212 protein-coding genes and 12 tRNA genes (2 of these 224 cut by a window edge) are annotated in these 226,775 nt (G+C 65.7%); 83 read left to right on the top strand and 141 right to left on the bottom strand.

Going from position 1 to position 226,775, the window contains the following annotated elements:
• Both ABIE04_RS13835 and ABIE04_RS13830 read left to right on the top strand, forming a co-directional pair.
• Positions 1–1,360, top strand: the 3' portion of a protein-coding gene (locus ABIE04_RS13835; protein ID WP_354551285.1) for a phospholipase. 80 nt of this gene lie to the left of the window's left edge; only the last 1,360 of its 1,440 coding nucleotides appear in the window; the start codon falls outside the window, past its left edge; it ends in the stop codon at positions 1,358–1,360.
• Between the two features lie 161 nt (positions 1,361–1,521).
• Positions 1,522–4,947 (top strand): glycosyltransferase, encoded by a 3,426-nt coding sequence (locus ABIE04_RS13830; protein WP_354551283.1) that lies wholly within the window; start codon positions 1,522–1,524, stop codon positions 4,945–4,947.
• 16 nt (positions 4,948–4,963) lie between these two features.
• On the opposite strand, the gene ABIE04_RS13825 is transcribed toward ABIE04_RS13830, so the two are convergent.
• Positions 4,964–5,818 carry an EamA family transporter gene (locus ABIE04_RS13825; protein ID WP_354551477.1) on the bottom strand — a complete coding sequence of 285 codons (855 nt, stop codon included), beginning with the start codon at positions 5,816–5,818 and terminating at the stop codon, positions 4,964–4,966.
• A gap of 179 nt (positions 5,819–5,997) precedes the next feature.
• Positions 5,998–6,471: a DUF1456 family protein gene (locus ABIE04_RS13820; protein ID WP_354551281.1), complete on the bottom strand. Its 474-nt coding sequence runs from the start codon at positions 6,469–6,471 to the stop codon at positions 5,998–6,000.
• A 122-nt stretch (positions 6,472–6,593) separates the two neighbouring features.
• On the opposite strand from ABIE04_RS13820, the gene ABIE04_RS13815 reads away from it, so the two are divergent.
• The 9 genes from ABIE04_RS13815 to ABIE04_RS13775 all read left to right on the top strand — a co-directional run bounded on the left by ABIE04_RS13815 (position 6,594) and on the right by ABIE04_RS13775 (position 15,515).
• Entirely contained in the window at positions 6,594–8,369 is a 1,776-nt protein-coding gene (locus ABIE04_RS13815; protein ID WP_354551279.1) for a vWA domain-containing protein, read from the top strand.
• Between the two features lie 214 nt (positions 8,370–8,583).
• Positions 8,584–9,138 carry an RNA polymerase sigma factor gene (locus ABIE04_RS13810; RefSeq protein WP_354551277.1) on the top strand — a complete coding sequence of 185 codons (555 nt, stop codon included), beginning with the start codon at positions 8,584–8,586 and terminating at the stop codon, positions 9,136–9,138.
• Positions 9,135–10,040: a hypothetical protein gene (locus ABIE04_RS13805; protein WP_354551275.1), complete on the top strand. Its 906-nt coding sequence runs from the start codon at positions 9,135–9,137 to the stop codon at positions 10,038–10,040. Before ABIE04_RS13810 ends, ABIE04_RS13805 begins: the two co-directional genes overlap by 4 nt.
• Entirely contained in the window at positions 10,037–10,633 is a 597-nt protein-coding gene (locus ABIE04_RS13800) for an IMPACT family protein (protein WP_354551273.1), read from the top strand. The genes ABIE04_RS13805 and ABIE04_RS13800 overlap by 4 nt, the downstream gene beginning before the upstream one ends.
• Positions 10,634–10,679: 46 nt before the next feature.
• Positions 10,680–11,030 carry a ribonuclease E inhibitor RraB gene (locus ABIE04_RS13795; protein ID WP_354551270.1) on the top strand — a complete coding sequence of 117 codons (351 nt, stop codon included), beginning with the start codon at positions 10,680–10,682 and terminating at the stop codon, positions 11,028–11,030.
• Between the two features lie 96 nt (positions 11,031–11,126).
• Entirely contained in the window at positions 11,127–12,893 is a 1,767-nt protein-coding gene (locus tag ABIE04_RS13790) for an ABC transporter transmembrane domain-containing protein (RefSeq protein ID WP_354551268.1), read from the top strand.
• 104 nt (positions 12,894–12,997) lie between these two features.
• Positions 12,998–13,555, top strand: a complete 558-nt coding sequence (locus ABIE04_RS13785; protein WP_354551266.1) for a DUF3228 family protein — start codon at positions 12,998–13,000, stop codon at positions 13,553–13,555.
• Positions 13,556–13,614: 59 nt separating this feature from the next.
• Positions 13,615–14,292 (top strand): class I SAM-dependent methyltransferase, encoded by a 678-nt coding sequence (locus ABIE04_RS13780; protein ID WP_354551263.1) that lies wholly within the window; start codon positions 13,615–13,617, stop codon positions 14,290–14,292.
• A gap of 86 nt (positions 14,293–14,378) precedes the next feature.
• Positions 14,379–15,515, top strand: a complete 1,137-nt coding sequence (locus ABIE04_RS13775) for an MBL fold metallo-hydrolase (RefSeq protein ID WP_354551261.1) — start codon at positions 14,379–14,381, stop codon at positions 15,513–15,515.
• A 47-nt stretch (positions 15,516–15,562) separates the two neighbouring features.
• On the opposite strand, the gene ABIE04_RS13770 is transcribed toward ABIE04_RS13775, so the two are convergent.
• Entirely contained in the window at positions 15,563–16,765 is a 1,203-nt protein-coding gene (locus ABIE04_RS13770) for a serine hydrolase domain-containing protein (protein WP_354551258.1), read from the bottom strand.
• A gap of 304 nt (positions 16,766–17,069) precedes the next feature.
• Between ABIE04_RS13770 and ABIE04_RS13765 the strand changes: the two genes are divergently transcribed.
• Positions 17,070–17,561, top strand: coding sequence for a PepSY domain-containing protein (locus tag ABIE04_RS13765; protein WP_354551256.1), 492 nt, complete (start codon positions 17,070–17,072; stop codon positions 17,559–17,561).
• A 114-nt stretch (positions 17,562–17,675) separates the two neighbouring features.
• Here ABIE04_RS13765 and ABIE04_RS13760 read toward each other — a convergent pair whose 3' ends face one another.
• Complete coding sequence (locus ABIE04_RS13760; protein WP_354551254.1) at positions 17,676–18,623, bottom strand: alpha/beta hydrolase; 948 nt, start codon at positions 18,621–18,623, stop codon at positions 17,676–17,678.
• Between the two features lie 198 nt (positions 18,624–18,821).
• Between ABIE04_RS13760 and bhcC the strand changes: the two genes are divergently transcribed.
• The gene (bhcC, locus tag ABIE04_RS13755; RefSeq protein WP_354551252.1) at positions 18,822–19,985 is read left to right on the top strand and encodes a 3-hydroxy-D-aspartate aldolase BhcC; all 1,164 of its coding nucleotides are present in this window, start codon (positions 18,822–18,824) and stop codon (positions 19,983–19,985) included.
• Positions 19,986–19,991: 6 nt separating this feature from the next.
• Entirely contained in the window at positions 19,992–21,116 is a 1,125-nt protein-coding gene (locus ABIE04_RS13750; RefSeq protein WP_354551251.1) for an alpha/beta hydrolase family protein, read from the top strand.
• 98 nt (positions 21,117–21,214) lie between these two features.
• Here ABIE04_RS13750 and ABIE04_RS13745 read toward each other — a convergent pair whose 3' ends face one another.
• Positions 21,215–21,841: a dihydrofolate reductase family protein gene (locus ABIE04_RS13745; RefSeq protein WP_354551249.1), complete on the bottom strand. Its 627-nt coding sequence runs from the start codon at positions 21,839–21,841 to the stop codon at positions 21,215–21,217.
• Positions 21,842–22,112: 271 nt separating this feature from the next.
• Here ABIE04_RS13745 and ABIE04_RS13740 point away from each other — a divergent pair, with 271 nt between their 5' ends.
• Positions 22,113–22,604, top strand: coding sequence for a GNAT family N-acetyltransferase (locus ABIE04_RS13740; protein WP_354551246.1), 492 nt, complete (start codon positions 22,113–22,115; stop codon positions 22,602–22,604).
• Between the two features lie 300 nt (positions 22,605–22,904).
• On the opposite strand, the gene ABIE04_RS13735 is transcribed toward ABIE04_RS13740, so the two are convergent.
• From ABIE04_RS13735 to ABIE04_RS13725, 3 genes are all read right to left on the bottom strand, one after another.
• Complete coding sequence (locus ABIE04_RS13735; RefSeq protein WP_354551244.1) at positions 22,905–26,636, bottom strand: hypothetical protein; 3,732 nt, start codon at positions 26,634–26,636, stop codon at positions 22,905–22,907.
• A gap of 210 nt (positions 26,637–26,846) precedes the next feature.
• Complete coding sequence (locus ABIE04_RS13730) at positions 26,847–27,383, bottom strand: DUF4199 domain-containing protein (protein ID WP_354551242.1); 537 nt, start codon at positions 27,381–27,383, stop codon at positions 26,847–26,849.
• A gap of 109 nt (positions 27,384–27,492) precedes the next feature.
• A complete protein-coding gene (locus tag ABIE04_RS13725; protein ID WP_354551240.1) occupies positions 27,493–27,906 on the bottom strand; it encodes a response regulator transcription factor in 414 nt (137 codons plus the stop codon).
• Between the two features lie 137 nt (positions 27,907–28,043).
• Between ABIE04_RS13725 and ABIE04_RS13720 the strand changes: the two genes are divergently transcribed.
• On the top strand, positions 28,044–29,570 hold the full coding sequence (locus ABIE04_RS13720; RefSeq protein ID WP_354551238.1) for a hypothetical protein: 1,527 nt from the start codon (positions 28,044–28,046) through the stop codon (positions 29,568–29,570).
• A 98-nt stretch (positions 29,571–29,668) separates the two neighbouring features.
• Here ABIE04_RS13720 and ABIE04_RS13715 read toward each other — a convergent pair whose 3' ends face one another.
• The 5 genes from ABIE04_RS13715 to ABIE04_RS13695 form a co-directional block, all read right to left on the bottom strand.
• Positions 29,669–30,064 (bottom strand): GFA family protein, encoded by a 396-nt coding sequence (locus ABIE04_RS13715; RefSeq protein WP_354551236.1) that lies wholly within the window; start codon positions 30,062–30,064, stop codon positions 29,669–29,671.
• A gap of 155 nt (positions 30,065–30,219) precedes the next feature.
• Entirely contained in the window at positions 30,220–31,503 is a 1,284-nt protein-coding gene (locus tag ABIE04_RS13710) for a hypothetical protein (protein WP_354551234.1), read from the bottom strand.
• A 234-nt stretch (positions 31,504–31,737) separates the two neighbouring features.
• Positions 31,738–32,226 (bottom strand): hypothetical protein, encoded by a 489-nt coding sequence (locus tag ABIE04_RS13705; protein ID WP_354551231.1) that lies wholly within the window; start codon positions 32,224–32,226, stop codon positions 31,738–31,740.
• Between the two features lie 657 nt (positions 32,227–32,883).
• Positions 32,884–33,630 carry a DUF6602 domain-containing protein gene (locus ABIE04_RS13700; RefSeq protein ID WP_354551229.1) on the bottom strand — a complete coding sequence of 249 codons (747 nt, stop codon included), beginning with the start codon at positions 33,628–33,630 and terminating at the stop codon, positions 32,884–32,886.
• A 101-nt stretch (positions 33,631–33,731) separates the two neighbouring features.
• Positions 33,732–35,018 carry a hypothetical protein gene (locus ABIE04_RS13695; RefSeq protein ID WP_354551227.1) on the bottom strand — a complete coding sequence of 429 codons (1,287 nt, stop codon included), beginning with the start codon at positions 35,016–35,018 and terminating at the stop codon, positions 33,732–33,734.
• Between the two features lie 161 nt (positions 35,019–35,179).
• Between ABIE04_RS13695 and ABIE04_RS13690 the strand changes: the two genes are divergently transcribed.
• The gene (locus ABIE04_RS13690) at positions 35,180–35,464 is read left to right on the top strand and encodes a hypothetical protein (RefSeq protein ID WP_354551224.1); all 285 of its coding nucleotides are present in this window, start codon (positions 35,180–35,182) and stop codon (positions 35,462–35,464) included.
• Positions 35,465–35,847: 383 nt separating this feature from the next.
• Here the strand turns inward: ABIE04_RS13690 and fabV are convergent, their stop codons facing one another.
• The 12 genes from fabV to ABIE04_RS13630 form a co-directional block, all read right to left on the bottom strand.
• A complete protein-coding gene (fabV, locus tag ABIE04_RS13685; protein WP_354551222.1) occupies positions 35,848–37,050 on the bottom strand; it encodes an enoyl-ACP reductase FabV in 1,203 nt (400 codons plus the stop codon).
• 787 nt (positions 37,051–37,837) lie between these two features.
• Positions 37,838–38,242: a VOC family protein gene (locus ABIE04_RS13680; RefSeq protein WP_354551220.1), complete on the bottom strand. Its 405-nt coding sequence runs from the start codon at positions 38,240–38,242 to the stop codon at positions 37,838–37,840.
• Between the two features lie 655 nt (positions 38,243–38,897).
• Positions 38,898–39,632, bottom strand: coding sequence for a copper homeostasis protein CutC (locus ABIE04_RS13675; RefSeq protein WP_354551217.1), 735 nt, complete (start codon positions 39,630–39,632; stop codon positions 38,898–38,900).
• Between the two features lie 12 nt (positions 39,633–39,644).
• Positions 39,645–40,727 carry a N(4)-(beta-N-acetylglucosaminyl)-L-asparaginase gene (locus ABIE04_RS13670; protein WP_354551216.1) on the bottom strand — a complete coding sequence of 361 codons (1,083 nt, stop codon included), beginning with the start codon at positions 40,725–40,727 and terminating at the stop codon, positions 39,645–39,647.
• A gap of 81 nt (positions 40,728–40,808) precedes the next feature.
• The gene (locus ABIE04_RS13665; RefSeq protein ID WP_056385464.1) at positions 40,809–41,015 is read right to left on the bottom strand and encodes a cold-shock protein; all 207 of its coding nucleotides are present in this window, start codon (positions 41,013–41,015) and stop codon (positions 40,809–40,811) included.
• Positions 41,016–41,175: 160 nt separating this feature from the next.
• Positions 41,176–41,937 carry an S-methyl-5'-thioinosine phosphorylase gene (locus ABIE04_RS13660; protein ID WP_354551213.1) on the bottom strand — a complete coding sequence of 254 codons (762 nt, stop codon included), beginning with the start codon at positions 41,935–41,937 and terminating at the stop codon, positions 41,176–41,178.
• Positions 41,938–42,111: 174 nt separating this feature from the next.
• The gene (locus ABIE04_RS13655; protein ID WP_354551211.1) at positions 42,112–42,675 is read right to left on the bottom strand and encodes a hypoxanthine-guanine phosphoribosyltransferase; all 564 of its coding nucleotides are present in this window, start codon (positions 42,673–42,675) and stop codon (positions 42,112–42,114) included.
• The gene (gene nagZ, locus ABIE04_RS13650; protein WP_354551209.1) at positions 42,672–43,688 is read right to left on the bottom strand and encodes a beta-N-acetylhexosaminidase; all 1,017 of its coding nucleotides are present in this window, start codon (positions 43,686–43,688) and stop codon (positions 42,672–42,674) included. The genes ABIE04_RS13655 and nagZ overlap by 4 nt, the downstream gene beginning before the upstream one ends.
• Positions 43,682–44,203, bottom strand: coding sequence for a CYTH domain-containing protein (locus tag ABIE04_RS13645; RefSeq protein WP_354551207.1), 522 nt, complete (start codon positions 44,201–44,203; stop codon positions 43,682–43,684). Before ABIE04_RS13645 ends, nagZ begins: the two co-directional genes overlap by 7 nt.
• A gap of 92 nt (positions 44,204–44,295) precedes the next feature.
• A complete protein-coding gene (rlmD, locus tag ABIE04_RS13640; protein ID WP_354551205.1) occupies positions 44,296–45,639 on the bottom strand; it encodes a 23S rRNA (uracil(1939)-C(5))-methyltransferase RlmD in 1,344 nt (447 codons plus the stop codon).
• A 72-nt stretch (positions 45,640–45,711) separates the two neighbouring features.
• Positions 45,712–46,317, bottom strand: coding sequence for a YdbL family protein (locus ABIE04_RS13635; RefSeq protein WP_354551203.1), 606 nt, complete (start codon positions 46,315–46,317; stop codon positions 45,712–45,714).
• Positions 46,318–46,368: 51 nt separating this feature from the next.
• Positions 46,369–48,390 (bottom strand): hypothetical protein, encoded by a 2,022-nt coding sequence (locus ABIE04_RS13630; RefSeq protein ID WP_354551200.1) that lies wholly within the window; start codon positions 48,388–48,390, stop codon positions 46,369–46,371.
• Positions 48,391–48,435: 45 nt separating this feature from the next.
• Between ABIE04_RS13630 and ABIE04_RS13625 the strand changes: the two genes are divergently transcribed.
• The gene (locus tag ABIE04_RS13625) at positions 48,436–49,173 is read left to right on the top strand and encodes a response regulator (protein WP_354551198.1); all 738 of its coding nucleotides are present in this window, start codon (positions 48,436–48,438) and stop codon (positions 49,171–49,173) included.
• Here the strand turns inward: ABIE04_RS13625 and recO are convergent.
• From recO to ABIE04_RS13570, 11 genes are all read right to left on the bottom strand, one after another.
• Positions 49,170–49,895 (bottom strand): DNA repair protein RecO, encoded by a 726-nt coding sequence (gene recO, locus ABIE04_RS13620; RefSeq protein WP_354551196.1) that lies wholly within the window; start codon positions 49,893–49,895, stop codon positions 49,170–49,172. The two genes, ABIE04_RS13625 and recO, sit on opposite strands and share 4 nt — an antisense overlap.
• Before the next feature lie 95 nt (positions 49,896–49,990).
• Positions 49,991–50,923, bottom strand: coding sequence for a GTPase Era (gene era / locus ABIE04_RS13615; RefSeq protein ID WP_354551194.1), 933 nt, complete (start codon positions 50,921–50,923; stop codon positions 49,991–49,993).
• Positions 50,924–51,010: 87 nt separating this feature from the next.
• Positions 51,011–51,670, bottom strand: a complete 660-nt coding sequence (gene rnc / locus ABIE04_RS13610; RefSeq protein ID WP_354551192.1) for a ribonuclease III — start codon at positions 51,668–51,670, stop codon at positions 51,011–51,013.
• 3 nt (positions 51,671–51,673) lie between these two features.
• On the bottom strand, positions 51,674–52,057 hold the full coding sequence (locus tag ABIE04_RS13605) for a DUF4845 domain-containing protein (protein ID WP_354551190.1): 384 nt from the start codon (positions 52,055–52,057) through the stop codon (positions 51,674–51,676).
• A gap of 185 nt (positions 52,058–52,242) precedes the next feature.
• Entirely contained in the window at positions 52,243–53,139 is an 897-nt protein-coding gene (gene lepB / locus ABIE04_RS13600) for a signal peptidase I (protein ID WP_354551188.1), read from the bottom strand.
• A 104-nt stretch (positions 53,140–53,243) separates the two neighbouring features.
• The gene (gene lepA, locus ABIE04_RS13595) at positions 53,244–55,037 is read right to left on the bottom strand and encodes a translation elongation factor 4 (protein WP_354551185.1); all 1,794 of its coding nucleotides are present in this window, start codon (positions 55,035–55,037) and stop codon (positions 53,244–53,246) included.
• Between the two features lie 196 nt (positions 55,038–55,233).
• Positions 55,234–56,706, bottom strand: a complete 1,473-nt coding sequence (locus ABIE04_RS13590; protein ID WP_354551183.1) for a DegQ family serine endoprotease — start codon at positions 56,704–56,706, stop codon at positions 55,234–55,236.
• Between the two features lie 164 nt (positions 56,707–56,870).
• Positions 56,871–57,542 carry a sigma-E factor negative regulatory protein gene (locus ABIE04_RS13585; protein WP_354551181.1) on the bottom strand — a complete coding sequence of 224 codons (672 nt, stop codon included), beginning with the start codon at positions 57,540–57,542 and terminating at the stop codon, positions 56,871–56,873.
• Positions 57,539–58,132, bottom strand: a complete 594-nt coding sequence (gene rpoE / locus ABIE04_RS13580) for an RNA polymerase sigma factor RpoE (protein WP_214557257.1) — start codon at positions 58,130–58,132, stop codon at positions 57,539–57,541. The genes ABIE04_RS13585 and rpoE overlap by 4 nt, the downstream gene beginning before the upstream one ends.
• A gap of 220 nt (positions 58,133–58,352) precedes the next feature.
• Positions 58,353–60,914 carry a putative bifunctional diguanylate cyclase/phosphodiesterase gene (locus tag ABIE04_RS13575; protein WP_354551178.1) on the bottom strand — a complete coding sequence of 854 codons (2,562 nt, stop codon included), beginning with the start codon at positions 60,912–60,914 and terminating at the stop codon, positions 58,353–58,355.
• A gap of 13 nt (positions 60,915–60,927) precedes the next feature.
• Positions 60,928–61,422, bottom strand: a complete 495-nt coding sequence (locus ABIE04_RS13570; RefSeq protein ID WP_214557255.1) for a hypothetical protein — start codon at positions 61,420–61,422, stop codon at positions 60,928–60,930.
• A 319-nt stretch (positions 61,423–61,741) separates the two neighbouring features.
• Here ABIE04_RS13570 and ABIE04_RS13565 point away from each other — a divergent pair, with 319 nt between their 5' ends.
• On the top strand, positions 61,742–63,823 hold the full coding sequence (locus ABIE04_RS13565) for a 3-hydroxyacyl-CoA dehydrogenase NAD-binding domain-containing protein (RefSeq protein WP_354551175.1): 2,082 nt from the start codon (positions 61,742–61,744) through the stop codon (positions 63,821–63,823).
• A gap of 67 nt (positions 63,824–63,890) precedes the next feature.
• Here ABIE04_RS13565 and ABIE04_RS13560 read toward each other — a convergent pair whose 3' ends face one another.
• The 5 genes from ABIE04_RS13560 to ABIE04_RS13540 form a co-directional block, all read right to left on the bottom strand.
• On the bottom strand, positions 63,891–64,472 hold the full coding sequence (locus ABIE04_RS13560) for a DUF2058 domain-containing protein (protein WP_354551173.1): 582 nt from the start codon (positions 64,470–64,472) through the stop codon (positions 63,891–63,893).
• 36 nt (positions 64,473–64,508) lie between these two features.
• On the bottom strand, positions 64,509–64,733 hold the full coding sequence (locus ABIE04_RS13555; RefSeq protein ID WP_354551171.1) for a SlyX family protein: 225 nt from the start codon (positions 64,731–64,733) through the stop codon (positions 64,509–64,511).
• The gene (locus ABIE04_RS13550) at positions 64,733–66,073 is read right to left on the bottom strand and encodes a UDP-glucose dehydrogenase family protein (RefSeq protein WP_354551474.1); all 1,341 of its coding nucleotides are present in this window, start codon (positions 66,071–66,073) and stop codon (positions 64,733–64,735) included. Before ABIE04_RS13550 ends, ABIE04_RS13555 begins: the two co-directional genes overlap by 1 nt.
• 157 nt (positions 66,074–66,230) lie before the next feature.
• Positions 66,231–66,980: an FKBP-type peptidyl-prolyl cis-trans isomerase gene (locus tag ABIE04_RS13545; RefSeq protein WP_214557251.1), complete on the bottom strand. Its 750-nt coding sequence runs from the start codon at positions 66,978–66,980 to the stop codon at positions 66,231–66,233.
• Positions 66,981–67,146: 166 nt separating this feature from the next.
• Positions 67,147–68,913, bottom strand: coding sequence for a cation:proton antiporter (locus tag ABIE04_RS13540; RefSeq protein WP_354551168.1), 1,767 nt, complete (start codon positions 68,911–68,913; stop codon positions 67,147–67,149).
• A gap of 169 nt (positions 68,914–69,082) precedes the next feature.
• Between ABIE04_RS13540 and ABIE04_RS13535 the strand changes: the two genes are divergently transcribed.
• The 3 genes from ABIE04_RS13535 (at position 69,083) to ABIE04_RS13525 (ending at position 69,356) form a co-directional block, all read left to right on the top strand.
• Positions 69,083–69,158: transfer RNA gene (locus ABIE04_RS13535), tRNA-Ala, on the top strand.
• Between the two features lie 9 nt (positions 69,159–69,167).
• Positions 69,168–69,243, top strand: a tRNA-Glu gene (locus ABIE04_RS13530).
• A 36-nt stretch (positions 69,244–69,279) separates the two neighbouring features.
• Positions 69,280–69,356, top strand: a tRNA-Asp gene (locus ABIE04_RS13525).
• A 170-nt stretch (positions 69,357–69,526) separates the two neighbouring features.
• Here ABIE04_RS13525 and ABIE04_RS13520 read toward each other — a convergent pair.
• Positions 69,527–70,015, bottom strand: a complete 489-nt coding sequence (locus ABIE04_RS13520; RefSeq protein WP_354551166.1) for a DUF1249 domain-containing protein — start codon at positions 70,013–70,015, stop codon at positions 69,527–69,529.
• Positions 70,016–70,042: 27 nt separating this feature from the next.
• A complete protein-coding gene (gene ppsR, locus ABIE04_RS13515) occupies positions 70,043–70,858 on the bottom strand; it encodes a posphoenolpyruvate synthetase regulatory kinase/phosphorylase PpsR (RefSeq protein ID WP_354551163.1) in 816 nt (271 codons plus the stop codon).
• Positions 70,859–71,078: 220 nt separating this feature from the next.
• On the opposite strand from ppsR, the gene ppsA reads away from it, so the two are divergent.
• Positions 71,079–73,460, top strand: coding sequence for a phosphoenolpyruvate synthase (gene ppsA, locus ABIE04_RS13510; protein WP_354551161.1), 2,382 nt, complete (start codon positions 71,079–71,081; stop codon positions 73,458–73,460).
• An 87-nt stretch (positions 73,461–73,547) separates the two neighbouring features.
• On the opposite strand, the gene ABIE04_RS13505 is transcribed toward ppsA, so the two are convergent.
• Positions 73,548–74,249, bottom strand: coding sequence for a PP2C family protein-serine/threonine phosphatase (locus tag ABIE04_RS13505; RefSeq protein ID WP_354551159.1), 702 nt, complete (start codon positions 74,247–74,249; stop codon positions 73,548–73,550).
• Between the two features lie 111 nt (positions 74,250–74,360).
• On the opposite strand from ABIE04_RS13505, the gene ABIE04_RS13500 reads away from it, so the two are divergent.
• Positions 74,361–74,450: transfer RNA gene (locus ABIE04_RS13500), tRNA-Ser, on the top strand.
• A 210-nt stretch (positions 74,451–74,660) separates the two neighbouring features.
• Here ABIE04_RS13500 and dnaQ read toward each other — a convergent pair.
• The 3 genes from dnaQ to ABIE04_RS13485 are packed head-to-tail and all read right to left on the bottom strand — an operon-like array spanning position 74,661 to position 76,523.
• Positions 74,661–75,371, bottom strand: coding sequence for a DNA polymerase III subunit epsilon (gene dnaQ, locus ABIE04_RS13495; RefSeq protein ID WP_354551156.1), 711 nt, complete (start codon positions 75,369–75,371; stop codon positions 74,661–74,663).
• Positions 75,368–75,811 (bottom strand): ribonuclease HI, encoded by a 444-nt coding sequence (gene rnhA, locus ABIE04_RS13490; RefSeq protein ID WP_354551154.1) that lies wholly within the window; start codon positions 75,809–75,811, stop codon positions 75,368–75,370. The genes dnaQ and rnhA overlap by 4 nt, the downstream gene beginning before the upstream one ends.
• Positions 75,812–75,836: 25 nt before the next feature.
• Positions 75,837–76,523 carry a methyltransferase domain-containing protein gene (locus ABIE04_RS13485; RefSeq protein ID WP_354551152.1) on the bottom strand — a complete coding sequence of 229 codons (687 nt, stop codon included), beginning with the start codon at positions 76,521–76,523 and terminating at the stop codon, positions 75,837–75,839.
• Between the two features lie 249 nt (positions 76,524–76,772).
• Here ABIE04_RS13485 and gloB point away from each other — a divergent pair, with 249 nt between their 5' ends.
• Both gloB and ABIE04_RS13475 read left to right on the top strand, forming a co-directional pair.
• A complete protein-coding gene (gloB, locus tag ABIE04_RS13480) occupies positions 76,773–77,537 on the top strand; it encodes a hydroxyacylglutathione hydrolase (protein WP_354551149.1) in 765 nt (254 codons plus the stop codon).
• A gap of 206 nt (positions 77,538–77,743) precedes the next feature.
• Positions 77,744–78,736, top strand: coding sequence for a transglycosylase SLT domain-containing protein (locus tag ABIE04_RS13475; RefSeq protein WP_436410389.1), 993 nt, complete (start codon positions 77,744–77,746; stop codon positions 78,734–78,736).
• Positions 78,737–78,915: 179 nt separating this feature from the next.
• Here ABIE04_RS13475 and ABIE04_RS13470 read toward each other — a convergent pair whose 3' ends face one another.
• The 16 genes from ABIE04_RS13470 to rlmE all read right to left on the bottom strand — a co-directional run bounded on the left by ABIE04_RS13470 (position 78,916) and on the right by rlmE (position 91,698).
• A complete protein-coding gene (locus tag ABIE04_RS13470; protein ID WP_354551145.1) occupies positions 78,916–80,817 on the bottom strand; it encodes a SurA N-terminal domain-containing protein in 1,902 nt (633 codons plus the stop codon).
• Positions 80,818–80,950: 133 nt separating this feature from the next.
• Positions 80,951–81,027 (bottom strand) — tRNA-Asp (locus tag ABIE04_RS13465).
• Positions 81,028–81,036: 9 nt separating this feature from the next.
• Positions 81,037–81,111 (bottom strand) — tRNA-Val (locus tag ABIE04_RS13460).
• 19 nt (positions 81,112–81,130) lie between these two features.
• On the bottom strand, positions 81,131–81,403 hold the full coding sequence (locus ABIE04_RS13455; RefSeq protein WP_007511239.1) for an HU family DNA-binding protein: 273 nt from the start codon (positions 81,401–81,403) through the stop codon (positions 81,131–81,133).
• Positions 81,404–81,747: 344 nt separating this feature from the next.
• Positions 81,748–84,222, bottom strand: coding sequence for an endopeptidase La (lon, locus tag ABIE04_RS13450; protein WP_354551141.1), 2,475 nt, complete (start codon positions 84,220–84,222; stop codon positions 81,748–81,750).
• 172 nt (positions 84,223–84,394) lie between these two features.
• On the bottom strand, positions 84,395–85,687 hold the full coding sequence (gene clpX / locus ABIE04_RS13445) for an ATP-dependent Clp protease ATP-binding subunit ClpX (RefSeq protein ID WP_214557223.1): 1,293 nt from the start codon (positions 85,685–85,687) through the stop codon (positions 84,395–84,397).
• 109 nt (positions 85,688–85,796) lie between these two features.
• Positions 85,797–86,426 (bottom strand): ATP-dependent Clp endopeptidase proteolytic subunit ClpP, encoded by a 630-nt coding sequence (gene clpP, locus ABIE04_RS13440; RefSeq protein ID WP_354551138.1) that lies wholly within the window; start codon positions 86,424–86,426, stop codon positions 85,797–85,799.
• Positions 86,427–86,463: 37 nt separating this feature from the next.
• Positions 86,464–87,756 carry a trigger factor gene (gene tig, locus ABIE04_RS13435; RefSeq protein ID WP_354551135.1) on the bottom strand — a complete coding sequence of 431 codons (1,293 nt, stop codon included), beginning with the start codon at positions 87,754–87,756 and terminating at the stop codon, positions 86,464–86,466.
• 89 nt (positions 87,757–87,845) lie between these two features.
• Positions 87,846–87,930 (bottom strand) — tRNA-Leu (locus ABIE04_RS13430).
• A 265-nt stretch (positions 87,931–88,195) separates the two neighbouring features.
• Positions 88,196–88,271, bottom strand: a tRNA-Lys gene (locus ABIE04_RS13425).
• 20 nt (positions 88,272–88,291) lie between these two features.
• Positions 88,292–88,368, bottom strand: a tRNA-His gene (locus ABIE04_RS13420).
• Between the two features lie 14 nt (positions 88,369–88,382).
• Positions 88,383–88,459: transfer RNA gene (locus ABIE04_RS13415), tRNA-Arg, on the bottom strand.
• 25 nt (positions 88,460–88,484) lie between these two features.
• Positions 88,485–88,561, bottom strand: a tRNA-Pro gene (locus ABIE04_RS13410).
• Positions 88,562–88,741: 180 nt separating this feature from the next.
• Positions 88,742–88,818 (bottom strand) — tRNA-Arg (locus ABIE04_RS13405).
• Between the two features lie 274 nt (positions 88,819–89,092).
• Entirely contained in the window at positions 89,093–91,051 is a 1,959-nt protein-coding gene (gene ftsH, locus ABIE04_RS13400; RefSeq protein ID WP_354551133.1) for an ATP-dependent zinc metalloprotease FtsH, read from the bottom strand.
• A complete protein-coding gene (gene rlmE / locus ABIE04_RS13395) occupies positions 91,048–91,698 on the bottom strand; it encodes a 23S rRNA (uridine(2552)-2'-O)-methyltransferase RlmE (RefSeq protein WP_354551130.1) in 651 nt (216 codons plus the stop codon). The genes ftsH and rlmE overlap by 4 nt, the downstream gene beginning before the upstream one ends.
• 81 nt (positions 91,699–91,779) lie before the next feature.
• Between rlmE and yhbY the strand changes: the two genes are divergently transcribed.
• A complete protein-coding gene (gene yhbY / locus ABIE04_RS13390; RefSeq protein ID WP_354551128.1) occupies positions 91,780–92,076 on the top strand; it encodes a ribosome assembly RNA-binding protein YhbY in 297 nt (98 codons plus the stop codon).
• Complete coding sequence (locus ABIE04_RS13385) at positions 92,076–92,453, top strand: Mth938-like domain-containing protein (protein WP_354551126.1); 378 nt, start codon at positions 92,076–92,078, stop codon at positions 92,451–92,453. Before yhbY ends, ABIE04_RS13385 begins: the two co-directional genes overlap by 1 nt.
• A 16-nt stretch (positions 92,454–92,469) precedes the next feature.
• Here the strand turns inward: ABIE04_RS13385 and ABIE04_RS13380 are convergent, their stop codons facing one another.
• The 4 genes from ABIE04_RS13380 to surE are packed head-to-tail and all read right to left on the bottom strand — an operon-like array spanning position 92,470 to position 95,607.
• Positions 92,470–93,465 (bottom strand): peptidoglycan DD-metalloendopeptidase family protein, encoded by a 996-nt coding sequence (locus ABIE04_RS13380; RefSeq protein ID WP_354551472.1) that lies wholly within the window; start codon positions 93,463–93,465, stop codon positions 92,470–92,472.
• A 52-nt stretch (positions 93,466–93,517) separates the two neighbouring features.
• Positions 93,518–94,126, bottom strand: a complete 609-nt coding sequence (locus tag ABIE04_RS13375) for a YqaA family protein (RefSeq protein WP_354551123.1) — start codon at positions 94,124–94,126, stop codon at positions 93,518–93,520.
• Positions 94,126–94,806 carry a protein-L-isoaspartate(D-aspartate) O-methyltransferase gene (locus tag ABIE04_RS13370; protein ID WP_354551121.1) on the bottom strand — a complete coding sequence of 227 codons (681 nt, stop codon included), beginning with the start codon at positions 94,804–94,806 and terminating at the stop codon, positions 94,126–94,128. Before ABIE04_RS13370 ends, ABIE04_RS13375 begins: the two co-directional genes overlap by 1 nt.
• A gap of 3 nt (positions 94,807–94,809) precedes the next feature.
• Positions 94,810–95,607, bottom strand: a complete 798-nt coding sequence (gene surE / locus ABIE04_RS13365) for a 5'/3'-nucleotidase SurE (RefSeq protein ID WP_354551118.1) — start codon at positions 95,605–95,607, stop codon at positions 94,810–94,812.
• Positions 95,608–95,765: 158 nt separating this feature from the next.
• Here surE and ABIE04_RS13360 point away from each other — a divergent pair, with 158 nt between their 5' ends.
• Positions 95,766–96,311, top strand: a complete 546-nt coding sequence (locus tag ABIE04_RS13360) for a Smr/MutS family protein (protein WP_354551116.1) — start codon at positions 95,766–95,768, stop codon at positions 96,309–96,311.
• 67 nt (positions 96,312–96,378) lie between these two features.
• Here the strand turns inward: ABIE04_RS13360 and truD are convergent, their stop codons facing one another.
• The 8 genes from truD to ABIE04_RS13320 form a co-directional block, all read right to left on the bottom strand.
• Positions 96,379–97,410, bottom strand: a complete 1,032-nt coding sequence (truD, locus tag ABIE04_RS13355) for a tRNA pseudouridine(13) synthase TruD (RefSeq protein ID WP_354551114.1) — start codon at positions 97,408–97,410, stop codon at positions 96,379–96,381.
• Between the two features lie 41 nt (positions 97,411–97,451).
• Entirely contained in the window at positions 97,452–98,846 is a 1,395-nt protein-coding gene (mgtE, locus tag ABIE04_RS13350) for a magnesium transporter (RefSeq protein ID WP_354551112.1), read from the bottom strand.
• Positions 98,843–99,316 carry a 2-C-methyl-D-erythritol 2,4-cyclodiphosphate synthase gene (gene ispF / locus ABIE04_RS13345; RefSeq protein ID WP_354551469.1) on the bottom strand — a complete coding sequence of 158 codons (474 nt, stop codon included), beginning with the start codon at positions 99,314–99,316 and terminating at the stop codon, positions 98,843–98,845. Before ispF ends, mgtE begins: the two co-directional genes overlap by 4 nt.
• Positions 99,316–100,011, bottom strand: coding sequence for a 2-C-methyl-D-erythritol 4-phosphate cytidylyltransferase (gene ispD / locus ABIE04_RS13340; protein WP_354551110.1), 696 nt, complete (start codon positions 100,009–100,011; stop codon positions 99,316–99,318). The genes ispF and ispD overlap by 1 nt, the downstream gene beginning before the upstream one ends.
• Positions 100,008–100,343 (bottom strand): cell division protein FtsB, encoded by a 336-nt coding sequence (gene ftsB / locus ABIE04_RS13335; RefSeq protein WP_354551108.1) that lies wholly within the window; start codon positions 100,341–100,343, stop codon positions 100,008–100,010. The genes ispD and ftsB overlap by 4 nt, the downstream gene beginning before the upstream one ends.
• 10 nt (positions 100,344–100,353) lie before the next feature.
• Positions 100,354–101,652, bottom strand: coding sequence for a phosphopyruvate hydratase (gene eno / locus ABIE04_RS13330; RefSeq protein ID WP_354551105.1), 1,299 nt, complete (start codon positions 101,650–101,652; stop codon positions 100,354–100,356).
• Between the two features lie 63 nt (positions 101,653–101,715).
• On the bottom strand, positions 101,716–102,552 hold the full coding sequence (gene kdsA / locus ABIE04_RS13325) for a 3-deoxy-8-phosphooctulonate synthase (protein WP_354551103.1): 837 nt from the start codon (positions 102,550–102,552) through the stop codon (positions 101,716–101,718).
• Between the two features lie 91 nt (positions 102,553–102,643).
• Positions 102,644–104,314: a CTP synthase gene (locus ABIE04_RS13320; RefSeq protein ID WP_354551101.1), complete on the bottom strand. Its 1,671-nt coding sequence runs from the start codon at positions 104,312–104,314 to the stop codon at positions 102,644–102,646.
• A gap of 145 nt (positions 104,315–104,459) precedes the next feature.
• Here ABIE04_RS13320 and ABIE04_RS13315 point away from each other — a divergent pair, with 145 nt between their 5' ends.
• Entirely contained in the window at positions 104,460–106,259 is a 1,800-nt protein-coding gene (locus ABIE04_RS13315; RefSeq protein WP_354551099.1) for an aminopeptidase P family protein, read from the top strand.
• Between the two features lie 9 nt (positions 106,260–106,268).
• On the opposite strand, the gene ABIE04_RS13310 is transcribed toward ABIE04_RS13315, so the two are convergent.
• The 5 genes from ABIE04_RS13310 to ABIE04_RS13285 all read right to left on the bottom strand — a co-directional run bounded on the left by ABIE04_RS13310 (position 106,269) and on the right by ABIE04_RS13285 (position 112,290).
• Complete coding sequence (locus tag ABIE04_RS13310) at positions 106,269–107,219, bottom strand: PLP-dependent cysteine synthase family protein (RefSeq protein ID WP_354551097.1); 951 nt, start codon at positions 107,217–107,219, stop codon at positions 106,269–106,271.
• A 1-nt stretch (position 107,220) separates the two neighbouring features.
• Complete coding sequence (locus ABIE04_RS13305) at positions 107,221–107,562, bottom strand: carboxymuconolactone decarboxylase family protein (RefSeq protein WP_354551095.1); 342 nt, start codon at positions 107,560–107,562, stop codon at positions 107,221–107,223.
• A 36-nt stretch (positions 107,563–107,598) separates the two neighbouring features.
• Positions 107,599–108,588 (bottom strand): lipoyl synthase, encoded by a 990-nt coding sequence (gene lipA / locus ABIE04_RS13300; RefSeq protein WP_354551093.1) that lies wholly within the window; start codon positions 108,586–108,588, stop codon positions 107,599–107,601.
• 105 nt (positions 108,589–108,693) lie between these two features.
• Positions 108,694–111,402, bottom strand: a complete 2,709-nt coding sequence (locus ABIE04_RS13295) for a putative bifunctional diguanylate cyclase/phosphodiesterase (RefSeq protein ID WP_436410385.1) — start codon at positions 111,400–111,402, stop codon at positions 108,694–108,696.
• Positions 111,403–111,513: 111 nt separating this feature from the next.
• A complete protein-coding gene (locus ABIE04_RS13285; RefSeq protein WP_354551084.1) occupies positions 111,514–112,290 on the bottom strand; it encodes a TenA family transcriptional regulator in 777 nt (258 codons plus the stop codon).
• A gap of 412 nt (positions 112,291–112,702) precedes the next feature.
• Here ABIE04_RS13285 and ABIE04_RS13280 point away from each other — a divergent pair, with 412 nt between their 5' ends.
• Genes ABIE04_RS13280 through ABIE04_RS13265 form a run of 4 tightly spaced genes read left to right on the top strand, consistent with a single transcriptional unit; the run spans position 112,703 to position 116,553 of the window.
• Positions 112,703–115,054, top strand: coding sequence for a nitric-oxide reductase large subunit (locus tag ABIE04_RS13280; protein ID WP_354551080.1), 2,352 nt, complete (start codon positions 112,703–112,705; stop codon positions 115,052–115,054).
• Between the two features lie 34 nt (positions 115,055–115,088).
• Positions 115,089–115,487, top strand: a complete 399-nt coding sequence (locus ABIE04_RS13275) for an ArsR/SmtB family transcription factor (RefSeq protein WP_354551078.1) — start codon at positions 115,089–115,091, stop codon at positions 115,485–115,487.
• Positions 115,488–115,494: 7 nt separating this feature from the next.
• Positions 115,495–116,049, top strand: a complete 555-nt coding sequence (locus ABIE04_RS13270) for an SRPBCC family protein (RefSeq protein WP_354551076.1) — start codon at positions 115,495–115,497, stop codon at positions 116,047–116,049.
• Positions 116,050–116,088: 39 nt separating this feature from the next.
• On the top strand, positions 116,089–116,553 hold the full coding sequence (locus ABIE04_RS13265; RefSeq protein WP_354551072.1) for an SRPBCC family protein: 465 nt from the start codon (positions 116,089–116,091) through the stop codon (positions 116,551–116,553).
• Between the two features lie 30 nt (positions 116,554–116,583).
• Here the strand turns inward: ABIE04_RS13265 and ABIE04_RS13260 are convergent, their stop codons facing one another.
• From ABIE04_RS13260 to ABIE04_RS13250, 3 genes are all read right to left on the bottom strand, one after another.
• Positions 116,584–117,105, bottom strand: a complete 522-nt coding sequence (locus tag ABIE04_RS13260) for a DUF1697 domain-containing protein (protein ID WP_354551068.1) — start codon at positions 117,103–117,105, stop codon at positions 116,584–116,586.
• Positions 117,106–117,246: 141 nt separating this feature from the next.
• On the bottom strand, positions 117,247–117,765 hold the full coding sequence (locus tag ABIE04_RS13255; protein WP_354551063.1) for an OmpA family protein: 519 nt from the start codon (positions 117,763–117,765) through the stop codon (positions 117,247–117,249).
• Between the two features lie 296 nt (positions 117,766–118,061).
• Positions 118,062–118,487: a VOC family protein gene (locus ABIE04_RS13250; RefSeq protein WP_354551059.1), complete on the bottom strand. Its 426-nt coding sequence runs from the start codon at positions 118,485–118,487 to the stop codon at positions 118,062–118,064.
• Positions 118,488–118,673: 186 nt separating this feature from the next.
• Here ABIE04_RS13250 and ABIE04_RS13245 point away from each other — a divergent pair, with 186 nt between their 5' ends.
• The gene (locus ABIE04_RS13245; protein ID WP_354551054.1) at positions 118,674–120,902 is read left to right on the top strand and encodes a penicillin acylase family protein; all 2,229 of its coding nucleotides are present in this window, start codon (positions 118,674–118,676) and stop codon (positions 120,900–120,902) included.
• A 107-nt stretch (positions 120,903–121,009) separates the two neighbouring features.
• Here the strand turns inward: ABIE04_RS13245 and ABIE04_RS13240 are convergent, their stop codons facing one another.
• A complete protein-coding gene (locus ABIE04_RS13240) occupies positions 121,010–121,159 on the bottom strand; it encodes a hypothetical protein (protein WP_214557193.1) in 150 nt (49 codons plus the stop codon).
• Positions 121,160–121,328: 169 nt separating this feature from the next.
• Between ABIE04_RS13240 and ABIE04_RS13235 the strand changes: the two genes are divergently transcribed.
• Positions 121,329–121,772 carry a barstar family protein gene (locus tag ABIE04_RS13235; RefSeq protein WP_354551047.1) on the top strand — a complete coding sequence of 148 codons (444 nt, stop codon included), beginning with the start codon at positions 121,329–121,331 and terminating at the stop codon, positions 121,770–121,772.
• A gap of 61 nt (positions 121,773–121,833) precedes the next feature.
• Here ABIE04_RS13235 and ABIE04_RS13230 read toward each other — a convergent pair whose 3' ends face one another.
• The 8 genes from ABIE04_RS13230 to ABIE04_RS13195 all read right to left on the bottom strand — a co-directional run bounded on the left by ABIE04_RS13230 (position 121,834) and on the right by ABIE04_RS13195 (position 129,330).
• Positions 121,834–122,538 (bottom strand): glutathione S-transferase N-terminal domain-containing protein, encoded by a 705-nt coding sequence (locus ABIE04_RS13230; protein ID WP_354551043.1) that lies wholly within the window; start codon positions 122,536–122,538, stop codon positions 121,834–121,836.
• 102 nt (positions 122,539–122,640) lie between these two features.
• Positions 122,641–123,045: a host attachment family protein gene (locus ABIE04_RS13225; RefSeq protein WP_354551039.1), complete on the bottom strand. Its 405-nt coding sequence runs from the start codon at positions 123,043–123,045 to the stop codon at positions 122,641–122,643.
• Positions 123,046–123,137: 92 nt separating this feature from the next.
• Positions 123,138–124,238 (bottom strand): DUF1615 domain-containing protein, encoded by a 1,101-nt coding sequence (locus ABIE04_RS13220; protein ID WP_436410384.1) that lies wholly within the window; start codon positions 124,236–124,238, stop codon positions 123,138–123,140.
• 32 nt (positions 124,239–124,270) lie between these two features.
• A complete protein-coding gene (locus ABIE04_RS13215; RefSeq protein WP_354551030.1) occupies positions 124,271–124,948 on the bottom strand; it encodes a GNAT family N-acetyltransferase in 678 nt (225 codons plus the stop codon).
• Positions 124,949–125,071: 123 nt separating this feature from the next.
• Positions 125,072–125,449, bottom strand: a complete 378-nt coding sequence (locus ABIE04_RS13210) for a VOC family protein (protein WP_354551025.1) — start codon at positions 125,447–125,449, stop codon at positions 125,072–125,074.
• A 110-nt stretch (positions 125,450–125,559) separates the two neighbouring features.
• Positions 125,560–127,056 (bottom strand): amidohydrolase family protein, encoded by a 1,497-nt coding sequence (locus tag ABIE04_RS13205; RefSeq protein WP_354551021.1) that lies wholly within the window; start codon positions 127,054–127,056, stop codon positions 125,560–125,562.
• Between the two features lie 81 nt (positions 127,057–127,137).
• Complete coding sequence (locus ABIE04_RS13200) at positions 127,138–128,244, bottom strand: hypothetical protein (protein ID WP_354551017.1); 1,107 nt, start codon at positions 128,242–128,244, stop codon at positions 127,138–127,140.
• Between the two features lie 204 nt (positions 128,245–128,448).
• On the bottom strand, positions 128,449–129,330 hold the full coding sequence (locus tag ABIE04_RS13195) for a hypothetical protein (RefSeq protein WP_354551013.1): 882 nt from the start codon (positions 129,328–129,330) through the stop codon (positions 128,449–128,451).
• Between the two features lie 103 nt (positions 129,331–129,433).
• On the opposite strand from ABIE04_RS13195, the gene ABIE04_RS13190 reads away from it, so the two are divergent.
• Positions 129,434–130,258 (top strand): NAD-dependent protein deacetylase, encoded by an 825-nt coding sequence (locus ABIE04_RS13190; RefSeq protein ID WP_354551467.1) that lies wholly within the window; start codon positions 129,434–129,436, stop codon positions 130,256–130,258.
• 10 nt (positions 130,259–130,268) lie between these two features.
• Here the strand turns inward: ABIE04_RS13190 and ABIE04_RS13185 are convergent, their stop codons facing one another.
• Positions 130,269–130,748, bottom strand: a complete 480-nt coding sequence (locus ABIE04_RS13185) for a YybH family protein (RefSeq protein WP_354551009.1) — start codon at positions 130,746–130,748, stop codon at positions 130,269–130,271.
• Positions 130,749–130,927: 179 nt separating this feature from the next.
• On the opposite strand from ABIE04_RS13185, the gene ABIE04_RS13180 reads away from it, so the two are divergent.
• The 3 genes from ABIE04_RS13180 (at position 130,928) to ABIE04_RS13170 (ending at position 134,076) form a co-directional block, all read left to right on the top strand.
• On the top strand, positions 130,928–132,742 hold the full coding sequence (locus ABIE04_RS13180; RefSeq protein WP_354551004.1) for a DUF885 domain-containing protein: 1,815 nt from the start codon (positions 130,928–130,930) through the stop codon (positions 132,740–132,742).
• A 306-nt stretch (positions 132,743–133,048) separates the two neighbouring features.
• Positions 133,049–133,504, top strand: a complete 456-nt coding sequence (locus ABIE04_RS13175; RefSeq protein WP_354551000.1) for a GFA family protein — start codon at positions 133,049–133,051, stop codon at positions 133,502–133,504.
• A 125-nt stretch (positions 133,505–133,629) separates the two neighbouring features.
• Positions 133,630–134,076, top strand: coding sequence for an SRPBCC family protein (locus ABIE04_RS13170; protein WP_354550995.1), 447 nt, complete (start codon positions 133,630–133,632; stop codon positions 134,074–134,076).
• Positions 134,077–134,254: 178 nt separating this feature from the next.
• Here ABIE04_RS13170 and ABIE04_RS13165 read toward each other — a convergent pair whose 3' ends face one another.
• The 4 genes from ABIE04_RS13165 to ABIE04_RS13150 form a co-directional block, all read right to left on the bottom strand.
• The gene (locus ABIE04_RS13165; protein WP_354550991.1) at positions 134,255–137,284 is read right to left on the bottom strand and encodes a TonB-dependent receptor; all 3,030 of its coding nucleotides are present in this window, start codon (positions 137,282–137,284) and stop codon (positions 134,255–134,257) included.
• A gap of 229 nt (positions 137,285–137,513) precedes the next feature.
• Positions 137,514–138,848 carry a dicarboxylate/amino acid:cation symporter gene (locus tag ABIE04_RS13160; RefSeq protein WP_354550986.1) on the bottom strand — a complete coding sequence of 445 codons (1,335 nt, stop codon included), beginning with the start codon at positions 138,846–138,848 and terminating at the stop codon, positions 137,514–137,516.
• A 131-nt stretch (positions 138,849–138,979) separates the two neighbouring features.
• Positions 138,980–139,969 carry an N-acetyl-D-Glu racemase DgcA gene (gene dgcA, locus ABIE04_RS13155; RefSeq protein ID WP_354550982.1) on the bottom strand — a complete coding sequence of 330 codons (990 nt, stop codon included), beginning with the start codon at positions 139,967–139,969 and terminating at the stop codon, positions 138,980–138,982.
• Between the two features lie 9 nt (positions 139,970–139,978).
• Entirely contained in the window at positions 139,979–141,001 is a 1,023-nt protein-coding gene (locus ABIE04_RS13150; protein ID WP_354550978.1) for a DUF1611 domain-containing protein, read from the bottom strand.
• 273 nt (positions 141,002–141,274) lie between these two features.
• Between ABIE04_RS13150 and ABIE04_RS13145 the strand changes: the two genes are divergently transcribed.
• The gene (locus ABIE04_RS13145) at positions 141,275–142,387 is read left to right on the top strand and encodes a helix-turn-helix transcriptional regulator (protein ID WP_354550974.1); all 1,113 of its coding nucleotides are present in this window, start codon (positions 141,275–141,277) and stop codon (positions 142,385–142,387) included.
• 584 nt (positions 142,388–142,971) lie between these two features.
• On the opposite strand, the gene bla is transcribed toward ABIE04_RS13145, so the two are convergent.
• From bla to ABIE04_RS13130, 3 genes are all read right to left on the bottom strand, one after another.
• Positions 142,972–144,069 (bottom strand): class A beta-lactamase, encoded by a 1,098-nt coding sequence (gene bla, locus ABIE04_RS13140; protein ID WP_354550970.1) that lies wholly within the window; start codon positions 144,067–144,069, stop codon positions 142,972–142,974.
• 36 nt (positions 144,070–144,105) lie between these two features.
• Positions 144,106–145,275, bottom strand: coding sequence for a P1 family peptidase (locus ABIE04_RS13135; protein ID WP_354550966.1), 1,170 nt, complete (start codon positions 145,273–145,275; stop codon positions 144,106–144,108).
• Between the two features lie 237 nt (positions 145,276–145,512).
• On the bottom strand, positions 145,513–146,094 hold the full coding sequence (locus ABIE04_RS13130) for a hypothetical protein (protein ID WP_354550962.1): 582 nt from the start codon (positions 146,092–146,094) through the stop codon (positions 145,513–145,515).
• A 387-nt stretch (positions 146,095–146,481) separates the two neighbouring features.
• On the opposite strand from ABIE04_RS13130, the gene ABIE04_RS13125 reads away from it, so the two are divergent.
• A complete protein-coding gene (locus ABIE04_RS13125; RefSeq protein WP_354550957.1) occupies positions 146,482–149,601 on the top strand; it encodes a TonB-dependent receptor in 3,120 nt (1,039 codons plus the stop codon).
• A 171-nt stretch (positions 149,602–149,772) separates the two neighbouring features.
• Positions 149,773–151,335 (top strand): tetratricopeptide repeat-containing sulfotransferase family protein, encoded by a 1,563-nt coding sequence (locus tag ABIE04_RS13120; protein WP_354550953.1) that lies wholly within the window; start codon positions 149,773–149,775, stop codon positions 151,333–151,335.
• A 95-nt stretch (positions 151,336–151,430) separates the two neighbouring features.
• On the opposite strand, the gene ABIE04_RS13115 is transcribed toward ABIE04_RS13120, so the two are convergent.
• The gene (locus ABIE04_RS13115) at positions 151,431–151,886 is read right to left on the bottom strand and encodes a nuclear transport factor 2 family protein (RefSeq protein WP_354550948.1); all 456 of its coding nucleotides are present in this window, start codon (positions 151,884–151,886) and stop codon (positions 151,431–151,433) included.
• A 111-nt stretch (positions 151,887–151,997) separates the two neighbouring features.
• Positions 151,998–152,291 carry a hypothetical protein gene (locus tag ABIE04_RS13110; RefSeq protein ID WP_354551465.1) on the bottom strand — a complete coding sequence of 98 codons (294 nt, stop codon included), beginning with the start codon at positions 152,289–152,291 and terminating at the stop codon, positions 151,998–152,000.
• Positions 152,292–152,691: 400 nt separating this feature from the next.
• Here ABIE04_RS13110 and ABIE04_RS13105 point away from each other — a divergent pair, with 400 nt between their 5' ends.
• Complete coding sequence (locus ABIE04_RS13105) at positions 152,692–153,537, top strand: diguanylate cyclase domain-containing protein (protein ID WP_354550943.1); 846 nt, start codon at positions 152,692–152,694, stop codon at positions 153,535–153,537.
• Between the two features lie 121 nt (positions 153,538–153,658).
• Here ABIE04_RS13105 and ABIE04_RS13100 read toward each other — a convergent pair whose 3' ends face one another.
• On the bottom strand, positions 153,659–156,592 hold the full coding sequence (locus ABIE04_RS13100; RefSeq protein WP_354550938.1) for a ligand-binding sensor domain-containing diguanylate cyclase: 2,934 nt from the start codon (positions 156,590–156,592) through the stop codon (positions 153,659–153,661).
• A 224-nt stretch (positions 156,593–156,816) separates the two neighbouring features.
• Complete coding sequence (locus ABIE04_RS13095; protein WP_354550934.1) at positions 156,817–156,984, bottom strand: hypothetical protein; 168 nt, start codon at positions 156,982–156,984, stop codon at positions 156,817–156,819.
• Positions 156,985–157,154: 170 nt separating this feature from the next.
• Between ABIE04_RS13095 and ABIE04_RS13090 the strand changes: the two genes are divergently transcribed.
• A complete protein-coding gene (locus ABIE04_RS13090) occupies positions 157,155–157,511 on the top strand; it encodes a DUF1428 domain-containing protein (RefSeq protein ID WP_354550930.1) in 357 nt (118 codons plus the stop codon).
• A 230-nt stretch (positions 157,512–157,741) separates the two neighbouring features.
• Here the strand turns inward: ABIE04_RS13090 and ABIE04_RS13085 are convergent, their stop codons facing one another.
• Positions 157,742–158,164, bottom strand: coding sequence for a winged helix-turn-helix transcriptional regulator (locus ABIE04_RS13085; protein WP_354550925.1), 423 nt, complete (start codon positions 158,162–158,164; stop codon positions 157,742–157,744).
• A gap of 45 nt (positions 158,165–158,209) precedes the next feature.
• Between ABIE04_RS13085 and ABIE04_RS13080 the strand changes: the two genes are divergently transcribed.
• A complete protein-coding gene (locus ABIE04_RS13080) occupies positions 158,210–158,797 on the top strand; it encodes a hypothetical protein (RefSeq protein ID WP_354550921.1) in 588 nt (195 codons plus the stop codon).
• An 80-nt stretch (positions 158,798–158,877) separates the two neighbouring features.
• On the opposite strand, the gene ABIE04_RS13075 is transcribed toward ABIE04_RS13080, so the two are convergent.
• The gene (locus ABIE04_RS13075; RefSeq protein ID WP_354550917.1) at positions 158,878–159,705 is read right to left on the bottom strand and encodes a helix-turn-helix transcriptional regulator; all 828 of its coding nucleotides are present in this window, start codon (positions 159,703–159,705) and stop codon (positions 158,878–158,880) included.
• 371 nt (positions 159,706–160,076) lie between these two features.
• On the opposite strand from ABIE04_RS13075, the gene ABIE04_RS13070 reads away from it, so the two are divergent.
• The 5 genes from ABIE04_RS13070 (at position 160,077) to ABIE04_RS13050 (ending at position 162,654) form a co-directional block, all read left to right on the top strand.
• Positions 160,077–160,259 carry a hypothetical protein gene (locus ABIE04_RS13070; RefSeq protein WP_354550913.1) on the top strand — a complete coding sequence of 61 codons (183 nt, stop codon included), beginning with the start codon at positions 160,077–160,079 and terminating at the stop codon, positions 160,257–160,259.
• Entirely contained in the window at positions 160,259–160,708 is a 450-nt protein-coding gene (locus tag ABIE04_RS13065; RefSeq protein ID WP_354550909.1) for a hypothetical protein, read from the top strand. The genes ABIE04_RS13070 and ABIE04_RS13065 overlap by 1 nt, the downstream gene beginning before the upstream one ends.
• 143 nt (positions 160,709–160,851) lie before the next feature.
• A complete protein-coding gene (locus tag ABIE04_RS13060) occupies positions 160,852–161,331 on the top strand; it encodes a VOC family protein (protein ID WP_354550904.1) in 480 nt (159 codons plus the stop codon).
• Positions 161,332–161,430: 99 nt separating this feature from the next.
• A complete protein-coding gene (locus ABIE04_RS13055; RefSeq protein ID WP_354550900.1) occupies positions 161,431–162,084 on the top strand; it encodes a glutathione S-transferase family protein in 654 nt (217 codons plus the stop codon).
• Positions 162,085–162,237: 153 nt separating this feature from the next.
• Positions 162,238–162,654 carry a VOC family protein gene (locus ABIE04_RS13050; RefSeq protein WP_354551463.1) on the top strand — a complete coding sequence of 139 codons (417 nt, stop codon included), beginning with the start codon at positions 162,238–162,240 and terminating at the stop codon, positions 162,652–162,654.
• A 263-nt stretch (positions 162,655–162,917) separates the two neighbouring features.
• Here ABIE04_RS13050 and ABIE04_RS13045 read toward each other — a convergent pair whose 3' ends face one another.
• Entirely contained in the window at positions 162,918–163,721 is an 804-nt protein-coding gene (locus tag ABIE04_RS13045; protein WP_354550895.1) for a hypothetical protein, read from the bottom strand.
• A 198-nt stretch (positions 163,722–163,919) separates the two neighbouring features.
• Here ABIE04_RS13045 and ABIE04_RS13040 point away from each other — a divergent pair, with 198 nt between their 5' ends.
• Positions 163,920–164,609: a response regulator transcription factor gene (locus ABIE04_RS13040; protein ID WP_354550891.1), complete on the top strand. Its 690-nt coding sequence runs from the start codon at positions 163,920–163,922 to the stop codon at positions 164,607–164,609.
• A gap of 321 nt (positions 164,610–164,930) precedes the next feature.
• Here ABIE04_RS13040 and ABIE04_RS13035 read toward each other — a convergent pair whose 3' ends face one another.
• The 3 genes from ABIE04_RS13035 to ABIE04_RS13025 all read right to left on the bottom strand — a co-directional run bounded on the left by ABIE04_RS13035 (position 164,931) and on the right by ABIE04_RS13025 (position 167,747).
• Complete coding sequence (locus tag ABIE04_RS13035; RefSeq protein ID WP_354550887.1) at positions 164,931–165,692, bottom strand: hypothetical protein; 762 nt, start codon at positions 165,690–165,692, stop codon at positions 164,931–164,933.
• 129 nt (positions 165,693–165,821) lie between these two features.
• Positions 165,822–166,988, bottom strand: coding sequence for a hypothetical protein (locus tag ABIE04_RS13030; RefSeq protein WP_354550883.1), 1,167 nt, complete (start codon positions 166,986–166,988; stop codon positions 165,822–165,824).
• A 204-nt stretch (positions 166,989–167,192) separates the two neighbouring features.
• A complete protein-coding gene (locus ABIE04_RS13025; RefSeq protein WP_354550879.1) occupies positions 167,193–167,747 on the bottom strand; it encodes a DUF922 domain-containing protein in 555 nt (184 codons plus the stop codon).
• Positions 167,748–168,285: 538 nt separating this feature from the next.
• Here ABIE04_RS13025 and ABIE04_RS13020 point away from each other — a divergent pair.
• From ABIE04_RS13020 to ABIE04_RS13010, 3 genes are all read left to right on the top strand, one after another.
• Positions 168,286–168,729, top strand: coding sequence for a hypothetical protein (locus ABIE04_RS13020; protein WP_354550875.1), 444 nt, complete (start codon positions 168,286–168,288; stop codon positions 168,727–168,729).
• A 28-nt stretch (positions 168,730–168,757) separates the two neighbouring features.
• Positions 168,758–168,994 (top strand): hypothetical protein, encoded by a 237-nt coding sequence (locus ABIE04_RS13015; protein ID WP_354550870.1) that lies wholly within the window; start codon positions 168,758–168,760, stop codon positions 168,992–168,994.
• Between the two features lie 314 nt (positions 168,995–169,308).
• Complete coding sequence (locus tag ABIE04_RS13010; RefSeq protein WP_354550865.1) at positions 169,309–169,677, top strand: hypothetical protein; 369 nt, start codon at positions 169,309–169,311, stop codon at positions 169,675–169,677.
• Positions 169,678–169,860: 183 nt separating this feature from the next.
• Here ABIE04_RS13010 and ABIE04_RS13005 read toward each other — a convergent pair whose 3' ends face one another.
• Complete coding sequence (locus ABIE04_RS13005) at positions 169,861–171,033, bottom strand: serine hydrolase domain-containing protein (protein WP_354550861.1); 1,173 nt, start codon at positions 171,031–171,033, stop codon at positions 169,861–169,863.
• 1,021 nt (positions 171,034–172,054) lie between these two features.
• On the opposite strand from ABIE04_RS13005, the gene ABIE04_RS12995 reads away from it, so the two are divergent.
• Entirely contained in the window at positions 172,055–172,798 is a 744-nt protein-coding gene (locus ABIE04_RS12995) for an alpha/beta hydrolase (RefSeq protein WP_354550857.1), read from the top strand.
• Positions 172,799–172,942: 144 nt separating this feature from the next.
• On the opposite strand, the gene ABIE04_RS12990 is transcribed toward ABIE04_RS12995, so the two are convergent.
• The 7 genes from ABIE04_RS12990 to ABIE04_RS12960 all read right to left on the bottom strand — a co-directional run bounded on the left by ABIE04_RS12990 (position 172,943) and on the right by ABIE04_RS12960 (position 179,649).
• On the bottom strand, positions 172,943–173,635 hold the full coding sequence (locus ABIE04_RS12990) for an aspartate/glutamate racemase family protein (RefSeq protein WP_354550852.1): 693 nt from the start codon (positions 173,633–173,635) through the stop codon (positions 172,943–172,945).
• A 131-nt stretch (positions 173,636–173,766) separates the two neighbouring features.
• The gene (locus ABIE04_RS12985) at positions 173,767–174,786 is read right to left on the bottom strand and encodes a hypothetical protein (RefSeq protein ID WP_354550848.1); all 1,020 of its coding nucleotides are present in this window, start codon (positions 174,784–174,786) and stop codon (positions 173,767–173,769) included.
• A gap of 684 nt (positions 174,787–175,470) precedes the next feature.
• Positions 175,471–175,968 (bottom strand): hypothetical protein, encoded by a 498-nt coding sequence (locus ABIE04_RS12980; RefSeq protein WP_354550844.1) that lies wholly within the window; start codon positions 175,966–175,968, stop codon positions 175,471–175,473.
• A gap of 141 nt (positions 175,969–176,109) precedes the next feature.
• Positions 176,110–176,466, bottom strand: a complete 357-nt coding sequence (locus ABIE04_RS12975) for a hypothetical protein (RefSeq protein ID WP_354550839.1) — start codon at positions 176,464–176,466, stop codon at positions 176,110–176,112.
• A 318-nt stretch (positions 176,467–176,784) separates the two neighbouring features.
• On the bottom strand, positions 176,785–177,579 hold the full coding sequence (locus tag ABIE04_RS12970; protein ID WP_354550835.1) for a hypothetical protein: 795 nt from the start codon (positions 177,577–177,579) through the stop codon (positions 176,785–176,787).
• Positions 177,580–177,725: 146 nt separating this feature from the next.
• Positions 177,726–179,396 (bottom strand): urocanate hydratase, encoded by a 1,671-nt coding sequence (hutU, locus tag ABIE04_RS12965; RefSeq protein ID WP_354550830.1) that lies wholly within the window; start codon positions 179,394–179,396, stop codon positions 177,726–177,728.
• A gap of 67 nt (positions 179,397–179,463) precedes the next feature.
• Positions 179,464–179,649: a hypothetical protein gene (locus ABIE04_RS12960; protein ID WP_354550826.1), complete on the bottom strand. Its 186-nt coding sequence runs from the start codon at positions 179,647–179,649 to the stop codon at positions 179,464–179,466.
• 296 nt (positions 179,650–179,945) lie between these two features.
• Here ABIE04_RS12960 and ABIE04_RS12955 point away from each other — a divergent pair, with 296 nt between their 5' ends.
• The 6 genes from ABIE04_RS12955 (at position 179,946) to ABIE04_RS12930 (ending at position 185,056) form a co-directional block, all read left to right on the top strand.
• Positions 179,946–181,025 (top strand): catalase family peroxidase, encoded by a 1,080-nt coding sequence (locus ABIE04_RS12955; RefSeq protein ID WP_354550822.1) that lies wholly within the window; start codon positions 179,946–179,948, stop codon positions 181,023–181,025.
• Positions 181,022–181,558, top strand: a complete 537-nt coding sequence (locus ABIE04_RS12950) for a cytochrome b (RefSeq protein WP_354550817.1) — start codon at positions 181,022–181,024, stop codon at positions 181,556–181,558. Before ABIE04_RS12955 ends, ABIE04_RS12950 begins: the two co-directional genes overlap by 4 nt.
• A 69-nt stretch (positions 181,559–181,627) precedes the next feature.
• Positions 181,628–182,176, top strand: a complete 549-nt coding sequence (locus ABIE04_RS12945; protein ID WP_354550813.1) for a YybH family protein — start codon at positions 181,628–181,630, stop codon at positions 182,174–182,176.
• Positions 182,173–182,889, top strand: a complete 717-nt coding sequence (locus tag ABIE04_RS12940; protein WP_354550808.1) for a hypothetical protein — start codon at positions 182,173–182,175, stop codon at positions 182,887–182,889. The genes ABIE04_RS12945 and ABIE04_RS12940 overlap by 4 nt, the downstream gene beginning before the upstream one ends.
• Before the next feature lie 152 nt (positions 182,890–183,041).
• Complete coding sequence (locus ABIE04_RS12935) at positions 183,042–184,547, top strand: DNA-3-methyladenine glycosylase 2 family protein (protein WP_354550804.1); 1,506 nt, start codon at positions 183,042–183,044, stop codon at positions 184,545–184,547.
• On the top strand, positions 184,544–185,056 hold the full coding sequence (locus ABIE04_RS12930) for a methylated-DNA--[protein]-cysteine S-methyltransferase (RefSeq protein WP_354550800.1): 513 nt from the start codon (positions 184,544–184,546) through the stop codon (positions 185,054–185,056). The genes ABIE04_RS12935 and ABIE04_RS12930 overlap by 4 nt, the downstream gene beginning before the upstream one ends.
• Positions 185,057–185,126: 70 nt before the next feature.
• Here ABIE04_RS12930 and ABIE04_RS12925 read toward each other — a convergent pair whose 3' ends face one another.
• Positions 185,127–185,543 carry a hypothetical protein gene (locus ABIE04_RS12925; RefSeq protein WP_354550797.1) on the bottom strand — a complete coding sequence of 139 codons (417 nt, stop codon included), beginning with the start codon at positions 185,541–185,543 and terminating at the stop codon, positions 185,127–185,129.
• Positions 185,544–185,595: 52 nt separating this feature from the next.
• On the opposite strand from ABIE04_RS12925, the gene ABIE04_RS12920 reads away from it, so the two are divergent.
• Positions 185,596–186,888, top strand: coding sequence for an ectonucleotide pyrophosphatase/phosphodiesterase (locus ABIE04_RS12920; RefSeq protein ID WP_354550794.1), 1,293 nt, complete (start codon positions 185,596–185,598; stop codon positions 186,886–186,888).
• Between the two features lie 62 nt (positions 186,889–186,950).
• Here the strand turns inward: ABIE04_RS12920 and ABIE04_RS12915 are convergent, their stop codons facing one another.
• From ABIE04_RS12915 to ABIE04_RS12895, 5 genes are all read right to left on the bottom strand, one after another.
• A complete protein-coding gene (locus ABIE04_RS12915) occupies positions 186,951–188,198 on the bottom strand; it encodes an MFS transporter (RefSeq protein WP_354550792.1) in 1,248 nt (415 codons plus the stop codon).
• A gap of 80 nt (positions 188,199–188,278) precedes the next feature.
• Entirely contained in the window at positions 188,279–188,800 is a 522-nt protein-coding gene (locus ABIE04_RS12910) for a hypothetical protein (protein ID WP_354550790.1), read from the bottom strand.
• Between the two features lie 20 nt (positions 188,801–188,820).
• Positions 188,821–189,822, bottom strand: a complete 1,002-nt coding sequence (locus ABIE04_RS12905) for a multidrug resistance efflux transporter family protein (RefSeq protein ID WP_354550788.1) — start codon at positions 189,820–189,822, stop codon at positions 188,821–188,823.
• 149 nt (positions 189,823–189,971) lie between these two features.
• A complete protein-coding gene (locus ABIE04_RS12900) occupies positions 189,972–190,376 on the bottom strand; it encodes a DoxX family protein (RefSeq protein ID WP_354550786.1) in 405 nt (134 codons plus the stop codon).
• Positions 190,377–190,489: 113 nt separating this feature from the next.
• A complete protein-coding gene (locus ABIE04_RS12895; protein WP_354550783.1) occupies positions 190,490–191,860 on the bottom strand; it encodes a formimidoylglutamate deiminase in 1,371 nt (456 codons plus the stop codon).
• A gap of 92 nt (positions 191,861–191,952) precedes the next feature.
• Here ABIE04_RS12895 and ABIE04_RS12890 point away from each other — a divergent pair, with 92 nt between their 5' ends.
• Positions 191,953–193,512, top strand: coding sequence for a bifunctional GNAT family N-acetyltransferase/carbon-nitrogen hydrolase family protein (locus tag ABIE04_RS12890; protein WP_354550781.1), 1,560 nt, complete (start codon positions 191,953–191,955; stop codon positions 193,510–193,512).
• A gap of 23 nt (positions 193,513–193,535) precedes the next feature.
• On the opposite strand, the gene ABIE04_RS12885 is transcribed toward ABIE04_RS12890, so the two are convergent.
• Complete coding sequence (locus tag ABIE04_RS12885; protein WP_354550779.1) at positions 193,536–194,069, bottom strand: GNAT family N-acetyltransferase; 534 nt, start codon at positions 194,067–194,069, stop codon at positions 193,536–193,538.
• Positions 194,070–194,249: 180 nt separating this feature from the next.
• Here ABIE04_RS12885 and ABIE04_RS12880 point away from each other — a divergent pair, with 180 nt between their 5' ends.
• Both ABIE04_RS12880 and hutI read left to right on the top strand, forming a co-directional pair.
• Entirely contained in the window at positions 194,250–195,701 is a 1,452-nt protein-coding gene (locus ABIE04_RS12880; protein ID WP_354550777.1) for a chloride channel protein, read from the top strand.
• Positions 195,702–195,714: 13 nt separating this feature from the next.
• Positions 195,715–196,977, top strand: coding sequence for an imidazolonepropionase (gene hutI, locus ABIE04_RS12875; RefSeq protein WP_354550774.1), 1,263 nt, complete (start codon positions 195,715–195,717; stop codon positions 196,975–196,977).
• On the opposite strand, the gene lpxK is transcribed toward hutI, so the two are convergent.
• The 14 genes from lpxK to ABIE04_RS12805 all read right to left on the bottom strand — a co-directional run bounded on the left by lpxK (position 196,914) and on the right by ABIE04_RS12805 (position 209,948).
• Positions 196,914–197,915, bottom strand: a complete 1,002-nt coding sequence (gene lpxK, locus ABIE04_RS12870; protein WP_354550772.1) for a tetraacyldisaccharide 4'-kinase — start codon at positions 197,913–197,915, stop codon at positions 196,914–196,916. The two genes, hutI and lpxK, sit on opposite strands and share 64 nt — an antisense overlap.
• A 9-nt stretch (positions 197,916–197,924) precedes the next feature.
• Positions 197,925–199,709: a lipid A export permease/ATP-binding protein MsbA gene (gene msbA, locus ABIE04_RS12865; protein ID WP_354550769.1), complete on the bottom strand. Its 1,785-nt coding sequence runs from the start codon at positions 199,707–199,709 to the stop codon at positions 197,925–197,927.
• Positions 199,706–200,137, bottom strand: coding sequence for an ExbD/TolR family protein (locus ABIE04_RS12860; RefSeq protein WP_354550767.1), 432 nt, complete (start codon positions 200,135–200,137; stop codon positions 199,706–199,708). The genes msbA and ABIE04_RS12860 overlap by 4 nt, the downstream gene beginning before the upstream one ends.
• Positions 200,138–200,146: 9 nt before the next feature.
• The gene (locus ABIE04_RS12855) at positions 200,147–200,854 is read right to left on the bottom strand and encodes a MotA/TolQ/ExbB proton channel family protein (protein ID WP_354550765.1); all 708 of its coding nucleotides are present in this window, start codon (positions 200,852–200,854) and stop codon (positions 200,147–200,149) included.
• A 56-nt stretch (positions 200,855–200,910) separates the two neighbouring features.
• On the bottom strand, positions 200,911–203,211 hold the full coding sequence (locus ABIE04_RS12850) for a DNA internalization-related competence protein ComEC/Rec2 (RefSeq protein WP_354550763.1): 2,301 nt from the start codon (positions 203,209–203,211) through the stop codon (positions 200,911–200,913).
• Positions 203,212–203,412: 201 nt separating this feature from the next.
• Positions 203,413–204,111, bottom strand: coding sequence for a lipoprotein-releasing ABC transporter ATP-binding protein LolD (gene lolD / locus ABIE04_RS12845; protein WP_354550761.1), 699 nt, complete (start codon positions 204,109–204,111; stop codon positions 203,413–203,415).
• A gap of 7 nt (positions 204,112–204,118) precedes the next feature.
• Entirely contained in the window at positions 204,119–205,360 is a 1,242-nt protein-coding gene (locus tag ABIE04_RS12840) for a lipoprotein-releasing ABC transporter permease subunit (protein ID WP_354550759.1), read from the bottom strand.
• A gap of 98 nt (positions 205,361–205,458) precedes the next feature.
• A complete protein-coding gene (locus tag ABIE04_RS12835) occupies positions 205,459–205,896 on the bottom strand; it encodes a protein YgfX (protein ID WP_354550757.1) in 438 nt (145 codons plus the stop codon).
• Entirely contained in the window at positions 205,868–206,116 is a 249-nt protein-coding gene (locus ABIE04_RS12830) for a succinate dehydrogenase assembly factor 2 (protein ID WP_354550754.1), read from the bottom strand. Before ABIE04_RS12830 ends, ABIE04_RS12835 begins: the two co-directional genes overlap by 29 nt.
• Positions 206,117–206,220: 104 nt before the next feature.
• Positions 206,221–207,003, bottom strand: coding sequence for a succinate dehydrogenase iron-sulfur subunit (locus ABIE04_RS12825; protein WP_214557130.1), 783 nt, complete (start codon positions 207,001–207,003; stop codon positions 206,221–206,223).
• Positions 207,004–207,087: 84 nt separating this feature from the next.
• Complete coding sequence (gene sdhA, locus ABIE04_RS12820) at positions 207,088–208,875, bottom strand: succinate dehydrogenase flavoprotein subunit (RefSeq protein WP_354550751.1); 1,788 nt, start codon at positions 208,873–208,875, stop codon at positions 207,088–207,090.
• Positions 208,876–208,899: 24 nt separating this feature from the next.
• Positions 208,900–209,301: a succinate dehydrogenase, hydrophobic membrane anchor protein gene (sdhD, locus tag ABIE04_RS12815; RefSeq protein WP_354550749.1), complete on the bottom strand. Its 402-nt coding sequence runs from the start codon at positions 209,299–209,301 to the stop codon at positions 208,900–208,902.
• Positions 209,298–209,693, bottom strand: a complete 396-nt coding sequence (gene sdhC, locus ABIE04_RS12810; RefSeq protein WP_354550746.1) for a succinate dehydrogenase, cytochrome b556 subunit — start codon at positions 209,691–209,693, stop codon at positions 209,298–209,300. The genes sdhD and sdhC overlap by 4 nt, the downstream gene beginning before the upstream one ends.
• A gap of 87 nt (positions 209,694–209,780) precedes the next feature.
• The gene (locus tag ABIE04_RS12805; protein WP_354551461.1) at positions 209,781–209,948 is read right to left on the bottom strand and encodes a DUF1674 domain-containing protein; all 168 of its coding nucleotides are present in this window, start codon (positions 209,946–209,948) and stop codon (positions 209,781–209,783) included.
• A gap of 130 nt (positions 209,949–210,078) precedes the next feature.
• On the opposite strand from ABIE04_RS12805, the gene ygfZ reads away from it, so the two are divergent.
• Positions 210,079–210,882: a CAF17-like 4Fe-4S cluster assembly/insertion protein YgfZ gene (ygfZ, locus tag ABIE04_RS12800; RefSeq protein WP_354550744.1), complete on the top strand. Its 804-nt coding sequence runs from the start codon at positions 210,079–210,081 to the stop codon at positions 210,880–210,882.
• Between the two features lie 478 nt (positions 210,883–211,360).
• Positions 211,361–211,795, top strand: a complete 435-nt coding sequence (locus ABIE04_RS12795; protein ID WP_354550741.1) for a cell wall hydrolase — start codon at positions 211,361–211,363, stop codon at positions 211,793–211,795.
• 84 nt (positions 211,796–211,879) lie between these two features.
• Here ABIE04_RS12795 and ABIE04_RS12790 read toward each other — a convergent pair whose 3' ends face one another.
• On the bottom strand, positions 211,880–212,380 hold the full coding sequence (locus ABIE04_RS12790) for a glycine zipper 2TM domain-containing protein (protein WP_354550739.1): 501 nt from the start codon (positions 212,378–212,380) through the stop codon (positions 211,880–211,882).
• 28 nt (positions 212,381–212,408) lie between these two features.
• Entirely contained in the window at positions 212,409–212,990 is a 582-nt protein-coding gene (locus ABIE04_RS12785) for a glycine zipper 2TM domain-containing protein (protein ID WP_354550736.1), read from the bottom strand.
• A 173-nt stretch (positions 212,991–213,163) separates the two neighbouring features.
• Here ABIE04_RS12785 and ABIE04_RS12780 point away from each other — a divergent pair, with 173 nt between their 5' ends.
• The 15 genes from ABIE04_RS12780 to ccmE all read left to right on the top strand — a co-directional run.
• Complete coding sequence (locus tag ABIE04_RS12780) at positions 213,164–213,931, top strand: TatD family hydrolase (RefSeq protein ID WP_354550734.1); 768 nt, start codon at positions 213,164–213,166, stop codon at positions 213,929–213,931.
• A gap of 80 nt (positions 213,932–214,011) precedes the next feature.
• The gene (locus ABIE04_RS12775) at positions 214,012–214,536 is read left to right on the top strand and encodes a MarR family winged helix-turn-helix transcriptional regulator (protein ID WP_354550731.1); all 525 of its coding nucleotides are present in this window, start codon (positions 214,012–214,014) and stop codon (positions 214,534–214,536) included.
• An 11-nt stretch (positions 214,537–214,547) separates the two neighbouring features.
• Positions 214,548–216,029 carry an efflux transporter outer membrane subunit gene (locus ABIE04_RS12770; RefSeq protein ID WP_354550729.1) on the top strand — a complete coding sequence of 494 codons (1,482 nt, stop codon included), beginning with the start codon at positions 214,548–214,550 and terminating at the stop codon, positions 216,027–216,029.
• Positions 216,016–217,224, top strand: coding sequence for an HlyD family secretion protein (locus tag ABIE04_RS12765; RefSeq protein WP_354550727.1), 1,209 nt, complete (start codon positions 216,016–216,018; stop codon positions 217,222–217,224). The genes ABIE04_RS12770 and ABIE04_RS12765 overlap by 14 nt, the downstream gene beginning before the upstream one ends.
• A gap of 11 nt (positions 217,225–217,235) precedes the next feature.
• Positions 217,236–218,798, top strand: coding sequence for a DHA2 family efflux MFS transporter permease subunit (locus ABIE04_RS12760; RefSeq protein WP_354550725.1), 1,563 nt, complete (start codon positions 217,236–217,238; stop codon positions 218,796–218,798).
• Positions 218,799–218,878: 80 nt separating this feature from the next.
• Positions 218,879–219,376 (top strand): polyhydroxyalkanoate synthesis repressor PhaR, encoded by a 498-nt coding sequence (phaR, locus tag ABIE04_RS12755; protein ID WP_354550723.1) that lies wholly within the window; start codon positions 218,879–218,881, stop codon positions 219,374–219,376.
• A gap of 114 nt (positions 219,377–219,490) precedes the next feature.
• Positions 219,491–220,252, top strand: a complete 762-nt coding sequence (gene phbB / locus ABIE04_RS12750) for an acetoacetyl-CoA reductase (protein ID WP_354550721.1) — start codon at positions 219,491–219,493, stop codon at positions 220,250–220,252.
• A 227-nt stretch (positions 220,253–220,479) separates the two neighbouring features.
• Positions 220,480–222,030 (top strand): M4 family metallopeptidase, encoded by a 1,551-nt coding sequence (locus tag ABIE04_RS12745; protein WP_354550718.1) that lies wholly within the window; start codon positions 220,480–220,482, stop codon positions 222,028–222,030.
• Positions 222,031–222,244: 214 nt separating this feature from the next.
• Complete coding sequence (locus ABIE04_RS12740; protein ID WP_354550714.1) at positions 222,245–223,648, top strand: FAD-dependent oxidoreductase; 1,404 nt, start codon at positions 222,245–222,247, stop codon at positions 223,646–223,648.
• Entirely contained in the window at positions 223,641–224,048 is a 408-nt protein-coding gene (locus ABIE04_RS12735; RefSeq protein ID WP_354550710.1) for a DUF3293 domain-containing protein, read from the top strand. The genes ABIE04_RS12740 and ABIE04_RS12735 overlap by 8 nt, the downstream gene beginning before the upstream one ends.
• 61 nt (positions 224,049–224,109) lie before the next feature.
• Positions 224,110–224,745, top strand: a complete 636-nt coding sequence (gene ccmA, locus ABIE04_RS12730) for a cytochrome c biogenesis heme-transporting ATPase CcmA (RefSeq protein WP_354550706.1) — start codon at positions 224,110–224,112, stop codon at positions 224,743–224,745.
• Between the two features lie 57 nt (positions 224,746–224,802).
• A complete protein-coding gene (gene ccmB / locus ABIE04_RS12725; RefSeq protein WP_354550702.1) occupies positions 224,803–225,489 on the top strand; it encodes a heme exporter protein CcmB in 687 nt (228 codons plus the stop codon).
• Between the two features lie 6 nt (positions 225,490–225,495).
• A complete protein-coding gene (locus ABIE04_RS12720) occupies positions 225,496–226,254 on the top strand; it encodes a heme ABC transporter permease (RefSeq protein ID WP_354550698.1) in 759 nt (252 codons plus the stop codon).
• Positions 226,251–226,457, top strand: a complete 207-nt coding sequence (gene ccmD / locus ABIE04_RS12715) for a heme exporter protein CcmD (protein ID WP_354550696.1) — start codon at positions 226,251–226,253, stop codon at positions 226,455–226,457. The genes ABIE04_RS12720 and ccmD overlap by 4 nt, the downstream gene beginning before the upstream one ends.
• 24 nt (positions 226,458–226,481) lie before the next feature.
• Positions 226,482–226,775, top strand: partial view of a cytochrome c maturation protein CcmE gene (ccmE, locus tag ABIE04_RS12710; RefSeq protein ID WP_343852109.1) — the 5' portion only. Its footprint extends 177 nt past the window's final position; only the first 294 of its 471 coding nucleotides appear in the window; the start codon lies at positions 226,482–226,484; its stop codon lies off the right edge, out of view.

Genomic DNA, 226,775 nt, shown 5'->3' with positions numbered 1-226,775 from the left:
GCAGGCGGCCGCCGCCGGCCTCGCGCTGACCCTGGCCGACATCTGGCTGTCCGAATACGTGAGCTTCGACGACGCGGTGACCATGCCCGACCTGGTGCGCGCGTTCGACCACGCGCTGCGCGACCTGCACCTGCTCGACGCCAGCTTCGCCTGCATCACCCACTCCACCGGCGGCCCGGTAGTACGCGAATGGTTGCGCGCCCAACGCGACAAGCCAGCCACGCACAGCACGATCAGGCTCAGCCACCTGGTGATGCTGGCGCCGGCGAACTTCGGCTCGGCGCTGGCGCAACTCGGCAAGGGCCTGCTCGGCCGGCTCAAGGCATGGTTCGGCGGCGTGGAGCCCGGGCAGCGCATCCTCGACTGGCTGGAGCTGGGCAGCGCCGAATCGCTGTCGCTCAACCTCGACTACATCCACAGCGACGACCCGGTGAAGCGCGGGCAATTCCTGTTCGTGCTGACCGGCGATCGCCCCGACCGCAAGCTGTACGACCACCTCAACAGCTACACCGGAGAGGACGGTTCCGACGGCGTGGTGCGCATCGCCGCCGCCAACCTCAACGCCCATCATGCCGTGCTGTCGCCGCAGGCCAATGCCCGCGGCGACACCGATACGCTGACGCTCAACTTGAACCGGAGCCCGCGCTGCGCGTTCAAGCTGATCGCCGACGCGGCCCATTCCGGCGAGGAGCGCGGCATCATGGCCAGTGCCGCGCCGGCTACCGTGCAGGCGATCCTGCGCTGCCTGCAGGTGCGCAGCATCGACGACTACGAGAGCCTGTGCGACGCCTTCGAGCACGAGAACGCCGCGCGCGACGCCGACAAGGTGGAACTGGAGCCGGCCGGCCCGTTCTCCCCGCGCGTGCACATCCACGACCCGCGCAGCCTGCTGATCGTGCGGCTCACCGACGAGGCGGGCGAACCGCTGACCGGCGCCGGTTTCCTGTTCACCGCCGGCGCGCAGGCCAGTCCCGACCTGCTGCCGGCCGGCTTCCTGCTCGACCGCCAGGCCAATTCGAAGCAGCGCACCACCATCTCGCTGTTCCTCGACCACAGCCTGCTCGCCGGCGACGACCGCGTGGCCGACCCGCGCAACAGCCGCAAGACGCTGCGCGCCGCCGTCGCCAGCCATCGCCCCTACGGCGCCAGCGTGCAGCCGGTGGACCTCGGCGGCCTGGTGCACCACGCGCTGGCCAGAAGCGCCGCCGGCGACGACCTGTTCGCCATGCTCGGTCCGCACCAGACCACCGTGCTCGACGTGGTGCTGCCGCGCAAGATCCACGAAGGCGTGTTCCGCCTGACCCAGACGCTGACGCCGCAGGATTTCAGCAGGCCGGTGGCGGGTCCCGTGATCGGCTGACCCGGTAAATGGGCAACGCAAGCTGACCGGCCCAGCCGGCCCGCTGCGTGGCGAGACCCGGATCGGCGATACTGCGCATCCCCGGGTGCCGCGCCAGCCCACGGCAGCTCCGGGATCCACGCAGAACCACCCACGGTGGCGTTCGCCAACCCGACCCTCGCATGCAAAAGAAACCGATCTTCTTCGACCCCACCGGCCGGCGGGCCAGCCGTGTCTCGCGACTGGCGCTGGCCGCCGCGGTGATCAGCACGCTGTTCGTGGTGGCATGTGCGGCCAGCCTGTTCGTGTGGCCCAGCATGGCCGGCCTGCACATCGGCGAACACGGCCGGACACGGCACGCGCTGGCCAACGTGAAGGCCGCCGCGCCGGAACTGCTGAAGCCGGCAGCAAGGTTGGCCGCGGAAGTGCGCGCGCGACAGAAGCTGCTGCACTCGCCGCGCACGCACGCCAGCAAGGCAGCGGCGTTGCACACGCCGCCGCCGTCGCTGGACAAGCCGGCCGGCCGGCCGCTGGCGATCGGCTTCTACGTCAACTGGGACGACAGCAGCTACCCGTCGCTGAAGCGCGCGCTGCCCACGCTGGACTGGGTGATCCCGACCTGGATGAGCGTGAGCGGTCCCGACATGGCGCTGCACACCAGCGTCGATGCCAAGGCGCTGAACCTGATCCGCACGCAGAAACCCTCCACGCCGATCCTGCCGCTGCTGCAGAACGCGGCGAACGGCGCCTGGGACGGAGCGGGCCTGGCACGCATGCTGGCCGCCCCCGCGATGCGGCAGGCACGCATCGCGCAGATCGTCGCCTTCCTTTCCGCCAATCACTTCCAGGGCGTGACGATCGACTTCGAGGAAATCCCCGCGAGCGCGCAACCGGACCTCAAGGCCTTTCTGTCCGAACTCAACGATGCATTCGATCCGCACGGCTGGGGCATCGTGCTGTCGGTGCCGTTCGACGATGCCGACTGGGACTACGCCGGTTATGCCGACATCGTCGACTTCGAGTTGCTGATGGCCTACGACCAGCACTGGGCCGGCAAGGACGCCGGCAGCATCGCCAGCCAGGACTGGTTCGAAAGCACGCTCGACAAGCGCATGAAGGTGCTCGACCCGGACCAGGTCATCGTGGCGATCGGCAGCTACGGTTACGACTGGTCGCACGGACAGAATGCCGAGACGCTGACCTTCCAGGACGCGATGGACCGCGCGAACGACGCGCAGGCCGACATCGCGTTCGACCCGGACACGCAGAACCCGCACTTCTCCTACAGCGAGGACGACGGCAGCACGCACCAGGTCTGGTTCCTCGACGGCGCCACGGCGTACAACCAGATCCACGCCGCCGACGACTACAAGCCCTACGGCTACGCGTTGTGGCGGCTGGGCTCGGAAGACCCATCGATCTGGTCGGTGCTCGGCCGCAACTACGGTGCGGCAGCACCGGACCAGTTGCGCACGATCGGCCAGGGCCAGGACATCGATATCGAAGGCCAGGGCGAGGTGCTCGAAATCACCGCCGAGCCATCGCCCGGTGCGCGCACCGTCGAGTTGGACAAGGACGACGGCAGCATCGATGACGAAAGCTATACCGCCCTGCCCAGCTCCTACGTGATCCAGCGCGCTGGCACCCTGCCACACAAGATCGCGCTGACCTTCGACGACGGCCCCGATCCGGAGTGGACGCCGCAGATCCTCGACATCCTCAAGGCCAAGCACGTGCCGGCCACGTTCTTCATCGTCGGCGCGAACGCCGAGATGTCGCCCAAGCTGGTGCAGCGGGAAGTCGCCGAAGGCCACGACGTCGGCAACCACACCTTCACCCACCCCAACCTCGGCGACAGTCCGCCCGGCATCGTGTCGCTGGAGCTCAACGCCACCCAGCGCCTGTTCGAGGCGCTTACCGGCCGCTCGATGCGGCTGTTCCGCGCACCCTACTTCGGCGATGCCGAGCCGACCACCGCCGACGAGCTGGTGCCGATCGGGATCGCGCAGAGGATGGGCTACATCTCGGTCGGCCTGCACATCGATGCAGAAGACTGGCAACGGCCCGGCGTGGACAGAATCGTCGACAACGTGCTGACCCAGGTCGCCGCCAGCAACCCGGAGCGTACGGGCCAGGTGGTGCTGCTGCACGATGCCGGCGGCGAACGCTCGCAGACGATCGCGGCGCTGCCGCGCATCATCGACGGCCTGCGCGCGCGGGGCTACGACTTCGTCACCGTCTCGACGCTGGCCGGCCTCAGCCGCGAACAGGCGATGCCGCCACTGGCGCCCGGTTCGCTGTCGCAATGGGCCGACCGCTCGGTCTTCCTCGCGCTGGGCTGGTTCGGCCACTTCATCCGCTGGCTGCTGACCGCGGCCATCACGCTGGGCGTGGCCCGGCTGCTGCTGCTCGGCGGCCTCGCCCTGTTCAACCGGGTGCAGGAACGCCGGCGCACGATGCCGACGTTGCCGGACGATCCGCCGCTGGTTTCGGTGCTGATCCCCGCCTACAACGAGGAGAAGGTGATCGCCAGTTCGATCCGCCACATCCTCAGAAGCCGCTACGCGAACCTCGAAATCATCGTCGTCGACGACGGCTCGGTCGACGCCACCTCGGCGGTGGTGCGCCAGCACTACGCGCACGAGCCGCGCGTGCGGCTGCTCACCATCCCCAACGGCGGCAAGGCGCATGCGGTCAATACCGCGCTGCGCGAGTCGAACGGCGCGGTGGTGGTGGCGCTGGACGCCGACACCCAGTTCGAACGGGACACCATCCCGCGGCTGGTGCGCTGGTTCGCCGACCCGAAGGTCGGCGCCGTGGCCGGCAACGCCAAGGTCGGCAACCGCATCAACCTGATCACCTTGTGGCAGGCGCTGGAATACATCACCGCGCAAAACCTCGAGCGCCGCGCGCTGGCCGCGCTGGGCGCGATCACCGTGGTGCCCGGTGCCGTCGGCGCCTGGCGGCGCGAAGCGCTGGAACAGCTCGGCGGCTTCCCGTCCGACACGCTGGCGGAAGACCAGGACCTCACCATCGCCGTGCAGAAAGCCGGCTACCACACCCTGTTCGACGCGGAGGCGATCGCCTGGACCGAAGCACCCGACACCGCCCGCGGCCTCGCCCGCCAGCGCTTCCGCTGGGCCTACGGCACCTTGCAATGCCTGTGGAAGCACCGCGACGCCACCTTCAACCCGCGCCACGGCGCGCTCGGCATGGTGGCGCTGCCGCAGGTGTGGCTGTTCCAGATCCTGTTCTCGGTGGTGTCGCCGCTGGTCGACCTGGTGCTGGTCTGGCAGATCGTCGCCACCGGCCTCGACTACCTGCAGCACCGCGGCCAGTTCGACGACACCAACCTGCTGCGGATGCTGGCGTTCTACGCCGCCTTCATGGCGGTCGACCTCGGCGCCTCGGCACTCGCCTTCGCGATGGAGAAGAAGGAAAAGTGGAGCCTGCTGTGGTGGCTGGTGCTGCAACGCTTCGGCTACCGCCAGCTGATGTACTACGTGGTGGTGCGTTCGGTATGGACGGCCATCCGCGGGCCGTCGGTAGGCTGGGGCAAGCAGGAGCGCAAGGCGACGGTGAACACCAGCGAGGAATTGAAATCGTGAGCGACGTCGCTGGCTCTCAGTTCGCCAGCGGCTCCGCCAGCATGGGCCCGCGCACGCTCAACGCGGTACCCGCCGCCGCCACGATGATCGTCACGATGGCCAGCCATTGCAGCAGGCTGAGCCGTTCGCCCAGCAACGCCACGCCGGCCAGCGCCGCGATGGCCGGCTCCAGGCTCAGCAAGGTGCTGAACGTGCGCGCCGGCAACCGGGTCAGCGCGACCATCTCCAGCGAATAAGGCAGCGCCGAGCTGAGCACCGCCACGCCCAGCGCATACGGCAGCAGCGCCGGCGACAGCAGCGCGCTGCCGGCATGCGCGATACCGAACGGGATCGCCAGCAACGCGCCGACCGACGTGCCCAGCGTCACCGCGTCCGCGCCGTGAGCCGCTCCCGCCTTCTTTCCCAGCACGATGTACAGCGCCCAGCCCACGCCGGCAGCCAGCGCGTACATCACGCCCACCGGATCGAGCGCGTGCATCTGCCCGCGCAGCGGCAGCAACAGGGCCAGCCCGGCCACCACCAGCGCGATCCAGACGAAGTCGAGCAACCGGCGCGAACCGAACAGCGCCAGCGCCAGCGGCCCGGTGAATTCCAGCGCCACCGCGATGCCCAGCGGGATCGTGCGCAACGACATGTAGAACACCAGGTTCATCGCACCCATGGAGAGGCCATATCCCCATAGCGCGCGCCAGTCGCGCTGGCCAGTGTCCTGACCCGTGCCGGACCGGCGCCATGGCCGCCGCCACAGCAGCAGGATCAGCGCGCTGAGCCCCAGTCGATAGGCCGTGGCGCCCTGTGCGCCGACCTGCGGGAACAGATGCTTGGCCAGCGACGCGCCGCACTGGTACGAGACCATGCTGATCAACAGCATGCCGATGGCGAGCACGAGCGGAGCGACGGCGGAGCGTGACGACACGAGCGCAGCCTTGGCGGAAGACCGTGCCCATGATGCTCGCAGGCCCCGGCGAAACCCACCATGCCGGCCATCCTGCCGTCGTCATTGCTGACAGCGCCTGACAGCAATGTGCCGCACGATGTGCACCCTCTCGTTCAGCCGGTGCCGCGCACCCGCATCGTCAGCCCCTTCAGGAAATTGCGCAGCAACTGGTCGCCGCACAGCTTGAAATTCTTGTGGTCGGGCTGACGGAACAACGCGCTGAGTTCCGGTTTGGAAACCGGGAAGCCGGCACTTTCGAGGATCTGGTGCATGTCCACGTCCTTCAGCTCGAACGCCACGCGCAGCTTCTTCAGCACCACGTTGTTGGTGACGCGCTTCTCCGGCGGGCGCGGCGGGCGGCTTTCGTCCTTGCCACGGCGGTGGAACACCAGGCCATCGAGGAAGACGGCCAGCACCTTGTTGCTGCACTCGGCGTAGCCGGGCTCGTCGTCCTTCTTCAGGAACGCCTGCACATCTTCCTTTCCGACCGGAGCCGACGGGTCCGCCAGATGGATGATGTCGACCACCCTGCCGTCGCTGAGATCGAGCATGTAGCGGATGGCGCGCAGTACGTCGTTGTTGATCATGTCGTTCCGATGGATCTCGCCGAGGGCGCCATGTTACCGCGCGATGATCAACCCCGTTCGCCTCATGCCCGCGTTTCATCTTTCACGAACCGGAGGAGACCGCCGCCGGAGGAGAGCCGCCCATGAACGTGAGAGCCCTGTTGCGCACGCTGCTGCTTGCCTTGCTGGTGATGCTGGCCGGTTGCAGCGCATCGAAACCCATCGCGGACGTGCCGGCGACAGCCGGCAAGACACCAACCGTTCCGCCACCACCCGCCAAACCTGCGCCACCCGGGCCGACGACGGAAGCCAACAAGACCTTGAACGAAGTGGCCGCACCGATGCCGGTGAGCATGCCGGAGCCGCCCAGGCAGCCGCCGCCTGCGATGCAGCGCGGGGCGATGAGCAAGGGCATGGTGGCAAGCGCCTACATGGCAGCGCCGATGGTGATGCCGTCCATGCAGCCGATGCCCGGCGACACCAACACCGAGAACTACACCCATCGCGACACCAATCCGGTGCAGCTGGTCACCGAACAGCCGGTGTCCACCCTCAGCATCGACGTCGACACCGGCTCGTACACGAACGTGCGGCGCATGTTGAGCGCGGGCCAGCTGCCGCCGGCCGACGCGGTGCGTGCCGAGGAATTCATCAACTACTTCGACTACGGCTACACGCCGCCGACCGATCGCGAACAACCGTTCAGCGTCACCACCGAGCTGGCGCCGGCACCGTGGAACGCGCAGCGCCAACTGCTGCTGATCGGCATCCAGGGCTACCGCGTGCCGGCTGCGGAGATCCCCGCGTCGAACCTGGTGTTCCTGATCGACACCTCCGGCTCGATGGACGAACCGGACAAGCTGCCGCTGCTCAAGGCCTCGCTGAAACAGCTGGTGCGCGAACTGCGCAAGCAGGACCGGGTGGCCATCGTCACCTATGCCGGCTCCGCCGGTGTCGCCCTGCCCTCCACCGCCGGCGACCAGCACGCCACCATCACCGCGGCGATCGACAGCCTCGGTGCGGGCGGCTCCACCAACGGCGGCGCCGGCATCGAGCTGGCGTATGCGCAGGCGGAACAGGGCTTCATCAAGGGCGGCGTGAACCGGGTGATCCTGGCCACCGACGGCGACTTCAACGTGGGTACGGTCAGCCAGGAAGCGCTGAAGACCACGATCGAGGATCACCGCAAGAGCGGCGTGGCGCTGACCACGCTGGGCTTCGGCGAAGGCAACTACAACGATGCGATGGCGGTGATGCTGGCCGACGCGGGCAACGGCAGCCACCACTACATCGACAGCCTGCAGGAAGGCCGTCGCGTGCTGGTCGACGAGATGTCCGCCACCTTGCTGACGATCGCGAAGGACGTGAAGATCCAGGTCGAGTTCAACCCCGCGCAGGTGCAGGAATACCGCCTGCTCGGCTACGAGAAGCGGCTGCTGAAGCGCGAGGATTTCAACAACGACAAGGTCGACGCCGGCGAGATCGGCGCGGGCGCCAACGTCACCGCGATCTACGAGATCACCCCGAAAGATTCGGCGGCCGCGCGCATCGACCCGCTGCGCTACGGCAACCCGTCCGCATCGGCCAGGGGCGGCAACGAACTGGCCTTTCTGCGCCTGCGCTACAAGCTGCCGGGACAGTCGGGCAGCAAGCTGATCGAACGGCCGATCGCCGCCCAGGCCGAAGCACGGGCCAGCGAGCGCCTGCGTTATGCCGCCGCCGTGGCCGCGTTCGCCGATGCCCTGCGCGGCGGCAAATACCTGGACGGCTACGGCTACGCACAGATCGCGCAGCTCGCCAGCGGCGCACGCGGCGGCGATGCCGACGGCTATCGCGCCGGCTTCGTGCAACTGGTGAAGCTGGCCGATGGGCTGGCCACGCACGGCCATGGCGACGCCAGCGACACCGCCGCGCGTTGAGGTTTCCGGCCTTGCGGCGCCGGCGGTGGTTATGGGTGGCTGCGCCTCGCCTCCCTTCCCCAGCCACGGCCGGGCCGCGGGGCCGGAACAGGCAACCGCGCTCCTCCCCAACCTTCCCTTGCAAGCAGGGGAGGAAGGAAGGCGCAGGCAGGCGGCCGCGGCCGGGTTCCACGACCTACCCGTTGCCCGGCGATTTGCCTTACCCTCGCACCCCATGGATGCCGCGGTCGATCCCGATGCGATGCTGATGCTTGCCTACGCGCACGGCGACCTTGCCGCGTTCGAGGCGCTGTATGCGCGCCATCGCGGCATGCTGTACCGGTTCCTGCTGCGCAGCGTGCGCGACCCGCATCGCACCGACGAGCTGTTCCAGGAAACCTGGAGCCGGGTGATCAGCGCGCGGACGCGTTACCAGCCGCAGGCGAAGTTCAGCACCTGGCTGCTGCAGATCGCGCACAACCTGATGATCGACAGCGTGCGCCGCCAGCGGCCGATGGCCGACGGCGACGAAGCCGAAACCGCGCTGGCCAACGTCGCCATGCCGGAGCAGGATCAACCGGATCACACCCTGTCCGAGTTCGAGCGCCGACGCAGCCTGCAGCGCGCGATCGAGCAGTTGCCCGACGAGCAACGCACGGCGGTGCTGCTGCGGCTGGAGCAGGACCTGAGCCTGGAGGAGATCGCCGCGGTGACCGGCGCCGGCCGCGAAACGGTGAAGTCGCGCCTGCGCTATGCCATGAACCGTCTACGCGAAGTGCTGTCCGAATGACCACCCCACTGCCACCACAGGATCCACGCGAGCCGGACGACGCACTGCCCGGCGAAGCCGAGCTGGCCGCGCTGTATCGCCAGCTGCCGCAGAACGAGCCCGGCCCGGCGCTGGACGCAACCGTGCTGCGCGCCGCGGCGCAGGCGCTGGAAACGCAGCCCGCCGTTCCGGTCGAACGCCGCAAGGCGCCACGCGAACCCGGCGACTGGGTGCATCCGAAGCCCGTTGCCATCACCCCCGCAGCGCGGGCTGGATCCGCCAGGAAACTCCGGCCACACTGGCTGGTCGGCTTGAGCAGTGCAGCCGCCCTCGTGCTCGCCGTCGGGCTTGCCTGGCGCATGCACGAATCGCCCCGGAGCGAATCCGCGCCGGTGGTGAGCGGCAGCGTCGCGCCGGTGCAGGCCGAGGCGGCGACGAACGCACCGATGCCGCCCGCCCCGCTACCTGCACCGCCGAAGCAACCACCGCCCCGGATCCTTGCCGCAGCACCTCACGCACCCATGGCAGCCAAGTCGCGCCAGGCCGTGGCCGACAAGCAGGCCGCACCCGTCTCTCGCGATGAGCAGCAGTTGGCGGGCGTGGCACCCCGCGCTCCGGCCGACGTGACCCGGCAAGCCAGCAACGAGATCGCCACCAGCGCGGCCAAGCCCGCGGTGGCTGAAGCTGCAGCCAGTGCGCCGTCCCTGCAGGCCACGATGGCTGCCGCGCCGGCACCCGTCGCGGCAGCGGCCGACACCGCAACGAGCGCCAGCGATACGCCGACGCAGGAGCTGGACAAGATCCGGTTGTTGTTCGCGCAAGGCCACGACGACGAGGCACGGCAGCGACTGGCCGCGTTCCGGCATGCGCATCCGCGATGGGAGCTGCCGCCGGAGCTTCAGGCGAAACTGCGCAAGCCATGAGCGAAACGCTGTCCACCCTGGCCCAGCCGTGTCGCCATCAGGAAGAGATCAGGAAAAGCCGCTTCCTCGCGCTGGCCGCCCCCGCGGAGTCCGCCGAAGAGGCGCTGGCCTTCATGCGCGAGGCGGGCGACCCCACCGCCACGCACAACTGCTGGGCCTGGCGCATCGGCCAGGACTACCGCTTCAACGACGACGGCGAACCTGGCGGCACCGCCGGCCGCCCGATCCTGCAGGCGATCGAGGGCCAGGCGATGGATCGCGTCGTGGTCGTGGTGACGCGCTGGTTCGGCGGCATCAAGCTGGGCGCCGGCGGCCTGGTGCGCGCTTACGGCGGCACCGCGGCGGAATGCCTGCGCCGTGCCGAGCGCGTACCGATCATTCCGATGGCCACACTTGCGCTGTCATGCGGTTTTTCCGACCTGGCCCTGCTCAAGGCGCGCCTGCATGAACTCGGCGCCAGCGTCGCCCGCGAAACCTTCACCACACGCGGCGCCGACCTTCGGCTCACGCTGCCCGTCACGCGCGTGGATGAAGCGGTCAGCCGCATCGCCGACCTCACCCGTGGCGAGGGCATCGCGGCGCGCATCGACTGAAACACCCCGAACCCGTTCCATCTCCGCACCTTCCAGGAACCATCCCATGCATCGCGATCCCCTGCTTTTCCCCGACGACGAAAACGGCGACGTGCTCTGGCAAATGGCCCAGGCCGGCGACGATCTGTCGATTCCCCGCGAAGTCGATTTCGCGGTGATCTTTCCCTCGGAAGACGACGCCCTGAAGTTTGCCGTGCACCTGCTGCGCAGCGACCAGAAGGTGTCGTTCTCGTCCTATGAAGAACACGACGAACTTCCCTGGCAGGTCCTGGCCCATCCCTTCATGGAGGCCAGCCACGAGAACGTTTCCGGCTTCGAGCGCCTGCTGGGCGAAGCCGCCGAAGACTTCGGCGGACGCAACGACGGCTGGGGTTGCGAGGCGCAGCCGGCAGCCTGAGGCGATGGCCGTACCCGCCGTTTCCCGCCCGCGCATTGAATCGACCCGCCGACCGCCCCACGTCATGGGATCGACGCCGCCCCTTTGCGAGATCCCATGACCGCCACCGCCACGCCCCGTCCTTCCCGTCGCATCGGCGCGCTGCGCGGACTGTGGCCGTTTCTCAAGCCGCATAGGGCGCTGGCGATCGGCTGGCTGCTGTTTCTCGGCCTCTCCTCGGGCGCCTCGCTGGTGCTGCCGCTGGCCTTTCGCCACATCATCGACAAGGGCTTCGGGCATTCCAGCCAGGCGGTGATCAACGAGACCTTCATCGCCCTGTTCGGCGTGGCCGTGGTGCTGGCCGTGGCCACGGCGGCGCGCTACTTCTGCATCACCCTGCTCAGCGAGCGGGCATTGGCCTCGCTGCGGCAGACGCTGTATGCGCAGGTGATCCGGCTCGACGTGGGCTTCTTCGAACGCAGCCGCGTCGGCGAGCTGCTGTCGCGCCTCAGCGCCGACACTGAAGTGGTGCAGGCGCTGATCGGTTCCGGCGTGTCGGTGGCGCTGCGCAGCGTGGTGATGCTGATCGGCGCCAGCGCCATGATGGTGTGGACCGCACCGTCGCTGGCCGGGCTCACCGCGCTGGTGATCCCCGCCGTGATGCTGCCGATCCTGGTGTTCGGCCGCCGCGTGCAGAAGCTCTCGCGCGCCAGCCAGGACCGCCTCGCCGACGCCGCCGCGATCGCCAACGAAACGCTCAATGCCTCGACCGCGGTGAAGGCCTACGCGCGCGAGAACATCGAGAGCACCCGCTACAGCAACGCGATCCTGCGTGCACTGGCCACCGCGCGCCGGCGCATCGGCATGCGTGCGCTGCTGACCATGGCGGTGATCGTGCTGGTGTTCGGCGCGATCACCCTGGTGCTGTGGGCCGGCGCGCGCCACGTGCTGAACGGCACGCTGGACGCCGGCGTGCTGGGCCAGTTCGTGTTGTACGCGGTGTTCGCCGCCGGCTCGGTGGCCGGCCTGTCGGAAGTATGGGGCGACGTGCTGCGCGCGGCCGGCGCGATGGAGCGTCTGGGCGAACTGCTCGACGAGCGCCCGGAAATCGTCGCACCGGCACAGCCGCTGGCGCTGCCGCGACCGGTCAGCGGTGCGCTGCATTTCGACAAGGTGAGCTTCCACTACCCGACCCGCCCCGACACCGCCGCGCTGCACGACTTCACCCTGAACGTGCACCCTGGCGAAACCGTCGCCCTGGTCGGCCCGTCCGGCGCCGGCAAGAGCACGGTGTTCTCGCTGCTGCTGCGCTTCTACGATCCGCAGAGCGGCGCGATCAGCATCGACGGCGTCGACCTGCGCGCGGTGACCCTGGACGACCTGCGCGGCGCGATCGCGCTGGTGCCGCAGGAAACCGTGATCTTCAGCGGCAGCGCCGCCGACAACATCCGCTTCGGCCGCGAAGGCGCCAGCGACGAGGAAGTCCGCGAAGCGGCCCGCGCCGCCGAGGCACACGACTTCATCAACGCGCTCAACGACGGCTACCAGGCCGAAATGGGCGAACGCGGCGTGCGCCTGTCCGGCGGCCAGCGCCAGCGCATCGCGATCGCCCGCGCGATCCTGCGCGACGCGCCGCTGCTGTTGCTGGACGAGGCCACCTCGGCACTCGACGCGCAGTCGGAGGCTGCCATCCAGCAGGCGCTGGCGCGGCTGGAACAAGGCCGCACCACCCTGGTGATCGCCCACCGCCTCGCCACCGTGCAACGCGCCGACCGCATCGTGGTGCTCGACGGCGGCCGCATCGTGGCGCAAGGCACGCACGAAAGCCTGCTGGCCGAGGGCGGACTGTATGCCGAGCTGGCCCGCCTGCAATTCGTGGCGTGAACGCTCTTGCGATCGAGTTTCCGCCTGCAGAATTTCGGTTTGGCGAATCAACAACACCCTCGACACGCTAACCTCAGGCACTGATCCCCAGCCTATCGACCGGTATGTCCATCGTCCTCACTGCCTTCGCCCGTACCCGCCTGTTCCCGCGCGACCGTCGCTCCAGCGCCATCCGGGATTGCAGCGCAGAGGAGTTCGAGCGGCGCCTCAACAGCGAGGCACCGTTGAAAGTCCTTGAGGGTTACGCCCCGTTCTGCTGCCTGCACGTGCACCGCAACTGGACCAGCACACGCTGCACCGCCACGCCCATCACCGATGCGAACCGCCACCTGCTGCGCTCGGCCTACGAGGCCCGCAGCACCGAAGAACTGCCGGTGCTGGTGCGCTGGTTCGAGGGCATCGACCCGCCCGTGGCCAACTATCTGCTGCCGATCCTCTACAGCCGCGAGCAACTGGCGAAGGAAGACTCGCCGATCGACGCCGACTGGGGCGTGGTCGGCTGCCTCTACACCGCCGAGCCGGAGGAGATCCCGATGGTGCCGATCACCATGCTACGCAATGCGCTGGGCGTGGCCGAAGGCGGTTCGGGCGTGCCGCTGGATCGCGAGGCATATCGGCGTGCCGTAGCGTTCTGGGAGCGGCACGCGAACTGGCGCGGGTGAATACATGCCCTTCGTGAAGCCATGCCATCAATGATTCCGTTTCCGACCGGGAGCCGCGCGTGTCCACCTTCTCCGATCCACCATCCGCCGCCCGCTACGCCGAAGGTCCAGTCAGGCTGGTGCCGGGTTTTCATGCCCTCCAACAGATGGCCGCACTGCTTCTTGCCGAGCGCGTCCCCGCAGACGGGCATGTCCTGGTGCTCGGCGCGGGTGGTGGCCTGGAGTTGAAGGCATTCGCCGAAGCGCAGCCCGGGTGGCGCTTCGTCGGCGTCGATCCATCCGCCGAGATGCTGAAGGCGGCGGAAGTCACGCTGGACCCGCTCGCGTCGCGCGTCGAGCTCATCGAAGGCTATATCGACACGGCGTCGGAAGGACCGTTTGATGGCGCTACCTGTCTGTTGACCCTGCATTTTCTGTCGGCCGAGGAACGCCTGCACACCCTCAAGCAGTTGCGACGCCGCCTGAAACCGGGCGCCCCGCTGGTTGTCGCCCACCACAGCTTTCCGCAGACCGAGCGCGAGAAGGTGCGCTGGCTGGAGCGCTACGCGGCCTTCGCCGTTTCATCCGGCGTTCCCGCATCGAACGCGAACAAGGCGATCGAGGCCATCGGCGCCCGACTTCCCCTGCTTGCGCCGGAACAAGACGTTGCGCTGCTGGAAAAGGCGGGATTCGAGGACGTGGAATTGTTCTACGCGGGCTTCACGTTCAGGGGCTGGGTCGCCTATGGCGCCCGCTGACATGGGTCGGCGTGATCGATCCCTTGATTTGTGCCAGCGCCGCGCGCATTCCTCGGGAGTACCGCACAAACCACAGGAACCACGTCATGCGATCTTTCGGCAAAGCCGCCCGGGGCGAACGTCTCGAACGTCTGCACTCCCTGCCGTTGTGGGATGGCGAGCGGTTGCGCAACATCCATCCGGTGTTGCCCGGTTTGCGCGATGCGTCCACACCGCAGCCCACGCTGCGCGACTTTGTCTGCGGCGATGCGGATCGCACCCCGCCTGCGCCACTGCCCGCCGAGGATCCGCGCGGCGCGTGGCTGAAATCGCCGGCCAGCGGATTGCGCGCCACCTGGCTGGGCCATTCCACCGTGTTGCTGGAGATCGACGGCTGGCGCGTGCTGACCGATCCGGTCTGGGGCCAACGTGCCTCGCCCTTCACCCTGCTCGGCCCGAAGCGTTTCCAGCCGGTGCCGGTGAGCCTGCGCGACCTGCCCGCCATCGATGCGGTGGTGATTTCGCACGACCACTACGATCACCTGGACTACCCGACCATCCGCGCGCTGGCGAAATCGGATGTCCCCTTCGTCACCTCGCTCGGCGTCGGTGCCCATCTGGAAGCCTGGGGCATCGCGCCATCGCGCATCACCGAGCTGGCCTGGTGGCAGACCCATCGCGTGCCGGGCACCGGCCTGGACATCACGGCCGCGCCGTCGCAGCATTTTTCCGGGCGCGGCCTGAAGGATCGCAACCTCACCCTGTGGTCGTCACTGGTGATGCAGGGCGAACGGCACAGCGTGTTCTTCAGCGGCGACACCGGCCTCACCAGCGAATACGAGACCATTCGCGACCGGCTTGGTCCGTTCGACCTGGTGATGCTGGAAGTCGGTGCGTTCCATCCCTCGTGGGGCGACATCCACCTGGGGCCGGCCAATGCACTGGCGGCGCATGACATGCTCGGCGGCGGCGTGCTGATGCCGGTGCACTGGGGCACGTTCGCGCTTTCCACACACGCCTGGGACGAGCCGGTGGAAACCCTGCTCTCGCTGGCCGATCCGCATCGGGCGCACCTGCTGCTGCCGCAGCTCGGCCAGGCGGTCGAGCCGGTGGAACGACGGCCGGTGACGCCGTGGTGGCGCCGCGACGAAAGAGCTGCCCGGAAACCCGGCGTCGAACCCGATCCCGTCGAAGCCTCCGGCGCCGATCGCCTGGCGGGTTCGGTCCCGTGGCCGCTCGACTGAGCGGATCGCACGACAAAAGACAGGAGGCAAAATGGACGTCCGGCGATTCAGTGCGCCGACGACTTCCGCTCCGCATCCAGCGCACGCTTGACGGTGGCCACGAACTCGCGCCGCGCGGCGACCAGTTCGTCGGACGTCGCATGCGGCCATGCGCCGACTTGGGCGATCACCAGCTGGCGCGCGGGGTCGACGTAGACCATCTGGCCGAAGATGCCGATCGCCGCATAGCTGCCGTCGGTATCCGTCCACCACAAATAGCCGTAGCCGCGGTCGGGATCATCGACGCTTTCCTGGCGGCGCAGCGCGCCATCAAGCCACGCCTTGGCGATTACCGGCTTGCCCGCGATGCGCCCGCCGTCGAGCATGAACTGCCCCAGTCGCGCATAGTCGCCTAGCGTGGCTGACAGCCCGCTACCGCCGGTGTCGCTGCCATCGCACTCGTCCTTGATCCAGTACGCATCGGCGGCCATGCCGTAGGGCTTCCAGATGGTCTGCGACAGGTAGACGGCCAGCGAACGGTGCGTGGCACGCTGCACCAGGATGCCGAGCAGGTCGGTTTCCGCAGTGTTGTAGTTGAAGTGCGTGCCGGCCGGCCACTGCCGCGGCTGTTTCTTCAGGTACGACAGGATATGCGCCTGGCCGTCGACGCAGGCGCCGAGGTACATCTGCGCCACGTCCGACTTGGCATCGGCGTAGTCCTCGTTCCAATGCACACCGGAAGTCATCGTCAGCAACTGCTGCACCGTAACCTTGGCGTAGGCACTGTCGCGCAACTCCGGGATGTACGTGCCCAGCGTGTCGTCCAGGCTGTGGATGTCGCCACGTTGCAACGCGATGCCCAGCAACGTGGACGTCACCGACTTCGCCACCGAGAACGACTCCCAGCGCTGCTCCGGCCCGAAGCCCAGCGCATAGCGCTGCAGGCGGACGCGCCCGTGCTGCAGCACCATCACGCCGGCGAGGTGGTGCTTGTCCATATAGTTGGCCAACACCCCCGACGCACCCTGCACGCCCAACTCCAGCGGCTTGCCCTGCGGCAGCGCGTGCACATGCGTACCGTGTGCGGCACGATCGCTGGGAAACCGCTCGTACATCTGCCGGAACTGCGCCTCGCGCTGCGCCTGCGGCCAGAACAGCACGGCTTCGCGTTGCTGGCCGATGGTCTGCGTGCTTTGCGCGCGGGCGGCCGATGGCAGCGCTACGAGGAGGCATAGCGCGGTGAGCAGGCGGACCCAGAGGGTTGGACACATGGGGGGTGTTTGCCGAATCGGTAGCGAAACCACCATTTTACCGACTTGTGCCGACGTCGACCGCTGCAGGAAGTGCGCAGTTCGCCCGCGGCTGGAACTTGAGCCGCCGACGTACGCCGGTGCGCTCCAGTTCGGGCTTCGGGCTCGTGCCTTCACGCCGTCGTTCCGGACAAGGTGGTCCCATCAGTCTTCCATGAGCCGGCGCTGAGTGTCGGCCGCCGGTTCCCACTGGTTCGAGCGGCGCCGGCACAAGCCGGCGACGCCATGTTGCGCAACCGCAAAGGAGCTATCAATGATCAAGCGCATGCTTCCCCTACTAATCGGACTGTCGGTTTGCAGTGTCGCCCTCGCGCAGGATCCAGCTGCCACCACCCAGTCGGCGACAACGACCATCCAGACCACCACCACGGCTTCCACCTGGACCACGCAACCGCCGACCGGCGCATTGAGCGAGGAGGCCATCAAAACCGCGATCGCCAATGCCGGCTACAAAGAGGTCAAGGACCTGAAGTTCAAGGACGGCGTATGGCGCAGCAAGGCCCGCGGCGGCAACAAGCAATGGGTCGAGCTCGCCGTGGGACCGGTGAACGGCAAGGTCTACGTCAACGACGCACCGTCCAAACTCAACAAGGACGAGATCACGGCCAAACTGACTGCGGCCGGCTACGAGGGCGTCCATGACGTGGAGTACGAGCACGGCCTGTGGAGCGCTGACGCCAAGACCAGGCGCGGCACCGACGTCGACCTGCTGGTCGATCCGGGCGATGGCAGCGTGGTAGCCAAGTCGCGCGACTGACGCGTTGCGCTTGCCATGATTACGGAAGCCCGGTGCGGAACGCATCGGGCTTTTCTTTCGATGATGTCCGCCGTCGCAAGCGGACATGCTCGGTCATCGGTTTCCCTGGCCCCTCTATCGACCCGCAGCGGGAATCATCCCGATGGTGACCATCCACATCTCGGCCAGGGCGGGCCAGCGCGTGATCGGATTCGACGTCGGCCTCAGCCCGAACGCATGCCCGCCGTGCGCGTACAGGTGCATCTCGGTCGGCACCTTGGCGTTCTTCAGCGCGATGTAATAGGCCAGCGACTGGTTGACGCCATCCACGTAGTCGTCTTCCGCCTGCACCAGGAACGTTGGCGGCGTCTCGCGGGAGACAGGGACATTGGCATTGAACTTGTCGTCATCGGTCGCGAGATGCCCCGGATAGATGGGCATGGCGAAATCGGGCCGGGCGCTTTCCCTGTCGGCGGCGTCCACGGGGGAATACAGGCGCCGCGCAAAGTTCGTGCTGATCTCCGCCACCAGGAACCCGCCCGCCGAAAACCCGAGCACGCCAATCCTGTGCGGATCGATGTGCCATTCCGCTGCGTGATGGCGCACCAGCCGCATCGTTCGCTGCGCGTCCTCCAATGACGGCACCGACAAGGCGAAATTGTGCGGGCGGCAATCGCACTGCCATTCATAGGGCGCACTCGGGATGCGGTACTTCAGCAGGACACAGGTGATGCCCCTGGACGTGAGCCAGTCGCAGGCTTCGGTGCCTTCGAGATCCATGGCCAGGATCTGGAAGCCGCCACCCGGAAACACCACGACCGCAGCTCTCGTATTCTTCCCCTTAGGCGCATAGACCGTCATCGTGGGGCGGGTCACATTGGTCACCGCAGTCACCGGCTTGCCAGCCAACAACTTGTCGCTCACCTTCGCCGTTTCCGGACCGGGAACCTGCTGTGCATCAGGCGCTGCTCCCGGCCAGATCGGTATCTGAGTGTTTCCAGCGGCGGGTTGCCAAACCGTCGTCGCTGCATGCGCGCTTGCGCATGCGACCAGCAGGCATAGGGCAATCGTGCAAAGCTTCATGACGCTCCTTCGTGTTGGCGCTCGCCAAAGTCGTGCGATCAAGGCAGGAAACCAGCTCCGACCCTTTCCCGATGCTGCACGCCGTATCGGGCCTGCCGCAGCCGCTTCCGTGGATTTCTTCGGGCAAACGCGCCAATGTCACCATCGCCCGAAGCCATGCCAATCCCGACACGCCACTTGAAAACCGCGGAGATTCCCGTGAACGCAACGATGGATTCCGCCGACTGCGAGGTCGGCTATGACATCCCCGCCCTGCCGGGCATGGACGAGGCGGATATCCAGACGCCCTGCCTGGTGCTCGACCTCGACGCGCTGGAGCGCAACATCGTGAAGATGGGCGACTACGCGAAAGCGCACGGTGTGCGTCACCGCAGCCACGGCAAGATGCACAAGTCGGTCGACGTGCAGAAGCTGCAGGAAAGCCTGGGCGACGCGGTCGGCGTCTGCTGCCAGAAGGTTTCCGAAGCCGAGGCCTTTGCGCGTGGCGGCATCCGGGACATCCTCGTGTCGAATGAGGTGCGCGACCCGGGCAAGATCGACCGGCTCGCGCGCCTGCCGCGCTACGGCGCGCGGGTCATCGTCTGCGTCGACGACGTGGCGAACGTGGCCGAGCTTTCGGCTGCGGCGCAAAGGCATGGCACGACGCTGGAGTGCCTCGTCGAGATCGACTGCGGCGCGGGCCGTTGCGGCGTTGCCACGACCGGCGAAGCGGTTGCGATTGCCCAGGCGATCGACGCCACGCCGGCCCTGGGATTCACCGGCATCCAGGCGTATCAGGGCGCCATGCAGCATCTGGAAAGCTATGCGGAGCGCAAGGCGAAGCTCGACGACGCCATTGTCCTGGCGAAGGCGGTGGTCGAAAGCCTGCAGACGGCCGGGCTGACACCCGAACTCGTCTCGGGCGGCGGCACGGGCTCCTACTACTTCGAGTCCAATTCAGGCATCTACAACGAGCTGCAATGCGGCAGCTACGCTTTCATGGATGCGGACTACGGGCGCATCAGGGACAAGGACGGCCATCGCATCGACCAGGGCGAATGGGAGAACGCGCTGTTCATCCTGACCTCGGTGATGAGCCGCGCGAAACCCGGCCAGGCAGTCTGCGACGCGGGCCTCAAGGTGCAATCGCTCGACAGCGGCCTACCCGTCATCCACGGCCGCGACGACGTGACGTACCTAAGCGCCTCGGACGAGCACGGCGTGATCGAGGACAAGCGTGGCGTCCTGCGCATCAACGAAAAGCTGAAGCTCGTGCCCGGCCATTGCGACCCGACCTGCAACCTCCACGACTGGTACGTCGGCGTGCGCAACGGCAAGGTCGAGGTGGTGTGGCCGGTGTCGGCGCGCGGAAAGAGCTACTGACGTGCCATGCGTCACGTCGCCATGACAGCGTGCCGCTCATTACAATTCCGCCTTCTTTCGTGGAAGGTCGACCGCATGACTATTCGTTCACGCCGTGCTCTGGTGAGCCGCATGCTCATCCTGGTGCTGTTCTTCGCACCAGTCGTCGCCATCGCCCAGGCCGTGACCGGCGTGGGATTTCAAGCGATCGCGATTCACGACCCGGTCAACGGCGGTACGACGCCCGGCTACGTGTTCTATCCGTCCGCGCAACCTTCGAAGACCACCTGGCGCGGGCCTTATGAATTGCATGCCACGCCCGACGCACCACCCCTCGCCGGCGCCAAGCCGCTGGTGGTGATCTCGCACGGCCACGGCGGGTCGGACCTGGGCCATCACGATCTCGCGGCGTACCTGGCGAGCCACGGCTTTGTGGTGGCGACGCTGGAACATCCCAAGGACAATTTCCACGACATGAGCGGCGTCGGAACCGCAGCCGTGCTGGCCGGCCGGCCGATCCAGGTAAAGGCTGCGATCAGCGAACTGCTGCACGATCCGCACTGGAAGACGCTGATCGATCCGAAGCGGATCGGCGTCACCGGTTTTTCCGCCGGCGGCTACGCCGCGCTGATGGTCGTGGGCGCGGTGCCACGTTTCGATCTCTACGTGGGCTACTGCGAACGCCATCCCCAGGACCCGGACTGCGGGCTGCTGCAGAAACTCCAGTCCCAAGGCACCGCGACGGCGGCCCTCGCCGCACTGCAGGCAGGCGTCGACCGCTGGGGCAAGCCCGACGATCCGCGCGTGAAAGCCGCCTTCGCCATGGCGCCACTGAGCCTGGTGTTCGACAAGGCCGGTCTTGCCCACGTCGATCGCCCGGTTTTCCTCTATTACGGCCAGGACGATCGGGTGCTGCTGCCGCAGGAAAACGTCCTGCACATCGCACCGCTGATCAAGACGCTCGCCGGCATCACGATGATTCCCAAGGCGGGGCATTACGTGTTTCTCTCGCCGTGCTCGCCGCAACTCGCCAAGGGCGCACCGGACATTTGCAAGGACCCGCCGGGCGTCGATCGCGTCGCGGCGCACCAGCGCATCAACGCCAGCGCACTGGCGTTCTTCCGCAAGACGCTTGGCGCCGCAACGCACTGAGCCTCCGTGCTCGTCGTCCGTCAGCGAAATCGCCTGGGCAGCGCGGCCAGAACTCGACCGTCAACCTGGGGCAATGAAAGTGGCAACGGGGCGACGGTTCATGCCGGCTGGTAGACGGCTGCCACGGCGCCAGAGGCGAAGGGGGTCATGCTGACCAGGTGTAGATCAACCGGGCTGCGCAGTGCGGAGAACAGCGACAGGCCGTGGCCCAACACCACCGGGTGAATGCCCAGCCGGTATTCGTCGACGAGGCCGGCGGCAATGAGGCTTTGGGCGAACCGGGCGCCGCCATGCGCAAGGATGTAGTTGCCCGGCTGTTCCTTCAGCCGCAGGACTTCCTCCACAAGATCGCCGCTTGCCACCGTGGGCTCGGCCCAGGACTGCAGGACCGCCGCTGTCGGCGTGGCGCCATGCCGCCCCGCATTGCGCGCTTTCGCCTCGGCGAGCATCGGCGACGGATCCACCGGTGTGTTCTTGATCCCCGTCCTCGAAAAAATGACCTTGGGGATGTCGTTCATCGGCGGGGCGATCGGCATGTCCGAATAGGGCCAGAACGCCGCCATGTCGTGATAGCTGCGGCTCCCCATGATGTGCACGCCGGCTCCGCGCAGCGTATCGAGCACCCACGCCGTGGAATCGGCGCCGCCCGATGACCGGAAGACCCAGTCGGCCTCGCCGTTCGGCCCGGCGACAAAGCCGTCCAGGGAAACGGACATCTTCAACACGAGCTTTCTTCTTGTTGCCGTTGAGCCAGCCATGGTTCCTCCGTAATCTTGCGATGGTTCGTGGACCGAGGATGCCAGTGTCGGTTCTGGCCTCTTCAAAGCAACGACGAACGGCGGAAGCATGTTTCGACATGGTCCGAGGTACCTGCCCGGCATGCTCATGATCGTGGCCCGCATGACTGCACTGGCCTTTCGTTCCGAGCCTTGCTCGCCGATCACTTCGCCCTGGCAACAGTTAGGATATCTCCCACCCTACAAAGCTGTGTGCGCCATGAGTGACGTCCTTACCCTCCATGAGTTCAGCGATGAACTCGCGGTTCACTTCCGTGACATCAATGCGGAATGGATCCATGCCATGTTCCGCCTCGAGGAAACCGATCGGGATGTGCTGGAGAACCCCCGCGCGAAGATCATCGACGCGGGTGGCGTCATTCTCTTTGTCGAGGCAAGCGGACTCGGGATAGTGGGCGCGTGCGCCCTGCAGAAGACGGGGGCTACCAGCTACGAGCTCACCAAGATGGGTGTGCGCGAGTCGGCACGCGGCATGAAAGCCGGGGAGTTTCTGCTCTCCGCGATTATCGACCGGGCAAGGTCGCTGGGAGCCGAGCCCCTGTACCTGCTCACCAACGCCAAATGCGCCGCTGCCATTCACCTGTACGAGAAGCTTGGCTTCCAGCACGATGCTGAAATCATGGCCCGGTATGGAGCACGCTATGAAAGGTGCGACGTGGCCATGCGCTACCACGCGGAAGCCTTGCGGTAAGCAACCTTGTGGCTTCCAGCCATGGCCTGCATTCCGCCTTGGGTCGCGAAAGCGGCACTCCTAACTTGCCGTTCGGACGTCTGCACCGCAAGGACTGCTTGCGGCCAGAAGCGGCCAGTCAATAGAAGAAGCTGCTCTCCAACTTCACCAATTCAAACGGCCGTAAGTGGACCTGACCCCATTCGCGTTGAGCTGGACGCGTTGCACGATGCACTGGCCCGTTCCGACGAATTGGCGGCGCTGATCGGCGCCGCGTGAGAGTCCTCCCCCGCCTTATCCGACGCACGGCCCGCGCCGACCCTACTCACCTGGAACCGCTCCGCCCCCAAGGCGACTGCGCACCAGCGCATCAAGCTTTCCCAATCGGACGAACTGCGTCGGCACCGGACGCGGCATGCGGCGCATGAACGGAAAGATGCGAGGGCACACGTACAAGTCCTCGATCCGCTGCTCGACGGTGGCACTTGCGGGCCACTTCAATAGCTCAAGCAGTCGCGTCGCGTGAGTTTCCAAGAACGCGTGTCGCCGCGCGATCTTCGCCAACTGGCCCGTCGTCCGGGTCTTGCCGAAGACGTCTTCGCGAAGACGCCGCATATCCTTGATGCAAAACGCCGGCTTGTTGTACTTGCACTCGACCATGAACCACCAGTTGTCCTCCGGACGGTAGGCCAGCACGTCGAAATCGCCGACATCCTCGAAGCCTTCTTGCCGGAACCGCCGGTGGAAATCGACGCCGTGCTCGACGTACGTCAGATGCCGGCCAAACACTTCGACGGCGCGTAGTTCCAGATCTCGTTCAATGTGCGCCTTGATCGAGCCAGCGACGTCCTCGATCTGGGGATACCCAAAGTCGGCAGGCGGGTAGCCGTCCGAGAACGTGCCATTCCAGATGCCGAAGGCGCGATGCGCCGCGGCCGCGCCCCACAACAGCCGGTCCTGTCCGACCCGCAGTACGGGGCGAATGCCGTAGCGGTGCACGCGCTTGCGGTGCTCCCAGATTGGCACATCGTCCGTTTCCTTGTCTTGACCGGCGAGCAAGCACACGCGGCCCGGGTCCAGCGTCACAAAGTCCAACGCCGCTTCCACCTCGGCGGGCGGCACCTGAAGCGGCACGTGCGCGACGAGGGTGGCCAGCACGTCCGCTCTGGACCCCTCGTACGACCATGCCAGAGGAACCGCCCCTTGCTTGGCGCTCACCCACCGACCCAGCACCGCCAACACGGGCAGCAGAGTGGCCATGGAAAAGCCAACACAGTTCACAAAGGCGGCATCGAGCCATTGCCGCTGCGCCTCGTCCATTGCCGCGAGGTGATCTTGGTCATCGCCGCGTGCCAGCAGCTCGTTCGCAGCTTCTTGCTGGTATGCCTGGTCATCGTCGCCTTCGTAGAAGACTTCGGGGATGAATTCGCTATCCACGTCGATGCCGCCGACTTCCAGTTCGTTATGCAGGGTGTCGCTTGCCCCATACAGCACCAGCAACCAATCCGCCTGCGCTACCAAGGCTTGCCACTCATCAACGGTGGGCATCCTGCCCTCCGATACGCCCCGGCTATACGCAAGCTCCAGCAGGTAGCGAACATTTCGGGTCGTCCGGATGAACTCTTCGTGCGCCTTGGCCTGTTGCTCGGTGCGATCGAAGTCGACTTCGTGCGTCAGGCTCATGCGAAGCCGCGTGCTCTCGCGGTCGTATTCGGCGACCAGGTGATCGAACTGTTCGACCGCAAGGCGAACAAGGGCCTGCCGATCAAACTTGCGGACGTGTTCGTGCACCAACGCCCGATAGCGATCGCGAATCTTGTCGATAACCGCCTTGGCCGGCTTGAGTTCGTAGCGACCCGGTGCGATGCCTTCGGATTGGAACTCCATCGCCAGATCACGCCGCGCCAGCTTGAAATGCTCCAGATCGGCCAAAATTGGATCGGGGTGATCGGGTACATCGACCGTTCGCTCTCTGTGCGAGAGGGTGAAGCGCGGCGTTCGGTCCGCCGTGGCCGCCAACCCTCGCAGCACCTGCTCGTCCAGCGGCATTGCCATCACCGCACATGCGCCGCGCAGCCACTCGCCGGCGCAGAAGACCTCGAATCGGGCATCCGAGGCATCCTCCAGGTCCGTGGCGACCTGAAACAAGTCGACCTCGACTTCAAGCACCAGCGAGTCGGCGCTGCGTTCGCGGATCTTCCATGCCGTAAGTAGCGGCTCGGCCGAGGGCTCGCCGCCGCTCTCATCTGGCAAGCGGTCTAGGTTGGCGCGGCAATGGGTCACAACTCGCTGGTGCGCGAACAGGTTCGCGGGTAACAACTCCGCCCGCTCATTCCACGCGTCCGCCACGCAGTGGATGAACAACTCCAACAAACTGCCGTGCCGCACCTCCAAGTCTTGCGCGTCGACATCGAGCATGAAGTGCAAGGTGGGCTCGACCCCGTCGGCGCACCACGACAGCCGCGGGCGGCCGCGATGGGTCAGCTGGCGCAAGGTCTTTTCGGTGGGCTTCACCGACCACGTGGTGGGGTCGTCATCAGGAAACCGGCGCGGCGCCGAGGCCCAGAACTTTCGTAGTTCTTCAAACCGATAATTCGATCCGCCATGCGGGTCGAGCATGATCATGGTCGGGCGGATCGCGCCGCCGATAAGCACGCCGTGTGAGTGTCGATACGCGGCGAAGTGATCCATGGGACCGGTGAACGGAGAGGCCGACTCCTCATTGGCATCGACGAAGGCGAAGTAGTCGTCAAATTCTTGCGATCGCTCGACCGACTCCACGATCGACACCAAGTCCACGAGGAAAAAAGTCTTGATGTTGGACGCATACGGGAGCGCGACGGAGGCGCCGCCAGCGATGGGCGCGACGATTACCGCGAGCACGCGTACCGCATCTGGCGAGCGCCCCTGAAGCGGCATGTGCAGGATCTGGCCGGTGGCCAGGTCCTGCGCCACCAAGCCGTCATCTTCCTCGATCAAGGCGCGAAGCCGCTGCTCGGCCGCAAGCAAGTCTTTCGTGCGCCGGACATCCACCAGGACCATCACCCACAGCGCCTTTCGCGTACTGAGCAACGCGCCGACCTGCAGATCGGCCAGCTTCGGGTGGCGAAGCGACACGCGCAATGGACCAGGGATTATGTCCGCCGGTTGAAAGCGCTGTTCGAGGAAGCGGGCGGTTTGCGTCGCTGTGTCTCGCTCCAACTGTCCGCTGGGCCGGGCGTCGCGCTCTTCCCAGTGCTGGATCACCACGGCGCACAGACATCGCGGGCTGAGCGGGAAGCGCTTACCGTCCAACTCGAGCCAGGCAAAGGGCAGCAGCTTGCCCGTCATGAACTTCGCCGTGAACGTAGCAGCGTCCAGCGGCGGGATGGCACCGAGGCGAGTGATCAGCGCAGGACTCACGGCCAACCCGGCCGTGATGTCTGGTATCGCCAGCAAGACCTGCCGAGCCTGCGCCCAGAACTCTTCTGGCGGCACTTCGAGGTGGCCCGAATCGAGGCCACTGACCTCGCCCGGTTGCGCAATGTTTTCCAGCAAATGATCGTGCAGCGCAAGTACTGCACGCATGTCGTCGCGCCCCGCTGCGCCTCCGGTTCTTGCCAGGCGAAAGGCGTCGATGAAATCCGGCATGCGCTCGAAGGCGCCGCCGTACATCAGGCGATAGCTCTTGCCTTCAAAGGCGACGCGCACCTGCCCCCAGTCCAACTCGGGTAGGTAGTCGTCCGTCATGGGAAACGTGGGCAAAAGCTCGTACAAGCGCCTGATGAAGTCGCTGAACTGCGCATACGTAGCCAGGCGGCGATCCCCGAAGACGGGTGCCTTTACGGAGACAAAGACAGACAGAGCCAAGGCCTGACGGGTCTGCGCCGACAGGTTGGGCAGCCACAATTCGGCGATAAGCAGCGCAAGGTATGCGTCGATCGCGCTCACCGTGGTCAGGTGAGCGCGAACGGCCTCAATGCTGCGATTCAGTGCCTTCTCCATGTCGCTGAGCGGGCGCTTCGGCGCCTGAAACGTGCGTCGATGAGGCTTCTTGGGCTTGCGCTTGGACATGGCCCCCGTTGTCCGAATTCGGTCAGTCGAAACTGTCGTCGATTCTACTCGCCGCAGCAACGACGCCCCCCGCTTTTGAGGAGTAGATGCCTGTGGAATCTAGCATTCCAAGTGTCCGCTTCGGGTCGGGAGCGGTCCCTCGCAGATAAAGCCTGCATGCTTTGAACCCGGGCAGCGCGCTACCCGACCCACCGGCACTCGCAAGACGCCTCAACCCCGCCGCGCGGGCAGGAAGCGGCTGTTGCGCAGCAGTCCCGCCGAGACCAGCGATACCAGCATGCCGACCGGGAAGATCTCCGCGAAGGTCATCGGCAGGCGGAACATCGGGTTCGCGTACTGCACCTTGAACACTTCCATGTCGGCAGTCAGCTTCGCCAGCGCCTCGGCGCTCGCGCCCTTCGCCTTCTCGCTCGCGATGATCGCGTTCGAATACGAGGTGGCGAAGTCCATGTGCGTCATCGCCTGCAGCGCTTCCCATGCGACCACGTAGAGGATCCCGGCGATGAAGCTCACGCCCAGCCCGACCCCGAACGCCGGCCAGAACCCGATCACCCCGCCCCGGTCCACGTCGCGGTGCCGCTTGATCCCCACGAATACCGCGCTCAGCGCGATCAGCATGGTCGTGTAGCCGATCAGCATGCCGTACTTCAGCGGCGGCATCCCGGAGAACGCGGTGAAGGTGACCAGCTCGAAGCCGCCGACGACCAGGCCGGCGATCACGCCGTATTTCAGGATGGTGCGCAACATGGTGTGCTTCCTCGAGTGGTGGGTAGAGCCGCCATTGACCGCGATCCGGCCCCGCCGGGCAATCGCCCGAACGGGTGATTTCGGCGTATTCATTCCAAATAATTCGCCCTCAGGGCACGATCCCCAACTCGCGCGCCCGGCGGATCGCCTCGGTGCGCCGCTTCGCGCCCAGCTTCTCGAACAGCCGGGCCACGTGCGTCTTGACCGTGTTCGGCGACACGTGGAGGTGCGCGGCGATCTCCTTGTTCGAGTGGCCGGCGGCCAGTTCGTGCAGCACCTCCAGCTCCCGTCCGCTCAGGCCCAGCGCCGCCTGCGCCTTCGGATTGCCGTCGAAGGCGGCCGGCGCCGGCGCGGCGAACACCCGCACGCCCAGCACGATGCCGAGCACCAGGAACGCGGCCGCGACCAGGAACAGGTAGACGTCGCCCGCATGCATCCGCACCAGGCGCTGGTAGTCGAGCCACTGCAGGGCGAGCGTTCCCGCCGCCAGCAGCGCCCCGTAACCGACCACCCGCTTCCACATCGCCGCCTCCGCTCGCCCCGCGCGCGGTCATCTTAGCGCCGGCCCGCCGGAGCGCACGCGCACGGCCGTGCGCCGGCGGTGATAAAGACCGCCGGTGAGCCTATGATCGTCCCCACCCGCCTGCCGGAGCCTCAGCGATGAAAACCATCACTGCCCTGCTTTTGGCCAGCACGCTCGCCTGCGCGTCGGCCGCTTCCTCCCAGGAAATGCATTCGCATCCGGCGCCGGAAAAACTGGGCCGGGTCAGTTTCCCCACCTCCTGCGCACCCGCGGTATCGCACGACTTCGAACGCGCCGTCGCCCTGCTCCACTCCTTTGCCTATACCGCCGCGGAGAAAGCCTTCCGGGAGGTCGCCGACGCGGACCCTTCCTGTGCCATGGCGCACTGGGGCATCGCGATGTCCCATTTCCACCCGTTGTGGAGTCCGCCCGCCCCGGACGAGTTGGCCAAGGGCGAAGCGGAAGCCATCCAGGCAACCCGCTTGGGCGCGAAGACCGCGCGCGAACGCGCGTTGATCGCCGCGATCGCAGCCTATTACCACGATGCCGGGCACGTACCGCCGCCCGCCCGCGCCAAGGCCTATGAGGCAGCCATGGCTGTCGCGGCCAGCCGCTACCCGGCCGACACCGAAGTCCAGGTGCTCTACGCCTTGTCGCTCCTGGCCACGGCCTCCCCGCAGGACACATCGCACGCCAACCAGAAACAGGCCGGCGCCATCCTGGAGCCGATCTACAGGAAACATCCCGATCACCCCGGCGTAGCCCACTACCTCATCCACGCTTACGACAGTGCCGAACTGGCTCCCCGCGGCCTGGCTCCGGCACGCGCCTACTCGAAGATCGCGCCTTCGGCACCGCATGCGCTGCACATGCCATCGCACATCTTCACGCGGCTGGGCTTGTGGGACGACTCCATCGCATCGAACCTGGCGGCGCGCGCCGCGGCGCACAGCCAGGGCGACGTTGGCGAGGAACTCCATGCGATGGACTACCTCACCTACGCGTATCTCCAGCGCGGCCGGCGCGCCGACGCGGAACAGGTGGTGCGTTCGCTTGACAGCATGGGCGTCCACGCCGGTGCCGAGTTCAAGGTCGGCTACGCCGCCACGGCCATGCCGACCCGCCTCGCCATGGAGGGCCGCCAGTGGACCGTCGCCTCGCGCCTGCAGGCAGGCGACGGCGCGGCGCCCGAGGTGGCGGCCATCGTCTATTGGGCCCGCGCGGTGGCCAACGCGCGCTCCGGGCAAGCCAAAGCCGCCGATGCCGACATCGCGCGATTGGACGCCTGTCGGCAGCAGTTGCTGGCCAGCAAGAAAGATTACTGGGCGACCCAGGTCGACATCCTCGGGAAGGAAGCCAGGGCCTGGCAATCAGCGGCCGGCGCGCACCCCGACGATGGCGTGGCGACGCTCCGGCGGGCGGCCGACCAGGAAGACGCCATCGAGAAATTGCCGGTGACGCCAGGCCCGATCATTCCCGCACGCGAGCAGCTTGGCGACCTCTACCTGCAACTGCACAAGCCGCAGGACGCCCTCGACGCCTACAAAGCCGCCTTGGCAGCGGCGCCGGGCCGACGGGCAGCACTCCACGGCGCGGCCCTGGCCGCCGACGCGGTCGGCGATAGCCACACGGCGAGCCAGATGCGGCAGCTTTTGTCGCGCTAGGGTCGAGGTGCCGGTGACGGACCCGGGCATCTACGCTGTTGCGCTTTGAAAGAAGGTGCCAGACCGGGCAACGGAGCCAGGCCACCGGTGGTCACGCCTCAATCGAAATGCTCCATATCGTCCGGCAAGCCCAGCCAGGAATGCCGACGTTGCTCATAGACCGACACCCGCGGCGGTGGAAAGCCCGGGTCCGCAAAAGCGCCGACCGCCACGGTGACGAACCCCGGCAACGCATCGCTCTGCCAGCACACGGTGGCGCCGCACTCGCCGCAAAACCGGAACCGGGCAATGCTGCCGCTGTCGCCGGCCTGGGCGTATTCCCTGCTCTGCCCCTCGATCGTCACCGCATCCGACGGGAACCGCGCCTGCGCGCCGAACACACTGCCCGTGCGCTTCTGGCACGCCAGGCAATGGCAGATCGAGACCCGTACCGGCTCGCCGCGCGTGCAGACGACGAGCTTTCCACAGCTGCATGTTGCTTGACGGTCGGTCATGGAAACTCCAATGGAATAGAGCAGCACCAGGGTTTACGGGCCTATCGCTGGGCCTGGCGCAGGAAGTCTAGTTCGGCGATTTACAACAATTCAAACGGTTGTAAGTGAACCTGACCCCGTTCTTCGCTGTAAGAATTGTCCCTGACACCTTTTCCCTATTTGGGCTTGATCAGCTGCGCGGTATGCGGTCCCGATGCCATCACGATGTCCTGGTGCAGCTCGCGCAGCACGCGCAGATCCGAGAAGGTCGCTGCGTACTTGTGGGAGAGATTGAACGCCAGCGCAAACAGCCATGGATATTCGATCTGCGTCCAGGTTACGTCCAATCCCTGGTACTTGATCATCAGACTGCTGTTCATCGGCCCGCGCAGCACGGCATATTTCAGCGCCCCGACCTGGCGTGGCGCGTCTATCGGCGACGTTTCCCGCGCACTCTCTGGTGACGATGAACTCGGCGAACTCGACGAAGCCTCTTTCGATGACAAGCTGGGCTTGGCGACCAGACTGGGTGCGCCGATCTTCGGCGTCGACGTCGACATCGACGTCGACATCGGTGACGATGAACTCGACGAAGCTTCTTTCGACGACAAGCTGGGGCTGCTGACCAGGCTCGGCGCACCGATCTTCGGCGACGATGTCGACACCCCGCCACGACCGTAGGTGCTGGTCGGGCGCGTCATCGGCATCGGACTTCTACTCGAAAGGCTTGAAAATCCGGTCGTGGGCGCGCTCGACAGGCGTGGCGTCGAGCCACCGCTGATCGGCGGCTCGCTCCTGCCAAGCTTCGGGATCACGTCGATGGCGACGATCTTGCCCACCTCGCCCAACAGATTGCCCATGTGGGGTAGCGGCGCCGTGATCATCAATGTCGGTTGGCACCCGCCGAGGAACGTCACCAGTGCGCGTGCCGCGAAGCAATGCAGCACCAGCGAGATGCCCTTGGCCGGCTTGCCGCGATAGAAGTCCGGCGTCCCTTCGAGCTGGGCCTTGATCAGGGGCGGCAGCCCCGACAGATTGGCGACGGACAACAGGGGCGATCGGAAGATGCCCATGTGCGTCACGGCGGGAAAGTTGCGGTCCGTGGCGCTGGTAGTGACCGTCATGCACATCTGGATGTTTATCATCTTGCGCACGTCGTTCGTCTCCACCGTCGACAGGTCGAAGGTCGAATACACCACGTAGACGCAAGCGCTGGGAGCGTCGATCAATTCGAGTCCGTTCGTGAAGCCCTTGATGGCCGTCTCGACCTCGGATGTGTGAGGGACGAGTCGGGCGCAGGCCTTCATCGCCCCCGCATAATCGTTCCAGAACTTCCAGTTCAAATGCGTGAGCGGCTCCATGACGAACAGCACTCGATGCATCAAGCCGGCGCGAAACTCACCTTTGCCGAGGCTCGCCGGTTCCACGAGCACCATGTCCTTGTATCCGAAGACTTTCATCGTTCGCTCCTATACGCCGCCCCGGTCCGGGTGCATGAGTGACGCAGTGTGTCGCGCCGCAGCTCAACCAACCACCCGTCTCCACATCCCCGCCCGCCTCCGCTCGCCCCCGCACGAGGTCATCTTAGCGCCGGTCTGCGGGTGGCAAGAGAAGGCCGCATGGTTGCCGCCCCCAAAAGAAAAGCCCCGCGATGCGGGGCCTTTCTTTCAGCACATTGCCGGAAGCAACGAGCGTCAGGCGATCGCCGGCTCGGTCGGGGTGGCAGGCGCCGAAGGCGAGCGTGGGCCGCGGGCGAAGCGGGTGGCGAGCATCTTGCGCAGGTCGTCCACGCCCTGCCCCTTGCCGGTGACCTTGAGCACCGCGTAACCCTCCAGCGCATTCGTCATCAGGTCGCTGCCCACCGCCATCTGCGTGTCGTCGCCGCGCTGGCTCAACTTGGACAGCCGCGCCAGGCGCGGGCGCAGCGCATCCATCGTGGCCAGATCGCGACGGTAGGCCGCCAGGTCGAAATTGGCGGGCAGGATGGCAAGGTTCTCGCCGAACACGGCATCCGCCTTGCGGCAGAACGCCTCGGACTTGTCGCCCATCTTGGTGAGCCCCTGACGCTGATCCGGCGTCAGCGCCAACAGGCCGGCGAAGCCAGCCTCCAGCGCGGCAAGGGCGGCGTCGATGGCAGCGAGCGCATCGGCGGTGAAATCGAGATCGACCAGGTTCTGGGCCATGTGGTGACTTCCTTGATAAGCCGGCCGTTTGCCGGCCCGCGCAGGCTACTGGCCCGCATCGCCCGGCCGTGTCGCCGCCAGCCTCACTTGCCTGTCGGACTATCCCGAAATACCCCGCGGCATGCGCGGACACGACGGCAAACGCCCCACTCGCCACCCCGCCACGTCCGCCCGCGAAGTTCTCCACCCCCGCCTGCAACGGTTTGGAAACCGCCCGCAACGGTTCCCCCTTCGCGCGCGACCCTGCGACGTTCGCGCGCAACCGATCCACCCCTGCCCGCAAGCGAAAAACTCCGAAGCGCAAGGCTGAAAGCCTCGGAGTGCGAAGGTCTCCAACGTCGAGTGCGAGGGTCAAACGGTCGCCCGCGACTGAAAAACCCTCGCGGCCAACGCTGAAAGCGTCGCGCGCGACGTTCCGAACCTTGTCGCTGCAAGGTCGTGACGGTTGGACGCGAAGGTTTGGGGGTTGGGCGCAAAGCACGAAGCCTTGCGTGCAACGGTTTGGGTGTTGCGCGCAAGGCTTGGGAGGTTCGGGCCTGGGGGTTTTAGAGTTGCGGGTGGATCAATAGATCCTGGTTGCCACTTCGAGTCAGAGCCCAGAAGCTCGACACACCAAAAACTGACTCTGCTATCTTTTCCACGACTAGGGTTTCAGCGTCAGCCAGCAGGTGCTCGGAGAGCGAGTTGGTTAGTGCATCTGAACTCCTTTCCCTCCCACGGAAAGAAAACATTTCCATCCTCGACGGACAACTTTGGCGCCATCGAAGTCACCAGATTGTGTATGAAGTAGCCAGGACCAAGACGTTCCATTTCATATTGGTGCCATGTCTCGTAACCCTTATGCCGCGTATTCGGATTGGCTTCCCAATATTTGACAAAGGTATTCGGCCCCAACGCAGCATGGTTGATAACCCGCAACGGACTGCCCCCTGAAGCACCCTGAAGGGTATCCAATACTCTCTCCCGGTGTGCGGCCGTGAAACCATAAGAAAACAACCCGACAAACAATGGCTTTCTCGAATGCGAACGAATCGAATCAGCCATGTCCGCGAGCTTTAACGCCGCTTCCCGCAGCGTACTCAGCTTCAAGGTCGTCTTGACCTCAACGATGCCACGGCAAGCAATGGGCGAAATGAAAACTAAGTCGCCGTCTCTGTACAAAACGGGGTAGCTACTGTCGTAAATGAGTATATCTACCTGAGTGCTCTGGGCCCCATGGGTAAGAACGAACCCACGCCCAACCTTCACCGTTTCTGGCGCAGTCCGGCGAATGATGGTTCGAAGTATCGTTTCCTTGAATTCTCCGTCGGTAAGCCAATGCTGATCGTCAATGAGATGCCGCACCCGATCCTGAAGAGCCTCGCATTCATGTGAAATTGATTCAAAAAGTTGTGTAAGGTCCATCAGAACACCTGTAGCAAGTTAGGTTGGACGCATCTATGACGCCTCTTCGCCTCACCCATCAACTTTTCCTCTCAGTGAAGATACGTCATCTACCTTTTAAGCTATCTCATAAGTTCGGAAATTTTCTTGAGGAGCTTGAACGTATCATCCTTATCCACCTGCTTCAGGAGCTCACTGACAGGTGAAACAGGATCATGGTGTTCATTTCCGTAGAGTCTTACAGGGTTTTCGCCGAACGTTGCGATGGCGCGCTGAAGTAGTTCGGTCGTCAATGCATCGTCCCCGACTGAAGCCACTTCTGATTTGTAGCTCTGGAACGCAAGCGCAGTCGCTGCCTTGTATTCGTAATCCTCTTGGATACGACCTAGGCGGCCAATTTGCTTGGCTGCATACCATCCAACCCAAATCATCGGACCTGCAACCGCAAGTCGCCTAAAAAGATTTACGGTAAGAGCTTCGTAGGTAAATTTGGTTAGATCACTGACAAATGCAAGGGCAAGAACCAACAGAATAACGACAGCTCCACTAAAAACGATTCCCCAAGTACGACGTTCATTTTTTACTTTGGCCCCTCGGTCAGTGAATGCGCCCGCAAGACCTTGCTTACGCGCATCAATGAGTGCAGCTTGCAACGAAGCGACAGCAGTGCTCGCTTCGATCTTTGCTTTCTCTACTTCGGAATTCAGGTCTGTTATACGTCGCTCAAGCTCGCCGGACTTCAGCTCAGCCTGCGAGCGATAGCCAACTATATCCTTGTACAGTTGCTCGATTTCCCCGTTACGCCCCAAGACAGTATTTTTCGCATCTTCAATCTCTTGCTGCATATCGCTAAAGGTCGCAACGGTATCGCCCCACTTCGCGAGCTCTTTTTGCATTTTTGTCTGCTGGACGTCTATCTCATCCAGCGCCATCGTTATGTCAGAGCTCCTTTCCAGAAACGCAGCTGCTTTCGGTTGCGCTTCCAACAGAGTGCTCGCGCCTTCAATGCTTTCACTAGCAAGTTGTTTGGCAAGCTGCTTGGTAATCTCTGCACGTCGTCCTGCTATTAGAGAGACCACCCCAGAAATAGAGATCAGCCGATCCAAAAAAAGTGGCTGTTGGATCAGCCATTGACCGCCATTGCTTCTTGCAGCGACAACGTTGCCTGCTAGTTCGTTTACCCACTTCGTCAATTGGGTATTGGCCAAAGCGGCCTCTGTCGGATATAGCCTGTTCGCTTTGCCCGAAAGAAGTGTGAGTGTATCTAGCCATTCTTGGAATAGAACCCTCAGCGATTCGGCTGAAGCACCGAGACCGATCGCGCTCAAATCAAGTTCGTTTGGGCGCACTTCAACTAGTCCCGACCACTGATCGCGCAGATTGGTTACCGCTGTTACAGCCTGCTGCATGTTCTCTCCCCCTGAGAAAAAAGCACCGTATTGCTAACCATATTCCGAAACGCTGATCAGAGTGCACTTTCGGTCCAAAAGAATGACCAGCTCAGTCTCAATCCTTGAGAACGGCGCGAGCGATGCTATAGGCAGTTTTAGGCAACCGTGAGAGGTCCTTCATGTCGAATCGAAATCGCAAATCCATTGGTGAGCAGCTACTTGAGGCTTTGATCTGGTCCTTCGCGGGCTCTTACCTCAGATCACTATGGAGCGGAGTCATCCTCGTCTTGCTGCTCAGCGTCGTGGTCCCGTGGTGGGCAATAAGCGCTGGGCAGGGCTCACCTTTCGCGGTTGTGTTCTGGAGCGTGGCCAACTACAGCAGCATCGCTGGCATGGTCGCCGGTGTCACGTTCGGAATGGCAACCATCTGGAAGTTATGGCGCTGGGAACGCTACGGGATCTAACCCCAGGTCGATCCGGCTGAGGGAACGGCGGAAATTCAACCCTTCACACGGTAGGTCACATCAATGCCGAACTACAAGCACGGTCAATTTTTTAGCGAGAATAAGTCTGAATTGTTCGACAAAGTTCTCTCTCCTGCGACCCAAACTCCGGCATCGGGAATTTATCGGTGTGAGGGTTGCGGAGAAGAGGCTAGTTCAACATCGCCTCACCCGCTTCCGCCACAGAATCACCATCAACATAAGGTTCCAGGTCAGGGCTTGGTGCGCTGGCGACTCGTGGCGGCCTGTCGCCATAACGGCTAAACAGAAGAGCTAACGATGCGAGAAAGGGACCAGAGGCAACGATGCAAGTTACCTCCGGCCACTTCGATTCTCAGCCGTCCTCAAAGCTCCAAACAATCAAACCGCCGATCCGCCTCGACGTCCTGCTCGTAATCCACATCCCCCCGATCAAACCCGAACAACTGCAAAAACTCATGCTTGTACCCCGCGTAGTCGGTGATCTGCTTGAGGTTTTCGGTAGTGACAGTGGGCCAGATCGTCTTGCAGGGGATCTGTACGTCGTCGCGCAGTTCCCAGTCGTCCAGGCGCAGGCGGCCTTCGTCGTCGGTGGGTGCAGCTTTGCCATCAGCACGGTAGAGGCGGTCGTGGAACAGGCGGTTGGCCTGTTCGATGGGGTTTTCGTGGATGCCCTTCTCCTTCATGATCTTGAAGGCGATGGAGACGTACAGCGGGATCACCGGGATGGCGGCGCTGGCCTGGGTGACGACGGACTTCATCACGCCGACGTAGGCGTCGAGGCCGGGGTGGCGGCTGCGCAACTGCTTGGCGGTGTTGTCCAGGTGCTGCTTGGCCTGGCCCAAGGTGCCGTGCCAGTACATCGGCCAGGTGATCTCGGTGCCGATGTAGCTGTAGGCGACGGTCTTGGCGTGTTCGGCCAGTACGCCGGCGGCGCTCAGCGCGTCGATCCACAGCGCCCAGTCCTCGCCGCCCATCACGGTGACGGTGTCCTTGATTTCCTGCTCGGTGGCCGGCTCGACGGTGGCCTCGATCACGGTGTCCTTGTTGGTGTCGACCGAGGTGTTGTGGAAGGGCTCGCCGATGGTCTTGAGCGCCGAGCGCACCACTTCGCCGGTGTCCGGCAGCTTGCGCACGGGCGAGGCCAGCGAATAGACCACCAGGTCGATCGGGCCGCCCATCTCGTTCTTGATGATCTCGATAGCCTTGGCGCGGGTCTCGTTGGCGAACGCGTCGCCGTTGATCGACTTGCTGTACAGGCCCGCGGCTTTGGCCGCCTTGTCGAACGCGGCGGAGTTGTACCAGCCGGCGGTGCCGGTCTTCTCATGGCTGCTGGGCTTCTCGAAGAACACGCCCAGCGTGGCGGCGCCGTAGCCGAACGCGGCGGTGATGCGCGAGGCCAGGCCGTAGCCGGTGGAGGCGCCGATCACCAGCACGCGCTTGGGCCCTTTGCTGGCATCGTGGCCCGCGGCTTGGGTGACCCTGATCTGGTCGAGCACGTTGTGCTCGCAACCGACCGGGTGGGCGGTGATGCAGATGAAACCTCGGACTTTGGGCTTGATGATCACTCGGGTGGCTCCTGCTGGTATTCGGCTGCCGATATCGGGCATTCCGCCATATTAACCAAGCGGGAGGCCCATGCGCTGCTGTAGGGAGTATCGGGTGACCCGGTTTTATTCGTCATCCCGACCTTCGCCGGGATGACGATGTTGGGGTTTTTGCTCGTCATCCCTGCGAAGGCAGGGATCGCAGTTGCTGTTGCGAAGGGCTGGAGGGATGGCTGGCTTCGTTGTTGAAGAGCCGAAGTGCGATGACCAGCTTCGCTGTTGAAGTGCGATTCCGGCCTTCGCCGAAATGACGGTGTTGGAGTTTTTCTCGTCATCCCTGCGAAGGCAGGGATCGCAGTTGCTGTTGCGAAGGGCGGGAGGGATGGCTGGCTTCGTTGTTGAAGAGCTGAAGTGCGATTCCGGCCTTCGCCGGAATGACGGTGTGGTGGGTTTGCTCGTCATCCCTGCGAAGGCAGGGATCGCAGTTGCTGTTGCGAAAGGCTGGAGGGATGGCTGGCTTCGTTGTTGAAGAGCTGAAGTGCGATGACCAGCTTCGCTGTTGAAGTGCGATTCCGGCCTTCGCCGGAATGACGGTGTGGGGGTTTTGCTCGTCATCCCTGCGAAGGCAGGGATCGCAGTTGCTGTTGCGAAAGGCTGGAGGGATGGCTGGCTTCGTTGTTGAGGAGCTGAAGTGCGATGACCAGCTTCGCTGTTGAAGTGCGATTCCGGCCTTCGCCGGAATGACGGTGTGGGGCCCCGCCTTGAACGAATGACTAGCCCGCATGATCTCGTGCACGAATCACGCGGATCACTCCTGTGCCGGCATGGCGGTCATGTGGAAGAGTCCCCACCCGTGGCCGTCCGGGTCGACGAAGCTATGCGAGTACATGAAGCCCAGATCTTCCGGCTCGTCGTAGGTCGAACCGCCCGCGGCGAGCGCCTTGGCCACGAGACCATCGACCTCCTCGCGACTCTCGCAATGGAGGTTGAGCAAGACTTCGACGGCCTTGCTCGTGTCGCATATGGCTTTGGGCGTGAAGTCCTTGAACCTGGCATGCGTAGCTAGCATCACGAAAATCGTGTCGCTGACGACGATGCACGCGCCAGAGTCATCGCCCATCTGCGGGTTCCGTGAAAAGCCGAGTGCTTCGAAGAAGGCCAGCGACTTCGGCAGGTCGGCGACCGGGAGGTTGACGAATATCTGTTTGCTCACGGTGCTCTCCTAGGTGTCGATGGGTGTATGGATATTCGCTGCGGCCTGACGCTGGAGTCAAAGCGGCGGCTTGGACGTTCGCATTGAACGAGATGTCAGGGTCGATACTAGTCAACGCAGAGACCTCCGACCACGACGCCTCGCTCAATCCTGTTGTAGCAGCCGTACATGTCATGCGTGTCCCTTTGGCAAGTCCCGGTTGAGTGAGAGCCAACCATGCTGCGCTCCGACGCCTTGCACAGTCCTCGGCACTCAGATTTATCCGAGCAGACCTTACCCGCATCTTGGAACGGTTTGACGCATGCAGGTGTGCCGTACATGCCAACCTCACGGATAGCACCACCCTCAGATTTGCATTGCTCCTGATCGATCTCGGCTAGGGCGGCAGCGCGTGAGCGCTCCACGCTCTTCTGCATCCGCCAATTTTGCCAAGAGCTACAGCCGCACATGAGAGATACGGCAATCAGAACTATGAGTGCGCGATTGCTCAACATGAGGCCTACGCCAAGTGGATTTCGAAATGAAGTCTAATCCTGCAACCTGTCCCGGAAAATCACATTCCCTTGTGGACTTCGTTGTCCAGGAACCCATGGCCTGGCTTCCTTGTTGCAGCTTGAACCTGCCACCCAGTCTCGCAGCCCAGTCTCGCAGCACGTCAGCGCGAGGCAGCCGCGGCATTCAGGGCCGCGACAATGCCTCGTATCTGCTCGACATCACTGCGCAACTCCCCACCCTGCATGTCCTTCAGCAACGCCGGCTGCCAGTGCATGGCGGACGGATGCTGCCGCTTCGCGGACGCATGGAATTCCCTTGCCCCGGTGAGCTCGCGCAACTTGCCGATATTTCCCGCGTCCACGCCTGCCCCCGGCATCACGGCGATGCGCCCGGCCGAGAGTTCGACCAGCTGACGAATCAACCCCGCTCCCTCGATGGCGCTGGCTTGCGCACCTGACGTCAGCACGCGTTCGCAACCCAGCGCGATCAGGGTATCCAGTGAGGCCAACGGATCGTGCGCGAGGTCGAAGGCGCGGTGGAAGGTGACGCCGAGTTTGCCGGCGGCGGCGATCAGGGCGCGGCAGCGTGGCATGTCCACCTTGCCATCGGCATCGAGCACGCCGAGCACCACGCCGTCGCAGCCCAGCGCCACGCAGGTTTCGATGTCGCGCTGCATCGTTTCGCATTCGAGGTCGCTGTAGAGGAAGTCGCCGGCGCGCGGGCGGATCAGCACGACCAGCGGGATGCGCAGGCGTTCGCGGGCCAGCGCGATCTGCGCGTGCGACGGCGTGAGGCCGCCCAGTTCCAGCGCCGTGCAGAGTTCGACCCGCCCCGCTCCACCCTCTTGCGCGGCCAGCGCGGAGGCGACCGAGTTGGCGGCGATTTCAAGCATCATGGGCAAGCGGGATCATGAGTAGCTCGTCGTGTAGACGCTTTGCGAGGGGATCAGGGCGTCCTGCTTTTTCGCATCGCACACGGCATAGGAGAAGCCGTGCTGGATGGCGTAGGCGCCAACCTCGCCGTCGCGGTTCATGGCGAGGAAACCGACCTGCAGGGTCTTGGAGGCTTCGCGGCGCTTCTTGACGATGCGCATCACCGCTTCCTTGCAGGCCTCGTGCGGCGAGCGGCCCTGGCGCATCAGTTCGACGACGAGAAAGCTGCCGGCGTTGCGGATCACTTCCTCGCCCACGCCGGTGGAGGTGGCGCCGCCGACCTCGCCATCCACGTACAGGCCGGCGCCGATGATCGGGCTGTCGCCGACGCGACCGCGCATCTTCCACGCCATGCCGCTGGTGGTGCAGGCGCCAGCCAGCTTTCCGTGCGCATCCAGTGCCAGCATGCCGATGGTGTCGTGGTTGTTCACACCGCCGGGCATGCCGGTGCTACCGCCCTTGCCGTAGTCGTGCACTTCGCTGTTGATCGACGGGTTGTACTTCGCCGTCTTCAGCCACTCGTGCCAGGCCTGCTCGGCTTCGGGCGTGAGCAGGTCCTGCTTCTTGAAGCCTTGTTCCAGCGCGAACTGCAGCGCGCCTTCGCCGACCAGCAGCACGTGCGGCGTGCGCTCCATCACCCGCCGGGCCACCGAGATCGGATGTTCGATGTGCTCGAGCGCCGCGACGGCGCCGCAGCTGCCGTCGGCGTCCATGATGCTGGCGTCGAGGGTGACGTGGCCGTCGCGATCGGGATAGCCGCCCTTGCCCACGCTGTGGTTCTTCAGGTCCGACTCGGGCACCTGCACGCCGAGCTCGACCGCGTCCAGCGCATGGCCGCCCTTGCCGAGGATCGTCCACGCCGCCCGGTTCGCCGCCACGCCGAAGTCCCAGGTCGAAACCACCCGCACGGCCGCCGTCGCCGGCGTCCGCGGCGCGGGCCCTGCAACCAGCTTGCCGCTTCGGTTTAACGGTCCGGCGGCCAGCTTGCCGCCCCAGGCCAGCATCGAGGCCGAAGCTCCCAGCACGAATGCCTTGAGGAACTGCCTGCGGTCAGTCATCACGTTCTCCCGGTCACGAAAACAAAAACCCCGCACAGGATGCGGGGTTTCGTTCTTGCTATGCAACGTATGCCTGGCGGATCAGGCGGCCACTTCGACTGCCGATGCCTGGGCGCCCTTCGGGCCCTGGGTTACTTCGAACTGTACGCGCTGACCTTCCTGCAGGCTGCGGAAGCCCTTGGAATTGATCGCCGAAAAATGGACGAACACGTCCGCACTGCCATCCTCGGGCGCGATGAACCCGAACCCCTTGGCATCGTTGAACCATTTGACCGTACCGAAACTCATTGCGTGAACCTCTGGATCCATGGAATGGGTGCGCCAGGATCTGCGCTGAACCACTGTTCTCCCCCTCGGTTCGCCGCCCTGGCCCGGGGGAAAGTATCAATATGTGAAGGCCGAGTGCAATACGAAAATATCCGGGCGGCCCGCTGGCTCGTTGCGACGCTCAGCTTTTCAGCATCGCGGCGAGGATGCGCGGCACCTCGGCGGTAGCCGCCGCCAGATGCGCGAAGATTTCCTCGATGCTGATCTCCGCCTCGTCGCCGCAGCCGGCGGCGAAGTTCGCCACCAGCGCCAGGCAGGCGTATTGCAGTTCCAGCTCGCGCGCCAGCGCCGCCTCGGGCATGCCGGTCATGCCGACCAGGTCGCAACCGTCGCGCTTCATCCGCGCGATCTCGGCGCGGGTTTCCAGCCGCGGTCCCTGCGTGGCGCCGTAGCAGCCGCCGCCGATCACCTCGACGTTCACCGCGCGCGCCGCCGCCAGCAGTTGCAGGCGCAGCGATTCGGTGTACGGCTCGCTGAAGTCGATGTGCTTCACCTCGGCGCCCTCGACATCGCAGTAGCTGGTGTAGCGGCCGTGGGTGTAGTCGATCAGCTGGTCGGGCACCACGATCACCCGCGGCCCCATGTCGCCACGGATGCCGCCCACCGCGTTGACCCCGATCACCCGGCGCGCGCCCAGGCTGTGCAGCGCCCACAGGTTGGCGCGGTAGTTGACGCGGTGCGGCGGCAGCGTGTGGCTCTCGCCGTGGCGGGCGAGAAAGGCAATGCGCTTGCCGGCGAAGTCGCCGATCACCACGTCGCCGGATGCCGGGCCATATGGCGTATCCACCGCCTGCCGCGTGGCGTTTTCCAGGCCTGGGAAGTTGTACAGGCCGCTGCCGCCGATGACGGCGAGGTCGATGGGAGCTTGGTCAGGATGAGGCATCGTTGTGATCCATTGGCGGGCTGAAGCTAACGGAATGGGCCGGGCTTTGCTCCCTCCCCTGCATCGCAGGGGAGGGCTGGGGAGGGGTGGCTTTTGTGAGGAGGTCAAAAGCCAGTCAAGAGCTTCACCCCCTCCCCGCCTCCCCCTGCAAGCAGGGGGAGGAGCAAATACGCCCTACTCTCCGGCATCGCCCTTCAACGCATAGATCGCCGGCAAATTGCGGCCCTGCTCGTAATAGTCCAGGCCGTAGCCGAACACGTAGCGGTCCGGCAATTCGACGCCGTTGAAATCGGAGGCGATGCCGTCGACCAGGCGATCATGCCGCTTGGTGCACAGGCTGGCGATCAGCACGCGCTTGGCGCCGCGCCGGTAGCAGTCCTCGCGCACCGCCTTCAGCGTGTGGCCCTCGTCGAGGATGTCGTCGACCAGCAGCACCACGCGATCGACCAGCGACACCGCCGGTTCGCGCAGCCAGTGCAGGTCGCTGCCGGAGGTGGCACCGCGGTAGCGGGTGGCGTGCACGTAGTCGAATTCCAGGTCGGTGCGGATCGCCAGCGCCAGTTGCCCGGCAAAGATCAGCGCGCCGTTCATCACGGGGAGGAACACCGCACGCTCGCCGTCCAGCGCGGCGTCGATCTTCCGGCCCATGTCGGCGATCACGCTTTCCAGCGTGCTGCGTTCGTACAACAGCTCGGCCTGCGCCAGCGCGTCGGCCAGGGGTGGGGTCGGAGTATTCATGCGGTTCCTTGGTCGGCGTTCAGTGCCGTGATGCGCGCGACGAAACGCTCGCGCTGCGGATTGTTGGTGAGGCCGTCCCAGCTGGAGCCCAGCGACCCGCGCATGGCGGCCAGCTGCGGCGGCATCGGCGAGGCGCCACCCGGCATCGCGGCGATCGCCTCGTCCACCACCTCGGGGAAGCAGGCCAGCACCAGGTCGCAGCCGGCGTCCAGGTGCGCGCGCACGCGCTCGCCCACGCTGCCGGCCGCGCCGGCGGCGGCCATGCTGATGTCGTCGCTGATCACGGCGCCGGCGAAACCCAGATCGCCGCGCAGGATCTGTTCGATCCACACTTTCGAGTAACCCGCCGGTCGGCTGTCCACCGCCGGATAGGTGACGTGCGCCATCATCACCGCCTCGACCCGCGCCTCGATGCACTCGGCGAACGGCAGCAGGTCGTCGCGGCGGATCTCGTCGAGACCGCGCGGGTCGATCGCCTGCGCCTTGTGCGTGTCGGTGGCGACCGAGCCGTGCCCCGGAAAGTGCTTGAGCACCGCCGCCATGCCGCCCAGGTGCATGCCGCGCACGTAGGCCTGGCCCAGTTCGGCGGCCACCGCCGGATCGGCGTGGAACGCGCGCAGGCCGATCGCCGCGTTGCCGCGGGCCAGGTCCACCACCGGCGCGAAACTGAAATCGACGCCGCTGGCGCGCAACTCGCTGGCCATCACCCAGGCGTGCTCCTCGGCCAGGCGGATCGCCTTGTCGGGGTCGCGCTGATACACCGCGCCGATCGACGCCAGCGGCGGCAGGCGGGTGAAGCCGTCGCGGAAGCGCTGCACCGGGCCGCCTTCCTGGTCGACCGCGATCAGCATGTCGTCGCCGCCGACGTCGCGGATCGCCTCGCACAGCCCGATCAGCTGCTCGCGCGAGGCGTAGTTGCGTGCGAACAGCAGCACCCCGGCCACGCCCGGCGCGGTGAGCCAGCGCTTCTCATGCTCGGCCAGTTCCAGCGCGGCCACGCCGATCATCAACATGCGGCATCCTCGGCAGCGCGCTCCGCCGGCGACCATTGCCGGTACGGATGCGCGATCAGGTTCACGTTGTAGTAGCGCGTCAGCGTGCTCACCTCGCGGCCCAGCCACGGCGGCCGCGGGAACGGCGCATCGACCGCCGGCAGCTCGACCTCGGCGACGATCAGCCCGCGGTTGTCGCCTGCGAATTCGTCGACCTCGAACAGCACGCCGTCGACCCGCACATGGTGGCGCGTCTTCTCCAGCACGCCGTCGCACAGCGTGGCCAGCAGGTTCCTGGCGTCGTCGACCGGGATCGGGTACTCGAACTCGGCCCGCTCGATGCCGAGGCGAGCCGCCTTGATGTTGAGCCACGCCTGCGTGCCGGCAAGCCGGGCACGAACGGAGGCGCGTGCCGTACCGTCGCGCAGCGCCTGCGCGCCGACCAGGTAACCCTGCGCGATCGGCTCGCTGCGCTCGATGCCAGCGCGCCAGCCATCGTTGGCCAACAGGAATTTCCTTTCGATCTCGATGGCCACGGATAACTGCTCTCAGCCTGCGACAAAGCCCGAATGAAACGGGGTTTTATGGAAGAGTGCGGCCATGGATGGCCGCTTCCTGATTCTCGCGCTCATGGATGGCGCTCAAACAAGGCTATCGACTCGACGTGCGAGGTGTGCGGGAACATGTCCATCACGCCGGCCGAGGCCAGCCTGAAGCCATGCTGGTTGACCAGGATGCCGGCGTCGCGCGCCAGCGAGGCGGGATGGCAGGAGACGTAGACGATGCGGCTCGTCTGCTTGTGCGGCAGGTAGGCGAGCACCTGGTCCGCGCCGGCGCGCGGCGGGTCGAGCAGCAGCTTGTCCCACGGCGCCCGCGCCCAGTCGGCGGCGCGCTGGTCCTCGAACAGGTTCGCCACGTGGAAGCGTGCGTTCGCGATGCCGTTGCGCGCGGCGTTCTGCGCGGCGCGCTCGACCAGGCCGTGCTCGCCTTCCACGCCCGCCACCTCGGCCACGCGGCGCGCGATCGGCAAGGTGAAGTTGCCGAGGCCGCAGAACAGGTCCAGCACGCGGTCGGTCGGCTGCGGGTCGAGCAGTTCCAGCGCACGCGCCATCATCAGCTGGTTCATGCCGGCGTTGACCTGCACGAAGTCGAGCGGCTGGAATTCCAGTTCGACGTCCTCGAAGCGCGCGTCGCCACTGCCGATGCGGAACGCCAGCCGCGGGTTCTCCGGCCACAGCGGGTGCACGCTGCTGGTGCCGCCCGGCTGCAGGTAGATCGCGAGAGCGTGCTGCTGGCCGAATGCGGCCAGCGCGGCCAGGTCGCGTTCGCTCAGCGGCTGCATGTGGCGGAACACCAGCGCCATCAGGTCGTCGCCGGCGGCGAACTCGATTTGCGGGATGTCGTTGACCGCATCCATCCCGTTGAGCAGGTCGGCGAGCAGGCCGACCTTGGGGCCGAGCGCCGGATGCATCACTTCGCACTGCTGGATCTCGGTGACGAAGCGCGGGTTTTGTTCCTCGCGGAAACCCACCAGCACGCGCCCCTTCTTTGTCACGTTGCGCACCGACAGCCGGCCCTTGCGCCGGTAGCCCCACGGCTCGGCGGTGAGCGGTTCCAGCCATGCCTGCGGGGTGACCTTGCCGATGCGCTCGAAGTTCTCCGCCAGCACGCGCTGCTTGGCGGCGATCTGCGAGGCGGCGTCCAGGTGCTGCAGCGAGCAGCCGCTGCACTGCGAGAAATGCCGGCAGCGTGGTTCCACGCGGTGCGGCGAGCGGGTGATCAGCTCGACGACTTCGGCTTCGTCGAAGTGGCGATGGCGCTTGCGCAGGCGGGCCAGCACGTGTTCGCCCAGCAGCGCGCCGCTGACGAACACGGCCTTGCCGTCGACCCGGGCCACGCCGCGGCCATCATGGCCGAGGTCGGTGATGTGGGCTTCGAAAGGTGTCGACGGAACGGAGTTGGATCGGGACATGGGGCGCAAACAATGGGGGCCATGCTGGCTGGCCCCCGATTATCCCAGATCGGCCCGGACGACGCCTGCGCCCTACTTCTTCTGCCAGGCGCCGGATGCATCCTGGTAATACCAGCCCGCGCGCGCCTTCTCGATCCAGGTCTTGGCGAAGGTGGTGCGGATCTGCGCTTCCCACTCCGGGTGGTTGTTGGCGTTGGCGATTTCGCGATACAGCGCGGTGCGGTCGCGGTTCTCGTCGGCCACCGTGGCATTCGCCTGCGCGCGCTGGCTCAGCGGCACCTTGGCGGCGTCGCGCATGGCCACCATGCCGTCGCGGGTAAAGCCCACCGCGCCGCTGTCGAGCAGGTCGCCCAGCGCGCCCTGGAAGCGGCCCTGCATGCGGCCGCGGATCGCCTCGGTGGCGCTGGTCTGGATGCGGATGTTCGGCGTGTCGGCGGCGTAAGCGGCCGGAACCAGCAGGTCGAGCAGCATCGCCGACGGCTGGCCGTCGTCCTTGGCCGCCGGCTTCTGCACCTTCGGTGCCGGGGCGGCGGGCGGAGCCGTCTCGTCCAGCACGTTGCCGATGAACTGGTCGGCGGCCTTCTGTGCGGCCGCCTCGGGGAAATACACGTTGATGGTGACGCAGCCGACCAGCGCCACGGCCAGCGAAGTCAGGATGACGTAGACGAGCTTGCGCATGACGAACTCCTGTAGTTGAAAGGGTGGAAGAGCCGGCAACCCGCGCTCCGCTCAGCGGATTTGCGGCGTCTCTCCGTGGATGGCGTCCTGCAGGCGGCGTACCAGGGTCGGCCAGTCCACCTGGGTCTGGTGGCCGATCACCTGCAACCGCGGCAAGCCACTGCCTTCGACGATAGTGTAGCCGCCGTCGTTGCTCTCCAGACCGCTCATCTGGCAAAGCGTGCCCTGCAGCGTGCAATTGAGGCCGATGCGCTTGTAGCCGAAGGTCTTGAACAATTTCAGCATGGCGCCCTGCAGGCCCGCGGCAATGCCGCCGCCACCGACCGTGGTGAGGTTGTTCACCGCGCGCTGGCTGATCCGGCCGCCGCCGCCCGCGAGCAGGCTGGCCTTGAACGCGACCGGACTCCAGTTGACCAGGCGCAGGTCCTCGATCGAACCGTCCAGCGGGCCGGTGATGCCGCCGAAGTCGTACACGCTGGTGATCGCGGCCAGGTCCAGTTGCTTCAGGTTGATGTCGCCGGTCAGCACCGGGGTGGCGCCGAACGGCTGCTGTAGCGAGAGCCGGGTGATGTCGACGAAGCCGCCGAACACGCTCGCCGACAAGCCGCCGGCCAGCTCGAAGCGGTCGTCGACCCAGCGCAGCGACGGGACCGCCCCACCGAGCGTGCCCGGGAAAGCCGGCCAGCCCATCGCCTGGCTGAACGCGGCCATGTTGACGCCGGTCAGCGCCAGCGAGGCCGCCAGCCGTTGTCCCTTGGCCGCCGCCGGACGCCAGTCCAGCTGGCCAATGCGCAACTGGCCCTGCAGAACCGGCACCTGCAGCGGTTGCTGCAGGCTGAGCATGCCGGCGCGGCTGCGCCATTGCGACTGTGCGGCGCCGTTGGCTATCCGGTAGAACTGCAGCTTGCGCCAGCCCAGCGTCGTGGCCGGCCGTTCGCCGTCGATCGCCCAGTCCAGCCCGCCCTGCAGGCCGTCGATCGCCAGCCGGCCGTCCGCATCGGCCAGGTCCAGGCCGTCGGTATCGAAGGCGAAACTGCGCGGACCGTCCGCGCGCAGGTCCAGGCTGCCGCTCAGTTCGCCGGCGATGCGCATGTCGTGCAGGCCCAGCGTGCTCAGCCAGGCTTCGCCGTAGCGCTGGTAGGCCGCCGGGAAGTTCGCGTGCAGGTGGTCCAGCCGCAAGGTCTTCAGCGTGCCCTTCGCGTCGAAGGCCATGGCGCCGTCGAGCTGCAGCGCATCGGCATCGTTGAGCCGCAGGTGGCTCAGTTCGAACGCGCCGTTCTGCGCGTTCGCATGCAGACCCAGTTGGACCGGGTGGTCCGGCAGCTTCGCGTAGATCGGCCCCAGCAGCAGTTCGCCGCCACGCAGACTGGCGTCCAGGTCGATCCGCGCCGGGCCGGTGGTGGTATCGAGACTGAAGCGCCCGTTGCCGCCCAACCCCTGCCCCGCCAAGGTGCCGCCCGGGGTGTCGAAGCCAAGACTGGTGAGGGTGAACTGCCCGGACGATTGCAGGCCGGGATCGCGCAGGTCCAGCGCCAGTTCGGCATCCAGCCGGCCGCTGGTGGGGCGCCCCGACCATACCGTGCCGAGCAGGCCCTGCAGCCAGCCGGTGGGGAGATTGTCCAGGACGATCTGCGCGTGGGTGGGCTGGTCCAGCGGCAACGCGGTCCTGGCGTGCGCCTTGCCTTGCAGGATATCGACCTGCAGGGTGTTGGCGGCCTCGCTGAGCAGGATGTTCACATGGGCGTCGCTGAGCGCGCCGCCCGGCGCGCCGGCCAGGCGCACGTCGCCGTCGAGGATCCAGCGCAGGCGGGCGTCCCGCTGCAGGTTGCCGTCGAGGGTGAGGCCCAGCCGCCGCCAACCCATCGCCGGAACGTCGGCCTGCTCCGCGCTCAGTTGCAGCCGGAGTCCGCCGGCGGCATCCTCGCCGAGGCGCAGGGTCACCGCCTGCAGGTGGACGCCGGGAACGCTGATCGACTTCGCCGTGAGCAGCACTTCCGCCCGCGCAGGCAGCGCCCAGCCGATCCCCAGCAGCAGGCAGCAACACAGCAAGAAGTGGCTTGAAGTCGGGCGCATGTCGGGCCATTCTGCCAAATCAAGATGAACGATATGGATTTCGTCATGAACAGCCTTCTCGCCAACGCATGTTCCGACCTGGCCCAGGCCGCGCCCACCCGGGTCCTGGTGGCCGACGACGACCCCGGCAGTTGCCGGTTCCTGTGCGACGGACTGGCCTCGATGGGCGCCCGGGCGGAAGCCTGCATGGACGGCATGACGGCCCTGCAACGGGCGCGCACCGAGCCCTTCGACCTGCTGCTGCTGGACTGCCGAATGCCCGGCGCCGGCGCGCTGCAGATCCTGGCCGCGCTGCGCGAGGACACGCAGGCGTACTCGGCGGAAAGCATCGCGGTGGCCACCACGGCCGAGCTGGAACCGGACGATCGCCAGTCGCTGCTCGATGCCGGTTTCAGCGAGATCCTGTTGAAGCCTTGCGGTCTGGCCGAGTTGCAGCGCGTGCTGGCGCTGGTGCAGCCGGATCGCCACGACGCCTGCATGCTGGATGACCATGCCGCGCTGACCACCAGCGGGGACGCCACCACCATGCGCGCATTGCGGCTGTTGCTGCGCGAGGAATTGGCCCTGTTGCACCAGGAACTGGATGCGTTGAGCCGCGACCGCGCCGGCTTCAGCGAGCGCCTGCACCGGCTGCGTTCATCCTGCGGTTTCTGCGGCGCCGCCGCGCTGTCGGCGCAGACCGTGCTGTTGCAGCGGCAACTGCTGCTGCGCGGCGCCACGCCGGTGGCGTTGGCGCGCTTCCGCAAGGCCCTGCTGGCGACGTTGCAGGCGCTGGACAGCTAGTCCGGTGTCTTCTGGCGGCCCGAAACCGCCATCGCCAGTACCCGCCAGGCACGCAGCTCGCCGCCGCCCAGATGGAAGCGGATCACCTCGCGCATCATGTCGCGCAGCGATTTCAGGCCGCTGTTGTCGGGCATCCGGTCTTGCCCCAGCGCCAGCAGGTCGCTGCCGCGCAGCGCATGCGGATGGTTGGCGCTGCAACGCACGGCGCCCTGCTCGACCATGTAGCGGTACGACGCCTGCGCTTCCAGCGGCTCGCCGGAATCCGCATCGTGTTGCAGTTGCAGGCCGTAACCGATCGCGTCCAGCAGGTCGCGTTCGAAGCGGCGCAGGCTCCAGGCCAGCGATTCGCCGGCAGCCAGCCGCGCCAGGGTCCGCGCGTAGGCATCGAACAGTCGCGGATAGGGATCCTGCCGGCCAGTCAGGCGCACCACCAGTTCGTTGAGATACAGCCCGGCCAGGCCGGCGTCGCCGGGCAGGCGCGTCGATGCGCCCACCGCTTCGACCGCGGTCAGCGTGGCCAGCTCGCCGCGCAGCAGCAGGTCCATCGTCAACGGCTGGAACGGCTCCAGCTGGGACCGGCGCAAACGCGCCCGCTCGCCGCGCACGCCGCGCGCCACCACGCCGAGCCGGCCGTGTTCGCGGGTCAGGCATTCGAGCAGCAGCGACGTCTCGCGATACGCACGCGCGTGCAGGACGTAGGCGGGTTGCTGTTCGATGCGCATGGCTTGATAGCCGGGATTCGGGATGGGGGGATTCGCAAGAGCACGCCAGGCTTCAGACTTTTATAAACCCCGAATCCCCATCTCGAATCCCAACCTTAATCGGTATAGCCGAACTTCTTCAGCATGTTCTCGTCGTCGACCCAGCCTTCGCGCACCTTCACCCACAGCTTCAGGAACACCTTGCGCTCGAACATGCGCTCCATGTGACGCCGCGCGCTCGTGCCGATCGCCTTGAGCTGGGCGCCGCCGTTGCCGATCACGATCGCCTTCTGGCCGGCGCGCTCGACCCAGATGATCGCGTGGATCTCGGCGATGCCGTCGGGACGGTCGCTGAACTGCTCGATCTCCACCGTGGTCGCGTACGGCAACTCCTGGTCGAGCCGCAGCATCAGCTGCTCGCGCACCATCTCGGCAGCGAGGAAACGTTCGCTGCGGTCGGTGATCTCGTCTTCGCCGAACACCGGCGGCTGCACCGGAAGGCGCTTGAGGATCGCCTGCTCCAGTTCCTTCAGGCCCTGTCCCTTGAGCGCGCTGACGTAGTGGATCTCGTCGTAGCTGTGCTTCGCCACCAGCTCGGCCACGAACGGCAGCATCACCGTCTTGTCCTTGTTGAGGTCGACCTTGTTGATCACCAGCAGGCGCGGCGACGACTGCTCGACCAGGGCGGCGTACAGCACCTCGTCCTCGTCGGTGAAACGGCCGGCCTCGATCACCTGCACTACGAGGTCGACGTCGCTGATCGCCGAGCGCGCGGCACGGTTGAGGCTGCGGTTCATCGCCCGCTTGGCGCCGCGATGCAGGCCCGGCGTGTCGACGTACATGATCTGCCCGGCCTCGCTGGTGTTGATGCCGAGGATGCGGTGTCGGGTGGTCTGCGGCCGCGGGCTGATGATCGACAGGCGAAAACCGATCAGCGCATTGAGCAGGGTTGACTTGCCCACGTTGGGGCGTCCGGCCAGCGCGACCGTGCCGCAGCGGAAATTCTCATGCGGCAGGGTGCCGCCGGCGGGGTCCAGTTCTTGGTTCATGACGCGGGTTGCTCAGCGGGTCGGAGGGCAAGTGTAGTGCTTCGCCGGAAACGGCACGCGGACGGCGCGGACGGCGAAGCGGAGGGGTCAGGCGTCGTGCTGCTGTTCCAGCAGCCGGTTGAGCACGGCCTCGGCCGCGTCCTGTTCGGCGGCGCGCCGGTTGCCGGCATGGGCTTCGACGGTGAACGCCATGGGCTCGCTGATCGTGCAGCTGATGTCGAAGGTCTTGGCATGGTCCTCGCCGTGGCTGGCGACCAGCTCGTACTGCGGCAACGGCAGGCCCTTGGCCTGCAGCCATTCCTGCAACCGCGTCTTGGCGTCCTTGGAGGAACGGCGCAACGCGGCGATGCGCTCGGCGAACAGCCCGCGAACGGCTTCGCGACAGGCGTCGAAACCGCCATCCAGGTACACCGCGGCGACCATTGCCTCGAACGCGTCGGCCAGGATCGAATCACGCCGGAAGCCGCCGCTCTTCAACTCGCCGGGGCCGAGCTTCAGCCCGTCGCCCAGGTCCAGCTCGCGCGCCACTACGGCCAGCGCCTGGCCGTTCACCAGCTGCGCCCGCAACCGCGACAGTTCGCCTTCGCTGGCCTTGGGATGAACCTCGTACAGCATCTCGGCGACGATCGCGCCGAGCAGCGCATCGCCGAGAAACTCCAGTCGCTCGTTGTTCGGCTTGCCGATGCTGCGGTGGGTCAGCGCCAGTTGCGCCAGCGCGGGATCGCGAAAACGGTAGTTCAGTTCCAAAAGTTACTCGCCCACGTTGCCCTGCAACGGCACGCTCTTGTCGAAGTGCAGCAGGAAGTCGATGTTGTACATGAACGGAATCTGCTTGTCGTAGGCGACGCGCAGCTGGTTGGCGCCGCCGCTGTTGCGCACGATGGTGATGTTCGCCGGCTTGATGGTGGCGTCGTCGACGTACTGGAAGCCCATCTTGAACATCAGGCCGCGGCGGATCTCGTCCAGCGACTTGCCGTTGGTGCCTTCGGTGGCGACCTGGTTCATCGCCTTCACCACGCCCATGTACTCCGAGTACGAGGGCAGCAACTTCATGCCCATGTAGGCCAGGAAGGCCACGATGGCCATGATGATCAGGAACCCGATCAGGGTGACGCCCGACTGCTTCGATTTCATAGTCCCCTCGCTATGCCGCCTGCGCGGCGTACCTTTCTTGTGGATGATCCGGATGCAACGGGTATGGCCCGCCCCCGCCGGCGTGCCGATTATGCCTGCGCATTCTCGCACTGTCGGCGGCCGGGTGTGCGCGACGGTTCGACCCCGTCACGCTTTCGCCAACCGGATTTTGCCGGCTGACGAGTTCAGTGGATCACCGTGCCTATCCGCGAGAAATCCACGCCGCCGGTGCCCCACCCCTTCCAGCTCATCCAGATCAGGAAGGCCTTGCCGGCCAGGTTGTGTTCCGGCATGCAGCCCCACCAGCGGCTGTCCAGGCTGTCGTAACGGTTGTCGCCCATCACCAGGTAGCAGCCCGGCGGTACCTTCGAAGGCACCCGGTCGTTCGGAATCGAATTCGGCGTGGTGTAGGCCGGCATCCGCGCGATCATGTGGTTGACCCTGCCCAGGTGCTCGGTCCAGACCGTGGCGCCCATGTTCAGCATGATCTGGTCCACGCTGCGCTGCGGATTGCCCACGTACGGGCCGATCTCGTCGGCCGCCACGCGCTGGCCGTTGACCCACAGTTCGGCGCCGTGCACCTCGATGCTGTCGCCCGGCAGGCCGATCACCCGCTTGATCCAGTTCTGCGCCGGCACCGGTGCCTGCGGATCGTTGCAGCTCATGTCGCCGCTGCGCACCAGCTTGCCGCCGTCCTCGCACAGGTAGCCGGGGAAGCGGAACACCACCACGTCGCCGCGCTGCGGCTCGCCGAGGTCGACCAGCTTGTTGTTGAACGCCGGCATGCGCAGGCCGTAGGCGAACTTGTTGACCAAGATGAAATCGCCCACGTCCAGGGTCGGCATCATCGAGCCGGACGGGATGCGAAAGGGCTCGGCCACGAACGAGCGCAGCAGCAGCACCACCAGCACCACCGGAAACAGCGAGCGCGACCAGTCCACCGGCATCGGGTCGCGGTATTCCTCGCCCGCGGCATCCAGGCGCGCCTTGCGCTTCTTGTACAGGAACAGCCGATCCAGGCCCCACACCACGCCGAACAGCACGGTGAGGCTTAGCAGAATCGCCGAGAAATCAAATTCCATGTGGGGCTCCTGATGGAGCCGGGAATCGCGAATCGGGAATCGGGAATCGCAGGGGCACGCAGCCCCGACTCCCGGTTCCCGATTTTCGATTCCCGACCAAAATACTATTTATCCACTTTCAGCACGGCCAGGAAGGCTTCCTGGGGGATCTCCACGCGACCCACCTGCTTCATGCGCTTCTTGCCTTCCTTCTGCTTCTCCAGCAACTTCTTCTTGCGGCTGACGTCGCCGCCATAGCACTTGGCCAGCACGTTCTTGCGCAGCGCCTTCACGGTGGAGCGCGCGATGACCTGTGCGCCGATCGCCGCCTGGATCGCCACGTCGAACTGCTGGCGCGGGATCAGGTCCTTCATGCGCTCGACCAGGTCGCGGCCGCGGCGGTCGGCATGGCTGCGGTGCACGATCAGGCTCAGCGCGTCGACCCGTTCGCCATTGATCAGCACGTCGGTACGCACGAACGGGCCGGCCTCGAAGCGGTCGAAGTGATAGTCCATCGAGGCGTACCCACGCGAGACCGATTTCAGCCGGTCGAAGAAATCCATCACCACTTCGGCCAGGGGCATTTCATAGCTGATCTGCACCTGGGTCGCCAGGTACTGGATCGAGCGCTGCACGCCGCGCTTTTCCTCGCACAGGGTGATCACGTTGCCGATGTAGTCCGGCGGCGTGAGGATGTTGGCGACGATGATCGGCTCGCGGATTTCCTGCACCAGGCTGGAGTTCGTCGGCAGCTTGGCCGGGTTGTCCAGCATCAGGATCGAGCCGTCGGTCTTGAGCACCTCGTACACCACAGTAGGTGCCGTGGTGATCAGGTTCAGGTCGTATTCGCGCTCCAGTCGTTCCTGCACGATTTCCATGTGCAGCATGCCGAGGAAGCCGCAACGGAAACCGAAACCCATCGCCTCGGATGACTCCGGTTCGAAGAACAACGCGGCATCGTTCAGACGCAGCTTGTCCAGCGCCTCGCGCATCGCCGGGAAGTCGTCGGACGACACCGGGAACAGGCCGGCGAACACGCGCGGCTGCATGGTCTGGAAACCGGGCAGCGCCTTGTCGGCGGGCTTGCCGGCGTGGGTCAGCGTGTCGCCGACCGGCGCGCCGTGCACGTCCTTGATCGAAGCGTTGATCCAGCCCACTTCGCCGGCGCCCAGCTTGGCGGTCTTCTTGCGCTTGGGCGTAAACACGCCGACGTCGTCCACTTCGTGGGTGCGCCCGGTGGACATCACCAGCAGCTTGTCGCCGGGCTTGATCTCGCCCTGCATCACGCGCACCAGCGACACCACGCCGAGGTAGTTGTCGAACCAGGAGTCGATGATCAGCGCCTGCAGCCGGTCGGTGTCGCGCGGCTTCGGCGGCGGGATGCGCGCGACGATCGCCTCCAGCACCTCGACCACGTTGAGGCCGGTCTTGGCGCTGATCGCCACCGCGTCGGTGGCGTCGATGCCGATCACCGCCTCGATCTCGCCCTTCACCTTCTCGACGTCGGCAGTGGGCAGGTCGATCTTGTTCAGCACCGGCACCACTTCCAGGCCCATCTCCACGGCGGTGTAGCAGTTCGCCACCGACTGCGCCTCGACGCCCTGTGCGGCATCCACCACCAGCAGTGCGCCTTCGCAGGCCGCCAGCGAGCGGCTGACTTCATAGGAGAAATCGACGTGGCCGGGCGTGTCGATGAAATTGAGTTGATAGGTCTTGCCGTTGCGCGCCGTGTACGGCAGCGACACTGACTGCGCCTTGATGGTGATGCCGCGCTCGCGCTCGATCGGATTGTTGTCCAGCACCTGCGCCTCCATCTCGCGGTCGGCCAGGCCGCCACAGAGGTGGATGATGCGATCGGCCAGGGTCGACTTGCCGTGATCGATATGGGCGATGATGGAGAAGTTGCGGATCAATTCCATGGAGCGCAGGCGGCCTGTCGGGCTTGGGTCTTGCCGCCACACACCATGCGTGGCAGCGCATCGCCGTGGGCGACGCTAACCCGACATTATCGCATGGAACCCGCCGCCACCATGCATGGACTCGCGCGACGAAGGCGCCACCCGGCAAGGGTGGACGCCTGCGCCGTTTTCCCGCCAACCGTGCACCGCGGCCGGCTTACTTGTCATCCGGAACCGTCAGGCCGACGAAGCTGCTCTGATCGCCGCGGCGCACCAGCAACAGCACCGTGCTGCCGGCCTTCACGCCCTTCGTCGCCGCCTCGAACTCGGCCACGCTGCCGATCTTCTGCTGGTTGACCATGGTGATCACGTCGCCGGCGCGCAGGCCCGCCTGCGCCGCCACCGGGCCGGTGATGTCGCCGATCACCACGCCCTGCCCCGGCTTCAGCCCCAGTTGCTTGCGGGTGTCACTGTCGATCGACTGCACGGTCAGGCCCAGCGCGGCCGAACCGCTGCGGCTCGACGAGGGCATGGCGCCCTGGTTGTCCACCGCACTCTTGTCGCGCGAGGCTTCGCCGATGGTGACATCCAGCGTCTGCTTCTTGCCGTTGCGCAGGATCTCCACCGGCACCTTGCTGCCCGGCTTGGTCATGCCCACCAGCGGCGGCAGGTCCGCCGCCTGCTGCAGGGGCTGCCCGTTGTAGGCCAGAATGATGTCGCCGGGCTGGATGCCGGCCTTCGCCGCACCGCTGTCGGGACTGACGTCGACCACGGCGGCACCCGCGCCATTCTCGAGATGGAAGGCCTTGACGATGTCGTCGTCGACCGGCTGCATGGTCACGCCAAGCATGCCGCGCGAGACGTAGCCCTTGCTCTTGAGCTGCTGCACGGCGTTCATCGCCACGTCGATCGGGATCGAGAACGACACGCCGAGGTAGTCGCCGGTGTTGGAATAGATCTGCGAATTGATGCCGACCACGCGGCCCTGCAGGTCGAACAACGGGCCGCCGGAATTGCCGCGGTTGATCGGCACGTCGGTCTGGATGAACGAGGTATACGGCTGGTCGCGCTGGCCCAGGTTGCGGCCCACCGCACTGACGATGCCCTGGGTCACGGTGTAGTCGAAACCGAACGGCGAACCGATCGCCAGCACCCACTGGCCCGGCTTCAGGCTGCGCGAATCGCCGATGCTCACCGCCGGCAGGTTGCCGCCGGCATCGACCTTGAGCAGGGCGATGTCATAGGTCGGATCGGTGCCGATCACCTTGGCGGTCAGCGTGCGCCGATCCTGCAGGCGCACGGTCACCTTGTCGGCGTGGTCGACCACGTGGTTGTTGGTGAGGATGTAGCCGTCGCTGGAAATGATGAAGCCCGAGCCGAGCGAGGTCCGCTTCTGTTCCTGCGGCGACGGCATCATCGGCATGCCGAAGAAGCGTCGCAGGATCTCCGCCTGCGGATCGTCCGGCATGCCCTGTCCGGGCATCATCTGCCCGCCCGCGCTGCGACTGTCGCCCTGCCTTTCGCCGTTGTAGCGGGCTTCGACGTGCACCACGGCCGGCGCGTTCTTCTGCACGATCCCGGTGAAATCCGGCAGCGCCGCTGCGCCCGGCGTTTGCGCCTGCACCGCACCGGCACCGGCGATGCCCAGCAGCGCACAGCACGCCAGGCTGCGCAAGATGGAATGATTCATGACTCCTCCTTGGTTGGTTCCGGTCGGTAGGCTTCGAGCGGGTTGATGACCCGAGTTGCTGCACGGCCGATGCGGGCACGCGTTGTCCGCCAGCCCATGCGGCGAGTCGGTAAAGCTGAAAACAACAATGAAGACGAGCCGCGGGCAATCACACGCGGACTCGCCTATTGCGCGACGGCGGAAGCCCGGCGCGAGGTGTCCGGTGCAATCCGCTGCTCCGGGTCGAGCAGCAGCAGGTAGCTGCCGTCGTTGTTGTCGAGCGTCCGGTAACGGGGCATCGACGGGTAGTCCGACAGGCGCCGCGCATAGGTCGACTGGCTCTGGCCAAACGGCGCACCGAAGGTGGCCGAGGCCTGCTGGCTGAGCAATCCGGCGGAGTTGCCGCTCAGCCATGGCGGCACGGCGGCAGGGGCGACCGACTTGTTCGCCGGCGCAGCGGTGGTGACCGCACTCGCCTGCTGGGCGGTCGAGGCGGTCAGGCGCTCGGCATCGCCGGTCGGCTGCCCGATCATCAGGGCAGCGGCGGCGACGCTAGCGGCAATGGCACCGCCGGTGGACCAGCGCAGCCAGTGGCTGCGACGGGTCGACCCCACCGCGGGCTTCGACTCCTGCTCGATCGCCAGCATCACCCGCGCGGCAAAACCGGGCTGCGCCATCGACGGCAACTGCCGGCGCAGGCCGTCGCGGGCGATGTGATAACGGGTCCAGGCCTGCTGCAGCGAGGCATCGTGGTCGAGCCGGCGCAGCAGGAAACGCAGCTGCTCCTTCGACAACTCGCCGTCGATGCCCGCGGAAAGGCTTTCCCGGGTGTCCTGATTCATGCCTGCCTGATTCATGTCTGATCCTCGCGGTCCGACAACAGGGGCCGCAGCTTCTCGTCGATCGCCTCGCGCGCCCGGAAGATGCGCGAACGCACCGTACCGATCGGGCAGCCCATCGCTTCGGCGATTTCATCGTAGCTGAGGCCATCCACCTCGCGCAGCGTGATGGCGGTCCGCAGCTCCTCGGGCAACGCTTGGACAGTGGAAAACACCGATTGTTCAATTTCCTGGCGCATCAGCTCGCGCTCGGGCGTGGCGCTGTCGTGCATGCGCTCGGCGCCGGCCATGAACTCGGCGTCGTCGGCATCGATGTCACCGGACGGCGGACGCCGGCCCATCGCCACCAGATGGTTCTTGGCGGTGTTCACCGCGATCTTGTACAGCCAGGTATAGAACGCGCTGTCGCCGCGGAACGAGCCGATCGCCCGCCACGCGCGGATGAACGATTCCTGCGCGATGTCCTCGCACTCGGCATGGCTCCGCACATAGCGCGAGACCAGCCCGATCACCTTGTGCTGGTACTTGCGCACCAACAGGTCGAAGGCCCGCTTGTCTCCTCGCTGGACACGCTCGACCAGGGCACGGTCCAGTTCATTTTCGCCCATCCGGGCCGTATCCGTCGTCAATGCCGTCTTCCGCTGCGGGAGCTTCGTTTTTGAACTGAACGCGGCGCTCAGACCGCGGTCCGACGCCCGAGTTCAGTTCAGTATGCACAGGGTATCGCCTCCACCATAACGCACGGCCTGTTGGCTGGTTGTCATGTCTGGCCGGGCGCCCCGAGCCCGTGACGGGCCAGGAGCAGTTATGGGGACGTCCGCCACCGGCTCAAGCCGGCTCGGCCACCCGTCCCTCCAGCAGGCGCTGCCGTTCGGCCAGCAGCTTGTCGAAGCTGATCGGTTGCAGCGGGCGGCAGAACAGGTAGCCCTGCAACTCGTCGCAGCCGTGCTGGCGCAGGAACTGCAGGTGCTGCTCGATCTCCACGCCTTCCGCCACCACCGCGCGTTTCAGCCGATGCGCCATCTCGATGGTGGCGCGCACGATCGCCTCGTCGTCGGGGTCCACCCCGATGTTGCGCACGAAGCTCTGGTCGATCTTGATGCGGTCGGCCGGCAGCCGGCGCAGGTAGTCCAGCGAGGCCGCGCCGGTGCCGAAATCGTCGATCGCGATATGGCAGCCCAGCCTGTGCAGCGCGTGCAGGTTCTCGACCAGGTTCGGCGCCTCCTTGATGCTGATGCTTTCGGTGACCTCCATCTCCAGCAAGGTGGGATCCAGTCCGGTTTCGCGCAGCACGGTCGCCACGGTATCCAGCAGTCGCGGCTCCATCAGCTGCACCGCAGACAGGTTCACGCCCAGGCGCAGGCGCAGGCTGTAGCGCTGCTCCCATTCCTTCGCCTGGCGGCAGGCGGTGCGCATCACCCATTCGCCGATCGAGACGATCAGGCCGGTCTCCTCGGCCAGCGGGATGAACACCGCCGGGCTGATCATGCCGAGTTCGGGATGCTCCCAGCGCACCAGCGCCTCCATGCCCACGATGTCCTCGGTCTCGGTGTTGACCTGCGGCTGGTAGACCACGCGCAGTTCGCCATTGCCCTCGGCATGGCGCAGGCGTGTTTTCAGCGCCATGCCGTGTTCCTGCGCGTACTCCGGACTCACCTCGTAGATCTGGAAGGTATTGCGGCCCTGGTGCTTGGCCGCGTACATCGCCTCGTCGGCATGCTTGAGCAGGGTCTGCGCGTCGCCGGCGTCGTCGGGGAAGAAACTCAGGCCCATCGACGCGGTCACCTGCAACTCGGTGCCGTCCTCGAGGTACAGCGGCGTCTCCATCACCTGGACGATCTTCTCGGCCACGCGAAGCACGTCGTCGTTCTTCACGATGTGGCGCAGCACGATGGTGAACTCGTCGCCGGCGTAGCGCGCCACCGTGTCGGAGGCGCGGATGCTGCCGCACAGACGCTGGGTGACCGTGCGCAGCACCTGGTCACCGGCGGCATGGCCGTAGGTGTCGTTGATTGCCTTGAAGCGGTCCAAGTCGACGAACAGCACGGCGAAGCACTCGCCGTTGCGGGTCGCCTCGCGGATGATCGTGTCCAGCCGGTCGTTGAACAGCAGCCGGTTCGGCAGGCCGGTCAGGGCGTCGACCAGGCCCTCGGCACGGCCCTGTTCACGGGTGCGTCCCAGTTCCAGCATCTGCGCGAAGCGGGCCGCGGCGCAACGCAGTACCGGCTCGATGATGCCCATCTCGCCGAAACCGCGGCGGCTGCCGGCCAGCATGGCGCCGAGCACGGTGTGGCGTTCGTCGTACAGCGGCAGGCCGGCGAAACCGGCCAGGTCGAGCTGCTGCAGCAGCGGGTCGATCGGCGCCAGCCGCTTCGCGTCGTTGCGGTACAGGATCGGCTTGCCGCCCAGCACCAGCTGCAGCGAACTCTGCAGTTGCGCCGGCGGCCACTGCGGGTCGTCGCCGCTCCACAACTGCAGCATCTGGGTCGGCGCGTCGGCGCCGTCCTGGCGCGCTGACCAGACCGCGAGGTAATCCAGGCCCAGCTCGTCGAACAGCAGGCGGCCGGACGCGGTCTGCGCATCGACCCCGCTGGTCGAGGCGAAGATGCGCGACAGCAGCGACAGCGCAGCCTCGGCCCGCAGGTCGGCGCGGTCGCTGCGGAACATCAACGCCAGCGCCTCGTGCCCGGCATGCCGGATACGCCGCACGCTGGCCTGTCCGGTGTCGGCGCCTTGCGCCGATTTGCGCTGGCAGGGATACCAACTGCGATTGGCTTCGGTCAATACCTGGCTGATCGCGATGCCTTCGAAACGCAGCACGTCGGACAGCGGCAATCCTTCCCATTGGCCGGCATGCATGCGGCTGTGCCTGGCCACCGTGGGACTGACCTCGAGCAGGCGCCCGGTCTGCGCGTCGGCGATCAGCCATTCGCTGTCGCCTTCCTCGAACACGTAGCGGTAATCCTCGTGCGCACCGCTGTCCGCCGCGGCAACCACCTTGCGCGGGCGCTGGCCGGCTTGCGAGCGCCGCCAGCGCGGCACCAGTTCACTGCTGATCTGGGCGGCGGAAAGCCAGTCGGTGATCCCCGGCGGCAGGTCGGTGGGGGCGAGCTTGGCCTCCTCGGCCAGCACCACGATCAGCGGCGTGCCGGCGCCACCTGGCAAACGACGCAACTGCTCGCAACAGACGCGTGCCTGTTGTTCGTCGCCGGCCAGCACCGCCACGATCAGCTGCAGCGGGGGCAGCGACGCGCGGCCCTCCAGCAGGATCGCCGCGTGGGATACGTCGCGCGCGCTGTGGATCTGCGGATAACCCGCCTGGTCGAGCGCATCGAACAGGCTGCGGCGCAGTTCGCGCTGGGCTGCGACCACCAGGATGCCGGAATTCATGTGAATGCCTTTCTCAAACCAGCCACCGGCCATCGCGCAGACGCAAGCGCCGCGGCTGGCTGTCCTCGCTGCCCAGGTGCACCGCCAGCTCGCCCAGATGCTCGGCCAGCGCCACCGGCGCGTCGATCAGCACCACGCGGCGCAGATGCCCCTTGGGCGCGCGGGCGAGCTGGCGCAGCAAGGTGGCATCCATCGCCGACAGCGGCAGCTCCAGCCCGAGCAGGAAATACACGCCGAAATGCATGCTCTGCTGCATGTAGCGCAGCGCGTTGCCCAGGCGCTGGCAGTCCGGCACGCGCACCTGCGCGTCGCGCAGGCTGCCCAGGCCGGTATCGGGCTGCCACAGGTAGACCGCTTGGCCGGTATGCCGGGCAATCGCGCGGAACTGATCGATCAGGGCATGGACGTCCTTGCTGTCCAGCACCACGAGGCCGCTCGGGGCCGCCAGGATCCGCTCGAAAATCTCGGTGCCGGCTTGCGGCGGAACGGAGGCCATTGCTGAAGTCATTGCGTCCCCGTCCTGCTGTATTGGCGATAGTGCCATGGTGAAGTCGGCCCGCCAGCGACTGCCCGGGTGGTTGACCGGGCGATTTCCGGCCGCCGCGAGACCCATTGAACCACGGTGGATCGTTCCATTGTCCTGTTTGGAGGCCATGCCGCAGCATGGCCGCTCCGGATGCCCGCCCAGCCAGCCACGGCAGGCGATTTTCCGAAGACGGCCCGATTTCACACCGGCGCCCCTGCACGGTCAAGCAAGCACGTCACATCTCGCAATCAAGGCGGCAGAACGGTATGGTTCAGGCCTCCACCACCACGCCTGTACTCCCATGTTCGAAGGATTGCGTTTCAACCACTGGAAGACCAGCGAAGGCGACGACGGCGTTGTCACGTTGACCCTCGACCGGGCCAACAGCAGCGTCAACGCCATCTCCCGTGCGGTGCTGGACGAACTCGAGCAGATCGTCGAGCGGATGGCGATCGACAGACCGGCTGGCGTCATCGTCCACTCGGCCAAGTCCTCAGGATTTGCCGTCGGTGCCGATGTGAAGGAATTCATCGAGTACGCGAAGCAGGACACCGTGCTGGAGAACATCGAGCACGGCCAGCGCGTCTACGAGGCGCTGGCGCGGCTGCCCTGCCCCACCGTGGCCGCCGTGCACGGCGCCTGCATGGGCGGCGGCACCGAGCTGATCCTGGCCTGCCGCCAGCGCATCGCCGCCGACGATGACAAGACCCGGATCGCGCTGCCCGAAGTGATGCTGGGCATCCACCCCGGCTGGGGCGGCACCGCGCGCCTGCCGCGCCTGATCGGCGCCACCGAGGCGCTGCCGCTGATGCTGACCGGCAAGTCGCTGTCGGCGAAACGCGCGCTGGGCTTGGGCGTGGTCGATCGGCTGGCCCGTCCCGACGAGCTGCTGGCCGAGGCGCGGCTGCTCTTGCGCCATGCCGCGCCGCGCCCGTTCGCGCGCCGCGCCAAGGCCTGGGCCAGCAACATCTGGCCGGCGCGGCAGATCCTGGCGCCGATGATGTTCAAGCAGACTGCCGCGAAGGTGCGCAAGGAACATTACCCCGCTCCGTTCGCGATGATCGACGTGTGGAAGCGCGGCGGCTCCAGCATCCAGCAGCGGCTGAAGATCGAGGCACGCTCGGTGGCGAAGCTGGCGAAGACGCCGACCGCGCAGAACCTGATCCGCATCTTCTTCCTGCAGGAACGGCTGAAGGGCCAGGGCGGCGGCACCGACCCGGCGATCAAGCACGTGCACGTGGTCGGCGCCGGCGTGATGGGCGGCGACATCGCCGCGTGGGCCGCGCTCAAGGGTTTTGACGTGACCCTGCAGGACCGCGAGATGAAATTCATCCAGCCCGCGCTGGACCGCGCCCGCCAACTGTACGAGAAGAAGCTGAAGACACCGGAGAAGGTCGAGGCTGCCATGCGTCGCCTGCGCGCGGACGTCGAGGGCAGCGGCGTGGCCTCGGCCGACCTGGCGATCGAGGCGATCTACGAGAACGCCGAAGCGAAGGAAGCGCTGTACGCCGGCATCGAACCGCAGTTCCAGGCCGACGAAATCCTCGCCAGCAACACCTCCAGCATCCCGCTCGACGAGTTGCGCAAGAACCTCGTCGCGCCGCAGCGCTTCCTCGGCCTGCACTTCTTCAACCCGGTGGCGCAGATGCCGCTGGTCGAAGTGGTGCGCCATGACCGACTCGATCCGGCGATCGAGAAGCGTGCGCTGGCGTTCTGCAAGGCGATCGGCAAGCTGCCGGTGGCGGTCAAGGGCACCCCGGGCTTCCTGGTCAACCGCATCCTGATGCCGTACCTGCTGGAAGCCATGCGGCTATACAGCGAAGGCGTGCCCGGCCCGGTGCTGGATCGCGAGGCGAAGAAGTTCGGCATGCCGATGGGCCCGATAGAACTGGCCGACACCGTGGGCTTGGACGTCTGCGCGTCGGTCGGCAAGGAGCTGGCGCCGTTCCTGGGACTGGAAGTGCCGCCGGGGCTGGACGAAAGACTCGCCGCCGGCAAGCGCGGCAAGAAGGACGGCCAGGGCCTGTACGTGTGGCAGGACGGCAAGCCGCAGAAACCCGAGATCGACAAGGACTACATGACGCCGCCGGACCTGCAGGAACGCATGATCCTGCCGATGGTCAACGAGGCGATCGCCTGCCTCGCCGATGGCGTGGTCGACGACGCCGACCTGCTCGACGCCGGCGTGATCTTCGGCACCGGCTTCGCGCCGTTCCGCGGCGGCCCGATCCAGTACGCGCGCAGCGAAGGCGCCGACAAGCTCAAGGCCAGGCTCGAACAGCTGGCGCAGCGCTACGGCGATCGGTTCAAGCCGAAGAACGGCTGGGATCTTCCGGCGCTGGCTCAACGTGGTTTCGAGCTGCCGGCCGCGCCCGCCAACTGACCGGTTCGCGATTACCGGCATGAAAACGCCCGGCATGGCCGGGCGTTTTCGTTGATGCGGATCGACATCACCACATCAGGTCGTCGGGCACGCCGTCATCCCCCACGCCGGCGGCATTCGGATCAACCAGCAGCGCCAGCTGATGCGGATCGATGTCACGCACCTGCTCGGCGATGTCGCGGCTGACCAGGAGATAACGGCCGCCCTGCTGCACCACGCCGAGTTCGCCGGCGTTGAGTGCCGCCAGTTGCGCGGCATCCACGTGCACGCGGCGGATCTTGCCGCTGTACTCGAAATTGCGCGGCTGGTCGGCGTCGGCCTTGTTCAACGCCTTGCCGTCGAGCAGTTGCTGGATCTTCTGCTTGCGCTCGCGCCGCAGCCTGGCCTGTTCGGCGGCCTCCTGTTCGACGCGCTGGCGTTCGCGGGCTTCGGTCTGCGCGCGCAACGCATATGCCTTGGCCAGGTCGATGTCCTGCTGGCTCTGCGCCGCTGGCCGTGCGGCGTGCGGCGCGGCGTGCGGCTTGCCGCCCTTGCGCGCCGGCTTGCCGGACGGTGGCGCAGCCGCGCGCTTCGGCTCGCGCGCCCGGTCCTGTTGGACTTGTTTGACGATGCCGCTCTTGAGCAGCTGATCGCGCAGGGAATCGGCCATGCGGGTGTTCCGTCATCGGTAGGCTGGATGGGTCGGTCAGTAATGCGGCGGCGGCGGTTCGTCGTGCGGATCGTCGCCCTGCGCGATGCGCATCGACGCCATCTCGCCGCGCAGGTCGCACAAGGCACGCTCCAGCGCGGCAATCCGCTGCGACTGGTCGGCATCCGCCGTGGTCAGCGCCTGCACCGCTTCATCGATGAAGGTCAGCTTGACCTCCATCTCGTCGAGCCGCCGGGCAAGCGTGTCGTTCGAGTCGTTCATCACGCTACTTGCAGGCTGCGGCCGCGGCCGATGCCGTAATAAGCCAGGCCCGCCTCCTCCACCACGAGCGGGTCGTACAGGTTGCGCCCGTCGAAGATCGCCGGCACAACCAGCGTGGCGCGGATGGCCCTGAAATCCGGGCTGCGGAAGGCCTTCCACTCGGTGACCACCGCCAGCACGTCGGCGCCCTGCAGGGCATCCATGGCGTGCTCGCACAGCACCAGGTCATCGCGGTCGCCGTACAGCCGCTGCGCTTCCTCGCGCGCCTCCGGATCGAACGCGCGGACCTTCGCGCCGGCATCCCACAGCAACTCCATCAGGCGCCGGCTGGAAGCCTCGCGCATGTCGTCGGTGTTCGGCTTGAACGCCAGACCCCACAGCGCGACCGTCCTGCCCGCCAGCTTGCCGTCGAGGTGGCGCGAGATGAGCTCGAACAGCTTGCTCTTCTGCTGCTGGTTGACCGCCTCGACCGCGCCGAGCAGGCGCGCCTCGTAGCCATGGGCGTGTGCGGTGCGCTCCAGCGCCTGCACGTCCTTGGGGAAGCACGAGCCGCCGTACCCGGCACCCGGATAGATGAAACTGTAGCCGATGCGCGGGTCCGAGCCGATGCCCTGGCGCACCAGCTCCACGTCGGCGCCCACCCGCTCGGCGATGTTCGCGATCTCGTTCATGAAACTGATCTTGGTCGCCAGCATCGCGTTGGCGGCGTACTTGGTCAGCTCGGCCGAGCGCTCGTCCATCACCACCATGCGGTCGTGGTTGCGGTTGAACGGCGCGTACAGCTTGCGCAGCAACGCCACCGCGCGCTCGCTGGAAGCTCCCACGATGATGCGATCGGGACGCAGGCAGTCTTCCACCGCCGCGCCTTCCTTCAGGAACTCCGGATTCGACACCACGTCGAATTCCACCGTGGCCTGGCGCGCCGCCAGCTCGGCCGCGACGGCCTCGCGCACGCGATCGGCGGTACCCACCGGCACGGTCGACTTGTTCACCACCACGGCGTAGCGGTCCAGGTGCCGGCCGATCGTGCTGGCCACTTTCTGCACGTATTGCAGGTCGGCGCTGCCGTCCTCGTCCGGCGGGGTGCCGACGGCGATGAAGATCAGCTCGCCATGCGCGATCGCCGGTGCCGCCTCGGTGGTGAAGTCGAGCCGGCCGCCGGCATGGTTGCGCTGCACGATCGACTCCAGCCCCGGCTCGTAGATCGGAATCTCGCCACACTTCAGGCGCTCGACCTTGGCCGCATCGATGTCGACGCAGAGCACGTGGTTGCCCATCTCGGCCAGGCAGGCACCGGTGACCAGACCCACATAGCCGGTACCGAAAATGGTGACTTTCATCATCGTTGCAGCGATCCCTTAAAAGCTGAGCCGTCTATTCTAGCCGCTCGAACGCACGACACGGCACCGCGCCGCCATCGACGGAAAAGCAGAAGGGCGCGAATCGCTTCGCGCCCTTCCGGTTTGTCATCGCCGCGGAACGGCGATGGACCTCTGATTATTTGCCGGCCGGAGCCGCACCTGCCGGCGTCGGGCCGGTCTTGACCAGGGTCACGTCGAAGATCAGCGTGGCATTCGGCGGCATCGGCGGCTGCGGCTCGGCGCCATAGGCCAGCGCTGCCGGGATGAACAGCTTGTAATGACCGCCCACCTGCATCAGCTGCAGGCCTTCGCGGAAGCCCGGGATCACGCCTGCCAGCGGAATCTTGGCCGCACCCGGCGGATTGTGCTTGGCGGAGGCATCGAACACCTGGCCATCGACAAAGGTACCGGTGTAGTTGATCTCGACGGTATCGTTCGGACCCGGACGGGCGCCCGTACCCTGGCTGATCACCTGGTACTGCAGGCCCGACGCAGTCGTCTTCACGCCCGGCGCGGTCTTGTTCTTGGCCAGGAAAGCGTCGCCCTCGGCCTTGTTCTTTGCCGCCAGCTTGGTCATCTCGGCCTGGTACTTGGCCTGGATCTTGGCCATGAAGGCCTCGTGCACCTGCTTGGCTTCGGCTTCGCTCATGGTCGGCTTCTGGCCGGACAACGCCGCCTTCACCGCATTCGCCACGGCGTTCGGATCCAGCTCATCGCGCATGATCGGCGGAACCTGGGAAGCAATCTCCCAACCCACAACATAACTGGCCTTCGCCTTGTCGACAGTACCGGCAGCGCCGGCGGTCTGAGCGGCGACGCCGGCCGTCATGCCCAGCGCAACGGCCATCGCGACCGCCGTCAGCGTGGGACGCAGAAAGTGCTTCATTCGTAACTCCCTCATGTATGGATATGCCGACGTTGCCGGCCGGGCCCCCCCGATGGAGGCAGGCCTCGCATTGTGCGGTGCTTGTCCGATCTTGGCAACGATTCAGGGCTCAGACCGTCGGTCGGGACAAAGGTTCAACCTTTCCGGGTCCGGCCCCGCCCGGCCGTCAGCCCATGCCGCCTCCCGAGGGGCCGGGCTTTTCAAGGGTCTCCTTCAGCGCCGCCTGCAGGCGCGCATGCATCTTCACCAGGCCGCGCCACAGCACCACCGCCACCACCACGCCCAGTACGACCAGGGACAGCGCGACGCCGCGGGGCGGCAGGATGGCCGAACTGAGCACGCTCACCAGCAGCGCCAGCGCAAGCAGCGTCGCCAGCGGGATGACCCTGGACAGCACGTTGCGGATGGCCTGGGTATACGAACCGGCAAACCGCTCGCGTATGCCGATCTCCGCCAATAGCATGCCAAGCGCCTCGGCCTTGCGGTAGACCGCGATCAGCATGGGCAGGGACAGGAACAGCGCACCGGCCCAGATCAGCGTATGGCGCAGATCCCGGTCGATGCCGAGCATCGAGAACCAGCTCCAGTTGTGCGCATTGATGTAGGCGCCAATGACGAATAGCGCCACCACCAGCAGGACGTTGATCCCGATATGCCACAGCAGGCGACGGAACATGGCGGCTATCGCAGCGTTTTCGTTGACCGGCTTGAGGTTTTCCAGCCAACCGCTGTAGCTGGTCGCCAGCAGCCTCAATGAGCGCGGCGTCACCCGGCGCAGGCCGTTCGCCAGCCCGTCGGCCGAACGATTCATGTACGGCGATGCGGCCATGCACAGTACCGAGACCGCCACCGCAATCGGATAGATGAAATCGCTGATCACGCCAAGAGAAAGCCCGAGCGTGGCGATGACGAACGAGAACTCTCCGATCTGCGCCATGCCCAGCCCCGAACGCAGCGCCGTGCGCGCGTCGTGCCCGACAACGAAGATACCCAGGCTGCACGCCAGCGTCTTGCCGACGATGACGACCGCCGCGATGAGCAGTGCCGGCAGTGCGTACTGCGGCAACATCGCCGGATCGATCTTCAGGCCGATCGCCACGAAGAACAGCGCCGCGAACATGTCGCGCAGCGGTTCCACCAGGTGCAGCACGCGCCCCACGCTGCGCGACTCAGCCACCACCGCGCCCGCCAGGAAGGCGCCCAGCGCCACGCTGAAACCCATCCAGGCCGCGAACAGGCTGGCACCGAAACAGATGCCGAGTACGCTGACCAACAGCGTTTCGTCGCGATCGAAACCAGCCACGTAATCCACCAGCCGCGGCAGCAGCAGCAGGCCCAGGATCATCCCGACGATCACGAACAGGCCCAGGTGGCCGACCAGGGTGAACGCGGTCTCCGCCTGTACCGAGCCACCCAGCGCCACGGCCGTGAGCAGGGTCAGCATGACGATGGCCAGCATGTCCTCGGCCACCAGCAGCCCTACCACCAGTTGGGCAAACGGTTGATGCCGCTGCCCGCCCTCCGCCAGCGTGCGGGTGGCCACCATCGTGGACGAGAGCGAAATGATCGCGCCGAGGAAGAGCGCGTCCATGCCGGTCCAGCCGAACAGGCCGCCGATGCCGTAGCCGATCCACAGCATCAGCCCGACTTCGGCCACGGCCGCGGCCAGCACGCCGATGCCGACCTCGCGCAGCTTGCGCACGCTGAATTCGAGGCCCAGCGTGAACATCAGCAGCACCACGCCGAGATTGGAGATGTCGTCGATCGCGCGCGGATCGCCGACCAGCACACCCGGCGTGTGCGGACCGATCAGCACGCCGGCCAGGATGTAGCCCAGCAGCACCGGCTGCCGCATCCGCTGGAACAGGATCGTGGTGGCGCCCGCCACGATCATCACCACGGCAAGGTCACGAATGAAGCCGATTTCGTGCATTCGTCAACTCTTCAAAACGGTGCAGGTCGTTGCAGCTTAAACGAAGCACGGTGGCACTCGGCCGGCCGTCGAACGGGGCGGCGGGCGACGGACGATTCGTTCATCGGGATGCTGAAAAAAAGCTTGACGGATATGTGGCCCGCACCTATTCTTCTCGGCTTCCAGCGGCGGGGCCATAGCTCAGCTGGGAGAGCGCCTGCATGGCATGCAGGAGGTCGGCGGTTCGATCCCGCCTGGCTCCACCAACTTAATCCGTCCCCATCGTCTAGAGGCCTAGGACATCACCCTTTCACGGTGGCGACCGGGGTTCGAATCCCCGTGGGGACGCCAAGTTGGCTCGCAGAAGCTGGAAGCTGTTGCAAATGCGGAGTGGTAGTTCAGTTGGTTAGAATGCTGGCCTGTCACGCCGGAGGTCGCGGGTTCGAGTCCCGTCCACTCCGCCACTATTCAAGCAGAAAGCCCGCCTTGCGCGGGCTTTTTGTTGCGGTGTATTTGTGCGCTCATCCATGTGCGCAAAGATCAAGAAGCTGCCATCCATGGCTGCACTTGCTGTACTTGTGCGCTCATCCCTGAGCGCGGGAAAGTCAAAAGGCGGCCATCCCTGGCCGCACTTTCAAACGAGGCCGCCGCTTTCTGGCTGTCCTGTTTGCGGCTCCAGCGTGCCGATGGAATGCCCCTGCTCCGCCAGGTACTCCAGCCAGCGCGACAGGAATCCGTTCATGCGCAGGCGATGCTGGAACACGGTGTGCGCCGGCGAGAACGGTCCCAGCACCTGCCACAGGTGCCGGCCGGGATGGCAGTGCAAGGCCTCCGCCACATGCGCGTCGGTATACATGCGCAACTGCGCCGACGGCGCGCGCTGGCCGGTATGCGCGTCGACGAAATCGTAGGTGAGTTCCAGTTCCAGCGTGTATGGATGGCATTCCTGCACGTGCAGGTGCACGTCGAGCCCGTCGCTCACGTCGGAGACATACCGGCCCGGCGCCAGCTGCTGCGGCGCGAACAGCCGCGTCAGCCGGTGGTAGTTTTCCGCATACAGCCCCATCAGGAACTCGAAGCGTCCGGGCAGCAGGCTGTTGCGGTTGTCCAGTACGACGCTCATGGCGGGCGCGCAAACTCCAGGTGGCAATCAGAACATGGTCCGCTCGATACCGAAGCGGTCGAAGATCTTGCTGGCGATCTCCTCGATCGACACATGTGTGGTGTTCAGGCTGGGAATGCCGGCCTGGCGCATCAGGCGGTCGGCCTGCTCCAGCTCCCAGCGACACTGCTGCAAAGTCGCGTAGCGGCTGCCGGCGCGGCGTTGCTCGCGGATCTGCGCCAGCCGCAGCGGATCGATGGTCAGTCCGTACAGCCGGTCCCGGTACGGGCGCAGTCGCGCCGGCAGTTCGAGTTTTTCGAGGTCTTCGTCGGTCAGCGGATAATTGGCGGCACTGACGCCGTAATGCAAGGCCATGTAAAGACAGGTCGGCGTCTTGCCGGAACGCGACACGCCGACCAGGATCAGGTCGGCCTCGGCATAATTCACGTCGATGCCGTCGTCATGCGAGAGCGCGTAATTGGTCGCATTGATGCGCGCCTCGTACTTGTCGAAATCGACCAGGCCGTGCGAGCGGTTCACCAGGCCGGTGCGCTTTGTCCCCAGTTCGTCCTCCAGCGGGCCGATGAACGGCGCGAACACGTCCAGCATCAGGGCGCCGCTGGTGGCCACGATCTCGCACAGCGCACGCTCGGCCATGGTGTTGACCACGATCGGCCGCTGCCCGCTTTGCGCGTACTTGGTCTTGATCCGCAGCGCAGCGATTTCCGCCTTGTGCGCGTTGTCGGTGAACGGCAACCGGTGCTTGTCGAACTGCACGCCCTCGAACTGCGCCAGGATGCTGTTGCCGATCGTCTCCGCGGTGATACCAGTGGAATCGGAGATGAAAAAAACCGTTCGCTGCATACAGGATCCTGATGGCGGGGAAGCATTTGTCTGCACCTTAGCGCAAGCATGAAATCCACCGCCAGCTGACTGGTATGCCGTTGGAATGACATCTTCCGGCATTGGTCTTCTTGTGCTGCGCACCATCCGCAGCGGACAATACCAGTTCTTTGCAACCCGCTTCGGGCCTTCGTGCCGCGCCCATTCCACTTATCCGCAGAGCTTCCCTAAGGAGACACCCTTGAACGACCTGGTGCTTTGGCTTGACCAACTGCGCATGACCGACCTGGGCAAGGTCGGCGGCAAGAATGCCTCCCTCGGCGAAATGATCGGCAACCTCGCCAAGCTCGGCGTCTCCGTGCCCGGCGGCTTCGCGACCACGGCCAGCGCATTCCAGCAGTACCTGGAAAAGAGCGGCCTGGCAAAACGCATCCAGGATCGGCTGGCCACGCTCGACGTCGACGACGTCGACACCCTGGTAGCGGCCGGCAGGGAAATCCGTGGCTGGATCGTCGATACCGCCCTGCCCGCCGAACTCGAGCAGGCGATCCGCGGGGCCTACATCAAACTGTGCAAGGACGCCGGCGCCGACGACATCGCGGTCGCGGTTCGTTCCTCTGCGACCGCCGAGGATCTGCCCGACGCTTCGTTCGCCGGCCAGCAGGAAACCTTCCTCAACGTGGTCGGCATCGACGACGTGCTGCACAAGGTGAAGGAAGTCTTCGCCTCGCTGTACAACGATCGTGCCATCGCCTACCGCGTGCACCAGGGTTTCAAGCACGAAGACGTGTTCCTCTCCGCCGGCGTGCAGCTGATGGTGCGCTCGGACGTGGGCGCCGCCGGCGTGCTGTTCACGCTGGACACCGAGTCGGGCTTCCGCGACGTGGTGTTCGTCACCGGCTCGTACGGCCTCGGCGAGATGGTCGTGCAGGGCGCGGTCAATCCGGACGAGTTCTACGTGTTCAAGCCGACCCTGCGCGACGGCAAGCCGGCCGTCCTGCGCCGCAACCTCGGCGCCAAGCAGCTGCGCATGGTGTATTCCAGCGCACCGGGCGAACGGGTCAGGACCGAGGACACCCCGGTCGAACTGCGCAACACATTCTGCATCAGCGACGACGACGTGCAGGAACTCGCCCGCCAGTCGCTGATCATCGAAAAGCATTACGGCCGCCCGATGGACATCGAGTGGGCGAAGGACGGCCACACCGGCAAGCTGTACATCGTGCAGGCGCGCCCGGAAACGGTGAAATCGCGCTCGCATGCGACCCAGCTGGAACGCTTCAGCCTCAGCGAGAAAGGCAAGGTGCTGGCCGAAGGCCGCTCGATCGGCCAGAAGATCGGCGCCGGCAAGGCCCGCGTGATCCGTTCCCTGAGCGACATGAACAAGGTGCAGGTCGGCGACGTGCTGATCGCCGACATGACCGACCCCGACTGGGAGCCAGTGATGAAGCGCGCCTCGGCGATCGTCACCAACCGCGGCGGCCGCACCTGCCACGCGGCGATCATCGCGCGCGAGCTGGGCGTGCCGGCAGTGGTCGGTACCGGCAACGCGCTGGAGCTGATCCCCGATGGCGCCGACGTCACCGTATCCTGCGCCGAAGGCGACACCGGCACGATCTACGAAGGCATCCTGAAGTTCGAGCGGATCACCGCCGACCTCGGCGCCATGCCCGAAGCGCCGCTGAAGATCATGATGAACGTGGCCAACCCCGAGCGCGCGTTCGACTTCGGCATGCTGCCGAACGCCGGCATCGGCCTGGCCCGGCTGGAGATGATCATCGCGAGCCACATCGGCGTGCATCCGAAGGCGCTGCTGGAATACGCCAAGCAGGACGCCGAAACAAAGGCGAAGATCGACGAGCGCATCGCCGGCTACGCCGGGCCGGTCGAGTTCTACGTCGACCGCCTCGCCGAAGGCATCGCCACCATCGCCGCCTCGGTCTACCCGAAGCCGGTGATCGTGCGCCTGTCCGACTTCAAGTCGAACGAATACGCCGGCCTGCTCGGCGGTTCGCGCTACGAGCCGCACGAAGAGAACCCGATGATCGGTTTCCGCGGCGCCAGCCGCTACGTCGATCCCAGCTTCGCCGAGGCGTTCGCGCTGGAGTGCAAGGCGGTCAAGCGCGTGCGCGAGGTGATGGGCCTCGTCAACGTATGGGTGATGATCCCGTTCGTGCGCACGCTCGGCGAAGGCCGCAAGGTGATCGAGGTGCTGGCGAAGAACGGCCTCAGGCAGGGCGAGCATGACCTCAAGGTCATCATGATGTGCGAGGTGCCGTCGAACGCGCTGCTCGCCGACGAGTTCCTCGACATCTTCGACGGCTTCTCGATCGGCTCGAACGATCTCACCCAGCTCACCCTGGGCCTCGACCGCGACTCCAGCATCGTCGCCAGCCTGTTCGACGAACGCGATCCGGCGGTGAAGAAGCTGCTGGCCATGGCGATCAAGACCGCCCGCGCCAAGGGCAAGTACATCGGCATCTGCGGCCAGGGTCCCAGCGACCACCCCGATCTGGCCGAGTGGCTGATGGAACAGGGCATCGAGTCGGTATCGCTGAATCCGGATACGGTCGTCGACACCTGGCTGCGACTGGCGAAAAAGAAGGCCGACCGGGTAATCTGATCGCCGCTTGATGCGCACACGCATGAAGCACAAGGGCCGCGAAAGCGGCCCTTGGTTTTTGGAGAAGCGGAAATCCAGCGGCCGGATTCAGCTGGAGCGCACGAGCAGGACCGTGATGTTGTCGTCGCCGCCACTGTCCAGAGCGCCCAACAGCAGCTGATCCACGCATTCCTGGGCGGCCAGGTCGGTCCGCGCCACCGTGCGTGCTATCGAGGCGTCGCTGACGCCCTCCGTCAAACCGTCGCTGCACAGCAGGAAGCCCATGCCCGATTCCAGCTGGCCACGCGCCATGCCGATATGCAGCTGCTCGATGGCGGTCACGCCCAGCGCCTGGGTCAGCACGTTGCGCTGGGGATGCTGGGCGGCCTGCGCCGGGTCGAGCTGGCCGGCCTCGACCAGCGCCTGTACCAGCGAGTGGTCGTGGCTGATCTGCCGCAATTCCTTCTTCCACAGGTAGACCCGGCTGTCGCCGACCCAGGCGACTTCGTAACCGTCGCCGATGATCCGCAGCACGGCGATGGTGGTGCCCATCGGCAACACGTCGAAGCTGTGCCGGGTGTGCGCAAGCAACCGCTCCGCAGCGCCGTGCACCGCCTCGATCAGGCTGTGCCCCTGGCCGACCAGGTCGACCACCGCATCCCGCACCAGCGCCGACGCCACCTCGCCATGCTGGTGCCCGCCCATGCCGTCGGCCACCAGGAACAGGCCGAGCGAAGCACCGGCGTAATAAGTGTCCTCATTGCGCGTGCGGCGCAGGCCGACATGCGTTCCGTGTCCGAATTCGATCATGGGTTTTCAGTAGGTACGAGCCGTTGCAGCATGCCGGAAGACCCGGTTGTTGTCACGGCAAGTTCGCTCGCGTATGATTCCCGGCTCGCATGCGCCACCATGCACCGCACCGGAGAGGTGGCAGAGTGGTCGAATGTACCTGACTCGAAATCAGGCGTACGTGTAAGCGTACCGTGGGTTCGAATCCCACCCTCTCCGCCATAAAAACAGAACGCCCCCTAGTGGGGCGTTTTGTTTTTATGGCGGAGACGGCGGGGATGAGAGCCCACCCGGGTTCGACGAATTCGCCGGGAGCGAATTCGGACAGCCGCAGGCTGGCCCCGCAGCGCGCAGCGCGAAGGGGTTCGGCCCAAGGATGGGCCGAACAATCCCGCCCGACCCCGTGGACACCGCGCACCGCACCACCACGATTCACCCCAGCCGCCGCCACACGCTCTGCCCATCCACACTGCTCTTGTCCAACGTATCGAGACGTTGCTCATGCTGCGACAACTCGTCCGCCGAGGCGCGCAGCACACGCGGCCGGGCATGCAGCACCACCGGCGCCGTCACCACCACATCGCGTTGCTCGGTGGCGCCCTCGAAGCCGAGGTCGAAGGCCACTTGCCCCGAAGTCATCGCCAGATACACGTCGGCCAGCAGCTGCGCGTCGATCAGGCCGCCGTGCAGGTCGCGCCGCGAGTTGTCCACGCCCAACCGCTTGCACAGCGCATCGAGGTTGTTGCGCTGGCCGGGGTAGCGCTCGCGCGCCATTGCCAGGGTATCCAGCACGCTGCAACGGTCGCCGATCCTGCCTGCGCCGTCGCCCAGCCGGGCCAGTTCGGCATCGAGGAAGCCGATGTCGAAACTGGCGTTGTGGATGATCAGTTCCGCGCCGTCGATGAAGGCCAGGAACTCGTCGACCACCTCGGCAAAACGCGGCTTGTCGAGCAGGAACTCGTCCTCGATGCCGGTAACCTGCCGGGCACCTTCGTCGATCGCCCGATCCGGGTTGAGGTAGGTCTGGTAATGCCGGCCGGTAAGCCGGCGCTCGACCATTTCGACGCAGGCGATTTCCACCAGTCGATGCCCCTGGCGTACTTCGAGGCCGGTGGTTTCGGTATCGAGAACGATCTGCCTCATGCCCTGCCCTTCATCAGCTCGGCCTGTTCACGCGCGGCCTGATCGACCCGCTCGTTTTCGATGTGGCCGTTGTGGCCCTTCACCCACTTCCAGCGCACCTGGTGGGCGCCGACCGCATCGGACAGGCGCTGCCACAGATCCTGGTTCTTGACCGGCTTCTTGTCGGCGGTACGCCAGCCATTCGCGCGCCACTTCGGCATCCACTGCTCGATGCCCTGCATTACATAGCGCGAATCGGTGGTGAGGGTGACTTCGCACGGCCGCTTCAATGCTTCCAGCGCGCCGATCGCCGCCATCAGCTCCATACGGTTGTTGGTGGTGGCCGGCTCACCGCCAGCCACCATGCGTTCGCTGCCCTTTGCGCGCAACAGCGCGGCCCAACCGCCGGGACCCGGGTTGCCCAGGCAGGCCCCGTCGGTAAATGCTTCCACTTCGCTCATCGTTGCTCACGTATTCCATTGAAAATCACAGAGCCGAACTGCGCCGGGTACCCGGCGAAAGCCGTCCATTCGCCGGCACGCGCACCGGCACCGGCTTGAGCCGCAGCGGCGTGACCAGGCGCCGGCGCTTGCGCGCGACCAGCACGTAGCCGCCGCCGAAGGCGCCTGCAAGGGTTCGCCGTGTCGTGGCCAGGCTGGGCCACATGCTGCCCACCCGCTGCACCTGCTCGATCACCAGCCCGGCCAGCTCAAGCCGTTGCCGGAGCCGCCACGGCATCTGCAGCGCCGGCGACTTTCCGCGCATGCGCCAGTAGAACCATGGCGACCAACCGCCGAGCGGATGCACGCCGGTCAACGCAAGCACACCGCCGGGCGCCAGCACGCGAACGGCTTCATCCAGCAGGGCCGCAGGCAGCGGCGCCACTTCCAGCGCATGCCGCAACAGCACCAGCTCGAACGCATCGTCGATGAATGGCAATGGCTCGTCCGCCGCCGCCTGCAGGTCGCCCCGGTAGCGGCCGTTCGCCAAGTGCAAGGTGGCCCAACAGCCAAGCATCGGCAGCGCCGGCGGCGCATCGCCGAAGGATGCTCCCAGCAACAGCGCATGGGCGCCGAAGCAGCGTTGCAGCTCCGGCTTCAGCACGCGCGTCTGCTCATCCAGCAAGCGGCGCAACGGCGCACTGGCGTAGATGTCGTCATCGCGTTGTGGCATGCAACCGGTCCGGTCTTTCATCTGAACCCAGAGTGTAACGGCTGACGATAGCCGGCAGCAGGTCGCAGGCGCGACGGAACTGCCGCACGCTGCTGAACAGTCGCCCGATTGGTTAACGTTCTTCTAACGAGTCGGCAGCCATGCCAATTTATAGTCGACCGCCTCATGCGCGCCCGGGACGGCTGCGTCTGTCGTTCCACAGGGAAACACCGGCCCGCCGGATATTCCTCAAACGCAGCGGAGCCCATCTTGCATCTCCTACCGTTACCGGCGCTGGCCGACAACTACATCTGGCTGCTGCATGACGACGATGGCAACGCCGTCGTCGTCGATCCGGGTGACGCCGAGGTCGTCGAGCAGGCGCTGGCGGCGCATCGATTGCGGCTGCGCGCGATTCTGCTGACCCATCATCATCCCGACCACATCGGCGGCGTGCCGGCCTTGCGCGCACGCCACGACATGCCGGTTTATGCACCCGTTGATGAACGCATCGGCGAGGCCACTCGGCGGGTACGCGACGGCGATGTAGTCGAACTGGCCGCACCGTCCGTGCGCTTCGAGGTGATCGCGATCCCGGGCCATACCCTCAGCCATGTGGCCTACGTCGGGGCCGGTCTGCTGCTGTGCGGCGATACCTTGTTCAGCCTGGGCTGCGGCCGTCTGTTCGAAGGCACACCGGCGCAGATGCTCGCCTCGCTGGATAGCCTGTCGCAACTGCCAGGGGAAACCCTGGTTTGCGGTGGGCACGAGTACACCGAGGCGAATGGACGTTTCGCGCGCACCATCGAACCGGCCAACCCCGAACTGCAGCAACGGCTGCAGGAAGTCGCCGCGCTACGCAGACACCTGCAGCCCACGCTGCCGGTGCCGCTCGCCCGCGAGCTGGCGACCAATCCGTTCCTGCGGACCGACACCGACGCCGTCATCGCGTGGTGCCGGCAGCAAGGCAGCGGCAACGATCGGGTCGCCCGTTTCGCTGCCCTGCGCAGCGCCAAGGATGGGTTCCACGCATGAGACGACACCTTCGACTTCTGCCGCTGCTTCTGTCGCTGATGCTGGCCGCCTGCGCCGGGGCGCCTTCCGTGCAGGCACCGCGGCAACCGGCTGATGAAGCCTCGACGGCCACGATCGTCGTGCCCGAAACCACGCCGCCGGGCAGCGGGCCCGTTGCGCCATCGCCGGCAACCGACGTCTGGGACCGGCTGCGCAGCAGCTTTGCCATGCCCGGTTGTGACGCCGACCCGGCGGTTCTGGCCTGGGCCAAACGGTACACGCGCCATCCGCAGCAGTTCGAAAGCCAGTTGCAGGCCGTGTTGCCGCGTCTGGTCTATGTGCAGCAAGTGGCCGACCGCTACGATGTCGCGGGTGAATTCGTGCTGTTGCCCTGGGTGGAAAGCCATTTCCAGCCAGGGCCCGCCCACAAGCGTCGGCCGGCCGGCATGTGGCAGATCATGCCGGTGACTGCCGGCGCCATGGGGTTGCGCGTCGACGGCCACTACGACGGACGTCTCGACGTCCCTGCCGCCGCCAATGCCGTGATGAAACTGCTGGAGCAGTACCACGACCAGTTCAATGACTGGCGCGTGGCCGATTACGCCTACAACGCCGGCGAGTTCGCGATACGCAGGGTCATCCGGACGCACGGCAAGCCTGCGGAGCAACCGGCCATTCCCCACTGGCCGGTGCGCAAGGTAACCCGCGAGCATCTGACCAAGCTGTTGGGAATAGCCTGCGTGGTACGCGAACCGGAGCGCTTCAATGTCAGTCTGCCCACGCTGCCGGGTGAGCAGCACCTGGTGCAGACCGAAATACCCCGTTCAATGCCGATCGCGCGGGCGGCCGACCATGCCGGCATGTCGGTGGAGGCACTGAAGCACTTCAATCCGGCGTTTCGCAGCAACATGATCGACGCCAACGTCACCTCGTACCTGCTCCTGCCCGCCAACCACGCCCGCCAGTTCCGCGATGCCTTGCTCGAACACGCCAGCAGCAACCGCGACGATCTCCTGGCCAGCGCAGGCTCCGGCGCAGCAACAGGTCCCGTCCCCGACAAGAAGACGGCACCGAAGATCCATACCGTGAAACGCGGCGACAACCTTTGGCAGATCGCCCGCGACTACTCGGTGAACGTCGGCCAGTTGCAGCGCTGGAACCACCTGAGCAGCCACACGTTGAAGCCCGGCCAGACACTGACGGTGAGCGCGCCGAACTAGGGATGCCCTGATCCGCCCGATGTCGGGCGTTCGCCATCAGGGGTTCGGCCCGATCCGGAAAGAACCCGCACCAACGCGATCCAGGCCGGCTCCATTGGGGGACTCATCTGCCACAGACGAAGAAGGGCGGCCAGTGGCCGCCCTTCTTCGTTTGACGCCGGCTGCGCCAGCCAGCGCGCTTACAGTCGCTGCTGGTTGATCTTGATCTTGGTCTTCGCCTTGAGCTGGTCGATCAGCTCGCGCGTCGCTTCGTAGCCGTAGGCCTGTGCCATCTGCTGGCGCAGCGAGTCACGCTGCTCCGGCGGCACCTTGGACAGGTCGCCATCCTGCACCTTGTCCACGGCCAGCAGTACATAGGAACCGTCCAGCATGTCCACGGCGGCGAACTGCGGCTTGCCCGCCGCCGGGTGCGGCAGAAGGAACGCCTGCGTCAGCAGCGGCGCCGGCATCTGCGCGTGCCGGACCACCTCGTTCACGGTGGTGATGCTGGCACCCAGCGACTTCGCCACATCGTCCATCGCCTCGCCCTTGCGCAAACGCGCCAGTGCCTCGTCGGCCTGCTTCTTCTCGACGGCGGCGGCGCGCTCGTCGAGGATTTTCTGCTGCACGTCGGCGCGCACTTCCGCGAGCGGCTTGGCGGCCGCCGGCACGTGCTGGTCGACATGAATCACCACCGAGTGGTTGTTGCCCAGATCGATCAGACCCGAATTGTTACCCTGCACCAGCACGTCGTCGCTGAACGCCGCGGCGGCTACCTTCGGGTTGGCGGCCACGCCCTCGCCACCCTTGCGCGTAAACAGCGCCGTGGTCTTGATCGGCAGTTTCAATGCGACCGAGGCCGGCTCCAGCGAAGTCGGATTCTGGTAGGTGTTGTCGGACATCTTGCCGGCAACTTCGTTGTATGTGCGGTCGCGGTCGGCCGTCGTCGCTTCCTTGACCAGTTGGTCGCGCACTTCCTCGAACGGCTTGGATTCGCCGCTGCGGACGTCACGCAGCCAGATGATGTGATAACCGTCGGACGACAGCACCGGCTTGGAGATCTGGCCCTTCTGCATGGCGAACAGGGCCGAATCGAAGGCCTCGTTGGTCACGCCTTTTTCCAGCCAGCCCAGATCGCCGCCCAGGCGACGGGAACCCAGATCCTGCGAGTCCTGTTCGGCCAGCTTGGCGAAGTCACCCGGGTTGGCTTCCGCTGCGATCTTCTCGGCCTTGGCCAGGGCTACCTTCTGCTGTTCCGGCGTGGCGTTGGCCGGCACGTTGATCAGGATGTGCGAAACGAGCCGCTGTTCCGGCTGCACGAAGCGCTGCTTCTCGCTCGCGTAGCGCTTCCTCAGTTCCTCGTCGCTCGGCTCGGCAGCCAGCGGCAGGTCGGCACCGACGACCTCGACGTACTTCACCGAAACCTGCTCGGGATTCATGTAGTCGGCCTGGTGCGCCTTGTACCAGGTTTCGATCTCGGCATCGCTGACCGTCTTGTTGTCCAGCGCAGGGCGCGGCAGCTGGAAGTAGCGCAGGTCGCGGCGCTGGCTCAGCAGTTTCAGGAAACGATCGAGCTGGGCGTCGGTGGCGATGGTGCTGTCGTTGATCGCCGATGGCAACAACTGGATGGCCAAGGACGAGCGGATCTCGTTCTCGAACATCTCCGGCGTCTTGTACTGGCTGGTGAGCCATGCACGGTAGCTGGTGCCGTCGAACTGGCCGTTGACCTGGAACGCCGGGATCGAGGCGATGTACTCGCGCATGGCCTGGTCCGAGACCCGCAGGCCCCAGTCCGCATTGGCCTGCAGCAGCAATTGCTCGTCGACCATCCCGTCCAGGATGCGCAGCTTCGTCTCGTTCTTCTCGAAGGTGCTGGAATCGAACTGCTCGCCCTGCTGTTCGGCTGCCTGCTGCCGCAGCTGGTTCACGCGGTCCTGGAATGCACGCTGGTCGATTTCGTGCTTGCCGACCTTCGCCACGAAGGCATCGTCGTTCGACATGAAGTAGCTCTCCATGCCGAACAGCGACATCGCCAGGACGGCGAGGCCAAGCACAATGATGGACGGCCATCCGTGCATCTTGTTACGCATTGCCTGCAGCATTGAAATCTTCCCGCAAGATGGTGAAAGCGCGTGGCGCGCGGTTGGCACAAGCCGCCGTGCCGGCGCGCGCCCTGTTGCACGGACACGCGCCGCTCAAATGACAAGGGCGCCACACGGGCGCCCTTGCGAACTGTGGCGGAGTGGACGGGACTCGAACCCGCGACCTCCGGCGTGACAGGCCAGCATTCTAACCGACTGAACTACCACTCCGCATTTTTCTGGTGGGTGCTGTAGGGATCGAACCTACGACCACCGCCTTGTAAGGGCGACGCTCTACCGCTGAGCTAAGCACCCGAAACCAAGCGTTAGCCGCTTAGTTTAGGGCATCCTTGAGGGTCTTGCCAGCCTTGAAGGCAGGCACCTTCGAGGCCTTGATCTTGATCGCTTCGTTGGTACGCGGGTTACGGCCGGTACGGGCAGCGCGCTTGCGCACAGTGAACGTACCGAAGCCCACCACCGAGACATCCTCGCCTTTCTTCAGCGACTTCTGCACGGTCTCGAAGAAGGCTTCGAGGGCACGACCAGCGTCGGCCTTGGTCAGCTCGGCCTTTTCGGCGATGGCATTGATCAGATCGGTTTTATTCATTGAAAAACTCCCTTATTCGGATTTCGTCAGTGCGGCCAGTCCGGAGACGAGACAGCACCGGCATGGATGGTTGGCTCTTGCCAGGGCCGTAACGCAACCCCGCATCGCTGCGCTGACATACAGCGCCGGGACTGCGGTATCGCCTTTATACCAGTGCGTTGCCGGAATCCGCAACACAAGCCACAGCAACGTTTCCGGAAGATCGGCGACTCGCGAAACCGCTTGCAAAACCAGCGCCAGGAGACTATGCGAGAACTTCGTCGACCGGCGGCGAAAAAGCAGAAAGCGCCCTGCCATGGCAGGGCGCCCTGGATGGAGACCGGCGGGATGACGCGCCAATCGGCTCAGTGCGTCAACGAGTGCCCTTCCGTCGGCTCGCTGGCCACGGCGGCAGGAGGTGCATCCTTGGCCGGGTTCGGCCGCAGTGGACGCTCCAGTGCGATATCCAGCACTTCGTCGATCCAGCGAACCGGATGGATCTCCAGCGACGAGGTGATGTTGGCCGGCATGTCGGCAAGATCTTTCTTGTTGTCCTCAGGAATGATCACCGTGGTGATCCCGCCGCGATGCGCCGCCAGCAGTTTTTCCTTGAGGCCGCCGATCGGCAGCACGCGACCGCGCAAGGTGATCTCGCCGGTCATCGCCACTTCGGAGCGCACCGGCACCTTGGTCAGCACGGAGACCAGCGCCGTGCACATGGCGATGCCTGCACTGGGACCGTCCTTCGGCGTGGCGCCTTCCGGCACGTGGATATGCACGTCGAGCTTCTGGTGGAACTCCGGATCGATGCCCAACTGGTCGGCACGCGCGCGCACCACCGACAGCGCCGCCTGGATGGATTCCTTCATCACGTCGCCGAGCTGGCCGGTATGCACCAGCCTGCCCTTGCCCGCCACCACCGAACCCTCGATGCTCAGCAACTCGCCGCCGACCTGGGTCCAGGCCAGCCCGGTAACCAGGCCGACTTCGTTCTGCAGTTCCTTGCGGCCGAAATCGAACCGGCGCACACCCAGGTACTGGTCGAGGTTGGCCGAATCCACCTTGACCTTGCCGGTGCCGTTCTTCGCCTTGCCCTTGGCCGTCTTCGCAGGCGAGACCTTCGCCTTGGCCTTCTTCACCTGGCCCAGGGTCAGTTCCTTGACCACCTTGCGGCAGATCTTGGAGATTTCGCGCTCCAGGTTGCGCACGCCCGACTCGCGCGTGTAGTAGCGCACGATGTCACGCAATGCGTCTTCAGTGACGCTGAGCTCCTCCGGCTTCAGACCGTTCGCCTTAAGCTGTTTCGACAGCAGGTATTTCTGTGCGATGCCGAGCTTCTCGTCCTCGGTGTAGCCGGGGATGCGGATGACTTCCATGCGGTCGAGCAGCGGACCGGGAATGTTCAGCGAATTCGCCGTGGCGATCCACATCACCTCGGACAGGTCCAGGTCGACCTCGAGGTAATGGTCGTTGAACGCGTGGTTTTGCTCCGGATCGAGCACTTCCAGCAGCGCCGACGACGGGTCGCCGCGGAAGTCCATCGACATCTTGTCGATCTCGTCCAGCACGAACAGCGGGTTCTTGGTCCCGACCTTGTTGATGTTCTGCACGATGCGACCGGGCATCGAGCCGATATACGTGCGCCGATGGCCGCGGATCTCGGCTTCGTCGCGCACTCCGCCGAGACTCATGCGGACGAATTTCCGGTTGGTCGCCTTGGCGATCGACTGCCCCAGCGAAGTCTTGCCCACACCGGGCGGGCCTACCAGGCACAGGATCGGTCCCTTCATCACCGATACGCGCTGCTGCACGGCGAGGTACTCGAGGATGCGGTCCTTGACCTTTTCCAGGCCGAAATGGTCGGCGTCGAGCACTTCCTGCGCCAGCTGCAGGTCCTTGCGCACCTTGCTGCGCTTCTTCCACGGCACGCCGACCAGCCAGTCGAGGTAGTTGCGCACCACGGTGGCCTCGGCCGACATCGGCGACATCTGCTTGAGCTTGCCGAACTCCTGCCGCGCCTTGGTCAGCACGGCCTTGGGCATGCCGGAGCCCTCGATCTTCTTCTGCAGTTCCTCGACCTCGTTCGGGCCATCCTCGCTGTCGCCGAGTTCCTTCTGGATCGCCTTCATCTGCTCGTTGAGGTAGTACTCGCGCTGGCTCTTCTCCATCTGCGACTTGACCCGGCCGCGGATGCGCTTCTCGACCTGCTGCAAGTCCATCTCGCCATCGACCAAGCCGATCAGCAGCTCCAGCCGCTGGCCGACGTCGGCGGTCTCCAGCACCTTCTGCTTGTCGGCCATGCGCACGGACAGGTGCGCGGCGATGGAATCGGCCACGCGCGACGGATCGTCGATGCCGGACAGGCTGGCCAGCACTTCCGGCGGCAGCTTGCGGCTCTGCTTGACCAACTGCTCGAACAGCGAGATCAGCGTACGCGAGACCACGTCGAGTTCACGCTCCTTCGCGTTGTAGACCGGCTCGATCACGCGCGAACGGGCGGTCAGCATGCCGTCCGCTTCCTTGAAATCCTCGACCGCCACGCGCGACTGGCCCTCGACCAGCACCTTGACCGTACCATCGGGCAATTTCAGCAGCTGCAGCACGCCGGCCAGCGTACCGACCTGGTGCAGGTCGGCGATCTCCGGGTCGTCGATATCCGGACTTTTCTGCGCGACCAGCAGGATCTGCCGCTCGCCTTCCATCGCGCGCTCCAGCGCACGCATGGACTTGTCGCGACCGACAAACAACGGAATGACCATGTGCGGATAAACCACCACGTCGCGCAACGGCAACACCGGCAGAGCGTCCAGCGCAACGGGAAGGGGGGCGTTCTTGGCCATGAAAGAGGGGTCCCTCGGGTTCGGATCTGGTTTCGTCCCGACACTGCGCCGGGCCTGTCAACTCGTCAAGTGGAGGCGACCGGGGGCCTACTCAAGGCAGGCGGGCCGCCAAAAACAGAACGGCCCCGGCGAAATCACCGGAGCCGTCGTCGCCGCAGATGGGGCTACAGGGTCAGGCAGCGTCGCCGCCGTCGCTCGCGACCCGTTGCTGCAGGTTGCCGCGATAGATCAGATAGGGCTCGGCCTGACCTTCGATCACGGCGTCGTCCACCACCACCTTGCTGACATGCTCCAGCGAGGGCAGCTCGTACATCGTATCCAGCAGCACCTGTTCCAGGATGGTGCGCAGGCCGCGGGCGCCGGTCTTGCGCTTGAGCGCCTTGCGGGCGATCGCCTGCAATGCCTCGGGGCGGAATTCCAGTTCCACCTCCTCCATCTCGAACAGCTTCTTGAACTGCTTGGTGACCGCGTTCTTTGGCTCGGTGAGGATTTTCACCAGCGCCGCCTCGTCCAGCTCGTCCAGCGTGGCCACCACCGGCAGGCGCCCGACGAATTCCGGGATCAGGCCGAAGCGCACCAGATCGGCGGGTTCCACGTCGGCCAGCACCTTGCCCAGGTTCTCGGTGCGCTCCTTGCTGCGCACTTCGGCGGAAAAGCCGATGCTGGTGTTCTCGGAACGCTGTTGGATGACCTTTTCCAGGCCGGCGAACGCGCCGCCGCAGATGAACAGGATGTTCTTGGTGTCGACCTGCAGGAATTCCTGCTGCGGATGCTTGCGCCCACCCTGCGGCGGCACCGAGGCCAGCGTGCCCTCGATCAGCTTCAGCAGCGCCTGCTGCACGCCCTCACCCGAGACGTCGCGGGTGATCGACGGGTTCTCGCTCTTGCGTGAGATCTTGTCGATCTCGTCGATGTAGACGATGCCCGACTGTGCCTTCTCGACGTCGTAGTCGCACTTCTGCAAGAGCTTCTGGATGATGTTCTCGACGTCCTCGCCCACGTAGCCGGCCTCGGTCAGCGTGGTGGCGTCGGCGATCGTGAACGGCACGTTGAGCAGGCGCGCCAGCGTTTCGGCCAGCAGCGTCTTGCCCGAGCCGGTCGGACCGATCAGCAGGATGTTGGATTTGCCCAGCTCGATGTCGTCGCTCTTCTGGCGCGACTCGATCCGCTTGTAATGGTTGTACACCGCCACCGCCAATGCTTTCTTGGCGCGGGTCTGCCCGACCACGTACTGATCCAGCGATTCGCGGATCTCGCGCGGCTTCGGCAACTGGGTGCGCCCGGAGGCGGCCTTTTCTTCCAGTTCCTCGCGGATGATGTCGTTGCACAGCTCCACGCACTCGTCGCAGATGAACACGGACGGGCCCGCGATCAGCTTGCGCACTTCATGCTGGCTCTTGCCACAGAAAGAGCAATAGAGAATCTTGCCGCTGTCGCTGGAACGCCCCTGCCGGTCGTCGCTCATACTCTCGATCCCGCTGGTAAATCTGAATGCGTCGCGAGAATAACACAGGGCTCCGCGTCTGCCTGCAGACGCAGAGCCCATCTCGTGACTCTGGGGTAGAACCTGTGAATCAGGCCGATTTCACCGTCTCGCCGGCACGCTTGTCGAGCACTTCGTCGATCAGGCCATAGGCCTTGGCGTCGACAGCGCTCATGAAGCGGTCGCGCTCCATGTCCAGCTCGATCTTCTCGATCGTCTGGCCGGTATGCTCGACATACAGCCTGTTCAGGCGCTCGCGCACATACAGGATCTCTCGCGCCTGGATCTCGATGTCGGTCGCCTGGCCCTGAGCGCCGCCGGAAGGCTGGTGGATCATGATCCGCGAGTTCGGCAGGGCAAAACGCTTGCCCTTGGCACCGGCCATCAACAGGAACGAACCCATGCTGCAAGCCTGGCCGATGCACATCGTGCTGACGTTCGGCTTGATGAACTGCATGGTGTCGTAGATCGCCAGGCCGGCAGTAACCGCACCGCCGGGGCTGTTGATGTAGAAGTTGATGTCCTTGTCCGGATTCTCCGACTCCAGGAACAGCATCTGCGCGACGATGACGTTGGCGACCTGATCGTTGACTTCGCCGACCAGGAAGATCACCCGCTCCTTCAACAGGCGCGAGTAGATGTCATAGGAGCGCTCGCCGCGAGCCGTCTGCTCGACGACCATCGGTATCAAATTGAGGTTCTGGATCGGATCCATGGCCATGCTTGCAGCTCTCCGGTTGATGGGCCTGGCGGACAGCTCAGGCGTTGGCTGGGCGCATCACGTCATCGAAGCTCAGATCCAGCTGAGTGGTCCTGGCATGCTCCGCCACCCACTCGGCCACCTGATCTTCCATCACGCGATTCTGCAGCCCAGACATCAGTTGGGGGTCACCGTTGTAGAGTTCAATGACCTTCTCCGGCTCTTCATAGGTCGAAGCAATCGCGGCGAGCTGTTCGGCAATACGCTTGCGATCGATCTTGATCTCCTGCTTGCGGGCAATCTCGCCCATCAGCAGGCCGGCGATCACCCGCTGGCGCGCGATCGGCATGGCGGCCTCGATCAGCTGCGGCGGTGGCTGCTGGCCCTGCGGCACGCTGCCGGCGGCCATGTTGCGCGCCTCGGACTGCACCATCAGCTTCGGCACGTCCAGCTCGGCGTGGGCCGTGGACAGCTTTTCGGCAACTTCGGATTTCAGGCGCGCCATCAGCGCTGCCTTCAGCTCACGCTCGAGGTTCGCACGAACTTCCTTGCGGAACGTCTCCAGATCGCCGTCCGCAATGCCGAACAACTTCGCAAACTCGGCGTCGATCTCGGGCAGCTTCGGTTCCTGCACCTTCAGGATGCTGAAGCCGACCTTGGCGGTCTTGCCCGCCAGCTGCGCGTTGCGGAAATCCTCCGGGAAGGCAATCTCGGTCTCGAAAGTGTCGCCCGTCTTGCGGCCAATCAGCGCCTCGTCCAGCGCCTTGAACAGGGTGCCCGAGCCCAGCACGCTGCCGGCACGCTCCAGGCCCTCGGCCGGGAAGCGGTAGTCGCCGGCTTCGGCCGAGTACTCGAACATCACGAAGTCGCCCTCGGCCGAGGCACGATCCACCTCGTCGAAGCTGCGGCGCTGCTGGCGCAGGGTCTCCAGCATCTTGTCGATATCGGCATCGGTCACCACCGCCACCGGACGGCTGATCTCGAGCGCGGCCACGTCGACCACCGGGAACTCCGGCATGATCTCGAACGTCGCGGTATACGCGATTTCGCCGTTCTCCGGCCGGCCAGTGGTGTCGATCGCCGGATTCGCGATCGGCTGCAGCTTTTCCTGCGCCACCGCCTCGCGCAGCGTGCTGCCGATCAGGTCGGACAACACTTCGCCACGGACCTGGTCGCCGAAACGCTGCTTGATCACCGTCGTCGGCACCTTGCCCGGGCGGAAACCCTTCAGGCGAACCGTGCGGCCCATCTCCGCAATGCGCGCACTCACCTGCGTCTCGAACCGCTCCGCGGGGAATTTCACCGTGAGCTTGCGCTCGAGCGTGCCGATGTTCTCAACCGAAACCTGCATGACGTCTCCTGGTACTACCTGATGTTGTGGGCCTGCCACAGGCGCCATGGCGGCCGTGCCGCCAGAAAAACAAAGAAATCAACGGGGTATGGTGCGAAAGGGGGGACTCGAACCCCCACGGGGTTAACCGCCAGAACCTAAATCTGGTGCGTCTACCAATTCCGCCACTCTCGCCTTGCCACCCTCGTCAAACGCGCGTAACCACCGGATTCTGAAACCGATTGTCACCTGCCGGAGCCATTCCGCAAGCGCCTCATCCCCATGGGCACGCCCGCCTAAGTCGATGATTCCCTTATACGAAAGCAGACCATTTTACGGTTGCACGACCTCGCAGCACAAGCGTTGGCGGCGGCGAATCGTGGCACCGCTGACGTGTCGCACCAGCGTTCCCGCTGCGCAAAGCAAAACGCCGATCGCAAGCGATCGGCGTTTTGTCGATTGGTGGGCCGTGAAGGATTCGAACCTTCGACCAATTGATTAAGAGTCAACTGCTCTACCAACTGAGCTAACGGCCCAGGAAACCTGGGTTTGAAACTGGGGTGGATGATGGGATTCGAACCCACGACAACCGGAATCACAATCCGGGACTCTAACCAGCTGAGCTACATCCACCATCGACCTGATACTGGTGCGCCAGACAGGACTCGAACCTGCAACCGTCGGCTTAGAAGGCCGATGCTCTATCCGGTTGAGCTACAGGCGCAGTCACTGCAGGTAGAACGTCTCGCTGGTCGGGGCAGAGGGATTCGAACCCCCGACTTTTGCGTCCCAAACGCAACGCTCTACCAGACTGAGCTATACCCCGCTTTCGAATCACCGGCCATGTCACCACCGGAGCCTTGAAATGTTACGGGTGCCGCCTCGCTCAGTCAATCCGTATCGAAGCACACCTTGTGTTTCTTGATCATCGTTTTCGCGGAAAGCCATACAGGTTTCCCGTTGAAAACAAAACGGGGTGCAAGCACCCCGCCTCGCAGAATAAAAATGGTGCGCCCGGAGAGATTCGAACTCCCGACCACCTAGTTCGTAGCCAGGTACTCTATCCAACTGAGCTACGGGCGCACTGAAAACCGTTTTTCTTCATCGCCACGATGTCTGGGCATCGAGGCGGTGAAGCAAGAAGCGGAATTATTCAGACTCCACCCGCTTGCGTCAACCCTTTTCGTGAAAATTTCTTCACCGAATTGTTCACACCCGGCAAATTACAGCCGGCGATGCGGCACTTCCGAAGGCACCCATGCACGCAAGACGACGCGATCGCTGCGCGTAACGCAAGAGGGCGGCCAGTGGCCGCCCTCTTGCCAATGCAACGGTATGGCCGTCCAAACGGCGGCGATCAGCCTTCCATGCCGGTCCGGTTCTGCGGCGCAGGATCGCCGACCTTGCCGACGGTCGAACCGGCGTCGCCTTTCGGCGGTGGTGGCGGCGGCGTGGCGCCGGTCGATGCATTCTTCGTCCAGTCGGCCGGCGGCCCGGGGACGCGCCCGGCCATGATGTCGTCGATCTGGTGTGCGTCGATCGTCTCGTATTGCAGCAAGGCTTCGGCCATGGCATGCAGCTTGTCGAGGTTCGCGGTCAGCAACTCCTTGCTGCGCGCATAGGCACGGTCGAGGATGCCGCGTACCACCTCGTCGATCTTGCTGGCGGTCTCGTTGGAGATGCTCTTGTGCTGGGTCACCGAACGGCCCAGGAACACCTCGTCCTCGTCCTCGCCGTAGGTGATCGGACCGAGCTCGTCGGACAGCCCCCACTTGGTCGCCATGTTGCGTGCCATCTTGGTGGCCCGCTCGATGTCGTTGGAGGCGCCGGTGGTGACCTTGTCGGCGCCGAAGATCAGTTCCTCGGCCACCCGGCCGCCGTACAGCGAGCACAACTGCGACTGGATCGCCACGCGGTTGATACTGTACTTGTCGCCTTCGGGCAGATACATGGTGACGCCCAGCGCACGCCCGCGCGGGATGATCGTGACCTTGTAGACCGGGTCGTGCTCGGGCACCAACCGGCCGACGATGGCGTGGCCGGCTTCGTGATAGGCGGTGAGCTTCTTCTCGTCCTCGCTCATCGCCATCGAGCGGCGCTCGGCCCCCATCAGGATCTTGTCGCGCGCCTTGTCCAGATGGCTCATGCGCACCTCGCGCGCGTTCTCGCGCGCGGCGAACAGCGCCGCCTCGTTGACCAGGTTGGCCAGGTCGGCACCGGAGAAGCCGGGCGTGCCGCGCGCGATGGTCATGGCGTTGACGTCGCTGGCGATCGGCACCTTGCGCATGTGCACCTTGAGGATCTGCTCGCGGCCGCGCACGTCCGGCAGGCCCACCACGACCTGGCGGTCGAAGCGGCCCGGACGCAGCAGCGCCGGATCCAGCACGTCGGGGCGGTTCGTCGCGGCGATCACGATGATGCCTTCGGTGCCCTCGAAGCCGTCCATCTCGACCAGCAACTGGTTCAGCGTCTGCTCGCGTTCGTCATGACCGCCGCCCAGGCCGGCGCCGCGATGGCGGCCGACCGCGTCGATCTCGTCGATGAAGATGATGCACGGCGCGTGTTTCTTGGCCTGTTCGAACATGTCGCGCACGCGGCTGGCGCCGACGCCGACGAACATCTCGACGAAGTCGGAACCGGAAATCGCGAAGAACGGCACCTTGGCCTCACCCGCGATCGCTTTCGCCAGCAGGGTCTTGCCGGTGCCGGGCGGGCCGACCATCAGCACGCCGCGCGGAATCTTGCCGCCGAGCTTCTGGAAGCGGCCCGGATCACGCAGGAATTCGACCAACTCGCCGACCTCCTCCTTCGCCTCGTCGCAACCGGCGACGTCGCTGAAGTTGACCTTGATCTGGTCCTCGCCCTGCAGCTTGGCGCGCGAACGGCCGAAGCTCATCGCGCCACGGCCACCGCCGCCGGACTGCATCTGGCGCATGAACCAGATGAATACGCCCACGATCAGCAGTACCGGCAGCCAGCTGATCAGCAGGCCGATCAGCGAGAAGCCCTCGGACGGATCCTGGCGAACCTCGACGCCCTTGTCCTGCATCTGCTTGACCACCTCGTTGGTGGAGAAGCCGAGCATCGGCGCAACCGTGCGGAACGGGCTGCCATCCTTCAGCTTGCCGCTGATGGTGGCCGGCTGGTCGGCGCTGATCGTGGCGTTGGCGACGTTGCCGTTGTCGACACTCTGCACGAACGAACTGTAAGGCAGGTCGGACGAGGCCGCGCCACGCGGATTGAAGCTCTGGAACACGGTGAACAGGACCACCGCGATGATCACCCAGAGCAACACATTTTTCGCTGTTTCATTCATGCACGGTTCTCGCCCGGTGACACTGGAGCAGGCTTGCGGCCCACCGCCAGTGCGTACACCTCACGCGAACGTGCGCGGGAGGCCTTAGGTTTACGCATGGTTACGCGGGTGAAGTCCGCGCGCAAGCTGCGCAAGTAATCGTCAAAGCCGACTCCCTGAAACAATTTGATCAGGAACGAGCCGCCCGGCTTGAGCCACTGCCGACTGAAATCCAGCGCCAGTTCGGCCAGATCCATCGCCCGGATCTGGTCGGCCAGCGCCACACCACTCATATTGGGGGCCATGTCGGACAGTACAAGATCCACCTTGAGCCCTTCCAGGCGGGATTCGAGCTCGTGCAGCACCGATTCCTCGCGGAAGTCGCCCTGCAGGAAATCCACCCCGGCGATGCTCTGCATCGGCAGGATGTCCAGCGCGAACACCTTGCCGCTGTCGCCCAGCCGGTTGCGCACCAGCTGCGACCAGCTGCCCGGTGCCGCGCCGAGGTCGACCACGTTGATGCCCGGCTTCAGCAGGTGGTCGCGCTCGATCAGTTCCTCCAGCTTGTACACCGCACGCGAACGCAAGCCCTCGGCCTGGGCTTTCTTCACATATTCGTCATTGAAATGTTCGCGCAGCCAGACTGCGCTGCTCTTGCTGCGGGCCATGTCGTCACAGTCGCCGATTGGGGAACGGGATGGCGCATGATACCCTTTGCCGTTCATTTACCGCGAATCGAGCACCAGCGCATGGCCCTTTCCTCCTCGCAGATCCGCTACCTGCGCAGCCTCGCCCATGACCTGAGCCCGGTCGTCCTGCTGGGCAACAAGGGCGCCACCGAGGCCGTGGTCAAGGAGCTGGACCAGGCGCTGGGTATCCACGAACTGGTCAAGGTGAAGCTGTCCGGCGGCGACAAGGATGAACGGCAGGCACAGATCGACGTGCTGACCGAAGGCACCGGGGCCGAAAAGATCCACCAGATCGGCCATGTCGTCGTGCTGTTCCGCCGCAACGCCGACGAGCCGAAGATCGCCCTGCCACGCTGATGGACCTGTCGCTCGAACGTCCCGAAGGCTATCTCTACGTGCGCCGCGTCGGCGCGCGTGGGGTCACGCTGATCGATCGCGAGCTCACCAGCAGTTTCCTGCTCGCACCCGATCGGGCGATCGAGAACTGGCCAGTCACCGCCGCCGGCACGCTGGACGCCGGCCACGTCGAAGCCCTGCTGGCGCTGCAACCCGAACTGGTGATCCTGGGCACCGGCGAGCGCCAGGTATTCCCGGCTGCCGCATTCATGGCCGGTTTCCTGCGCAAGGGCATCGGTATCGAAGTGATGGACAACGCCGCCGCCGCGCGCACCTACAACCTGCTGGCCGGCGAAGGCCGCCGGGTCATCGCCGGATTCATTCTGCCGCCGGCCTGATCGATCCACACCGCGATCAGCGCAGCGGCAGATACCCCAGCGGATCGACCGGGTTGCCGTCCTTGCGGATCTGGAACTCCAGCTCGTTGCGGGTGGTGCCGGTCGATCCCATCTCGGCGATCTGCTGGCCGGCACTCACCCGCTGGCCCTCCTTGACCAGACGCTTGCGATTGTGGCCATAGGCGGACAGGAAACTGTCGTTGTGCTTGATGATCACCAGCTCGCCATAGCCGACCAGACCGTTGCCGCTGTACACCACCACTCCGTCGGCGGCGGCACGCACCGGATCGCCGGACTTGCCCGCGATCTGGATGCCGGGAATCGCGTCGCCACTCTGGAAGCGGCCAACCAGACTGCCATCGGCCGGCCAGCGCCATTGCACGCTGCTGACCACGCGCGAAACGCCGGCGGCCGCCGGGGCGGGTGGCGGCATGGTCGCCGGTGGGGCAGCCGGTACACCTGCCACCGGAACCATGGTGGTCGCCGTGGCGGCGACGGCTGGCGCAGCAGGCCTTGACGGCGACGGCGTGATCGCCGATGAGGTGGCCGGAATGCTCGCGGATGTCGCTGCGGGTGGTCCGGCTGGCGACGTCGACGGTGCGGGCGCCGGCTCGAACACCGGCGCTGCCGCCACGGGCGCGCCACCCGCGTGACCAGGTGCGGCGGCCACCGGCGCGGCATGGCTCTTCGCCGGCGGCGAAAGGGTCAGTCGCTGTCCCGGCCAGATCGTGTATGGCGCGGCGATTCCGTTCCACTGCGCCAGATCACGGAAGTCCACGCCCTTGCGGAACGCGATCGAGTACAGCGTGTCGCCCTTCGCCACGGCGTAGCTGCCGCCGGGTATCGGCGTGCGGGCGGGTGTCGGCGTACTGGCGACCGGGCGAGGGCCATAGCCGCTGCCTGCCGCCGGTTCCACCACGACCGAGCTGCGCATGGTGCCGCAGGCGGCAAGCAGCACAGTCATAGCCAGCGTTGCCAGGCACTGAAGATATCGATCCATGCGCACCAGCATACCGAGGCGGGCAGTCTTTTTCATGCGACGTCACTCCCCCGGACCGTGCCGCTCAATGCAGCCAGAACCACCACACCAGCAGCAGGGCCAGTACGACCAGCGCGGCCCAGCCGATCCATTCGATGTACTTGTGCAGGATCCGCTCGGCGCGTTCGCCGAACAGGCGGATCAACAATGCCAGCAACCACACGCGCTTGCCGCGGCCGAGCCCGATGCAGGCCAGGAACGGCAGGATCGGCACGCCGATGATGCCGCACGCCCAGGTGACGAACTTCATCGGCACCACCGGCTGCAACGCGGCCAGGACCAACACGCCGTACATTCCCCAGTGATGCTCGACCATCTGCTTGCTCAAGGTCGCCACGCCCTGCTCGATCGGCGCCAGCAGGTGCAACGCGTCGAGTACCGGCCGCAAGGCATGGAACGCCCAATGGCCCAGCACGTAGCCCACCAGCGCGCCCAGCAGCGAAAACAGCAGGCTGATGTTCGCGAAGAAAAACGCCTTATGCCGCTTGCCCAGCATCATCGGCGCCAGCATCACCTCCGGCGGGATCGGGAAGATGAACGACTCGACGAAACTCAACCCGGACAGGTAATACAGCGCCCTCGGCTCGCGTGCCCAGGTCAGCGCACGCGCATAAAGTGCCCCGAACAGACGCATCAGCCGATCCCGCCCAGCAGCGGCACGAAACTGACCGCGCCCAGTTCCTCCTGGATGAAATCGCCCTGGCCATCGCCGTGCATGCGGATCAGCGTCTGCCGGCTGGGTGAGCCGACCGGCGCCACCAATACGCCGGTGGGGCTGAGCTGGTCGAGGATGCGGGTCGGAATGGTGTCGCCGGCGGCGGTGAGGATGATCGCGTCGAACGGCGCCTCGTCCGGCCAGCCGAGCTTGCCGTCGTCGTAGCGCGAACGCAGGTTGGTCAGGCCGAGCTGGCGGAAGCGCCGGCGTGCCTGGCGCAGCAGGGCCTCGATCCGTTCCACCGTGAACACCTGCGGCACCAGTGCGGCCAGCACCGCCGCCTGGTAGCCGGAGCCGGTGCCGATCTCCAGCACCTTCTGCGGCACGCCGAACTCGAGCAGCGCCTCGGTCATGCGCGCCACCACCCACGGTTGCGAGATGGTCTGGCCGTGGCCGATCGGCAGCGCGTCGTTCTCATACGCGCGCGAATGCAGCGCCTGGTCGATGAAGTGATGGCGCGGCAGGTTGCGGATCACCTCGATCACGCGCGGGTCGCGGATGCCGCCTTCCTTGAGGGTCGCCGCGAGGCGATCGCGCGCGCGTTGCGAGGTCATCCCCTCGCCCTTCAAGTCCGCGGCAGGCAATGGATACGTGGTCATGGTTCAGGCCGCCTCGTCGCTGCTGGCCCGGCCTACCGCCATCGCGTCGCTCAGCGGCTGCATCCAGCTGCTGACCTTCTCCAGCGCCTGGAACCGGGTCAGGTCGACATGGATTGGGGTGACGGAAACAAAACCACGCCGCACGGCATTGAAATCGGTGCCGGGACCGGCATCGTCCACCTCGCCGGCCGGGCCGATCCACCAGATCGGCCGGCCGCGCGGATCGGTCTGCGCGATGCACGGCGCGGAGCGGTGACGCCGCCCCAGCCGGGTGACCTCGAAGCCTTCGATCTCCGCCCACGGCCGATCCGGCACGTTGACGTTGAGGATGGTGTCGGCCGGCAGCGGATCGACCAGCAGGCGCTGCATCAGCAGCAGCACCGCCTTCGCCGCCGAATCGTAATGTTCGCCCTTGTGGTCATGGCTGACCAGCGAGACCGCGATCGCCGGCAGTCCCAGGAAACGCCCTTCCATCGCCGCCGACACCGTGCCGGAATAGATCACGTCGTCGCCGAGGTTCGCCGAATTGTTGATGCCGGACACGACCATGTCGGGCTCTTCGTCCAGCAACCCGGCCAGCGCCAGGTGCACGCAATCGGTCGGCGTACCGGCGACGCGGTAGTAGCCGTTGCCCATCGGCAGCACGCGCAACGGCGCATCGAGGGTAAGCGAATTGCTGGCGCCGGAACGATCGCGATCGGGTGCCACCACCGTCACCTGGGCCACTTCGCCGAGGCGCTCGGCAAGCACGCGGATGCCAGGTGCATCCACGCCATCGTCGTTACTGACCAGAACTCGCATGATGCTCCGTCGAAAGCTGACTGCGGGCGCGCTCTTCGTCTCACGACAGCGCACCTTTCACTCCCTGAAGTCTACCGGAGCGTGCCGCCGGTTTCACGTCGATTATGTGCCGTCCGCGCCCATTCGCCGCGGTGTGCGGCTTTGGTTAGCATGGATGGATGAAGCGCCGCGCACCTGCACCGATCAACGACGACGACAGCCGCCTGTTCCGCGAGGCGATCGGCGACGTGCGCCCGCTGGCTCCGGTATCGGCACCGCCGGCGGCGGCGAAACCCGCACCGCACCCGTACATGCTGGATGCGGACGAAGCCGCGGTCCCCGGTGAATTGCTCGACATGGCGTTCGACCCGGCCCTGCTCGAAGTGGGCGAGGAACTGGGCTACCTGCGCGACGGCTACCCGCCGAAGCTGCTGCGCCAGCTCAAGCGCGGCCAATACAGCGTGCAAGATGATCTCGACCTGCACCAGATGAACGCCGCCGCCGCGCAGGCCAGCATCATCGCCTTCCTGGCCGAGGCGAAGCAGCACGGCCTGCGCTGCGTGCGCATCGTGCACGGCAAGGGCCTGCGCTCGAAAGCCGCCGGACCGGTGCTGAAAGGGCTCACCGATCGCATGCTGCGCCGGCGCGACGACGTGATCGCGTTTGCCTCGGCGCGACCGGCCCTGGGTGGCACCGGCGCGGTGATCGTCCTGCTCAAGGGCTGAGTGCAGGAGCGACCCTGTGCGCGATGCCTTTCATCACGGCGAAGAGCACCGCGCACGGGGTGTGCTCCTATGCGATCGAGGCCAGTTCGCGCACGACCACCGTGGCGTACGTGCCGGCCGGCAGCTCGAACGACAGCTCCAGCGCGTCGTCGCCCTGCCAGTGCCAGCGCAGGTCCTTCGGCAGCAATCGCAATGGTCGGCGTTCCTGATCCATCCGCGCCGCCGCCAGACCGGCGGCCAGGTCATCGTTCGCCGCGCCGATCTCGCGCTCCAGCACGCCCGCCTCGCCCTGGCTCGGCGGCTCGCCCTGCCCCCACAACGGGCCGGACGGATGGATGTCGGCACGGGCCAGCCGTTCGGCCAGCAGCTCGGTGAACGGTTCCGGCCCGAACCACGAGCGCGAACCGGCCAGCGACCAGATCTCGCCATCCAGCGGGCTGTCCCAGGCGCCGCGTTCGACCCGTGCCGCCAGCACGCTGTTGAAGATCTGCGAGCGCGCCGCCGACAGCAGGAACGAACGCTTGTCGCGATCCACGCGGCGGCCGCCGAACATCGCCCGCGCCTGCGCCACGTTGCCGCCCTCGCGGCCGAAGCGCTGCTCGCCGTAGTAATTCGGCACCCCGCGCGCGGCGATCTGCGTCAGCACCTGTTCGGCCGCCTCGCGATCACCCCGCACCTCGCGCAGCACCAGCACGAAACGGTTGCCGCGCAACGCGCCGTGTTTCAGCTTGCGTGAATGCCGCGTCGACGCCAGCACCTTCACTTCCGCGTGCGGAAACGCCGACCAGTCCGGATCGGGCTTGCCGGCCAGTTGCACCGAGAACGTCTGCCGGGTCACCGCGTGGCGATCCTTCATGCCCGCATAGCCGACCGCGACTTGCGGCACGCCGGCGAATTTCGCCAGCTCGCGTGCGACCCAGTCGGTATTCGCGCCGCGCTTTTCCACCCACAGCAAGGCGTGCTCGCCGGCACCGTCGGCGTCGTAGCCGAGAATCTCCTCGACCTGGAAATCCTCCGGCGTGCTGCGCAACCGCGCCTGCAGCGGCGGGGCGCCGTAGGCCCACGGCAGCGGGGCCTGGGCAAGTTCGGATTCGGACATGGCACTCCGCCGGTCGCGCCGGTATTCGGGTCAGGCCGGCATCACATCAGAAAGATGGTGGCCAGGCCAAGGAAGATGAAGAAACCGCCGCTGTCGGTCATCGCGGTGATCAGCACGCTGGAGCCCAACGCCGGATCGCGACCGAACTTCGTCATCAGCACCGGGATGCCGACGCCGGCGAACGCGGCCAGCAGCAGGTTCAGCGTCATCGCCGCAGTCATCACCAGGCCCAGCGAGAGGCTGTCGTACAGCAGCCACGCCACGATGCCGATCACGCCGCCCCATATCAACCCGTTCAGCAGCGACACGGTCAATTCCTTGCGCCACAGCCGCTTCGCGCTTTCGGCGGTGATCTGGTTCAGCGCCAGCGCGCGCACGATCATGGTGATGGTCTGGTTGCCGGAGTTGCCGCCGATGCCGGCCACGATCGGCATCAGCGCGGCCAGCGCCACCAGCCGCTCGATCGAGCCCTCGAACAGGCCGATCACGCGCGAGGCGATGAACGCGGTGACCAGGTTGATCGCCAGCCACGACCAGCGGTTCTTCAGCGAGGCCCATACCGAGGCGAAGATGTCCTCCTCCTCGCGCAGGCCGCCGCGGCTGAGCGCTTCGCTCTCGCCTTCCTCGCGGATCACGTCGACCATCGCGTCGATGGTGATGCGCCCGATCAGGTGGCCGCGCTCGTCGACCACCGGCGCGGTCACCAGGTCGTAGCGCTCGAACGCCTGCGCCACGTCGTACGCATCGTCGGTGGGGTGGAAGGTATTGACGTCCGGCGCCATCACCGCGCTGACCATCTTTTCCGGCGGGTTCACCAGCAGCCAGTGCAGCGGCAGCACGCCGGTGAGCAGGTTGTCGTGGTTGATCACGAACAGCTTGTCGGTCTGCGCCGGCAGCTCGTCCCAGCGCCGCAGGTAGCGCAGCACCACTTCCAGGCTCACGTCCTCGCGGATGGTGACCATCTCGAAGTCCATCAGCGCGCCGACCTGGTCGTCCTCGTAGGACAGCGCCGACTGCACCTGCTCACGCTGCTGCGTGTCCAAGCTCGCCATCAGCTCCGGCAGCATCGCGGTCGGCAGGTCCTCGACCAGGTCGGCCAGCTCGTCCGCGTCCAGCGGCTCGACCGCGGCGAGGATCTCGTGGCGGTCCATGTCCGCGATCAGCGATTCGCGCACCGCGTCGGACACTTCCAGCAGGATCTCGCCGTCGCGATCGGCCTTGACCAGCTGCCAGACCGCCAGGCGGTCGTCCAGCGGCAGCGATTCGAGGATGAAGGCGATGTCGGCCGGATGCAGTTCGTCCAGCTGCCGGCGCAATTCGGCCTGCGATTCGGCCGGCAGCGGGCTCTCGTCGTCATGCCGGCGCAGCACCTCGACGATGGCTTCGAGCTGGTCGTGCAGCCGGCTGGCGGCGCTGCGGGCCTCTACTTCGCTCACGCGCGCTCCAGCAGGACGCACGCCTGCGCGGCGATCCCCTCGCCCCGGCCGCAAAAGCCGAGTCTTTCGGTGGTGGTCGCCTTGACGCTGATGCGGCCGATCTCGCTGTCCAGGTCGGCGGCGAGATTCTCGCGCATCGCCTGCACGTGCGGGCCGACCTTCGGCGCCTCGCCGATCACGGTGATGTCGGCATTGCCCAGCGCGTAACCATGCTGCGCCATCAGCATCGCCGCGTGGCGCAGGAACTGGCGACTGTCGGCGTCGCGCCAGCGCTCATCCGACGGCGGGAAATGCTGGCCGATGTCGCCCAGCGCCAGCGCGCCGAAGATCGCGTCGCACAGCGCATGGACCACCACGTCGCCGTCCGAATGCGCCACCACGCCGTGGCGATACGGCACGCGCACGCCACCCAGGGTGACGTGGTCGCCCTCGCCGAATGCATGCACGTCGAAACCCTGGCCTATGCGCATCATGCTGTCCTCGAAAGCAGGAACTCGGCCAGCGCGAAATCCGCTGCCGTGGTCACCTTGATGTTGTCCTCGGCACCCTCGACCAGCAACGGCGCGAAGCCGGCCAGCTCCATCGCCATCGCCTCGTCGCTGACGTTCACGCCGCGTCGTGCCGCCTCGCGCAGCGCCGCCGCCAGTTGAGCACGCCGGAACATCTGTGGCGTGAAGGCGCGCCAACGCAGGTCGCGCGGCTCGGTCAGTTCGCTGCGGCCGGCCGCATTCGCCCGCTTCAGCGTGTCGCGCAGCGGCGCGCCCAGCAGGCCGCCGTCAGCCGCACCGGCCAGTTCGATCAACTTGCCGATGTCGGCCAGCCGCACGCACGGTCGTGCGGCATCGTGCACCAGCACGAAATCGCCCGCACCCACCGACGCGGGCAAGGCGTCGATTCCGGCCAGCACCGAATCGCTGCGCTCGGCCCCGCCGATCGCGGTCAGCACCGGCTTGCCGTTGAGCGTGCCGATGCCGGACCAGTGCGCATCGGCCACCGCCAGCGTCACCAGCAGGCCGCCGATCCGCGGATGCGCGGCGAGCCGCTCCAGCGTGTGCGCGATCAGCGGCCGCCCGGCCAGCGGCAGGTATTGTTTCGGGCAGTCACCGCCAACCCGGGCGCCGCGCCCCGCGGCCGGCACCACGCACCACAGCGTCGGCGCGCTCATGGCGATCCGGCGGGCGTGGCGGGTGGCGGTGGCGGCAGCGAGCTGCCGGCGCGGGCCGGTGGTTCGACCACCTGGTAGAACACTTCGCCCGGCTTGATCAGCCCCAGCTCGGTGCGCGCACGCGCCTCGACCGCCTGGTCGCCATGCTTGAGGTCCAGTACGTCGGCGCCGACCGCCTGGTTGCGCTGCAGCAGCTTCGCGTTCTCATCGGTCTGTTTCTTCACCGCCACGCGCAGGCTGTCCACCTCGTGCATGCTGCCGCTGCCGGTCCACAGCTTCAGCTGCAGTCCGATCAGCAGCAGGATCAGAATCAGGGCGATCCAGCGCAGCATGGGCGGCCGTTCAGCCCGGCAGGCGGGTCAGGTTCGGAAACGCATCGCGGCCGGCATAGCGCGCGGCCGAGCCCAGCGCCTCCTCGATGCGCAGCAGCTGGTTGTACTTCGCCACGCGGTCGCTGCGGCACAGCGAGCCGGTCTTGATCTGGGTCGCCGTGGTGGCCACCGCGATGTCGGCGATGGTGGTGTCTTCGGTCTCGCCGGAGCGGTGCGAGATCACCGCCGCGTACTTCGCCGTGTCGGCCATCGCGATCGCTTCCAGCGTCTCCGACAGCGTGCCGATCTGGTTGACCTTGATGAGGATCGCATTGGCGATCTTCTTCTCGATGCCTTCGCGGAAGATCGCCGGGTTGGTCACGAACAGGTCATCGCCGACCACCTGGATGCGATCGCCGATCGCATCGGTGAGCAGCTTCCAGCCGTCCCAATCGCCTTCGGCCATGCCGTCCTCGATGGTGACGATCGGGTACTGCTTCGCCCAACTGGCGAGCAGGTCGACGAACTGCGCCGAGCTGTACTGCTTGCCTTCGCCGGCGAGGTCGTACTTGCCGTCCTTGTAGAACTCGGAGCTGGCCGCGTCGAGGCCAAGCAGGATCTCGCTGCCGACCTTGTAGCCGGTCTTGTGGATGGCTTCGAGAATGGTATCGAGTGCCTCGATGTTGGAGCGCAGGTTCGGCGCGAAGCCACCTTCGTCGCCCACCGACGTGCTCAGGCCACGCCCCTTCAGCACACTCTTCAATGCGTGAAAAATCTCCGCGCCAGCACGCAGCGCTTCGGCGAAGCTCGGCATGCCCACCGGCAGCACCATGAACTCCTGCACGTCGATGTTGTTGTCCGCATGCTCGCCGCCATTGATGATGTTCATCATCGGCACCGGCAGCGCGCCAGGCTTGCCATTCGACAGGTACTGCCACAGCGGCTCGCCACGCGAGGCCGCCACGGCATGCGCCGCCGCCATCGAAACGCCCAGCAGCGCGTTCGCGCCCAGCTTGCCCTTGTTCGGCGTGCCGTCCAGCGCGATCAGCTTCGCATCCAGGCCTTTCTGGTCGGCCGCATCGAAACCCTTCAGCGCCTCGGCAATCGTGGTGTTGACGTTCGCCACCGCGTTCTTCACGCCCTTGCCGCCGTAGCGCGACTTGTCGCCGTCGCGCAGCTCGACCGCCTCGCGCGAACCGGTGGAGGCGCCGCTGGGCACCGCAGCGCGGCCGAAGCCGCCGCCGGCCAGGGTGACCTCGGCTTCCAGCGTGGGGTTGCCGCGCGAGTCGAGGATTTCACGGGCGTGGATGCGGGTGATCTGGGTGCTCATGCGGTGTCCGTCTGCTTGGGTGGTGAATGATTGGAAACGGGCGCATCGCTGCGCCCGGGTGTTTCAGGAAACATCCTGCTCCAGGAAGCGGTGCCGCTTGGTCACGGCATCCAGCTCCAGCAAGGTTTCCAGCAGGGCTTCCATCTTGCCCAGCGGCCAGGCGTTCGGGCCATCGCTGAGCGCCTTGCTGGGGTCGGGGTGCGTCTCGGCGAAAAGGCCGGCCACGCCGACCGCCACCGCCGCACGCGCCAGCACCGGCACGAATTCGCGCTGACCACCTGACGTGGCGCCCTGCCCGCCGGGCAACTGCACCGAATGGGTGGCGTCGAACACCACCGGGCAGTTCGTATCGCGCATCACACTGAGCGAGCGCATGTCCGACACCAGGTTGTTGTAACCGAAGCTGGCGCCGCGCTCGCACACCATGATGTCGTCGTTGCCGACGGCCTTGGCCTTGGCCACCACGTGCTTCATGTCCCACGGCGCCAGGAACTGTCCCTTCTTGATGTTCACCGGCTTGCCGGCGCGCGCCACCTTCTGGATGAAGTCGGTCTGCCGGCACAGGAAGGCCGGCGTCTGCAGCACGTCGACCACCGACGCCACTTCATCCATCGGCGTGTACTCGTGCACGTCGGTGAGCACCGGCACGCCGATCTGCCGTTTCACTTCGCCCAGGATGCGCAGGCCCTCTTCCAGTCCCGGCCCGCGGAAGCTCTCGCCGGAAGAGCGGTTCGCCTTGTCGAAGCTGGACTTGAAGATGAAGTGGATGCCGAGCCGCCCGGTGATCTCCTTCAGCGTGCCGGCGGTGTCCAACTGCAACTGCTCGGACTCCACCACGCAGGGGCCGGCGATCAGGAACAGCGGGTGGTCCAGACCGACCTCAAAATTGCAAAGTTTCATCGCTGCAGCCCTCGTGGCTCCAGCGATGTCGTCAGCCCGTCATCCCGGCCATGGATTGGCCGGGACCCAGCCACAGGGAAGTGAAGAACCTTCATGCCACGTGCTCCCTGGCCAGCTTCTCGCCGTCGCGCACGGTCTTGTACTCGCGCGCGGCGTGCACGAAACCGATGAACAGCGGGTGGCCGTCGCGCGGGGTCGAGGTGAATTCCGGATGCGCCTGGCAGCCGAGGAACCACGGATGCTGTTGCTGCGGCAACTCCACGATCTCGACCAGCAGGTCGTCCATCGACTTGCCGGAGATCACCAGGCCCAGGTCCTCGAACGGCTGGCGGTAGCGGTTGTTGAACTCGTAGCGATGGCGATGGCGCTCGCGCACCACGTCCTGGCCATACAGCTCGCGCGCCAGCGTGCCGGCCTTGAGGCGGCATTCCTGCGCGCCCAGACGCATGGTGCCGCCAAGGTCGGAACGGTCGCTGCGCTGCTCGACTTCGCCGCTGGCGGTGGTCCACTCGGTGATCAGCCCGATCACCGGGTTCGGCGTGTTGCGGTCGTTTTCGCTGGAGTCGGCGTCGGCCAGGCCGGCCACATGCCGGGCAAAGTCGATCACCGCCGCGTGCATGCCGTAGCAGATGCCGAAGTACGGCACGCCGTGCTCACGCGCATACTTCGCGGCGAGGATCTTGCCCTCGAAACCGCGCTTGCCAAAGCCACCGGGGACCAGGATCGCGTCAGCCTTGCCGAGCACCTTGGCGGCGCCTTCGGCCTCGACCTGTTCGGAATCGATCCAGTCCAGGTTCACCCGCGTCTGCTGCTTGATGCCGCCGTGGCGCAGCGCCTCGCCCAGCGACTTGTAGGCATCCTTGTGCTCGACGTACTTGCCGACGATGGCGACGGTGACTTCGTCCTTCGGATGCTCCACCGCGTCGACCGTGCGCTGCCACGCGGACAGATTCGCGGGCTTGGCATCGAGGCCGAGCCTCTTCACCACGATGTCGTCCAGGCCCTGCTGGTGCAGCCACAGCGGCTGCTTGTAGATGACGTCCACGTCGACGGCACTGATCACCGCGTTTTCCGGCACGTTGGTGAACAGCGCGATCTTGCGTCGCTCGCCCTCGGGCAAAGCCTGCTCGCAGCGGCACAGCAGGATGTCCGGCTGGATGCCGATCGAGCGCAGTTCCTTCACCGAATGCTGGGTCGGCTTGGTCTTCAGCTCGCCCGCGGCCTTGATGAACGGCACCAGGGTCAGGTGCATGAACACCACCTTCTCCGGGCCGTGCTCGATGCGCAGCTGGCGGATCGCCTCCAGGAACGGCAGCGACTCGATGTCGCCCACGGTGCCGCCGATCTCCACCAGCGCCACGTCGAAGCCGCGGGTGGCCTCGTGGATGCAGTGCTTGATCTCGTCGGTGATGTGCGGGATCACCTGCACGGTGGCGCCGAGATAATCGCCGCGGCGCTCCTTGCGGATCACGCTCTCGTAGATCTTGCCGGTGGTGATGGAATTCTTGCCGGTCAGGCGGGTACGGACGAAGCGCTCGTAGTGGCCGAGGTCGAGATCGGTCTCGGCGCCGTCGTCGGTCACGTAGACCTCGCCGTGCTGGAACGGACTCATCGTGCCCGGATCCACATTGATATAGGGATCGAGCTTCATCATGGTGACCGAAAGGCCGCGCGCTTCGAGAATGGAAGCGAGCGACGCCGCAGCAATGCCCTTGCCAAGCGAGGACACCACACCGCCGGTGACGAAAATCAGGGGGGTCATGGAAAGCAGCCGTGCTGGAAATTGGCATTTTAGCTGCAGAAGCGTTCCACTGCGAGATGGCAACGCAGAATTCGTCGCGATTGGTTCATTTCCAGCTCCTGCGCAGCGGATGAAACGGCCCTGGGCCGCCTGCTAGCATGCCCGGATGAACAACCCCATCCCCGCCCGTCTCGCCGCCTTGCGCGCGGCCATGCAGCAGCACGGCATCGCCGCCGTGCTGGTACCCAGCGCCGATCCGCATCTGTCCGAGTACCTGCCGGCCCATTGGGCCGCGCGCGAGTGGCTGTCCGGCTTCACCGGTTCGGCCGGCACCCTGGTCGTCAGCCGCGACCAGGCCGGGCTGTGGACCGATTCGCGCTATTTCTCGCAGGCCGAGCAGCAACTCGCCGGCAGCGGCATCAGCCTGATGAAGCTGCGCGTGCCGCACACGCCCGAGCATCTCGAGTGGCTGCAGCAGCAACTGCATGACGGCGACGTGCTGGCCGTGGCCGGCGACAGCGTGGCCGTGACCACCCAGCGCCAGATCGAGCGCCGGCTCGCCGACAGCGGCGCCACGGTGCGCACCGACCTGGACCTGCCCGGTGCGATCTGGGCGGACCGCCCGGCCCTGCCGCAGGCGCCGGTGGTCGAGCACGAGCTGGCCTGGGCCTGCATTCCGCGCGCCGACAAGTTCGCCCGCCTGCGCAAGGCGATGCACAAGCTCGGCGCCACCCACCACCTGCTGTCCAGCCTCGACGACATCGCCTGGCTGACAAACCTGCGCGGCAGCGACGTGGAGTGCAACCCGGTGTTCCTGGCCCACCTGCTGGTGCAGGCGGAACAGCGCGCCACCTTGTTCGTCGGCCGCGCCAAGCTCGGCGACGCGCTGGTCGCCAAGCTGGCCGCCGACGGCATCGCCATCGCCGACTACGCCTCGATCACCTCGACCCTGCAGGAACTGGGCGCCACCGACCGCCTGTTGCTGGACGGCGGCCGGGTAGTCAGCGCGATCGCCGCGGCGATCCCGCCGGGCGTAACCCGGATCGAGGCGGCCAACCCGAGCACCGCGTTCAAGGCGGTCAAGAGCGCTGCCGAACTCGACCACATCCGCGACGTGATGCGCCGCGACGGCGCCGCCCTGGTGCGCGGCTTCCGCCGGCTGGAACAGCGCCTCGCCGCCGGCATGGCGGTGACCGAGCTCGACGTCGACGCCTTGCTGCACGAGGAACGCTCGGCCCAGCCCGGCTGGGTCGGCGAAAGCTTCGCCACCATCGCCGGCTACCAGGCGAACGGCGCGCTGCCGCATTACCGCGCCACGCCGGAATCGCACAGCACGCTGCAGGCCAAGGGCCTGCTGCTGATCGACTCCGGCGGCCAGTACCTGGGCGGCACTACCGACATCACCCGCGTGCTGGCGCTGGGCGAGACCACGGCGGAACAGCGCCGCGACGCCACCCTGGTGCTGAAAGGCATGATCGGGCTGTCGCGCGCACGCTTTCCGAAAGGCGCCAGCGGCCCGCAACTGGATGCGCTGGCGCGCGCGCCGCTGTGGGCTTCGGGCATGGATTACGGCCACGGCACCGGCCACGGCGTGGGCTACTTCCTCAACGTGCACGAGGGGCCGCAGGCGATCCGTCCCCCGGTCGCCGGTGGCGCGCTGGTGGCGCTGGAGCCGGGGATGATCAGCTCGATCGAACCGGGCCTGTACAAGCCCGGCCGCCACGGCATCCGCCACGAGAACCTGGCGGTGGTGGTCGAGGCCGACCGCACCGAGTTCGGCGAATTCCTCGCCTTCGAGACGCTGACGATGTGTCCGTTCGACCGCCGCGCGCTGGAGCCGGGCCTGCTCAACCCGGAAGAACGTGCCTGGCTGGACGACTACCACGCCAGCGTGCGCGCCGCGCTCAGCCCGCTGCTGGACGACGTCGACCTGGAGTGGCTGCACCGCCACTGCGCACCGCTGTAGGCGGCAGTTTCACTGGAAGTGCGTCGCGTCCACGTCGGCGGCGGCGGCCTGCATGAAGTACTCGTGCAGGTATTTCTCGCCTTCATCGCAGAACACGGTGACCACGGTCTTCAGTTCCGGGAAATTCTGCCGGATGCGCTTGGCGGCCAGCAGGTGCGCGCCGGAACTCGGCCCGCAGAACAATCCGTACGTGCGCGCCAGCCGTTTCATTTCGGCCACGGCGTCGGTACTGGACACGCTCAGCACCTGGTTTACCAGCCCCGCGTGGCGCTGGAAGATGCCCGGCACGAAGCCGTCCGAAATACCCTCGATGGTATGCGCGGCAATCTCGCCGCACAGGATCGTGCACGATTCGGACGGCTCCATCGCGAACAGCCGCACGTCCGGATTGACCGCACGGAACGCCTGGCCCACGCCAATCAGCGTACCGCCGGTGCCCACGCCCAGCACCAGCGCATCGGGTAGCCGGCCCGGCGGCAACTGGGCGAGGATTTCCGGGCCGAGGATCAGCCGGTTCTCCTCCACGTTCCATTCCGACTCGAACTGGCTGGGGCAGAAGTAGCCCGCCTGCTGGCCGAGCCGCTGCGCGCGCACCAGCGCCTCGTTGACATGGAAGTTGCCGCAGAACAGCACGTCCGCGCCATACGCCCGCGAGATCGCCACGCGTTCGCTGGACATGCCTTCGGGCATCACCACCAGCATGTGGTAGCCCTTCACCGCCGCGACCATCGACAGCGCGTTGCCGGTGTTGCCGCTGGTCGCCTCCACGATGGTGTCGCCGGGCTTGAGCAAACCTTCCTGTTCCGCCCGCTCGATCATGTACTTGGCGATGCGCGCCTTGATCGAACCGGAAGGGTTGAGGAACTCGATCTTGGCGTAGACGCCCTCGATCTCCAGCAGCGGGGTGTCGCCCACCGCGTCGAGGATGCTGTCCGACACCGTGGCAAAGCGCGTGGCCACTTCAGGCGGCCTCGTGCGCGTGCTGCATCACGTCCAGCGCTAGCGCGGAATGCGCGTACGCGCCGCCCGCGCGCATCTCGGCGGCGACCCAGATCGCCTCCATGATCTGCTGCTCGCTGGCCCCCTGCTTCAAGGCTTCGGCGGTGTGGCCCTTGATGCAGTACGGACACTGGGTGACGTGCGCCACCGCCACCGCGATCAGCTGCTTGGTGACGTTCGGCAACGCGCCATCGGCAAACACCGCGGCGCTGAACGCCTTGAACGCCTTCAGCGGCTCCGGCGCCAGTTCACGGCGCTTGTGCGCCAGCTCCACGGTGGATGACGGATACATCGGATGTTCCATGGCGACACTCCTTGCAGATGATCGGCCGCACGCTGCCTACACACCCAGCTGCAGTCCGAGATTGTTGTGCTCCAGCACGCGTTCGGCGCGATAGCTCGAACGCACCAGCGGCCCGGCGACCGCCTCCAGGAAACCCTTGCCGAGCGCCAGTTCGCGGTAATGCCGGAACTCGTCCGGGGTGACGAAACGCTGCACCGGAAGGTGGTGCGGGCTGGGCCGCATGTACTGGCCCAGCGTAACGACATCGACGTGGGCGCCGCGTATATCGTCCAGCGTGCGCTCGATCTCCGCGTCGGTCTCGCCCAGTCCCAGCATCAGGCTGGTCTTGGTCAGCGTCTGCGGCGCGTGCCGCTTGGCGAAGGCCAGCACGCCGAGCGTCTGCGCATAGCCGGCGCGCGGGTCGCGCACGGGATGGGTCAGCCGTTCCACGGTCTCGATGTTCTGCGCATAGGTGACCAGGCCGGCGTCGAGCACCGTGGCAACTGCCGCCAGATCGCCGGCGAAGTCCGGCGTCAGCGCCTCCACCGCGGTCTGCGGCGAACGCTGGTGGATCGCCTGCACGCAGGCGGCGTAGTGCGCCGCGCCGCCGTCGGCCAGGTCATCGCGATCGACCGAGGTCAGCACCACGTACTTCAGCCCCATCAGCGCCACCGCGTCGGCGACCTGCAGCGGCTCCAGCGGATCGAGCCAGCCGTTCGGGTTGCCGGTGCTGACCGAGCAGAACTTGCACGCGCGCGTGCATACCAAGCCCATCAGCATCAGCGTGGCGGTCCCGCGGCCCCAGCACTCGGCGATGTTCGGGCACTTCGATTCGGCGCATACCGTGTTCAGCTTGTGGCTGCGCACGATCTCGTGCACCGCCTCGTACTGCGCGCCGCCCGGCAGCTTGACCCGCAGCCATGGCGGCTTGCGATCGACATCCGGCACGCCGGTGGCGGCGTTCGGACGGATACCGCCCTTGACCGCACGGGTGCCTTGCGGGCTGACGTACTTTCTGCCGTCGGGAACAGGTTCGCTGCTGGACATGAAGTGCACGGTTCGGGGAAACCCATGCAGTCTCCCGCGACCTCCGCCCAGGCGCCCTGATGCATATCAAGGCAGCCGGGGCAGCTCCGTGCGTGGCGCGCCGGATCAGCTGCGCTTCGGCGGCACCAGTCTCAGGCGCGCCGGCACCGGCGGCTGGTTCGGACACAGCAGGCGCTGCACTTCCTCGGGCCGCAACGGGTAGGAGTACAGGTAGCCCTGCCCCTCCATGCAACCGCTGCGCAGCAGGAAATCGTGCTGCGCCTCGGTCTCGATGCCCTCGGCAATCGTGGTCAGGCCGAGGCTTTTCGCCATCGCCAGCATCGCCTCGGTGATCGCCGCATCGTTGCTGTCGCCCGGCAGGCCAGTGACGAAGGAGCGGTCGATCTTCAGGTAGGCCACCGCCGGCAGCTTGAGATAGGCCATCGAGGAGTAGCCGGTGCCGAAATCGTCGATCGCCACTTCGATGCCGAGCGTGTGTAGGGTCTGCATGGTGCGCTCGATGTCGTCGCCCAGGCGCAGCATCGCGCTCTCGGTGATCTCCAACATCAGGCGACTCGCCGACAGGTGCCGCGACTGCAGGGTCCGGCTGACCCCGTCGACGAAGGCCGGGTGGCCGAACCAGCGCGCCGAGATATTCACCGCCACGCGGATCGGCGGCACGCCGGCCATGTCCCAGGCCTGGATCTGCGCGCAGGTGGCCTGCATCACCCACTCGTCGATGCGGCGGATCAGGCCCAGGCCTTCCGCCACCGGAATGAATTCCGCCGGCAGCACCTCGCCGCGCTCCGGATGCTGCCAGCGCACCAGCGCCTCCACCGCCACGATGCGGCCGGTGCGCAGTTCCACGCTGGGCTGGAACACCAGATGGAATTCGTTGCGCGCCAGCGCCTGGCGCAGCTCGGTGGCCAGTTGCAGGCGCCGGCGGGTATCGGCGTGCATCATCGGCGTATAGAAGCGGAACGCATTGCGCTCCTCGGTTTTCGCCGCATACATCGCCGCGTCGGCATTCGCGATCAACGCCGCCGCATTGTCGCCGTCCAGCGGGTAGCCCGCCACGCCGATGCTGGCGCTCAGCACGATCTCGTATTCGTCCACCAGCAGCGGCTCGGACAAGGTCCCGAGCAGGCGGCTGACGATCGCCCGCGCGTCCTCGCGCAGGATCAGCCGCGGGATCAGCACGGTGAACTCGTCGCCGCCGATGCGCCCGGCGACGTCGCCCTCGGACAACTGCCGGCGGATCCGCTCCGCCACCTTGACCAGCAGGCGGTCGCCAATCGCATGGCTGTAGCTGTCGTTGACGATCTTGAAGGCATCCAGGTCGATGAACAGCACCACCACGGCCAGCCGCTCGCGTTCGGCCACCGCGATCGCCTCGGCGCAGTACCGCTCGAACTCGGCGCGGTTGGCCAGGCCGGTCAGCGGGTCGTGGCGCGCCATGTGCTCCAGCCGATGCTGGTTCGCCTTCGCCTCATGGATGTCGGTGAGCACGGCGACGTAGTAGACCATCTGGCCTTCGCCGTCGCGGATCGCGCTGATGCTCAGGTGCTCGGGATAGCTGCTGCCGTCGCTGCGGGTGCTCAGGACCTCGCCCATCCAGTTGTGGCCGGCGGCGACACTGTCCCAGATCGACTGCGGCAGCGGCTTGCCATCGGGCAGGCAGCGGGTGTCGTCGAGGCGCTTGCCGTGCAGCGACTGGCTGGTGAAGCCGGTCAGTTCGGTATGCGCCGCATTCGTCGAGATGACCCGCCGCCCGGCATCGGCGATGATCACGCCTTCGGCGATATTGGCCAGCGCCTCGGCGGCGATCTGGCGTTCCCGCTCCATCGCCACCCGCTCCGAGATGTCGCGGATGATCGCCTGGCGCACCGGCTGGCTGCCCCAGTTGGCCAGGCTGGTCTGCGTTTCCACCGGGCGTGAATGACCATCCGTACCCAGCAGCGCATTGGTGGCAGCCCGCCCGGCCTGCTGCCCCGCCATGGATTGCACGAACAAGTGCACGAAACGGTCGCCGACAAGCTCGTCCGCGCGGCGCCCGGTCCATGCCGCGGCGGTGCGGTTGACGTCCAGGATCCGTCCACTGGCCTCGTCGACCATCACGATCGCGTCGGGGGCGCTGTCGAACAGCAGGCGGTAGCGTTCCTCGGTACCGCGGATGCTGGCTAGGATCCGGCGTGCCATGCCAAGCCACAAAAGGGCCGCAATGGCTGACGCCGCCAATACGCCGCAAAAAAGCACCTCCCCTATCCAGGCGGCGCCATCGGCGATCGAGCGAGAGAACAATTTGCTGCGCGGCTCGACAAAGCTGTTGATCGCAGCGATGCGTTCGCGTTGGCTGGCAATTTCCGCGTGGGTAATTCCGCCGGTTGTGTAACCCCTTTCCAACGAGGCCGCTATGGTGTTGAGCTGCGCGATGGAGTTGTCGGTTGAACGCCAGGCCCTCAGTGCATCACGCATGTAGGGCGCGTCTGCAAAATGGTGCAGCATGAAGATCACGCCGGGGATCGCTATCGTGACCGTCTTGCTGCGCCGTAACGAATCTGCCACCTCCTCATAATCATAATTGCCTGTCGCAATCTGATCACGCGCCCATCGATCGGCCATCAACACTTCATAATTAAGCTTGTAATTGGCCAGATCCGCCGCTTCGCCTTTCGCCGCGTAGGCATCCAAGGATATTACGACCTGCTTCTGTGCCTTGGACCAAATGCTCTCGCCGTTCAGGAACCCGGCGAGAGCCACTTGAACCTGCAAAGCCACCCAGGTCAGCGCCAAGATCAGCCCGACCACTCCCACCAACCCATACGCAAGCGGCATCAAGCGCCGTGACAGCGGCCGTTGCAAATTGATCGTGGAAGTACGCATTGCATCCCCTGTTTCGCGTCGGGCGAATCAACCTTGGGCATTGCACGAACGCGTAACTAACCGTCAGGCGGCGGCAGCGCTCGCCACCTCCAACAGGCGACGCGGCTCAACGCAACGATCAGCGAGTATCCGCATGCTGGTATAGCTGCGCTTGATGCACTCGCTGATATGAGCCACTTCATCGGCTGCCGGACTCGTGCCCATCAGTGTACAGACTATCTCCAGTGCCTCCCATGGATGTGTGTCATCGTAGGCAGCATGGAGCTGCAGCCAGCGCAATGTTCCCGCCCTGGTTCCCGGCGGGAAGCTTTCCGTGTAGCTCTTGCTTTCGAAGATCAATTGCGACCATTCACCCGTTGCACCTTCGACCGCGTAGTTGGTGGCCGCGATACTCGCGGCCAGCGAGTCACGGGTGCTGACATCCTCACACCAGTCCGCCAGCACCTCGGTACCCCGGGGTGGGACTCCCTTCAACAATTCTGCACGGGGAATGCCTGCCCCCTCTGCCCAGTTGAGCCAGTATTCGGCGTGATTCTGCTCGACCCGGATATTACGCACCAGCCAGCGACGCGCAAGATTGTCCCCCGGACTGCGGCCGAACCGTGTCTTCAGCAGACTCTTGGCCATGTAGGCGGGAAAGCGTTCAATCACCGGCCAGATACCAACCATGAAATTGGCAGTACCAGGCATGCCCAATGTGCCATTACTCATCCTTTCCCATAGTTCATGGGTAACCACGCTTCGCTTGGTGCTTTCGCAATCGGCCACCATGTCCTGCGCCCACTGCGGGTAGCTGCTCAGTTCGGTCAGGGGGCCGGTACGCTCGAAAAGGGTGTTCATTTGATTCACCTCGGTCGTCAATGAAGCTGCAGTCGACTGCAGCGTTGATGGCCGGCAGGCAGTACAGAGCCTCCCATGCCAGCCGTGATCCGGCATCGCGGTGATGCCGAAATTCCTTGATGCATGACCATTGTGGTGGCGCCCCCCATCGCGCAAGCCATGCTCCGGAGCGCGTACGCGGAGTACGCCAGCTCGCCTGTTTTTTTTGCGACCCCAGTTCGCCTCGAGCGGATGGACGGCCAATCCAGCTCGCCCCATTCACAGGTCGTGCACGGGAAGAGGAAAATGCTGGCCGCGCCAACTTGGGGAAAACCTACGCAGACCATGGCCCGATTTCGGCACCGGCGGGCAACTGTGCCCCTGCACCTGCACCATCCGATACTCGCCTACACGCCGTCGAAGGGAAAGCTCCATGAGCACTGCCGCCCAGCCGTTGACCCCGGAAGACCCCGAACTGTCGCCCTGGTGGCTGCGCACGGTGCTGATCGTGATGGTGCTAGGTTTCGCCGGGTTGCTCACGATTACCTCGCTGGCTTATCGCAATGCTCCACCCATTCCGGCCCAGGTGGTGGATGCGCAAGGCAACCGCCTGTTCAGCGGCGACGACATCAGCGAAGGCCAGACGGTCTTCCTGAAATACGGGCTGATGGACAACGGCAGCATCTGGGGCCACGGTGCCTACCTCGGGCCGGACTATTCGGCCGAGGCATTGCACCGTATCGGCGAAGACACCGCGGCGGCGATCGCACAGCAGCAATACCGGCAACCGCTGTCAGCACTGACTCCAGGCCAGCGCGCGGCGGTACGTGCGGAAACGGCTGTCGAAATGAAGACCAACCGCTACGACGCCGCCAGCGGCACGTTGCGGCTGACCGCGCCGGAAACCGCAGCCTATCGCCAACAGATCTCTTACTGGACCGACTATTTCCTGCACCCGGAACGTAACGGCGGGCTCAAGGCGGGGCTGATCACCGACCCGACCGAGCTGCAGCAGTTCACCGCCTTCGTGAGTTGGGCCGCCTGGGCTTCGGTGGCGAACCGCCCCGGCGAAAACTACTCGTACACCAACAACTTTCCGTACGACCCCGACGTCGGCAACATCGCGGTGCCGGGTGCGCTGCTGTGGAGCGCGCTGAGCCTGATCGTGCTGCTGGCCGGCATCGCCGTGGTACTGCTGATGTTCGGCAAGTTCGACTACCTCGGCTGGATCAGCCGTGGCCAGCACATCCACCCGCACCTGCTGCCGGGCGTGGCGAGTCCCGGCCAGCGCGCGCTGGTGAAGTTCTTCGTGGTGGTGGCGCTGCTGTTCCTGATGCAGACCCTGGTCGGCGGTGCGGTGGCGCATTACCGCGCCGATCCGGGCAGCTTCTATGGCTTCCAGCTGGAAACGATCTTCCCCAGCAACCTGATGCGCACCTGGCACCTGCAGACGGCGATCTTCTGGATCGCCACCGCCTACGTCGCCGCCGCGCTGTTCCTGGGCCGCACGCTGCGCAATGACGAGCCACGCTGGTTCGCCCCCTGGGTGCACCTGCTGTTCGGTGCGTTCGTGGTGGTGATCGGCGGCAGCCTGCTCGGCGAATGGCTGGGGATTTCGCAGATGCTCGGCAAGTGGTGGTTCTGGCTGGGCAACCAGGGCTGGGAGTTCCTCGAACTGGGCCGGATCTGGCAGTTCCTGCTGGTGATCGGCCTGCTGGTGTGGTTCGCCATGCTGTGGCTGCTGGTGCGGTCGCGCACGCTGGCCAATCCGGAATCGAAGCCACTGGTGAAGATGTTCCTGTTCGCCGCGGTGGCGATCCCGGTGTTCTACATCCCGGCGCTGTTCTTCGGCGCGAAGACGAACTACACCGTGGTCGATACCTGGCGCTTCTGGATCATCCACCTGTGGGTCGAGGGCTTCTTCGAATTCTTCGCCACCACGGTGGTGGCGCTGACCTTCTACCAACTGGGCCTGACCCGCCGCAACGTGGCGCTGCGGGTGATCTACCTCGACGGCATCCTGTACTTCCTCGGCGGCCTGATCGGCACCGGCCATCACTGGTATTTCACCGGCCAGACCAGCGTCAACATGGCGATGTCGGCGATGGTCTCGGTACTGGAGGTGGTGCCGCTGACCCTGCTCACGCTGGATGCGTGGGATTTCGTGCACACCACCCGCGGCCAATGCGACATCTGCGGCAAGTCCCTCGCGATACCGCACAAGTGGACGTTCTATTTCCTGATCGCGGTGGGCGTATGGAACTTCGTCGGTGCCGGCATCTTCGGTTTCCTGATCAACCTGCCGATCGTCAGCTATTACGAAGTCGGCACCCAGCTCACGCCGAACCACGGCCACGCCGCGATGATGGGCGTGTTCGGCATGCTGGCGCTGGCGCTGATGGTGTTCACGCTGCGCCAGACCAGCAGCGACGAGCGCTGGGCCGGCATGGAGAAATACGTCAGGGTCGGCTTCTGGGGCACCAACATCGGCCTCGCCATGATGGTGGTGTTCAGCCTGTTTCCCAGTGGCGTGTTGCAGGTATGGGACGTGGTGCAGAACGGCTACTGGCACGCCCGCTCGCTCGACTTCATCGGCAGCCCGCGCTCGCACCTGATCGAGTGGATGCGCCTGCCCGGCGACCTGGTCTTCATCATTTTCGGCGCGATCCCGCTGACCATCGCCGCGATCAAGGGTTGGCTTGGCGTGCGTGTCCCGCCGCCGCCAGTGACGGACCTCGACTCGACAGGGGGGACCGCATTTGACACGCTGATCGGCAGGTCGTAATTTACCAAAAGGTAAATTACGACCTGGTACCCGCATGTCCGCCGATCCGCTCAGCGCCACCTTCGCCGCCCTCGCCGATCCGACCCGCCGCGCCATCCTGGCTCGCCTCGCCTCGGGCCAGGCCTCGGTCACCGAGCTGGCGCAACCGTTCGACGTCACCCTGCCGGCGATCACCAAGCACCTGAAAGTGCTCGAACGCGCCGGCCTGGTCGCACGCAGCCGCGAGGCGCAATGGAGGCCATGCCGACTGCAGCCGCAGCCGCTGCGCGAGGTGGCCGAGTGGGTGCAGCCATACCGCGCGATGTGGGAACAGCGCCTCGACCGGCTGGAGGACTATCTGCGCAAGCTCCACTCCGCAGATGCGACTCCCATCGTGGCCACCAAGGAAAAATCCGCCTCGCGCTCGTCACGTGCGCGCAAACCCCGGAGGTAACCTCAACATGACCCCATCCGATTCCAACACCGGACCACTGGCCCAAGTCGACTGCCGGCGCGATGCCGACGGCTGGACTCTGGTCTTCGTGCGCGAGTTGCCGCAACCACCCGAACGCGTATGGGACGTGCTCACCGACCCTGCCCACCTGCGCGCCTGGTCGCCGTACACCGCGAACCGCAACCTCGGCGAAGTCGGTGACGCCAGCCTGAGCATGCTCGACAGCGAGCAGCCGGACATCCCCACCACGGTGACCCGCGCCGAGCCGCCGCGCGTGCTTGAATACAGCTGGCAACTGGAGCAGTTCGGCCGAAGCGTGCTGCGCTGGGAACTGGAGCCGAGCGCGGGCGGCACGCGGCTGACCCTGCGCCAGACCATCCGCGACCAGGACTGGATCCCCAAGGTGGCCGCCGGCTGGCATCTGTGCCTGCACGTGGCCGAACGCCTGCTGCAGGGTCGGCCGATCGCACCGATCATCGGCGAAACCGCACTCGACCATGGCTGGGAAGCGCTGCGCGCTGCCTACGCGGCACGGCTGCACATTCCCCGCGGCGACCACTGACTGTCGGCCGGAAGCCCCCTGCCTTCGATGGAGATACCCGTGAACATCACCCACGTACCCGTCGCCAACACCGGCATGCTGATCCGCAAACCCGTCGCGGAAGTCTTCGAGGCTTTCGTGGATCCCGCCATCACTTCCCGCTTCTGGTTCAGTCACGGCAGCGCGCGGCTGCAGGCGGGCCGGCAGGTTCGCTGGGACTGGCAGATGTACGACGTCTCCGTGCAGGTCGCCGTGAAAGCCGTCGAGCAGGACCGGCGCATACTGATCGAGTGGGGAAATCCCGATGCCGCCACCACGGTGGAATGGCAGTTCACCGCGCGCCCCGACCACACGACTTTCGTCGACATCACCAACCGCGGCTTCCAGGGCAATGGCGACGAGGTGGTGAAGCAGGCGCTCGATTCCACCGGGGGGTTTGTCCTGGTGCTCGCCGGCGCCAAGGCCTTCCTCGAACACGGCATCGCCCTGAACCTGGTCGCCGATCGCTTTCCGGATGGCCTCTGAACGCTTGACCGGCGTGACCCGTCGCCGCGCTCAACCCGCCGGCTTGCCGGCGGCCATGCCGGCGAGTTTCGCGATGGTGTTCATGTTGCGCGCGGTACCCGCCTTCGCGGCCGGAATCTTCAGCCGCGAGTCGGCCATACCTTCGCCGTAATGCACGTAGATCTCGCGCTGCCCCAGCGCCAACCGCTCACCATTCAGGCCGGTGGCCTCCTGCAACGCGCCCGGCGGCGGGGGCGCATCCAGGAAAATCGCCACCACGCGGTTGCCTGCCGCTTGCGGAAACGGATTGCCGGCAAGCACGGCGGCCATCTCGGCCGCCGTGCGCACCACCACACCGACCGGTTTCCCCGCGTAATCCTGCAGCCGTTGCTCCAGCGCCTTCTTCACCGCCTTCTCGGCAAGCCGGCTGCCGAACACCACATTGCCGCTGGCAATATAGGTGCGCACGTCCGCGAAGCCGGCCGCCTCGCACATGGCCTTGAGTTCGCCCATCGGCAATTTGCCGGTGCCGCCCACGTTGACGGCGCGCAACAGCGCTATGTAACTGGTCATGCCGCGGTCACCGCACGGGACAGGAAAGCGCCAGTCTCGCTGCCGCTTCCAGCTTGTTCAAGTGCATGGCGTGCAGGCACGTCCGCCCAGCGAACGGCGCAGCAGGAACGGGGCGCGACTTGCGCGCCCCGCACCGCCGGATCAGCCAGCGTAATCGACCACCAGGGCCACGCGGCGATTGTTGCTGCCGGATTCGCGCGTCGCACCCGGCTCCACCTGGCGGTTGCGCGATTCACCGTAGCTGACGGCGCGCACCTGCGTATCGGACATGCCTTCGGTGGAAACCAGATAATCGCGCACGGCATCGGCGCGCTTCTGCCCCAGCCGCTTGTTGTAGGCGCTGGAGCCGGCTGGATCGGTAAAGCCTTCCACGGTCACCACGGCGTTGCTGTGGTGTGCCTTCATCACCTGGGCAAAGTCCTGCAACATCGCCTTGTCCTGGTCGTTCAGGTCGGCCTTGTTGAACTCGAAATGGGCCACCGTGTCCACGCGCAGCCGTCCCTGCATTTCGGTCAGGGTGGCGTCGTACTTGGCAAACCGTTGCTCCATGTCGGCCTTGAGCGAATCAAGCTGCTGCTGCATCTGCGCGTCGTTGCTTTGCAGCTTGCTGATGGCCGCGTCGTAATCGGTGCGCTTGACGTAGTTGCTGCAGCCCGCCATGGCCGTCACAGCTGCCAAGGCGACAGCGAAACCTGCGGCACGAGATGATCGATTCAGCATGGGGAGTTCTCCTCTTGTCAGATCGGAATGCTGCGGCAGAGTGCACGCAAGTGCACCGCAACCTGTCAGATCATGCAGCAGGAAAACTGCACAGTCCGAAAACCCCCGTGCGTATCTTGCGCACTCCCGTTTATCGCAAGTTCAGTTCGGATGGCCAGATCACGACGATGGCGGCATATCGCGCCAGGCATGCCGCCATCGCAAAGACATCACCATCCGCGCCTGCCGCAGCTTCATCAACCCGGCGTACTCGGCACCAGCACCATCCACGCCACGCCGAAGCGGTCGACCAGCATGCCGAAGCTGGAGGCGAAGAAGGTCGGCATCAGCGGCTGCTGCACCTGGCCGCCATCGGCGAGGTTGTCGAACAGGCGCTTAGCCGCAGTGTCGTCATCGGCGGAAAGCGCCAGCGAGAAACCCTTGAACTCGGGATGGCCGCCGCTGAAACCGTCCGATACCAAGACCTGGGTCGAACCGATCTGCAGGCAGGCATGCATCACCTTGTCCGCCGGCGGCTGCGTGCCGTCGGGGCATTGGGCGGAGCCCTCCGGGCCATCGGCATAGCGCATCAGCATGACCACCTCGGCGCCGATCGCCTGGCGGTAGAACGCGATGGCCTCTTCGCAGCGGCCGTCGAAGAACAGATAGGGCTGGGTTTGCATGGCATGACCTCGTCGTTGGGTAGGCAAAAGCGGAGCCGGCACAGCGGCTCACGGGGATACGACGAACGGGCCAGCCGCGAATCGACACCTTGCCATTCGCGCACCCCGGCTTTGCAAGCGTGGCCCAGTGGTGGTCAACTCCATGAGACATGGCGGCACCGACGACCACCAGGGGATAACCGGCTGATGCACACACACACCTCGAAAAACCCGTGCCCGCGGGCACGTCACCAGCACCTGTCGCGCCTGCTGCTGACCGCAGCGCTGCTCGCGCTCAGCCTGGTCGCCACGGCGCAGGGCGCCCCACCCGAGCAGGCGCGCTGGCAGCGCCAGGCACAGGCGGTCACGATCACCCGCGACGACTGGGGCATCGCCCACGTGCACGGCAAGACCGATGCCGACGCGGTGTTCGGCATGGCCTACGCCCAGGCCGAAGACGACTTCAACCGGGTCGAGACGAACTATCTCAACGCGCTGGGCCGGCTCGCCGAGACCGAGGGCGAATCGGCGGTCTGGCAGGACCTGCGGCAGAAACTGTTCATCGACCCGGTCGAACTGCAGGCGCTGTACGCGAAGAGCCCCGCCTGGTTGCAGGCGCTGATGAACGGCTGGGCCGACGGGCTGAACTACTACCTCGCCACGCATCCGGATGTGCATCCGCGCGTCATCAAACATTTCGAGCCGTGGATGGCGCTCAGCTTCAGCGAGGGCAGCATCGGCGGCGACATCGAACGCGTTTCGCTCGAACAACTCGCCGCGTTCTACGGCACCGACGGCAAGAAATTCGCCGGCGTGGCCACGCCAGCCAGCTGGGTCGAGCCGACCGGCTCGAACGGTTTCGCGATCGCGCCCAAGCTCAGCGCCGACGGCCACGCGCTGCTGTGGATCAATCCGCACACCTCCTTCTTCTTCCGCTCCGAACTGCAGATGTCCAGCGACGCCGGGCTTGACGCCTACGGCGCGGTGACCTGGGGCCAGTTCTTCATCTACCAGGGCTTCAACCGGCACATCGGCTGGATGCATACCTCGACCGGACTCGATGCGGTCGACGAGTTCGCCGAAACCATCGTGCACAAGGGCGGCAAGCTGTTCTACCGCTACGGCAAGGAACTGCGGCCGGTCACCACGCGCACGATCCGCGTGCCGTACCGCGCGAAGGACGGCTCGATGGCCGTGCGCAGCTTCGACGCGCATTTCACCCACCACGGCCCGATCGTGCGCGCGGCCGACGGCAAGTGGATCGCCATCGCGCTGATGAACAAGCCGCTGGAGGCACTCGAGCAGAGCTGGCTGCGCACCAAGGCCAGCGATTACGCCAGCTACATGAAAGTCGCCGAGCTCAAGGCCAACTCGTCGAACAACACCATCTTCGCCGACGACAAGGGCGAGATCGCGTACATGCACCCGCAGTTCATCCCGAAGCGCGACAACCGCTTCGACTACACCAAACCGGTCGACGGCAGCGACCCGGCCACCGACTGGAAAGGCCTGCACGCGCTCGACGAGGCACCGCACCTGTTGAACCCGCCGAACGGCTGGATCATGAACACCAACAACTGGCCGTACTCCGCCGCCGGCAAGTTCAGCCCGCGCAAGGAAGACTACCCGCGCTACATGGACACGTTCGGCGAGAACCCGCGCGGCATCCACGCCACCCGTGTGCTTGAGCACGCGCGCGATTTCAGCAAGGCCTCGCTGATATCCGCCGCGTTCGACTCGTACCTGCCGGCGTTCTCGCGGCTGATCCCGGTGCTGGTCCACGACTACGACATGCTGCCCGGCAACGATCCGCTGAAGCCGCGCCTGGCCGGCCAGATCGCCCTGCTGCGCGGCTGGGACTACCGCTGGGGCATCGCCTCGATGCCGACCTCGCTGGCGGTGTTCTGGGGCGACACGCTGTGGGACCGGGTGCATGCCGAAGCCGAGTCCGAAGATCAGTCCGTGTATGACTACATGGCCGGCGACGCGGGCGCGAAGGCGCGCCTGGATGCGCTGGTCGAAGCCTCGGACCGGCTGGAAAAGGACTTCGGCAGCTGGGGCGTGCCATGGGGCGAGATCAACCGCTACCAGCGCAACGACGGCGCCATCGTGCAGAAGTTCGACGACGCGAAACCGAGCATTCCGGTGCCGTTCGTGTCCTCGCGCTGGGGTTCGCTCGCCTCGTTCGGCGCGCACCGCTGGCCGGGCACGAAGCGCTACTACGGCACCAGCGGCAACAGTTTCATCGCCGTGGTCGAGTTCGGCCCGAAAGTCAGCGCCCGCGCGATCACCGCCGGCGGCGAAAGCGGCCACCCGGATTCGAAGCACTTCAATGACGAGGCCGAGCGCTACACCACCGGCAACCTGCGCACGGTGTACTTCTGGCCCGAGCAACTGGAGGGGCACACCGAGCGTACCTATCATCCCGGCTCATGAGGGTGCCCGGATTTCCCGGGTGCCGGTCAACGCACGTTCCCATCGGTGCCTGTTGCCCGGCTGCCGGTGCGGAAATGCGCTCCGGATCCGCACCCGGGCAAATTCCCTCAGTGCCGCTTGAAATACTGCACCTCGCGCTCGTGTTTCTCGGCGGCCTCGCGCGTCTTGAACGTGCCGAGGTTGCGGCGCTTGCCGGTGTCCGGGTCCTTCTTGCGCGAGTACAGCCGGTACTCGCCCGACTTCAGTTTGCGAATCATGGCGGCGACCTCCACGCCACACCTTGCCAGTATCCGGGTCGAAGGCGCGTGACCGGATTCCAGCGCCCCCGAAGGCGTGGGTACTTGCCGCCACTGATAGGCGTCGACCCGGCGCACACACACGGCGGCACATGATGCGCGGCGACTGCAGCCGTCACGAGGCCACACGATGACAAGCAAGGTGCTGGGAATCGATCTGCATGACGCCGGCCGCGACGGCGTCTACCGCATCGTGCCGGACGATCCGGTCACCCTGGCGGACGACGCCCGGCGTGCCGGCCTGCATCTGTTGCGACTCAACCTCGCCAACTGCCACGACGCGAACGAGCTGCAGCATCGCCTGGCCGGGGCGTTCGCGTTCCCGGCCGGCACCGGGCATGGCTGGGATGCCCTGGCCGCAGGCCTGTCCGATCTCCATTGGCTGCCGGCACCCGGCTATGTCCTGCTGCTCGATCACGCGCAGGCACTGCAGGTCGAGGCGCGCGAGGCATTCGGAAAACTGCACCGGATGCTGGACGGCGTGGCGAAGCATTGGCATGCGCGCGGCGTACCGTTCTTCGTGTTCCTGGAATATCCCGACAACGAGACGCGCGACGCCGCCATCGACGCGTAAGTGCTGGTTGGCTGGCGATGGCGGTCCCTGCCCGGCTCCTTCCGCTGGGAAGGCCGGCGTCTCAGCTCTTGGCGGGAATCCGCAGCCCACGCTTCACCGCCGGCCGGGCCAGTCCACGTTCGAGCCATGCGGCGACATGGGCAAAGCCGTCGAACGCCACCAGCTCGCGCGCCTCGTAGAACGTGATCAGGTTGTTGACCCAGCCCAGCGTGGCGATGTCGGCGATGGTGTAGTCGTCGCCCATCAGCCAGCGGCGGCCGTCGAGCCGACCGTCGAGCACGCCGAGCAGGCGCTTCGATTCGTCGACGTAGCGCCGCAGCGGCCGCTTGTCTTCGTAGCCCCTGCCGGCGAACTTGTTGAAGAAGCCGACCTGGCCGAACATCGGCCCGATCGACGCCATCTGGAAGAACACCCACTGGATCGTCTCCCAGCGCCGCGCCGGGTCGGCCGGAATGAACTGGCCGCTCTTGTCCGCCAGGTACAGCAGGATCGCACCCGACTCGAACAGCGCCAGCGGTTCGCCGCCGGGGCCATCGGGGTCGATGATCGCGGGGATCTTGCCGTTCGGATTGAGTGCAAGGAACTCCGGCAGATGACTCTCGCCGTTGCCGATGTCGACCAGATGCGGCTCGTACGGCAGGCCGGTCTCCTCCAGCATGATCGACGCCTTCACCCCGTTCGGCGAGTTCAGCGAATACAGCTGGATGCGTTCGGGATGCGCGGCTGGCCAGCGCGTGGCGATCGGAAAGTCGGACAACCGGGTCACATGACACTCCTGCAGTAGGGGATCACTGCAAGGTGGGTGCTTGCCCGGCCGGTTCAACCGCGGAGCATCGGATGGCGCGCCGATCTCTCCCTTCCGGCGTCTTTACCAGGTCGCTTTCAGTGCGCGCTCGATTTCTTCCAGCGGCGCATGGAACAGCGTCTTGTTGAGTTCCTCCACCATCCGCCTGGTGGTCTCTTCGTGCAGCAAGGGACGTATCTGCCCCAACGTCTGCGGGTCGGCCACCAGTACCAGGTGGGCGAACTCGTTCTTCAGCGCGGCGGCATTCAGGCGTTGCGCCAGTTGCTTGGCGAAGGTGGCTTCGTCGATCTCGGCCATGCTCCGCTCGGGCGGCTGCCGCCCGGCCGGGCCGTCGTTGGCGAGGTCCCTCGGCCCCACCAGCTTCACCTGCTGGAGCGATACATGGAGACCCTTGCCGACGTTGCGCAGAAACCGCGCGCCGGTGCCGTCGGCCACCACGACCCATGCGCCAGTGGGAATTTTCTTCATCGCGATCTCCTCGGTTGCGGAGCCCGAACAGCCATGCGCCGCATTGCAAGACTAGCGACCGGAACGTGATGCCGACGGGAACGAACCGCCGGCTAGCCCGCCCGCCGCATGCAGCGCTGCCAGCGCTCCTCGACTCGCTTCGCGAACCACGCGGTGGTGAGTTTGCGGGTGATCTTCGGGCTCTTCAGCGCGATGCCCGGCAACACCGCGCGCGGCAGCGGCTTGCCATCGGTCCGTTCGGCCAGTGCGAACACGCGGGCGTAGAGTTTCGTGTCCGCGAAATCCTGGCGCCCGCCCTGCCCCAGCGCGCTGTGGATCGCCGAGTCGCTCATGTCGAGTCGTACGCCCAGCGAACGCACGGCCAGTTCCGTCGCGCCGGGCGGATCGCCGAAACCGGCATCGGGCGACACCAGATCGCCATCCAGCGCCAACGGAATACCCGAGGCGACGCTCACCGCCCGCTGGAACGCGGCGTTGCGGCTGGCGTGCCAACCCGCATTGAAGTCGGCGAAGCGATAGAGCGGTTGCGGGTAATCCGCCGGATAACCCAGCAAGTGCGCGACGCCGAAGTACATGCCGCCGCGCCGGCTGAACACCTCGTCGCGGATCGCGCGCCGCACCGGATACGGATAACCCTGCGCATGCGCTTCGGCGAACGCGATGCTCACCTGCATCGGCCCGCCGGTGTGCACGGGGTTGAGGCCGCCGAACAGGCGCTTGCCCAGCGGCACCATGCCGATGAAGTCCTGGAAGATCCCGCTCAGCTGCTGCTCGGTGCGCGCCGCCGCCAGCCGCTCGCTGTAACGCCGGCCATCGGGCGACTTCAGCCACAGCGCGGCGTCCACCACGAATCCCGGCACATGCTTCGCGGCGGCGCGGCGGTCGATCTCCTGCCGTGCGATCTTTGCCAGCCCCGGCACCGCCGGGTCGACCTTGAAGCCGGATTCCTGCTCCGCCACGGCCAGCACCGCGCACAGGTTCGAGGTGGTCGGTGCGATGTGCTGTGCCGCGAACGCGGCATGAATGTCCGTAGCCCAGCCTTCGCGGTCGCCCGCACCGGCCGGCATCAAGCGTACGATCTCCGCGCGCACCTGCGCCGGGCTGCGCGGCGGCGCTTCCTGCGTGCGCTGGAATGCGCAGCCGCCCAGCAACAGGGCGATGGTCGGCAGCAGTGCGATGGAATGGCGGCGCACGACTCGTCCTTTCATCGGGGAAACGGCCATGCCTATGCCCGGCGCAGCGACCAGAAGCCGATGTCGCGCCGATGGCTGTAGCCGAGCTGCTCGTACAGCTGCTTCGCGCGATGGTTCTGGTGGCTCACGTGCAGGAACGGCAGGCGGCCGCGCTCGAGGTTGTCGTTCGACAGCAGCGCAATCAGGCGCCGCGCGTAGCCGCGCCCATTGAAGTCGGGATGCGTGCAGACCGCGCTGATTTCCTGCTGCGCGTCGGTACCCAGGCGCTCGCCGATCATCGCCGCCAGCCGGCCGTCCTGGTAGATGCCGAAGTAGCGGCCCAGCTCCATCGTGCGCGGGCGGAAATAATGCGGATACACCAGCGCGGTCAGCGCCAGCACGTCGGCGCGATGCGCCTCGGTCAGCCCGATCACCGCCGGCCCGTCGACCACCGCGATCGGCGCGGGGCAGATCATCTGCGCCAGCGGCGCAAACGCGTCGAGCACCCAGCCGTGCGGCAGCGCGGGCACCACGCCGAGCAGGTAGACGGACTCGTCCGCCCCGACCAGCGTACCGATCGCATCGGCCACATCGGCCTGCGCGCTCGCCACGCCCAGGAACGGCGCGAACGCTGCCGGATAACGCGCCGCCTCGCCGCGACGCAGCGCGATGTCCCGATGCCGGCTGCGCAGCGCGGACCAGAATGGGTTGTCGAGCTCGGCCAGGTTCATGCCGTCATGCTAGCGCGCCGACGCCTCGTGTCGAACATGCGACGCTGGCGTCAGAACGGCGAGCGGAACCATGCACCGTTGCTGCTCGCCCGCAAGTCGGCCTTCGCTGTCAGGCACAGTCGCCTACAGAACCTGGCAGGCTTCCAGGTAGTTGCCGTCCGGGTCGGTGAAGCCGAAATAGCGCACGCCGGCACCGGTCCCGACCGGCTCGGGCGTACCGCCGTGGGCGCCCACGAACGTGTGCGCGGCGTCGGCATCCGCGACCGCCAGGATCGGATAGGTTCCCGCGCGTCCCACGGCGGCGCGGCCCGTGTCACCCGGTTCGCGTTGCCACAAGGTCAGGCTGGTGTTGCTCAGTGGCAGCACCGCCAACCCTTCGCCGCCGTCGAAGTAGACCGGCTCGGCCGCCAGCAGGGTCCGGTACCACGGCAAGGCATGGGCGAGATCGCGCACGCGCACGATAATCGTGTCGATGCGCAGGAACGGCGTGGTGGCGGACATGCATGATCTCCGGCGAAGGCGGCAGCTGGGACCCGCACGAAGTGCGGGCGCCCCGACGATCGTCCCGGCAGGCGCGGAAAAACTCAAGCGGGCCGCGGTAGAAGCCGGCGCTAGCGCAAGCCCACCGTGCCGTTCGCCGCCTTGGCCAGCTTGGCCGGGTCGTAGCCCACGCCGTCCTTGAACACCAGCTCGACGTTCTCGATGTCCTTGATGTCCTGCGCGGGGTTGCCGGCGACCAGCACCAGGTCGGCGGCCTTGCCCGCCTCGATGGAGCCGATGCGCTTGTCCTCGCCCATGAAGCGGGCACCGTTGAGGGTGGCGATCTGGATCGCCTGCAGCGGGGTGAAGCCGGCTTCCACCAGCAGTTCCACTTCGCGCTGGTCGCCGTAGCCGGCGATCACGCCGCCATAGCCGGTGGGGTCCAGGCCGGCCAGCAAGGTGCCGCCCTGCTGCACGAAGGCGTGCTCGAAATCCTGCTCCAGCTTGAACACCTTCACCCATGGCGAGTTGGGCGTCTTGGCGACACGTTCACGCGTCGCCAGGTATTCCACCCGGGTTTCCGGCAGCATCGCGTCCAGCACGCGCCGGTCCACCGGCGCGCGGCCGGGCACGAAGGTCTCGAACACCGGCAGGGTCGAGGTGACCGCCACGCGCTTCGACACCAGGGTCTTGATCAGCTGCTGGATGCGCGGATCGTCGACGCTCATCGTCGCGAGGTGGGCCAGCGCGAGCTTGGTGTCCGGGCAGACGTCCGGCTGCTTGCCGGCGGTGAACTCGGTGTCCACCGGCAGCCCGTGCTCCAGGTCGTCGATGCCGAGCTCGGCCGCTTCGGTGAAACCGATCGCGCACAGGTGCCCGGTCACCTTGATGTGCTTCGCATGCGCCGCCGCGATCGCCGCGGCGAGTTCGGCGCGGGTGATGTGCATGTACGCCTTGAACGAGGTGGCGCCTTCGCTGATCCAGTAGTTGACCGTATCGGTGGCGTCGGCCGCATCCACCAGTTCGTGCATCTGCGGCGTAAAGCTGCCCTTGCCTTCCAGATACGGCCCGGTGGTGTGCATCTTCGGTCCGGGGATCTTGCCGGCGTCGATCGCCTTCTTCAGCTCGAGGTCGGTATACGGCTCGGTGCTGCCGGTGGTGCGGATGCTGGTGACGCCGCCGGCCAGGTACAGCTTGGGAAAGCTCGACGCCTGCTCGGGATAGATGGCCTCCTTCGCTTCCGGGTTCACCTTCGGTGCCGGATAGAACATGTGGTCGTGCATGCCGACCAGGCCCGGGATCAGCGTATGCGCGCTGCCGTCGATCACGGTCGCGCCCTTCGGCAGCTTCACGTGCCGGCCGACCGCCGCGATGAGGCCGTCGCGCAGCAGCACCGTCTGGTTTTCCCGCGCCGGCGTGCCGTTGCCGTCGATCACCCGCACATGGGTGATCGCCAGCAGTGGTTGCGCGTACTTCACGAACCGCTGCGTCTGCGCCGACAGCTGCGGCGCCTGGGCCCAGGCGGATGAAGCCGCGCACGACCCGGCCAGCGCGACGGCCAGAAGGATGGCCCGACAGGCGCCGGGCGGCGGCCAGGCAGCCGCGAGACAATGGGTTTGCACAGGCATGCTTGGATTCCCCGTAGCGAGGCAGGCGCGTGCCTGCCAATGGGTCAAAACCACTTCGGATGTCTCTGACACCTTTGCCTTTCAGCGCCCCACATGTGGCAGAGGCATCGTCACCCTCGGCGAAGACCTCTTCTCCGAGGCATCGTCGTCGGACACCGCGAGGGAAATCATATGACCATCTTCGAGATATTTGATCTCGCGTGAGTCATCCTGAAACACGATACGCGGTTGATCCGCCAGATCGGCAGGTACCTGACCAGCCAGATCCAACTGAAGCATATGGGCAATCTCGATGCCGCTGGCACGCATCGCGGCCTTCAATGCCTCGCCATGCCCGGCCGACCATGTCTCACACAGTCGCTGCGCGCGGGTATCCGGATCCCAAGTCGCCTCTCCCGCCTGTTTGAGCCGCAGCCGATGTTCCCTTTGCTCGCTGACGACCTTCTGCCGCATGCGCCCCGCTTCGGGATCATGCTTGTTGAATGCTGCGTTCGCTTTCTCAATTTCATCGTCGATATGCAACGCCGCGTAGCGGCTATTTTCCTGCACCACCATATGCTTGCTGTCTGCCGCAGTCTTCGCCGGCACGCTGAATCGCGGCGACTGATACACCAGCATATTGCGATAGAGCGGCTTGTTGTCCTTGCTGCCAGGAACAAAGATCGACACCGTGGCAATCACCTGCAATGCCGAAAAATCCGGGGTCATGGCATAACCGGTCTCGAGTACAGCGCGCTGGCCGCTGCCGGTCTGCTTCGCCCATGTGGCATCCGCCAACGTATAGCTGCCGAACGACGCCGGCTGTTGCCCCAGACCTTGCCGCAGCGATTCGCTCAGCACACCCTTCGCATCGAACCCCTCCAGGACGGAGCGCAACGGTTGCACATGTTGTTCGGCGAAACGTCGTGCCTCGGCTCGAATCTCGGCATTGACGATCGCCATGCCCAACGCGCCGCCCGCTGCTCCTACCACGATAGGTATCGATGGGTTGGGGATAAAACTGACGTTGGCATAAGTGAAAGTATCCTCTGCCGCCAGTTTGTCCTGACTGATCACCTGAACAACCGGCAATGGCTTGAGTGCCTGCAACTGAGTCGTGCTCGGGCGCACTATCTTCGCCTGTTGAGCACAGCCGCACAGCCCTATCACCGCAGCCGCAACGGCAGCATGTCTGGCAATTCGATTCACGTTTTTCCCCTGTGTTATTTCGACAACCCGCATCTAATGACGCACACGACATCAATGCGAACCGCTGAAGACTCTAGCGTTTGGCAAGTATGGTGAAAAGAGTGATACGCCAGCCGGGCCTTTCATGGCCATCACGGATGATGGCTTGAACCTGAGTCAGAGTGCAATTTTTGGGAAAGTCGACCCTGATCCCGGTTTTGGCGGCTATTTGTGCGTCGCGGTTCCGCAGGAAGGTGGCCACGACTCGTGCCCGTCGGCGTGCCAGACGAAGAACTCGCCCGACTTCGGCTCGCCGGTATCCCGGGCGAACAGCAGGGATTTTCCGCTGGGCGAAAACAGCGCGCCGATTTCCGTGCCGTTGACGTTGACCTGCGGCCCCAGCTTGACCCGCGCCGACCAGCCCGCCGGGCCCAGCCGGGATTCGTAGAGCCCGCCGTCGGCCATCACGATCATCCGCTTGCCGTCCGGCGACGGCAGCGGCTCGTATTCGTCGCCGGCCGTGTTGACCGCCTTGACGTTCTCCACCATCCATTGTCCGGACTCGCTCTCGCGGGCACGCCAGATATCGTTCTTGCCGGCCCCGCCCGCACGGTTGGAACCGAAGTACAGCCAGCCGTCGGGAGCCGCGCGTGGAAACCATTCGGCCTGGTCGGAATTCACCGGCGCCGGCAGGCGCACCGGCGTGCCCCATCGACCATCCGCGCTCCTGTCCACGCGCCAGATGTCGAGGTCCTTGCTGTGCATGCCCGCGTTGGCGCGGCTGGAGATGAAGTAGAGGCGGCGACCGTCCGGGGTGAACCACGGGTCGGCTTCGAGCCCCGCGCCCGCGAAGGACGGCGGCACCGGTGCCGTCCAGGCCTTGCCGTCGCAATGCGAGACCAGGATGCGCCAGCCGGAAAACGACTTCGAACTGCGCACGAAATACAGGTCGCCATTCACCGGATCGAACGCCGGATGCGACTCGAACAACCCGCTGGACACGCCGGCCGGCGTCCACGGCTGCACCGCTGCCGGCGAGTGGCCGCTTGCCGCCGCAACCGGCGCCGCGACCATCAGCAGCAGCAACAGACTATGCCTTGCACACATGGCTCACGGCTCCGCTGGCAGGGAGTGTCGATGATATCGTCCGTTCCGCCCGGCGGCGAAACCAGCCCTTGTTCCGCCCCCGCCACGAACCCATCTCATGCCGATGTCCCCGTTGCAGCAATTCATCGAAGCCCACCCGCGCCTGTTCGTGCTGACCGGCGCGGGCTGCAGCACCGACTCGGGCATCCCCGACTATCGCGACCGCGACGGCCAGTGGAAGCGCCCGCCGCCGGTGAACTACGCCGCCTTCATGCACGAGCCGGCCACGCGCCGGCGCTACTGGGCGCGCAGCATGGTCGGCTGGCGGCGCTTCGGCAGTGCGCTGCCGAACACTACGCATCACGCGCTGGCCGAACTGGAGCAGCGCGGACAGGTCGAACTGCTGGTGACGCAGAACGTGGACCGCCTGCACCAGCGCGCCGGCAGCGAGCGGGTGCTGGACCTGCATGGCCGCCTCGACGAGGTGCGCTGCATGGCCTGCGACTGGCGGCTTGCCCGCCACGCGTTCCAGCGGATGCTGGTCGAACGCAACCCGGCCTGGGCGCAGCTCGACGCCGCCGATGCGCCGGATGGCGATGCCGACCTGGAAGGCCACGACTTCGCCCGCTTCGACGTGCCGGCCTGCCCGCACTGCAGCGGCATCGTGAAACCCGACGTGGTGTTCTTCGGCGAAGCCGTGCCGCGCGAGCGCGTGGAAGCCGCCACGCGCGCCTGGCGGGCCGCCGACGCGGTGCTGGTGGTCGGCTCCTCGCTGATGGTGTATTCCGGCTACCGTTTCGTCGACGCCGCCGCACGCGCCGGCAAGCCGGTGGCCGCGGTGACGCTGGGCCGCACCCGTGCCGACGCGCTGCTCACGCTGAAGATCGACGCGCCTTGCCACGAGGCGCTGGCCTTCCTGCACGAGCAGGCGCGACTGGTCATGAACTGACCCGGGTCGATCAACTGGTGTGATCCAGGATGATCTTCCAGCCGCCGGCGGTCTTCTCCCACAGCAGCGAGAACACGCCGTCATCCCGGGCGGCTTCGCCGTGGGCGCTGCGATCGAGATGGAAGCGGCCGGTCACGGCGGCGTAGCGCACTTCGCCGCGGGCATCAGGCAGCAGACGCACATCCAGCTCGGTGTACGTGAGCCGGCCCATCTGCTCCTTGCTGGCGTAGTGTTTGCGATAGCTTTCGAGGATCGTGCGGTAACCCTTGCGCACGCTGGCACCCACGAACGTGGTGTCGGGCGCGTCCTTGTAGCTGCGCATGAATTCCACGACATCGCCGCGGTTCCACGCGGCCGCCTGCTGATCCATCACCTGGCGAATGGCGGCGGCATCGTCGCCGGCGGTTGCCGCGTGGCTGGAAGCCGTGCCGCCCAGGCCGACCACCGCCAGAAGAATCCCGAATCCGATAAGAAAGTACCTTGCCTTCATGCCGTGCTCCGTTGCGCTGCGTGGTGGCCCAGTATCACCCCGAACACAGCACATGCGGTCACCGATCCAGTGACTCGGCGGCCCACGGCTCCACCCGCTCCGCGCCACGGGCGTGAGGCGGGTTGCGTGTGCCCGCCGGGACGCCTACCCTCGGCGAACCTTGCCATGGAGCCGCCCGCATGCGCTCGATCCATATCATCACCCTGTGCACCGTGGTGACCGCCGCGCTCGCCGCCGGCTGCAACCGGGAAGCCCCCAACGCACCCGCCGCCAGCGCGCCTGCCGCCAGTGTGGCGGTGGTCAACGACAACGCCAGGCTGGAGACCGCCGTCGATGACTTCATCGATGGCATGTTCCAGCACTACCCCACCTTTGCCGCCAACGCCGGCAAGCACGAGTTCGATGGCAAGTTGCCCGATTACAGTCCGGCCGGCCTGAAGGCGGATGCCGACTGGTTGCATGCGGAACGCGCCCGGTTCGCCGCGTTCGGCGACGACAAGCTCGATGAGAACGGCCGCTTCCACCGCGACTACGTGCTCGCGGTGATCGACGGCCAACTGTTCTGGCTCGAGGACTCCGGCTTCCCGTACAGCAACCCGGCCTTCTACACCGGCGACCTGTCGCCCAGCATGTACCTGACGCGTCCCTACGCGCCCCTGCCGGAACGCATGGCGGCCTTCGTCACCTACCAAGAGGCGCTGCCCAAGGCGATCGCCCAGATAAAAGCGAACTTCAAACTGCCGCTGCCGGCGTCGTACATCGATCTGGGCGTGAACAGTTTTGGCGGGTACGCGAGCTTCTTCAAGACCGATGTCCCGGCGATCTTCGCCGAGGTCAAGGACGATGCCCTGCAGGCGCGTTTCAAGGCGTCCAACGCTGCCGCGATCAAGGCCACGCAGGATCTCGCCGACTGGCTGAAGGCGCAAAAACCCCACGCCACCCACGACTATGCGCTGGGAGCCGCGAAGTTCTCCAAGATGCTGCACGCCACCGAACTGGTCGACCTGCCGCTGGACCAGCTCAAGGCGATCGGCGAGTCGGACCTGCAGCGCAACCTCGATGCGCTGAAGGCTGCCTGCGACAAGTTCGCTCCCGGCAAATCGCTGAGCGCGTGCGTCGCCAAGGAGAGTGCGGACAAGCCGGTCGGTGGCGCCGTGGAAGGCGCACGCACGCAGCTCGCTGGCCTGCGCCAGTTCATCGTCGACAAGGACCTGGTGACCATCCCCGGTCCCGAGCAGGCCAAGGTCGAAGAAGCGCCACCGTTCAACCGCTGGAACTTTGCCTACATCGAGATTCCCGGCCCGTACGAAAAGAACCTGCCGTCGGTGTATTACATCGCCCCGCCAGACCCGACCTGGAGCAAGGCCGACCAGCAGGCCTACATACCGGGCAAGGCCGACCTGTTGTTCACGTCTTCGCACGAGGTGTGGCCGGGACACTTCCTGCAGTTCCTGCACGCCAACCGCGCGCACTGGAAGTTCGGCCAGCTGTTCGTCGGCTACGCCTTCGCCGAAGGCTGGGCGCACTACGCCGAGGAGATGATGTTCGACGCCGGCCTGGACGGCGCCACGCCGGAAGCCCACATCGGCCAGCTCACCAACGCCCTGCTGCGCGACGTGCGCTATCTCTCCGCCATCGGCCTGCATACCGGCGGCATGACCGTCGCCCAGTCCGAGCAGATGTTCCGCGACAAGGCCTTCCAGGATCCGGGCAACGCCCGCCAGCAGGCCGCCCGTGGCACCTACGATCCGGCCTATCTGAATTACACGATGGGCAAGTTGATGATCATGCAACTGCGCCAGGACTGGATCGCCGCACACCCGGGTCCGAACGCGCTGAAGGCGTTCCACGACCAGTTCCTCAGCTATGGTGGCCCACCGATCCCGCTGGTGCGTGCGCAGATGCTGGGCGGCAAGCCGGAAGCCAGGCTGTGGGTGGCGCCGACGGCTGCCACGGCAAAAACGGAACCGGCCGCACCATCCACATCCAGGTAAGGCACCCGGTCGAAAAAGGCGTCAGGTCCATTTGCTCTTCAAAACAAATGAACCTGGCGCCTTTTCGCTGATTCCCCCGAGGACCGGCGCCGTGGCGGCATGCCGTATAGCTTCTCGTATCACAGCCACAGCCTGCTCAACGCCCTGTTCCGGCAGCTCACGCTGGCGAAGATCGTTGCGATACCCACGACACGCTACTCTTCAAAGCAGCCCTCCGGGGCAAACATGCAGCCGCTATTTGTGACGAGCCGGCGACTACTCGGGATACAGTATCCCGGACGCCCCTTCTGCATGAGGAATCCAGCCATGCCCTATCCACGACAGCTCCCTGCCACCGGCACTTGCCGCTGTGGCCGCGTGCGTCTGCGCGTCACCAAGCCGGCCATGCTCACCATGGCGTGCCATTGCCATGGCTGCCAGAAGATGACTGGCAGCGCGTTCTCGTTGTCGCTGGCGATGCCCGCCGATGGCGTGGAGGTACTCGAGGGCGAACTGGTCCGCGGCGGCCTGCAGGGCGAGCACACCCACCTGTACTGCGCGTTCTGCAAGTCATGGGTCATGACCCGTCTGGCGGGCATCGAATGGCTGGTCAACCTGCGCCCCTCGGTACTCGACCCGCACGCGGACTTCGTGCCGTTCATCGAGACCTGTACCGACGCCCGACTCTCCTGGGCGTCGACCCCGGCGAAGCACAGCTTCGCCGGCTTCCCGGCGATGGAGGAGTACCAGCCGCTGGTCGAGGCATTCGCGGCCGAGACCTGACCAACCACCGGGTCCGAGCCGGTGCCGACAGATGGACGTCCTGGCGTTCGGTGGATGCCGGTCGATTTCCGCCCCGCCCGTTCGTCTTGCAAGATGAGGGCTCATCCTCTGCAACGGAAACCATCATGGCCACCAACGCTCTCCGCCTCCATCGCGTGCTGCGCGCACCGCCCGAGCGGATCTACCGCGCCTTCCTCGACGCCGACGCCATCGCCAAGTGGCTGCCGCCGAACGGCTTCACCTGCAAGGTGCACCAACTCGACGCGCAGGTCGGCGGCAGCTACCGGATGACGTTCACCAATTTCTCCACCGGCAACGGCCACAGCTTCGGCGGTACGTACCGGGAGCTCGTACCGGGCGAGCGGATCAAATACAACGACCGTTTCGAGGACCCCAACCTGCCCGGCGAAATGACCACCACCATCACCTTCCGCGCCGTGTCCTGCGGCACCGACATGCAGGTGGTGCAGGAGGGCCTGCCCGAGGCCATCCCGGTGGAGCAGTGCTACCTCGGCTGGCAGGAATCGCTGGTGCTGCTCGGCAAGCTGGTGGAAGCGGAAATACCGGACTGACCGAACGGGCCCGACAGCCTGCTGGCAAACGCCGATCGTGCGATGTACGCAGCCAGGCGCAAGCCATGGCGGTGCCGGTCCCGCGGGCATTGCGTGCGGGAAACCGGAGCCGGGGCAAAAAACAGCCGGGCTTCATGAAAGCCCGGCTGAAGCACAGCGCTGGGGAGAGCTGACTGGTTTAAAAGTCGTACGACATCATGAGCCGCACTTCACGCACCGAACGGGTGTCCTGCACCTTGCCGTAGTCGGGGTTGGGGTTCGTGGTGCCCGAGAAGACGTCGTTGTAGAACAGCGGCGTTTTCCGGTTCAGCACGTTGAAGATCGCCAGGTTAAAATCGAGCTTGCGGCCGGCCCATTCCGGTTTGTAGTCGAGGTTGAGGTCGAGGTTGTAGACCCAGGGCGTGCGTCCCAGCGAGCCCTGCTGCGCCGGCTTGCCGCCGCACCAGTAGAAGGTGCTGGAGCCGTGCGGCCTGCTCTCACCCGGCCCGTAGTAGCCACGGCAAAGGCGTGGCGTGCCCGAGGTCACGTAGACATTGCCGCCGGCGGTCCACTCCTTGGAGAGTGCATACGCGCCGTAGGCCTTGAACTGGTGCCTGCGGCTGTTGGGCAACTCGCCCATCGAGTATTCCATGCGCTCGGGGAAGTCCCATGCGGTGGTCAGGTAGGAACCGCTCTGCTGGGAATACGTGCTGACGGGGCCTTCCGTGTTGCCCCAGGTCTTGGAGAACACGTAGTCGAACTTGGCCATCCACTTGCTATCCCAATCGTGCCCCAGCGAGAGGTCGATCGAGTAGAAACGGCGTACCGGACCGACGTCCAGGCCCTGGTCCTCGCGGGTGAAGGTCACGGGATGGATGTTGCCGTCCGGCCCGTTCATCCAGATCTTCTGTGTGACGCCCGGGTTGATCATCAACAGGCCCTGGGCCCACTGGTCACAGGTTGCCGGCGTCATCCAGTCGTAGCCCTGCGCCCTGCCCGCCGCACACATGCGCTGGGTGTCGCCGTAGTCGTCGATGACCCGGTCCATGCGCTGGTAGGTGCCGGTCGCGCCGAACACCCACTCCGTACCCAGCATGTTGAACGCCTGCTGCATGCCGAGCACGTAGTTGTCGGAGAACTGGGCCTTGATGTTCTGCGCGGTGGTGATGCGCGGATCCTTCGACTGGCCGTACTCGTTGTTGATCGACACGCCGTACGACGGGTTCTGCGGCAGCGGCGTGAACCCGATCGGTTCGCCGGTTGCCTGGTCGATGCCGGTATAGGTGCCGAAGATGTCGTACCGGGTCACCGGCGAGGACACGGTCACTGCCACGTTCAGCGGTATCGCCAGGTAGTAGCGGCCGGCGTTGCCGAAGACCTTCAGCGAGGAGTCGCCATGCACGTCCCAGCTGAAGCCCAGGCGCGGTGCCCATTGCGGCTTGGTCAGGCGGATGTAGGGCTCGTTGTCGGAGTTGTAGTTGGTGAACATGTCGTCGCGCAGGCCCGCGCTCAACAGGAAGTTCGGCGTGATCTGCCAGTTGTCCTCGATGTACAGCGCGCGCTGGACGACCTTCACGTTGGCGTTCTTGATGTCGACGCTCTTGTACGCGTAGTACTTGTTGCCGGGCATGTTGGTATCGGGCGCCGCCACGTAGGGGAACGAGTCCGAGTTATCACCGATAATGGGCTTGCCGACCGTTCCCATGCCATAGCCCCAGTAATAGCCCGGGCCGGTGGTGGTGTAGCCGTCGTCGATGTCCGTGGTGGTGCGGTTGTCGATGCCGACCGAAAGCTGATGGTCGCTCAGCTGGTAATCGAGGCTCACCCGGTAGTTCAGCGAGTTGAGCTTGTGGGTGGGAATGTCCTGCGTGGAATCGCCCTGCGTGTTGCTGATGCCGGAAGGCGGCGCATAGGCCGGATTCTGCATCTTGGGCTCGTCAATGTACGGTAGCGTGAGGTCGATACCCGGGTACGGCGGCTGGAAGGTTTCATAGCTGCCCAGCGTCTTGCCCACCATCGCGTTCAACGTCAGATTGTCGGTGAGGTACGAGGTGTAGTTTGCGGCCCACACCTGGAATTTCTTCTTCGACACCTGGCGCAGGCTGTCGAAGTTGCCGCGCTGGAACGTGTCGTAGTCGAACTCGTACCGGCTCTGGTACTGCTTGTACGAGCTCTGCACGCCGGTCAGCGTCAGGTAGTTATTCTCGTTGATGTTCCAGTTCAGCTTCGCGTAGTACTTCGGGGCCTCGTAGCGATAGTTGGTCTGGTACTGGCTTCCGAAACCACCGACCGATTTGCCCCACCGGTTGTCTTCCTCGGCGCTGGCGAAGAAGAACAGCTTGTCCTTGATCAGCGGGCCGCTCAGGTAGACGTCGTAGACCGCCTCGCTGACCGTGTCGAGCTTGTTGTAGTAGGCCAGGTCGCCGGCCATCTGCCCGACCTTCGTTGAAAGGGGATTGACGAAGTAGTGGTTGTCCGCCGTGCCGCGCATGGCTCCGGGTTTCCACACCGTGCGCGCACCGAAATGCCACTCGTTGGTGCCGCTCTTGCCGATCTGGTTGATCACGCCGCCGATGGAACGGCCGTACTTGGCGCCATAGCCGCTGGTGAAGGTCTGCTGCTGCTCGATCGCGCCATAGGGCAGCGCCACGCCGCCGTTGCTGTACAGCGAGTCGGTGACATTCACGCCGTCGATGTAATAGGCGTTCTCGGCCGTCGAACCGGCACCGAACGTCAGCAGCGGCGTACCCAGCGGGCCCTTGCCAAGTTCGGGCGAGCCCATGTTGACGCCAGGCGCCAGCATGGCGATGTCTTCGGCCGAGCGCGCCAGCGGCAGTCGCAGCAGATCCGCGGCCGTGACCGTGGTGACCTGGTTGGTCGTCTTCACGTCGATGGGCGGCATGGCATTGGCCGAGACGTTGATTCCGCCGAGGTCCTGCACATTCTCCGGGCCAGCGTCCGCCGAGAAATTCACCGCCACCGCACCCGCGGCCGCCGGGCTCACTCCGCTGCGGCTTTCGACGACCTTGCCGTCGCGCAACAGGGATACCGTATAGGTGCCGACCGGCAACGTGACCGAATACTTGCCGGAAGCTCCCGCATTGAAAGTCTGGCTGTAACCCGACGTACTGGTGACCTGGACGGTTTCATTCGCCCCCAGCGGCACCGAGCCGTAAATGGTTCCGCTGGTGGCCTGACCCCAGGCAGTACCGGCCAGACCCAGAGCCATGGAAGACCCGATGGCCAGTACCAATACCTTGTGTCGAAGACTGGAATGGCTGCATGAACCGCGCAACAGCGTGCGACCCGATTTTCCCCGCATGGATGAACCCCCGTCTTGTGGCTGTGGACCCCTGGATGATTCCGAAGCTGCACGATTTTCGTGATGCCCCGGCAACGATTCGCACCTGAACATTTCCATCAGCACCCACCCATGAAAAGGCGGCCGGCAAGCAAGCTCATGCTTCGGCCTGCTGGGCGTTGCCCGCCGTGGAGAGTTTCCGCATCGCACCCGATTCGCCCTTGGACACCATCGTCGCCAACACCATGTCGCCGGTGACGTTGATGGTGGTGCGGCACATGTCCAGCAGGCGGTCCACGCCGAGAACGATGCCGATGGCTTGCGGCGGTACACCGACCATGCCGCAGATCAGCGCCACCATCGGCAGCGAGCCGCCCGGCACGCCGGCGGTGCCAATGCCGCCGAGAATGCAGACGAACATCACCATCAACTGCTGGCCGATATCCAGGTGCACGCCGAAGAACTGCGCAAGGAACAGCACGGTCACACCCTCGAAAAGAGCCGAGCCGTTGTGATTGATGGACGCGCCGATCGTCAGCACGAAGCGCGAAATCTTCGGCGGCAGCTTCAACTTCTCTTCGGCTACCCGCAGCGCGGTCGGCAGCGTTGCGTTGCTGGAGGCGGTGGAGAACGCCATCAGCAAGACTTCCTGCGTCTGCCTGAACCAGCCCAGCGGGGACTTTCCGGCAAACTTCAGGCACAACGTGTAGACCACGAACATGTGCACTGCCAGCGCCAGCAACACCACGCCCACGTAGGCCCCGAGCTTGATCAGCAGGCCCCAGCCGAACAGCGCCGCCAGATTGAACATGAAGCAGAACACGGCGTACGGCGCCAACTTGATGACCAGCCCGATCAAGGTCATCGACACTTCGAACAACCCTTCCACCGCGCGCTTGAAGGCGCGCGTGTTCTCGTTGTCGGTCAGCACCAGGCCCACGCCGATCATCACCGCAAAGAACATCACCGCCAGGATGTCGCCCTTGCTGGCCGCGGCAAACACATTGGTGGGCACCAGCGACAGGAGTATCCCGCCGACGTCGAACTTGCCGTGGCCACCGCTGCCAAGCACGGCCTGCGCGCGCTCGGAACCGGCGGCCAGCATTTGCTGGGCGGTGGCCGGATCAACCCCTGCACCCGGCTGCAACCCGTTGACCAGCACCAGGCCGATGGTCAGGGCGATGCTCGACATCAGCACCGTGTAACCGAGAGCGCGCCAGCCGATCCGGCCGAATGCGCCGATGTCGCCCATGTTTCCCACGCCCGCCACCAGCGCGGAAAACAGCAACGGGATCACCAGCATGAAGATCAGGCGCAGGAACAGCTCGCCGGCCGGGTTGGTGAGGTGATGGGTGATCCATTGAACCCATCCCGCTTCGGCGCCGGCCGTGGCATGCACCAACAGGCCAAGCACCAGGCCGACCGCAAAACCGATAAGCATCTTCCAGTGAAGAGGGAACTTTGCGCGCCCCGGTGCATGTTTGGCGGCCATGGATTACCTGCAGTCGAGGTCGCGGGATGGTTTTGCGGAAGGGTTGAACGTGGCATGGCAATGCACTGAAAAATCGGTGCATGCGTGCCTGCGCAGCCGGATGGCGCGACAACGGGATCGCGCCACGTGCCTCATCCCCATAGCCCCGGCGCAGGCAAGGACATGCGCCCCTGGCGGTAGGCAACGCCTTGCGGCCAATCCTCAGCCTGCAGCCACGGGCCATCCAGATCGCTCACTTCGCATTGCTGCGCCAGCACCATGCCTGGCGCGACCGAAACCGAGCCGCCCAACATGCATCCCACCATCAGGCGGAACCCGGCGGCACGTGCCGCCGTGGCCAGCTCCAGCCCTGCCGTGAGGCCGCCAACCTTGTCCAGCTTGATGTTGATGAACTGATAGCGGCCGACCAGCCCCGGCAGGTCGGCCTGCGTGGACAGCGATTCGTCCGCGCAGATCGGGATCCGGATCGCGTCCGCATGGCCGGCCAAACCCTGGTCGGGGCCGACCGCCACCGGTTGCTCGATCAGGTCCACATGCAGGGACTGCAACTGCGGCGCCCAGGCCAGCAGTTCATCGACGCTCCAGGACTGGTTGGCGTCCACGATCAGGCGCGCGCGTGGCGCGCCACGGCGCACCGCCGCTACTGCTTCCAGCGGCGAGCCATGTCCCACCTTGATCTTCAGCCACGGGAAGTCTTCCCGCTCGCGCGCCGCTGTCTCGTAGGCATCGATGTCGCGGATGCCAATGCTGACCGAGCTCTCGACCGGCTCCCAGCGCGACGCGCCGGCGCGTTTCCACACCGGCACGCCGGTGCGCTTGGCTTCCAGGTCCCACAGCGCCGCGTCCACCGCATGGCGGGCACCGCCGGCCGGCAGCAACTGCAGCAAATCATGCCGGTCGCAACCTTGTTCAATCGCCGGACGCACTTTCTCGATCTGCGCCAGCATGGTTTCCGGGGTTTCGCCGTGATAAGCCACACCGCCGGCTTCGCCCAGGCCAACCGCGCCGTCCTCGTGCAGTTCGACAATGACCACCCTGGCCTCGCTGCGCACGCCGCGGGCAATGGCGAAGGGCTCCTTCAATTTCCAGGCATGCGGTCTGACTTGCAGTTGGCGGGCCATATGCCTACCTCAACCCAGCAATGCCGCGATGGCCCGTTGCAGCGGCGTACGCATGGGATCGAAGGCCGGCACGCCCAGTTCGCGCTCGGCCTGCGCCAGTGCTTCCTGCGCCGCCGCATCGTCCAGTGCCGCGGTATTCAGGCTCACCCCGGCCAGACGTGCGCCCGGGTTGGTCATCCGCGCCATGCGCAGGTAGAGCTGTTCGGCCTCCTTCAGACTGGGCAAGGCATAGTCCGGCCAGCTGACGATGCGGGAGCGCAGCGGGTCATGACACATGATCAGTACATCCGGCTGCGACCCATGCAGCAAGCCGAGAGTGACGCCGGCGTAAGCGGGATGGAACAGCGAACCCTGTCCTTCAATCACATCCCAATGGTCGGGTGCAGCTTCCGGCGAGATGCACTCGGCTGCGCCGGCAATGAAGTCGGCGATCACCGCATCGATGGCGATGCCGGCGCCGGCGATCATGACCCCGGTCTGCCCGGTGGCGCGAAAATCCGCGTTCAAGCCCTGCTCTTGCATCGCCTTGGCCAGCGCAAGCGCGGTGTACTTCTTGCCCAGCGCGCAATCGGTGCCGACCATGGCCACGCGCTTGCCGCTGCGGCGTTTACCGGTGGCCCGTGGCAGGTTGTCCGGCGGCCGGCGCACGTCAACCAGCCGTATCCCTGCCCGCGCCGCCGCCGGTGCCAGGCCCGGCACCGATTCCAACGGCGTGTGCAGGCCGCTGACGATATCCAGACCGACCTGCGCAGCCTCGATCAACAGCGGCGCCCAGTGCGCGGGAACGCGTCCACCTGGCGGGGTCACGCCGATCACCAGCGAGCGGGCACCGGCGGCGAAGGCCGCCGCCGGATCAAGTTCCGGCAGGCTCAGTTCGACCGTGCCGCCCGACATGCGCGCCTGGCCGACGCAGCTTTCCGCGGCCCAGTCGCGCAGGCCGAAGGCAGTCTTGGCCTTCAGCGGGTTGGTCTCCTCACCAAGAAACAGCAGATAAGGCTTGCGCAAAACCACGGTGTTGAACACACCGCTCATGACCTGTTCTCTTCCATTTGCCACCCCATGCCGCGTCGCATGCTCGTGTTTGTTCCAAGCCTTTCAGACTGGATGGCATTCGAGCACGCCCGGCGGCGGAGCGAATCAGAGAAAACCCGGATACTTGATCGTTACCGGGCAGAGCCTTGTGGCCACTTTGCGCGGATGCTACAAGGCTGAGACTGCGACCCGCGGCGTCAGGGAGGACTGCGCGGCAGGTATCTTCTCCATGCCATCGCGCATGCCACGGTTTGTCCAACTTCGGAACACGACATGTCGATGCACGCCGCCCTCGTCACATCCATCCCGAACGACGGCGTCGCCGCCGCGCGCGCGGCGCTGGTGAAGTCGTTGGACATGGGGTCGCTATGGCAATCCTGCTCGGATCTGGTCAGCCGCGCGCTGCCCTGCCATTCCTGCAGCCTGCTGTTCGATATCGACGGCCACCGGCCGCACCAGGGGCACCACCACCTGTCCGAAACCGGCGACGACGGCGCGCACCTGGTCACCAGCCTGGACGTGGCGGCACCCTACTTGGACGCCAATCCGCAGATTCCCTGGTACACGTTTTCCCAGATCGTCTCGCAGGACGTGCACGCCGCCGAGCGACTCAGGTTGCAGAACCCGACGCCGGGCTGGCGCGAGTTCATCCATCTGGCGTTCTGGAATGGCACGCGCCTGGATGCCGTGTTGAGCATCCGCATCCACACCGAGCATGACCAGCTGTCCGAGCACCAACGGTCCTTCCTCATGGAGCTTTACCCGCTGCTGGACGCCAGCCTGCAGCGCGTGCGCTCGCTGGAATCCAGCCAGGTGCGGCAAAGGTTGCTGGAAGCGTTGCTGTACGAACTGCCGCTCGCCGCGATACTGGTCGACGAGGACCTGCTGCCGTCGTACATGTCGCTGGAAGCCAAGCGCATCTGCCGCCGCTGGAGCGAGGATGCGGAAAGGAGCGGTCACTTGCCGCGGGCCATCGAGGCGCCGTTGCTGCAATGGATGAGGACGATGCCGGTGCGTTCTGCACAGCCAGGAAGCAAGGCAAGCTTCATCCTCGAACACCCCCATCGACCTGGGCTGCGCTTGCGGCTGGAAGCCAGCCCGGCGCCGGAAAATTTCATCCGGCACAAACACCACCTGCTGATCCTCACGCCCGAGGGCGACGATCAGTTGGCCCTGGATTCCACCTCATCGCGCGCCCTGCCGCAGTTGAAATGCCTGTCACCCAGCGAGAGGAAGGTGGCCATGCTGGTAGCTGCTGGCCTGAGCAACGATGCGATCGCGCAGAAACTTTGCCGTTCGCGCAAGACCATCGAAAGCCAGATCAGCTCGATCTTCCGCAAGCTCAACGTGGGCAACCGCACCCAGGTGGCGACACTGCTGAGCTGATATCTTCGAAAGCGCACGGCCATACGCCATGCCTGCTGTGATCGAAGACGCCCGGAACCTTCCTGTCGTCATTCCGGCGAAGGCCCACTACTGTCCGGAGAACTTTCGGAGGCGCGTTCGCAACAAACTGTCGTTGTAAATTTTCACTGAAATCCCCCGCTCACGACCCGGAAAAACTCTTCCTGCTGTCATTCCTGCGAAGGCAGGAATCGCACTGGCTCCGCGCTTTGGCCATAGAGCCGCTTCGCCGCCAAAAGATAGCCCCCCTAAAAAAAGCGATGCCCAGCTTCGCTGTTGCAAAGCGATTCCTGCCTTCGCAGGAATGACGACATCGGGGGGAATTTGAGTCCAAACGGCAGGCGACGGGGCGCCAAACCGTGTGGTGTGTCGCTTCCGAGTCGACGGTACTGATTTACTCCGGACAGCAGTGGGCGAAGGCCGGAATCGCACTTCAACTATGCATCGGATCACGCCCTCCTCGTTGGCCAAGGCGTTCGATCAATGAATGAGTGATGGTTCCCTCTGTTCCGCAAGTGCGATTCCGGCCTTCGCCGGAATGACGACGGGGCAAATGGTAAGGCGCCTCAGTTAGCCGGGACGAACACGAAGTAGTCGTACGCGGCCCGCGCCACGTGCGCGATCATGTCGTCCTTCACGGTGTCGTTCCGATCGGACTTCACGAATACCGCAACGACGATGTCACCCTTGCCGGCCGGTAGCGTGATCACGCCGACGTCGTTGGCCACGGCGCCGACCGAGCCGGTCTTGTGCGCGACCGGCGCGGCATCGGGCAGCATGCCTTTCAAGCGACCCTCGCCGGTACGGCAATCCAGCATGATCGACTTGAGCACGGCGGTGGTTTCGGGCTTGAGCGCCTTGCCCTGCCAGACCAGCCGGAGCAGCGATGCCATGCCCGCCGGTGTGCTGGTATCGCGGGGATCGCCGTTGTAAATCTGCCTGTAGTGCCGGCGGTCCGCCTCGTTCCGCTTTGCCGAGCCCAGGCGACCGTAGTCCGCGGGGCTGAGCGGGTTCTGCGCGGAGGCCTCCAGGTCGCCGAAGTAATTCGCCAGCAATTCCCAGATGTAGCGGTCGACGCGGATGCCGGAGACGCCGAGCGCGCGCATCCGCGCGTCCACCGTCGCCGTGCCGCCGCCCAGCCGAATCAGGATGTCGGTGGCATTGTTGTCGCTGACCGTCAGCATCATGTGCAGCAGGTCGCGCACGGTGATCGCCGAGCCGGGCGTCAGGTGGATATCCATGGGGCCGCCCATCTCGGGATAGATGTCGCCTTCCTTCAGCAGCACCTGCTGTTGCAGGTCGAGCGTGCCTTCGTCGACCAGGCTGAGGATGTTGACCGCCACGGCCACCTTGACCGTGCTGGCCATCGGAAAGCCGGTATCCGGATTCACGAAGGCCGCGCGCCCGCCATCCAGATCGAGCACGTACACGCCGACCTGCCCGTCGAATGGCGCGACCAATCGGCCCAGTTCCTGCTGCAGCCCCTCGGCGCGGGTGCGCGCAAGCTCGGCGGCGCCCGACGCGGGGCAGAACGACAGGAGCAGACAAGCCACCGCGACCATCCTGGCCAGGAAGCGGGTCGGACATGATGCGGCTGCGAGGAGTCGACTCACGGCGTTCTCCCTTCGATGGATGGTTTCAAGCATGGCGGGGTTGATCGTCACTTTTTCGCTTTTGCGGACACGACGACAAGCCGCGGATCATTTTCCGTGTGGCTTTGCCGGCGACAACGCCCCCGCCCGCCGCAGCGCATCCAGCACCGGCTTCAGCGGCAGGGCCGCGGCGGTGCCGCGGTTGCCGTGCACGGTGTGCGCACGGAACAGCGAATTGACGATGGCTTCCTCGGTCGCCTCGGCCGTGGCCTCGAACAGCGGCGTCATGGCCTCGCCGGCAACGCTGCGCGCGGGCTGCACCGATACATCCGGATCGCGCAAGTTCTCTTTCGCGGTGGAAAAGGCGATCACGTAATCGCCCGAGCCGTTGGACATCACCGAGCCGGTGCGCGCCAGCCCGACCAGCGCGCGCCGCGCCAGCCGCTGCAGGTTCGCCGCGTCCAGCGGCGCGTCGGTGGCCACCACCATCATGATGCTGCCGTCGCCGGTGCTCGGCGGCGGCACTTTCAGGCTGCGCGCGTATTCGGCCGGATCCGGCAGGGACTTCCATACCGGCACGCCGGCGATGGTCAGTTGCCCGCCGAAGTTGCTTTGCACCAGCACGCCGACGGTGTAGCCACCGTCACTCTCCGCCAAGTGGCGCGAACTGGTGCCGATGCCACCTTTCCAGCCGAAGGCGACCGTACCGGCACCAGCCCCGACATCGCCTTCTTGCACGTCGCCGTACGAAAGGCGGGTCAGCGCCTGCTCGACCAGGGCCGGGGTCAGCGGGCGTGCGCGGATGTCGCTGAGGTAGCCGTCATTGGTTTCGCCGACCACCGGGTTGATCGAACGCACGTTCTCCATGCCCGGCTGGCGCAGCAACCAGTCGACGGCGGCGTCGGCGACCTTCCATGTGCTCAGCGTGCCGGTAAGCAGGATCGGCGTTTCGATTTCGCCCAACTCCTGTACCTGGGTGATGCCGGCCAGCTTGCCGAAACCGTTGCCGACCACGATCGCCGCCGGCACCCGCTGCCGGAACATGTTGCCGGCATGTGGCACGATCGCGGTGACGCCGGTGTGCAGTCGCGTGCCTTCGACCAGCGTGGCGTGGCCGATGCCGACGCCATCGACGTCGGTGATCGCGTTGTGCGGTCCGGGCGACATCGTGCCGATGACCACACCGACGTCGCGTGCGCGCGGGCGTTGTTCGGCGGCGGTGCCCGACGACGCGCTGGCGACAGCGAAGAAAAGCAACAGCGTGAACCAGCATCTCATCGTTCGACTCCTCCGGCACGGCATGGCGATTACAGCATCAACGAACTGCCTGGGCTGGGGTCGGTAATGCAGCCGCCTGGCCCATGCTGAGGCAGACCTTGCCGGGCGCGCATCGGAAGAAACCCTTATTCCATGCCGCATCGACGCTTGCCGAAGTGCGACGGCAACAGCAACGATCCGGACCCACGTCGCTGCTGCAGGCGCGTGGAAATTTGGGTCGAAGCCTCGCGTTTCGGATCAGCCGCCGTATTGCTTCGGGATCGGCCGGTCGGGACGCTCACCCTGCCAGTAGATAGTCACCACCCACCAGCGCTGACCGTCGAACATCAACTGGAAGCTGTTGATGCCGCGCTCGAATGGCTTGGCATCCGTTGCGACGTAGCGCGATTCGTAGGTGCTGAATACCTGGGCGATGTCGCCGAAACGCTCGACGGTGCGATGTGATTCGCGCTCGAAAAACCCCTTCTTCGCCATCAGGGGTCCGGCCAGACGGATGTAGTCCTCCACACTCAGGACGCGTGCCACGTTCGGGCTGTCCTTGCCGGTATGCACGGCAATCAACCGGGCGCCCGGAACGAACAGCGAGCGCATGCGATTCCAGTCACGTTGCTGGTCCGCAGGGCCGGAGATCACGTCGTAGACCGCCTTGATGATTGCATCCATCGAAGACACGTCGGTGGGACGGGCGGCTGGTACCGCGGATGCAGCCGGGGAAACCAGGCTCGATGCCGGGGCACTTTGTGCGGCGGCCGGCGGCACCCACGCTCCTGCGAACAGCACGCAGGGCAACAGCAATATACGCAACGTGACAAGACCCATGATGTGCTCCCCCGAGGTGCGATGGACAAAGACCAAACTGAAACCTGCGCACGATTTTGCATGCGTCGTCAGAGTACCGCCACCACACCGAATCACACCCCGGCCATGGGGCGAACTGAGTCCGGCTCCTCGCCATCACTCGGTCCATTCGCAGGAAATTACGTTTTGCATAACAACGGGTTATGCGGCCCATCTGTTTTTTCATTGGCCGCTTTTGCCTGCAGGCGACTACGCTCGAAACCGCAATGCACGCGGAGCGTACGACCGAAAACATGGCGATGGTCGGCCGGAGGATTCCCACACTTCAAACGTTGTCCGCGATGCGGTGAAGAAAAAAATTGACGGGGGATGTACAGGGCGATTCACCAAGGTGGAGTGCACATCAGAATGAAAGCCGGGTCTCTACGCGCATCACATCGCAACCGTGTCCTGCAGCGCAAGGCGCTGCCACTCGCCATCGGCGCCATCGCCCTGGGTTTTGCCGGTGCCGCCTGGGCACAGGCGACCAACGGCACCATCTACGGCACGGTACCGGTGGCTGTCGGCGAAACCATCCAGGTCACGGGTGGATCGGGTTTCAACCGCACTATCCCGGTAGGATCATCGGGCAAATATTCCATCACCCTTCCGGTCGGCACCTATACGGTTTCCTTGCTGCAGGATGGCAAGGTCGTGCAGAGCCGAAGCGACGTCAGTCCGGTAGCGGCGGGCGCTGTGGCCGTGGATTTCTCATCCTCCGCCGAGGCTGCCGCCAACGCGCAGACGCTATCGACGATCAACGTCTCGGCCAACGCCCTTCCGCCGATCGACGTGAGCACGACCAACCAGGTCACCACGATCACGTCCAGGCAGTTGCAGCAACTGCCGCTGTCACGCACTGCCGAAGACATCGCCATGCTGGCGCCGGGCGTCAACATGGGCTCGCCCGAGCTGACCGGCGGCCCGCTCGGCACCCCGATCAACGTGTTCGGCGGTGCCTCGACGGCGGAGAACGCGTACTACGTCGACGGCATGAACGTCACCGAGGCGCTCAACAACCAGGGTGGCATCACCCTGCCTTACGGCGCCATCGAACAGCAGCAGACTTACACCAGCGGTTACGACGCCAAGTACGGCCGTTCCATCGGCGGCGTGATCAACCAGATCGGCAAGAGCGGCTCCAACGAGTGGCATTTCGGTGCGCGCGCGTTGTGGAAGCCGGCAAGCTTGCAGTCCGCGCCGGTCAATTATCACTACGCCAATCCGCTGGAGACGGACCCCGGCTATCGACCCGGCGACATGGCCGTGTACCGCAAGGGCGACGGCTCCAGCGAAACGATCTACGACGCCTACGTCAGCGGCCCGCTCATCGAGGACAAGCTGTTCTTCTTCCTGGCTGCCGAGCAGGACGACAGCCATTACAAGACGACCTCGGAGTTCGGCGGCGGGGCCACCACCGAATCGTGGACCGCCAAGGACCCCAAGATCTACGCCAAGTTGAACTGGAACATCAACGACAGCAACGTCCTGACGCTGACCGGCCTCAAGAACTCGCACCAGACGTCGGGAACGTTCTACGACTTCGACTACGACACCTTGCAGCGCGGCGATTTCTCCAGCCTCGACCAAAGAAACAAGACCGCTTTCAACATGTGGGCGGCCAACTACACCTCCTACCTCACCGACAACCTGACCCTGAACGCGATGGTGGGGAAAATGCACGGCGAGTACTTCTCGGAGCAACCCGCCTATCCGGGGTTCGATCCCGATCTGCCGCATATCGCCAGCGCTTCCGTGCAGGATCCGGCGTTCGTCCCGCCGGGAGGCATTCGCAACTCGCAGACAAATTCGACCATCGCCGATCCCAAGCATCGCGAGTCGATAACGAACTATCGACTGAGCCTCGACTACAAGCTGGGCGACCATGACCTCCAGGTCGGTATCGACAACATCAACTCGCGGGACATCAACGACGGCTCGCAGAATACCGGGCCGGGCTACGAATGGATCTATGGGCAAAGCGATCCCGGCAAACCAGTGTTCGGCGTCGATCCCAACGTTCCACCCTATGTCGCCCCGTCGACCCAGTGCCATGACGGGAACTGCTACTACGTGCAACAGCACGTCGACCTCAGCGTGGCCTCCGTGCGCGTGGCCCAGCGAGCCCAGTACATCGAGGACAACTGGCAGGTCACGCCCAACCTGTTGTTGAACCTCGGCCTGCGCAACGACCAGTTCACCAACTACGACGCAGCGGGCGTGCCTTACATCAGGCTGACCCAGCCGCAGTGGGCGCCCCGCCTCGGCTTCAGCTGGGACGTGCACGGCGATTCCACCCTGAAAGTGTTCGGCAATGCCGGCCGCTACTACCTGGCGCTCCCGTCCCAGGTGGCGCTGTCCATCGCCGCTCCCGTGGTGAATGCCGGCGTGTACGGGACCTACACGGGGATCGATCCGACGACCGGCGTGCCGATCGGATTCACGCCCTTGCCGCAGAATCCGGCGACGGGCGTGTCGATCGACAGCGAATATGGCCAGGCGAAAGATCCGCGCGTATCCGCTTCGCAGAACATCAAGGCCGAGTTTTCCGACAACTTCGTGCTGGGCTTGCAACAGCAGTTCCAGATGCTGGGAACGCAATGGGTCTTCGGCGCAACCGGCACGTACCAGAAGATGAACCGGATCATCGACGACTACGACGCCATACAGAACGAGTGCACGGCGGGGCGTGCGCAAGGCTACGACTGGATGACGCCGGACAGTTGCGACCAGTGGGCGCAAAGCCTTGTGCTGGTCAATCCGGGCGTGACCAACGACCTCCTGATGAAGGCGCCGGACGGCTCGCTCGTGCCGGTGAAGTTCACGTCGGCCGACCAGGGCTTCACGAAGGGACCGGTGCGCCGCTACTACTCGGTGGACCTCTCGCTGGAGCACGCGTGGGACAGCAAGTGGTTCGCCAAATTCGACTACGTGTTCTCCAGGACGTGGGGCAATACGGAAGGCCCGGTGAGCACGTATTCCCAGCAGGGCGGATCGTACGAATCGCTCACGACCGCGTGGGACTTCCCGGAAAGGATGGAGTGGTCGAGCGGCGTGCTGCCCAACAGCCGCAAGCACCAGTTCAAGCTCTTCGGCGCCTATGCGATCACCCCGGAATGGACGGTCGGCGCCAACCTGTACGTCACCTCGGGCACGCCGCGGCTGTGCCGGGGCGGATACGGGCCGGATCAGTTGGCCTTGCATGGTTCCCACACGTATTACTGGTGCGGCGGCAAGCCCGTGCCTCCAGGTTCGCTGGGTTTCACGCCGTGGGTCCACGACCTCGGCCTCAATGTGGATTACAGACCGGCATGGGCTCAGCACAAGCTCGATTTCAGCCTCGCGGCGTTCAACGTGCTCAACTCGCAGACACCCGTGTTCTACAACGACTTTTTCGGAACCACCGATAGTCCCAACCCCGACTACGGGAGGATTCAGGACACCCGGGCTCCGCGCAGTGTCAGATTCTCCGTAGCCTACGATTTTTGAGTGACACCCCCCTTGCGCCGGGTTCCGTGCCCGGCGCCTTTTTGCAGCCTGTGCGCCACTTGTGTAGCCTGCCGCGTTGACGCCCATGCCCGTGACGACATGACACTCCAGACGGAGCCCACGCCGACGCCGGACCCTGCCCGACGGTCACTCTCGCCGGTGGCCGCCCGCATGCTGGAGAGAGCCCGCAAGGAATGGGAACAACGGCAATTCGAAGCCGCCGAGCGCTCGATAACCGGCGTGCTGGCGCTGGCGCCGGATGACCCGGACGCCATCCGGATGCTGGGGGTTGCGGCCCAGCGTCGCGGCGATCACGCCACGGCCGTCGACTGCTTTCGGCAGGTCCTTGCGACGTGGCCGGAGGACTCCGATCTGCGCATCGGACTCGGCATCGCCCTGTACGAGCATGGCGAAATCGATCAAGCCATGACGCACTTGCGGCACGCCTGCCAGCTTGCGCCCTCCTCCAGCTCGGCCTGGTTCAACCTTGGCGAGGCACTCTGGCGGCAGACGCATGCGGAAGAAGCTGTCGCGGCGCTGCAACGCGCCCTCGAGCTCGATCCCGCCCATATCTCGGCGCGACTGTCACTGGCGCGCACGCAGACGAGCCTGGGCCAGATCGACGCGGCGGTGGCGGGGTTTCGCGACGTGCTGCGCCTCGACCCCGGCAACGCCGAAGGCTGGTTTGGGCTGTCGAATCTCAACACCGTCCGCTTCGACGCCGCGGATATCGCACGCCTGCAGCGCGCCCTGGCGCGCGAAGGCTTGTCGGATCGCCACCGCGAGCTGCTCAGCTTCACCCTGGCGAAGGCGCTGGAAGACCAGGGCGACTATACGCAAGCCTTCGAGGTGTTCCGGCTTGCCAACGCCTCCCGGCGCAGGCGGGTGAAATGGGACGCCGCGGGGGAACGCCGGCGCGTGGACGCGATCATGCGCATGTTTGCCGACGCGACGCCGCCACCGCTGGATGCCCGGCTCGGCCACGAAACCATCCTGATCGTCAGCCCCCCGCGTTCCGGGTCCACCCTGGTCGAGCAGATCCTGGCCTCGCACCCGCAGGTCGAGGGCGCCAACGAGATCAAGGATCTTCCGCAGATCATCGACGCGGAAACACGGCGCCGCGGCGTGGCTTTCCCGCTATGGGGACCCGATGCGACCGCGCAGGACTGGCAGCGCCTCGGCAACGAATACCTTGCGCGAACCGCACGTTGGCGCGAAACCAAACCACGGTTCACCGACAAGAACCTCATGAACTGGTATTTGGTCGGCGCGGCCCTGGCGATGTTGCCGGCGGCGCGCGTGGTCATCGTCTGGCGCGATCCGGTGGAGACCTGCCTGGCGTGCTTCCGGCAGTGCTTCACCGGCGACGTCGGGTTCGCCTGCGACCTCGACGAGCTGGCCGACTACTGCATCGACTTCCTGCGCCTGAAACGTTTCTGGCTGGAGAAGTATCCGGACCGTGTGTTCGATCTTCCCTACGAATCACTGGTGGCCAGCCCGGAAACCATGATTCGCCGCCTGCTGGATTTCTGCGACCTGCCCTTCGACCCCGCGTGCCTCGAATTCCACAAGACATCGCGTACCGTGCTGAGCGCTCCCAGCGCCGCGCAAGTGCGCCAGCCCCTGCACGGCGGTACCGCGCGTAGCGCGCTTTATGGCGACAAGCTGGATCGGCTGCGCCAACGCCTGCGGGATACGGGTGTGTTGGCTGAGCCGCCATCGCCCCGGGGCTGAAGATCACCCTTCTTTCAAACCCGGGAAATACGTCGCGCTGTCGCCCAACGCCAGCCATCGTCCCTGACGCCTTTTCGATGCGGGTTTACCGAACGCTATGGCAACCGGCTGGCGTGGCTTGCCGCCAGCAACCACTTGCCGCCGCGGCGGATCCACGTGTCCGTGTAGCGGAAATTGGCGGCAAACGGCTCGCCGCCGGCGCGGCCGCGGACACTGGTGATGCCGACGATCAGCGCGGTGTCGCCGTACAGGCGCACCTGCTGATCGTGGTTGCGGAACTCCTCGTAGAACGGCTCCCGCGCGGCGACCTCGGCAAGGTTCTGCTCGAGGTTCGTCACGCTGCCGCGCGAATCGACGAGCGTGAAATCCGCCGTGAGCGCGCGACGCAAGGCATCCGCGTTGCCGGCTTCGAAGGCCTGGCAGGCGTCGGCCTCGGCTTTCAGCAGCTGGCGGGTGGCCGGGTCGGGCTCGACCGCAGCCGCGGTGGCCGCGATTCCCATCAGCATCGCCAGCAGCCAGCGTCTCCCGGTGGTTCCGTTCCATCGTGGCATGGTCGCGCACTTCCTCGAAGCCAAAACTGGCGGGGCCGAGTTTACTTGCTGCCTCTAGCAAAGGAACCTGGCTTCACTCTTTGGCAGCCCCTTCACGAGGCTGGTGTGCGGTCACTCGTCGTCTTCCTCGAACTCCACCAGTGCGTCCAGCTCGGACGCCAGCGCCTCGACCGCCTCGCGCACCTTGCGCGCGGTGGCCGTGTTGGGCGCATCGACCTCGAGCTCATGCGCATCGGGCCCGCGGATGTCGCTCAGGCCTGCGGAGCTGGAATCCGCATCGTCCATGTGATCCATCATGTCCGCGACCTCCTCGACGCGCTCGATGCCGTCCAGGCTCTGCAACAGGTTGATCACGGCCCGGACATCATCTTCGCTTCCGGTCAGGCGCAGGCGCAGTGTCGGCATGGCGGTATCTCGTGACGGGAGGCGCAGAGCGTAGGCAAGCCCAGGCCAAAGCGGCGTGACGACGCCGCATTCGGCGCGGCCGCCGGCCCGTTGTGCACGTACCTGGACGCCGAAGGCCTGTTGAATCCCGGAAAAATTCTCGTCGTCGAGCAGGGAGTGAAGATGGGCCGGCGCAGCTTGCTGCAGGTTCGCCTGACGCCCGATCCGGAATTGCCGGGAACAGGTATCGTTGCATTGCACAGGACACTCACGCTCTAGTCCGTCAGCATTTCCAGCCAACGGATCGGAGTTGTTTCCTGCAGGGCAAGCCCGATGGCAAGTGGTTCCGACCCGGTTGGTTCGCCATACTGGGCGCACATCAGCCAGCGCCACGACCGGGTGCCACGAACCCGGCAATTCCATGATCCCGAAACTGCCTCCCCTTGCCGACGTGCTCAACCTGCTGCCCGACGCGGCTTGCGTCGTCGACGCCGAGGGCCGTTTCCTGTACGTCAGTGCGAGCTTCGAGCGCATCTTCGGCTACACCCCCGGCGAAGTGCTTGGCCGGCGAATATTCGACCTGGTCCATCCCGACGACCGCGCCGCAACCCTGCAGCAGGCCGAACAGGTGATGGACGGCGCGCTGCAGCGCCACTTCCGCAACCGCTACGTCCACAAGGACGGTCACAGCGTGGACATTCAATGGTCGGCCCGCTGGCTGCCCGAGTACGGCGTGCGTATCGGCGTGGCCCACGAGGTGACCGAACTGCGCCGCGCCGAACGCGAGCTCGAGCACCGCGCCAGCCACGATCCGTTGACCGGATTGTCCAACCGCCACCGTTTGCAGTGCGAACTGCAATACGCCATCGCCCACGCGGCGCAGACCGGCGACGGCCTGGCCGTGCTTTACCTGGACCTTGACGGCTTCAAGGAGGTCAACGACCGGGGCGGACACGACATCGGCGACCGCCTGCTGCGCGAAGTCGCACAACGTCTGCAGCAAGGGCTTCGGAAGGGCGACCTGGTGGCCCGCGTCGGCGGCGACGAGTTTGTCGCGCTGCTGCCCGGCTGCCACGATGCCGAAGCCGCGCGGGCCGTCGCCGACGGCCTCCGCGCCTGCCTGGGCCCACCCTTCACGCTGCCCGACGGTTTGTTCCGGCTGGATGCCAGCGTGGGGATCGCCTGTTTCCCGGAAGACGGAAGCGACCCGGACACCCTTCTGTCGCATGCCGACCGCGCGATGTACGCCGCCAAGCGCCAGCGCTAGCGGCGCAGTGACACCAGGCCGGCGCGCGACATCGCCGCGGACGCCCGACCTGCGCTATTGATCGTCCTGCCTGCCCGAAGCGTCGTTCGAAACACGGCGCAGAAGATGTCGCAAGAGCGCACTACGCCTTTCCGGCCGGCGCCCTCATGGCCACCGCGGTACCGCCGCTGATACGGTCGCGCCCGGCTGCCTTGGCGCGATACAGCGCCTCGTCCGCGCAGCGAAGCAGTTGCTCCGGCGAGTCCGTGGCGGCGGGCATGACGGTGGCGATGCCGATGCTGATGGTCACGTGCGGCGCGGTGTCGGAGCTGCGATGCTCGATCGCCAGCGCGCGCACCGCCTCGAGCGTGCGCTGCGCGACCGCGGCAGCCTCGCTGGCGTCGCACTGGGTGAGCAGCACCGCGAACTCCTCGCCGCCGTAGCGTGCAGCGAGATCCGCGGCCTTCGAGCGCAGCACTTTCGTCAGCGCGCCCGCGACGGCGGTCAGTGCGACATCGCCGGCGAGATGGCCGTAGGTATCGTTGTAGGCCTTGAACGCATCGACATCGCACATCAGGACGGCCAACGGCGCGCCGCTTGCGACGTGCTCGTCCAGGGCCTCGCGCAGCCGCTGGTCGAACGCGCCGCGATTCGCGATGCGGGTGAGGCCATCAAGCGCGGCGAGGCGCTTCAATTCGGCATTCGCATCGCGCAGCGCCTCGGTGTGCTGCGCGACCTCGCGCGTCAGTTCGCGCTCGCGCTCGCGCAAGCGCCACACGCGCAGCCGGTAGACCGCGGCGAGCAGGCCGATGACGATCATCGCGGCGAGGGTGCGGAACCACCAGGTGGCGTACCAGCTCGGCACGATCGTGAAGGCCACGCTTGCGCCGTCGGTGTTCCACACGCCGTCGTTGTTGCTGGCGATGGCACGGAACACGTAGTCGCCGGGCGGAAGGTTGGTGTAGTAGGCAGCGCGGCTGCCGCCGGCGTCGATCCAGCCACGGTCGAAGCCGTCGATCCGGTAGCGGTATTTCACCGCGGCAGGCGCCACGTAGCTCATCGCGGCATAGTGCAATTCGATGCGTTCCACGTCCGGGCCGATCCGACCGACGTGGTCCGGATCGACACTCTGTCCATCCACGAGCACGCGCTCGATCGCCACCGGCGGGCGCATCCGGTTCACGCGCTCATGCTTGGGGTCGACGATGACCACGCCATTGGCCGTGCCGAACCACATCCGCCCGTCGCGGGTGCGCCATGCCGGCGTCTGCGAGGCGCCGTTGGCCTGCTGCGACAGCATGCCGTCGTTCTTGCCGTACCAGTGGGGCTCGATCTTCGCCACCGCGCCGCGGTCGAGCGCATCGATGTCGGCCCACGCGAATCGCGCGATGCCACGGTTCGAACTCACCCAGAAGTGGCCATCGTCGTCGTCGAGCATGGCGAACACCGCGTCGCCATAGAAGTCCGCCCGCTGGGTGAAGGCCTGCACCGACTGGCCGCGGACACGCATGAGACCCAGGCTGGTGCCGAGCCACAGGTCGCCGCCGGGTTCGGGATGGAACGCGAACACGCTCATGCCGGGCAGGCCGTCGGTGCCACAGCGGTCGACCACCCCGCCCTGCAGGCAGCGCAAGCCGCTGCGTTCGCCGATCCACAGGCGCCCGGCCGGATCCTCGTACAGCGCGCGCGTATCGTCGCCGTGCGTCCCCTGGACCACGCTGACCTTGTCGCCACTGATCTTCGCCACGCCTTGCAGCGTGCCCACCCACATGCCGCCGTCGCGACTGGGCGCAAACGCAAACACGATCGTGCCGGGCAGGCCATCGCCGATGCCGAAGTTGCGCACCGTGCCATCGGGAGCGATCCGGCTCACCCCTTCGGTCGACGCCACCCACAGGTTGCCGGCGGCGTCGGACTGGATCGCGCGCAGCAGCAGGCTCGGCAGCTTCGCGTTGATCGCCTTTGCCGGCACCAGCACCAGGCCCTCGTAACGCGCGAGGCCCGAGCCGTCGGTGCCGACCCAGAGCGTGCCCGCCCGGTCCTGGTACACCGCACGCACCGCATTGGAGTCCATCTTTCCGGTGACCGTGACGAGCTTGGAATCGCTGAAGCGATGCACGCCGCTCGACGTCGTTCCCATCCACAGGTTGCCCTCGTGATCCTCGAACATCGACCGCACGGTCTCGCCGGCCATGCCGCTGAGCGTGTCGTCGCAATCGAAGCGTGCGGCCGTCAGGCGGCAGATGCCCATGCCGAGCGGCGCGAACCACATGCTGCCGTCACGGTCGCCGAACAGCGAATAGATGCGCTTCCCGTCCAGCGCAGCCGCGCGCGGATCGCGTTCAAAACGCCCATCGCGATAGCGCACCGGTCCGGCCTGCGTGCCCGCCCACACCGTACCGCCGTGGTCGATCGCCAGGCTGTAGACGGCGTTGGTCGGCAGGCCGCGCCGGGTGTCGAACGTCTCGACCCTGCCGTCGTGCCAGTGCACGACGCCGACGCCATCGGCGGCGATCCACACCCCGCCCACCGCATCGGCCACGATCCCGCGATAGAACCCGCGCGGCGGAAACCCGCTTTCCTCGTCGAGCAGGCGGATGCCCTTCGCACCCATCCGCGCGACGCCGGCGTTGGTGGTCAGCCAGAGCGCGCCGCCGCGATCCTGCACGATGCCGAACACGCTCTTGATGTCTCCGGGCAGCGCCACCCGCTCCAGCTCGCGCCCGCGGCTGCGGTAGAGCCCGCCATTCAGCGTACCGACCCACAGCGTGCCGTCGCGATCGACATGCACCGCGGTGATCGCCGTGCTCTTCAGCACCGGCGCCACGCGCGGGTCGATGTTGTCGAACTCCGCCCCGCTGTAGTGGACCAGCCCGCCGTACGTCGCCAGCCAGATCGAGCCATCGCTGCGCTGCGCGATGGACAGCACCGTGCCTTGGGGCAGCTGGTTCTCGTACCAGACGTGGGTCAGCTGCCCGATCGCACGATCGGGGTCGAGCGCGCGTGCCGGCGCAAACGCCAGCAGGCCGCACACCACAAGCACCAGCGAACACCATCCCCCGACCCGACGATTCATGCGCAATCCAACCGCTCCCCCTGCGATCCGGCTCTCCGGCGCCGTGTCATCCGGCACCATGTCTCGCCGTCGGCCCGGAAGACCGATGCGCAAACTATCGCATATCCCGGTGAAACCGGCGGGACTCCGCCCCATCCGCGCACCGTGGAACCAGGATCATGGAAGCCTGCAAGGCCGTTCACCGAGTCAAACGGATGCCAGCGGCGCTGACCCGGTTGGCCGGATCAACCACCGTATTGCGCCGGGATCGGCTGGTCCGGACGCTCGCCCTGCCAGTAGATGGTTACCACCCACCAGAGATGTCCGTCGAACATCGGCTGGAAACTGTTGATGCCGCGCTGGAACGGTCTGGCATCGGTTGCGGCATGGCGCGATTCGTAGGTGCCGAACACCTGGGCCTCTCAGTTGTTTGTGGGTGAAAGCCGGACTGCATGTTGTAGACGGTTTCGTGGAAATTGCCTCTGACACTTTGTCCGCGTCCGATGTCGATCACGCCTGCTCTCATTCGTCGCCTGAGTGAGGGACGCCGTACCGGTGTCCTCCGACCTACAAGGAGACAGCCATGTCCTACATCGATGGTTTCGTGATCGCCGTGCCTGACGCCAAGCGCAAGCAATTCATTGCGCATGCCAACACCTTCGACGCCATTTTCATGGAATTCGGCGCCACCCGCGTGATGGAGTGCTGGGGCGACGACGTGCCCGACGGCAAGCTCACCGACTTCCGCCGCGCCGTGCAGGCCAAGGACGGCGAGTCGGTGGTGTTCTCGTGGGTCGAATGGCCCGACAAGGCCACCCGCGACGCCGGCATGGAGAAATTCATGAAGGATCCCCGCATGGAGGCTGCCAGCGACATGCCCTTCGACGGCAAGCGCATGATCTTCGGCGGCTTCGCGCCGGTGGTCAGCCTGCCGGCCTAACCGGGGCGGGACGGCTCACACCGTCCCGTCCTGATCCAGCAGAGCGGATCGCTGCCTGCCGTGGCCTCCTTTGGCGAGGTCACTTGCCTTCGTACGCGGCCTTGCCGCGCGCCGACGGAAACGGGGTCGGGAACCGGTCCGAGCCGACCCTTGCAGAGCGCCGAATGCGCTGCTGGCTCCTGTTTGCCGGCCTGACCACCGAGGCGGTCGGCGAGGAGGCTCTGGCCCCGCTATCTGCTCAGGGCATCGCCGCAGCCAAGCGCTGCCGCTGACGGCGCCGGGTCCGGGCCGCGCATTCGCTGAAGGTGCGCCAGGCCCCAGACCCTTGCTTCCTCCACCAGCGGCAAGACCGTTTCTCCGTAACCGCTCAGGCGGTACTGCACCGGCGCCGGCACCCGTCCGGCCACCAGGCGCTCGACCAGGCCATCGGCTTCGAGCTCGCGCAGCTGCTCGGTCAGCACCTTGTGCGAGATCGGCGCGACGCGGCGCAGCAGGCCGGAAAAATGATGGGGCTCGCGCGCGAGCCAATACAGGATCGTGAGCTTCCATTTGCCGCCGACCGCGACGAAGGCCGCGTGCAGCGGGCAATCGGCAAGCGGATGGGAGGTGGCCAACAGATACGCACCTGGACGTGCCTTCTTGTCGCTGGACATGGCTGCCTCTAGCGTTCAGTCGATCGAATCACCCTGGAGCATGCCATGCCTGGCCGTTACCGCGCTTTCCTGTCGTGCCTGGCCGTCATGGGGCTGCTGTACCTGCCGGCTGCGCCGGCCTGCGCACAAGCGGCGAAGGCCGCCGGGGCTGGAGCGGAAACACCGCGCGATGGCCAGCACGATTTCGATTTCGAGATCGGCACGTGGCGCACGCACCTGAAGCGGCTGGCGCATCCCCTGTCGGGATCCAACGAGTGGTTGGAATACGAAGGTGTCACCACCGTGCGCAAGGTCTGGAACGGCCGCGCCAACCTGGTCGAGCTTACGGCCGACGGCCCGGACGGCCATTTCGAGGGCCTGAACCTGCGGCTCTACAACCCGCGGTCGCGCCAATGGAGCCTCAACTTCGCCAACAGCAGCGGCGGGACGCTGGGCCAGCCGACGATCGGCCGATTCATCGACGGCCGCGGCGAGTTCTACGACCAGGAAGACTTCGACGGACGCGCCATCTTCGTCCGTTTCGTGATCACGCCGCTGGACGCCGACACGATCCGCTTCGAGCAGGCCTTCTCGGACGATGGCGGCAAGACCTGGGAGATCAACTGGGTGGCGACCGATACGCGGATGAAGTAGCGAGCCTCTCTCTTCATGTCAATCCAAACGCACAAACGCAAGCGGGTCAGAGCCGCTTCCCGCAGAGCAGGAACATCAAATCAATCGGCTTCAGCAGGCGCTGACCCAGTCAGCTTGCTCGGTACCAGCATCGTCGGCGCCACCCCGAACATGCGCCTGCACGTGCGTGTCAGGTGTGCCGCATCGGCGAACCCGGCCTCGTGCGCTGCCTCGGTCCACGAGCGTCCCTGGAACGCGTACTCCACCGCTCGCGCCATGCGTGCCCACAGCAGCCATGCACGCAACGACGTGCCAGTCTGGGCGACGAAGAGATGGCGGAAGCGGCCTGGCGACAAATGGACCGCGACCGCGACTTCTTCGAGCCGGATCGGCGTCGCCAATCGTGCATGCATCCAGGCGAGTGCTGCCGTGACGCGCGGGTCCTCGCTCGGCGCCATCGCCGGATTGCCCGCGATGCGACAGACCGCGCCCTGCGCGAACTGCGCCATCAACTCATCCGGCGCAGCCGCGATGTACCGGGCGTGCAGGTAGCGCACGGCTTCGCGAGCTTCTGCATCCGGCAGTAACGCGACGTCGAATCCCGCAAAGCGCTTCCTGAGCGCGGCACCGCGCGCGGAGTTCGGCTCCACGAACAACATTGCCACCGATGCGCCGCAACCATCGAAGCGGTGGCGGCGGTCCGGCATGACGACCATGCCCCGCGTTTCGCGCGCCGCGGGCCAGCCGTCGGCCTGGATCCTGAAGCTGCCCTCCATCGCCAGCGAGATCTGGATCGCGTGGTGGGCATGCTCCTGTATCGGCGCCAGGTGGCGGCCGAACCACAGGCTGCCGCCCGGCCAGCCGATGATGCGCCCGACGCCCGCGACCGGGCGTTTGCGCGAATCAGGCTCGTCAGCGTGCGTTTCCATCGAATCCGATCAGCCCCTTTGTTCAAGTTCGCGGGAACGAAGGTATCCAGAATGCGCTCAGGCCAATTCCGGTCTGTCACTCCACCTGGAGCACTACGATGAACACCCAAATGAAAAACTGCTCGTGCACGCATTGTGTCGGCGCCAGCTGCACCTGCGGTTGTCAGACACCGGTCGCTGTCGCCTCGTCCTGCCAGTGCGGCTGCCAGCAGGGTGCGCCGTGCCAGTGCGGTCCGCGCGATCTGGCGGCGCGTACGCAGCGTGTCCCCGCGAACTCCTGATCCACTCACGATGACTCGCCGCACAGGGCGCCACGTCATGTGCGGCAATCCCTGTCAGATCGCGATCATCCTCCCACAGGAAACGCCAACATGCCCGTGCCCTCGTCGACCGACCGCCTGCTCCATGCGATGTATGCGGTCCCCGCGCTGTACTTCGGCACGTTGGTACTCGCCGCGATGTTGTATCCCGGTTACAACCACATGGGCCAGTTCACCAGCGAACTGGGGAGTCACTCGGCGCGTTACCCATGGTGTTCAATGCAGGTACGTTGATGGGTGGTTTCGCGGGGCTGGCGGCAGCGCTCGGGGTGCATCGCGGCCTGCGCTCGGTCGGCACCGACCATGTTCTGGCGGTGCTGCTGGCGCTCGTGGTGGCGGCGAATGGCGTCGCGTTCCTGTTCGGCGGCTGGTTTCCGCTGCCCGATCATCGCCACACGGCCTACAACCTCGGCCTGCTGGTGCTGCTGGGCTCGCCGCTGGCGGCAGTCGCGATGCGCCGCGCGCCGCGCGATCTACGCTGGATCATCACGTTCCTGATAGTGAATACCGTCGCCGGCTTTGCGCTGCTCGCCGTGATGTTCGGTACCGGCAACCTCGTGACCCGCGCGAACATCGGCATGTGGCAGCGCGGCTTTGCGCTGGCCGCCTATCCGTGGATGGCGGTCGTGGGCTGGGCGCTGTTACGGTGGCGTCGCGGGAATGTCGCAGCACGCGCGGCGTGACCACGTGGAGCAAAGGGGTCACGTCCAGAGACGGTGGGGGCGCGCGTTCCGCCTGGCCCCCGTTTATGCATGTCGATCTGCGCGCCCCTCGTTCGTCGAAGGAATGAAGGGCACCCTCGCCGCCCTGAACCAGGAGAACCACGATGGTCAGCAAGAACACGATTTGCCTTTGGTATGACGGCGCCGCCCTGGATGCCGCGACGTTCTACGCCAAGACGTTCCAGGATAGCGCCGTAGGCGCCGTCCATCATGCGCCGGGTGACTATCCCGCCGGCAAGCAAGGCGATGTGCTGACGGTCGAGTTCACCGTGATGGGCATCCCGTGCCTGGGCCTGAACGGCGGCCCCGGGGTGCCGCACACCAATGCGTTCTCGTTCCAGGTGGCCACCGACGACCAGGCCGAAACCGACCGCCTGTGGAACGCGATCATCGGCAACGGTGGCCAGGCCAACGTCTGCGGCTGGTGCCAGGACAAGTGGGGACTGTCGTGGCAGATCTCCCCGCGCGTGCTGACGGCGGCGGTCACCGACCCGGACCCCGCCATCGCCAAGCGCGCGTTCGACGCCATGATGACGATGACGAAAATCGACATCGCCGCGATCGAGGCCGCGCGGCGTGGCTGACGCTTGCAGCCGTCAGCCCCTGTGCCCAGGCAAGAGGCAGAGTCGCCTGTTCGCAAAACGTACTCTGCCCCCTGTTTCCCTATCAGCTGGAGCCTTTCCATGACCCCCACCATCACTGCCTTTGAAAGTTCGCCCGATCGCGGCCAGGGACTCGCGCGCGACATGCGCGTTCGCTGGGCGCTTGAGGAAGCAGGCCAGCCTTACGAGGTTCGCCTTGTGTCGTTCAGTGCGATGAAGGAACCCGCGCATCGGGCGATTCATCCTTTCGGGCAGATTCCCACCTACGAAGAAGGCGATCTCGCCCTGTTCGAGTCGGGGGCCATCGTGTTGCATATCGCAGAGCACCATGCGGGCCTACTGCCGAAAGACGCCAATGCCCGCGCGCGGGCGATCGCATGGATGTTCGCCGCGGTCAGCACGGTGGAGGCGCCGATCCTCGATCTCCAGACCGCCAAGTTCCTTGAGGGCGACAAGCCCTGGTCCGAACAGCGCCTGCCCCTCGTGAAGGATCGCATCCGCAAGCGGCTGGGCGAACTTTCCGACCGCCTTGGCGATGCCGACTGGCTCGATGGTGCGTTCAGCGCGGGGGACCTCATGATGGTGCACGCGCTGCTCCGGCTGAAGCCATCGGGCATGCTGGACGAATACCCGAGCCTCGCCGCCTACGCCGCCCGCGGCGAAGCGCGGCCCGCGTTCAAGCGTGCTTTCGCCGCGCAATTGGCGGTGTTCACTGGCCAGCATCCGACCGGCTGATGAAGGTCCGCCCCGGAGGTTTCCAGCCGAAGCCTTGCCAGCGGATTTCAGAATAGTTATTCGTCCATGCCGAAACCGCCGAATCCCGTTCATCGAACGGGAGGCAGCACCTGCCCCTTTCAACCAAGCTGGAGGATATCCGTCGTGCCTCGAATGATCTTTGTGAACCTCCCTGTTGGCCATCTCGACGCGTCCATCCATTTCTACAAATCCATCGGCTTCGAGAACAACGCTCAATTCAGCGACGAAACGGCGGCGTGCATGGTGTGGAGCGAGGCCATCCACGTCATGCTGCTCACGCACGCCAAGTGGCGCACCTTCACTGATCGCCCGATCCCTCCTGCAGGCTCAAGCGAGGTGATGCTGGCGATTTCGCTGATCGAGCGCGAAGCCGTCGACGCCATGAGCGACACGGCGGCGGCCAACGGCGGCACAGTCGACATCAACCCCGTGCAGGATCTTGGCTTCATGTACAGCCGCAGCCTGGCCGACCCCGACGGGCACGTCTGGGAAGCGTTCTGGATGGACCCGGCAGCGATCCCCTCGGGCGATCAGCCGGGCCGGGAATAAACACGGGGGACGTAGCCAGTCAAGCGCACGTCTACCGCACAGCCCACCAAGGTGGCCGACGAAATCCATTGGCCACGTTCCCGGTTTTGCGGCCGGCACGCAGGGTTTCGGCGGCGCTGCGGACACAAGAAGGCCCGGTGCGTGAGGCGGTTCGCCTTGTGCACCGGGCCGTTGGTCGCCCTGTTGCATGTAGTGCTGGATCGTCGGAGCGGCACGCCGCAGCAAACAGCACTCCCATGAATCCGGCCCCGGGAGTTTGCCGATCAATCCGGAATTTTGTAGTTGCCGTGATTGTCGATCGGGCAGGCATTTTCATTGCCGACCAGGTTGGGATCGAAATGGAACAGCGGGATCCTGTTGGTCAGGTAGGCACCGGTGGCATTGAAGGCGTTCAAGCCGTACGGGGCCGCTGCCGCGCCAAAGGTATTGGCACCCGGCGTGGTAAGCACCTGGGAGAGCGTCGGATCAGCCGGCGAAGGCGTGATGTAGAAGTCCGGGACGACCGTATCGTTGAACGCCGCATACTTGTCCACGCCGATCAGATCCCACGCCGCCTGCGAGGCATTGCGCCAGTAACCCGGCGAGCACCACGCGCCATCGGTTTCGAACGGTTGGCAGCCGTGGCTGACCACCAACTGCACGCTGCCCCTGGCGGTGCCCGTGTAACTGGCCGTCACCGGCGTGTTGACGAGAGTCAGGTACGGGTAATAAGCGCTGGCGAACTTGAACGTGCCGCCGACCTTGATCATCTGGACGGTTTTGTCCGGCAGGTTGAGCGTTGCCGATGTCGCTCCGTTGGCGGTCAGTACCCAGACGATATAGGCGTCCCCGGTCTGGTACGGCTGGCCCGCCCCGTGCCAGTTGGCGAACAGGCCGGTGCCGCCATCATTGGCGTCGTCCTGCCCGGTCAGGCCGCAGCGTTGATCGTTGAGGTTGTAAGTGGTTCCGTCGAAGTTGAAGCCTTGACCGCTGTACGTCACGGTCGTGGCAGCCCATGCCGCTGTCGCTCCGACCAGGGTCAGCAGCAGCGCTGAAAGGGATAGGCCAAACCATCGCTTGATGTCCATGTCGGGAATTCCTGAGTGTCTGAGCGGGAGACGCAGCATGACCTTGGCGGCCCATGCGACTGAATACTCCGAACGGAGTACGCTCCAGCCGTGATGGGACGGCAAGGCGCGGCATCAATCCCTGCGGCAGCCGGCCACATCACGTGGACAAGAAAAACATGGGCTTGCGCGAAAAATGCGGGCTGTACCGGGGGGTATATGGTCAGTATCGTGCTGGGCAGTCAGGAAACGATCTTCCGTCGTGCATTGGGCAACACGCTCAGGCAGCACGAGGAGTTCAAAGTTCTTGGCACCGGCGAATTGGAGCGTCTGCACCAGTTGGTCGCCATCCACCGGCCTTCACTGGTGGTGCTCGATGCGCGCTGGGCGCAGGCCTGTCCCGATCTGCTCGACCGCCTGCTGGCCGGCCCCACGCGGCCGAGAGTTCTGCTGTTTGCCGACACCCTGGCCGGACCGGAGGTCCTTGCGGCCGTGAAACAGGGCGTGCACGGTTGCCTGCCGCGTGATTCGCAGCCGGCGACGTGGCAGCGCGCGATCCTCGCCGTCCACGCCGGCGAGCCGTGGATCCCACGCGGGCTGATGGCGGAAGCACTGGTCAACCTGAAGCAGCAGATCGGGATGGAACGGCCTGCCCCGGCCAACATGGAGCAGCTCACCGAGCGCCAGCGCGACATCGTGGGCTGGGTGACGCAAGGCCTGAGCAACAAGGAAATCGGCCGCCACCTGGGCATCAGCCCGACCACGGTCAAAACCCATCTGCACAACATCTTCGAACGGATCGGCGTCAGCGGCCGGCAGCACCTGGTGCGTTATGCCCTCGGCGACACGCCGAAAGCCAGGGTCAGGGTCAACGTCCCGGCGACGCGTTCGAGAGCAGATGCGCTCTGACTCCAGAGCTTTGTGGTCGGTCACTTATCTGCAGTGCTGTTGCCGCTGCATCGAACTCAATCCGGTCCGGGCGCATGCATGCCGATGCCGCCAACGATCCGTGGTCAAGCCACGGCTTCCTCTGCCCCGCCTTCCGCCGAAGTGCGCGAGCAGGCCGAGCGATGGGTTGCCGACTACGACAACGAGATCCCTCATGACAGCCTCGACGGGCCGAGTTCCGAGTTCAAAACGACCCGGCTGCCTCTAATTTGGCGTGGCATTGATTTGCGAGGAGTCGGCAATGCACCGGGCTTGGGCATAGCGGGCTGTGACTCACTTATTTCATGTTGTCCAGGAACCCCACATGTCTCGATAGCGGTACTTGAGGCCGAACTCGAATGCACGCACTTTCACCAGGGCGACGAGGTTTTCGAATCCATCAAGCGTGGAGGGGAACTGGTCCACCCGCCGACCCTGCGGGTCGTAAAGGGCCAGTACGTAGCTCGGCCCTCTCCCACTGCCTTCCAGCAAGGCGATACTTCCCAACGCCTGAAATGAATGCGTCAACGAGGAGCGGAGGCGGTGGTGAACAATTTCGATGTGAGTGACCTCTACACCGAATCGCTCACAAGCTCTGACCGCGAGGAAAGATGCGCCGCTGAGCAACGTCCAGAAAACACCAATCCCATACAGTTCGCCTCCCAAAGGACGAGGACTAGACGCGAGGTAGATCGCTGGACCAAGCAGGAGCGAGATCAGTGCGACTATCCGCACTGCCCAGATCGATCCGCTCGAATAGCGAAACATGCTTTCACCCCCGTCGGCGATTCCGGCGGCCAGCCGCCATTGCGTGGAGGGATCGGGCGGACCCTCAGGGGCAGCGCGCCGCTGCCGAAAGAGGCTGTAGACAAAGAGAGCAAAGAGAAGTGACGCCAATCCCAGAAAGAGGAACGCCGAACTATCACCTACGAGATAGCGCCACACACCAAGGCCCGCGAAAGCGGCTGTAACCCAGATGACGACGAACCGCTCGCGCGTCGCAGACAACCCCGGATGTGCCGCGTCGGTAGAAGATGAAGCCGAATCCCTGAAATCGTCCGTCACAGATCCCTCCTTACCAATATGTGTCCGCCAGCGACCCGGCTTTCCGATAAGCGTGGAGGAATTCCGGCGTTTAACTTCCTCCGTCCCCTTTGTTGGTGCTGGAGCCGACTCCGCCCTGTCCCGCACCGATCACCAGCGTAGTGGCTTGTGGTTCTTGTCCATCGGTGTAGCGGTTTTTGCCCCCATGAAAACTGGCTCTTCGATATCCAGATTCGGAGCATTGCTGACGCCGATAGTTGCCAGTGTGGTATCCGGACTCGGGAACAAGGTCACGATATTGAGTGCACCGTCCGCACGACGCCCCATCACCAGCACCACGTGATCTATCGGCTTGCTCGCATAGGTGAACGTGTCAAGAACAGGGTTTGGATTGGCCGCGGTTCGCGCGATCGACGGGTCGACGTTCGTCACCCGCTCGATCACCTTCGGCTCCGGCGGCGGCGATTTGGCCTTCGCTCCTTTATTGCGGACGTGCTGGGCGACTTGCCAAACCGCGGTTTTCGAAAAAACCCCCACTGTCGTCGCGTCCCCTGGCTTCTTGTCGAGCAGATTCACCAGCATGTGCAGTGCCGCCGTCGATCTCAGGGCCGCCGTGAGATACATCACCATCGACTCGGAGTCCTCAAACATGGTGTGCTTTTCGCTGCCCGGCAGGCGCGGAACCTTGGCATGCTGCTGCTGGTAGACATATTGGACTTTGGGCACCTCAGTCCCCATAGCGCCCACAAAAGAGCCTTCCTTTTTCGTGGCATAGCGGTCTACACCAAGACGATTTACTACGGTGTTTCGTCGCCCTGGATCCGTACCATCCAAGCCAATCACCGGAATAGGGGCCAACTCGTCGCTGATATCGACAGGCGCAGGCTTGGCTTTTGGAATCACTTTCAAAACCATGGGCACCAGGATGCCTCTTTCAGCCGACTCTGCGATCTCGGGCTGATTCGAGCGGTAGTCATACTTGCTGCGCGCGCTCGGGCCGGGCTCGGCCTTCGCCATCATGTTCCGGGACAAAGCGAAGTTGCTCTTCGGCGGCTTGGCGCCGGGTGTCATGACGGGGACCACGCCGGCACGCTCCACACGTTCGGGAGAAGTCATATGCGCCTCTTCGTACTGCACGCGCTCGCCCCTCGAGTTCAAGCGGAACATCGGCGTCGCATAGGTCGCAAACCCATCGCGCGCGTGCATATGCAGATGGCTTACACCCCCTGAATTTTGTTGATCCGCGAGAAGCTCGGCCACTTCGGAACATGTCAGGTTGCCGTCAATATTCTTGGCTACGACATCGATAATCAGCATCGCTAGCACCTCCTTTTGGCTAAAGAACACTATGGGCAAGGTCAAGCCCGCTTGAATGAACCCGACCACCCGCAGAAAAGGGGTATCACGGGACGGAGGTAGTTAACTCGGCTTGACTTCCTCCGTCCCGGTTTTCGACTCCTGTTGCCGCCCAAAATTGCCCCAGACACCTTTTCGACGTGGCCGTATGTGGCCGCGGATTCCTCACCAGCTTATCGCCACACCTTCGGTTGCGCCGTGTCCCGTGCGTTTGTCCAGTTCGGCATTCGCTGCATCGGCCTTGCGCATGATCACCCTCCCTTCCGCCTGTAGGGAGGCATCGAGGCCACTGCAGGAAACGTCGTGGCGATGCTTCCGCATCAATGCAACCAGCTCTCGTGCCTCGTCGCGGGCTATCTGCGCATGCTCTCCTTCGTGGTGGCGTATCGCCCGATCGAACGCACGCCACTTGGCCATCAAGGCTGCAGACGTACCGGGTGGCGGCGTCCACGTCGGCAAGGTGGTCGTAATGATCACCACCACCTTCGGATCGACCAGATAGCAGCGACCTTCGACGGACTCTGTGTCGAAACCCCATTTCAGCTGCGGTGAGGTGTAGCCCCAGTAACGGCCATGCTCATCCAGGTAACCCTTCGCGTTCATCTGCGCAACCAGCTCGGATTCGCTTCGACCCTCGATCACGTAGTAGCGGACATCCTCCATGATGACCGGGGCCGGAATGGTTGGCGGCGGCAGTGGCGGTGTGACGAACATACGCATGCTTCCAAGGTATCGATGTCCAGATCTCCAAGCACATAGCGTTCCAACGCTTGCTGCCGCGCCCTGCGAGCGCGCCGGCACTGTCCGCGGACAAAAAACACTGTCCGTACGGACTTGGATCCGAGGCCAGCGTGAGCCGGATCGACCGATCACGACCGGCCCTAAACGAAAAGTGTCAGTGACTTCATCGTAGCTGGCCCGCCGGGGAGTGATGTGCTGATTGCGCCATTTGTCTGTAGAGCACTACGGCCACAAATCCGGCGCTCGTGGGGCGAGCGCGCCTCCCCTGCAAACCGGTCAGGGTGCGGTGGACCGGGTTTGACGGGCATCTCTGTTCCCCGTGATTTACAAGCAGCCATTGATCCGCTTTCCATCAACAGGTCGGCCCGTCGCGGACAGGACTTGACTCCCTCCGTCCTGGTTTCCCGCCCATCCTGGTCAACGATCGAAGCTGTGTCGCCTGCGATGCCATCGATCGCCAGGTTTTCTTGCATACTTGCCACTCAACGGAACGACGTAACGCGAAAGGAGGGATGTCATGGCTACCACGGACAAAGCGCTCTGGCGATCTGTACGCAAGGAAGAGTTTCCCGACGGCACGGTGATCGGGGACGATCCTGCTCCGGGCGTGCTCTATCCCGATTTCTATGCACGGACACTGCCTAATGGATCGATGCGGCAGGCGGACGTGGTGCTGTATCGCGACAGGCTCGGGCAAGAGTGGGTGAAATCTGCCGGCGGCACGTCGCTGTTTGACGTGAAAGGTGTATTCAAGGGCAAGAGCTGGCTGTCCTTCGAAATTCCCGAGGGCACGGTCGTCCCGGCATCGCTGGTCGTCCGCGAGACCGGCTACAACCAGCGCTTCAAGGCCAATCATTACCAGATTGAATGCGCGGCCAAATCCATGCCTATCGACGCGTTCAAGGGCGCGCTGGACAATCTGGCGCGCAACGCCATCGCCCGCTCGGTAGAGCGCGCCTGATTCCGTATTCCACCGATGAGTGAAAGCCATGGCTGATATTGACGGTCAAACCCTGCTGATGGCGGTGCAGGCGGTGCAGGCGCAGATCCATTCCCTGGAGGCGCAGATCGACCAGGCGGGCGAGGACGATGATGTCAGTGACCAGGAGGATCTCCTGATGGGCTACATGCGAGCCGCCGACACCCTGCGCGTTGCCTATGAAGCCGAAGAGCTGACCAGCAGCAACCTTCCACCGTACGACAGGCTGGTTCCTTCGCAGGGGTAAGGCGACGAAGCGCCGCCAGCGCGGTCGGATTTATCGACGATAAAAGGGGACGGAGGCAATTATCACAACTTAATTGCCCCCATCCCCATATTTGCCGTCCCTGACACCTTTTCCTGATCTGAAGGTAGCCCAATATGGCAAATATATATCTTCATCCATTCACTCAAGCCACGCACTATGTCGGCTTCGGTGCGCGAGCTCGAATGAGCCTGCCATCCTGGGTTTCATTACGTGGCATTTCCCCTACGCTAGGGAGGGCCACGTACTATTACCTGGGGGAAATGGGCGACACGTCAGATACGTTTTCGGGATGCATGGAAGCCACCGACAAAATCTACGTGCTGGGGCACGGCACTGCCGGTTCGGACGAGATCACGACTGGAACGGCAGAACCCGGGAGATGCAGTGTTGAAGATCTGGTGTTTATCTTCATTCAACATCAACTGCCAGCAGGATCGAGAGCTCACATACGAATTCACGCCTGCCATAGTGGGAGCGGGACAGCGATAAGACAATGTTTTGCGCAGAGGTTATCCAGGGAGCTGGGAGAAGCCGGATTTATAAATGTAACCGTGCGTGGCTACACCCAAGCTGTCGGGCCCTATTTTATTTCGCGACTGGGCGAACACGGACGCGTCAACCCGACAGCAAATGAATATATCAACGGCATCATTCATCCATAAATAATGGTGTCTGGCGCCAGGTACAAATTGAACACAGCAAAGGGGACTGAGGAAGCCAAACGCCTGTTGGGCTCGAGTCAGAAAAATGGCATCAGCGACAATTTACAGACCGCGCAATCAAAAAGGGGGCGGAGGCAGTTTTCGGGCTTAATTACCTCCGTCCCCTTATTCCCTTATTCTGGATCAGTCTTGCGTACGCACCCAGTCGATGACCGGGTATGGGCCCTGCCCCATGAACAGCTCCAGCACTTCCTGATAGGTCGAAAGTCCATTCTCGCTGTTCGTGAACAGCAGCATGCTTTCGCCGGTATCCGGTGAGAACATGAACAATGCCTTGAATCCCGGGTTGTCACCCCAGTGCCAGATGAGCTTCCTGCCGTTCACGACCTGGATGCCGACGCCAAGTCCCCAGCTGATGTACGGGTCCGCTGTGCTGGGAGCGGACTGATCGTCGGCATTGCTCGATGCGGTGAACATCATGTTGCGTGTCGACGGCTGGAGACCTTCACCCAGGTACAGACCCCTGTGGATGAAGTTGTGATAATCGCGCGCACTGGTCACCAGGGTGAAAGCCGTGTTCGCCGTCGCGAAGATCCGTTGCTGTCGAGGCGTGCCGTCCTTCCCGTGTCCGCGGGCGGTGAATGCGTCGCGCGCGGGCGTGCTGACGAAGCTGCTGTGCGGCATGTCGAAGGGCGTGAATACCTCTCGCGTCGCAAGCTCGTTCCAGGCAACGCCAGTCAGATGTTCGATGGTCTTCTGCAGGAGGTAGAAGCCCTCGCCGGAATAGGAGAATCGCGTGCCAGGGGGAAACGCGCTTGCGATGGGCGTGCTGTCCAGCGCGGGGTTCGTGGGAGAAATCTGCCAGTTGGGCAGGCCTGACGTGTGATTGAGCACCATCCGGGCAGTGATCTTTTTGGCCAGTTCGTCATGCGCGATCCGCGGTGACTGCCAGTAGTTCCAGAGGGGGGTGTCAAGATCGATCTTGCCCTGGTCGACGAGCCGCAGCGTGATGTAGGCCCCGACGACCTTTGAAAGCGATGCAGCCTCGAAAACCGTGAGATCCGATACCTGCGCGCCTGAATCCGTGCGCATCACGCCGTACTCGATTTCTCCGGCGCTACCGTTTCCAGAATGAACCAACTGGGCGCCTGGTATCCCGTGTGCGCGCATCACGCTACCGAACTTTTCGACATTCTCGCGCAAGCGATCAGCATTGCCTGGAGCCGTGCTTCCTGAAGCCGGGATGTCATGTCTGCCCGCGTGGTTGCCATCCTCGGATCCGGCGGGGGTGCAGGCGGTTCCGAGAAGCGAGATGGCCATCGCCATGACGATGCTGCATGCGACTGTGTTCTTCATTTTCATCCCGAGAAATACAAATACCTTGAAGAGACTCGGTACGGGATGATGGTGTTACAGCGCGTTCCCAGCCGGTCCTGGCGCAGGATACGAGAATCCAAGGACGTGGCATTGAAAGCATCGAAAGAAAAATCGCCACATGCATTGAAATAAGGGTTTACCCCTATGCGGGCATGACGACACCTCTTGGCCTCGAGTTTCGAGTGCAGCACGCGGGTGAAAAATAAAGGAGGCAGGCTCGAATGGCACTTGCTTGAGGCGGCCCCGTCCAACCGTTCGCGCTGAGCCCTTCGACAAGCTCAGGACAGGCGTAGCCCGCGCAGCGGGCGGAGTCGAAGCGCAGCCAGGTGCGATCAGCCATTGCTGGCAGAAACGGGGTCGGGTCTTGAGGTTTCCCCACGTTTTCATGCCGGCACATGCCGTTGATCCAGCAGTTGTTGACTTGGGTGTCGTAGCTGATCGATGAGTTCGCTCAGGCGCGTACTTGACCATCGTCGCACCAACGCCTCGCGCCCCAATCGCATGACGGAGTAGAGGCGTCGTTTCGATCGAAACGGCGCAAGCCAGGCATCGATACCGCAGCTCTCGCAAGCCCTGCCCACGAGCCAACTGGCAAACGCGTCCATCGCGCTGAGCAGTAGCAGTACTTCGATACGCGTGCCTTTACGAGTGAGGCTGTCTTCGAAGCCCTGCCCGTAGCGATGAATGCCAAAAAAGGGACGGAGGCAATTATCCCTATTTAATTACCTCCGTCCCCTTTGTTCCCGTTCGGCGGAGTAATCTGGCAAGGTTGGCGTTCGGCGCTCCTTCCGTACCAGACTTGTCTAATTCCGCTTAGGGGAATGCCATGAAGCACGCAAGGGTTGTGTTCCTCACCGCCTGTCTTGCGCTCGCCGTTGGATCTGTCCGCGCCGGGATGCCGCCGATTCCGGGTACGCCTCCGGATCCGGCAGTGGCAGCGGCCCACGCGCCTGATCGCGCATCCATGCAGACCATGCAGATCCCCAGCCATGGGGAGCTGATGAACGCATTGGTGTACATCGCCGCGGGGGCGGGTCCCCATCCGGTGGTGATCCTGCTGCACGGGTTTCCCGGCAACGAGCGCAACCTCGATCTGGCGCAGGACATGCGACGCGCCGGTTGGGATGTCCTGTACTTCAATTACCGCGGTTCGTGGGGCACGCCGGGCGACTTCTCGTTCGCGCACAGCATCGAGGATACCGGAGCCGCGATCGCCTACCTGCGCCAGCCGGAGGTAGCCAGGTCGTTGCGACTGGATCCAAACCGCATCGTGCTGATCGGCCACAGCATGGGCGGCTTCATGACCGTCGAGGCCGCTGCGGCGGATCCCGCGATCAAAGCCTTCGCCACCATTTCGGCCGCCGACATGTCCGGGCGCATGCAAGCCATGCTGGCGATGGAAAAGCGCTCCGACGCGATCGCCGCCATGGCCCACGGACTGGCCGAAGAAGGCATGGCGCCGCTGGCGGGATGCACACCAGACGGGCTGGCCAAGGAGCTGGCGGACCATGCCATGAGCTGGCTGTTCCTGGACAAGGTGGATGCGCTGAAAAACCGCAACGCGCTGATCCTCACGGCCGACGACGGCCTCACCCGGGAGAACAACGCCTTCGCCGCTGCCTTGCGCAACGCCGGCGACACGCACGTGACCACCCGGTATTTCGCCACCGACCACGCCTATTCGGACAAGCGCATCGAGCTGTCACACGTGGTGCTGGCGTGGCTAAAGGGGCTGCCGAAATAAAACCGGGGTCAGAGTGAGATGGCCCGGCTTAGACGGACACCCTTGAACGGGGACAATTTGACGACGCCTGTTGCCGCCCCGAAATTGTCCCTGACACCTTTTCGGACTGAAAGTGGATCAGGTCACGTTCTAATAACCGGAGCGTTACGCGAGCATCCAACCCACGGCGGCCTGGCAGTGGAGTTCGGTTGTGTCGACGCGAGGGATGTCTGGCGCGTCCTCTGCGCGCAGCAGCATGCCGAACTCGGTGCAGCCGAGGATCACCGCCTGCGCGCCCGCGGTGTGCATCCGGCGCATGATCGTGATGAAACGTTCGCGCGATGCCGGTTCAATGCGCCCCTTCACCAGCTCATCGAAGATGATTTGGTGCAGCGCGTCTTGTTCTTCCGATGTCGGCACGCTGATGGACAGGCCGTGGCGTTCCAGCCGCTCGCGGTAGAACGGCTGGGCCATGGTGAAGCGGGTGCCGAGCAACGCGGCGCTGCGGTGGCCGTCGGCCAGCAAGGCGTGGGCGGTAATGTCGGCAAGGTGCAGCACCGGAACGCTGACGGCCGCCTCGACCGCAGGCGCCACCCGATGCATCGTGTTGGCGCAGATCAACAGGCCTTCGGCCCCGGCGTGTTCCAGCCGGCGCGCGGCACCTGCGAGGATGCGGCCGGCCGCATCCCAGTCATCGGCGTGTTGCAAGCGCGCGATCTCGGCAAACTCGACACTCCACAGCAACAACCTGGCCGAGTGCAGGCCGCCCAGGCGTGCGGCAACCAGCTCGTTGATGCGCTGATAGTAGTGCATGGTGGATTCCCAGCTCATGCCACCGATCAGCCCGATAGTTTTCATGCCGTGCAACACCCAATGGATTAGCTAAGGAAAGGGGACGTGGCTAATTAAACCAAATAAGGAGCTCGCTTTGCCAGACGACGACCGAATTTAATTAGCCACGCCCCCTTTAATTCGCCTTTAATTCGTCATTACATGCGATTGGGCAAATTCAGCGGATTGAATTTAACCATTCTTCCACGGGAAGCGGTGACAGGCTGCTTCTCCTGAAGAACCAAAAAGCCTTTGGGGCCGACAACCTCAACCATCTCATTGCCGCCGTATCCTTCAAACTGCGCCCTTAGCACCCCGTTGTTGGAGAATTTCTTGAGCACCTCCACCTTACCCGGCCCCGCCTTCACCTCGCCGTTATTCACGCCGCAAAAAGTGCCGTCGCCGTTGCTTATTACCCAGTGTCCATTCCAACCCGCAGTCCCGGTATTCTCGTTCCACATATGAACGACATATCCGGCTTCGACATCGGGCAAGACGCTGGCGTCAGTGAAGGGCGTGCTGGCGGGCCATACTTCAATGCCATCCCCGAAAAGATCGTCAAGCGACGCCTTCCCGGTAGGCGCCGCATTCTGCATAAACCACCGAAAAGACACCACTCCCGATTTGAGCAGCCACCCAAGCACGCCGCGATAGCACGTCTCGGCAGCCCCGGTCACTGCAAAAGTGCTTCTCGCCGCATTCAGATTTCCGGCGATCGCCGGCGGCAAACCTGTCGGCGCACCGAGCTTCGCCGTGTCGGAAACATCCTGAGCGGTAGCGTTCGGCAAAATCGCAAACATGGCAATCGCATCGCAAATACTCTGTTCACTTCTCATCCCCCAGGTATTCAGGCTCAGCGCCTTCCAGTTCGCATCAAGAGATGAAAGTGCGACCGCGACCTGCTGACCAACGAAGTTTTGCTTGGCCCAGAGATCAGAAAAGTAGACGCGTTGGCACAATAGCAATGCACGTAGCGCGTGCCGAGCATTTTTATTGGCATTGGTGTTCGGGTGAACCCCATTGGTACTCCCCAAGGCCAACTGCTGCGAGATAGTGGCCCGCAGCGCAACCCCAACAATGGTGTTGATGTGATCCCCGATTTTCGGTACTGCCAATGGGAACTTCGTGTTCAGATAACCAATAGTGTCATTCCAGCGCGTCAACTGATCTTTGTTCATGAAAAATAGCCCCCTACAAGTTGGGCAACAGAAAAGGGTCCAGGCTCATCAGCCCATACCCTTCACGATTCAAATTAACACTGCTTCAACCCCTGCGCTTTTGCACGCCCCGTCCTCGCCTCATGGCCCGCATCAGCATCCTCGCGCGAAACCGGGACGGAGGAAGTTAAATTCGAAAAACAGGGAAAAACAGGGGTCAGAGTCGACTTTCTACAATGACCGCTTCAAGAAAGTGCACTCTGCCCCCTGTTTTCCGTTTAGTTTCGCGGTCAGGATCAATTTGGCGGCTACTGTTTCCGCCAGAAATTGTCCCTGACACCTTTTCCCGCACCAGAAATTGTCCCTGACACCTTTTCCCAGCACCCAACTCGCCCCATCAGCCATGTTGAGCAGCGGCCAGTCGGATACCGCATCACTGCCGCGCTTCGGCATCTTTAGGCGTGGGCTGAGGATTCTTAGGTGCCCTTATAAGAAAACCTTACGCCACATTTCGCAGTAAGCCTCACAAGTTGCTCAATCGAGGTTTTGTAGTTTTTGTGCGCTTCGACGTACATCTCGCGGCACTTAACTGGCACAAAAAGTCGTTTCCATTCGGATGCTCAGAAAGAATGGTGTCAGGGATAATTTGAACACGCAATGTCGCCTAAAATTGTCCCCGACACCTTATTTACCATTTTAAAACAGTTATAGACCAAGCATGCTTTTAGCGGACTTGGCGGCCTTTGTGGGCTTGCCGCCAGATGATCGAATTAGGCCACGAATACTCCACTTCTCTTGTTTGGTTTTCTTTATATTGAGAAGTTGACCATTTACAGAGAGAGCCGACTGTATCAAGAAATTCTCGAGAAGATCTATCTGATAAATGGGTGCTTTTTTCCCAGTTGGTGACTCGAATAAAAAAATAACTAGAGACCCCCTAGAGTAATCTGCAAGGATTTCATTGCACTTTCCAAGCTTGTGCGAAGTAAAGCATTCTTGCCCAAAAGTCTTCGTAGCCTTGCCCACATACATCGGCGTGATCCCACCACCTGAGCGCATGGCAAAAATGTAGCATCCATTTTTACCCTTCAGACTCGGGTGGCTTGCGAAAAATTCGTTACCTTCTTCTACTCGAACTATTCGACCGACTTTCCCCTTATAAACTGGGACAGAATGCGGTCCAGATACAAGAAATTCGCTCATTGCCTTCCCCTTGTTATGTATCACGCAAAGATAAGTCAACCATGGTGTCGAATGGTGTCAGGAACAGTTTGACGATGCCTTTTGCCGCCCTGAAATTGTCCCTGACACCCTTTCCCCCGGCAGGGTCGATGCCGAGGTCAACTACGACCCGCCATGCCTCACGCCGTTTACCGTCACTACCGGCCCACGACAGTCAAGCAGCACTTCGCGCACATCATCGGGCAGATCGCTCAGCAGATTGGCGTACCTGGCGAGCACGTCGTTGCGCAGTTCGTCGCACGACAGCCTATTTTCGACGCCGCGCACTGCTGATGTGACCGCGATGACGAGCACCGGAAGCTCCTCGCCACCTACAAACATCGTCTCGAAACGTAAACTCACGTCGCTTTCTGAGTCACCGGTCGCCGATACCAGCGCGCCCGTCTCGAACAGCTTGTCCTCGATGCACCGAAGGACTTCGAGTGCCGATTCGTCTGCTGCCGCCTCGCTGAAATTCATGATTCCCCCGATACTCGAGACCTGCGCATTTTTCAAAAAAGACGAACAAAGGGACCGGAAATCGGGGTCGGCGAAACCGAGGTCAGAGTCGACTTTCCAGGGTCGGCCTCAAGGAAAGTGCACACTGACCCGAATGGCATTTACTTACGCACCGTCATCCCAGCGACAGCGGGGATCCAGTGTCTTTTACGCACCCGACAACCTTGAAGGCACTGGATTCCTGCCTTCGCAGGAATGACGATAAATGAGGATTTACGCTTTAAGTAAGTGCCATTCCATTCTGACCCCTGTTTTGAAAAGCAAAATGGTCAGATCCATTTAAAGCGTTTCAGCAGCAACTACACCCGCTTGTGCCGGCTTGACCGCTACCGACCGCAACATCTTGTTTGCAGACTTAGCAACCTTCTTGCGCGCCTCATCCGCCTTGTCGCCTTCCAGCACGTCGCGCTTGATGACCTCGTTGATCAGCACATCCTTGATCTGCGCTGAATCAATGCGCACGTTGGGAGATATGCGTCGCAGCTCCCGACGGATCACATCCAGCACGACGTCTGTCTGCAACATCGCGCCAATGAAGAACCGGGATAGCGCCTGCCTCTGCGTGTGGTATTCCCCAAGTACCGATCGCTGCCAACCCTCTTTGCACCAGAGATAGAGCAGTTCGATGTCGCCTTGGACGCGGGGGTTGAGCGCGCAGAAGTCGATTTCCAGTACAATCTCTTGATCAATCGGCTTGGCGAAGATCAAGTGGTACACGCGCCACGTTATGCCATTGCTGAGCAGTACCCAATCCACGCCCTGATTCGCCGCGTAATCGATAGCCTGCTTGACGTGTTGCTCCTTCAGATCAAGGCCGATGGCCTTGACCTCGATAAGGGTTTGGAGGTGCCCATCGATCTTGATCGCGAGGTCGCAGTACGTGCCGCGGATGGCATGCTCTGAGGTGACATCCGAATACTTGTCGTATCCGAATACGTCGGCCAGCATGTCCTTGATGATCGTGACGGTATCTGCTTCGCCAACGTCGCGAGCTTTCGCGGCGGCCAAGATAGGCTGATAGCGTTTAAGGCCAGCGACAAGACGCTCCGCGACTTTCTTCGGTATGGCTGCCATCCCAAGTCCCCCTTTGGTATTTGGCTCCGCCGACCATACAAGCATGATGTTCGTCACACAATGACCTGATGTTTGTGTGATCCGAGTTGAAAAAGCAAAAGGCCCACATTACTGCGGGCCTTTTTAGTTTCAGAGGTTCGGTGCACTCAAACCATCGGCAACTTCAACCCCTGCTCCTTCGCACACTCCACCGCAATCTCATACCCCGCATCCGCATGCCGCATCACGCCAGTCCCCGGATCGTTCCACAACACCCGCGCAATCCGCTTGTCCGCCTCAGCCGTGCCGTCACAGACGATCACGATCCCGGAATGCTGCGAGTACCCCATCCCCACCCCGCCGCCATGATGCAGCGAAACCCACGTCGCCCCACCAGCGACATTGAGCATAGCGTTGAGCAGCGGCCAGTCGGACACGGCGTCGCTGCCGTCCTTCATGGATTCGGTTTCGCGGTTGGGTGAAGCAACGCTGCCGGAGTCGAGGTGATCGCGCCCAATCACCACCGGCGCTTTCAGCTCGCCGTTGCGCACCATCTCGTTGAACGCCAGCCCCAGCTTGTCGCGCAGGCCCAGCCCCACCCAGCAGATACGCGCAGGCAACCCCTGGAAGCTGATGCGCTCTTTCGCCATGTCGAGCCAGTTGTGCAGGTGGGCGTCGTCGGGGATCAGCTCCTTCACTTTCTGGTCGGTCTTGTAGATGTCTTCCGGGTCGCCGGATAGCGCGACCCAGCGGAACGGGCCGATGCCGCGGCAGAACAGCGGGCGCACGTAGGCGGGCACGAAGCCGGGGAACGCGAACGCGTTTTCGCAGCCGACGTCCTGCGCCATCTGGCGGATGTTGTTGCCGTAGTCGAAGGTGGGGATGCCCAGCGCGTGGAACGCGAGCATCGCCTCCACGTGGGTTTTCATCGACAGCTTGGCGGCGCGCGAGGTGCCGACCGGGTCGGCCTTGCGGCGTTCGAACCACTGCTCCAGCGTCCAGCCCTGCGGCAGGTAGCCGTTGATCGGGTCGTGCGCGCTGGTCTGATCGGTGACGGCGTCGGGGCGCACGCCGCGGCGCACGAGTTCCGGCAGCACGTCGGCGGCGTTGCCGAGCAGCGCGATGGATTTCGCCTCGCCCGCCTTCGTGTATTTCTCGATGCGCGCCAGCGCGTCGTCAAGGCTGCTGGCCTGCTCGTCGACGTAGCGGGTCTTCAGGCGGAAGTCGATGCGGCTCTGCTGGCATTCGATGTTGAGGCTGCACATGCCAGCCAGCGAGGCGGCCAGCGGCTGCGCCGCGCCCATGCCGCCGAGGCCGGCGGTGAGCAGCCACTTGCCCTTGAGGTTGCCGGCGTAGTGCTGGCGGCCCATCTCGACGAAGGTCTCGTAGGTGCCCTGGATGATGCCCTGCGAGCCGATGTAGATCCACGAGCCGGCAGTCATCTGGCCGTACATCATCAGGCCTTTCCTATCGAGCTCGTTGAAGTGCTCCCAGGTGGCCCAGTGCGGCACCAGGTTGGAGTTGGCGATCAGCACGCGCGGTGCGTCGGCATGCGTGCGGAACACGCCGACCGGCTTGCCGGACTGCACCAGCAGGGTCTCGTCGTCCTCCAGTTCGCGCAACGCTTTCAGGATCGCGTCGAAGCACTCCCAGTTGCGCGCCGCCCGCCCGATGCCGCCGTACACCACCAGCTCGGCCGGGTTCTCCGCCACCTCCGGATCGAGGTTGTTCTGCAGCATGCGGAACGGCGCCTCGCTGAGCCAACTCTTGCAGGAAAGCTCGGTGCCGCGCGGTGCGCGAATGGTGCGGGTGGTGTCGATGCGGGTGGGTGCGTTCATCACGAAGGGCTCCGGTGAGTCAGACCATGAAGTATAGGTCAGCTGCCACGGCGACCCGGAGACCCGTTCAAGGCGCGCTCACCCGCGCGTCGATGCCGGCGTGCGCCTCGGCAAACGTGAGCAGCGGTTGCATGCGGTAATGGCGGTACGCGGCCACCGCATCGTGCGACCAGTGGCTGTCCGGCGGATCGGGAGCGTCGTGGGTGAACTCGCGGGCGGCCGGCAGCGGAGGTGGCGTGGGCTGTCGCGCCATCAGGATTTCTGCTGGTGGCTGATCAGCACATACGTCGAATGGGCGATCCACACGCCTTCGCCGACACCCAGCAGTACGATGGCCGCGATCAGCACGCCGCGTTGCTTCGAGTTCATGCATGCCGCCCCCAGGCCGCCCGAGCGACGACGATAGCACCGCACGGACGTGTCGGCGGAAGGGAATCGGCACATGCCATGTAACGAAGTGCCGCCACGGAGCGAAGACCTCACTGGCGAGGCACGAAACCCGGTGCCGTGAACCCCATTACATGCGGCCAGAGCGGCCAGGAGTCGAGCATGCACGATCCCGTTCCACCGGATTCACCCGCGCGCCGGATCGGCTCGTGGGCGCTGATCGCCGCCGCGGTTGGCGTCGCCGCGGTTTCCTTCGGCTATGTCGGCGGCTGGCTGGCGCCGCAGCGGCTCACCCCGGCGCGGCTGGTGAACCAGTTCCAGGACAACGCCGGCACGTTCGCCGGCTACCGCCGCAACCATGCGAAGGGCGTCTGCGTGACGGGTTATTTCGACAGCAATGGCCGGGCCCAGGCGTACTCCATGGCGCAGGTGTTCGCGCCCGGGCGCACGCCGGTGGTCGGCCGCTTCGCGATCCCCGGCAGCAACCCGTACGCGCCGGATTCCAGCGTGCCGATCCGCAGCATGGCGCTGCGCTTCACCCAGGCGAACGGGCAGCAATGGCGCACCGGAATGAACAGCATGCCGGTGTTCCCGGTCGCCACGCCGCAGGCGTTCTTCGCGCAACTGCAGGCGCAGCAGCCGGACCCGGCCACCGGCAAGCCGGACCCGGCGAAGGTGGCCGCGTTCTTCGCCGCGCATCCGGAAACGGCCGCGTTCCGCGCCTGGGCGAAGACGGCGAAGCCGTCCGCCAGCTTCGCGACCGAGAGCTACTGGGGCCTTAACGCGTTCGTGTTCGTCGACGCGAACGGCAAACGCCAGCCGGTGCGCTGGCGCATGGCGCCGGAAGCAGTCGACGCCGGCGCTGCGGTCAAGAGCGGCGACGCGGACTACCTGGCGGCGGACCTGGACGAACGCCTGGCGCACGGCCCGCTGCGCTGGCACCTGCAGGTGACGCTCGCGAACCCCGGCGACCCGACGAACGACGCGACGAAGACGTGGCCGGACGACCGCCGCACGATCGACGCCGGCACCCTGGTGCTGGAACGTGCCGAGCCGCAGGACAGCGGCCCCTGCCGCGACATCAACTACGACCCGCTGGTGCTGCCGGCCGGCATCGCCGCGTCCGACGACCCGCTGCTGCCCGCGCGCTCGGCCGCGTATGCAGACTCGTACCTGCGCCGCACCAGCGAGGAAGCCCACCTGCCCGGCAGCGCCACGCCCTCGGCGGAGACGAAACGATGAAGGCCGCCTCGAACACGTTCACGCTCGCCGCGCGCGTGCTGCACTGGCTGATGGCCGCCATGATCCTGGCGATGCTGTTCATCGGCGTCGGCATGGTGGCGTCCGTCTCCGAGCGGCACGCATGGCTGCTCGCGATCCACAAGCCGCTCGGCATCGCGATCCTGATCCTGGCCGTGGTGCGGCTGGCGGTGCGCCTGCGCCATCCGCCGCCGCCCTTGCCGGCGGACCTGCCTGCGCTGCAGAAACTGGCGGCGCTGGCGTCGCACTGGCTGCTGTATTTCCTGATGCTGGCGATGCCGCTGATCGGCTGGGCGATGCTGTCGGCCGGCGGCTATCCGGTGATGCTCGGCACGTCGCTGCGGCTGCCGCCGATCTTCCCGACCAGCCCGGTCGCGTTCGCCGTACTGCGCCACCTGCACACCGGGTTCGCAATGCTGCTGTTCCTGACGTTCCTGGCACACATGGCGGCGGCGCTGTATCACGGCCTGATCCGCCGCGACGGCGTGCTGTCGAGCATGCTCGGGCGGCGTTGATCCGGCACTGGCGACCCGGCGGCGTTCGCAGGATGCTGCGGCAGCGCGCAACGAACGAGGAGAACGCCGATGCCACGCCGAACCGGGTTGTTGCTGTTGCCGTTATGGATCGCCTGCGCGCCCGCCGCGTTCGCGGCCTCGCCGCCGCCCGCCGCGGACAAGCCGGCGTGCGAGGTCTGGCAGCGCGAGTTGTCGTTTGCGCGGAGCGTGCAGCGGCATGACGCGGCGGCATTCGCCGGGCACGTCATGGCGGACGCGATCTTCGACGCGAACACGCCGCAGCCGACGCGCGGACTGGCCGCGGTGCGGCAGCACTGGGCCGCGTTCATCGCGGGCAAGACGCAGCGGGTGGACTGGTACCCGCAGCAGGTCGTGGCGTCGGGCGACGGCACGCTGGCGTACTCCAGCGGCGCGTACCTGTTCGAGAACCTGGCGCCGGGCGCGAAGCCGCACTACGTGACCGGCCGGTTCGCGACGGTGTGGCGCCGCGCCGGCGACGGCGCCTGGCGCGTCGCGTTCGACGGCGGCGATGCCGGCAAGCCGGCGAGCGACGCGGATGTCGCCGCGTTCCATGCCGGCCGCCAGCCCGATTGCCCGGCCGCCGCAAGCATGAATTGATCCACGCGCAAGCCCCCGCCAGCCGCCGCCCGGCCCGGCCGTCGCGCCGATTGACCGCGCCACGGCGACGGCACAGACTTTCCGGCGGGGGCTCCGGAGTGACCATCACAAGTCGACTTCAGGAGGGTGTCATGCAAGCCAATGGACGAAAACAGCAGGGTGGCAGGAACCGGGCCATCGTCGCCGCCGTGATGCTCGCCATCGGAGGCGGCGCGCTGGCGGCGGACCATCCCATGACCAGCGATGCGCAACTGATCGCGAGCGCGATGCACGCGGCGCCGGCGCGCGTCGCGAAGGGTGCGACGATCGTGGCGATGGGCGCGGATGGCGCGATGCGCACGCTGCGCAAGGGCACGAACGGGTTCACCTGCATGCCGGACAACCCGTCGACGCCGGGGCCGGACCCGATGTGCATGGACCAGAACGCGATGGAGTGGATCAACGCGTACATGACGAAGAAAACGCCGCCCACCGGCAAGCTCGGCATGATGTACATGCTGGCCGGCGGCACGGACGCGAGCAACACGGACCCGTACGCGCAGAAACCGGACGGCGGCAATCACTGGATCAAGACCGGGCCGCATTTCATGATCGTCGGCGCGGACCCGGCGTTCTATGCGAACTACCCGAAAAGCGCGGACCCGGATACGAGCGCGCCGTACGTGATGTGGCCAGGTACGCCGTACGAACACCTGATGGCGCCGATCAGATAGTCGCCCGGATGCTCGAACGATGACTGCGCGGATCGATCGCGCGAATGATCCTGCGGGCTGGTCGTGAACGTTTCCGACCGGCCCGTTTTGTCCCCGGCATTGATGTCCGAAAACGGCGAGTCAGGCCGCTGCAACGGTGCTAGCCTGCAGCCATGAACGAACTGCCCACCCTGCCCGCCCCGCATGTCTGCGAACAGGCCCGACTCAGCCGCGACGCGCGCTTCGACGGGCTGTTCTTCACCGCGGTGAGCAGCACCGGCATCTACTGCCGTCCGGTATGCCCGGCGCCGACGCCGAAGCGCGAGAACGTGCGTTACTACGCGAACGCGGCCGCCGCGGAAGCGGCCGGATTCCGGCCGTGCCTGCGTTGCCGGCCGGAGCTGGCACCTGGCAACGAGCAGTGGCAGCGCGGCGATCATGTCGTGGCGCGCGCGTTGAAGCTGATCGAGGCCGGCGCGCTGGCGGAGCAATCGCTGGACGAACTGGCGCTGCGCGTCGGCATCGGCGCGCGTCAATTGCGCCGCCTGTTCGTCGAGCGCATCGGCGCGCCGCCGATCAGCGTGCACACGACGCGCCGGCTGCTGTTCGCGAAACAGTTGCTGACGGAGACCGCACTGCCGGTAACGGAAGTCGCGCTCGCGTCCGGCTTCCGCAGCCTGCGCCGGTTCAACGCGGCGTTTGCGCAGGCGAACCGCATTCCGCCGCGCGAACTGCGCCGGCACCCGCGCGCGGCGGCCGGTGCGGCGTTGGTGCTGCGGCTCGGCTACCGGCCGCCGTACGCGTTCGACGCGCTGCTCGCGTTCCTGCGCACGCGCGCGCTGCCCGGCGTGGAACAGGTCGACGCGCACAGCTACGCGCGCGTGTTCGGCCCGGCGAACGCGCCGGGCTGGCTGCGCCTGAGCGCGTGGCCGGGCGGCGAGCATGCGTTGCAGCTGCAACTGCATTGCCCGCAGCCGACGCGGCTGCTCGGCGTGGTGACGGCGCTGCGGCGGATGTTCGACCTGGACGCGAACCCGCAGGCGATCGCGGACACGTTCAGGCACGACGCCGTGCTCGGCCCGCTGGTCGCGCGCCACCCCGGCCTGCGCCTGCCCGGCGGCTGGGACGGTTTCGAGATCGCGGTGCGCGCGATCCTCGGCCAGCAGATCAGCGTGGCGGCGGCGCGCACGCTGGCGACGCGCATCGTGCAGCGCTGGGGCGAACCGCTGCCGGCCGCGCCGCTGCCGGGGCTGGAGCGGCTGTTCCCGACGCCGGCCGCGCTGGCGCAGGCGGACCTGCGCGAGATCGGCCTGACCGCGACGCGCGCCGCGACGATCAGCGGCATGGCGCAGGCGCTGCTGGACGGCCGCGTGGATTTCAGCGCGGAGCAATCGCTGGATGCGTTCGTGGCGCGCTGGGTCGCGCTGCCCGGCATCGGCGAATGGACGGCGCATTACATCGCGATGCGCGCGCTGGGCGACCCGGACGCGTTCCCGGCGGCGGACCTGATCCTGCGCCGCGAAGCGGCAGCGGACGCCGCGCCGCTCAGCACGAGAGCGCTGACCGAACGCGCGAACGCGTGGCGCCCGTGGCGCGCGTACGCGGTCATCCATCTGTGGCGCGGCGCATCGGAAGCGCCGGCGCCGGCACGCCGGAAAAAACCGGAGGCGATCGCATGACGAACCTGCCCGACACCATTTACTACGACGAGATGGACAGCCCGGTCGGCACGCTGCGCTTGGTCGCGGACAGTTGCGGCCTGCGCGAGATCCGCTTCGAGCGCGAACGCCATCCGAAGCAGGCGTATCCGCACTGGGTCCGCGCCGCCGCGCCGCTGAAGTTCGCGCGCGTGCAGCTGGAGGAATACTTCGCCGGCGAGCGCCAGCACTTCGAACTGCCGCTGCATCCCCTCGGCACGCCGTTCCAACTTGAGGTATGGCACGAGCTGGGGCGGATTCCGTATGGCGTCACGATCAGCTACGGCGAACTGGCCCGGCGCATCGACAAGCCGCTGGCGGTGCGCGCGGTCGGCGCCGCGAACGGGCGCAACCCGCTGCCGATCGTGGTGCCGTGCCATCGGGTGATCGGCGCAAACGGCAGCCTCACCGGCTTCGGCGGCGGCCTGCCGACGAAGCGCTACCTGCTGAGCCTGGAAGAGCGCATCGCACGCGGCGACTTGTTCGGCTGAGGCGCGGCGCTTGCCGCTGCTGCAGGGCAGACGCTGCCCGCCCTACGAAAACCGAAGTAGAGAATACCGATCAGCCGCCGCTCTGCTTCGGCGCCGGCAGCGCCTGCGGTACCACCCGCGGCAGGTCTGCCGCATCGCGCTCGCGGTCGAGCAGATCCTGTTGCCGGGCACGCTCGCGGTCGCGTTGCGCCTGGTCGGCCTGGTCGAGTTGCCGGCGGGCGCGCGCATCCTTCGCCGTCGGAAGCTTCGCGTTGTCCGACACGCGCTGGCGAAGCTGCTGCTGCAACTGGCTCTTCTGCAATTCGTCGCGCACCTGCTGCTGTTGCGCATCCTGCTGGAACCGCACGCTCGGCGGCACCGGCCGGATCACCGGCTGCGTGCCGGACTGCTGCCAGGCACAGGCGGCGCCCAGCGGGGCGAGCGCCAGCGCGCCTGTCAACAGCGCGCGTAACAGCGGGGAGTGCCAGGCGGGACGTGTAATGGTCATGACGGTGCGCGATCATGCGGGGATGGTTTGAATACATCGTAAGGTCTCCTGCATGAAAATCCTGTTTCGCGTGCTGCTATGCACACTGGCAGCATTCAGCTTCGGCTGCGCCACGCAACGCCCGGCCACGCCCGCAATCGCCGCCACCACCGCGGCACCGGCCGGCAAACCCGTTCCCCTGCTGCTGATCTCGATCGACGGCTATCGCCACGACTACATGCAGCGTGGGCTCAGCCCGACCCTGGCGATGCTGGCGCAAGGCGGCGTGCAAGCCGCATCGATGCAGCCGGCGTTCCCGTCGCTGACGTTCCCGAACCACTACACGATCGTCACCGGCCTCACCCCGGACCATCACGGCGTGGTCAACAACACGATGTTCGACCCGCAGCTGGGCAAGTTCTCGCTGAGCAGCCGCAACGCCGTCGGCGACGGCCGCTGGTGGGCCGAGGGCACGCCGATCTGGGAGACCGCCGACCAGCATGGCCTGCGCACCGCCACGATGTTCTGGCCCGGCTCGGAGGCGGACATCCACGGCCACCGGCCGGATTACTGGAAACCGTTCGACGGCAGCGTGACGCCCGAACAACGGGTCGACCAGGTACTGGCCTGGCTGGATTTGCCGGCCGCCGAACGGCCCACCTTCCTCACCCTGTACTTCGATGAAGTCGATCATGCCGGCCATGTCCACGGCCCGGACTCGCCGCAGGTGGACGCTGCGCTGCGCGAGACCGATACAGCGCTGGCGCAGCTGGTCGAGGGGTTGAAACAGCGCGGCCTGTTCGACCGCATCAACCTGATCGTGCTGTCCGACCACGGCATGGCCAGCGTGCCGGAACCGAACAGCGTGATGATCGACAAAGTGATTCCGCTCGACCGGGTGCACATGGTCAGCATGGGCATCCTGGCCGGCTTCAACCCGAAGTCGGACAGCGCCGAGGCGCGCGCCGATTTCGCTAAGGTCGAACGGACCCTGGAGCAGCCGCACCCGCACATGCAGTGCTGGGACAAGACCCGCGTGCCGGCGCGCCTGGCCTATGGCCGGAACCCGCGCGTGCCGCAGCTGCTGTGCCTGGCGAACGTGCACTGGCGCATCACCACCAGCGACTACGCGGCGAAGCGCAAGGGCCGGCTGAGCGTGGGCGAACACGGCTTCGACAACGCCGAACCGCTGATGCAGGCGATCTTCGTGGCGCACGGCCCGGCGTTCCGCGTCGGCGCGAAGGTGCCGGCGTTCCCGAACGTGGACGTCTATCCGCTGATGACCCACCTGCTCGGCCTCCCCGCCGCCGCGAACGATGGCGACTACGACGCGGTGAAGGACATGTTGAAACCCGCGTCGCGCTGAGCTTTCCTCCCTCCCCTGCACCCAGGGGAGGGTTTGGGGCGGGGTTCGCTCTCCACGCTGTGCTACGGCATCGCGCCCCGGCTCATCGGCGCCGGCGGCGTCGCCACGTTGACCAGCGGCGGCAGGCGGAACAGCCGCAGCGCGATCAGCAGGCCGGCCAGCACCAGCGCGCCGACGAACAGCGCCACGCCATTCCAGCCGTGCGACGCGTAGAACAGCCCGCCGCTGGCGCCGGCGATGCTCGAACCCATGTAGTAGCAGAACAGGTACACCGAGGCGGCCTGCGCCTTCGCCGCGCCGGCCCGCCGCCCGACCCAACTGCTGACGATGGAGTGGCCGCCGAAGAAGCCGAACGTCACCGCCACGATGCCAAGGATGATCAGCGGCAGCGGCTGCAGCACGGTGAGCGCCACGCCGGCCAGCATCAGTGCGAACGCCGTCCACAGCACCTTGCGCCGCCCGAGCCTGCCGGCCAGGTGACCCATCCACGCCGAGCTGAACGTACCGACCAGGTAGATGCCGAAGATCAGTCCGACCGCCGCCTGGCTCAGGTCGTACGGCGGCGCCAGCAATCGGTAGCCGAGGTAGTTGTAGACGGTGACGAACGCGCCGAGCAACAGGAAGCCTTCGACGAACAGCCACGGCAGGCCGCGGTCACGGAACATGCCGGTGAAGCGCCCGGACAGCGTGCGCCAGCGCAGCGGCTGCGCCACGAAATACCGTGACGGCGGCAGCGCGCGCCAGAAGATCAGCGCAGCCAGCACGCCTATCACGCCGACCACCGCCACGCCGATTCGCCAGCCGAAGAAGTCCGCCAGCACGCCGCTGATCAACCGCCCGCCCATGCCGCCGACCGCACTGCCGCTGATATAGAGGCCCATGCCCAGGCCGATCGACTCGGCATCCATCTCCTCGCCGAGATACGTCATCGCCACCGCCGGCAGCCCGCTCAAAGTCAGCCCCAGCAGCGTGCGCACCAGCAGCAGCGCGGTCCAGTCCGGCATCACGGCGGTCACCAGCACCAGCAGCGCCGACGCCAGCAGCGACGCCACCATCACCGACTTGCGCCCCCACGCATCCGACAGCGCACCGGCAAACAACATCGCGAACGCCAGCACGCCGGTGGTCAGCGACAGCGACAGCGCCGCACCCGCTTCGCTGACCCCATAGTGGCGGCTGAACTCCGGCATCAACGGCTGCACGCAGTACAGCAAGCCGAAGGTGGCAAAGCCGGCTGCGAACAACGCCAGGTTGGTGCGGCGGAACGCGGGCGTGCCGTGGTGGATGGGCCCGTCTTCGGAATCGGTCATCGGCTCGCATTTCAACTCAAGGGGCGAGGCTCACCCGTCCGCGCCGAGTGTAGCTCGCGTCGAATCCGTGATCCGCCCGCTCAGCTCGAACGAGGCCCCGCATCGCGGGCGAAGAACGACACGATCAGGCCGAACAGCCACATCGCGAGCAGGTTCTCGGCGAGGGAGGGCGCGGTGAAATGCGGCTTCGCGGCCGCGGACAACGGCACCACCACGTACTCCATCACCACGAACACCACCACGCCATAGAGCAGGCCGGCCGCGATCCAGCGCCGGCTCAACCAGGACATCCGGCCCGCGGCGAACACGAAGATCGCCGCGATCAGCAGCGACATCGCCCACTGCAGCAGCAGCCCCAGCGCCGCGACCGGCAAGCCGCCCTGGAACGCGGCCCGACCGAGCAGACCGCTGGCGATCGCACGCATGATGATCAGCGGGTCGACCCGGTTGATCAGTGCGGCGGCAAGAATGTCGAGCGAGCCGGCGACAAAGCCGCCGTAGAGAACGGCGACCCACGACGGAGTACGGAGGCTTGTCGGCATGGGCTTCTCTGCGGTCAATCCGGAACGCTCCGGAATACGCCGCTGCAACCAGGCCTGCATGTGCCAGCAGTCATGCCTTTTCAGGCGCTGCGGTCGCCGCGCAGCGCGCGCACTTCCTCGTCATGCCCGGCCGCACCGCGTCCGCTGAACCAGCCGAACAACGCGATGCCGACGACGATCGCCAGCGCGCCGAACAGGGCGTAGCCATGCGGCCACGCCTCGCCGAGAAACAGCACGCCGAGCAGCGTGGCGAACAGCAGCTCCGCCGCCTGCATCGCCTCCACCGCGGCCAGCGCGGTCGGCTCGCTGCGCACCATGTCGGTGGCGCGGAAGAACATCACCGTGGCGATGGTGCCCGAGGACAGCGCCACGCCGCCGGCCAGCAGCGCCTCGCGCCACGTCGGCGGACCGACCGTGAACCACGCGACCACGGCGAACAGCAGCCACAGCGGCCAGCTGCACAGCGTCATGCCGAATACCCGCTGCACCGCGTTGAGCTGGCTGCCGTCCGGCTGCGCCTGGGCGCGCTCCAGGTGCAGCAGCAGCTTGCGGTTGCCCAACGGATAGGCGAACGCGGACAGCACCACCGCGCCGATCGCCAGCCAGTCGCCGGCATGCAGTTGGCCCTGCGCATGGCCCCATTGCAGTGCAAACACGCCGGCCACGATCAGCGCCCCGAGCGCCAGCGTGCGCCAGGCCAGCCGGCGCCGCTCGTCGCAATAAATCAGCGGCGCCAGCAGCGGCCCGGCCAGCACCGTGGTCTGGAAACTGCCCGCGATCAGCCACGACGGCCCGCTGCTGGCCGCCCAGGTCAGCGGCACGCCGAACAGCACGAAACCCACGCTGCTCCACAGCAACCACGGCCGGGCATGCCGGCGCAGTTCACGCGGCAACTCGCCCAGCCCGCCCTGCAGGGGCAGCACCACGGCAAGCATCGGCAGGGTCAGCAGGTAACGCAGGATCACCGCCCACGCCCAATGCCCGCCGCCGGCGACGAGGCTGCGGTTGAGCACGTAGGTGAGCGTGAAGAACAGCGCCGAGCACAACGCCAGTCCCACCGCGGCAAGAGCGTTCGAGCGCATCGCGACCCATCGGCGAAAGCGCCGAGTGTGGCAAATCGCACCGCGCTTGCGAAGCGGGCAAGGGTTCGATAATCGCAAACGTTGCCTGGAACGCCAGCCATCGCCGGCTGGCCTTCTAGGCGTTCAAGCAAGTCTGGCGGGAAGCCCTCTCAGTTCCAGCGGCCGTGGCTGCCGCCCAGGCTGTAGCGGCCGGCGCCGAGCAGCATGATTGCGAGCGCGGTGCCGAGGAACATGCCCTGCAGCTCCAGCGCCCAGCCGCCGGTATCGGCCAGCGTGGCGAACTGGCCCAGGTGCACCAGCCCGATCGCCACGAGCATGTTGATCACGACGATCAGCGCACCCACCCGCGTCCAGTAGCCGAACAGCAACAGGAGCGGCGCGACGACCTCGCCCACATACACTCCGTAGGCGAGGAACGACGGCAGGCCCGCCGCCGTCACCACGCTGACGATGTAGCCCGGCCCGTGGATCAGCTTGGACACACCATGGAACAGGATCAACACACCCAGCACGACGCGAAGCACCAGCTTGCCCAGATCGGTGGAACCTTGCATGGGAACTCTCCTGGCAGGGGTCGAGGAATATCGCCGGAAACGGCGGCATGCACTGCCAGCGCAATCTAGCCCAATCGCCCGCGCCCGGACATAGGCCCGATTCCGAGGCCGGATCAGCTACCAGCCAAGCGTGCCACCACGCCGCGATAGCGCGCCGCGATGCGTTCCTCGTCGCGATGACGGAAGCCGCGCACCTGCCAGCGACCGCCGACCATTACGTCGCGCACCAGCGGCGTGTTGCCGGCGAACAGGAAGCTGTCCAGCACCGAGCGCGCATCGCGTGCGGCGAGCAGCGGCGAGTCGTCGTCCAGCACGACCAGGTCGGCCCGCACGCCATCGCGCAGCTCGCCGACCGGCTGCCCCGAAGCCTGGGCACCGCCGCGCAAGGCGGCGCGCCACAGCGTCTCGCCCACGCTGTCGCCTTCATGCCGTGCCGCGATGTTGCGGTGACGGGTCGAAAGGCGCTGGCCGTATTCCAGCCAGCGCAGTTCCTCCACCGGCGAGATCGAGATGTGCGAGTCCGAGCCGATGCCGAGCGTGCCGCCGGCGTCCAGGTAATCGGCCAGCGGGAACAGGCCGTCGCCCAGGTTCGCCTCGGTGGTGGGACACAACCCGGCCACCGCGCCGCTGCGCGCGAGCTGCGCCGTTTCCGCCGCGGTGAGGTGGGTGGCATGGACGAGGCACCAGCGGGCGTCGACGTCGGCATGGTCGAACAGCCACTCCACCGGCCGCGCGCCGCGCGTGGCCAGGCAGTCCTGCACTTCGCCGATCTGCTCGGCGATGTGGATGTGGATCGGGTCGGTGCCCGCCAGCGGATGGCCCAGCACCTCGCGCAGCGCCGACTCCGGCACCGCGCGCAGCGAATGCAGGGCGATGCCGACGCACACGTCGTCGCTCTCCTGCCGGCGCAGCGTCTCCAGCAAACGCAGGTAGGCGTCGACGGCATGGCCGAAGCGACGCTGCCGCGCGCTGAGCGCACGGCCATCGAAACCGCCGCTGATGTACAGCACCGGCAGCAGGGTCAGGCCGATGCCAGCCTCGCGCGCGGCCTCGACGAGCGCCAGCGACATCGCTTCCGGCTGCGCGTACGGCACGCCGTCCGGCTGATGGTGCAGGTAGTGGAATTCGCAGACGTGGGTATAGCCGGCCTTGAGCATCTCGACGTAGAGCTGGGCGGCGATCGCCTGCAGCTCGTCCGGGCCGACCGTGGCGGCGAACGCATACATCGTCTCGCGCCAGCTCCAGAAGCTGTCGTCGGCCCTGCCTTTGCGCTCGGCGAGACCCGCCATCGCGCGCTGGAACGCATGCGAGTGCAGGTTCGGCATGCCCGGCAGCACCCAGTTGCCGATCAGCTCGCCGTCACGATCGGCCGGCTCGCGCAAGCGGCCGTCGGCGCCCACGGCAATCGCTGCGTCGGCGTGCCAGCCATCGGCGCGCCATAGCTGGCCTGCCCGAAATGGCCGAACGGCGGCGTGGATGCTCATGCAGGCGACTCCCGTGGACGATGCCGCGCAGTGTAACGGGTGGATGGAAGCGCCTTCACCCTGGCGTGTTTCGCGCTATGCATAATGGCCGAATGGCCAAGAAGACCCTCGAAAACACCCCGAAGCTGTTGCTGCGACAGGCGGTACTGGGCGACGTACCCCAGCTTGCCGACCTCACCGCCCGGATCTACTCGGACGAATGGGGCCACTCGGTGGAGATGCTGCGTTCGCAGCAGACGCACTTCCCCGAAGGCCAGTTCGTGGTCGAGTACGAAGGCGTGATCGTGGGCTACTGCGCCACGTTCCGCATCGACGAGGCCACCGCGCTGGCGCCGCATACCTGGATGCAGATCACCGGCGGCGGCATGGGCTCGCGGCACAAGCCGGACGGCAACTGGCTGTATGGCATGGAAGTGGTGGTGCACCCGGATTACCGTGGCATGCGCATCGGCCAGCGGCTGTACCAGGCGCGCAAGCGGTTGTGCATGGACCTGAAGCTGCGCGGCATCGTGTTCGGCGGGCGCATGCCCGGCCTGGCGAAGAACCTCGCGCGCTACGGCAGCCCCGAGGCCTACGTGCAGGCGGTGGTGGAAGGCAAGCGACGCGACCCCACGCTGAGCTTCCAGCTGTCGAACGATTTCGAGGTGATCGGCGTCCTGCGCGGCTACGTGCCGTCCGACCACGAGTCGCTGGGCTACGCGGTGCACCTGGTCTGGCGCAACCCGCAACTGCTCGACCAGCCGGACATCCCGCCGATCACCTCGGCACGACTGCTGCCCGATTCGGTGCGGGTGGCTTCGGTGCAATACCAGCAGCGCCGGATCACCTCGTTCGAGGAGTTCGCCACCCAGGTCGAATACTTCACCGACATCGCCGCCGACTACAGCGCCGATTTCGTCACCTTCCCCGAACTGATCACGCTGCAGCTGCTGTCGATCGAGAACACCGAGCTGTCGCCGGTGGAGTCGATCCGCAAGCTCAGCCACTACACGCCGCAGGTGAAGGAACTCTTCAGCCGGCTGGCCGTGCACTACAACATCAACATCATCGCCGGCACGCACCCCACCGAGCAGGCCAACGGCGACATCCACAACGTCTGCTACGTGTGCCTGCGCGACGGCTCGATCCACGAACGCGAGAAGCTGCACCCGACGCCGAGCGAGCGCAACGTGTGGAACATCAGCGGCGGCGACAGCGCGGCCACCGTACTCACCGACTGCGGCCCGATCGGGGTGATGATCTGCTACGACGCGGAGTTTCCCGAAGTGGCGCGGCACCTGGTCGACCAGGGCGCGCTGATCCTGTTCGTGCCGTTCTGCACCGACGTGCGCGAGGGTTACCTGCGCGTGCGCTACTGCGCGCAGGCACGGGCGATCGAGAACCAGTGCTACGTGGTGCTCTCGGGCAACGTGGGCAACCTGCCCGGGGTCAACAACTTCGACATCCAGTACGGCCAGAGCTGCATCCTCACCCCGAGCGACTTCGGCTTCGCCCGCGACGGTGTCGCCGCCGATTCGACCCCGAACATCGAGACCGTGCTGTTCGCCGACCTGCGCCTGGAGAGCCTGGCCCGCGCGCGCAACGCCGGCGCGGTGCAGAACCTCAAGGATCGCCGCTTCGACCTGTACGAGACGCGCTGGCGGCCGCGCTGACGGCTGCAACCGTGAAGGTGTGCTCAGGCGCCTGGAGGCCGGTTGAAAACGGGGCGAGCCATGATGACGTCACGCTGAGGATCGGTGCCCAAAGGAAAGACATGCTCGCCAACCTCGCCAAACCCGAATTTCCTATAGAAGGCCATGGCTCTCGGATTTCGTTCCCATACGCCAAGCCAGACCACATCGGATTCCCGATTTTCCATTTCCTTGATGCAGGTTGCCATCAAGTCGTGGGCAACACCTCTTCCGTGCCAGGACTTCGCAACATAAAGCCTTAGAATTTCCCCCGGGCTTTTCGCGGAGACGCAACCTGGCGCCTCGGACCAGCGAAGTTGCGCAAATGCGGTCAAATTCCCGCCCTCCTCGCAGACCAGGGTGACCATGCCGGCGTTCGAGATCTCCGCCAGCTGGACGGCTTCGGCGTAACTGGTGCGGCAATGAAGATCCATGTCCTCGGCGGCATTCACGCTGCCGAAGGTGTCGCGGAAAGTTTCCTCGGCCAACGCCGCCAGCCTTTTCGCGTCAGAAGGTTTTGCGTATCGAATGGATGGCATCGCCGGCTCCGAAATCACCTGGCATCGGCTGCATGCGCTGCAGCGCTCGCGGACACCGATGCAGGCTGCCAATGTTATCCGACACTTTCGGGGGTGGCGATGCGCCGGAAGATGCGCATCACCTGAGCGCAATTCGTGAACAGGCCCTGCTGGCGTCGATGACTCTGCGATAATCGCGCCATGTCCGCGTCCCCCGAACCCGCGTCGAAGTCGACGAACCCGCGCCTGCAGGCGCTGCTCGGTCATGAATTCTTCGCGCCGCATCACTGGAAGCGCCGGCTGGTGCTGTGGTCCGGCGCGGTACTGGTGGCACTGGCGGCGATCCTGTTCGCGAAGGCCAGCACCTGGTCCTACCATTTGTTTCTCGGCATCCTGAAGCACGGCAGCTGGATTCCGCTGGTCCTCACTCCGCTGGTGTTCGGCCTGCTCGCCTGGGCCACCGAAGGTCGCCTGCGCGCCGCCCGCGGCAGCGGCATCCCGCAGGTGATCGCCACCTTGCATATCGAGAATGCGGACTTCCGCGCGCGCATGTTGGCGTTGCCGATCGCCGTCGGCAAGATGGTGCTGACCCTGATCGCCCTCGCCGCGGGTGCCTCGGTCGGGCGCGAGGGACCGACCGTGCACGTCAGCGCGGGCCTGTTCTACTCGCTCGGCCGCCGCTTCGGCTTCAGCGACGCCAAGGCCGCCTCGCGCTTCATCCTGGCCGGCGGCGCGGCCGGCATCGCGGCGGCGTTCAACACGCCGCTGGCCGGCGTGGTGTTCGCGATCGAGGAACTCGCCGGCACGTTCGAGCACCGCTTCAGCGGCCTGCTGCTGACCGCGGTGATCATCGGCGGCGTGGTCTCGCTCGGCATCATGGGCAACTACTCGTACTTCGGCGAAGTCGAGGCCAGCCTGCCGCTCGGCCACGCCTGGCTCGCCGTGCTGCTGACCGGCGTCATCTGCGGCCTGCTCGGCGGCCTGTTCGCGCGGCTGATCCTGCTCAGCCGACGCGGCCCGCTGGCGCAGATCGGCCGCCTGCGCGCGCGCTGGCCGGTGTGGTTCGCCGCGGGCTGCGGCCTGGCGCTGGCCCTGCTCGGCACATGCACGCACAACAGCATCTACGGTACGGGCTACGACCAGGCCCGCGCGATCGTGCAGGGCGCCGCCAGCATGCCGGACCAGAGCTTCGGCATCGCCAAGCTGCTGGCCAACGTGGTCTCGTACTGGGCCGGCATTCCGGGTGGCATCTTCTCGCCGGCGCTGGCGGTCGGCGCCGGCCTGGGCCAGAACATCGCGCATTTCCTGCCGGGCGCGCCTGCCGGTGCGGTGGTGCTGCTGGGCATGAGCGCGTACCTGGCCGGCGTCACCGGCTCGCCGCTGACCTCGGCGGTGATCGCGATGGAACTGACCGATAACCAGGACATGGTGATCCCGATCATGGCCGCCTGCCTGCTCGCCCGCGCGGCGGCGTCGCTGTTCTGTCCCACCCCGGTGTATCGCGATTTCGCCGAGCGCATGGTGCGCGACTTCGAGCAGCAGGCTGCGCGTGCCGACCAGGCGTCCGCGGAACCGCTGCCCGCCGCCAGCGAAACCACGGCCTACACGGAGCCCGCTGCGCCTGCGGACCCGCCGCGCCCCAGCCAGCCATGACGGAGTGACAGCAATGACCGAACCCCGCTGGGACCACCTGCTGCTGAACGCCGCCCTCGCCACGTTTGCCGGCGACGAGCCCTATGGCCTGATCGGGCACGGCGCGATCGCGCTGCACCACGGCCGCATCGCCTGGGTCGGCCGGCAGGATGAGCTGCCGGATGCTCCGACCACCCTCGCCACCACGGTGGAGTCGCTGGACGGCGCCCTGGTCACGCCAGGGCTGGTCGACTGCCACACCCATCTGGTGTTCGGCGGCGACCGCGCCCACGAATTCGAGCTGCGCCTCAACGGCGCCAGCTACGAGGAGATCGCCCGCGCCGGCGGCGGCATCGCCTCCAGCGTCAATGCCACCCGCGCCGCCAGCGAGGAGCAGTTGTTCGCGCAGTCGCTGCCGCGCGCCCAGGCATTGCTGGCCGACGGCGTGACCACGCTGGAAATCAAGTCCGGCTACGGGCTGGATCTCGACAGCGAACGCCGCATGCTGCGGGTGGCGCGACGGCTCGGCCGCGAGTTGGGCATCGGCGTGCGCACCAGCTTTCTCGGCCTGCATGCGCTGCCGCCGGAATACCGGGATCGGCGCGACGATTACGTGGCGCTGGTCTGCGACGACATGCTGCCCGCGCTTGCCGCCGAAAAACTCGTCGATGCGGTCGATGCGTTCTGTGAAGGCATCGGCTTCAGCCGCGAGGAAACCCGCCGCGTGTTCGAGCGCGCGAAGCAGCTCGGCCTGCCGGTGAAGCTGCACGCGGAGCAATTGTCCGATCTCGGCGGCGCCGCGCTGGTCGCCGAGTACGGCGGCCTTTCCGCCGACCATCTGGAACACCTCGGCGAATCCGGCATCGCGGCGATGGCTGCCGCCGGCACCGTCGCGGTGCTGCTGCCCGGTGCGTTCTACGCGCTGCGCGAGACGCAGCTGCCGCCGGTCGCGGCGCTGCGCGAACACCACGTGCCGATCGCCATCGCCACCGACTGCAACCCCGGCACCTCGCCACTGCTGTCGGTGCGGCTGGCCGCCGGCATGGCCTGCACCTTGTTCCGGCTGACCCCGGAGGAGGCGCTGCGCGGAGTTACCGTGAACGCCGCGCGCGCGCTTGGCCTCGACGACCGCGGCACGCTGGCGATCGGCCAGCGCGCCGATCTGGTGGTATGGAACGCGCGCCAGCCGGCCGAGCTGTGCTACTGGATCGGTGGAGGCCTGGCCCGCAGGGTCTACGTGGCGGGCGAACTGGTTTCGCGGCGCAAACCGTCCAGGCGTTCGCCCAGCACCTCGTAGAATGCTGCCGGCAAGTACGCCTGCACCGGCACCCGCCACCAGTGTTGCTGGGCAAAACGGCGGCATTTGACCGCGTCCTTGTCGGTCATCAGCAGCGGCAGGCCATCCGCGAAATCCAGGTCCGCCGGAACGAAACCGTGATGGTCGGCGAAGGCATGCTCGATCACCTCGATGCCGGCGGCACGCAGGCTGTCGAAGAAACGCTGCGGGTTTCCGATCGCCGCCACCGCGTGGACACGCTGGCCGCGGAAGCTGGCCAGCGCCTGCGTGCGGCCGTCGTCCAGTGCGATCGCGTCGCCGCCGCGCAGTTGCATCGGGTATTCGCCCGCCTCGGCTGCGCCGCCGTTGCAGACGCGCAGGTCGACGCGCTGCAGGCGGTCCAACGGTTCGCGCAATGGCCCGGCCGGCAGCAGCCGGCGGTTGCCGAAGCGGCGGGTGCCGTCGATCACGCAGATCTCCACGTCGCGCGCCAGGCGGTAGTGCTGCAGGCCGTCGTCGGCGATCAGCACGTCGCAGCCGGCGTCCAGCAGCAGTTGCGCCGCCGCCGGACGATCGCGCCCTACCGCCACCGGCACGCCGCTGGCGTGAATCAGGCAGGGTTCGTCGCCGACCTGTGCCGGGTCCGGCGCTTCGCCGAGCAACAGCGGTTCACGCTGGCTGCCGCCGTAGCCGCGGCTGACCACGCCGGGCCGGTAACCGCGCGCGCGCAAGGCGGCGGCCACGGCGATCGTCAACGGCGTCTTGCCGGTGCCGCCGGCGCTGATATTGCCGATCACCACGACCGGTGCCGGCAGGCGCACGCTGCGCAGCCCGCCGATCCGGAACAGGCCGCGACGCAGCCGGGTCACGCAGCCGTACAACGCCGCCAGCGGTGACGCCCACCAGGGTACCCGGCCGTTGCCGTACCAGGCTGATTCGAGCGTGTCGATCAGCGCCATGGACGATCCTCAGTCGCTGCCGAGGCCGACGGCGTGGTCGTGGAACTGCATCCGGTGCAGCGCGGCATACTGCCCGCCCAGCGCGATCAGCTCGGCGTGCGTGCCACGCTCGATGATGCGGCCCTGGTCCATCACGGCGATCTGCTCGGCACCCTCGACGGTGGACAGGCGATGCGCGATCACCAGGGTGGTGCGGTCGCGCATCAGGCGCTGCAGTGCCTGCTGGATCAACTGCTCCGACTCGGTATCGAGCGCGCTGGTCGCCTCGTCCAGCACCAGGATCGGCGCGTTCTTGAGGATCGCGCGGGCGATCGCGATGCGCTGGCGCTGGCCGCCGGAAAGCGTGTTGCCGCTCTGCCCGATCGGCGTGTGGATGCCTTGCGGCATGCGCGCGATGAACTCCATCGCATTCGCCGCCTCGGCGGCGGCGATGATGTCCGCCTCGCTGGCGCCGGCCAGCTCGCCGTAGGCGATGTTGTTGGCCACGGTGTCGTCGAACAGCACCACGCTTTGTCCGACCCAGGCGATCTGCCGACGCAGCGAGGCCAGCGTGTATTCCCGGTAGTCCTCGCCGTCCAGCACGATGCGTCCGGCGCTGGGCTCGTAGAAGCGCGGCAGCAGGCTGGCCAGGCTGCTCTTGCCGCTGCCGGAGCGGCCGACCAGGGCGGTCACCGTGCCGGGGGCGCAATGCAGGTCCACGCCGCGCAGGGCCTCGAACTCGCCGCGCGGATAAGCCATGCGGACCTCTTCGAAACGGATGTCGCCGCGCGTCCGCACGATGTCCCGGCGACCCGCATCGGTCTCCGGCGGCATGTCGATGATCTCGAACAGGTCCGTGGCGGCGGACAGGCCGCGCTGGATGTTCGCCTGTACCGTGGTCAGCCGTTTCAGTGACGGCATCATGGTGCCCATCGCGGTCAGTACGGCGACGAACACGCCCGGCGAAATGCCATCGATCACCGATGGCCGCGTACCCAGGTAGACCAGCGCCGCCAGCGCACATGCCGCCACGGTCTGGATCGCGGTGCTCGACATGGCGTTGGTGGCCGCAATCTTCAGGTTGAGCCGCTTCGCGCGCTGGGTGACCTCGTTGAACCGGGTTGCCTCATGCGGCTGGCCGCCGTAGATGCGTACCTCGCGATGCGCCCCCACCGACTCCTCCACCGTGCCGGTGACCGAACCCATCATTCCCTGGATGCGCCTGCTGATCTGGCGATAACGGCGGCTGACGACGGTGGCGATCAACGCAATCGCCGGTACCATGACCAGCAACGCCATCGTCAGGTAGGCGCTGTAGAACAGCATCACGTACAGGCAGCCGATGACGGTGACACCTTCGGTCACCACGATCTTCACTGCATCGGTGGATGCCGAGGCCACCTGCTCGCTGGTGTAGGTGATGCGGGAAACCTGGTGGCCGGAGGCTTCGGCGCCGAAAAACGCCGCCGGCAGCCGCAGGTAGGCAGCGAACACGTCATGCTGCATCACCTGCACCACGTTGCGTCCGATGTAGGCGATGCCGTAGCTGCTGACGAAGGTGCCCACGCCACGCACCGCAAAGATGGCAATGATCCAGATCGGCATCCAGAAGATCAGGTAGGGGTCCTTGTGCGCGAACAGCTGATCGATCAGCGGCTGCAGCAGTTTGGTGAATACCACCAGGCCGCCGCCGTCCACCGCCATGCCGACCAGGGTGACGAGTCCGATCACCCAGTAACGGCGGGTGTAGCCAAGCAGGCGATGGTAGATGCGCCAGCTTTCGGCATCCCACACGCCGCTTTTCTGGCCGCTCACTGCTGACTACCCGGCTTGCTCGGCGTGGTGGCGATCGACAACCGGGTGAAGCCGAGCTGGCCCAGCGCGTCCATCGCGGTGACCACATTCTGGTTTGGCGTCATCGCGTCGGCGCGGATCGTCACCGGGCGCTCGCGGTCGTCGCCCGCATTGCGCGCGATGGTCTGCTTCAGCGCCTCGATGCCCTCGCCCATCACCTCGTCGCTGCCGACGTAGAAACGGCCGTCGTGGTCGATCATCACGGTCAGCGCCGGGGCGTTCATGTCGCGATCCTGCGTGCTCGCCTGCGGCAGGGTCACCTGCAGGCGCGAGTGCTGGATGAACGTGCTGGTCAGCACGAAGAACATCAGCAGGGTCAGCAGCACGTCGATCAACGGGATCACGTTGATCTCGAAGTCGTCGCCGCGGCGGTCGTTGCCGATACGCATCGGTGCGCCTCAGCCTGCGCTCGGCGCGGTCGGCGTCGGCGCGCGGCGCGGCCGCACGGGTGCCGCTGCCGGAGCAGTGGCCAGGGTCAGGTCGTCGAGCAGCGCCGTCGCCTGCTTTTCCATCTCCACGCAGTAGCCCGCCACGCGCGAGCGGAAGTAGCGGTGCAGCACATACGCAGGGATGGCCACGGTCAGGCCGGCCGCGGTGCAGATCAGCGCCTCGCCGATGCCGCCGGCCATCTTCGCCGGGTCGCCGATGCCGCCGGCCATCACTTCCATGAACATGCGGATCAGGCCGATCACGGTGCCGAACAGGCCCAGCAGCGGGCCGATCAGCGCGATCGTGCCCAGCGTGTTGAGGTAGCGCTCCATCCGGTGGATCACGTGGCGACCGGTGTCCTCGATGCGTTCCTTGATCAGCTCGCGCGGCTGCCGGCGCACGGTCAGCGCGGCGGCCAGCAGCTCGCCCAGCGGCGAACCGCTGGCCAGCGTGTCGAGATGTTTCGGATCGAGCTGGCCGGAACGCGCCCACTGGCGCACTTCATCGCCCAGGCCCGGCGGCAGCACCGATTTGCGGCGCAGGGTCCAGCAACGCTCCAGCACGATCGCCAAAGCCACCGCCGAACAGATCAGGATGGGCGCCAGCGCCCAACCGCCAGCCAACAGAATTTCCAGCACTTTTCGACCCCAACGCACGACCTGACAGGAAGCGCGCATGATAGCAGTCTCGTCCCGCTGTACTGCGGCATGCGTGGCATTCCCCGCCTGACCCGTCACTCGCGCCAATAGCGCGCCTGCCGCTGGCGCCAGCCCGGTTCGCGCCGCGGCGGCGCGTCGGCGGGGAAATCCAGCGGGATCGCGCCCTGCCGGGCCGTGCCGAACACCGGCACCTGGGCCTCGGCGTAGCGCGCCAGCACTTCCGGCTTCGGGTGGCCGAAGCGGTTGCGCCAGCCCGCCGACACCACGGCCAGCCGCGGTCGCACGGCGGCGATGAAGGCGGCGCTGGACGAGGTCTTGCTGCCATGATGCGGCACCAGCATCACCAGCGGCGGCCCGGGGCCGACTGCCGCCGCTACCTGCGGTTCCATCTTCGCGCTGATGTCCCCGGTCAGCAGCAGGCGCCCGCCACGCCCCTCGACCAGCAGCACGCAGGAGCTGTCGTTGTCGCGGTCGCCCGCGCCGCGTGCCGGGCTCAGCACGCGAAAGCGCACGCCATCCCATTGCCATGCCTGCCCGGCCACGCACTGCTGCATCGGCACGCGTATCCGCGACGGCTCGCCGGCATAGCGTTGCGCCTGCGGGAAAGCGTCGGCGACCACCTCGGCGCCGCCGGCATGGTCGTTGTCGCCGTGGCTGATCATCAGCATGTCCACCCGGCTGATGCCCAGCGCGTGGACCGACGGCAACACCACCGCTTCGCCCAGGTCGAAGCCGGATGGGTAACGCGCGCCGGCGTCATAGACCAGCACGTGATCGCGGGTGCGCAGCAGCACCGACAAGCCCTGCCCCACGTCCAGCACCCACACCCGGAAGGCGCCCTCCGCCGGCCGCGGCAACGGCGGCCACAGCAGCGGCAGGAACAGCAGCAGGCCGAACCCGCGCAGCGGCACGCCGCGCGGCAGGAACAGCCACAGCGCGCCGAGCACGGCCAGCAGCAGCGCATGCGCCTGCACCGCGGGCAGATACCAGTGTGCGCCGGGCCACGTCGCCATCTGTTCCAGCAGCCACCACTGCGCATGCGCGATCCGCGCGGCCAGCCACAGCACCGGCGCGGCCAGCGGCGGGCACAGGCCCAGCAACAGCATGCCGAGCAAAGCGCAGGGCACGATCACGAAGCTGACCACGGGCACCGCGATCAGGTTCGACAACGCGCCTACCAGCGAAGCCTGGCCGAAGAACCACAAGGTCAGCGGCAACAACGCCACCGTCATCACCAGCTGCCCGGCCGACAGCTCGTGCAGGAACGCGCGCAGGCCGCGGCCGCGCGATTGCAGGCACAGCATCAGGAACGCCACGCCGACGAACGACAGCCAGAAACCTGCCGCCAGCACCGCCAGCGGATCGACCAGCAGGATCGCGATCATCGCCAGCGCCAGCGATTGCGCAGCGCTGCTGCCGCGACGGCTGCAACGCGCCAGCGCCACCACCGCGATCATCAGCAAGGTGCGCACCGTGGGCAGGCCGAAGCCTGCCAGCGCGCTGTACATCGCGGCCACCAGCAGCGCCGCCGCGGCCTGCGCCTGCGGCCGCGGCAACCACAGGCCCAGCCGCGGCCACAACGCATAGGCCAGCAGCGCCAGCCACACGCCGAATACCGCCGCCACGCCGACGTGGAAGCCGGAAATCGCGATCAGGTGCGACACCCCGTTCGCGCGCGCCACCGCCCAGTCCTGCTGCTGCAGCCCGCGCGTGTCGCCAACCGTGAACGCCTGCAGCAGGGCCGCGTCATGCCGGTCGCGCACGCGCGCCGCAATGCCGCGGGCCACCGCATCGCGCACCCCGTCGACGCACCAGCGCGCGCCGGCCAGTGGCGCGTTGCCGGGATCGTCGCGCACATAGCCGGTGGCGACGATGCCGCGCTCCAGCGCCGAGCGTTCGCTGTCGGCACCGCCCGGATCGAGCAGCCCGCGCGTCCGCTTCAGGCGCAACGACAGGCGCCAGCGCGAACACGGCCGAAGCGGCGGCGCGCCGTCGTACCAAGACACCGTGACGCGACCGCGCAGCGCGACCGGCTGGCCGTCCAGCGTGACCTGTTCCACCCGCAGCGTGAAGCGGCTGGCATCCGGATGCGCCAGCGGCAGGTCGGCCATCGTGCCGACGACGACAAAATCACGCCCTTCCAGTGCCCGCGGCAACCGCGCGTCCATCGCCACGCCGCCACGCCACGCCGCCCACACGATGCCGAACAGCAGCCAGGCCAGCCAGCGCCAGCGCGGGCAACGCCAGGCCAGCAAGGCGGCCGCCAGCAGCAACAGGGCCAGGCTCCAGTGCGGCGGCAATCGCGGCAACCATTGCACCAGCAGCACGCCGGCCAGCAAGGCCGATGCCGCCGTGATCGCCCCCACTCGCGCCATGTCGCATGCCCCGTTCCATCCTGGAAGAGTCCGAGCCTAGCGTGACGGATGCGGCGATGAAGACGAAAAACGTGTAGGCGCGTGCCGAGGAGTGCGGAATCGATCCCCTCCCCCTGTGGAGCAGGGGAGGGCCAGGGAGGGGTGGCTCTTGACCTTTCCCGCAAGCTCGCACCACCTCCCCGCCTGCAGAGGGGCAGAGCGTCAGGCTTTCGGGCTTTCCTGCAAGACGCCGTTGTGCAGCACCAGGGTGCGGTCCATCTTCGCCGCCAGGTGCGGGTCGTGGGTGACCAGCACGAAGCTGGTGCCGATCTCGCGATTGAGTTCCAGCATCAGCGCGTAGACCTGCGCGGCGTTGGCTTCGTCGAGGTTGCCGGTGGGTTCGTCGCCGAGCACGCAGGCCGGCCGCGTCACCAGCGCGCGCGCCACCGCGCAGCGCTGGCGTTCGCCGCCGGACAGTTCGGACGGCTTGTGGTGCGTGCGTCCGCCCAGCCCGACCCGTTCCAGCAGGACTGTGGCCTGCTTCTGCGCTTCGGCGATCGCGGTGCCGCGGATCAGCAGCGGCATGCACACGTTTTCCAGCGCGGTGAACTCGGGCAGCAAGTGGTGAAACTGGTAGATGAAGCCGAGCGAGCGGTTGCGCACGCGGCCGCGCTCGGCGTCGGACAGCTTCGACAGCACGCGGCCGTCGACCTCCACTTCGCCGGCGGTCAGCGTGTCGAGCCCGCCGATGATGTGCAGCAAGGTGCTCTTGCCCGAGCCGGAGGCGCCGACGATCGCCATCGTCTCGCCGCGCTTCAGGGTGAAGTTGACGTCGCCCAGTACGTCGGTGCGCAAGCCGCCTTCGTCATAGGTCTTGGCGACATGGCTGGCGCGCAGCACGTTTTCGGTCGTGGAATTCATGACGGTCTTATTCATAGCGCAGCGCCTGCGCCGGCTGCGTGCGCGAGGCGCGCCACGCGGGGTAGAGGGTGGCCAGCAGCGAGAACGCGAAGGTCAGCAGCGCGGTCCAGCCGACGTCATGCCAGTCCAGTCGGCTCGGCACCTCGCTGATGTAATAGACGTCCGGCGACAGGAAGGTGACGTGGAAGGTGTGCTCGATCCACTTGATGATGCCCGGCAGCTTCCACGACAGCAGCGAGCCGAAGCCCACGCCGAAACCGATGCCCACGAAACCCACCAGCACGCCCTGCACCATGAACATGCCCATGATGCTGCGCGGGGTGGCGCCGAGCGTGCGCAGGATCGCGATGTCGGCCTGCTTGTCGGTGACCAGCATCATCAGCATCGAGATCAGGTTGATCACCGCGACCAGGATGATCAGCGACAGGATGATGAACATCACCATCTTTTCCATCGACAACGCGGCGAACAGGTTCGCGTTGGTGTCCATCCAGGTCTGCACGCGATAGACCTGGCCGAGCTGGTCGGCCAGTTCGCGCGCGACCGGACGGGCGTTGAACAGGTCGTCGAGCTTCAGGCGGATGCCGGTGGGGCCGCTGAGGTCGTTGAGCTTTTCCGCATCGCTCATGTTGACCAGGGCCAGGCCGGAATCGAACTGTTCCATGCCCAGCTCGAACGTGCCCACCACGTGGAAGCTGCGCATCCGCGGCACGCTGCCCATCGGCGAAGCGCGCAGCTGCTGCACCGCCATGGTGACGCGGTCGCCCACCGTGACGCCGAGCGTCATCGCCAGCTCGCGGCCCAGCACGATGTTCCAGCTGCCCGGGGTCAGCTCGCTGAGCTTGCCCTCGAGCATGTGCTTGTCGATGTCGACGACCTTCGGTTCCTGCGCCGGCTCGACGCCGCGCACCAGGGCACCGCTGGAGCGCCGCGCCAGCAGCATCGCCTCGCTCTCCACGTACGGCGCGGCGCCCAGCACGTGCGGGTTGGCCTCGGCGATCTGCAATGCACGCGGCCAGTCCTGCACGCTCTCGCCGATGCCGGACACGGTGGCGTGCGAGATCGCGCCGAGGATGCGCGAGCGCATCTGGTAGTCGAAGCCGTTCATCACCGACATCACGGTGATCAGCGCGATCACGCTGATCGCGATGCACACGATCGACACGGTGGAGATGAAGGAGATGAACTGGTTGCGCCGCTTGGCGCGGGTGTAGCGCAGGCCGATGAAGAGTTCGAGCGGTCGAAACATGGGCGGGTCGCTTGTCGGGGATCGCAGGGCGGGCCGCCCGGTCGTCCATTATCAGGTATTCGCTCAGACCGCGCTGCGTTGGCGAAGTTGCCGGCCGATCACAGGCGCGGCACGGCTTCGCCCGGCTGAGTCGTGGCCAGTCGCATGCGCAGGCGCCGGCGGATGTCCGCATCGCTGTTGTCCGGCCCCAGCAGCAGCACCTGCACGCCCCGCTCCGCCGTCTGCAGACGCAGCAGCACGAACGCGCCAAGCACCCGGAACGAGGCCAGCGTGGCCGGCACGTCCTCGTGATCGGTCAGGCGCAGCGTCCAGGCATCGTCGGTGCTCCAGCCGGCCGCCGCGATCGGGTTTGCGGCCAGGCGGCGAAGCGCATGCCAGGTCGCCAGTAACGCGGCTGTCGCCAGCAGCAGCCTCACCCAAACAGGCAGCGCGCTCAGCGCCACGGCAAGCACGGCCAGGGCGGCAACCAGGACCAGTGTTCGCCGCAACAGCCGCGACGGCCGGTACTCAAAGCCGATGGCGGGTGCGGATGTCATCGACGATCGCCTGCCAGTCCGCCCGCTCCGGGCGCGCGTGGCCCATCACCCAATCCCACAGGTCCGGGTCCTGCACGTCGAGCAGTTCGTCGAACGCCTGCTGCTGCGCTTCGTCCGCGCCGGCAAAGCATTCGTCCAGCCAGCCGCCGAACAAGGCATCCAGTTCGCGGGTGCCGCGGCGAGTGCGCCAGCGCAGGCGCTTGATGCGGGCTTCATCCATCACGGGGCTCGATCGGTATCCATGAATGCGAAGTGTAGCCGTTGCGCCAGAACGCGACAGGCCGCACGCGGCGGCCTGTCGTGGTCGAACCGTGCGCGCTGCGATCAGGCCGAACGCCGCTCCACCATCAGCTTCTTGATCTCGGCAATCGCCTTGGCCGGGTTGAGGCCCTTCGGGCAGGTGCGCGTGCAGTTCATGATGGTGTGGCAGCGGTACAGCTTGAACGGATCTTCCAGGTCGTCCAGGCGCTCGCCGGTGGCTTCGTCGCGCGAGTCGACGATCCAGCGGTAGGCCTGCAGCAGGATCGCCGGGCCCAGGTACTTGTCGCCGTTCCACCAATAACTGGGGCAGCTGGTCGAGCAGCACGCGCACAGGATGCACTCGTACAGGCCGTCGAGTTTCTTGCGCTCCTCCGGCGACTGCAGGCGCTCGCGATCCGGTGCCGGACTCTGTGTGCGGATCCACGGCTTGATCGAGGCGAACTGCGCGTAGAAGTGGGTCAGGTCGGGAATCAGGTCCTTCACCACCGGCATGTGCGGCAGCGGGTAGATCTTCACGTCGCCCGAAGCACACTCGCTGATGGCGCGGGTGCAGGCCAGCGTGTTGGTGCCGTCGATGTTCATCGCGCACGAGCCGCAGATGCCCTCGCGACACGAACGGCGCAGGGTCAGCGTGGGGTCGATCTCGTTCTTGATCTTCAGCAGCGCGTCCAGAACCATCGGGCCGCACGCGGCCAGGTCGACCTCGTAGGTGTCGATGCGCGGGTTCTGCCCGTCATCCGGCGACCAGCGATAGATGCGGAAGGTACGCGGCTTCTTCGCATCCTTGGCCGGATAGTGCTTGCCCGGCTGGATCTTTGAATTCTTCGGTAGCGAAAACTCTGCCATGTGCTGAACCCTTCGACTTTCTGCAGGAGGGCTTGCGCCCCGACCGTACAACCTGATGATGTGATGCCGCCTGCAAGCGCAGGCTCAGTAGACCCGCTTCGCCGGCGGCACGGCCTTGACCTCGTCGGTCATCGGATTCATGTGCACCGGGCGGAAATCGAAGCGCGACTTGCCCGCTTCGTCGACCCACACCAGGGTGTGCTTCATCCAGTTGACGTCGTCGCGCTCCGGGAAGTCCTCGCGCGCATGCGCACCGCGGCTTTCCGGGCGCTGCTCGGCCGAATGCATGGTGGCCACCGCCTGCGCCAGCAGGTTGGACAGCTCCAGCGTCTCGATCAGGTCGGAGTTCCATACCAGCGAGCGATCGCTGACGCCGACATCCTGGAACAGGTCGAACACCTCGGAGATCTTCTGCTTGCCCTCGGCCAGCGTCTCGCCGGTGCGGAACACCGCGGCGTCCTTCTGCATCGTGCGCTGCATCGCCATGCGGATCTGCGCCGTCGGCGTGCTGCCCTTGGCATGGCGCAGTGCGTCGAAACGGGCCAGCGACTTGTCCAGCACGTTCGTCGGCAGGTCCTTGTGTGCCGCGCCCGGCTCGATCAGCTCGGCGCAGCGATGCGCCACCGCACGACCGAACACCACCAGGTCGAGCAGCGAGTTCGAGCCAAGGCGGTTGCCGCCGTGCACCGACACGCAGGCCGCCTCGCCGATCGCGAACAGGCCCGGCACGATCGCGTCGACGTCGTCGCCGCGCTTCTGTACGACTTCGCCGTGATAATTGGTCGGGATGCCGCCCATGTTGTAGTGCACGGTCGGCAACACCGGGATCGGCTCCTTGGTCACGTCCACGCCGGCGAAGATGCGCGCCGACTCGGCAATGCCCGGCAGCCGTTCGTGGATGACCTCGGGACCGAGGTGCATCAGGTTGAGATAGATGTGGTCCTTGTGCTCGCCGACGCCGCGGCCTTCGCGGATCTCGATCGTCATGGCGCGGCTGACCACGTCGCGCGAAGCCAGGTCCTTCGCGCTGGGCGCGTAGCGCTCCATGAAGCGCTCGCCCGCGGAGTTGGTGAGGTAGCCGCCTTCGCCGCGCACGCCTTCGGTGATCAGGCAGCCGGCGCCGTAGATGCCGGTGGGATGGAACTGCACGAACTCCATGTCCTGCAGCGCCAGGCCCGCGCGCAGCACCATGCCGCCGCCGTCGCCGGTGCAGGTATGCGCCGAGGTGGCGCTGAAGTAGGCGCGGCCGTAGCCGCCGGTGGCCAGCACCACGGCCTGGCCGCGGAAGAAGTGCAAGGTGCCCTCGTTCATGTCCAGCGCCAGCACGCCGCGGCAGACGCCGGCTTCGTCGAAGATCAGGTCGATCGCGAAGTATTCGATGAAGAACGTGGCGTCGTGCGCCAGCGCCTGCTGGTACAGCGTGTGCAAGATCGCGTGGCCGGTGCGGTCGGCCGCGGCGCAGGTGCGCTGCGCGGTGCCCTTGCCGTAATGCGTGGTCATGCCGCCGAACGGGCGCTGGTAGATCTTGCCCTCGTCGGTGCGCGAGAACGGCACGCCGTAGTGCTCCAGCTCGATCACCGCCTCCGGCGCGTGCTTGCACATGTACTCGATCGCGTCCTGGTCGCCGAGCCAGTCGCCGCCCTTGACGGTGTCATAGAAGTGGAAGCGCCAGTCGTCTTCGCCCATGTTGCCGAGCGCGGCGGAGATGCCGCCCTGCGCCGCTACCGTATGCGAACGGGTGGGAAAGACCTTGGTGATGCAGGCGGCCTTGAGGCCTTTCTCGGCCAGGCCGAACGTGGCACGCAGGCCAGCGCCACCGGCGCCCACCACGATCACGTCATACAGATGTTGCTGAACCTTGTAGCTTTCCATGAAATCCCGGCCTCGCGTCTTGTCTTATGGGGTCAGCGCAATGCGCAGCACGGCAAGCACGCCAGCCAGCGCGCCCAGCACCGCGAGGAACTTGATCGCCACCATCAGCACGACTTCCTTCCAGCGGGTATGCACGTAGTCCTCGATCACCACCTGCAGGCCGAGCACGGCATGCCAGAACATGGTGAGCACGAACGCGATCAGCAGCAGTGCGTTCCACGGCTTCGCCACGGTGGCGCGTGCGGTGGCGTAGTCGGCATGCAGCAGGCAAAGCACGGTGACCACGAACCAGATGCCCAGCAGCACCAGCGCCGCCGCGGTCACCCGCTGGGTCCACCAGTGGCCCACGCCGGACTGCGACGAACCCAGACCGCGGGCGGTCTTCAACGGGTTGCGGCGGTCTTTCACGACGTCCTTGGCGCTCATGCCGCACCTCCGGCCATCCATACATAAGCCCACACCAACACCGTGAGCACGATGCTGCCGACGACCGACAGCCAGCTGGAGCGGATGAACTGGGGAATCTCGTAGCCGAGGCCGGCATCCTGCACCAGGTGCCGGATGCCGTTGCACAGGTGATAGAACAGCGACCAGCTCCAGCCGAGCAGCAGGATCAGGCCCACTGGACTGCCGATGACGCCCTTGAAGTGGTTGAAGCTCTCCTCACCCCCCGCCAGGTGCAGCAGGCCGCAAACCACCAGCAAGGTGCCGACCGCCAGCGCGATGCCTGTGGCACGGTGCGTGATGGAGGTCATCATCTGCACCTGCTTCTTGTAGATCTGCAGATGCGGGGAGAGCGGTCGTTGCGTATCTGCCATGGCGGCTATCCTGTGTGGAATCGCTGATGTCCATGCCGCACCTTCCCCTGTCCTGGTACGCAACGGCGACACGCGCCGTGCGGTCGTTCAGAAGTCGATACAGCGCCCGTTCTTTTCCCAATCACCATAACGCGTGGGATCGGGAGCCGGCCGCTTCCCCGGTTCCTTGTCCGCGACCGGGCCGACAGGCACGGCGGTTGTTTCCGTCGAAACGGAAGCAGGTGTGGACTCGGCTGGGAAGGAGGTATCGGACATGGTTTTTGTAAGCCGACAAAGGTTAATACTTGCGGCAATGCAGTACAACCATACGCCATGCTCCAGTGACGTCGCGACTGCCGTATCGCACTTGTGCCCGGCGCCACCTGCCCCCAATTCTGGCTGACTCATGCCGACATACCATCCTGCCGAAACCCTGTTGATCGAAGGCCCCGACGCGACGGCTTTCGCACACGCGCAGTTCAGCAGCGCAGTCGCCTCGCTCGCCACCGGCCAGTGGCAATTCAGCGCATGGCTCGACCCGCAAGGGCGCGTGCGCGCGTTGTTCCACCTGGCCCGTCTCGCCGATGACCGCTACCTGCTGTTGCTGCGCGGTGGCGTCGCCGCCGCGATGGCCGATGCGCTGCGGCGTTTCGTGTTCCGCTCGAAAGTCAGCGTGACCGCACTGCCGCTGCGCGCACTCGCGACGGGTCCGTCATTGCCGCTGAACGCCATCATGGATGACGGCGCAACGGTATCGCTCGGCTGCGCCACGCACAGCCTGCGCATCACCGCTTCCGGAAACGGCGACGATGCATGGCGCCTGCCGCAGTTGCGCGCGGGCTGGCCGTGGCTGCCGACGCAACTTCTGAATGAGCTGCTGCCACCGGCACTGTCGCTGCAGCGACTGCACGCGGTCGCCATCGACAAGGGCTGCTACCCCGGCCAGGAAATCGTCGCGCGACTGCACTTTCGCGGCGGACACAAACGACACCTGCATCGCGTCACTTTGTCGCAAGCAGCGAATGCCGGCGATGTGCTGCGCAGCGACGGACGCGAGGTCGGTTGCGTACTCGAAACCCTCACGACGGACGACGGCATCGAGGCACTCGTCGTATTGAGCGACGACATTGCAGCGCAAGCCAGCGACACCCATGCGCAAGCACTCGACGACAACTTCGTGATGGAACTCGTCACATCGTGGCCGGCATGATCGATACACGTCGCTGCGACGTAGTTCGTTCGTCATGGCATCTGTCAACGAATCGTGAGCGTCAGATAAACTTCGGCACCCCGGCACTTGCCAGCGGCAAATTCCGCCACTAGGCTCCGCCGATCGAATATCGCGACATCCGGAACACGGGGTGTCGATGTACGCGACGAACCGGAAGAATCCGAATCGGCGCGACCCGGCTGCAGCATCGCCGGATGGAACACCGCCTCGCAGCCAACGAGTGCGTAGTAGTCGAAGGCAACACGGCCGACGCGGCCGCGCAACGCCCGACAACAGCCAAATCCCCCGACCGGCCTGAACCGCCGTTCGACCCGCCACAATCCCGTGGCAAAGCGTCTTGGCCACAAGTTTCGGCCACGACGATTGATCCAGGTGGAACGGCCTGCCCGCCCGTCCACCGCAACGGCGCATGAAGCTGCGGTCTGCTTTACGCGTACAGCACGTTGGAGGCAGAACCATGAAACTTTCCATGCTGTTGTGGCTGACGACACTGATGCCCCAGCCCGTTGCCGACCAGGCCTGCCTGGCCACCACCGTCTACCTCGAGGCACGCAGCGAATCGACCAACGGCCAACTGGCCGTGGCGGAAGTGGCGCTGCGTCGTCGCGATCGCGGCCGCTGGGGCGACACCGTATGCAAGGTGGTGACATCGCCCCACCAGTTCGCGACGACGACCACGCCCGGCTCGTTCGAAATCACCAACCTGGAAGCCTTCAACAAGGCATGGCAGGTGGCCGGCATGTCGATCCAGAACTGGCAACTTCCTGTCGCACAGCGCCGCATGCTGGTGCCGCGCGCCGACCATTTCGCCACGACGGCGATCTCCCCCGCATGGTCGCGCAACCGCCCCAGCGTGACGATCGGCGAACATGCGTTCTACGCGGTGAACTGAGCCCACGCATCGACGATGGAATAAAAAAGGCCCTCTTTCGAGGGCCTTTCTCTTTTGGACGTCCAGACGTCCAGACGTTTTCAATCAGCGCGCGTAGACATGATCCCCGCGCACCTCGACGTAATCGCCGCTGCGGACGCCGGGGTTCTCGCGCTGGGTCACCGTGGCGTACTGGCCATCGTCCAGCCGCACCACGATGCGCCACGCGACGTCGTTGCCGCCGCTGCGCTTGCCGACCTGGTTGCCGACGACGCCGCCTGCCACCGCGCCAGCCACGGTAGCAGCCTTGCGGCCATCACCCTTGCCGACCTGATTGCCGAGCACGCCACCGGCAACTGCGCCGATGATCGCCCCCAGCGTGCCGCCGTTGCCGCCGCCGTCGGTGTAGACCTGCTGCACTTCCTGCACCACGCCGCAGGTCTGGCAGCGCACGTTGCGGTCGCCGTAACCATAGCCACTCTGCTGCCCCTGGTAGCCGCGATCGTAATTGCGGTTGTTGCCGTACGGTGAAGTGGCGCAGCCGGCGAGGGCCAAGCCGGCAGCCATCGCGGCAGCCAGGGCGAACTTGCTGGGCAGTGCGTTCATGAGGTCACTTCCTTTTCTGGTGGTCGTTTCAATGAGCGTCCGAGACAGCCGTCACGCCTTCCTGCACCTGCACTCGGTCGCCCGGATCGTGGTCCATGCGCACCGTGCGGGTGACGCCGTTGTATTCATAGCGCACGTCGTAGCCGACGATCTTGGTGCTGGTGTTGTTGACGGTTTCGCACTTGCGTTCCACCGACGAGGTCACCTGGGCATGCTGGCGGCTTGCCTGGATGCGGTTGCCGGCATAACCGCCGCCGACCGCACCGGCCACCGTGGCCAGCGTCTTGCCCTTGCCGCCGCCGACCTGGTTGCCGACGAGGCCGCCAACCACCGCACCGATCGCGGTGCCGGCGATGCGGTGTTCGTCCTTCGGCGGTGCGGTCTGCGTGACCGTCTCGTCATGGCAGACCTGCTTCGGGTGGTTTGCCGTCGAGCGCACCGGGTCGACGCTGACGACCTTGGCGTACTTGACCCCGGCGTCCGCGCTCGCGCTCGCATCGGCGGAAGCGCCGGAGACGCCCGCATCCGCATTCCGGTTGCAGGCCGAGAGGCCGACCGCGAGTGCCGCCGCGATGGCGATATTGAGTACATTGACTGTCAACCTGTTCATCACAACCCTCTCCTCTGTTTGTTTGGCGGCATTGCCGGGCGTTTGGTGCGCCCTCGCAATAACGTGCGTAGCCATTGAACCGTTGTCCAACTGAATCGCAGCTAGCTCACGCTCGTTACATTATCTTCACGTAGAAATCGCAGAACTCTCTGCCAGTCCACGAAAAACAAATCATGTCCCGACTCGTCGACAGTCACGTCCATCTCGATGACGACGCCTTCACCGGCGACCGTGGCGCGGTCATCGAACGCGCCCGCCAGGCCGGGGTCGGCACGATGGTCGTTCCGGCCGTCGATGCCGAAAGCTGGCCGGCCATCAGGGACCTCTGCGCCCGCCATGCCGGCCTGCATCCCGCCTACGGTCTGCATCCGATGTTCCTGCCCCACCATGCGCCGGAACATGTCGACGCCCTGTCTTCATGGCTGAACGAGAACCGTCCGGTAGCGGTCGGCGAGATCGGCCTGGACTTCCACGTGGACGGCCTCGATCGTGAACAGCAACGGCACTATTTCCTGCGCCAGCTGCAACTGGCGCGCGAACACGAGCTGCCGGTGATCGTGCATGCCCGCGGCGCGCTGGAGGAAGTCACCCTGACCCTGCGCCGCAGCGGCGGCCTGCGCGGCGTGGTGCACAGCTTTTCCGGCAGCGAGCAGCAGGCGCGACAATTGTGGGATCTGGGCTTCCACCTGGGCATCGGCGGCCCGGTGACCTACGAGCGCGCGCAACGCCTGCGCCGGATCGTGGCGCAGATGCCTATCGAGTTCCTGTTGCTGGAAAGCGACGCCCCGGACCAGCCCGACGCCGCCCACCGCGGCGAACGCAACGAACCGGCCCATGTCGCCGACGTGCTGCGCTGCATCGCGGCGCTGCGCGGCGAGCCGGAGGCCGACGTCGCCGCCGCCACCAGCGCCAACGCCCGCCGCCTGTTCCGGCTCGACTGACGCCCATGCCATCGGTCACTTGCAAACGACAATCGGGGTTTGCTACTTTTTACTTCATTGATGAAATATGAGTCAGTGAAATGGCACGTTTGACAAAGTGCATCGCGATGATGGACGAGGGTATCGGCCGGGTCAGCCAGATCATCCCGCAGATGCCCGCGCTTGAAGCGCGGCTGTGCCGGCTGATGCTGATGCTGGGCGACGACATCGAGGAAGAGCTCGAGTTCAAGCTGAAGCCGTACAAGCTCAATCACAGCGAATTCCTGACCCTGATGATCCTGTACAGCCGCCCGGACGGCAGCTCCACGCCAGGCGAACTGTGCGAGTACGCCACCCAGGGCGCCACCAACATGACCCGCATCGCGAATGCACTGGTCAAGCGCGGGCTGATCACCCGCGGCGCCAGCGAGGAGGATCGCCGCCGCGTGTTGATCCGCATCGCCCCGGCCGGGCGGCGTTTCGTGCAGAAGATGCTGCCGCCGATGTTCCCTCGCGTCGCCACCATGTTCGCCGGCTTCAGCGACACCGACAAACGCCATCTCGACCGCCTGCTGCGCAAGCTGGCCGGCAACCTCGATCAGCTGAGCGAAAACCGTCTCCCATGAAGGAAACTCCGATGAAACATGCCCCGCTCCGCGGTCGCACGGCACTGGTCGCCGCGACCCTGCTGGCGCTGGCAGGCTGTGCCGTCGCACCTGCCAGACTCGGCGAACCCGCACTGCGCGACGACGTGCCGCTGGCCGGCCTGCAGGCCCCCGTTCGTGCCGGCTGGCCAACCGCCCAGTGGTGGCGCCAGTACGACGACCCGCAGCTGGACGACCTGATGGATCGCGCCATGCGGCAGTCGCCGGACCTGGCGCTGGCGCAGAGCCGCGTGCGGAACGCCGAACAGTCGGCAAAGCTGGCAGCCGCGCAGCTCGGGCTGTCGGTCAACGGCAACGCGCAGGTGTCGCGCCAGCGAATGAGCGACCACGGCCTGATCCCCAGCCAGTTCCTCGGCTTCAGCTGGTACAACCAGGCCGACCTCGGTGTGCAGTTGCAGTACGACTTCGACTGGTGGGGCAAGAAGCGCGCGACGATGGAAGCCGCGCTGGATCAGGCGCATGCGGCCGAAGCGCAACGCAGCGCCGCCGCACTGGCGATCCAGTACGCCGTCGCCGACACCTATTTCGGCTGGCAGGCCGACCAGGCACGGCTGCAGCTGGCCGATCAGTTGCTGGCCACGCAACAGCAGTTCGCCCATATCGCCGAGCTGCGCGTGCGGCAGGGCGTGGACCTTCCCGACGAGGCGCAGAAGGCCCGGGTCCAGCTGGCTGCGGTGCGCGAGATGCGCGTGGCGCTCGACGGCTCGGCGAAGATCCGCCGCGCTGCGCTGGCCTCGCTGCTTGGCGTCGCGCCGGCCGAACTGCCCGAACTCCAGGCGCGGCCCTTGCCGGCGATCGAACGCGGCGTACCGGCGAACGGCGGACTGGACCTGATCGCGCGCCGCCCCGACATCGCGGCCAGCCGCTGGCAGGTTGAGGCGGCGCTGAAGCAGACCGATGCCGCGCGCGCCGAGTTCTTCCCCGACATCAGCCTCACCGCCCTGGCCGGCCTGTCCAGCATCGACATGGGCAAGCTGCTCACCGCCGGCAGCCGCACGTTCGCGCTGACCCCGGCGCTGCACCTGCCGATCTTCAACGGCGGCGCGCTCGAGGCGAACTACGGCGTGAGCAAGGCCCAGCTCGACGCGGCCGTGGCGCAGTACAACAGCACCGTGCTGGCCGCGGCGCGCGAAGTGGCGACGCAAGCCTTGAGTGCCGAGCAGGTCGCCGGCCGCCAGCGCGAGCAGCAGGCCCAGCTCGACGCCGACCAGCGCCTGCTGGCGAATGCGCAGGCGCGGGCCCGCCAGGGCGTGCGCGACCTGCGCGAAAGCCTGGGCGCGCACGCCGCGCTGCTGCAGCAACGCGATGCCGCGACCCAGTTGCAAGCGCAGGCACTGAGCACCGATCTGACCCTGATCAAGGCACTCGGCGGCGGCTACCGCGCCGCCGACGAAACCACCGCTTCCCCCTCCTCTTCTGTTACCGCCGGAGCTGCCCGCCATGAGCGCCACTGAATCCGCCAAGACCTCCGTCGACACCAACGACAGCGGCATGGCCGCCAAGGATCCGGGCAAGCGCCGGCGCGCGTTGCTGATCGTGGCCGGTGTGTTCATCCTCGCCGCGCTGCTGTGGTTCCTGCTGTGGTTCTTCGTGCTGTCGACCCGGGTGAAGACCGACAACGCGTACGTCGGCGGCAACCAGGTGGCGATTTCGGCACAGGTGCCGGGCACGGTGGTGGCGATCCTCGCCGACGACACCCAGCACGTCGACGCCGGCCAGGTGCTGGTGAAACTGGACGGCACCGACGCCGATACCCGGCTGGCGCAGGCGCGCAGCGCACTGGCGCAGGCCGTGCGCGGCGTGCGCCAGCAGACCAGCTCGGCCACCGGCGCCGACGCCCAGGTGGTCGCAGCCCGGCTGGACCTGAAGAAAGCCGAAGCCGACCTCAAGCGCCGCCTGCCGTTGATCGCCGCCCAGGCCGAATCGCCGGAGATCGTGCAGCATCTGCGCGACGGCGTGGCGCAGGCGCGCGCCGCGGTGAACGCCGCCGAGGCGCAGGCCGCCGCCGCGCACGCCGCCATCGAAGGCACCGACGTGGCGCAGAACCCGGTGGTGATGCAGGCCCGCGCGAACTTCCGTGCTGCCTGGGTCGCGGCGCAGCGCAACGCGATCTACGCGCCGGTATCCGGCTATGTGGCCGAGCGCAGCGTGCAGTTGGGCAACAGCGTGCAGCCGGGCCAGCAGCTGATGACCGTGGTGCCGCTGCACGACCTGTGGATCGACGCGAACTTCAAGGAAAGCCAGCTGCGCCACATCCGCATCGGTCAGCCGGCGACCGTGGTGTCCGACCTGTACGGCGGCGACGCTGAGTATCACGGCAAGGTGATCGGCCTGGGCGCCGGTACCGGCAGCGTGTTCTCGTTGCTGCCGGCGCAGAACGCCACCGGCAACTGGATCAAGGTGGTGCAACGCGTGCCCGTGCGCATCGCGCTGGACAACAAGGAGCTGGACAAGCACCCGCTGCGCATCGGCCTGTCCACCGACGTCACCGTCGACATCCGCCATGACCAGGGCAGCGTGCTGGCCAACACGCCGACGCAGCAGCCGGTGGCGCAGACCGACGTCTACGACCAGATGGCCAGCAAGGCCGACGCGGAAGCCGATCGCATCATCCGCGCCAATCTGTCCCACGCCACCGCCGCGAACTGAGCCGTACCATCATGGCCGCCACGCCGAACGACGCCGCACCCGACGCCCCGCTGAAGCCGCTGCACGGCGCCCCGCTGGCGCTGCTCACGATCGCCGTCGCGTTCAGCACCTTCATGGAGGTGCTGGACATGACGATCGTCAACGTCGCGGTGCCGCACATCGCCGGCAGCCTCGGCGTGAGCCCCAGCGAAGGCACCTGGACGATCAGCTCCTACGCGCTGGCCAGCGCGATCATGCAGCCGCTGACCGGCTGGCTGGCGCGCCGCTTCGGCGAGGTGAAGACCTTCGTCGGTTCGGTGCTGTTGTTCGTGGTCTTCTCGATGCTGTGCGGCCTGGCCACCAGCATGCCGATGCTGGTGATCGGCCGCCTGCTGCAGGGCGCCGGCTCCGGCCCGATGGTGGCGCTGTCGCTGACCCTGCTGCTGTCGAACTACCCGAAGGAAAAACAAGGCATCGCGCTGGCGCTGTGGGCGATGACCGTGGTGGTGGCGCCGATCTTCGGGCCGATCCTGGGCGGCTGGCTGACCGACAACTTCTCCTGGCCGTGGATCTTCTACATCAACCTGCCGGTCGGGCTGGCGGCGGCGGTGGTCACCTGGGGCCTGTTGCGCAAGCGCGAGACGAAGACCTACAAGGCGCCGATCGACATGGTCGGCCTGGCCTTGCTGGTAGTCGGCGTGGGCTGCCTGCAGTTCATGCTGGACAACGGCAACGACCACGACTGGTTCGCCTCGCCGATGATCCTCACCCTCGGCCTCATCGCACTGGTTTGCCTCACCTTCCTGATCGTGTGGGAACTGCACGCGAAGCATCCGGTGGTCGACCTGTCGCTGTTCAGGCAACGCAACTTCACGGTTGGCGTGATCAGCCTGTCGCTGGGCATGTTCGCGTTCTTCGGCATCAACGTGGTGTTCCCGCTGTGGCTGCAGGTCACCTTGGGCTATACCGCCACCTGGGCCGGCCTGGCTACCGCGCCGGTCGGTGTGCTGGCCTTCCTGATCGCGCCGATCCTGGGCAAGAACATGCACAAGCTGGACCTGCGCGCGGTGGTGACGTTCGCGTTCCTGGTCTTCGCCGGTACCGCGTACTGGTTTTCCACCTTCGACAGCTCGGCTTCGTTCTCCACCCTGGTGGTGCCGCGCTTCGTGATGGGCCTGGCGATTCCCTGCTTCTTCATTCCGTTGAACCAGGTCTACCTGTCCGGCCTGCCGGTGGACCAGATCGCCAGCGCCTCGGGCCTGTCCAACTTCTGCCGCACGATCGGCTCCAGCGTGTCCACCGCCATCATGGTGACGCTGTGGCAGCACCGCGGCGAAACCCATCACGCCACGCAGGCCGAGTACGTCAGCCCCGGTCATCCGGCCGCCACCCACTTCATTGATCAGCTGTCGCACGCCGGGCTGTCGCACACGCAGAGCCTGGGCCTGATCGACCAGTTGCTGACGCGCGAGGCGCTGACGCTGGCGGTGAACGACGTGTTCTGGGCCTGCGCGATCCTGTTCGTGCTGCTGATCCCGGTGCTGTGGTTCGCCAAGCCGCCGTTCGGCAGCGCCGGCGGCGCGGTCGGCCACTGAAAATGCTGCGGCCGGCGGCCGCAGCATGAAAACTCCCGGCCGACTGGTGCGGCGCAATATCTTCTGCTAGCGTTCGCCGCATGGCACAAACAAAACGCACCATCAAGAAGTATCCGAACCGGCGTCTCTACGACACGGAAATCTCCAGCTACATCACGCTGGAGGAAGTCCGCCAGCTGGTCCTGGACAACGAGGACTTCGAGGTCCGCGACGCCAAGAGCGGCGAGGACCTGACCCGTTCGGTCCTGCTGCAGATCATCTCCGAGCACGAGGACAAGGGGCAGCCGATGCTGTCGCCGCAGCTGCTCAGCCAGATCATCCGCTTCTACGGCGATTCGCTGCAGGGCTTCATGGGGCCTTACCTGGAGCGCAGCCTGCAGGTCTTCCTGGACCAGCAGACGCAGTTCCGCAGCCAGCTCAACAGCCTGATGGGGCAAACCCCCTGGAACACGCTGAACGACCTGACCGAACGCAACCTCGCCGCGTTCCAGGCGTTGCAGCGCGGGCTGATCGACACCGCCGCGCAGGTGATCCCGACTCCGGGCGCCGGCAGCCGCAGCGGCAAGAAATCCGGCTGATTCCAGCCCGGCCGACGGCGCGCATCGACGCGCCGCTCGCTTGTTTCCCGATCCGATCGCTGCAGCACAACACGTGCTGCCTTGCGGCATGATCAAGCCATTGGATGCACAGCCATGAGCCATTCCGCTCCACCCAAGCGCGTCGCCCTGGTCAGCGGAGGCATCGGCGGCCTCGGCACGGAAATCTGCCGCCAGCTGGCCCGGGCCGGTCGCCGGGTGATCGCGCTGGACCTCGCTTCGCGCGAGGAGCGCGTGGCCGCATTCCACGCTGAAACCGCCGACTTCGACGATGACATCGCATTCGAGCCGGCCGACGTCAGCGACTTCGACAGCTGCCAGCAGTTGATTGCCCGCATCGAACAGCAGCACGGCAACGTCGACATCCTGGTCAACGCCGCCGGCATCACCCGCGACGCCAGCCTGCGCAAGATGACGCCGCAGCAATGGCACGAACTGATGCAGGTGAACCTGGACGGCGTGTTCAACATGTGCCGCAACGCGATCGAAGGGATGACCGAACGCGGTTTCGGCCGCATCGTCAATATCAGCTCGGTCAACGGCCAGACCGGTCAGTTCGGGCAGACCAACTACTGCGCCGCCAAGGCCGGCGTACACGGCTTCAGCATGGCATTGGCGCGCGAGACCGCACGCAAGGGCGTCACCGTCAACACCGTCTCGCCCGGCTACTGCGACACCCCGATGGTCGCTGCCGTTTCCGCCGACATCCGCGCCCAGATCGTCGCCGGCATCCCGGTGGGCCGGCTCGGTTCACCCGCCGACATCGCCCGCGCGGTGGTCTTCCTCAGCGCCGATGACGCCGGCTACATCACCGGCGCCAACCTGCCGGTCAACGGCGGTTATTTCATGAGCTTCTGAGCCAACCTCGCCGAAAATCGCGAAACAGGCTTGGCCCCGGAGCCCCCCGGCAACGCCGATTCTAAGAAATATGGTCATTGACCGGCCCGGGGGCGAGGTCGTAGCTTCCTGCGATCCGGTTGCGGATCCGTCCTGGGGGGGACGTCCGCGACCGGAACGCAAGACGTATCACCACCGGGAAAACCCGCTGGGGCGTCTATCCAGTCATTTAGGGAGGGGAAACACTGATGATGCACAAACCACTTGTCGTTGCGCTGTTGGGTGCTATCGGCCTGGCTGCCATGTCCGACGCCGGTGCCGCCACGCACACGCGCGTCCAGGCCCAATCCATGGGCAAGATCGCGCCCGCAGCCCTCGCCAGCCGCATCGGCCTGGATGCCGACGCCTCGCTCTCGCCGCGCCTGCAGGCACGTACTGCCCACGGGACCCTCAAAACCCGCGAGCAGCAGACTTTCCGCGGCGTGCCCGTGTACGGCCGCAATGTCGTGGTGGAACACGACGGCAGCGGCAACGTGCTCGGCGTCAACGGCGAAATTTCTCGCGGTATCGGCCACGACATTGCTTCAGTCACTCCCGTCATCAGCGGCGCCCGTGCGACCGCCCTCCTGCGTGCGCACGCTGGCCTGCTGCCATTCGGCGTCGGTGTCAACGGCGTAAGGGACAGCGACATCCAGAACGCGAAGAGCGACCTGTACGTCTACGCCGAGGGCAACCGGGCACGCCTCGCCTACGTCACGTCGTTCTTCGTCGACCGCAATGGCGCCCCGACGCGTCCGATGGCGATCATCGACGCGAACACCGGCGAAGTGATCCAGCATTGGGAAGGCCTCACCACCAAGGGCAAGCCCGGTGGTGGCGGCGGCGTCACCGGCACCCCCGCTCTCGCCACCGGCGCTGGCGGCAACCTGAAGACCGGCCAGTACGTCTACGGCACCGACTATGCGGCGCTCGCCGTCATCCAGTCCGGCTCCACCTGCTACATGCAGAACCCGGACGTGAAGACCAACAACATGGCCAGCAGCACGCGCACGGGCACGCTGTGGAGCTTCATCTGCCCGAACAGCAGCGGCGATGCCGCAAACGGCGCCTATTCGCCGATCAACGACGCGCACCACTTCGGCAGCGTCGTGCACGACATGTACAACAACTGGCTCGGTGCACCGCCGCTGAGCTTCTCGCTGGTGATGAACGTGCACTACGGCCGCAACTACGAGAATGCGTTCTGGAACGGCTCATCGATGAACTTCGGCGACGGGGCCAGCTACTTCTACCCGCTGACTTCCCTGGACGTCACCAGCCACGAGATCAGCCACGGCTTCACCGAACAGAACTCCGGCCTGCAGTATTCCGGACAGTCCGGCGGCATGAACGAGGCGTTCTCGGACATGGCCGGCGAAGCGGCCGAGTACTTCGATCGCGGCCACAACGACTGGCTGGTGGGTGCGGAGATCATCAAGAACGGCACCGCCCTGCGCTGGATGTGCACGCCGACGCTGGATGGCCGCTCGATCGACAACGCAGCGAACTTCACCAGCTCGATGGACGTGCATTATTCCAGCGGCGTCTACAACAAGGCGTTCTGCACGCTGGCGAAGTCGTCGAACTGGAACACGAAAAAGGCCTTCGAGGTATTCGCGCACGCCAACGCGATGTACTGGACGGCCACCTCCACGTTCAAGTCCGGCGCCTGCGGCGTGGAATCCGCTGCGGACGACTACGGCTACTCGCGCAGTGACGTCGCGGCGGCATTCAACGCCGTTGGCGTGACCTGCCAGTAAGCAACAAGGAAGCACGCGGTCAGGGAAGGGCCGGCCCGCCAGGGTCGGCCCTTTTCGTTGCCGCCGGGAAACCGCGGTACCCATGCCGATTTCATCGGCGCCCGCATGCGAACACCTCGCCCGGCAACGCCCTGCGGCACGAAATGGATCGCCCGGGATTGCAGTCCTGCTTCGCTTGCGGAACAGTGGGCGGATTCCCCACCCGGATCGCAGCATGGCGCAGCAACCCATCACCCTCATCGGCGGCGGCCTGGTCGGCGCGCTGCTGGCGCAGCAGCTGGCCGGACGCGGCTTTGCCGTCGACGTCTACGAAAAGCGCCCCGACCCGCGGCTGAGCGGTTTTCTGGGCGGTCGCTCGATCAACCTGGCGCTGGCCGAGCGCGGGCTGCAGGCGCTGCGTACCGCCGGCCTGGCCGACGACGTGTTGCAGCGCGCGGTGATGATGCGCGGGCGCATGGTGCACGACCGCGACGGCAACAGCGGCCTGCAGCGCTACGGCGTGGACGACAGCGAGGTGATCTGGTCGGTCTCTCGCGGCGCGCTGAACATGCTGCTGCTGGATGCCGCCGAGGCAGCCGGCGTGCGCTTTCATTTCGGCCAGTCGCTGGTCGGCGCAGACTTCCGGCAGCAGCGCATCCGGCTCGCCGACGAGGCTGGCGTGGAGCGCGAACTGGATGCCGGCGTACTGGTCGGCGCGGACGGCGCCGGCTCCGCGGTGCGCGCGGCCATGAACGCGCATGCGCCGCTGGGCGAACGGATCGAGTCGCTCGGCCACGGCTACAAGGAACTGGAAATTCCACCGGCCGGCGAGTTGCCGGCCGCGGTGCTGCAGCTCAGCGGCGGCCACGACCAGTTCGCGCTGGAGCCGCACGCGCTGCACATCTGGCCGCGCGGCGGCTACATGTGCATCGCATTGCCGAATACCGAAGGCAGCTTCACCGTGACCTTGTTCCTGCCGGCGCAGGGCGCCGCGCCGAGCTTCGCCACCCTGCCCGGCGCCGGGGCCGCGGCCGCATTCTTCCGCGAACAGTTCCCGGGCCTGCTGCCGCTGATCCCGCGCTTCGACGAGGATTTCGACAGCCATCCGGTCGGCACGCTGTCCACGCTGTACCTCGAGCGCTGGCACCTGGACGGCCGCGCGCTGCTGCTCGGCGACGCGGCGCACGCGATCGTGCCGTTCCACGGCCAGGGCATGAACTGCGGTTTCGAGGACACCGTGGTGCTGGCCAACCTGCTGGCCGAGGCGCCGGACGACAGCGCCGAAGTGTTCGCCGAATTCCAGCGCGTGCGCCAGCCGAACGCCGACGCGATCGCCGCGATGGCGCTGGAGAACTACGTGGAGATGCGCGACTCGGTGGCCGACCCGCACTACCTGGCCAAGCGCGAGCTGGGCAGCGCGCTGGCCGCGCGCATCCCCACCCACTACATGGCGCGCTATCGCCTGGTGACGTTCACCCACGTGCCCTACGCCTACGCGCTCGAACGCGGCCGTGCGCAGGACCAATTGCTGGAACAGCTGCTGCGCGACACGCCGAGCGTGGCGGATATCGACATCGAAGCCGCCGCGCGGCTGTTCCAGTCGAAGCTGGAGCCGCTGCCGAAACTGCGCCATGGATGAAGCCCTGCTCGAGGCGTTTCGCGCCACCGCCTACCACGTCTGCCTGGACACCGTGACCTGGGCGACGATACGCGTGGATCTGCCCTTGCCGAGCCCGCTCGCCGACGTGGTCGGTGCGCGCCCGTGGGCTTTCGTCACGGCGTGGAATCCGCAGGCGCGCCGACGCCCGCTGGCAGAGAATCTGGCCGCACAGCGCGAACTGCTGGCCGCACTGCAGAAGCAGCCCGGCGTCGCCGTCCATCCGGCTCTCGGTGTGGGCACGTCCGGTTGGAGCGAGCCCAGCCTGTTCGTCGTGGGGGCGGGCGTCCATGCGCTGGACAAGCTGGCGAGGACCCATGGGCAGCTGGCCTACGTGCACGGGGAGGCCGGCAGCGCGGCCCTTCTGCGAGTGCTGGATTGATCCGCGCAGCGGCAGCGCGCCGCATGGACAAGCGCCATCGGCATTGCGGACAATCAAGGAAATGACTGCCGCCAGCACCGCTGCGCCCCTGCTCGAAGCGCGGGCCTTGAGTTTCCATCGCCAGGACGAACCGGTGTTCGCGCCGCTGGATTTCCAGTTGCGTGCGGGCGAACTGGCCCTGGTCGAGGGCGACAACGGCAGCGGCAAGACCACCTTGCTGCGCATGCTGGCCGGGCTGCTGCACACCGGCGCCGGCGAACTGCGCTGGCGCGGTGAATCGCTGCAGCGCGACCGCTGCGCCGGCGAGATCCTGTTCCTGGGCCATCAGCTTGGCCTCAAGGCGGATCTCAGCCCACGCGAGAACCTGCGCATCGCTGTCGGCCTGCATGGCGCTCGCGAGGGAGCCAGCGTAGCGGCGGTGTTGGCCCGGATCGGCCTGCGCGGCTACGAGGACGAGCCTGTGCGGCGGCTGTCCGCCGGCCAGAAAAAGCGCGCCGCGCTGGCCCGCCTGCTGTTGCTGCCGGCCACCGTGTGGCTGCTCGACGAGCCGTACGCGAACCTCGACCGTATCGGCATCGCGCTGGTGAACGATTTGCTGGAAAGCCACACCGATGCCGGTGGCGCGGCCATGGTCACCAGCCATGGCACGGTGAGTTTCCATGGCGGCGAGCCACGACGGATCCGCATGCATGATTGACCCACGGCACCCCATGCGTTGGCCCCGCCTCCTGCTCGCAGTGGCGGGAGCACAGCCATGAGCCGTCCGGACCTCGCCACCGCCTGCGCGGCCATGCTGCGGCGCGACCTCACCCTCGCCTGGCGCCGGCGCGGCGACATCGCGATGCCGGTGCTGTATGCGCTGATCGTGACCATGCTGTTCCCGTTCGCGCTGGGACCGGAGGACACCTTGCTGCAGCGGATCGCCGGCGGCGTGGTGCTGGTCACCGTGCTGCTGGCGATGCTGCTGGCGCTGGATGCGATGTTCTCCAGCGACATCGAGGACGGTTCGCTGGAACAACTGGTGCTTTCGCCGCAACCGCTGGCGCTGATGCTGGGCATGAAGATACTTGCCCACTGGATCACTACCGCGCTGCCGCTGATCGTGATCGCGCCGCTGATGGCTGCGATGCTGCACCTGCCCGGCGCGGTGATTCCGGTGCTGCTGCTGGCGCTGCTGCTGGCCACGCCGCTGCTCAGCCTGCTCGGCGCGGTGCTGGTGGCGCTGACGGCCGGCACCCGGCGCTCTGGTATGCTGCTCGCCTTGATGTTGCTGCCGCTTTGCGTGCCAGCCGTGATCTTCGCCGCCGGCGCCGTGGCGGCCGCCCAGCAGGGGTTGCCGTGGCTCGCGCCGATCGCCTGGCTCGCTGCCGCGCTGGTGCTGGCCGTGGTACTGGCGCCACTGGCCTGCGCGGCGGCCCTTCGCATTGCCCTGGACGCATAACTGGTTATGGCTAACTGGATCCCGCTCTGGTTGCACAAGCTCGGCTCGCCGCCGACGTTCTACCGCTTCGCCGGCACGTTGCAGCCGTGGGCAATGGGCCTGGCGCTGCTGCTCGGCGCGATCGCGCTGTACGGCGGCCTGGTGCTCGCGCCGGCCGACTACCAGCAGGGCGACGCCTACCGGATCATCTTCATCCACGTGCCGAGCGCGTGGATGAGCATGTTCATCTACGCGGTGATGGGCGTGGCCTCGTTCATCGCGCTGGTGTGGCGGATCAAGCTGGCCGAGGTGGTGGCGATGGAATCGGCGCCGGTCGGCGCGGCGTTCACCTTCATCACCCTGGTTACGGGCTCGCTGTGGGGCAAGCCGATGTGGGGCACCTGGTGGACCTGGGACGCGCGGCTCACCTCCGAGCTGGTGCTGCTGTTCCTGTTCCTCGGCGTGATCGGGCTGTACCACGCGTTCGAGGACCGCCGCCAGGGCGCACGCGCCGCGGCCTTCCTGGCGATCATCGGCATCATCAACGTGCCGATCGTGCACTTCTCGGTGAACTGGTGGAACACCTTGCACCAGGGCAGCACGGTCAACGTGTTCGGCCAGTCGAAGATGTCCGGCGCCATGCTGTGGCCGCTGCTGACCATGACCCTTGCCACCAAGTTCTACTACATCGCCAGCCTGTTCCGCCGGGCGCGCACCGACCTACTGGCGCTGGAAGGCGGCAAGGACTGGGTGCGCAAGATCGCCGAAGACGAGGCCGACCAATGATCGCCCTGCAGCACTTCCTGGCAATGGGCGGTTATGCGGCTTATGTATGGCCGGCCTACGCGGTGTTCTTCATCGTGCTGATCGCCGACACCCTCGCGCCGCGCCTGCGCCGCCGCCGCGTGTTGACGGAACTTCGCGCCCGCCTGGCGCGTCAGAGCGCGCGACAGGAACGCAAACCCCTTTCCACTCCACCATCCCCCTGACCGGGGCGGTCGATCGCCATGCCCATGAACCCCACCCGAAAACGCCGACTCACCATCGTGCTGTCGATCCTCGCCGCGGCGGCCGTCGCGGCCGTGCTGGTCGTGCTGGCACTGCAGAACAACATGAACTACCTGCTCACCCCGAGCCAGGTGCAATCGGGCGAGGCCGCCAGCTACAACACGTTCCGGCTCGGCGGTATGGTCAAGGCCGGTTCGATCCAGCGCTCCAGCGATTCGCTCAAGGTCACCTTCACCGTGGTCGACGCCGGCGGCGCGATGCCGGTGGAGTACACCGGCATCCTGCCCGACCTGTTTCGC

Origin of the sequence: Rhodanobacter soli (genome assembly GCF_040548735.1) — a bacterium.
GTDB lineage: Bacteria > Pseudomonadota > Gammaproteobacteria > Xanthomonadales > Rhodanobacteraceae > Rhodanobacter > Rhodanobacter soli_A.
The sequence above is the reverse complement of the archived record's forward strand: the minus strand, read 5'-3'. Positions and strand labels throughout refer to the sequence as shown.

Coding starts and splice junctions, on each gene's coding strand:
- rlmE (WP_354551130.1), bottom strand. CDS start 91,698: ATGGCCCGCAGCAAGAGCAGCGCAGTCTGGCTGCGCGAACATTTCAAT.
- clpX (WP_214557223.1), bottom strand. CDS start 85,687: ATGAGCGACGACCGGCAGGGGCGTTCCAGCGACAGCGGCAAGATTCTC.
- ABIE04_RS12955 (WP_354550822.1), top strand. CDS start 179,946: ATGCACGATCCCGTTCCACCGGATTCACCCGCGCGCCGGATCGGCTCG.
- ABIE04_RS13125 (WP_354550957.1), top strand. CDS start 146,482: ATGAAAGCCGGGTCTCTACGCGCATCACATCGCAACCGTGTCCTGCAG.
- ABIE04_RS13725 (WP_354551240.1), bottom strand. CDS start 27,906: ATGTGGAAGCGGGTGGTCGGTTACGGGGCGCTGCTGGCGGCGGGAACG.
- ABIE04_RS13700 (WP_354551229.1), bottom strand. CDS start 33,630: ATGGACCTTACACAACTTTTTGAATCAATTTCACATGAATGCGAGGCT.
- phbB (WP_354550721.1), top strand. CDS start 219,491: ATGAGCCATTCCGCTCCACCCAAGCGCGTCGCCCTGGTCAGCGGAGGC.
- ABIE04_RS13550 (WP_354551474.1), bottom strand. CDS start 66,073: ATGAAAGTCACCATTTTCGGTACCGGCTATGTGGGTCTGGTCACCGGT.
- ccmA (WP_354550706.1), top strand. CDS start 224,110: ATGACTGCCGCCAGCACCGCTGCGCCCCTGCTCGAAGCGCGGGCCTTG.
- sdhD (WP_354550749.1), bottom strand. CDS start 209,301: ATGAGCGCCAAGGACGTCGTGAAAGACCGCCGCAACCCGTTGAAGACC.
- ABIE04_RS13505 (WP_354551159.1), bottom strand. CDS start 74,249: ATGATCGAATTCGGACACGGAACGCATGTCGGCCTGCGCCGCACGCGC.
- ABIE04_RS13050 (WP_354551463.1), top strand. CDS start 162,238: ATGATCTTTGTGAACCTCCCTGTTGGCCATCTCGACGCGTCCATCCAT.
- ABIE04_RS13815 (WP_354551279.1), top strand. CDS start 6,594: ATGAACGTGAGAGCCCTGTTGCGCACGCTGCTGCTTGCCTTGCTGGTG.
- ABIE04_RS13825 (WP_354551477.1), bottom strand. CDS start 5,818: ATGCTGTTGATCAGCATGGTCTCGTACCAGTGCGGCGCGTCGCTGGCC.
- rpoE (WP_214557257.1), bottom strand. CDS start 58,132: ATGGGCGAAAATGAACTGGACCGTGCCCTGGTCGAGCGTGTCCAGCGA.
- ABIE04_RS13675 (WP_354551217.1), bottom strand. CDS start 39,632: ATGATGCTTGAAATCGCCGCCAACTCGGTCGCCTCCGCGCTGGCCGCG.
- ABIE04_RS13385 (WP_354551126.1), top strand. CDS start 92,076: ATGGACCTGTCGCTCGAACGTCCCGAAGGCTATCTCTACGTGCGCCGC.
- lolD (WP_354550761.1), bottom strand. CDS start 204,111: ATGAATTCCACGACCGAAAACGTGCTGCGCGCCAGCCATGTCGCCAAG.
- rnhA (WP_354551154.1), bottom strand. CDS start 75,811: ATGAGCGAAGTGGAAGCATTTACCGACGGGGCCTGCCTGGGCAACCCG.
- ABIE04_RS13455 (WP_007511239.1), bottom strand. CDS start 81,403: ATGAATAAAACCGATCTGATCAATGCCATCGCCGAAAAGGCCGAGCTG.
- sdhC (WP_354550746.1), bottom strand. CDS start 209,693: ATGGCAGATACGCAACGACCGCTCTCCCCGCATCTGCAGATCTACAAG.
- ABIE04_RS13740 (WP_354551246.1), top strand. CDS start 22,113: ATGAGTGACGTCCTTACCCTCCATGAGTTCAGCGATGAACTCGCGGTT.
- ABIE04_RS12880 (WP_354550777.1), top strand. CDS start 194,250: ATGTCCGCGTCCCCCGAACCCGCGTCGAAGTCGACGAACCCGCGCCTG.
- ABIE04_RS13245 (WP_354551054.1), top strand. CDS start 118,674: ATGCACACACACACCTCGAAAAACCCGTGCCCGCGGGCACGTCACCAG.
- ABIE04_RS13555 (WP_354551171.1), bottom strand. CDS start 64,733: ATGAACGACTCGAACGACACGCTTGCCCGGCGGCTCGACGAGATGGAG.
- lon (WP_354551141.1), bottom strand. CDS start 84,222: ATGGCCAAGAACGCCCCCCTTCCCGTTGCGCTGGACGCTCTGCCGGTG.
- ABIE04_RS13175 (WP_354551000.1), top strand. CDS start 133,049: ATGCCCTATCCACGACAGCTCCCTGCCACCGGCACTTGCCGCTGTGGC.
- ABIE04_RS12905 (WP_354550788.1), bottom strand. CDS start 189,822: ATGCGCTCGAACGCTCTTGCCGCGGTGGGACTGGCGTTGTGCTCGGCG.
- ABIE04_RS12895 (WP_354550783.1), bottom strand. CDS start 191,860: ATGAGCATCCACGCCGCCGTTCGGCCATTTCGGGCAGGCCAGCTATGG.
- ABIE04_RS13635 (WP_354551203.1), bottom strand. CDS start 46,317: ATGCGCAAGCTCGTCTACGTCATCCTGACTTCGCTGGCCGTGGCGCTG.
- surE (WP_354551118.1), bottom strand. CDS start 95,607: ATGCGAGTTCTGGTCAGTAACGACGATGGCGTGGATGCACCTGGCATC.
- hutI (WP_354550774.1), top strand. CDS start 195,715: ATGACCGAACCCCGCTGGGACCACCTGCTGCTGAACGCCGCCCTCGCC.
- eno (WP_354551105.1), bottom strand. CDS start 101,652: ATGAGCACCCAGATCACCCGCATCCACGCCCGTGAAATCCTCGACTCG.
- ABIE04_RS13070 (WP_354550913.1), top strand. CDS start 160,077: ATGCCCGTGCCCTCGTCGACCGACCGCCTGCTCCATGCGATGTATGCG.
- ABIE04_RS13695 (WP_354551227.1), bottom strand. CDS start 35,018: ATGCAGCAGGCTGTAACAGCGGTAACCAATCTGCGCGATCAGTGGTCG.
- ABIE04_RS12925 (WP_354550797.1), bottom strand. CDS start 185,543: ATGACCATTACACGTCCCGCCTGGCACTCCCCGCTGTTACGCGCGCTG.
- ABIE04_RS13295 (WP_436410385.1), bottom strand. CDS start 111,402: ATGCCGCTTGCGTATGGGTTGGTGGGAGTGGTCGGGCTGATCTTGGCG.
- tig (WP_354551135.1), bottom strand. CDS start 87,756: ATGCAGGTTTCGGTTGAGAACATCGGCACGCTCGAGCGCAAGCTCACG.
- ABIE04_RS13520 (WP_354551166.1), bottom strand. CDS start 70,015: ATGAGCGTCGTACTGGACAACCGCAACAGCCTGCTGCCCGGACGCTTC.
- dnaQ (WP_354551156.1), bottom strand. CDS start 75,371: ATGAGGCAGATCGTTCTCGATACCGAAACCACCGGCCTCGAAGTACGC.
- ABIE04_RS13370 (WP_354551121.1), bottom strand. CDS start 94,806: ATGACCACGTATCCATTGCCTGCCGCGGACTTGAAGGGCGAGGGGATG.
- ABIE04_RS12970 (WP_354550835.1), bottom strand. CDS start 177,579: ATGGCAGCCATACCGAAGAAAGTCGCGGAGCGTCTTGTCGCTGGCCTT.
- ABIE04_RS13770 (WP_354551258.1), bottom strand. CDS start 16,765: ATGTGTCCAACCCTCTGGGTCCGCCTGCTCACCGCGCTATGCCTCCTC.
- kdsA (WP_354551103.1), bottom strand. CDS start 102,552: ATGAAACTTTGCAATTTTGAGGTCGGTCTGGACCACCCGCTGTTCCTG.
- ispD (WP_354551110.1), bottom strand. CDS start 100,011: ATGAGCGCGCCGACGCTGTGGTGCGTGGTGCCGGCCGCGGGGCGCGGC.
- ABIE04_RS13570 (WP_214557255.1), bottom strand. CDS start 61,422: ATGACTTCAGCAATGGCCTCCGTTCCGCCGCAAGCCGGCACCGAGATT.
- clpP (WP_354551138.1), bottom strand. CDS start 86,426: ATGGCCATGGATCCGATCCAGAACCTCAATTTGATACCGATGGTCGTC.
- ABIE04_RS13170 (WP_354550995.1), top strand. CDS start 133,630: ATGGCCACCAACGCTCTCCGCCTCCATCGCGTGCTGCGCGCACCGCCC.
- lpxK (WP_354550772.1), bottom strand. CDS start 197,915: ATGGCGCTGATCGACACGCTCGAATCAGCCTGGTACGGCAACGGCCGG.
- ABIE04_RS13630 (WP_354551200.1), bottom strand. CDS start 48,390: ATGCGCCCGACTTCAAGCCACTTCTTGCTGTGTTGCTGCCTGCTGCTG.
- ABIE04_RS12735 (WP_354550710.1), top strand. CDS start 223,641: ATGGATGAAGCCCTGCTCGAGGCGTTTCGCGCCACCGCCTACCACGTC.
- ABIE04_RS13160 (WP_354550986.1), bottom strand. CDS start 138,848: ATGGCCGCCAAACATGCACCGGGGCGCGCAAAGTTCCCTCTTCACTGG.
- ABIE04_RS13360 (WP_354551116.1), top strand. CDS start 95,766: ATGAAGCGCCGCGCACCTGCACCGATCAACGACGACGACAGCCGCCTG.
- ABIE04_RS13005 (WP_354550861.1), bottom strand. CDS start 171,033: ATGAAGAACACAGTCGCATGCAGCATCGTCATGGCGATGGCCATCTCG.
- ABIE04_RS12860 (WP_354550767.1), bottom strand. CDS start 200,137: ATGCGTATCGGCAACGACCGCCGCGGCGACGACTTCGAGATCAACGTG.
- ABIE04_RS13190 (WP_354551467.1), top strand. CDS start 129,434: ATGTCCCCGTTGCAGCAATTCATCGAAGCCCACCCGCGCCTGTTCGTG.
- ABIE04_RS13120 (WP_354550953.1), top strand. CDS start 149,773: ATGCTGGAGAGAGCCCGCAAGGAATGGGAACAACGGCAATTCGAAGCC.
- ABIE04_RS13305 (WP_354551095.1), bottom strand. CDS start 107,562: ATGGAACATCCGATGTATCCGTCATCCACCGTGGAGCTGGCGCACAAG.
- ABIE04_RS12930 (WP_354550800.1), top strand. CDS start 184,544: ATGACGAACCTGCCCGACACCATTTACTACGACGAGATGGACAGCCCG.
- ABIE04_RS12995 (WP_354550857.1), top strand. CDS start 172,055: ATGAACGCATTGGTGTACATCGCCGCGGGGGCGGGTCCCCATCCGGTG.
- ABIE04_RS13565 (WP_354551175.1), top strand. CDS start 61,742: ATGTTCGAAGGATTGCGTTTCAACCACTGGAAGACCAGCGAAGGCGAC.
- hutU (WP_354550830.1), bottom strand. CDS start 179,396: ATGAACGCACCCACCCGCATCGACACCACCCGCACCATTCGCGCACCG.
- ABIE04_RS12780 (WP_354550734.1), top strand. CDS start 213,164: ATGTCCCGACTCGTCGACAGTCACGTCCATCTCGATGACGACGCCTTC.
- ABIE04_RS13605 (WP_354551190.1), bottom strand. CDS start 52,057: ATGAAATCGAAGCAGTCGGGCGTCACCCTGATCGGGTTCCTGATCATC.
- ppsR (WP_354551163.1), bottom strand. CDS start 70,858: ATGCAGCGAACGGTTTTTTTCATCTCCGATTCCACTGGTATCACCGCG.
- ABIE04_RS13475 (WP_436410389.1), top strand. CDS start 77,744: ATGCCCGGTTGTGACGCCGACCCGGCGGTTCTGGCCTGGGCCAAACGG.
- truD (WP_354551114.1), bottom strand. CDS start 97,410: ATGTCCGAATCCGAACTTGCCCAGGCCCCGCTGCCGTGGGCCTACGGC.
- ABIE04_RS13205 (WP_354551021.1), bottom strand. CDS start 127,056: ATGCCTGTGCAAACCCATTGTCTCGCGGCTGCCTGGCCGCCGCCCGGC.
- ABIE04_RS13105 (WP_354550943.1), top strand. CDS start 152,692: ATGATCCCGAAACTGCCTCCCCTTGCCGACGTGCTCAACCTGCTGCCC.
- yhbY (WP_354551128.1), top strand. CDS start 91,780: ATGGCCCTTTCCTCCTCGCAGATCCGCTACCTGCGCAGCCTCGCCCAT.
- ABIE04_RS12980 (WP_354550844.1), bottom strand. CDS start 175,968: ATGAGCGAATTTCTTGTATCTGGACCGCATTCTGTCCCAGTTTATAAG.
- ABIE04_RS13660 (WP_354551213.1), bottom strand. CDS start 41,937: ATGCCTCATCCTGACCAAGCTCCCATCGACCTCGCCGTCATCGGCGGC.
- ABIE04_RS12775 (WP_354550731.1), top strand. CDS start 214,012: ATGGCACGTTTGACAAAGTGCATCGCGATGATGGACGAGGGTATCGGC.
- ABIE04_RS13255 (WP_354551063.1), bottom strand. CDS start 117,765: ATGGCGGGCTGCAGCAACTACGTCAAGCGCACCGATTACGACGCGGCC.
- ABIE04_RS13285 (WP_354551084.1), bottom strand. CDS start 112,290: ATGAACACCCTTTTCGAGCGTACCGGCCCCCTGACCGAACTGAGCAGC.
- ABIE04_RS12770 (WP_354550729.1), top strand. CDS start 214,548: ATGAAACATGCCCCGCTCCGCGGTCGCACGGCACTGGTCGCCGCGACC.
- ABIE04_RS13380 (WP_354551472.1), bottom strand. CDS start 93,465: ATGCTGGTGCGCATGGATCGATATCTTCAGTGCCTGGCAACGCTGGCT.
- ABIE04_RS12850 (WP_354550763.1), bottom strand. CDS start 203,211: ATGGCGCGAGTGGGGGCGATCACGGCGGCATCGGCCTTGCTGGCCGGC.
- ABIE04_RS13470 (WP_354551145.1), bottom strand. CDS start 80,817: ATGCTGCAGGCAATGCGTAACAAGATGCACGGATGGCCGTCCATCATT.
- ABIE04_RS13560 (WP_354551173.1), bottom strand. CDS start 64,472: ATGGCCGATTCCCTGCGCGATCAGCTGCTCAAGAGCGGCATCGTCAAA.
- ABIE04_RS13730 (WP_354551242.1), bottom strand. CDS start 27,383: ATGTTGCGCACCATCCTGAAATACGGCGTGATCGCCGGCCTGGTCGTC.
- ABIE04_RS13775 (WP_354551261.1), top strand. CDS start 14,379: ATGCGATCTTTCGGCAAAGCCGCCCGGGGCGAACGTCTCGAACGTCTG.
- ABIE04_RS13060 (WP_354550904.1), top strand. CDS start 160,852: ATGGTCAGCAAGAACACGATTTGCCTTTGGTATGACGGCGCCGCCCTG.
- ABIE04_RS13585 (WP_354551181.1), bottom strand. CDS start 57,542: ATGAATCAGGCAGGCATGAATCAGGACACCCGGGAAAGCCTTTCCGCG.
- lipA (WP_354551093.1), bottom strand. CDS start 108,588: ATGTCCAGCAGCGAACCTGTTCCCGACGGCAGAAAGTACGTCAGCCCG.
- ABIE04_RS13030 (WP_354550883.1), bottom strand. CDS start 166,988: ATGCTGATTATCGATGTCGTAGCCAAGAATATTGACGGCAACCTGACA.
- ABIE04_RS12785 (WP_354550736.1), bottom strand. CDS start 212,990: ATGAACAGGTTGACAGTCAATGTACTCAATATCGCCATCGCGGCGGCA.
- ABIE04_RS13215 (WP_354551030.1), bottom strand. CDS start 124,948: ATGAACCTGGCCGAGCTCGACAACCCATTCTGGTCCGCGCTGCGCAGC.
- ABIE04_RS13090 (WP_354550930.1), top strand. CDS start 157,155: ATGTCCTACATCGATGGTTTCGTGATCGCCGTGCCTGACGCCAAGCGC.
- ABIE04_RS13315 (WP_354551099.1), top strand. CDS start 104,460: ATGAACAACCCCATCCCCGCCCGTCTCGCCGCCTTGCGCGCGGCCATG.
- ABIE04_RS12790 (WP_354550739.1), bottom strand. CDS start 212,380: ATGAACGCACTGCCCAGCAAGTTCGCCCTGGCTGCCGCGATGGCTGCC.
- ABIE04_RS13025 (WP_354550879.1), bottom strand. CDS start 167,747: ATGCGTATGTTCGTCACACCGCCACTGCCGCCGCCAACCATTCCGGCC.
- ABIE04_RS13720 (WP_354551238.1), top strand. CDS start 28,044: ATGAAAACCATCACTGCCCTGCTTTTGGCCAGCACGCTCGCCTGCGCG.
- ABIE04_RS13760 (WP_354551254.1), bottom strand. CDS start 18,623: ATGAAGCTTTGCACGATTGCCCTATGCCTGCTGGTCGCATGCGCAAGC.
- ABIE04_RS13375 (WP_354551123.1), bottom strand. CDS start 94,126: ATGCGTCTGTTCGGGGCACTTTATGCGCGTGCGCTGACCTGGGCACGC.
- ABIE04_RS13735 (WP_354551244.1), bottom strand. CDS start 26,636: ATGTCCAAGCGCAAGCCCAAGAAGCCTCATCGACGCACGTTTCAGGCG.
- ABIE04_RS12910 (WP_354550790.1), bottom strand. CDS start 188,800: ATGCAGGCCTGGTTGCAGCGGCGTATTCCGGAGCGTTCCGGATTGACC.
- ABIE04_RS13055 (WP_354550900.1), top strand. CDS start 161,431: ATGACCCCCACCATCACTGCCTTTGAAAGTTCGCCCGATCGCGGCCAG.
- ABIE04_RS13080 (WP_354550921.1), top strand. CDS start 158,210: ATGCCTGGCCGTTACCGCGCTTTCCTGTCGTGCCTGGCCGTCATGGGG.
- ABIE04_RS13115 (WP_354550948.1), bottom strand. CDS start 151,886: ATGCCACGATGGAACGGAACCACCGGGAGACGCTGGCTGCTGGCGATG.
- ABIE04_RS13750 (WP_354551251.1), top strand. CDS start 19,992: ATGCGTCACGTCGCCATGACAGCGTGCCGCTCATTACAATTCCGCCTT.
- nagZ (WP_354551209.1), bottom strand. CDS start 43,688: ATGTTGATGATCGGCGTGGCCGCGCTGGAACTGGCCGAGCATGAGAAG.
- ABIE04_RS13795 (WP_354551270.1), top strand. CDS start 10,680: ATGCATCGCGATCCCCTGCTTTTCCCCGACGACGAAAACGGCGACGTG.
- ABIE04_RS13185 (WP_354551009.1), bottom strand. CDS start 130,748: ATGAAGGCAAGGTACTTTCTTATCGGATTCGGGATTCTTCTGGCGGTG.
- ABIE04_RS13280 (WP_354551080.1), top strand. CDS start 112,703: ATGAGCACTGCCGCCCAGCCGTTGACCCCGGAAGACCCCGAACTGTCG.
- ABIE04_RS13250 (WP_354551059.1), bottom strand. CDS start 118,487: ATGCAAACCCAGCCCTATCTGTTCTTCGACGGCCGCTGCGAAGAGGCC.
- ABIE04_RS12795 (WP_354550741.1), top strand. CDS start 211,361: ATGAAACTTTCCATGCTGTTGTGGCTGACGACACTGATGCCCCAGCCC.
- ABIE04_RS13590 (WP_354551183.1), bottom strand. CDS start 56,706: ATGAATCATTCCATCTTGCGCAGCCTGGCGTGCTGTGCGCTGCTGGGC.
- ABIE04_RS13790 (WP_354551268.1), top strand. CDS start 11,127: ATGACCGCCACCGCCACGCCCCGTCCTTCCCGTCGCATCGGCGCGCTG.
- ABIE04_RS13145 (WP_354550974.1), top strand. CDS start 141,275: ATGTCGATGCACGCCGCCCTCGTCACATCCATCCCGAACGACGGCGTC.
- ABIE04_RS12720 (WP_354550698.1), top strand. CDS start 225,496: ATGGCTAACTGGATCCCGCTCTGGTTGCACAAGCTCGGCTCGCCGCCG.
- ABIE04_RS13240 (WP_214557193.1), bottom strand. CDS start 121,159: ATGATTCGCAAACTGAAGTCGGGCGAGTACCGGCTGTACTCGCGCAAG.
- ABIE04_RS13130 (WP_354550962.1), bottom strand. CDS start 146,094: ATGGGTCTTGTCACGTTGCGTATATTGCTGTTGCCCTGCGTGCTGTTC.
- ABIE04_RS13715 (WP_354551236.1), bottom strand. CDS start 30,064: ATGACCGACCGTCAAGCAACATGCAGCTGTGGAAAGCTCGTCGTCTGC.
- era (WP_354551194.1), bottom strand. CDS start 50,923: ATGAACCAAGAACTGGACCCCGCCGGCGGCACCCTGCCGCATGAGAAT.
- ABIE04_RS13165 (WP_354550991.1), bottom strand. CDS start 137,284: ATGGCTCTGGGTCTGGCCGGTACTGCCTGGGGTCAGGCCACCAGCGGA.
- ABIE04_RS13150 (WP_354550978.1), bottom strand. CDS start 141,001: ATGAGCGGTGTGTTCAACACCGTGGTTTTGCGCAAGCCTTATCTGCTG.
- ABIE04_RS12920 (WP_354550794.1), top strand. CDS start 185,596: ATGAAAATCCTGTTTCGCGTGCTGCTATGCACACTGGCAGCATTCAGC.
- ccmB (WP_354550702.1), top strand. CDS start 224,803: ATGAGCCGTCCGGACCTCGCCACCGCCTGCGCGGCCATGCTGCGGCGC.
- ABIE04_RS13075 (WP_354550917.1), bottom strand. CDS start 159,705: ATGGAAACGCACGCTGACGAGCCTGATTCGCGCAAACGCCCGGTCGCG.
- ABIE04_RS13040 (WP_354550891.1), top strand. CDS start 163,920: ATGGTCAGTATCGTGCTGGGCAGTCAGGAAACGATCTTCCGTCGTGCA.
- ABIE04_RS13085 (WP_354550925.1), bottom strand. CDS start 158,164: ATGTCCAGCGACAAGAAGGCACGTCCAGGTGCGTATCTGTTGGCCACC.
- ABIE04_RS12825 (WP_214557130.1), bottom strand. CDS start 207,003: ATGGCAGAGTTTTCGCTACCGAAGAATTCAAAGATCCAGCCGGGCAAG.
- ABIE04_RS13830 (WP_354551283.1), top strand. CDS start 1,522: ATGCAAAAGAAACCGATCTTCTTCGACCCCACCGGCCGGCGGGCCAGC.
- ABIE04_RS12900 (WP_354550786.1), bottom strand. CDS start 190,376: ATGCAAGGTTCCACCGATCTGGGCAAGCTGGTGCTTCGCGTCGTGCTG.
- ABIE04_RS13110 (WP_354551465.1), bottom strand. CDS start 152,291: ATGCCGACACTGCGCCTGCGCCTGACCGGAAGCGAAGATGATGTCCGG.
- ABIE04_RS12745 (WP_354550718.1), top strand. CDS start 220,480: ATGATGCACAAACCACTTGTCGTTGCGCTGTTGGGTGCTATCGGCCTG.
- dgcA (WP_354550982.1), bottom strand. CDS start 139,969: ATGGCCCGCCAACTGCAAGTCAGACCGCATGCCTGGAAATTGAAGGAG.
- ABIE04_RS13705 (WP_354551231.1), bottom strand. CDS start 32,226: ATGGCCCAGAACCTGGTCGATCTCGATTTCACCGCCGATGCGCTCGCT.
- ABIE04_RS13320 (WP_354551101.1), bottom strand. CDS start 104,314: ATGACCCCCCTGATTTTCGTCACCGGCGGTGTGGTGTCCTCGCTTGGC.
- ABIE04_RS13210 (WP_354551025.1), bottom strand. CDS start 125,449: ATGTCCGCCACCACGCCGTTCCTGCGCATCGACACGATTATCGTGCGC.
- ABIE04_RS12740 (WP_354550714.1), top strand. CDS start 222,245: ATGGCGCAGCAACCCATCACCCTCATCGGCGGCGGCCTGGTCGGCGCG.
- ABIE04_RS13195 (WP_354551013.1), bottom strand. CDS start 129,330: ATGTGTGCAAGGCATAGTCTGTTGCTGCTGCTGATGGTCGCGGCGCCG.
- ABIE04_RS12915 (WP_354550792.1), bottom strand. CDS start 188,198: ATGACCGATTCCGAAGACGGGCCCATCCACCACGGCACGCCCGCGTTC.
- ABIE04_RS13270 (WP_354551076.1), top strand. CDS start 115,495: ATGACCCCATCCGATTCCAACACCGGACCACTGGCCCAAGTCGACTGC.
- lepB (WP_354551188.1), bottom strand. CDS start 53,139: ATGGAATTTGATTTCTCGGCGATTCTGCTAAGCCTCACCGTGCTGTTC.
- ispF (WP_354551469.1), bottom strand. CDS start 99,316: ATGCGCATAGGCCAGGGTTTCGACGTGCATGCATTCGGCGAGGGCGAC.
- ABIE04_RS12890 (WP_354550781.1), top strand. CDS start 191,953: ATGGCCAAGAAGACCCTCGAAAACACCCCGAAGCTGTTGCTGCGACAG.
- ABIE04_RS12855 (WP_354550765.1), bottom strand. CDS start 200,854: ATGCGCGCTTCCTGTCAGGTCGTGCGTTGGGGTCGAAAAGTGCTGGAA.
- ABIE04_RS13485 (WP_354551152.1), bottom strand. CDS start 76,523: ATGCCACAACGCGATGACGACATCTACGCCAGTGCGCCGTTGCGCCGC.
- ABIE04_RS13670 (WP_354551216.1), bottom strand. CDS start 40,727: ATGACTGACCGCAGGCAGTTCCTCAAGGCATTCGTGCTGGGAGCTTCG.
- ABIE04_RS13545 (WP_214557251.1), bottom strand. CDS start 66,980: ATGAAGCACTTTCTGCGTCCCACGCTGACGGCGGTCGCGATGGCCGTT.
- ABIE04_RS13260 (WP_354551068.1), bottom strand. CDS start 117,105: ATGACCAGTTACATAGCGCTGTTGCGCGCCGTCAACGTGGGCGGCACC.
- ABIE04_RS12960 (WP_354550826.1), bottom strand. CDS start 179,649: ATGGCGCGACAGCCCACGCCACCTCCGCTGCCGGCCGCCCGCGAGTTC.
- ABIE04_RS13575 (WP_354551178.1), bottom strand. CDS start 60,914: ATGAATTCCGGCATCCTGGTGGTCGCAGCCCAGCGCGAACTGCGCCGC.
- ABIE04_RS13100 (WP_354550938.1), bottom strand. CDS start 156,592: ATGAATCGTCGGGTCGGGGGATGGTGTTCGCTGGTGCTTGTGGTGTGC.
- ABIE04_RS13180 (WP_354551004.1), top strand. CDS start 130,928: ATGCGCTCGATCCATATCATCACCCTGTGCACCGTGGTGACCGCCGCG.
- ygfZ (WP_354550744.1), top strand. CDS start 210,079: ATGCCGACATACCATCCTGCCGAAACCCTGTTGATCGAAGGCCCCGAC.
- ABIE04_RS13065 (WP_354550909.1), top strand. CDS start 160,259: ATGGGTGGTTTCGCGGGGCTGGCGGCAGCGCTCGGGGTGCATCGCGGC.
- ABIE04_RS13765 (WP_354551256.1), top strand. CDS start 17,070: ATGCTTCCCCTACTAATCGGACTGTCGGTTTGCAGTGTCGCCCTCGCG.
- ABIE04_RS12935 (WP_354550804.1), top strand. CDS start 183,042: ATGAACGAACTGCCCACCCTGCCCGCCCCGCATGTCTGCGAACAGGCC.
- ABIE04_RS13785 (WP_354551266.1), top strand. CDS start 12,998: ATGTCCATCGTCCTCACTGCCTTCGCCCGTACCCGCCTGTTCCCGCGC.
- rlmD (WP_354551205.1), bottom strand. CDS start 45,639: ATGTCCCGATCCAACTCCGTTCCGTCGACACCTTTCGAAGCCCACATC.
- ABIE04_RS13665 (WP_056385464.1), bottom strand. CDS start 41,015: ATGAGTTTCGGTACGGTCAAATGGTTCAACGATGCCAAGGGGTTCGGG.
- ccmD (WP_354550696.1), top strand. CDS start 226,251: ATGATCGCCCTGCAGCACTTCCTGGCAATGGGCGGTTATGCGGCTTAT.
- ABIE04_RS13135 (WP_354550966.1), bottom strand. CDS start 145,275: ATGAGATGCTGGTTCACGCTGTTGCTTTTCTTCGCTGTCGCCAGCGCG.
- ABIE04_RS12760 (WP_354550725.1), top strand. CDS start 217,236: ATGGCCGCCACGCCGAACGACGCCGCACCCGACGCCCCGCTGAAGCCG.
- lepA (WP_354551185.1), bottom strand. CDS start 55,037: ATGGAATTGATCCGCAACTTCTCCATCATCGCCCATATCGATCACGGC.
- ABIE04_RS12830 (WP_354550754.1), bottom strand. CDS start 206,116: ATGGATGAAGCCCGCATCAAGCGCCTGCGCTGGCGCACTCGCCGCGGC.
- ABIE04_RS13810 (WP_354551277.1), top strand. CDS start 8,584: ATGGATGCCGCGGTCGATCCCGATGCGATGCTGATGCTTGCCTACGCG.
- ABIE04_RS13805 (WP_354551275.1), top strand. CDS start 9,135: ATGACCACCCCACTGCCACCACAGGATCCACGCGAGCCGGACGACGCA.
- ABIE04_RS12975 (WP_354550839.1), bottom strand. CDS start 176,466: ATGAATTTCAGCGAGGCGGCAGCAGACGAATCGGCACTCGAAGTCCTT.
- phaR (WP_354550723.1), top strand. CDS start 218,879: ATGGCACAAACAAAACGCACCATCAAGAAGTATCCGAACCGGCGTCTC.
- ABIE04_RS12835 (WP_354550757.1), bottom strand. CDS start 205,896: ATGACATCCGCACCCGCCATCGGCTTTGAGTACCGGCCGTCGCGGCTG.
- ABIE04_RS13225 (WP_354551039.1), bottom strand. CDS start 123,045: ATGAAGAAAATTCCCACTGGCGCATGGGTCGTGGTGGCCGACGGCACC.
- ftsH (WP_354551133.1), bottom strand. CDS start 91,051: ATGAATGAAACAGCGAAAAATGTGTTGCTCTGGGTGATCATCGCGGTG.
- ABIE04_RS13010 (WP_354550865.1), top strand. CDS start 169,309: ATGGAAGCCACCGACAAAATCTACGTGCTGGGGCACGGCACTGCCGGT.
- ABIE04_RS13540 (WP_354551168.1), bottom strand. CDS start 68,913: ATGCACGAAATCGGCTTCATTCGTGACCTTGCCGTGGTGATGATCGTG.
- ABIE04_RS13020 (WP_354550875.1), top strand. CDS start 168,286: ATGGCTACCACGGACAAAGCGCTCTGGCGATCTGTACGCAAGGAAGAG.
- ABIE04_RS13045 (WP_354550895.1), bottom strand. CDS start 163,721: ATGGACATCAAGCGATGGTTTGGCCTATCCCTTTCAGCGCTGCTGCTG.
- ABIE04_RS13235 (WP_354551047.1), top strand. CDS start 121,329: ATGACAAGCAAGGTGCTGGGAATCGATCTGCATGACGCCGGCCGCGAC.
- ABIE04_RS13015 (WP_354550870.1), top strand. CDS start 168,758: ATGGCTGATATTGACGGTCAAACCCTGCTGATGGCGGTGCAGGCGGTG.
- ABIE04_RS13625 (WP_354551198.1), top strand. CDS start 48,436: ATGAACAGCCTTCTCGCCAACGCATGTTCCGACCTGGCCCAGGCCGCG.
- ABIE04_RS13275 (WP_354551078.1), top strand. CDS start 115,089: ATGTCCGCCGATCCGCTCAGCGCCACCTTCGCCGCCCTCGCCGATCCG.
- sdhA (WP_354550751.1), bottom strand. CDS start 208,875: ATGGAAAGCTACAAGGTTCAGCAACATCTGTATGACGTGATCGTGGTG.
- ABIE04_RS13655 (WP_354551211.1), bottom strand. CDS start 42,675: ATGAATACTCCGACCCCACCCCTGGCCGACGCGCTGGCGCAGGCCGAG.
- ftsB (WP_354551108.1), bottom strand. CDS start 100,343: ATGCTGCGCTGGATCGCCCTGATTCTGATCCTGCTGCTGATCGGACTG.
- ABIE04_RS12840 (WP_354550759.1), bottom strand. CDS start 205,360: ATGTTTCGACCGCTCGAACTCTTCATCGGCCTGCGCTACACCCGCGCC.
- ABIE04_RS12990 (WP_354550852.1), bottom strand. CDS start 173,635: ATGAAAACTATCGGGCTGATCGGTGGCATGAGCTGGGAATCCACCATG.
- ABIE04_RS12985 (WP_354550848.1), bottom strand. CDS start 174,786: ATGAACAAAGATCAGTTGACGCGCTGGAATGACACTATTGGTTATCTG.
- ABIE04_RS12945 (WP_354550813.1), top strand. CDS start 181,628: ATGCCACGCCGAACCGGGTTGTTGCTGTTGCCGTTATGGATCGCCTGC.
- ABIE04_RS12805 (WP_354551461.1), bottom strand. CDS start 209,948: ATGTCCGATACCTCCTTCCCAGCCGAGTCCACACCTGCTTCCGTTTCG.
- ABIE04_RS13690 (WP_354551224.1), top strand. CDS start 35,180: ATGTCGAATCGAAATCGCAAATCCATTGGTGAGCAGCTACTTGAGGCT.
- ABIE04_RS13800 (WP_354551273.1), top strand. CDS start 10,037: ATGAGCGAAACGCTGTCCACCCTGGCCCAGCCGTGTCGCCATCAGGAA.
- ABIE04_RS13710 (WP_354551234.1), bottom strand. CDS start 31,503: ATGAAAGTCTTCGGATACAAGGACATGGTGCTCGTGGAACCGGCGAGC.
- ABIE04_RS12885 (WP_354550779.1), bottom strand. CDS start 194,069: ATGCCATCCATTCGATACGCAAAACCTTCTGACGCGAAAAGGCTGGCG.
- ABIE04_RS13820 (WP_354551281.1), bottom strand. CDS start 6,471: ATGATCAACAACGACGTACTGCGCGCCATCCGCTACATGCTCGATCTC.
- ABIE04_RS12765 (WP_354550727.1), top strand. CDS start 216,016: ATGAGCGCCACTGAATCCGCCAAGACCTCCGTCGACACCAACGACAGC.
- recO (WP_354551196.1), bottom strand. CDS start 49,895: ATGCGCATCGAACAGCAACCCGCCTACGTCCTGCACGCGCGTGCGTAT.
- ABIE04_RS12950 (WP_354550817.1), top strand. CDS start 181,022: ATGAAGGCCGCCTCGAACACGTTCACGCTCGCCGCGCGCGTGCTGCAC.